We start from the raw sequence: 230686 nt of genomic DNA, 5'->3' as shown, positions 1-230686 counted from the left end.
ATAACGTCCTGATTCTATATAGCTTGTTGCTGTAGATAGTCCATAAAGAAAACTTGAACACGCTGCTTGCAGATCGTATGCAAACGCATTTGTTGCGCCTATTTCTGTAGCTGTATATACAGCTGTAGAAGCAACAAGCATGTCAGGTGTTGCTGTTGCAACAATGACTAAGTCAATTTCCTTAGGATCTATATTTTGTTTTTTAAGCAGATCTTTAGCTGCATTAATGGCTAGGTATGATGTTCCTTCGCCCTCTAATTTAAGAATCCTACGCTCTTTAATTCCTGTTCTTGATGTAATCCATTCATCGTTTGTATCCACAAGTGTTTCTAGAACCTTGTTAGACAAAACATAGTCTGGTACGTAACCACCAACAGCAGTTATTGCAGCAGAGATTTTGCTCATATTTTAGTTATTTTCGTCAAAAAAAGGTCAAAAACGACCTAAATTGACTTAATTATAATAAAATTAGTCTTTTTTAGACTATTTCTATGCAAAGTAAATGCTTTTTAACGTAAAGAAAAACAAATCATAAAAAAAACGCCCACAAGTGAGCGTTTTTCTATATGCATGCATAGTATTATGCTACGTTTTCTTCTACTGAGTTGTCAATTAAAACTTGACCTCTGTAGTAAAGTTTTCCTTCACTCCAGTGCGCTCTGTGGTATAAATGAGCTTCACCAGTTGTTGGGCAAGTTGCAATTTGTGGCGCAGTTGCTTTGTAATGTGTTCTTCTCTTATCTCTTCTTGTTTTCGAGATTTTTCTTTTAGGATGTGCCATTTTATATTATTATTTATCCGTTAATAGTTTTTTTAATGTATTCCAACGAGGATCGGTCTCCTCTTTGTCTTCTTTTTTATCTTTTAGCCTTGGGCTAAGTTCATCTAATTTGTCAAGTATATCAGAATCTAATGTTCCGTCTTCAACTCCTGGATGTATGCGCTTACTTGGCAATGCTAATACAATAGATTCATATATATACTGTTGTATATTAACTTCATACTCTCCATGAGTAATGATTAATATATCAATATAATCGTCATTATATTCATCTCCAAATTTAACTACCAAATCAAAACTAGTTTCTATTGGTAAGTCAAAAGGCTCATTTGTAACATCGCAATTGACGTTTACAGTTCCCGAAATTTCAAAATTTAACTCTAGTAAAGTTGATTTTTTTACAAAAGTTAAATTTACTTTAATATCACATGAGTTAAAATCTTCATACTCAAAGTGATTAAAGAACGTTTGATCTATACTATAATCAAAAAGATGTTTTCCTTCTTTTAAACCTACAAATGGTATTGTAAATTCTTTTAATTGCTTCATTACCACATCTATTTTGAGCCTGCAAATATATAAAAATTTCTTTATTATAAAGACTTATAAACATTTTTTTGTTTATATCTTTCTTTTTGAAAATCCTAATGGGTTTTTAGTAAGCTCTTGATACTCGTTTCTATTTTTAAAAATCTGTATTCCTGTAAAGATAGCTTCTTTAAAAGAACCAACATCAGCTACACCTTTTCCAGCTATCTCATAGGCTGTACCGTGGTCTGGAGATGTTCTTACTCTGTTTAAACCTGCAGTGTAATTTACACCTTGCCCAAAAGATAATGTTTTAAAAGGTATTAATCCTTGGTCATGGTATGACGCAATTATAGCATCAAAATTTTTATAATTGTTTGATCCAAAAAAGCTGTCTGCCGCATATGGACCAAAAACTAGCTTACCAGAGTCCTTTATTTTTTGAAGTGTTGGTCTTAAAACGGTATCATCCTCCGTTCCAATAACACCATTATCTCCTGTATGTGGATTAATGCCTAAAACTGCAATTTTAGGTTTATCGATTTGAAAATCTTGCTTAAGCGAATTGTAAACTGTATTAATTTTTTCTTCTATCAGTTTTGGTGTGATATGCATTGCAATATCCTTTACAGGAACATGATCCGTTAATAAACCAACGCGTAACCCATCAGAAACCATAAACATAAGACTATTACCTTCTAATTCTTGATTAAGATAATCTGTATGACCGGGAAACTTAAAGGTTTCGGATTGAATATTATGTTTATTAATCGGAGCAGTAACTAAAAGATCTATTTCTTCTTCCTTTAAAGATTTAGTAGCCTGTTCAAGAGACTTAATTGCATACTCTCCAATTTTTAGATCTTCTTGTCCAAAATTAATAGCAACATTTTCTTTCCAGCAATTTAAAACATTAACACGTCCATGTAGCGCTTGACTAACATTTTGAATCCCGTTTAAGTTAATATCTAAATTAAAATGGTTTTTAACAAAACTCATTGTTTTGATAGAGGCAAAAATAATAGGCGTACAAAAATCTAACATTCTATTGTCTTCAAAAATCCTTAAAACAATCTCTGCTCCTATACCGTTTAAATCTCCTATAGAAATTCCTAGTTTAATATTTTCTTCTTTCTTCATTAATTCTACTAACTATTGTTTGTAAATTTACCAAAGCAAATTTAACTAAATAATACCATTAAGTTTATGTTTACAGGAATAATTGAAACACTGGGTACGGTCAAACAATTATCAACTATAAAAGATAATTTAGATATTACTATTGAAAGCACTATTGCTAGCCAATTAAAAATAGATCAAAGTGTTGCACATAATGGTGTTTGTTTGACTGTTGTCGAAATCAATGATAACCAATATAGAGTTACTGCCATTAAAGAAACTTTAGACAAAACTAATATTGGTGATTTACAAATAAATGATTTTGTTAATATAGAGCGCGCCATGAAGCTTGGTGACCGACTAGATGGTCACATTGTACAAGGTCACGTAGACCAAACAGCTGTTTGTATAGAAGCAAAAGACACTAATGGAAGTTGGTTATATACTTTTGAATACGATTCAAAACTAAATAATATAACCATAGAAAAAGGGTCTATTACTGTAAACGGAGTTAGTCTAACGGTTGTTAATTCTCAAAAAAACAGCTTTAGTGTTGCTATCATACCTTATACATATGAGCATACTAATTTTAAACAATTTAAAATTGGGACAAAAATAAATTTAGAATTTGATGTCATTGGAAAATACGTAAAGCGCCTTAACGAATTAAGCCTTTAATAATTTTTTAGAAGACACTACTTTATACACACCATATACAAGACCTAATACAACTAAGATTACTAGACCTCCATCAATAGGAAGACCTGGTGCAGGTGGCGCTCCGTTTTCTAAAGGTGGTGGTGGTCCTGAATCGGCCATACCAACTACGCTTATTAATAAAAATAAGATGTTTGCTATTAATGTTTTTATTGTCTTCATGCTTGATTTGAGAGTGTAAATGTATGAAAAAAACTAGGCTATCAAAACTTTTAAAACGCTTTTTTCTTAAAAAACCTCTTTAAAACGCTTTTTTCATCGATGAAATGCCGATTTCGGTGTGTTTTCGCCCATTCAACGAAGGCTTTATCAATCTCTATTTGTTGTAATACAAAAACAGTTCCAAACTATCAAAAACGCTAAAACCAAGTGCAAATCACAAGTTAGTAGCTTATATAAGCTGTTTTTAACCGTGTAAAGCTAGATATTTCTCTTTTACAATCTGACCTACCGGTCTATTACTAATTTTACTCTCAAGCCAAGAGATTACGTCTAAATACAAAAATGCACGACGCTCAAATGGATGATCTTCAAAAGGTTTTAAGACTTCTAAAAGTTTCTTAAACTCTTTTTTAATATCCTGAGGGTAAATATCCTGAAGCCCTCTAATAAACTTTATCATTTCTTTTTGCACCTCGTGCAAATCATTCATCTTTATTAAAAACTTATAAGTACTACGCAATAAGGTTTCTAAATGATAATCTAAACCAGCCTCATAATGCGCAACTAAATTTAAAACTCGAGAAAAGCATAATAAGTCCTCTCGCATAGATAAAGACTTGTTTGATATAATTTTATCCAAATATCTAATACACTCCTTATTATTACCCGCTCCAAAATGCAAACTGGCAAACTTATAATAAAAGACCATTTTATGGTGTGCATCAATCTTATTAGAATAAACCATCAAATCAGCTTCTACCTCTGGAATTAAACCAAGACCATTTTCAAAGCTTCCATCTATAAAATGCTGATTTATTTTATGGAAATTACCATACAAAAACACCAAAGAAGCCACATTCTCATCCTTAGGAAAATCAGAACGCTCTACAATAGCATAAAAATCAGATAGCTTACCAACAAATTTAGGCTTGTTTTTAATAAAATATAAAGCCTCTAACAAATAGTTATTTCCCTTTAAGAAGAATACTGGATTTAAACTAATCATGCTTGGGTTTTCATAGAACAAGTCCACCCATTTTAAAGCATACTTATAACAGTTTAAAAAATCCTGCATTAAAAAACTATACCATAAATGCGTTTTATAAAACCAAAGCTTTTCTCTAAATCCTAACTTAGCTACATCAACCTCAGGAAGCCTGTCTTCAAAATATTTGGTTACTGCTTTACTTTCTGCTTCGTTTTTAACATAACCTGTCTTTAATATTATGCTATATAACTGTAAAGACAAATTAGACAACTTACTAGTTATTACATTTAATTCACTTAACTCCTTAGCCTGCACAGTTAACTGATCTGCACGACTACCTATACTTCTAGTAATATATTGTGATTCAATTATTTTCTCAAGTTCAACAATTTCAAATGCTAAGTTTTTTTCTTCATTTAAAATAGCCAATTCTTTTGCCTTATCTAATATCTTTAAACTTTGCTTATACAACCCTTTATGATACAGTATTGAAGCAAAATCTAATTGCTCTCTAATTTGAGAGCGTATATTTTGATGGGATGGGTTTAATTTTAAACTAATCAAAACCTGCTTATACAAATGCGCCTTAACGTTTGCTAATTGCTGTTTTTTAACCACACCACTTTTAACAATAGCAGCTTCATCATACACTTTAGACTTATCAAGAAGATTAAATAGGTTTAAAAATTTAGAATCAGAATTAACCCCAAGCCTTCCAACATACAGCTTAAACTGTCGCTTTTCGGACTTAGTTAAAGACTTAACTAATAAAAACAAATTATCTTTTTGGGCTTTAGTCATCAACTAATTATTAATTTAAAACACTGGTTATCAATTAATTAAGATTGTTTTGAAAGACTGAACATCGTAACATCACAAATAACAGACATCTATAACAGTTAACCAAAGTATACATTAGTAATTCAAAAGAAAAATAATTCTCTCTTAAAATGTCAAAAAACTCAATTCAAATATTTGATACTACTCTACGTGATGGCGAACAAGTGCCAGGATGTAAGCTAAACACAGAGCAAAAGGTAATTATTGCTAAGCAATTGGACCAACTAGGCGTTAATGTAATCGAAGCAGGTTTTCCCGTCTCTAGTCCAGGTGACTTCAAATCGGTAGAAGAAATATCAAAAATCGTAAAAAATGCTACCGTTTGCGGCTTAACTAGAGCTGTAGAAAACGACATAAAAGTAGCTGCCGAAGCATTAAAACATGCTAAACACCCAAGAATCCACACAGGAATTGGCACATCAGACTCCCACATACTTCATAAATTTAAATCTAACAAAGCGGATATTATACAACGTGCTTACGATGCTGTAAAATATGCTAAATCCTTTGTTGAAGATGTCGAGTTTTACGCTGAAGATGCCGGACGTACAGATAACGAGTATTTAGCAAGAGTATGCGAAGCTGCAATAAAAGCCGGAGCAACAGTACTAAATATACCAGATACTACAGGATACTGTTTACCTAGTGAGTATGGCGCAAAAATTAAATATTTAAAAGAGAACGTTAAAGGAATTGAAAAAGCCATTTTATCGTGTCATTGCCATAACGATTTAGGTCTAGCAACTGCCAACTCTATTGAAGGCGTTATTAACGGAGCAAGACAAATAGAATGTACCATAAACGGAATTGGAGAGCGTGCTGGTAACACTGCGCTTGAAGAAGTAGTCATGGTTTTAAAACAGCACCCTTACCTAAACCTAGACACTAGTATAAAAACCGAAATGCTTTACGGGCTTAGTCAATTAGTATCAGAAAGCATGGGTATTTACACGCAACCTAATAAAGCCATTGTTGGCGCTAATGCTTTTGCACATAGCTCAGGTATACATCAAGATGGTGTGATTAAAAACCGTGAAACATACGAGATAATCAATCCTAAAGATGTTGGTGTTACAGAATCTGCAATTGTTTTAACCGCCAGAAGTGGTCGTGCCGCTTTAGCATACAGAGCAAAAAATGTGGGTTACGAACTAACTAAGCTTCAATTAGATGATGTTTATGCCAACTTTTTAAATTTTGCCGATAGAAAAAAAGAAATAAATGATGGTGATATCCACCAGATTATTGAAACTAGCAAAATGTATCAACAAATAATTTCGGCTTAATTATGGGACTAACATTATTTGACAAAGTTTGGGATGCTCACGTTGTAGAGACCGTTAAAGACGGACCACAAGTATTATATATTGACAAACACCTAATACATGAGGTGACCAGTCCACAAGCTTTTAATGAGCTAGAAGAACGCAACATTCCTGTTTTTAGACCAAAACAAATTGTTGCCACTGCAGATCATAATACGCCAACACAAAACCAACACTTGCCAGTTAAAGATTTATTGTCTAGAAATCAATTAGAACAACTATCTAAAAACTGCAAAAAAAACAATATTACACTTTACCAACTAGGACACCAATACAATGGGATTGTCCATGTTATGGCTCCAGAATTAGGAATTACCCAACCAGGAATGACAATGGTTTGCGGAGATAGTCACACCTCAACACATGGTGCTTTTGGAACCATCGCTTTTGGTATTGGAACCAGTCAAGTGGCACAGGTTTTTGCTAGTCAATGCTTACTTTTAACTAAGCCAAAAAGCTTAAGAGTGACTGTTAACGGTAAACTTAAAAATGGCGTATTACCAAAAGATGTTATTTTATACATCATTGCCAAATTAGGCACAAACTCAGGCACAGGTTACTTCTGCGAATATGCGGGAGATGTTTTTGAAAACATGTCCATGGAAGGCAGAATGACCGTTTGTAATATGAGTATTGAAATGGGCGCTCGAGGCGGAATGATTGCCCCAGACCAAACCACTTTTGACTATGTAAAGGATAAAGAATTTGCGCCAAAAGGAGATGCTTTTGACAAAAAAGTAGCCTATTGGAAAACTCTACCAACGGATGCAGATGCTGTTTTTGATAAAGAATATGCTTTTGACGCGGAAGATATAGAACCTATGGTAACTTATGGTACCAACCCAGGAATGGGAATTAAAGTGACTGAAAACATACCAACTATAGACGATGCTTCTTTTGAAAAATCTTTACAATACATGGATTTCAAAAAAGGAGAATCTTTAATCAACAAACCTATTAACTATGTCTTTATTGGAAGCTGTACCAACTCTAGAATTGAAGATTTTAGAGTTGCTGCAAACTACATAAAAGGAAAACAAAAAGCTGATAATGTTACCGCTTGGTTAGTTCCTGGTAGTAAACAAGTAGAAGCTCAAATTATAAAAGAAGGTCTTAAAGATGTATTTGACGCAGCTGGCTTTGAGCTAAGACAACCGGGTTGTTCCGCTTGCTTAGCTATGAACGACGATAAGATTCCGCAAGGCGAATATTGTGTTTCAACATCAAACCGAAACTTTGAAGGAAGACAAGGACAAGGCTCTAGAACTATTTTAGCCAGCCCTTTAGTTGCAGCTGCAACAGCTATTGAAGGCAAAATTGTGGATATAACAAAACAACTAAATTAAGATGGAAAAGTTTACAACATTACAATCTCAAGCTATTCCGTTAGCAATAGAAAACATAGATACAGATCAGATAATTCCTGCTCGATTTTTAAAAGCAACAGACCGAAAAGGCTTTGGAAACAACCTTTTTAAAGATTGGAGATTTAATAAAGATGATTCAGTAAATGAGTCTTTCTCTTTAAACAACCCTAAATACTCAGGAAGCATTTTAGTTGCGGGAGATAATTTTGGTTGCGGCTCTAGTCGCGAACACGCAGCTTGGGCTTTAAGCGATTATGGCTTTAAAGTTATTGTTTCAAGTTTTTTTGCGGATATTTTTAAAGGAAACGCCTTAAATAACGGGCTATTACCTGTTCAAGTTTCAGCAGAATTTTTAAAAGTACTACTAGACGTTACCACAGAAAATCCAGAGACTATTTTAGAAGTTAATCTTAAAGAGCAAATTATCTCCGTAAAAGGCACTTCTTTTAAGGAAGCTTTTGACATTGATGCTTACAAAAAAACCTGTATGATTAATGGTTATGATGATATTGACTACCTATTAAGTAAAAAAGAAACTATTTCGGCTTTTGAAGCCAAAAAAACATACTAATAATTATACTATGAAATTAAACATAGCAGTTTTACCTGGTGACGGTATAGGTCCAGAAGTGACTAATCAAGCAATCAAAGTTTTAAAAGCTATTGCTTTAGAATTTGATCACACCTTTTTATTTAAAGAAGCTCCTGTTGGCGCAGTAGCAATTGATCAACACAACAATCCATTACCTGACAATACCTTAGATTTGTGCAAATCTAGTGACGCCATTTTATTTGGAGCTATTGGAGCCCCTAAATACGATAATGACCCAACAGCAAAAGTTAGACCAGAACAAGGCTTACTAAAACTTAGAAAAGAACTTGGTTTGTACGCAAACATAAGACCTGTAAAAGCGTATGATATGCTTTTAGATAAATCACCTCTAAAACAACACATTATAGAGGGAACAGATATTAGTATTTACAGAGAATTGACAGGCGGAATTTACTTTGGTAAAAAATATTTAAGTGAAGACGGAAATACAGCGTCTGATTTATGCGAATATTCTAAATACGAAATAGAACGTATCGCACATTTAGCATTTAAAAACGCGCAAAGCAGAAAGAAAAAGGTAACACTAGTAGATAAAGCTAATGTTTTAGAAACATCTAGATTATGGCGCAAAGTCGTTACCGATTTAGCAAAGGACTACCCAGATGTAACCTTAGATTTTTTATTTGTTGATAATGCTGCCATGCAAATGATTTTAAACCCAAAACAGTTTGATGTTATTTTAACCGAAAACTTATTTGGAGACGTTATAAGTGACGAAGCCAGTGTAATTGGCGGCTCTATTGGATTACTAGCATCAGCCTCCATTGGTGACAAATATGCAATGTTTGAACCTATACATGGATCATACCCGCAAGCAACAGGAAAAGGGATTGCAAACCCAATTGCATCTATATTAAGCGCAGCAATGCTTTTAGAGCATTTTAACCTTCACGAAGAAGCCAATCTAATTAAAGAAGGTGTTGAAAAATCTTTAAAACTAGAAATTACAACGCCAGATTTAAACGCATCCTACACTAATGTCTCCACCTCTAAGGTTGGAGATTTTATTGCCGATTTTATAAGTAACCCAAATGACACGAATATTAATTTCAATAATATTCACCTAGGACAATCTACGATTATTTAACACTGTTTTTGTTAGTCTAAAACATGCTCAGCAATTAAATTGCTGAGCTTTTTTTTGCTTTATATTATCTAAAATTAGGCATAAAAAAAACCTGAAAACAAAATGTCTTCAGGTTTTTTCAACAAATTAACTAAAGCTTAATGTTCATTTAATCTAAAGTCTGGATACGCATCCATACCATGCTCATGAGCATCAAGTCCTTCCAATTCCTCTTTTTCAGAAACTCTAATTCCAACTGTTTTCTTTAATGTATAAATAATTAAAAACGACGATACTATACACAAAACAGCATAAGAAACCACACCTATAAGCTGACTTACAAACTGTGCACCACTAGCTAATTCCCCAAAAAGACCAACAGCTAAAGTCCCCCAGATACCGCATACTAAATGTACCGCGATAGCTCCAACAGGATCATCTAACTTTAACCTATCAATTAAAGACACTGCAAACACAATAATTGCACCTGCCACTGCTCCAATAATTATAGCATCAGTAGGACTCATCTGATCTGCTCCCGCAGTAATCCCAACTAATCCTCCAAGAATTCCGTTTAAAAACATCGTTAAATCCAAGTTTTTAAACTTAAGTAAAGACACAAAAGCTGCAACAACACCTCCACTGGCAGCTGCCAAACAAGTTGTTACTAAGGTTAATGATGTTAAAGACGGGTCTGCAGACAATACAGATCCTCCATTAAATCCAAACCAACCTAACCAAAGTATTAACACACCAGCTGTAGCTAAAGGAATGTTATGTCCTGGAATAGCTTGTATTTTTCCATTCTTAAATTTACCAATTCTAGACCCTAACAAACACACCGCAACTAATGCAGCCCATCCACCAACAGAATGCACTAATGTAGATCCTGCAAAGTCATAAAAAGGAGTTTCTAGTGTTTGTAAAAATCCACCACCCCATTTCCATGAACCAGCAATTGGGTATATTAATCCAACATATATTATTGTAAAAATCATAAAAGGTCCAATCTTCATACGTTCTGCTACTGCTCCAGACACAATAGTTGCTGCTGTTGCTGCAAACATCCCTTGGAATAAGAAATCTGTCCAATACGTATAACCTTCATTATATGCTAAATCTAAAGCACCTTCTGCTGTTACTGGCGCATCTAATCCAAAACCAGCAAATCCTATAAACCCATTAAATTCACCAGGGTACATTAAATTAAATCCTACTAAACAGTAAAGCAATAGACCTACCGTAATAATAAATATGTTTTTAAATAAAATGTTTAATGTGTTTTTTTGTCGTGTTAACCCAATCTCTAAAAATGCAAATCCTAAATGCATAAAGAAAACTAAGGCTGTACAGATCATCATCCATACATTGTTTATTGTAAGTAATTCCATTGTTTTTTATTTTAAAGTGTTTCCGCCTTTTGCTCCTGTTCTTATTCTATAGACCTCATCAATTTGTGAGACAAATATTTTACCATCACCAACCTCTCCAGTAGAACCTGATTCTAAAATGGCTTTTATGGTTACTTCTTCAAAATCATCATTAACAACTATTGATAAATAGCGTCTTTGTATATCACTTGTACTATAAGAAACCCCTCTATAAACGTGCCCCTCTTTTTCGTTACCTAAACCTGTAACATCCCAATAAGAGAAAAAATTTACGCCAACTTCATGCAATGCATTTTTAACTGCAGAAAATTTAGATTTTCTGATTATTGCTTCTACTTTTTTCATAATTAGTTTTTATTAGAATTTATATATCGCTGCCAAAACAAAAGAGCCTAAGCTTTTTGTTGCCATTAAATCTGTATCAATAAAATCGTCTTCAGAACTACTATCAAGTCTAAATTCTGGTTTAATAATTAAATCTTCGTCAATAACCAAACTTCCAGTAAGCGTTAATCCAATAACACTTGGATCATCATCTACAGACTCGCTTTGTGTTTGAAAATACTCCCCTCTTAATCCTATAGTAAAGGTGTCACTAATACCATATTGAGGATACAAATCCACACCATAAAATCCTTCACCATCATTATCCGCATACGCTGCATTGATCCCAACAAAAAAGGCTTCTGAGGCATCAAAACCTCCAGTATAATCTACTTCAAAACCTAAACCGGCAGCATCATATAATAAGTTTAAATACTGACCATCATATCCTAGTTGCGCACCTACTGCATAACTTCCGTCTGGATTAAACTCCGTAACATCCGTTTGATTAAACACTCCTAACATTAGGCTAAAATCTTCTGACAAAGTAAAGTCTGCTTTCAAACCCGTATGAGAGAATGGTCCATTAGAAAACAAATAAGAAGTACTATAATTAAAGTTTCCTGCTGGCGCAATAACTTCGTAACCTAAAAACGTATTAAACTTACCTAAGGTTAATTTGGTGTTTTCGCTAATGTTATAAAAAGCAAACAACTGATTTAATACTGTTGCACTTGCATCTTCACCTCTTGGACCAAAGACTAAATCCGCAACAGCTCCAACACGTCCTTTTTCGTAGGATGCAATAATATTTCCCATTCCTAAAGAAAATCCACCCGTATCGGCAAAAGATGTTGCAGGTGCAATTTGATTTTCATCATTTGGCGCTGTTAAATTGGTTCTGTAGTATGCATCCACACTACCTTCAAAAGCAAACTTTTTTTCTGGTGTATTAGCATCCTCTTGAGCAAACAAAGTTGTTGCAACCAAAAGAAGCGATAGGGTCAGTAATTGTTTCATAAAAATTGGTGTTAAAATGGTTGGTTAATATCCCAAATCTATGTTAAAATCTATTTAACCCCTAAAAAAGGCAGGGTTCTAGACTCATTTTTATTATAATTTTATTTTATACCCTATTTTTTATAGGGTATCACAAAATACCTATGCTTTTTTTACTAATCTCATATCGTCGATAATGAACAATTCTTATAAAAATCATGTTTTATTTAGATATTATTCAGTTTTTTATATTTTACGCAATCGTTTTCGCAATAAACAATCCTATTTAATGTGTTTTTTGCTTTGATGATTTGTTAGTTTAATCAGTATAATATTGTTTATAGTGTATTATATAATAGTCTAAATCAGAATTTCGGAAAAGTGTTTATACTTTTTTTAAATTCAATTACTAGCATGTATCTTACAGTTGTAATAAGGCCCAAAAAGCCTTTAAAATTGACTTATTATGCTAAAAAAACAAGGACTTTATTTACCAGAATTTGAACACGATAATTGTGGTGCAGGATTTATATGTAGCTTAACGGGAAAACGATCTAACGACATCATCCATAAAGCACTTGAAATTTTAGTAAAATTAGAACACCGTGGTGCTGTAAGTTCAGACGGAGTAACAGGAGACGGCGCAGGTATATTAATTGATATTCCGCATAAATTCTTTAAGATTTTTTGTGAGTTTGATTTACCTGAAGCTGGAGAATACGCAGTTAGTAATGTATTTCTTCCTAAAAAAGAAAACCAACGTCAATATTGTATTGATGTTTTTGAAAAAGAAATCCAAAATCAAGGCCTTAAATTAATTGGCTGGAGAGACGTACCAGTTAATAGTACTGTTTTAGGTGAAATTGCAAAAGTAACAGAACCTTTTGTAAAGCAAATTTTTATCGGAAAGGCTAGCGATACCCAAACCGAAAGAGAATTCAACATAAAATTATATGCTGCACGAAAAATTGCAGAACACACTATATATGACTCTAAATTATCAGAATCACAATTCTTCTACCTACCAAGTCTATCTACTAAAATCATAATATTTAAAGGCTTATTAATGCCGGAACATATTAACGAATATTACTTAGACCTATTTAACTCGGCTTTAGACACAAGATTAGCATTAGTACACCAACGTTTTTCTACAAACACATTTCCAACTTGGGATTTAGCACAGCCTTTTAGATATATCTGTCATAACGGTGAAATAAACACGGTTAGAGGTAATGTATCACGCATGTTTTCTCGTGAAGAAATCATGGAAAGCCCATTATTTGGAGATGATATTAAAAAGATAATCCCTACTATTTTAAGAGGAAAATCAGATTCTGCAACCCTAGACATGGTCGTTGAATTACTATTAATGACGGGACGTTCGCTTCCAGAAGCAATGATGATGTTAGTACCCGAAGCTTGGGAGAAAAACCCACACATGTCGGATTCTAAAAAAGCGTTTTACGAATACAACTCTTGCTTAATGGAACCTTGGGACGGACCGGCTTCAATCCCATTTACAGACGGTAATTTTATAGGTGCTGTTTTAGATAGAAATGGATTACGTCCTTCAAGATATACCGTAACAAAACAAGGAAACGTTATTATGTCTTCCGAAACTGGCGTTGTAGACATTGCTCCTGAAAACATAGAATTCCATGGTCGTTTAGAACCAGGAAAAATGTTTTTAGTAAACATGAGCGAAGGTCGTATTGTTAATGATGAAGAAATCAAAGAAGAAATAGCAGCCAAACATCCTTACAGACAATGGTTAAACGAAAATTTGATACATCTTCGCGATATTGAAGCTAAAGAAGGCCATATTAAATATGATGAAATTGATCTTAAAAAACGTGAAGTTGTTTTTGGCTATACAGAAGAAGATTTAAATACTATTATTCGTCCGATGGCACAATTAGGGAAAGAACCTATTGGATCCATGGGAAGCGATACGCCAATTGCTATTTTATCAGAAAGACCACAATTAATTTATAACTACTTCAAACAGTTATTTGCTCAAGTTACCAATCCGCCTTTAGACGGAATTAGAGAAGAGTTAATTACAGATATAAGCTTAACGCTTGGTAGTGACGTCAATATATTTGATATCAATGCCGAACATTGTAAAAAATTAAAAATTCAGAATCCGGTTATTTCTAAACACGATTTAGATAAGATTAGAGATTATGATACTAATCCTGATTTTAAAGTCGAATCTATTTCGATGTTATACGAAGTAAATCGTGGATTAAATGAACTGGAAGTCGCACTTGAAAACTTAGTCACTAAAGCTTCTAAAGCTATTGACGAAGGTGCAAACATCATTATTCTATCAGATCGATTTGTAGACGAAAACCACGCACCAATTCCTGCGCTTTTAGCCTGTTCTTACGTCAATCACGCCTTACACAAATTAAAAAAGCGTTCTAGAATCAGTTTAATTATTGAGTCTGCAGAACCTCGTGAGGTACACCATTTTGCTTTATTATTTGGTTATGGCGCAAGTGCTGTAAACCCATACATTGTAAATGAAATTGTTCAACAACAAATCAACAATGCAGATCTTACAGATTTAGAATATTTAGCTGCCATTAAAAACTACAATAAAGCAGTTGGAAAAGGGATTTTAAAGGTGATGAATAAAATTGGGATTTCAACCTTAAACTCGTACCGTGGCTCTCAATTATTTGAATGTATCGGAATTAAAACCTCGACAGTCGAAAAATACTTCCCAAATACACCAACACGTATTCAAGGTATTGGCCTAAGAGAAATTGAACAAGAAATTGTTAAACGTCACAAAAGGGCTTTTCATAAAAATACAGAACCACAAATTGAAGTTGGTGGAGATTACAGATGGAGACGTGGACAAGAAAAACACATGTTTAATCCACTAACAGTTGCCAAACTTCAAGAATCGGTAAGAACCAATAAAGCATCTACCTTTAAGGAGTTTTCAGATTTAGTAAACGATCAATCTAAAAGCTTAATGACTATTAGAGGTTTGTTTGAGTTTGATCAATTTGACCCAATTCCTTTAGAGGAAGTAGAACCTTGGACAGAAATTGTAAAACGTTTTAAAACCGGAGCCATGTCTTATGGTTCTATTAGTAAAGAAGCACATGAAAACCTGGCGGTTGCTATGAACAGAATTGGAGGGAAATCTAATTCTGGTGAAGGTGGAGAAGATCAAGAACGTTTCTACAAAAGCTCACAAGGAGACTGGAGAAACTCAGCAATCAAACAAGTCGCTTCAGGACGTTTTGGAGTCACTTCCAACTACTTAACAAGCGCAAGCGAAATTCAAATAAAAATAGCACAAGGTGCAAAACCTGGTGAAGGTGGACAATTACCTGGACCAAAAGTGAATCCAGAAATTGCAAAAACAAGAAACTCGACACCATATGTTGGTTTAATCTCACCACCACCTCATCACGATATTTATTCTATTGAAGATTTATCGCAATTAATTTACGATGTAAAATCAGCAAATAGAGAAGCTAGAATTAATGTAAAACTAGTATCAGAAATTGGTGTTGGTACAGTAGCAGCAGGAGTTGCTAAAGCAAAAGCAGACGTTATTTTAATTGCTGGTTTTGATGGAGGAACAGGAGCAACGCCTTTAACTTCACAAAAACATACTGGTTTACCTTGGGAACTTGGTGTTGCAGAAGCACAGCAAACCTTAGTGATGAATGACCTTAGAAATCGTGTAGTTTTAGAATGTGACGGACAATTAAAAACAGGTCGCGATGTTGCTATTGCTTGCTTACTTGGCGCAGAAGAATTCGGTTTTGCAACAGCACCTTTAGTAGCTTCGGGATGTATCATGATGCGTGTGTGTCATTTAAACACCTGCCCAGTCGGAATTGCAACTCAAAACCCAGACTTACGTAAAAAGTTTAAAGGAAAACCAGAACACGTTGTTAACTACATGTATTTTGTAGCACAAGAATTACGTGAGATTATGGCTAAATTAGGATTTAGAACTATTAATGAAATGGTTGGACAATCTCAAAAACTAAATAGAAACAAAGCCATAGACCATTATAAATCTTCAGGAATTGACTTAACACCAATCTTACACAAAGTAGAAGTCGCGGAAGATGTACAACTATACAACACATATTGTCAAGACCATAACTTGAATGTGCACTTAGATTTTAAAATCATAAAACAAGCACATCAAGCTTTATTTAGAAGACAAAAAACAAACTTAGCTATGCCTATCACAAATATAGATAGAGCAGTTGGAGCAGTTATAAGTAACGAAATTTCGAAAATTTACGGAGCAGATGGTCTACCTGAAGACACTATAGATATTGATTTTACAGGTTCTGCAGGACAAAGTTTTGGAGCCTTTGCAACCAAAGGTTTAAAATTTACCGTGCACGGAAACACAAATGATTATTTAGGTAAAGGGTTATCCGGAGCTAAATTAATTATTAAAGTGCCAGAAAAATGCACCATTATTCCGGAAGACAATATCATTACAGGAAACGTAACACTGTATGGCGCGACCTCTGGAGAAGTTTATATAAATGGTAAAGCTGGAGAGCGTTTTTGTGTTAGAAATTCAGGAGCACAAGCAGTAGTCGAAGGTATTGGAGATCATGGTTGTGAGTATATGACTGGTGGAGTTGCTGTTATTCTTGGTACTGTAGGTCGAAACTTTGGAGCAGGAATGAGCGGAGGAGTTGCTTATGTTTTAGACGACAAAGGAACGTTTAAACAGAATTGCAATTCGGAAGATCTAAATATCGATCCAATTGAAAACGAAGCAGATAGTCTTCAGCTAAAACAATTAATCGAAAATCATTTTGAAGCAACAGGAAGCCCATTAGCAGCACGTATTTTAAAAGACTGGAACAACTACCTTCCTAAGTTTAAAAAAGTGTTACCAGAAGAGTACAGACAAGCCTTAGTGAGATTAGAACAAGAACAACTAGAATTAGCGTAAATTATGGGAAAGATAACAGGATTTTTAGAGTTTAAGCGTGAGAACGAAAGTTATATAACGCCAGAAAAACGCATAGAGAATTACAAAGAATTTACGGTTCCGCTACCAGAAGATCACCTAGAAAATCAAGGTGCTCGTTGTATGGATTGCGGAATTCCGTTTTGCCATAGTGGTTGTCCGCTTGGGAATTTAATTCCAGATTTTAATGATAAAGTTTATAAAGGAAAATGGAAAGAAGCTGCTGAAATTTTACACAAAACTAACAACTTCCCAGAGTTTACAGGACGCTTATGTCCAGCACCTTGCGAAGAAGCTTGTGTACTTGGTATTAACGAAGACCCAGTAACCATAGAAAATATTGAAAAAAACATAGTAGAAACCGCCTTTCAAGAAGGTTGGATTGTAGCACAACCACCAAAAGTAAGAACCGAAAAAACAGTTGCTGTTATTGGTTCTGGACCTGCTGGATTAGCTGCCGCACAACAATTAAATCGCGCAGGACATACCGTTACTGTTTTTGAACGTGACGAAAAAGTGGGTGGTTTATTACGTTATGGCATTCCAGATTTTAAAATGGAAAAAAACGTGATTGACAGACGTGTTGCTGTTTTAGAAGAAGAAGGTATTATTTTTAAAACCAATGCACATGTTGGCAAAAACATAGACGCCAACCAGCTTAAAGACGACTTTGATGCTGTTGTTTTATGTGGTGGCGCAACCGTAAGAAGAAGCATTCCTATACCTGGAGCGGATTTAAAAGGGGTAACGCAAGCGATGGATTTCTTAAAACTAAACAACCAATACGTGGATGGTTTAGTCGATTTTAAAGACGTTATTTCTGCTAAAGGAAAAGACATTATCGTAATTGGTGGTGGAGATACAGGAAGTGATTGTATTGGAACGTCTAATCGTCATGGCGCAACCTCTGTGACTAATTTTGAAATTTTAAGCAAACCTTCTGAAGGTCGCCCTGCAAATCAACCTTGGCCTTATTGGCCTATGAAGTTAAAAACAACCTCATCGCACCAAGAAGGTGTCGAGCGTTTTTTCAGCATTTCTACCAAAGAATTTATTGGCGATAAAAAAGGAAATCTAAAAGGCTTAAAAACCGTTGAAGTAGAATGGATTTTTACACCAGGTGAAAGACCTCAACTTAAAGAGGTTCCAAATACTGAAAAAGATTGGAAATGCGACATCGCATTATTAGCACTTGGTTTTACAGGCGCTGAAAAAACACTAGCAGACCAATTTGGCTTAAAAATGGATTTTAGAAGTAATATTGAAGCAACAATAAAAGATTACAAAACAAATATCCCTGGTGTTTTTGCAGCTGGAGATATGCGTCGTGGACAATCGTTGATTGTTTGGGCTATTTCGGAAGGTAGACAAGCAGCACATCATATTGATACCTATTTAATGGGAGAATCTTGTTTACCTTTAAAGGATGACAGCGATTTGCCTCGGGTTTAAATAATCACAACTCTTTGTCATATTGAGCACAGTCGAAATGCTATCTAAAATTAAACCTTAAGGTTTTCGACTGCGCTCAATATGACAGTGATATAACTAAAATACTTTCTTGTTTTGAACGACTATTCACAAAGGGGAATAAACTTAAATTAAATCCTACAGAAGTAGGATTTTTTCAATTTCAAGAATCAGCACAAAAACTAATGTCACATTGAGCGCAGTCGAAATGCTATTAAAGCCTAAATCATAAGATTTTCGACTACGCTCAAATTGACAGTAATAAGCCTAAAACGTTACGCAGGATACTTCCCTCTAATCCCATCCAAACACAAATTACCAATACTACCAATATGAGTGTGTTTTTTAGAGGTATCTGGTACATAAGTTCCACTTTCCACTTCGCCTCCAATTTTTTGATAAGCTTCTCTAAAAGGCATACCTCCCACAACCAATGTATTAATATTATCTACCGTAAATAAGTATTGATATTTAGCATCATTCAAATCAATATCTTTTACAATAACTTGCTGAATGGCGTAATTAAAAATATCTAATAAGTCTTTTACATCTTCAATTGCTGCAATTATATTTTCCTTTAATAACTGAAAATCCCTATGGTAACCACTTGGTAAATTATTAGTAATTAAAACCATTTCGGTATGCAATGCTTGAATCTTATTGGCTTTCCCTCTAATTAATTCAAACACATCAGGATTCTTTTTGTGTGGCATAATACTACTTCCTGTCGTTAGCTCGTCAGGAAAGGCAATAAAGCCAAAATTCTGACTATTATACACGCAAATATCCATTGCAAAACGCGCCAAAGTATTACATACACTACCTAAAGCTAAAGCGATGGTACGTTCGCTTTTCCCTCTACTCATTTGCGCAGCAACAACGTTGTATTTTAAAGTAGCAAAGTTTAATTCTTTAGTCGTTAATTCTCGATCAATAGGAAACGAGCTTCCGTAACCTGCTGCAGAACCTAACGGATTTTGATCTACGGTTTTCAAGGCTGCATTTAACAAGTAAACATCATCAATTAAAACCTCAGCATAAGCAGAAAACCATAATCCAAAGGAAGATGGCATAGCTACTTGTAAATGCGTATAACCAGGAAGCAAAGCGTCTTTATGCGTTTCCGCCAAACCTAAAAGGGTATCAAAAAACGTTTTTGTCTTCGTATTAATTTCTTTTAAATTCTCTTTGTAGTACAATTGTAATGCAACTAAAACTTGATCGTTTCTAGAGCGTGCGGTATGGATTTTCTTTCCAACATCACCTAAAGTTTTAGTCAGCTCATATTCAATTTTAGAATGCACATCTTCAAAGGATTCTTCAATAACGAAGGTTCCGTTTTTTATAGTTTCCGCAATAGCGTGCAAACCATTTTTAAGCTGTTTCAGCTCTTCCGAAGAAATAATGCCAATAGACTCCAACATTATTGCATGCGCTAAAGATGCTTGCACATCGTACTTTGCAATATGCATATCAATTTCTCTATCGTTTCCAACGGTAAATTGTTCTATTTTTTTATCGATACTTATTCCTTTATCCCAGAGTTTCATAATTTGATTTTTTATTGTCATTGCGAATGAAATGAAACAATCTCATGATGAGATAACTTCGTCATTCTTCCTCGTTATGACGTTTGCTACAATACTTTTTCTAATAATTCAATATATATTTTAATCCCTTCTTCAATCTCATTCACGTAAACAAACTCGTCAGCGGAATGCGATCGTGTGCTATCCCCTGGTCCTAGTTTTAACGATGGACAACTCAACACCGCTTGATCAGATAATGTTGGCGAACCATAAGTGCTTCTACCTATTTCCATTCCCGCAATTACCAATGGATGATCGATAGGAATGGACGACGAATTTAATTTTATGCTACGCGGAATAATACTATCACAAGGCGCTTCCTTTTGTAAAATATCGACAATGTCTTGGTTAGAATATCTATCGTTTACACGGACATCAACCACTAATTTCACATCTGCTGGCACAGCATTATGCTGCTTTCCTGCATTAATTTGTGTAACAGTCAACTTTACCTCTCCCAAAGCTTCCGAAGTCTTATCGAACGTGTAGTTTTTAAACCATTCTAATACTGGAATTGTTTTATAAATCGCATTATCGTGATTTGGATGCGCAGCATGACTAGGCGTTCCTTTTACGATTGCATCAAACACAACTAAGCCTTTTTCAGCAACAGCTAAATTCATTAAAGTTGGCTCTCCAACAATAGCGACATCCACTTTTGGAATGACGGACAACATACTATTTAACCCATTTTCTCCACTGCTCTCTTCTTCAGCGGAAGCGACAATAACCAGATTAAAATTTAGATTTTCTCTGCTATAGAAATAGGCAAACGTTGCTAACAAACTCACCAAACATCCTCCAGCATCATTACTTCCTAAACCATATAATCTACCATCTTCAACAATGGCTTTAAAAGGATCTTTTGTATAACCATTATTTGGCTTTACAGTATCATGATGCGAGTTTAACAACAGCGTTGGTTTGCTCTCGTCAAAATATTTATTAGTTGCCCAAACATTATGATTGGTTCTTTTAAAAGGAATATCCTGCTGCACAAACCATTGCTCAATATGTGCTGCTGTTGGTCCTTCTTCTGAAGAAAACGACTGCGTTTCTATCAATTGTTTTAATAAAGCAATTGCTCTTGTTGTTAGTTTTTCTATCATTTTGAAATGGTTGTGTGTTTATTATTTTTATCGAAAAGCATTTCTGATTTACCAATACAAACTTTTTGTACTTGATTATTTACAGCATGAAAACAGTTGTTTAATTTTGGCAGCATGCCTTCATAAATAATACCATTTTCAATCAACGGTTGGTAGTTTTTGGTGTTTATGTTTTCGATAACAGAATCGTCATTATTTACATTTTCTAAAACTCCGTTTTTTTCGAAGCAATAATATAATTCAGTTTTATATTTTGCTGCAAAACCTATTGCTAATTCCGAAGCAATCGTATCTGCATTTGTGTTTAATAATTGTCCATTTTTGTCATGTGTAATCGCGCAAAAAACAGGTGTAATCGCATTGTTTAAAAGAATTTCTAACGTTTCTGTATTTACCTTTTTGACGTCTCCAGCAAAACCATAATCAATAGGTTTTGATGGTCTTAAATCTGAAACTATCGTGTTGCCATCCGCTCCAGAAAAACCAATAGCATTACAATTTTGGGCTTGTAATTGTGCGACTATAGTTTTATTGATTTTTCCAGCATACACCATTGTAATAATATCTAAAGTCACTTGATCGGTTACTCGTCTTCCGTCAATCATTTTAACCCCCACTTGCATTTGTTGTGCTAATTTGGTTGCTAATTTTCCACCACCATGCACTAGGATTTTAGGAGCATCTATAGTCGCAAATGCTTTTAGGAATTGCTGTAAGGCGTTATCATCATCGATGATATTTCCTCCAATTTTTATGATTTTTAGTGTTTTCATGCTTATTCTTCTTTTGATGTGATACTGAAATGAATTCAGTATGACGTGACGGGTTAACATCAACTTGTTACTTACTTTAAATCTTCAGTCGTCAAGCTGAACTTGTTTCAAGGTCTCATTATTTACTTGTTGTGTGATGCTGTAATGAAGTCTGTTTGACTATGTAATCTGTTTCAATTAAAAGATTGCTTCAATCGTTCCTCATTCGCAATGACGTTTATAATTCTTCCAAAATCTGCTTCAAAACAATTTGCGCAGCAAAAGTCCTATTATTTGCTTGTTGAATAACCACTGATTGCTCGCCATCCAAAACCGCATCTTCCACAACCACATTACGTCTTACAGGTAAGCAATGCATAAATTTTGCATTACCTAACTTCACTTTTGTCATCATCCAATTCTCGTCCTGACTAAGCACTTTTCCATAGTCTTTATAATTACTCCAGTTTTTCACATACACAAAATCGGCATCTTTCAAAGCCTCTTCTTGATTGTGATTTATTGGTGTGTTTTTCGTAATTGCTTCGCTTAACTCATAACCTTCTGGATGTGTAATAGTTAAATCGACATCCATATTTTGCATCATTTCTACAAACGAATTTGCAACCGCTTGTGGCAATGCTTTTGGATGTGGCGCCCAAGACAAGACTACTTTTGGTTTTGCTTTTACAGATAATTCAGTTATAGTAATAGCATCTGCCAATGCCTGTAAAGGATGCGCTGTAGCACTTTCCATATTTACAATTGGTACTGTAGCGTATTTTATGAAACTATTCATTACAAACTCACTTTCATCTTTTTTCTTATCTGTTAAACTTGGGAATGCTCTAACCGCAATCACATCTCCATATTGCGAAATCACTTGCGCAGCCTCTTTAATGTGCTCTGACGTGTTTGCATTCATGATTGTTCCATCTTCAAATTCTAGGTTCCAAGCGTCATTTACGTTTAAAATCATCACATCCATTCCTAGGTTCTTTGCTGCTTTTTCGGTACTTAATCGCGTTCGTAAACTGGAATTAAAAAACAGCATGACTAATGTTTTATGGCTTCCTAAATCTTCGAATTCAAAAGGATTATTTTTTAGTGAAATCGCGTCCTTTATAGTTTCTTGAAGATTTGATATGTCTTTTATTTCTGTATACTTTTTCATCTATTTATTACTTTAATCTTACTGAATTCATTTCAGCTTCTCACTGTTATGTGATTCCGAAACTAGTGCAGAATGACGTTACTCGCATTACTATTTTAATTCCTTTTTTAAAGCCTCAAAAAACAAATCGACATGTTCTTTTTTGATGGTTAAAGGCGGAAGAATTCGTAATAAATTAGGATTCTTCGCACTTCCTGTAAATATTTTATGTTCAAAAATTAGCTTTTTACGTAGTTCTGCAATCGGAAAATCAAATTCCAACCCTAACATTAAACCACGTCCTTTTATGTTTTTAATTGCCGAAATTCCTTTTGCTTTTTCAATAAAATAAGCTGAGATATCTTTAGCATTTTGCATCAAATGCTCTTCTTCAATAACTTCTAAAACCGTCAAAGAAGCTACACATGCTAAATGATTTCCACCAAAAGTGGTTCCTAACAAACCAAAAGATGCTTTAATGTCTGGATGAATTAAAATACCACCAATCGGAAACCCATTTCCCATACCTTTGGCAATCGAAATAATATCTGGAGTCACATTATATTTCTGAAACGCGAAGAAATCGCCAGTTCTTCCAAAACCAGATTGCACCTCATCTGCAATAAAACACGTATTGTATTTTTTACATAATGCATCGACACCTTCATAAAACGCTGCAGTACTTTCGTCTAACCCTCCAACACCTTGAATACACTCAATAATTACTGCACAAACATCGTTTTTAGCTAGTGCTTTCTCTACACCTTCTAAGTCTCCTAATTCTAGAATCTCAACCTCTTGTTGCGCGTTAATTGGCGCAATAATCTTCGCATTATCCGTTGCTGCAACAGCTGCTGATGTACGACCATGAAAGCCATTTTTAAAAGCAACTACTTTTTTCTTTCCGTTATGGAATGATGCTAATTTTAAAGCATTTTCATTGGCTTCTGCACCAGAATTACATAAAAATAATTCATAATCCTTACAACCAGATAACTGCTCTAACTTGTCCGCCAATTGCACTTGTAACGGATTCTGAATCGAGTTACTATAAAACCCTAATTTGGCAACTTGATCAGAAATGGCAACCACATATTTTGGATGCGAATGCCCAATAGAAATCACCGCATGTCCACCATATAAATCTAAATATTTGGTGTTGTTTTCATCGTAAACAAAAACATCTACAGCCTTTACAGGTGTGATATCGAATAAAGGATACACGTTAAATAAACTCATATCTGCTCTTCTTTAATAGTATTAATCTTGTTAAACGAGGCAATCATACCTTGTATTAAAGAGGAACTCAATCCTTTGTGTTCCATCTCATTCAAACCTTCAATCGTACACCCTTTTGGAGTCGTTACACGGTCTATTTCCTCTTCCGGATGATTCCCGTTGGTAATCAATAAACTCGCAGCACCTTCACTAGTATACATCGCTAATTCTTGTGCTTCTTTAGCATCAAACCCTAACTGAATAGCAGCTTGTGTTGTCGCTCTAATTAAACGCATCCAAAACGCAACACCACTTGCGCAAACCACAGTGGCTGCTTGCATTTGACTTTCCGGAATACTTAACGAATGTCCTAAACGATTAAAAATAGCCTCAGCGATTTTAATACGTTTTGCACCTTGCACATTACTACACAAACACGTCATGGATTTACCAACTGCAATTGCTGTGTTTGGCATCGCACGAATGATAAATTTATCTGCACCAACTTGCGCTTCAATCTTAGGAATTAGAAAACCTGTAATGGTCGAAATCAAGACGTGCTTCTCTGTTAATTCCGGCTTAATGTCATTCAATATTTGCTCAAAATGCGCTGGTTGCACTGCAAAAATGATGATATCAGATTGCCTTACAGCTTCGGTATTATCCGTCGTTAAATGCACATTTTTATAACCATCAAATTCTTGAATGTCTTCCAAATTCCGTTTGGTTAAATACAAACTAGTAATGGCATTGTTGGTTATCAATCCTTTTGCGATGGACTTCCCTAAGTTTCCTGTTCCTATAATTGCTATTTTCATGTTCTATCTTTTTTTGTCATTACGAAGGAAGTATGACTGAAGTAATCTCTTTAAACAGATTGCTTCGTTCCTCGCAATGACAGTGTGTTAAAAATAAGTTGCTTTCAATTTTAAACCTTCTGTTTCATCAAAACCAAACATTAAATTCATGTTTTGAACAGCTTGCCCAGAAGCGCCTTTCAATAAATTATCAATAATGCTTGTCACCAATAATTTATCTTCATGCTTATGTAAATGAAGGATGCATTTGTTAGTATTTACTACTTGTTTTAAATGAATCTCATCATCCGAAACCACAGTAAATGCAGCATCTTTATAAAATTCGTTGTATAATGCTTTTGCGTCTTCCAAACTTCCTGAAAACTTGGTGTAAAGCGTAGCAAAAATTCCTCTAGAAAAATCACCGCGATTTGGCATAAAGTTGATGTCTGACTTAAAGTTAGATTGCAATAGTTTCACCGATTGATTAATCTCTCCTAAATGCTGATGCGTAAAAGCTTTATAATGCGAAAAGTTATTATCTCGCCACGTAAAATGAGTAGTTGCAGATAATGATGTTCCTGCTCCTGTTGCTCCTGTAACTGCATTAACGTGTACATCATTTTGCAAAACTTCAGCTTTAGCTAAAGGCAATAATGCTAACTGAATAGCAGATGCAAAACACCCTGGATTTGCAATGTAATTCGCTTTTTTTATCGCCTCTTTATTTAATTCCGGCAAACCATAAACAAACGTTTTCCCTTCAAAAATGGCGTCTTTAGTTAATCTAAAATCATTACTTAAATCAATAATTTTAGTTTCAGTAGAAAATGAATTGTTCTCTAAAAATGCTTTAGAATTTCCGTGACCTAAACACAAAAACAACACGTCTACTTCTGAGTTAATTTCACTTGAAAATTCCAAATCTGTACTACCAATTAAATCTTGGTGTACTCTTGAGATTTTATTACCAGCATTAGAGGTACTGTAAATAAAATTGATGTTAGCTTTTGGATGATTTAACAACAATCTAATAAGTTCTCCAGCTGTATAACCTGCTCCTCCAATGATTCCTATTTCTAATTTTTTCATTTTGATTCTTTTACTTTACCATTCTTCGCTTAACACTTCGACTGCGCTCAGTGTGACACAGAATAATAATTTGCTTTAATTATCATTTTTGAGATACTGAAACACGTTCAGCATGACTAAAATCAAGAATTTACTTGTTGATAAATCTTATTTTGGTTTCCTACAATTTTGATAAAGCCTTTAGCTTCTTCTGCAGACCAACCTTTATTTTCTTCGCCATAACTTCCAAACTTCGCATTCATTAAATCATGTTTAGAGCTGATTCCGTCTACAGTAAAATGGTATGGTTTTAACGTCACAAAAACATCTCCCGACACTTTGTCTTGGCTGCTTTGTAAAAAGGCTTCCATGTCACGCATTACAGGATCTAAATATTGCCCTTCATGCAAATGCATTCCGTAGAAATTAGACATATAATCCTTATGCTGTAATTGCCACTTCGTTAGTGTATGCTTTTCTAATAAATGATGTGCTTTTATAATCACCAAAGCAGCTGCTGCTTCAAAACCAACACGTCCTTTAATACCAACTATTGTATCTCCAACATGAATATCTCTACCAATTGCATATGCAGACGCCAGATTGTTTAACACTTCAATATTTACGTCTGATGCGTTTTTACTTCCATTTACAGCAACCAATTCTCCTTTTAAAAAGGTTAATGTCACTTTTTCATCCTCTGCACGTTTTAATTGCGAAGGATAAGCACTTTCTGGTAATGGTTTTTCTGATGTTAATGTTTCTTCTCCACCAACACTAGTCCCCCAAAGTCCTTTATTAACAGAATACTTTGCCTTTTCCCAAGAAGCTTCAATACCGTTTTCTTTTAAGTAATCAATTTCTTGTTGTCTGCTTAAACTTCCATCTCTAATAGGCGTGATGATTTTAATATGTGGCGCTAACGTTTGAAAAATCATATCAAAACGTACTTGATCGTTTCCTGCTCCTGTGCTTCCGTGTGCGATATATTCGGCATCAATACTTTTAGCATATTCGATAATTTCGATTGCTTGAATAATACGTTCTGCACTTACAGATAAAGGATAGGTGTTATTCTTCAAGACATTTCCGAAGATTAAATACTTAATCACTTTATCATAATACGAGGCAATTGCGTCAATGTTTTTATAAGTTGAAACACCCATTTTATATGCATTAGCTTCAATGGTTTGAATTTCTTCATCAGAAAAGCCACCCGTATTTACACTTACTGCATGCACATCATATCCTGCTTTACTTAAACTTACTGCGCAATAGGATGTATCTAATCCTCCACTATATGCTATTACTAATTTGCCTTTATTTTTCATTTTTATCTTTTTTAAGGAACATGGATTGCTTAATGTTTTTCAATCTGGTCCATACTTTTTTATCATGATTATTTACTGCTGGTTTTCTTGCTTCCTTTTTAGAAGGATCATACAACATACCTGTACATAAGCACATTTTTTGCTCTGTTCTTGTTAAAACATCAAAGTTTTTGCAGGTCTGACAGCCATTCCAAAAGGATTGATCGTCTGTTAATTCTGAAAACGTAACAGGTTTATAACCTAAATCACTATTCATTTTCATAACTGCTAAACCTGTAGTAATACTAAATACTTTAGCCTCCGGAAACTTGGTTCTAGAATGCTCGAATATTTTCTGTTTGATCTGTTTAGCTAAGCCAATGTTTCTAAAATCTGGATGTACAATTAATCCAGAATTGGCTACAAATTTGCCATGACCCCATTGTTCGATATAACAAAAGCCTGCAAATTTATCACCCTCTAAAGCAATAACAGCATTACCATTTTCCATTTTGGTAATGATGTATTCAGGCTTGCGTTTTGCAATACCAGTTCCTCTAACTTGAGCAGCATCAGCAATAGTGTTACAAATAATATCTGCGTAAATACTATGCGATTTATCAGCAATAACAATTTCCATTGTAATTGAATTTTAAATTAAAAAATGTGATAATTTTTGTTTTTGAAAGCAGAACCGGACTCACCTTAGTTCTATAAATAGAAGTACACCCTAAGGGCGACGACGAGAAATTGGACGTAGGGTTATCCTGTTATTATTTCTAATAACTGTATTTAAAAAAGGAAATATTTGTGTTGAATTGTTCACTGTCTGAAAAAAAATAAAAACTATTAACTAAAAGCTTGAAGTATGCGTATTAGCGACGTCGTCTGCGTAATAGCAAACTTGTGGGTCTTTCGTTTTTATTTAGTGTTGTAAACATGGTACAAACGTATAATTTAATTTGATACAAAAGTTGATTTTGTGTCATTTTTGATGAATTTTTACGAATTTGAAAGTATTTAAGGTCATAATTATCAAAATCACACTAAAAACTGAAATAAATCAGGCTTATCATTTAGATAATCTCCATAAAAATTATGACGCTTCATTTTAGTAATTAATGGCTCTAAATCGTTTGGAGATTTCAACTCAATTCCAACCACAGCAACATCGTTTTCACGGTTTGCTTTTTTAGTGTATTCAAAATGAGTAATATCATCTGTATCACCTAAAATATCAACAACAAAATCTCTTAATGCTCCTGAACGCTGTGGAAACTTAACAATAAAATAGTGCTTTAAATCGGCATGTAATAGCGCACGTTCTTTAATTTCTGCCGTACGCGTAATATCATTATTACTTCCGCTTATAACACAAACTACATTTTTACCTTTAATTTCTTCTTTAAAATACTCTAAAGCAGATAAACTTAAAACTCCTGCAGGCTCTGCTACAATCGCTTCTTTATTGTATAAATCTAAAATGGTTTGGCAAATCTTACCTTCATCTACAGTAACCACACGATGTAAAGTCTCTTTACAAATGGCGAAATTTAAATCACCAACACGCTTAACCGCAGCACCATCTACAAAACTATCAATCTCTTCTAACTCGGTGTTTTTGTTATTTCTTATTGACGTTAACATCGAAGGTGCGCCTTTTGGCTCTACACCTATAATTTTTGTCTGTGGCGATAACAACTTAAAAACAGAGGATAATCCTGAAGACAAACCTCCACCACCAATAGGTACAAAAACGTAATCTATTGGGTGAAACTCCGTTTGATCTATAATCTCTAAACCAACTGTTGCTTGACCTTCAATAACTTTTTTATCATTAAATGGATGGATAAACGCTTTGTTTAAACGCTCGCAATCTTCCATTGCTGCATGATAAGCATCATCAAACGTGTCGCCTACTAAAACCACCTCTATATAATCTTCTCCAAACATTTTAACCTGTTCCACCTTTTGATTTGGTGTTGGAGAAGGCATAAAAATGGTGCCTTTTATTTTTAACAATTTACAAGATAAGGCTACTCCTTGTGCATGGTTTCCAGCACTTGCACATACAATTCCTTTTTCAGCTTCTGCTTCAGTTAAAGATGACATTTTATTGTAAGCACCTCTAATTTTATAGGAACGTACTTGCTGTAAGTCTTCGCGTTTAAACATGATGTTTGCTTCAAATTGCTTTGAATATCGCATGTTTGAAATTAAAGGAGTTACAGTTGCAACTCCTCTTAATTTTTCGGCAGCAGCCTCAACAGCTTCTAAAGTAGGCCTGTATGTTGTTTTGGTTTCTTCCATGTTTATTTCCCACGACAGTGGAAATGTTTTTGTTTTATAAATGAGACGCTTCGACTCCGCTCAGTGTGACAAGCTAATTAGTTATTATGCTAAAACTGATGCTTCTGTTTTAACATCTGATTTTATAATCTTCATTGCTGTCATCGCAGCTCTTAATCGTTTTCCAACTGCTTCGATTGGATGATTTCTAATCGCATCGTTTACTGCTATTAATTCGATATTATCAACTCCTGTTGTTGCAGAAAATGATTTACCAATTATATCTGTTTTAACCGTTTTCATAAAATCAGTTAATAACGGTTTACAAGCATGGTCAAATAAATAACATCCGTATTCTGCAGTATCCGAAATGACTCTGTTCATTTCAAATAATTTTTTTCTAGCAATTGTATTCGCTATTAATGGCAACTCATGAAGCGACTCGTAATACGCAGAATCTTCAATAATCCCCGCACTTACCATCGTTTCGTAAGCTAATTCTACACCAGACTTTACAAATGCTACTAATAACGTACCGTGATCAAAATACTCTTGCTCAGAAATGTGATCTGGTGTTAATGCTGTTTTCTCAAAAGCAGTTTCGCCTGTTGCAGCTCTCCATTTTAAAAGATTTACATCATCATTTGCCCAATCTTCCATCATTGTTTCTGAGAAATGACCAGAGATAATATCATCCATATGCTTTTCGAATAACGGACGCATGATATCTTTTAATTCTTCAGATAATTGGTATGCTTTTACTTTTGCTGGATTAGACAAACGGTCCATCATGTTTGTAATTCCACCATGTTTCAACGCTTCCGTAATTGTTTCCCAACCAAACTGGATTAATTTTCCAGCATAACCAGGTTCAATACCTTCTGCAACCATTTTATCGAATGACAAAATTGCTCCTGTTTGAAGTAAACCACATAAGATAGTTTGCTCTCCCATTAAATCACTTTTTACCTCAGCAACAAAAGACGATTCTAACACACCTGCACGATGCCCTCCAGTAGCAGCAGCATAAGCTTTTGCCTGAGCCCAACCTTTATTTTCTGGATCGTTTTCTGGATGTACAGCAATTAATGTTGGCACACCAAACCCCCGTTTATATTCTTCTCTAACTTCTGTTCCTGGACACTTTGGAGCAACCATAATAACAGTAATATCCTCTCTTACCTGAGTCCCTTCTTCAACAATATTAAATCCGTGAGAATAACTTAATGTCGCGCCTTTTTTCATTAAAGGCATTATCGCTTTTACTACGTTTGTATGTTGCTTATCTGGTGTTAAATTCAATACTAAATCTGCAGTAGGAATTAACTCGTCATAAGTCCCAACAGTAAATCCGTTAGAATTTGCGTTTTTAAAAGACTCGCGTTGCTCATCAATTGCAACCTGTCTTAATGTGTACGAAATATCTAAACCAGAATCTCTCATGTTTAAACCTTGGTTTAAACCTTGTGCGCCGCAACCAACAATTACAATTTTTTTCCCTTTTAATGCATTTACACCATCTTCAAACTCTGAAGCATCCATGAATCTACATTTACCTAATTGATCTAATTGATTTCTTAATGATAATGTGTTAAAGTAATTTGACATTGTCTTGTTTTTTTAATGTTGGAATGCTTCTAGCATTGTTGATATTTTCATTTCTTCTTTAGATACTGCAATACGTCCTGAACGTGTAAATTGCATGATTCCAAAAGCACTTAACTCTCTATGTAGTAATTCGATTTCTTCTTTACGTCCTGATTTTTCAATCACAAAAAAATCGCGATTTACCGTTACAATTCTTGCGTTGCTTTCTTTGATTATATTCTGAATTGAACGCTCGTCAAATAACAAAGCTGATCTCATTTTAAAGATGCAAGACTCTTGGTAAATAATCTCATCTTCTGTATGATAATAGGCTTTAATAACCTCGACTTGCTTTTCTATCTGACCAATAATTTTCTTGATATTATCTTCAGACATATTTACTACTATAGTAAATCTAGATACGCCCTCAATTTCTGAAGGAGACGTGTTTAAGCTCTCTATATTAATATGTCTTCTTTGGAATATTGCTGAAATCCTATTCAACAACCCTATATTGTTTTCAGTATAAACAGATACTGTATATAATTGTTTTTCTGCGCTCATATTATTCTAATCTTACTTCTGAAACTGATGCTCCCGTTGGTATCATCGGGAACACTTTACCTTCTTTTTCTACACAAACCTCTAAAAAATAAGGCCCATCTGTGTTTATCATCTTCTCTACTGCCTCCTTTAAATCTTCACGTTTGGTTACTTTCTCAGCTGGAATAGAATAACCTTTAGCTATAGCAACAAAGTCTGGATTTGTCATTTCGGTAGACGCATAACGTTTATCAAAAAATAGTTCTTGCCACTGCCTAACCATACCCAAAAACTCGTTATTTAAAACCACTATTTTAACGCCTGCTTTTTGCTGAAAAATGGTGCCTAATTCTTGAATGGTCATTTGATAACCACCATCTCCAGAGATTGAAATTACCTCACGGTCAGGCGCTGCCATTTTTGCTCCAATTGCAGCAGGTAAGCCAAAGCCCATTGTCCCTAAACCACCGGATGTAATGTTACTTCTGGTTTTATTAAAGTTAGCATAGCGACAAGCAATCATTTGATGCTGACCAACGTCTGTTACAATAGCTGCATCACCTTTGGTTTGGATATTAATTTCTTTTAATACCTCAGCCATAGTTAGTCCCTCCTTTGTAGGATATAAATCGTGTTTTATTACTTTTTCATATTCAATAGCGTATAAATCCTTGAATTTTTGATGCCATTCTGGATATACTTTTTCTTCTAAAAGCGGTAATAAAGCAGCTAAACTTTCTTTAGAATCACCTAAAACAGCTACTTCTGTTTTTACGTTTTTATCTATTTCGGCAGGATCAATTTCAAAATGAATCACTTTTGCCTGTTTAGCATACGTAGATAAACTTCCGGTAACACGATCGTCAAAACGCATTCCGATTGCAATTAACACATCACAGTCGTTAGTTAACACATTTGGCGCATAATTACCGTGCATACCAACCATACCAATGTTTAAAGGATGAGTGGTGGGAATTGCTCCTGCGCCTAAAATAGTCCAAGCGGAAGGGATTCCTGATTTTTCAACTACAGCTTTAAATTCGGCTTCAGCCTGACCTAAAGACACGCCTTGCCCCCAAACAATCATTGGTTTTTTTGCTGCATTAATTAATTTAGCAGCAGCTTCAACCGAAGTCTGGTCTAATTTTGGAATCGGAATATAACTTCTAACCCCTTTACATTTTTCGTATTTAAAATCGAATTCTTCAAACTGAGCATCCTTTGTAATATCTATCAAAACGGGTCCTGGACGTCCACTTTTAGCAATATAAAAGGCTTTAGCCATTGCTTCTGGAATCTGAGAGGCTTTGGTAACCTGACAATTCCATTTTGTAACTGGCGTAGAAATGCCCACGATATCCGTCTCTTGAAACGCATCACTACCTAATAAATGCGAAGCCACCTGCCCCGTAATGCAGACCATTGGTGTGCTATCTATTTGTGCATCTGCGATACCTGTAATTAAGTTTGTAGCTCCTGGTCCCGACGTTGCTATTGCAACACCAACTTTACCCGAAATACGCGCATAACCTTGTGCCGAATGTGTTGCACCTTGTTCATGACGTGTTAATACATGATGAATTTTGTCCTGGTACTTATAAAGCTCATCATAAACAGGCATGATTGCCCCTCCAGGATAACCGTAAAGGATATCAACCCCTTCGGCTAACAAACATCTGATAACTGCTTCACTACCAGAAATACGCTCTGTAGTTTGCGTTGTGTTTGTTTCTTTTTTTATTGTTTTTGTATCCATATTAATCTTGTTAGGATCATTATATTGTTCTATACAGAGACTCTTCGATACTTAGTCTGCGCTAAACACAGGCTTACTCAGAGTAACATCTTGTTTTCAATTGTGCGTTATCTAAAACTCGTCAGTCACACATCCTTTTGATGCAGACGAAACGGTTTTAGCATATTTATACAACACCCCTCTTTTAAATTTTAAATCTGGTGCTTTCCATGATTGTCTTCTTTTTTGTAATTCTTCTTCTGAAACTTCCAAAACAATACTGTTTGTTTCTGCATCGATAGTAATCATATCGCCATCTTTTACAAAAGCGATAGTTCCACCTTCTTGTGCTTCAGGGGTAATATGTCCAACAACAAAACCATGTGTCCCTCCAGAAAAACGTCCATCTGTAATTAATGCCACATCTTTACCCAAACCTGCTCCCATAATTGCAGCAGTTGGTTTTAACATTTCTGGCATTCCTGGACCTCCTTTTGGACCTTCATATCTTATGACAACAACATCTCCTTTTTCTACTAACCCATCTCTTATCCCATCATTTGCAGCATATTCGCCTTCAAATACTTTTGCTTTTCCGATAAAGCTCAACCCTTCTTTTCCTGTGATTTTAGCAACACTTCCTTCTGTTGCTAGATTACCATAAAGCATACGTAAATGCCCAGAAATTTTAATAGGTTTCTCGATTGGTCTTATAACGTCTTGACCTTCTTTTAAGTCAGCAACATCTAATAAGTTTTCTGCAATTGTTTTTCCTGTAACGGTTAAACAATCCCCATGAATTAAACCTTTCTTTAAAAGGTATTTTAATACTGCAGGAATTCCGCCAACAGCGTGTACATCTTCCATTAAGTATTTTCCGCTAGGTTTTAAATCTGCTAAAAATGGTGTAGTATCGCTTATTTTTTGAAAATCTTTTAAAGTGAAATCAATATCTGCAGCTCTTGCAATTGCTAAAAAGTGAAGTACTGCATTTGTAGAACCTCCTAAAATAGTAACTAATCTAACCGCGTTTTCAAGAGATTTACGAGTAATAATATCTGATGGTTTGATGTCTTTTTCTAACAACACACGCATCGCTTCTCCTGCTTTTACAGATTCGGCTTTTTTAGCATCGCTTAATGCTGGGTTAGACGAGTTAAAAGGCAAGGTCATCCCTAAAGCTTCAATAGCCGAAGCCATTGTGTTTGCAGTGTACATCCCACCACAAGCTCCTGCTCCAGGACATGCTTTTTCAACAATGCTTTGGTATTCTGTTTCTTCCATAGTTCCGGCAACTTTGCTTCCCCAAGCTTCAAAAGCAGAGACGACATCTAGTTTTTGTCCGTTATGACAACCAGAATCTATTGTACCACCGTATACTAAAATACTTGGACGATTTAATCTAATCATTGCAATTAATGCACCTGGCATATTCTTATCGCAACCGACAACTGTAATTAAACCATCATAACTCATGGCTTGTACTACAGTTTCCATAGAATCTGCAATAATATCTCGAGATGGTAATGAGTAGCGCATACCTGGTGTCCCCATAGAAATACCGTCACTAACACCGATAGTATTAAAAATAAGACCAATAATGTCTTCGTTTTTAGTCCCTTCTTTTGTCAATTTTGCTAAATCATTTAAATGCATATTACAAGGATTACCTTCGTAACCTGTGCTTGCAATACCAATGATTGGCTTAAAAAAATCTTCTTTAGTTAATCCAATAGCGTGCAACATAGCTTGAGCAGCTGGCTGCGTTGGATCTTGAGTGACTGTTTTACTGTATTTGTTTAATTCCATTTATGGTCTACTTCTATTTAAATAAAAATCTAAAGTAGAGGTTTGACCTTTTATAGCTAGTCTGTTTTTAAAATACAGACTAAATTCAGGCTACAAAAAAACAACTTAAATAATTGATAATCAATATTTTAAATAGTATTTATTATGACACCCAAGATGTTTAATTTTATTTAATTTCTATAAAAAAGTATTTGTAGATCTTGAGGACAATAAAAAAAATGAATTAATTGCTTAATAAAACCTTTTTTTCGAGTGCTACAGTTAATTGCTTTGAATCCCTTTGGATGACAAGTTTAACCTTGTCAGGACGATTAGTACTTAGAATCTCACACCATTTTTGATCCGTCACTTTTGTAAAATCTACATCGTTTACACTTAAAATTTTATCATTAATTTTAAGGCCTTTTTCTTCCGCTTCTGAATTTTCAGAAATTGAACTGATAAAAATGGATTCATTTTCAAGTCTAATTCCGTAACCATGACCACTAAATATAACTTGGTCATCTACTACCTTATTTTCAATAAACCATGCTTTACGATCTTTCCAACTTAAAACCACTCTATAATTTTTTAAAAACCCTGCACCAATAGTCCTTGATCCAAATTGCCCAAAAGACATCAGGGTACTTGGCGCCTCAAAATCACCTGTTTTAAAATTATCAACAATTGCTTTATAAGTAGTTGACGTTTTTATATCTCCGTATACTCCCGCTACAGTACTTCCGCCATTAGATTTGACATATTTAATATCAGCATTTTCTTCTCTTAGTTTTTTAAAATCGTACGAAAAAAGAGAAATACCACCACCATAACCATAGTCTATCATAGTACTATATAATTTTTCGTTACCTAAATAAGCTGTTATTGCAGGGGTCCCATCGTAACCAATAAAGATTTTAGTGTATGGCGCATCCTCCGGAATACTAATAGCGTCAATAGTATTTGTAAATGTAATCTCGTGCTTTACCATATCTACTTCCCAAACAGCATTCCGCATAAAGTTAGCACCTAAAAAGCCATCTATTCCTGCGCACTTAAAATCTTTTACTGCTTCAATATCAAGTACAGCTGCTCCGGTATCAAAAAAATTAATTCCATTTAAATTTATAGTATCCATTTTAACAAAATTTAAATTTTTAGAGGTGTTTCCTAAATCATAAACCTCCTCTTTACCTATAACCTCTAAGTTTAATTCTTCCACCATTCTAGGTGAAATTGCAGTAACTGCGCCAGTATCAAATAATAAACGGTACGCTTTACCTTTAATTAAGACCTTAACAAAAATAGCATTACCGTAAGGCTCATATTTAAATGTTGATTTAAACACTTTATCTTCAATATTACCTTTTTTAAGTAGCTTTTTAATATTCTGAGAGGTACATAAAAAAGAAGATAGAAGCACTAGAAATAAAATAAAAACGGACTGGATACTTTTAAGATACATATGCTAACTAGTATTTATTTTTAATTGAATATTAATAAGATTACCTGACCTGTAATCAATTAGAGTAATTGTTTGGTATGTAAAACAAAACATTAAAATTGGATGGAAGAAATCCTTTAACATATATAAAACAAAAAAACCGATTCAAATTAATGAATCGGTTTTGATGGTGGTCCCACCTGGGCTCGAACCAGGGACTTTCTGATTATGAGTCAGATACTCTAACCAGCTGAGTTATAGGACCCGAAATCGGATTGCAATATTACTACTTATTTTAAAGTCTTGCAAACCTTTTTTTAATTAGTTGTCCTCTTGGCACAACTCTATCAGTACACCGTTTGATGATTTTGGATGTAAAAAAGCGACTAACTTATTGTCTGCGCCCTTTTTAGGTGTTTCATTTAGCACAACAAAACCTTCTGATTTTAATCGTAAAATTTCTTTTTTAATATCTGTAACAGCAAAAGCAATGTGATGGATCCCCTCTCCTTTTTTCTCTAAAAACTTCGCAATTGGACTTTCAGGGGTTGTTGCTTCTAGCAATTCGACCTTATTTGGACCTACTTTAAAAAAAGAAGTGTTTACACCTTCACTCTCTACAGATTCAATTTTATAATGAGATTTGCCAAAAAGCTTCGCAAAAAGAGCATTAGATTCCTCTAAATTTTTGACTGCGATACCTATATGTTCTATTTTTTTCATTTTTTATATAATTTAAGGTACAAAAATTGCTTAATTATGCCTTAAAAGTAATATATTCTTGTAATAACAACTATTTTTGCACCATGGAAGAAAGTCAAAGACAAAAAAAAATAGCTTCGGTTTTACAACGTGATTTAGTAGATATCCTTCAGGGAGCTGCTACACAAGGTGGAATGCGCGGTATAATTATATCTGTATCTAAAGTTAGAGTAACTGCAGATTTAACAGATGCTAAGGTTTATTTAAGCATATTCCCTAATAACAAAGCAAAGGAGCTTTTAGAAGGGATTAGAGCTAACAAACCAATGATCAGACATGAGCTTGCACAACGTACAAAAAACCAACTACGCAGAATGCCTGTATTAGAGTTTTATGTGGACGACAGTTTAGAGCATATTGATAAAATTGAAAAATCACTTAAAGGGGAAGATAACCCAATCCAAAATCCTGATTTATTAGATAATCGTAAAAAAGGATAATTGAATTTTCCGTTATACATAGCAAAACGCTACATACGCAGTAAAAGCAGTAATAATGCCATTAACTTTATAACAATAATTGCTATTGTTGGTATTGTTTTAGGTGCTGCATCGTTGTTTATTGTATTGTCGGGTTTTGCTGGTTTACGTGATTTTACATTAGAATTTACCAGCATTATCGATCCCGATTTAAAAGCCGAAACCACCATAGGTAAATCTTTTACTTTAAACGATAATCAAGACAAACAACTACACGCTATTGATGGCGTAGTTAACTTTTCTAGAATAATAGAAGAACGTGTTATTGCCTCTTCAGATGGAAACAATCATCCCGCTTACATCAAAGGTGTAGATGAAAACTACAACAAAATAACAGCCATAGACTCCATAATTCCTTATGGCACGTGGCTGTATCAAGACACCCCACAAATTGTACTTGGTTCGGCAATATCCAATCGGTTATCAGCTTTTGTAAACGATTACGGAAAAACCATTACCCTATCCGTACCAAAACCAGGAAAAGGTCAAATAAGCTCGCAAAGTCAAGCATTAAATCAGGTTAATACCATCAACGTTGGTATTTATGATATTAACGAAGAGCTAAACAATAAATACATTTTTGCATCTATCGCCACTGCACGTCAGTTATTAAATTACGAGCCTAATCAAATTACCAGCTTAGAATTTAAATTGACTGAAGATGCGGACGAAGATACAGTCAAAACTAAAATTAAAACCATAATAGGTCAAAACATTATTGTTAAAAACAAAGACCAACTTAACGACGCGATATACAAAATGCTAAACACAGAGAATTTAGCGGTCTATCTAATCTTTACCTTAGTCTTAATTATTGCTTTATTTAACGTTATAGGCTCCATTGTCATGATGATTTTGGATAAAAAGAAAACCCTAAGCACCCTTTACAACATCGGTGCTACAGTAAAAGACATTAGAAACATCTTTTTTTACCAAGGGATTTTAATGACTATTGTTGGTGGATTTTTAGGACTAGTTATTGGTTATATAATCGTGCAATTACAGTCTAGCTTTAACCTGATTATGATCACACCAAGCCTACCTTATCCTGTAGCTATTCACTTTAAAAACTTTGTGATAGTCATGCTTACAATCTCTGTTTTAGGGATAATTGCTTCAAAAATTGCAGCCTCTAGAATTACACAAAACTTAGTTAAGACTAGTTAATTTTGGGCAAGTTGCCTTAGCAGGCAAACAGGCTCGCGCAACTCGCTCTCTTCGAGGAGCTCAAACACATTGCTTCATCCTTCTTGCGCTTACTGTTGTGCTTAGTTAGCGCTTTGCTTAACTAAATAGATGCATTGTAATTTACAAACCAAACACTTTAGACTACAAATAAAAGCACCTCTCTTTCACTAAAAAGAAGTGCTTTTATAATATATATAAATAAGATTTAAAATTCGATTTTACTATTCAGTAAACTCAAAGTCTCCAAACTTTTCTAAAACCTCATCAAAAGCAGCAAATACATCTACAGATGCATCACTAGTCACCATTTTCATGCGGTGTTCTTTAAAATGCGGAATCCCTTTAAAGTAATTTGTATAATGACGTCTGGTTTCAAAAACACCAAGAATTTCTCCTTTCCAGTCAATAGACATTTGTAAGTGTCTTCTAGCTGCTTCTACACGCTCCTGCATAGTAATTGGTCTGTAATGCGCTCCGGTTTCAAAAAAGTGTTTTACTTGCTTAAAAAACCAAGGATTACCAATAGTTGCACGACCAATCATACAGCCATCTAAGCCATATTGGTCACGCATTTCCATCGCGCGTTCTGGTGTAGTCACATCTCCATTTCCAAACACAGGAATGTTCATACGTGGGTTATTTTTTACCTGTGCAATTGGTTTCCAATCCGCATCACCTTTATACATTTGCGCTCTGGTACGACCATGTATTGCTATAGCTTTACAACCTACATCTTGAAGTCGTTCTGCTACCTCAACAATTCTAATAGAATCCTGATCCCAACCTAAACGTGTTTTTACAGTTATGGGGATATTGGTACGTTTAACCATCTCTGCAGTTAGTTGCTCCATTAAACAGATGTCTTTTAAGATTCCTGCTCCTGCACCTTTACTAACTACTTTTTTAACAGGACATCCAAAATTAATATCAATAATATCTGGTTTTGACTCTGCTACAATATCAATGGTTTGTAACATACTATCTAAATTAGCTCCAAAGATTTGGATACCAACGGGACGTTCTTTTTCGTAAATATCTAATTTCATAACGCTTTTTGCTGCGTTACGTATTAAACCTTCGCTACTTACAAACTCTGTATACACCACATCTGCACCTTGCTCTTTACACAACGCTCTAAATGGTGGATCTGACACATCTTCCATTGGCGCTAACAACAACGGGAAGTCTGGAAGTTCTATATTACCTATTTTTACCACGATACAATTTTGGTGCAAAATTAGTGTTTTTTAGGTAATTGTGTATATTTAACTAATAATCTATCATTATTTGGACCCACCCTTCAACCCTGAGCTTTTTGTGTTGCAAATAAATAGACTTCGTAAATGAAAATCTTAAATTTTGAATTTTTTCCCTAAAAACTACAAAAAAATGGGTAACATAATCTTTTTTTTCAGAACTTATCATAATAAACCAATCAGTAATAAGACTATTTTTTACTGCTACCATCAAATAATTCTAAACGTTAAAAAAACTATGAAGAAAGCATTACAATTAATTATAGTAACCCTATTAATCTCCGGTTGTTCCTCAAGTAAAATTGGATCTAAATTAAAAACGCTAAACACAAAAGAATTTACAGTAAACTATCCTAATACTTGGGTGAAATTTGGGGCTTATGGATATTTTTATTTTACTCCTAAAGTGATAAAAAAAGATAGCCCAGAAGATGAGCTAAATAATCTTTCACTAAATAGAAATATTCTTAATGTTGAGAAATCTGAATCTATTGAAACTGCTATAGCTAACCATGGAAACACTTTAAGATTTCATGAAAAAAGTAGAAAAGGTAAGCTTTATAAAATTAAAGAAGAATCTAAATTTATCTATAAAACAGAATCAACAATAGAATATAATAATTTTGATGGTAAATATAAAAGTGTAGAATATTTCTATTTATTAAATAACGAAGTTATTTTTATCACTTTTCAAATGAAAGAAAATATATTTGACAAATATTTTAATGATGCAATGATAATTATAAACTCTTTTAATCCAAAAGCATAATTATTTTTCTATCAACAATCCCCTTCAATCCTGAGCTTTTTGGCGTTAACATAAATATTCACCTTATATTAGAATATCTCGCCTTTTTTATAGCGTATAGATATTATGTGTTTTTAAGAAAACGCAATACAGATGTTATTAACACCAATAACCGACTCTCTATTATTTTAGGTGCAGCTTTAGGTGCTTTAGTTGGCTCAAGATTGGTTGGGTTTTTAGAAAATCCTTTAATTGAATTTACATTAAATAATGCCATTACATTACTAAACACAAAAACCATAATGGGTGGTTTATTTGGCGGTTTACTTGGTGTGGAATTGGCAAAGAAAATAATTAGCGAAAAGCACTCGTCTGGAGATTTATTTGTCTTCCCTATAATTTTAGGAGTTTTTATTGGTCGTATTGGTTGCTTTTTATCTGGTATTAACGAGTTTACTTATGGTAAGGTCACTACTTCTGCTTTTGGAATGGACTTAGGTGATGGCTTACTGCGACATCCCACCTCTTTATATGAGTTGTTTTTTTTAATCTTTTTATTTATAGCTTTAAAAACTGTAAACAATAAATTACAGTTAAAAAACGGAGATTTGTTTAAGATTTTTATGCTCAGTTATTTTGGCTTTAGGTTTTGTATCGAGTTTTTAAAACCTAATGTGTTTTATACTTTTGGTTTAAGTAGTATCCAAATATTATGTGTAATTTGTTGGTTGTATTACAGCAAATTTATTGCTAGTCTTTTACTTAGCAAGCTCCCGCGTTAGCGATAGAAACGGTATCCTTTTTTGAGGTACGAGAAAAAGATTTAGTGGATAGCGCGACCCTTGTGGTAACGCCAAAATAACATAAATTACAGAAAATGCCAGTTAGAAATTATACCTATTACGATTTTACTTTAAGCTTGTGTCCTGAGTGTTTAAAACGTGTGGATGCTAAAATTGTCTTTGAAGATGATAATGTTTACATGTTAAAACGTTGCAAGGAACATGGCAATAGCAAGGTGTTAATTGCTGATGATATTGAGTATTATAAAAACATACGCAACTACAATAAGCCTAGCGAAACACCTTATACTTTTAACACTAAAACGGATTATGGTTGTCCTTACGATTGTGGTTTGTGTCCAGACCACGAGCAGCACAGTTGTTTGACGGTTGTTGAGGTGACGGACCGCTGTAATTTGACTTGTCCGACGTGTTATGCGGGCTCATCACCAACCTATGGTAGACATCGTACTTTGGACGAAGTTAAGGCCATGTTGGACACTATTGTTAGAAACGAAAAGGAACCTGATGTGGTACAAATATCTGGTGGGGAGCCAACCATACATCCCCAGTTTTGGGAAATTATGGACTATGCCAAAACGTTACCGATTAGGCATTTAATGTTGAATACTAATGGGATTAAAATTGCTAAAGATTTCGCTTTCGCGGAAAGACTAAAAACCTACGCTCCTGACTTTGAAATTTATTTACAATTTGATTCGTTTGAAAACAGTGTGTTGCGCGAGCTTCGCGGTGCCGATTTAAATGATATCCGTAAACAGGCTATTGAAAACCTAAACAAATTAAACCTATCAACAACTTTAGTGGTCACACTACAAAAAGGATTAAATGATGGCGAGATTGGTAAAATTATTGACTACGCTTTAAAACAGAAATGTGTTAGAGGTGTGACCTTACAACCAACTCAAATTGCTGGTCGACTAGATAATTTTAATCCAGAAACGGATCGGATGACCATTACTGAGCTACGTCGAAAAATAATGGAACAAACCACTATTTTTAATGCTGACGATTTACTTCCTGTACCTTGTAATCCAGATGCTCTGGTTATGGGTTACGCACTTAAACTAGGCGATGAAGTGTTTCCGTTAACGCGTTATATTAATCCAAATGATTTATTAGATAATAGCAAAAACACTATTATTTACGAGCAAGATGAAGCACTGCAAGGTAAAATGGTAGAATTATTTAGCACAGGAAACTCGGTTGAAGTGGCAGAAGAAAACCTAAAATCTATCCTGTGTTGCTTACCAAATATTGATGCTCCAGAGTTAGGGTATGATAATTTATTTAGAGTGATTATTATGCAGTTTATAGATGCTTATAACTTTGATGTTAGAGCTATTAAAAAATCGTGTGTGCATATTGTAGATAAAGACAATAAAATTATCCCTTTTGAAACCATGAATTTGTTTTATCGTGATGACAAAAAAGCACGCTTAGAACAACTTATAAACGAGATGTAATTATGATGTCATTACTTATTGAAGCTACTGGAGGAGGTGGAAATTACGACGGAATAGTCTTATTTTTTGCTGCTATTATGTTTGGACCAGCTATTTTATTAGCTATTATTGGTTTTGCTTTACTTAAAAAAAACAAAAAAGCAGCTAAAGTATTATTTATACTAGCTGCTGTTTATGTAATTGTTAGTTTAGGTATTTGTGGTAGTATGATGGCTTAGCAATACCCACAATCCATAAAACCCTAAAAATAGCTCTGCAAAAGTCCCGAATTGATAACCAAAGGTTGGGACACCGTCTAATGTTAAACTTAGTACTCTTCCAAAACCTAAACCCAGCATAAATATCATATTGGTTACTAATGCTATTTTAAGATAATTAACTTTAAATACACCTAAAATCCATAGTGTAGAAAACCCTAAATACAGCCCCATAATGGCCTTAAAAAAATTATGCTCGTCTATGGTGTCTAAATGAATATCAAACTCTGAACTTGGATTAAAACCATAAAAAAAAGACACCGGAACAACAATACATACAGATATGATTAAGTGTATTTTTGTTATTATGTTTTGATTGGTGATTTTCATCTAAAATTAAAGTATCTAACACTACAGGCTCTTTTTATTTACTGACCTTTTTGCTTTACCATTTCTAATAAATTTTTCTAAAAACTTCAAGTAACTATTCATGTCTAAAAAGCATAGGGTATTTATTACACCTAACCTAATTTTAAAACGTGGAACTTATTAGTTTTCGTTTCTTAATGCAAAATGCTTTGGCGTAATAAACTTCTACAATAAAAGATTTGTAATTGCCTGTTTTTGATACAATAAAATTAATACGTTAGAATCTATTTTACATGCCTAGACGCTCGCGCTCTTTTAGTGATTTAGTACGCTCATTGGTCTGCAAAGTCGTGTTTCCAAACTTATAACTAAAGCCTAGTTTAACGTAACGGTTATCTATATTATGATAACTGTAATTGTTTTGGTTTGCAAATTTGGATCTTGCGCCAAAGTCTTGTTGGTTAAATAAATCTGCAAACATTAAGCTAACAACCCCTTTATTATTTAGGACTTTTTTACTTAAACTTAGGTTAGAATTTAAAATAGATTCGCCTAAAATAGTCCCTTGTAAAAACTTACTTGTATATTCAACCGTTAGGTTTACAGCTAAACTATTATCTTTTAACATATTAAAACTACTGCTTATTTGAGAGAAGTTAGACCATTGATTAAAATTATAGCTCTGATTATTAAAATTAATATCAAAATCGTGGTTAAAAAAGCTTGTCAGAAAAAAAACTGAATACTTGTTTGAGATATATAAGTCTGTTAAAAAATCTAGTCCATATTCTCTAACATTTTTAATATTGCTTTGAGAGTATATTAAAAAATTATTAGCGTTGTCTTGTATTGGTAACTCATTAATTTGATTAGAAACAGTCTTGTAATAAGCTTCAATAGTAAAACTATCATTTATTGACGTCCCAATTGTAGAATAGGTAGTTATTGATGGTTTTAAATTAGGATTACCAGTAACAATAATATTGTCGTTTAAAAAGAAATTAAAAGGGTTTAAATCTGTATAATCCGGACGTTCTATATATTTATTAAATCCTACATATAAGTTTGCCTTTTCAAAAGCTTGCCAAGTAACATTAAACGTTGGAAACCAATCCAAATAATCCTGACCAGTATTTAAATTACTAACCGGAGAAAAACCATCGATATTGGTTTGCTCTAGTCGTAAACCAACTACAACACTCCATTTATCCCAACTTTTATCATAATTAATATAACCTGCAAAGACAGACTCGTCATAATTAAAAACATCTGTATTAGCATTGTTAATAGTTTGACTGCCTGTAGATTGATCAACATCAAATTGTACAACATCACTATCTGTATTTATATTTGATGTTTTTATACCTAATGCTAAGTTAGACGTGTCATTAATTGGTAATTGATAATCCAATTTAACCGAAAAAATATCTGTTGATTGATTATTAACCGTATTAAAACCTGTGCTGAAATTTGAAGCACTATTCTGGAAAAAATAATCTGAATTAACCGCTTGTCCCCTATTATAATCATAAGTCGTATAATGGGTATTTACTAAAAACTGGGCTCCGTTTTTAAAACTATGTTTATAGTCTAAATCAGTACCTATGTTATGTTTTTTATCTTCAGAAAAGTTAAACGAGTTAAAGTTATAGTCGTCTACGCCTTGTAAATCTTTTACAAACGTATTTCCTTTAGTTTTATAATTGTAAAAAGGTAAATACAATACATTAGACGACAAACTTAAGGTGTTATTATCATTGATATAATAATCAAAATTTAAATTGGCATTATGCGTCTTTGTAGTTGTGTTTCTATCTAAATCTGTTCTCCAAAATTCTGTTGCAATATTATTTTCTTGATAATTAATTTCATCAAGATTATTTCTATTTACTTTACTATGTTTATAACTATAATTAAGATTAAGGTTTATTTTATTTGTTTTATAAAACTGACTTAAACCACCATCATACCTTGGGTAAACACCTTGTGTATATTTAGCCAAAACAGACCCTCTATAACCCATAATTAGATTTTTAGTCATCACAATTTTTAAAACTATTCCACTGGAGGCATCGTAGATAGCAGATGGACTTGTAATAACTTCTATTTTTTGAATGGAATTAGCCGAAGAAGCATCTAGTAACATTGCTAATTCTGAGGCTGATAAATTAACTTTTCTATCATTAATATAAACGGTTGGGCTACTATTTTTAACCATAATATTATCATCCAAAACCAAGACGCCTGGTGTGCTTTTTAAAACATCAAGCATTGACCCCTCCACTAAAGCTGTGTTGGCCACATTAAAGATCATACGATCCGCTTGTTTAGTAAACTTTGGCTTTTTGGAGTTAACGGTTACTTCACCAAGGGTTTCAGAAGCTATTTTTAAAACTATTACTCCAACATCAGTCGCTTTTGTAAGCGAGATTGGATTACTAACGGATTCAAAACCAATATAGGATAGCTTTAAAACATATTCTCCAGAGGTTAAATTATCAATACTAAATTGACCTTGGTCATTAGTGCTTGATCCCGTTATAACTTTGGATTCATCAGAAGAATAGACTATTGCGTTAGCAAAAGCCACAGGTAGGTTATTGTCATCTACAACTGTCCCAGAAATGGTTAAATCCTGAGCATAACTAGTTATAGATAAACAAAAAACAATAAAAAGATTAAAGCGATTCATTTATAATAGGTTAAGCGCGCAATATAATAATAACTAAACACTTTCAGTTGTGGTAAAAACCACAAATTTGGTCAAATTTGGTTTCCAAAGAAAAAAGAAAAAAAGCCCGATAATTACTTTATATTTGCAACAACCTTGATTTATAAGGTGATTTGACTATGAAAAACATTAGAAACTTTTGCATAATTGCACATATTGACCACGGAAAAAGTACACTTGCTGACCGTTTATTAGATACTACAGGTTCTGTAACTGCTAGAGAACAACAAGCTCAGTTATTAGACAGTATGGATTTAGAGCGCGAACGTGGTATTACCATTAAGTCGCATGCGATCCAAATGGACTATACCTTTGAAGGTGAAGACTATATTTTAAACTTAATTGACACCCCTGGTCACGTAGATTTCTCTTATGAAGTGTCAAGATCTATTGCTGCTTGCGAAGGCGCCTTACTAATTGTAGATGCTGCTCAAAGTATACAAGCACAAACAATATCTAACTTATATCTAGCATTAGAGAATGATTTAGAAATTATTCCTGTACTTAACAAAGTAGATTTACCAAGTGCAAACCCAGAAGAAGTTACTGATGATATTGTCGAATTATTAGGATGTGATCCTTCTGAAGTGATTCATGCTAGTGGAAAAACTGGATTTGGTGCAGAAGCGATATTAAAAGCTATTATTGAACGTATTCCAGCTCCAAAAGGAGATCCAGACGCACCATTACAAGCGTTAATATTTGACTCGGTTTACAATACCTTTAGAGGAATTGAAACTTATTTTAGAGTCTTTAATGGTGAAATAAAAAAAGGACAGAAAATTAAATTTGTCGCTACTGGTAAAGAATATAATGCAGACGAAGTTGGAACACTAAAACTAACACAAGTTGCAAAACAAAGCGTTAAAACTGGAGATGTAGGATACTTAATTACAGGTATTAAAACGGCTAAAGAAGTAAAAGTAGGAGATACAATTACTGATTTTGTAAATCCAACAACTAATATTGTAGAAGGTTTTGAAGATGTTAAACCTATGGTATTTGCTGGTATTTATCCAGTAGACACAGAGGATTACGAAGAGCTTAGAAACAGTATGGAAAAGCTACAACTTAATGATGCTTCTCTTGTTTTTGCACCAGAAAGTTCTGCTGCGTTAGGTTTTGGGTTCCGTTGTGGGTTTTTAGGAATGTTACACATGGAAATTATCCAAGAGCGTTTAGAGCGTGAGTTTGATATGACTGTAATTACAACAGTACCTAACGTATCATACAATGCCTACACAAATAAGCATCCAGACAAAGCATTTATAGTAAATAACCCGTCAGATTTACCAGATCCGTCAACAGTAAATCGTGTGGAAGAGCCTTTTATTAAAGCAACCATAATTACTAAATCCGACTTTGTTGGTAACGTTATGAGTTTGTGTATTGAAAAGCGTGGTATGATTGTTAATCAAAACTATTTAACACCAGAACGTGTTGAGTTAACTTTTGAAATGCCATTAGCCGAAATTGTATTTGATTTTTACGACCGATTAAAAACCGTGTCAAAAGGTTATGCCTCTTTTGATTACCATCCTTTAGGAATGAAAACATCAAAATTAGTACGTTTAGACGTCTTATTAAACGCACAGCCAGTAGATGCACTTTCTGCCTTAATACACGCAGATAACGCACATAACATTGGTAAAAAGATGTGTGAGAAGTTGAAAGAACTTATCCCACGTCAACAATTTGATATTCCAATCCAAGCAGCTATTGGAGCAAAGATTATAGCTAGAGAAACTGTAAAAGCATTACGTAAAGATGTAACTGCAAAATGTTATGGTGGAGATATTTCGCGTAAGCGTAAATTATTAGAAAAGCAGAAAAAAGGTAAAAAACGTATGCGTCAAGTAGGTAATGTAGAGATACCTCAGCAAGCATTTATGGCTGTATTAAAGCTGAATGATTAACACATGAGTATAAATTCTATTTATACATATGTTTTTATTATTTTTAATTTAATTATCACCCTTTTTTTTATCAGAAGAGCAAAACTAAAAGGGTGTATGTCTTTTGGTTATGTTTTTTTGATCATATTTTGCGTTACATTATTTAGTTTTTCTGTTACCCCTTTTTTTGTAAAAACTACTCAAGAAAATTATGATGTCTTTACTTCGGGAGAAGACCATGTAGCAACAGTAGTTAGCATTGTTAATAAAGGAGTTGACTCCAATAATAGTACAATGTACTCTCCTATTGTACAGTTTGAAACCTTAGAAGGAAAAACCATTACAAAGCAATTAGGCTTTTCCACTAAAGGCATTAAAAAAGGAGATACCTATAAGATAAACTATAACCCCAAAAAAGACCGTGTTATTACCTTAGGCTATATACGTGTAATAACTGTTGTAGGAGCTATTTTATTTTTTACAATTTTTATCTTCCTTTTTGCTGGACTAATGCTTTATATTTTAAACTTTAGTATGGAGGGGTATTTTTATCTCATAAAATTAATAGGGCTTAAATTCTTTTTACCCTTTGTAATGATCATGTTTGATGCATTGCTTATTTATGCTCTTTTTTATGGTAATAAAGTGCCAATAGGGATATCGATTTTATTAGTGTTTTTTATTCTAATACTAACACTTGCTATCGTTGGATATATAAAAATGTTTTTTACTGAAAGCAAGTTTAAAAATAAAAAAGCCAAACCATTAGTGACTTGGAGTAATAAAAAGAAACAAAAAAGAATAAACAGGTAACGCTTAAACATCTTGTTTACAAAAATTTACCTATTTATTGATGCTATAACAAACGTTGAACAAATTAAAACTTAATCATTACCATCAATCCTGTTCTCTTCATCTCTTGAAGAGTTGCTTCTACTTTTCTTTTTACCAAATTTAGAACCAAAACTATAGGATAATCTAAGTTGTACATTTTGTCTTGACTCATTACTTTCTACTGCTGCAAGACCATTACCGTAGTCTATATTACCTATAAAACCTCTATTTAGCATTTTGTTAAATCCAAGATTTGCTTTTAGCTTATCATCAAAGAATTTTTTACCAAAAGAAAAGTCTAATTCTGCAAACCAGTCTACTTCAATTTGACCTTCTAAAGCACCAGTTCCATAATTACCGCTTAATTCAAAATCGATATCCCAAGGCAACTCATAACTAGCTTCTATAAACCAAATAAAGTTCCACTTGTTTAAATCAACATTATACGTTGAGGACTGGTAGTCTGTATTAGTTACAATGATACCTGTATAACCTTCCAAACCTTCAGCAAACTCAACCGGAGCATATAATCTAAAATTCCAATTCGCATTATTCTCTACGTTAACTTGTTGCTGTCTAATTTGTGCTGTCGCATTGTCTTGAGAGATTAATTCAAAAATAACATCGTCTGTTTTACTATAACCCACTATAAAAAAAGGTTGGCCATCGTAGGTTAAATTAAATTGATAATTATTAGTATAAGATGGTGTTAAATTAGGGTTTCCTTCTCCTGCCGAAAAAGGATCTAAAAACGTAGCAAAAGAGTTTAGACTACTATAAGAAGGTCTTTGTATTCTATAACTATAAGACAAACTAGCCCCTAAAACATCCGTTAGCTCTCTACTAACTGACGCACTTGGAAATAGCTTTTTAATGGGTCTTTTCTGGACTTGAGTGACTAAACTACCATTGTTTAAAAATGTAGACGTACCGTCTGTATTACTATCTTCATAACGCAATCCTCCTGAAAAGGACCACTTACCTTGCGTTGCACTAATCTTTGAGTACAGTGCAAAAATGGTTTCGTCAATAACAAAACGACTACTTTCATCATCTAACAAATCAAAATTACCATTATTGTCAATTAAAGATTCTAAATCGTTATCTGTTTTGACATCCGCATAGCGTGTACCTGCACTTAATTTTAAGTTATCAGAAAACGTTCTGGAATAGTCAACGCGATAGGTTTTAATATTATACGTTCCGTCTTGATTATAGCGTCTATCTGTAAAATCAATAGTACTTCCTGCAACATCAGATAAGGTATTGGTGTTGGTATTTGTAAAATCAACATAATTAAAATCGACAACCAATTTATTAGCGTCCGACTTATACTCGTAATACGGATTGATGTTAAAATTAGAGCGGTCTCTATCAAAGTAGTTTTCAGAAAATAAAGTTTCAGTCGTATTTATATCCGAAATAATAGTTTTGCTGCTTATGGTTCTTGTAGAGTTTCGGTTATTAAATCTTCCGCCGATTCCAATAGAGTGATTTTCGCTTAAATAATAATCTAAACTTCCGCTAATCGTAATGTTTTTAGGATCATACGGCTCTTTAGTAACTTGATCATAAGTTTCTGTACCAACCGTTCTTACTAAAAACAAATCTTCTCGCCATGTTGGCTCCGAATAATTAACACTAGACTGCCAATTTAATTTGTTTTTATAACTCGCTATAGAAAATCCAGAACCCCATTCTAAGCCTTCGTCCTCTCCTATCCAAGACGTTACATTACCATGTGTGCCTAATTGGACGTTTTTCTTTAAAATAATATTTATAATGGCTCCAGAACCTGATGCTTCGTACTCTGCTCCTGGTTGTTCTATTAATTCTATTTTTGAAATATTGTCTGCTGGAAAATCTCTAAGTAAAGTTTCAACATCCATATACTCGGTTGTTTTTCCATTAATAAGAATCTTTACTCCTGTTTTTCCTGCAATCGAAATCCCGTTATTAGTGACTAAAACACCTGGGATTTTCCGCATCACATCTTCTAAATTGGTGTTAATCATTTCTGATTTTTCCAAATCTACTATTAGCTTTTCCGCGGTTTGTCTTATTACTGGGCGTTTACTTTTAACAACAACCTCATCTAATGTTAGGTTTTCTTCTTCTAAAATAAAGTCTAATGTTTTATTAGATTTAAGCTCAAATTTATCAGATAATTTAGTCTGAAACCCAAGACTTGACACTTCTAAATAATACGTATCTGACGTCGTATTTTTTAAATGGTAAACGCCTTCTTTGTTAGTAACTACTCCCGTAACAACAGTTTTAGTTGAGTGATTATAAAGTATTACATTGGTAAACTCTAGTGGTTGCCCATTTTGATCTGAAATAGTTCCAGAAATATCGTGTTGTGCAATACTAGTAAAAGAGAAAAAAAGAACCCATAAAATACTTAGTGATTTAAAAGCCATAACAGTTTGATTTTGATTGATATGCTAAATATATGCTTATCAATCAATTATAAAAAACTGTTTTTACTGAATTGGGATAAAAAACGGATGAATTGGGAACATCTTATACCGTATCCACTTTTTCCACATCTAAAGGTTTACCTAAATACACTAAATAACTCCCCTCTTCTATGTCTTCAAAATTAGTATTGTAAGACGATATGATATGTATTTCTCCTTCTTCATCTTTAATAAAAAGCGGAATAATATCCTTATCCTTTATGGTTGTGTTTATTAAGTCTAACAAGTGGTCTTTATCAATAATTTCAATTTCTTGAATACTTGGAAACTTTCTAGTTACTTCAGATAAGGTTGTAAAATCATCGGTATGAGAAAATAAACCTTCATGTGGATTATTGTTTTCATCCAACATTTCTTCAGTAGATACTAATCTAAACGCCCCGTTTTCTCCAAATTGTTTAGAAAACTTAGTGATAGCATACTTATTAATATCATTATTACCAGTAAGTGCCATTAAATATCCCACATCGTTAAGCTCTATATTATCCGTTAATGTTTCAGAATAGATATTAGCATTTAAGGCATCTAAACCAAGATCTTTTGCTTTGTTTATATTGTTTTGGTTACTATCAATCAACACAACATGTCTACCATGAGACTCTAAATAATGTCCAATTAATCTTGATGTTTTAGAAGCACCAACAATTAAAATACCGTTAGATTGTGTTAAAAACACACCCACTAATTTTGCAAAAAGTCTTGCGGTTGTTGCATTTAAAAGTACTGTTCCCAGAACTATTACAAAAACTAAAGGTGTAATATATTCTGCGCCAGTAATACCTTTACTTGCTAATTTTAAACCAAAAAGAGAAGCAATACCCGCAGCAACAATACCACGTGGTCCAACCCAACTAATAAACAGTTTTTCGTTAAATTTAAGTTTAGAACCATGCGTACTTAAAAAGACACCTACAGGTCTAACAATTAAGATAATTACAGCAAAAAGGGCTACAGTTTCCCAATTATAAATTAATAGTAATTCACTATAGTTAATATTTGCTGCAAGCAATATAAATAATATCGAAATTAACAAGACACTCAACGATTCTTTAAAGTATAATAAGTCTTTTAAATAAGGCGAGTTAGAGTTACCTAAAACCATACCCATAACCACTACTGCAAGTAATCCCGACTCATGCGCAAACGCGTCAGACAGTACAAACACACCTAATACCGCTGCTAATGCAAACACATTTAATAAGTAATGTGGTACCCATTTTTTATTGATAATAAAATTCATAGCATGTGCAAACGTAAAACCAAAAGTGGCTCCAAATAATACAATTTTACCAAACTCTATTAGTGCTGTTTTAGTAAACTCGCCTCCTGCATCTACACTAATAAATTCAAACACTAATACCGCTACTAAAGCACCAATAGGATCAATTAAAATCCCTTCCCATTTTAAAACGGTAGAGATATCTTTTTTTAAAGGTATATTTCTTAAAATAGGTGTAATTACAGTTGGTCCCGTTACAATTATTAGTCCTGAAAATAAATATGAAATCTCCCAAGTCAATCCAAAAATATAATGTGCAGCTACACCAGCTCCAAAAAAGGTAACTAAAGAGCCTAAAGATATAAGCTTGGTTATAACTGGTCCTACATTTTTTATCTCGCTCATTTTTAAGGTTAGTCCACCTTCAAAAAGAATGATACTTATGGCCAAGGATACAAAATAGAACAAGCTTTCGCCAGGAAACAACCCTTCTTCTCCATTCCAAATTGGTTCTATCCATTTGGTGCCATCTTCACTTAAAAATTCGGCAGCAATTGGTCCAACTAATAACCCAATTAATATTAAAGGTAAAATTGCGGGTATTTTTAATTTCCATGCTACCCATTGTGCTAGTATCCCTAAAATAATGATTCCTCCTAATTCTAACATTTAGTTTACGTTTTTTGTGAAAATACTAATTCTTTAATTTTTGAACTATGTTTTAGGTCAAATTTAGCGTAAAAAGCTTAGTTTATTTACATAAAGGCTTTAGTTTCAGCATTTTTTTAAACTTAAAAAAAGAGTATCTTTCAACTTTTCAGAAAAACAACTAACTAAGTGCCTTTAAAACCCTTTAAAACAATCGGAATTGGTGTGGCGTTCTCGCCCAACCTAAAAGCTAACCTTTATGAGGCTGCTAGACTATCCCTTTATTTTGAGGCTAAATTGGTGATGATCCATATTGGTGAGCAATCTGAAGAAAAATTAAATAAATTAAAACTTATTTTAAGCGCTTTCAAAAAAGATAATCTTGAGTACGAAGTAGTTTTTAAATCAGGAAACCCTGTAGATGCAATATTAAGTACCGCTAAAGAAAAAAGCTTTGACTTGCTAATTATTGGTGCAGCCAAACGTGAAAACTTTGTAAAATACTATGTAGGTTCTATTGCTAGAAAAATTACTAGACAAGCTAAATGTAGTTTGTTATTGTTGATAAACCCTTCTATTGAAAGATTACCATGTCGCCATATTGTAGTTAACGGGTTGGAAGATCCTAGAACAGAACAGACCATTGCTTCTGCTTTTTATGTGGCTTCCAAATTAAATGCCGAACAGCTTACTATTGTTGAAGAAATTAAGCAAAATCAAATTGATATTAAAGTCGATGATGACAAATCATTAAGACATGCAAACATTATAAAAGCAAGAATTAGTAATCGTGAAACTTCAAGAATTAACCATATTATTGAAGAGCTACCAAAAGAACACACTAACAATATTGTAATAAAATCGCAACCCATTTTTGGAACTCAAGGATATTCCATTGGTCACTATGCACAAATTAAACGCGCGGATTTATTAGTGATGAATGCACCAACAAAAATGACCTTTTGGGACCGTTTATTCCCACACGATATAGAACATATTTTAACCGAACTTCCAACAGACGTCTTAATTATTCAATGAGTCCAAAACAGAATAACATAAAGACCTTTTTTAAAGCATTACCTAAAAATATTTTTTCTGGTTTTGTGGTCAGTCTTATCGCTTTACCTTTAGGTTTAGGATTAGCTATGGCTAGTGATGCGCCTCCAATTTCTGGTGTAATTGCGGCTGTAATTGGTGGTATTGTAGTTTCTATTTTAGGAGGTAGTAATGTTACTATTGCTGGTCCCGGAAATGGATTAGTAGGTGTGCTTTTAGGGACTATAGCTACTTTAGGGTTAGAAAGTGCTTATGCGGCAATAATCTGTTCTGGAGCCTTACTCTTAGTTTTAGGGTTTTTAAGATTAGGTAAATTAGCAGATTTCTTTCCATCCTCAGCAATACAAGGGATGTTGGCTGCTATTGGTCTTATTATTTTAGGAAAACAGTTTCATATTATGCTAGCGCATAGGATAAAACGCGAAGATACTATTGACTACCTTTTTGAGATTCCGTTTACTATAAACGATGCCATTCATTACCAAAATACAGGCTTAATTTATGCGGCTTTAGCTGGTGTAATCAGTTTTTTAATAATGATATTTTATTCTAAAATCAGAAATAAATATCTGCAACTTATTCCGGCACCAATGTGGATTGTTATTCTATCTATTGGTTTTAGTTATTATTTTGAATTAGTAGCGCACGAAGCTAACCCAATTGCCCTTAAATACATGATCTCTGGTATACCAGAATTTTCAGAAATCGTATCTCAAATTCCAACTGTTAACTTTGGTAAAATAGGGACTTTACCCTTTTGGACAAGTGTATTAGCGCTAACACTTATTGCTAGTATAGAGTCTTTATTAAGTATCAAAGCAGTAGATAAATTAGATCCAGAAAAACGTAGAAGTAATGTTAATCGCGATTTAAAAGCATTAGGATTAGCAACTGTAGGAAGTGGTTTTTTAGGCGGTCTTAATGTGGTAACTGTTATTGCAAGAAGCTCTGTTAATGTCAATAATGGCGGTAGTAACAGGTCTTCTAACTTTTTTCATGCGTTATTTTTGGTAATCTTTATTGTACTATTTAGCACGCAATTAACACGTATACCGTTACCCGCTTTGATGGCTATATTGGTTTACACAGGTTATAAATTAGCCTCTCCAGAAAATATTAGAAAGATTTTTAGAATTGGTAAAGAGCAATTAATTATCTTTTTTGTAACACTAATTGTTACGCTTAAAATTGGATTAATTTCAGGTATTTTATCAGGGGTGTTTATTACGTTTATTATACATATTGTTATTAACAAAAATGTCACTTTATTTGCTAAAAACTGGCTAAAACCAAATGTTTTAATGTTCCAGGAAGACATGCATTATTACGTTAGTGTTAAACATTTTTGTAGCTTTTTAAACTTCTATAAGTTAAAAGAAAAACTAGATGCTATTCCAGAAAACGAAGATGTGATTTTAGACTTCTCGTTATGTCAATTTGTAGATCATACGGTAATGGAAAATCTAAATAATTACCAAGAATTATTTACCAAACGTGGTGGTCATTTTGAAGTGTTAGGATTAGATTTACATGATACTGAGTCTGAACATCCTTTTGCACTGCGTCGATTACTGCCAGTACCAAAACTTATTAAAAATAGCTTAACACGTCGACAAACAACTATTGAAGAGTTGACTACCGATTTTGATTTGAATTACGATTCTAAAAAAGAACGTGACACCTTATTTTTAAATAATTTTTTATTTTTTAGAACTAAGCAAATCAACTATATATACAACCAAATACATAATAAAGACAACTCTTTAAATCTATTTGATATCGAGTTTTCTGAAGGCGAATTTATTGCCAAAGAAGTGGTCCGTAGTACCATGCTTCATATTAAATTAGATAAAGATATTCCCGAATTTACTTTAGACCAAGAAGGGTTTTTAGAAAAAGTCTATGCTTTTGCTGGATTTAAAGATATTCCTATTAAAAATCATACAGATTTCTCTAATCGTTTTTATTTATTAGGCGAAGATACTGAAGCTATACAACGCTTTTTTACAGATCAAATCACCCACTTTTTTGAAAGTAATCCGTATTTTCATATCGAGTCTAACGGTCAGGATTTACTAATATTTGGACGTGAGCGTCTGGCTAGTATAAAAGAAATTAAAGCGCTTTATGACTTCGGTAAACGACTTAAAGAAGTGATTTCTTAATAAAACCTTAATATTACAAACCATCTCTTGGTTATTTAGTAATTTGCAGAGTCTTTTAAAATTCAATTTATAATGAAGTTACACCCAATACAAGCAGGTCATTTTAAATTAGATGGCGGTGCCATGTTTGGTGTTGTCCCTAAATCTTTGTGGACCAGAACCAACCCAGCGGATGCCAATAACATGATAGATATTGCAGCACGCTGTTTATTAATAGAGGACGGTAACCGTCTGACACTAATAGATACAGGTATGGGAACCAAGCAAAGTGATAAATTTTACGGATATTATAATTTATATGGAGATGACACATTAGAAAAATCTTTAAATACTGCAGGGTTTTCTTCAAATGATGTCACAGATGTCTTTTTAACACATCTTCATTTTGACCATTCAGGTGGTGCTTTTAATTATAATAAAGACCGTACAAAATTAAAATCAGCCTTTAAAAACGCACATTTCTGGAGTAATAAAGACCACTGGAAATGGGCAACAGAGCCTAACCGTCGTGAAGTCGCATCGTTTTTAGAAGAAAACATACTTCCAATGGAACAAAGCGGGCGTTTAAAATTTACAGATATTCCGCAGGGTGATATTTTAAAAAATTCAGCACTCGGTTTCGATATCTTTTATGCTAATGGACATACAGACAAACAAATGATTCCAATGATCAATTACGATGGAAAAACCATTTGTTTTATGGCAGATTTATTACCAACTGCTGGGCATTTACCATTACCCTTTGTTATGGGTTATGACACCAGACCGCTTTTAACGCTAGACGAGAAAGAAAAATTTCTCAATTTAGCAGCAGATAACAATTATTACTTATTTTTGGAACACGACGCACACAATCAAATTATTACTGTGCAACATACCGATAAAGGTGTCCGATTAAAGGACACTTATACTTGCAACGAAATTTTTAATTAACAACTCAAAAAAATTTATAATGAAAATTAACTTTAAGCCTATTTTATATTCAGCTTTTGCTGCAATAGCGTTATCAAGTTGTGGTGGTGGTGCACCAATATTATCTACTCCAATAGAAAATATAGACAATACACCTATTAAGGAATCTGACTTAACAGAAACTGAAGCTCATAATTGGGGACATTTAGATTTATCTAAAGATACTATTCCTGGAATGAGTGTTGATAAGGCTTACGCCGAAATAATAAAAGGTAAAAAAGGACAACAAATTATTGTTGCAGTAATCGATTCTGGAATAGATATTACACACGAAGATTTAGATGGTGTAATCTGGACAAACCCAAAAGAAATTGCAGGAAACGGAATAGATGATGATAAAAACGGATACATCGATGATATCCATGGTTGGAACTTTTTAGGTGATGCTTATGATGAGCAATTAGAAATGACACGTATTGCTGCTACCTTGGACACAAGTATTCCAAGATATGCTGAAGCTAATGCACAATTAGAAGAAGCGTATCAAAAAGCGTTAAGCGGTAAACAACGTTACGATCAAATTTATGCTCAGATATCTAGTGCAAACAAAGTATTAACTGCACATTTTAAAAAGTCTGATTATACACCTGCAGAAGTAAATGCTTTAACGCCAGCAGAAGGATCAGAATTAGCAACAGCAGTTGCTACTGCTAAATTTATGTATGCTAACGGGATGACTTCTATTCCTGAAGCTGAAGAGCAAATTAAAGGTGGTGTAGAGTATTTTACAGACCAACTGAATGCAAACCTTAACAAAGAGTTTAAAGGTCGTAAAACAGGAGATGATCCAAACGATTTTAATGACAAGCCAGGTTATGGTAATGCTAATGTGATGCCAACAAAAAAATCTGAAAGTCATGGAACGCACGTTGCAGGTATTATTGCTGCAGAGCGTAACAACGGTTTAGGTGCAAATGGTGTTGCTAATAATGTGAAAATTATGGCTATTCGTGCAGTACCTAATGGTGACGAGTATGATAAAGATGTTGCAAAAGCTATTAGATATGCAGTAGATAATGGTGCAAAAGTAATTAATGGTAGCTTTGGTAAAAGTTTCTCTATGCACCCAGAATGGGTAAGAGATGCTATCAAATACGCAAGTGATAAAGGGGTGATTTTTGTACATGCTGCTGGAAACGATAGCAAAAATGTTGATACAGAACCTAACTTCCCGGATGATAATGTAGACTATGTAGAAGTTTCAAATACTTATATTAGAGTAGGATCTTTAGCGCCAAGTTATGGTACTAAATTAGTCTCTGGTTTTTCTAACTACGGAAAACAAAACGTAGATGTATTTGCTCCAGGATCTGAAGTGTACTCAACAACTCCAGAAAACGAATACAAAGCAATGGGAGGAACAAGTATGGCATCTCCTGCTGTAGCTGGTGTTGCTGCTTTAGTTTGGTCTCAGTATCCAAAACTAAAAGCATCTCAGGTTAAACAAATCATTATGGATTCTGGTTTAGCTATTCCTGCTAAAGTAGTTGTTGGTGGTGATGCTTCTAACGTTCAGCCATTTGCTAATTTAAGTAAATCAGCTAAAATTGTAAATGCTTACAATGCTTTAATTGTGGCTTCACAAATTTCTAAATAACAATTCAATAATAAAAAAAGCCTCAACCTATTTTAGTTGAGGCTTTTTTATTTCAATTTAAATACCAATGAAAAAACTACTACTTTTAATTACTGCTTTTGGTGTGCTTACAGGTTGTAAGTCTACCAAACAAATGGCAGCTTCAGCAACCAATCAAAGCAAAACACAATCTACATATTGGCAGCAACATGTGGATTATAAAATGGATATTGATATGGATGTAAAATCGTATCAATACAAAGGAAAACAAACTTTAGTGTACACTAATAACTCGCCAGACGTTTTAGGTCGTGTGTATTACCATTTATATTTTAATGCCTTCCAACCAGGTAGCGAAATGGATGTACGTTCTCGTACTATTGCAGATCCAGACAGACGTGTTGGAGACCGTATTAGTAAACTTAAACCTAATGAGATTGGTTACATAAAAGTAAACAGCCTAAAACAAAACGGTAAAGCATTAAACCATGAAACGGTTGGGACTGTTTTAGAAGTAGATTTAGCAAAACCAATCCAACCAGGAGAAAGTGTAACATTTACTATGGATTTTGATGCACAAGTACCACAACAAATTAGACGTTCTGGTCGTGATAATGCAGAAGGTGTAGCATTATCTATGACACAATGGTATCCAAAATTAGCTGAATATGATTTTGAAGGATGGCATGCTGATCCATACATTGGACGCGAGTTTCATGGTGTTTGGGGAGACTTTGAAGTTAACTTAACCATTGACAAAAACTACATTGTTGGAGGTACAGGTTACCAACAAGGAGACGCTGAAATAAAAGGAAACAAAAAAACATTACGTTTTAAAGCACCAAGAGTACATGACTTTACGTGGGCTGCAGATCCTGATTATATTCACGATACTATGCAAGTACCAAATGGTCCAATGCTAAACTTTTACTACAAAAAAGATTTACCTGCAGAAAACTTACAATATTGGAAAGACTTACAACCTAAAACGGTACAGTTAATGCAATATTTTTCTGAAAATGTTGGTAAATATCCTTACGATCAATACTCTGTTATTCAAGGAGGAGATGGTGGTATGGAGTACGCAATGTGTACTTTAATTACAGGAAAACGTAGTTTTGGAAGTTTAGTTGGTGTTACCGCACATGAGATGGCACATACTTGGTTTCAGTTTTTATTAGCCTCTAACGAAGCTAAACATGAGTGGATGGACGAAGGATTTACAAGTTACATTAGCGATTATGCAATGGACGCTGTTAATAATTCTAAGCTTAAAAATCCTGCTGCTGGTGCTTACAACGGATATTATTATTTAGTAAAATCAGGAAAAGAAAAACCACAAACAACGCATGCCGATCGTTATGATACTAACATGGCATATGGTATTACTGCTTATAATAAAGGATCAGTATTTTTATCTCAATTAGGTTATATTATTGGCGCTGATAATTTAAAACTAACGCTTAAAAAATATTTTAACGACTTTGCTTTTAAACATCCAACACCAATTGATATTATTCGTACTGCCGAAAAAGTTTCAGGTTTAGAGCTTAACTGGTACCTAACAGACTGGACACAGACAACTAATACCGTTGATTATGCTGTTACTTCAACAGAAGAAAATAATAGCATTACAACCGTTAATTTAGAGCGTATAGGATTAATGCCAATGCCTTTAGATATTGAAGTAGAATATACAGACGGAACAACAGCGCAATTTTACGTACCATTACAAATGATGCGTGGCGAAAAGCCAGTAGCTACAACTACTAAAGTATTAAACGACTGGGCTTGGGCAATGCCAACGTACAGTTTTAGTATTAACAAATCAAAAAGTATGATTAAGTCTATAACAATAGATCCAAATCAATTAATGGCTGATATAGATAAAAAGAATAATGTTTTAAACTAACATTCCTTTTTTAATAAATTCAAAAAGCTGCAACTTAGGTTGCGGCTTTTTTGTTTTAGAAACGATTATATTTGAAAAGACTCACATTAAAATCACACCACATGAAACGTATCACAATGGCATTAATTTGTATCCTAATTTTAGGTTGCAAAGAAGACCCTAAACCAGAAAAATTAGATAATAATTCAAAAACTGAAACAACTAATAACACAGTAAAAACAGCTAAAAAAAGTACTAATACTACTTCTATTGCATTTTTAGAAAATATTAAAAATCTAGAAAAAGACACCTCTAATAATCCAATAGACAGTTTTAAAAAAGAAGCAACTCCTATAGCAAAAAAGGTTATTAACATCACTAAAACTAATATTAAAGATGCTTTAACAACAGCTAAAAACTATAAACATGTTGTAATTACTGTGGAAGATCATACCATAGTAACATTAGATTTAGAAGATTGTAAACCTTCAGGAGCATGGGGCGCTTGTATGCCAAAAGCAGAAGGTTATATTAAAAAAGGAACGTTACAATATCAAAACGATTATGCTAATAATATCATTGGATTACCAGATGGTCAAGAGCGTTTGTTGTTTTTGTTTTAAACCGCACAATTTATAATTTTTTATATTGTGTATATTCGCACTTTAATTGGGTTTGAAGATATTTACATCTCAAATTACACTAAATATTAGTGCTAAAAACTAATAAAAGCTGTGACAAAAAAGCCTTAATACATTAAATGACAATGCGTCTTACCTATAACAAGCATGAAAAGCTTAAAAACCAAAAGGCAATCGAAAAATTATTCGTGGCCGGAAAATCAGTTTCGGCATATCCTTTGCGACTGGTTTATTTAAAAAACGATGACGCTTTAAAAGTTGGCGTTTCTGTAAGTAAGCGTAATTTTAAATTAGCAGTACATAGAATTCGTATAAAACGATTACTAAGAGAAGGTTACAGACTTAATAAAACTATGTTAATAGACTATAATATTGAGTCTTACACGCTAATGATTTTATATATTGGTAAAGAAATGCCTGATTTTGTAACCATTGACAAAAAAATGAAAGCGTTATTTACTAAGTTTAATGACCAAATTTCTAAACAAGACCATAAATAATTTGGTTTATTTTTAGATTGAATAAATACACACACCATGAAAAACATATTTAAACGACGCATTTTAATTCCGGTTTTTGCTGTTGTTATACTAATTACAGGATCCTCTTTTAAAAACGATTTTTTTGAAATTGCTAAGCAAATAGAAATATTTACAACGCTTTTTAAAGAGTTAAATATGAACTATGTTGACGAGACTAATCCAGCTGAGTTAATGGATAATGCCATTAAAAATATGCTTAACGATTTGGATCCGTACACCAAATTTTATAATGAGCAGGATGTAGAAGCAGAACGTATACGTCGTACTGGAGATTACACTGGTGTTGGTGCACGTATTAGAACATTAAAAGATAAATTAGTAGTTGTAGAGCCTTATAAAGATTACCCTGCAGATAAAGCAGGATTAAAAGCCGGAGATCAAATTACAGCTATAGATGGTGTGTCTGTTTCTGGTTATGATGGTGACGCTTCAAACCTTTTAAAAGGAGCACCAAACTCAGCATTACAAGTAACCTACACACGTCAAGGTAAATCAAATACTACCTCTGTAACACGATCAGAAATAGAGATAGATGCAGTACCTCATTTTTCTATGATAGATGAGCAAACAGGTTATATTGTATTACAAAAATTTAATGCCAAAGCATCCTCTCAAACAGGTTATGCTTTAAAAGATTTAAAAGCGCAAGGTGCTAAAAAAATTATTTTAGACCTAAGAGGTAATCCAGGTGGGTTATTAAACGAAGCCGTAAACGTAGTTAACCTATTTGTACCAAAAGGACAGCTAGTAGTTACCACAAAATCTAAAGTCAAAAAATACAACAAAACGTATTACACAAAAAAAGAACCAATAGATATTAACATACCTGTTGTAGTGTTAATAAATGGACGCAGTGCATCAGCCTCAGAAATTGTTTCTGGTACACTTCAAGATTTAGACAGAGCAGTAGTTGTTGGGTCTAGAAGTTTTGGAAAAGGACTAGTGCAACGCCCAAAAAAATTGACTTACGGTACCCAATTAAAAGTAACTATCTCTAGATATTATACGCCATCAGGACGTTGTATACAAGCTTTAGATTATTGGAATAGGGACGATAGTGGAAATGCTGTCCGTGTAAAACAGGAAAATTACAACGTCTTTAAAACCAAAAATGGTAGAAAAGTATTTGATGGTGGTGGTGTTTTTCCTGACGAAGCTATTGAAGTCACAAAAAATACAGCAATTACAGATGCTATTTTAAGCAGTCAGAGCGTGTTTGACTTTGCTACAACATACTACTACGATCATAAGATTGAAGATATTAACAACTTTAAGTTAACAGATGCAGATTTTAATGCCTTTAAAAGCTATTTAAACACTAGTGGTTTTGAGTTTGAAACAGAAACAGAAAAGGCACTTAAAAAAGCATTAGAAGTCTCTAAAACAGAGAATTTAGATGATGACATTAGTAAAGATTATAAAACATTAATTACTAATTTAGACAACTCTAAAGCAAAAGCTGTACAGGATAATAAAAAGCTACTTATTAACTTATTAACAGACGAGATTGTTAAGCGTTACGTCTACAGAGAAGGTTTGTATGAATATTACAAAACTAACAATGAAGAGATAAAAAAAGCAACCGAAATTTTAGCAAATACATCTCAGTATAACCGCTATTTAAACTAAAAACAACCATTAAATTTTAACATATTTAATTTTTGGTATATTTAATGCTAGTTTAAAGATATGAAACACCTATTACTTTTTATATGGTTTAGTACCACTATGGTTTTTTCGCAAAGCGAATTAAAGCATGATGTGTACTTTAATACAGACGAATATGACGTGCCATTAACAGAAGAAAATCGCATACTATTATTTATATCTAACTTAGACAGTATTCCTATTCAAAAAATATCCATTTACGGATTTACAGATGATAGGGGTAGTAATGACTATAATTTAGAGTTATCACAAAACCGAGCAAATACTATAAAAGAACTATTTTCTGGTTACGGAATTGACGAAAATCTAATAACCAATGTTAACGGTAAAGGAGAAATTTTACTTAAGGTTTTAAACGAAGACGAAGTCCATAAAATAAGAGGATTAAATCGTAAAGTAGAAATTATTGTTACGCCAAAACTACCTGAAATTATAGTAGAAGAGCAACCTGAAGAAACGCCAGAAGTTGTAGAAATAGTAGAAAAAGTACAGCCTAGAATGGATGGTCCAAAAACTACGGACGATATTGCTAATGGGACAATAAAAAAAGGGGATAAGATAACCCTAGATAAAATATATTTTAAGACTAGTTACAGCTACGTTACTTCAGACTCCAAGAAAACTTTAGAGGATTTAGCTAAGCTAATGTTAGATAAAAAGAATCTTTATTTTACCATTCAGGGTCACGTTTGTTGTACACAAATGAGTCGTGATGCAGTAGATAAAAAGACTAAAAAACGTAATTTATCCGTAGCCAGAGCAAAATATATCTACGATTATTTAGCCCGAAAAGGCGTAGATAAAAAACGAATGAAATACGTTGGTATGCGTCGTAAATTTCCATTAGGTGGTGCACCAGAATTGGATAGACGTGTAGAGATTTTAATTACTTATGTTGGTAAAGCAGAATAAAACATAAATCTTAGATTATCATAAAAGAGCCTTATTTAGGGCTCTTTTTTTATGTATATATATAAAATACACCTTAAAAAGGTTATTAAATATACAGTCCAATACAACCGTTAATCCTAAGATATTACTGCTTATCCTAAGCTTTGCTTTTAAACCTAAAATAAGTGAAATTAAACAGAGAACTTTTAATAAACACAAACTGTATTGTATGTTTGCCTTCCAATAAAAAATAGCTTAACTAAAATTTAGTTAAGCTATTAATAAGACTTATTTCTAAGTAAGGTTAGAGTAGTTAGTTAACCTTCTTATAAAACCGCTTCGTGCCGAAGCGGTTTTTTTATTTTTTATATATCATCCCGATATGCGGAATACCATCTTCAAGATACTCGTCACCAACTTCTTTAAATCCTAGATTACCGTAAAAACGTTTTAAATAACACTGTGCAGAAATTTTAATTTCGGTTTTATTATAGTGTGTTTTAACTGCTTCAATAGACGCATTCATTATATCATAACCATACTTATATTGTCGTTGCGCTTGACTAACAATAACACGTCCAATGCTTGCTAATTCAAAATAATCACCAGGTTTAAAAAGGCGTGTATAAGCCACTATTTTCTGATCTTTAAAACCAATAACATGTAATGCTTTTTGATCTTTACCATCAATATCTTGATATACACAATCTTGCTCAACCACAAATACCTCGCTTCGTAATTGCAGTATATCATACAACTGTTGTGTTGTTAATTCTTGAAAGGTTTTTACTTTAATTTCTATCATGTTTACTAATTAGTCTATACTTTTAATCCTGTACAATAACATCTTTTACATCATCTTTTCCGTATTCTGGTTGGATGTTAACATGGTTAATTTCAAATTTATTAAGCAATAAATCTTCCACTTTATGTAATATTTTATCAAACTGTGTTAATGTAATATCATGTTCAAAATCTATATGCGCTTCAAAATGAGTTTCATTTTCATTTAATTGCCATACATGTATATGGTGCACGTTTTTAATTTCCGCGAAAGCGTTAATCTCTTTTACAATCTGATCTATAGGTATTGTATCTGGTGTAAATAACATTAATACTTTAGTAGATTCTTTTAACAAATCAAAGCCCATCCAAATTAGATAAATAGCTATGGCTAAGGTTAATGCACTATCTACCCAATATAACTGATAAAATTTCATTAATAAACCACCAATCAAAACAGCAACACTTGCTAACATGTCTGTTAATAAGTGTAAATAAGCACTACGCATGTTCATATTTGCCTGGCTATCTTTTTTTAATAGCAAGACACTAAAACCATTAGCTAAAATACCTAAAATAGATAACCATATAACTAAGTTACTTTGTACTATTTGTGGATCTTGAATACGCTTAGCCGCCTCTATTATTAACAAAATAGCAACTATTATTAAGGTAGAAGCATTAATAAAAGCTGCTAAAATCTCAGCGCGTTTAAAACCAAACGTCCTTTGTAAAGACGCTTCTTTTTTTGATAACCTATTAGCTATATAACTTACAATTAAAGAGAGTACATCACTAAAATTATGTAACGCATCACTTAACAATGCCAGACTTCCGGATACTAATCCTCCAATAACCTGAGCTACAGTAATTAATATGTTTAAAAGTATGGATATAACTAGATTACGACCTTTTAGATCGTTATGATTATGGTTATGTGCGTAATCATGCCCCATTATTAACAGCCAACAGGGATCTTATCAACACGGTTTTGATGACGTCCACCTTCAAATTTAGTTTCTAAAAAAGTATCTACCATGGCTACTGCTTGTTGTACTGACGTATAACGTGCAGGGATACATATAATGTTGGCATTATTATGTTGTCTTGTTAACGCTGTTATTTCTTTTGTCCAACAAACACCAGCTCTAACTTTTTGATGTTTATTAGCAGTCATAGCAACACCATTGGCGCTACCACAAATTAAAATCCCAAAATCAACTTTATTATTAGCCACATCTTCTGCAACTGGGTGTACAAAATCTGGATAATCTACGCTGTCATTTTTATCCGTTCCATAGTTATTAACAATATAACCCTTTGATTCTAAATGTTTAAGGATTGTAAACTTGTAGTCTGTACCTGCATGATCGTTTCCGATTGATATTTTCATAGTAGTAGTGTGTTGTTTATTAAAGTTTCAAAGTTAATAATTGATTACAAGTAATAATAAGTAATAGGTATTAACTTATTGATAAAATTTAATTTCGCCTTTATTTTAAAAATGAAGACGTTACAATCAATTGTTAACTACTCGTGTTTAATTATTAATTACTTGTTAATAACATCTGATTGTTTTTTAAAACTTTTATTAGGATTATCCAGATAATTTTCCAAACCAAAATTGGTTATTAACAACCAAAAAAGTTAGCACTTTTTTTTTGGAGACTTATCATTAAAAAAAAGACACATACCAACATGAAAAAATTAAATACTTATTAAAAATACATTGTCAATATACGTTGTTAACAATTGTTAATAACCTAAGTATTTTGTTTATTATCAATTACTTTAACCTTTTAATAACTTGTTAATAGAGTGCTTTAGTAAACAAATCAAATCAAAACCTTAAAAAGTTATACCGCTATTAACAAGCAATAATAATCACTATTTTTTTTTTAAATTTTAAAAGAAAATAAATGATATATAGTATATATGTGGATAACTCTAAAAAAGAGATTTAATATTAGTTTAATATTAGTTAAATATTAAAAACGTAGCTTTGTATAAACTTAATAACCAATCTTCTCCTTGTATTAAGTTTGAACATAACAGAATTTCGAGTAACTTAGAGATTCAATAGATTACAAATTACATGACAAAAAAGAAACACAGGAAACCTTCAAACAATAAGATTTCCAACCTTACAAATACAATTCTTAGTATTTTAAAAAAAGAGAGAAACCAAAGCTTTAACTATAAGCAAATTGCTGCCAAAATAGGAGTTAATGATGCTAGTAGTAGAAATCAAATTATAAAAAAGCTTGCTAAACTTAAGGCTAATGCCGAAATAGAAGAGGTAGAACGCGGTAAGTTTAAAGCGATACTTAATAACGAATATCATATTGGTATTTTTGATGCTGCACAGCGTGGTAACGGTTACGTTATTTGTGATGCTTTTGAAAATGATATATACATAGCCTCTAATAATGTTAACAAAGCATTAAACGGTGACGAAGTAGAATTATACGTTTATAAACGCAGAAAACAAGGTAAACTAGAAGGTGAGATTACCAATATTATTAAACGTGCTAAGACAGAGTATGTTGGTATTATTCAAATCCACGAAAAGAAAAACTTTGCTTTTGTAGTAGTAGATGGTAATAAAATGAAAACCGACATTTTTGTGCCTATTAACAAAACGCTTAAAGCCGAAGATGGTGATAAAGTGGTTGTTACTATGGAGGAATGGCCAGATAAGGCAGACTCTCCAAACGGTCGCGTTATTAAAGTTTTAGGTAAAGCAGGTGAGCATAATACAGAAATACATTCCATTTTAGCAGAATATGGTTTACCATATGAGTTTCCGGAAGAAGTAGAAGCGTATGCTAATAACATTGATTTAAAAATTCAGCCAGAAGAAATAGCAAAACGTCGTGACATGCGTAAAGATTTAACCTTTACAATTGATCCAAGAGATGCTAAAGATTTTGATGATGCCTTATCATTTACCGTTTTAGATGACGGTTTATTTGAAATCGGGATCCATATTGCAGATGTATCGCATTATTTAAAAGAAGGTACCGTTTTAGATGACGAGGCTTATGAGCGTGCAACATCCGTGTATTTAGTAGATCGTGTCGTACCTATGTTACCAGAGATTTTATCTAACGGAGCATGTTCTTTACGTCCACATGAAGAAAAATATACGTTTTCTGCAGTGTTTAAAATAAATGAAAAAGCGGAAATTAAAGACCAATGGTTTGGTCGTACAGTAACGTACAGTGATGCACGTTTTGCTTATGAAGAAGCTCAGGCAATTATAGAAAATAATATTGCGTTTAATAAAGCTGAAACTATTTCTAATCCAGAAAAGATTGATACTAGCATTCCTGCAGAAGTATCTATAACAGATAAAGCTTATAATACAACACCAGAAATAGCACAAGCCGTTTTAAAATTAGACGAATTGGCTAAAAAAATGCGTGGTAAACGTATGCAATCGGGAGCAATTAGTTTTGATAAAGTAGAGGTTAAATTTACTTTAGATCAAGACGCTAATCCAGTAGGTGTACATTTTAAAACAAGTAAAGATGCTAACAAGTTAATAGAAGAATTTATGCTTCTAGCTAACAAAAAAGTATCGGAATTTGTATCAAAAATGACACCACCAAGGACGTTTGTATATCGTGTACATGATGAGCCGGACGAAAGTAAACTAGCGTCTTTACAAGGTGTAGCTGCTAGATTTGGTCATAAATTAGATTTTAAAAGTAAAGCAGGTGTTGCAGCCTCTTTAAACCAATTATTATCTGATGTACAAGGTAAAAAAGAACAAAATTTAGTAGATACTTTAGCTATTAGAACAATGTCTAAAGCGGAGTATACTACCAAAAATATAGGACATTACGGATTGGCATTTGGAGATTACTCTCACTTTACATCTCCAATTAGACGTTATCCTGATGTAATGGCACACAGATTGTTACAACGTTATTTAGATGGCGGAAAAAGTGCTAACCAAGAAGAATATGAAGAGAAGTGTAAACATTCTAGTAACATGGAATATTTAGCAACTAAAGCAGAACGCGACTCGACTAAATACATGCAGATCAGATTTATGCAAGACCACCAAGATGAAGAATTTGTTGGTGTTATTTCTGGAGCTACAGATTGGGGAATTTATATAGAAATTATCTCAAACAAGTGCGAAGGTATGGTCCGAATTAGAGATGTAAAAGGTGATTATTACGAGTTTGATCAAGAACAATACGCTATTATTGGTCGTGATACTAAGACCATGTATCAATTAGGAGACGAAGTAATTGTCAAAGTAAAAAATGCAGATTTAGTAAAACGTCATTTAGATTTTGATTTAATAGGAAAATACGAACCTAAAGAAGTTTCGGAATAATCTATAATCAATACTACTAACATTCATATCTACCATGAATGTGATAATAAATAAAGAAAAATTGTATCAAGGACTTTTAAAGTTATGGTACAATTTTTCTATTTTGGTACCAATTAAAAAATAAGGGTTGTAGATCAAACTTGTAACATTTCAATAAAATTTTCAACTAATAAATAAACAAATAACCATGATATTAACAACAACAAACTCCATTGAAGGATTTAGAATAGTAGAATATAAAGGGATTATTACTGGAACGTCTTTTGAAATGAAAACAAAATTTTCTTTTAAGACTGAGAAAAATAAAATTATAACTACAGACGTTATTGATGAAGCTAAAGAACACGCTTTTCAAGAATTACAGACTAATGCTAGTAATTTAAATGCAAATGCAGTTGTTGGTATTAGTGTAGATATGGAAATTGTTAATGGCTCTCACTTTTATGTTTCAGTTACTGGAACAGCCGTTTCTGTGGCTACAGATAAATAATTGTTAATAACTGTAACATTCCATAAAAAGAATGCTCTTTATTAAAACAAAACCTTTTAAAATGAAAAATTTATTACTTGCAGTATTCTTTTTAAGCACTACTTTTTTAGTAGCACAGAATCCTATAAATAAAAATGTTGGCGATTTTAATGAAGTTAAAGTCTTTGATTTAATTAAAGTTAGCCTGGTAAAATCTGACGAAAATAAAGTTATGATTACTGGCGAAAACGCTGATGATGTAGAAATTATTATCAAAAACAACTTACTTAAAGTCCGCATGAAACTGGATCGTAGTTTTGATGGTACCAAGACATTTGTAGCTGTACATTACTCAGATATAAAGCTTATTGATGCTAACGAAGGTGCAAAGGTTGTGGGTAATGAGTTGATTACGCAAGACAGTATTGAGCTTCGTGCGCAAGAAGGTGCTTCTATTATTGTTGGCTTAGATGTCGATAGAGTAACTGTAAGGGCTGTTTCTGGCGGAATTATAGAAACTAGAGGTAAAGCCAACACTCAGGATATTACGCTTAATACAGGCGGTATTTACGAGGGGCGTGATTTTGAAACAAAAAATACAACCGTAAAAATAAGAGCTGCGGGAGAAGCAGAAGTAAAAGCAAGCAACTCTGTAGATGCACGCATAACTGCTGGTGGAACTATTGATATATACGGAAACCCAAAAAATGTGACTAAAAAACAAACCTTTGGTGGTAAAATTAGAATAAAGGATACCGAGTAAAATAGTATATTATATTACATCAAAAAAGCCTCAAATTATATTTGAGGCTTTTTTTATTTGTAGCTATTGTACTATGTGTTAACTAAATATTTTCTTTACTTTGTAATAAACTCAACAAAAATCAATGTTCGACGACATACTTGCAGCTATTCCTTTTGGTATTATACTTTCTTTTACCGTAGGACCTGTTTTTTTCGTTTTATTAGAAACTAGTGCTACCAAAGGTGCTAGAAGTGCATTAATCTTTGATGCAGGTGTAATTTTAGCCGATGTTTTATTTATAGTTGTTGCATTTTTTAGTACCGAAAAACTGGTTGGTAAAATTGAAAACGATCCAAATTTTATAATCTTTGGTGGTGTTTTACTTGTGGTTTATGGGTTAATTTCTTTTATAAAAACATCAAGATCGTTTAGATCAATTGTAAAAGAATACCATAAAGTTGAAATTCAGAAAGACTATGGTAAGCTTTTTATAAAAGGTTTTTTACTTAACTTTATTAACATTGGTGTGTTATTAGGTTGGTTAGGTTTTATAGTTTTGGCTAATAAAATTACAACTTCAGAAAATGGTGTGATTGTGTTTGTAAGCACAATGTTAATCGCTTATTTTGTTACTGATTTGTTTAAAATTGTTGCTGCCAAGCGTCTTAAAAATAAATTAACGCCAAGGTTAATTTTTAAAACCAAAAAAGTTATTGCTATTGTTATTCTAGGATTTGGTATCTTACTGCTTGCGCAGGGCTTTTTTCCAGAAGAAAAAGAAAAACTTAAGGAAAAACTGGAGCAAATTAATCCTTTATAAAATAGCTTCTTGGATACTATTCAACCTAAAAAATTTAGTCTACTGCTTCGTATTTGTGTCTCAATTTTATTGATAGGAGCATTGTTTAAAATAATGCATTGGCCTTATTCTAATACATTAATGCTAATTTCTATCTTAGGAATTCTGATTTTATACCCACTAAGATTTATTCCTATTGTAGAAAAATCGACAATGGATTATGTTAAACTCGCATTAGTAGTATTGTGGTGTTTTAACTATCTGATTACCATATTTCATCTCTATCAACTTCCTGTATTTTTTAATGTTATATTATTACTATTATTTGGTTGGTGGTTTATTAATGAAGGGACTAGTGTTCTTAATTTTGGTAACATAAAAATTAAAGGGGTTTTAAAAGTAGTGTATATTGCTTTTGCAATTTTTGCTGTTGCTTGTATTTTTTTAGGTGCGCTATTTAAAATTCAACATTGGCCTTACAGTAATTTATTATTTGTAATTGGGGTGACAAGTACTTCAATTTTAGTCACTGTTGATTACTTTGTAAGAGATTAAAATAATTGTATGGCTAAAACACAATATCATATCTATGTTGTCGAGTTATCTAAAAAAGTGTTTACTCAAAATACTAAGTTTAGAGCTGCTAATCCTCAATTTAACGGTGTACTAGAGTGTTTGTATGTTGGTATGACTAGCAAAACACCTAAAGAGCGGTTTTTACAACATAAGACCGGTTACATTAACAAAAAAGGGCATAAACTATCCTCAAACATTGTTGAGAAATATGGTTCTTATCTAAGACCCAGCTTATATAATCACATTGGACCAATTGCTACTAGAGCAGAAGCTTTAAAAATGGAAGAGGCATTAGCATTACAGTTAAGAAGACAACGGTATGCGGTTTGGTTTAATTAAATACAGTTGGTCATTGCGAGGTACGAAGCAATCTCTTTATAATTTCCGATTACAAAAAATAAAAAAAAGCTTTACTTAAGGTTTAAACTTCTAAAATAGTCATTGATTTATCTTAATAGTTGTCGGTATAAAAGCGCTTAAATTTAAGCATAAAAAAAAGCGCTACTTATAAAGTAACGCTTTCTTGAGGTGTCGAGCGGATTCGAACCGCTGTAGATGGTGTTGCAGACCACTGCCTAGCCGCTCGGCCACGACACCCTTAATAGGACAGCAAATATAAAAATAATTACTGTTTTTCCCTATTTCTGTTAGTTTTTTCTTTTTTCTGTTAATTCGACGCTAACCATCTGTACATCACCACCAATTGGAGGATTTATTTTACTTACAGCTACAGTTGCAACAGTTATTAATGTATCTTCTTTGAAAATACGGTCTAAAATACGCTTAGCAACATGCTCTAAAAGTGCACTTGGAGTTGCCATTTCTTCAACAACAACTTTATTTAAAAACACGTAATCTACAGTATCTTCTAATTTATCTGAAGTTGTACTTTTTTGTAAGTCCGCTTTTACTTTTAAATCTACTTTGTAGTCACTTCCAATTGCAGTTTCTTCTTTTAAACAACCATGGTAAGCAGTTACACGTATATTTTCTAATTTAATTATACCCATTTTCTATAAATTTTGAGCAAAAGTACCTAAAATAGTACTTTACTAAATTTTAAAGTGTGGTTAAATTCATTTCAACTAAAAAATAACTAATTTTACAGCTTATAGTTAAATTGGTATTTGACCAATAATCTGTTAAAGTAAAGCACAAAATATATGTCTGAAGATAAAAAATCGCTTAATTTTTTAGAGCAAATAATAGAAGAAGATTTAACCAATGGTTTAGATCAAAGTAAGCTTCGTTTTAGATTTCCACCAGAACCTAATGGTTATTTACATATTGGTCATACTAAGGCTATTGGTATTAGTTTTGGTTTAGGAGAGCGTTATAATGCACCTGTAAACTTGCGTTTTGACGACACCAATCCAGCTAAGGAAGAACAAGAGTATGTAGATGCTATTAAGGAAGATATTTCTTGGTTAGGTTACAAATGGGCTAACGAGGTATACTCTTCAGATTATTTTCAAATCTTATTTGATTGGGCAGTACAGTTAATTAAAGATGGCAAAGCATATGTAGATTCTCAATCTTCAGAAGCTATGGCAGAGCAAAAAGGGACACCAACTCAACCAGGTGTTGATGGTCCTAATAGAGATAGATCTGTGGAAGAAAACTTAGACCTTTTTATGCGTATGAAAAATGGCGAGTTTAACGAAGGAGAACATATTTTACGTGCTAAAATAGACATGCAACATCCAAATATGTTAATGCGTGACCCTTTAATGTATCGTATTTTAAAGAAAGCACATCACAGAACAGGAGACGATTGGTGTATCTATCCAATGTATGACTGGACACATGGCGAGAGTGATTATATAGAGCAAATTTCGCACAGTTTATGTTCATTAGAATTTAATCCACACAGAGAACTTTACGATTGGTTTAAGGAGCAAGTGTATACTTACGGTAAGGATACTTATCCAATGCAACCTAAACAACGTGAGTTTGCACGTTTAAACCTTAGTTACACGATAATGAGTAAGCGTAAGCTACTTAAATTGGTAGAAGAAGGTATTGTAACTGGGTGGGACGATCCACGTATGCCTACAATTTCTGGGTTACGTCGTCGTGGTTTTACACCAGACTCAATCAAAAAATTTATTGATACAGTTGGTGTAGCAAAACGTGATAATATTATTGATGTTGCACTTTTAGAATTTTGTATCCGCGAAGATTTAAATAAAAAAGCACCACGTGTAATGGCGGTTTTAGAGCCTTTAAAAGTGGTAATTACAAACTATCCGGAAGATAAAGAAGAATGGTTTGAAGCAGAAAATAATCAAGAAGACGATGCTGCAGGTTTTAGAAAAGTACCTTTTTCTAGAGAAATTTTTATAGAAAAAGAGGACTTTAAAGAAGAAGCAACTAGTAAGTTTTTTAGATTAAAACTAGGCGGAGAGGTACGTCTTAAAAATGCTTACATTATTAAAGCAGATAGTGTTGTTAAAGATGCAGATGGAAACATTACTGAAGTACATTGTACCTATTCTGACGATACAGAACGCCGTATTAAAGGAACATTACATTGGGTAAGTATTAAACATGCAGTTAAAGCTGAGGTTAGAGAATACGATAGATTATTTTTAGACGAAGCACCAGATAGTCATGAGGATAAAGGTTTTATGGAATTTATAAATCCTAAATCTTTAAAAATTATTGAAGCATTTGTAGAGCCAAGTTTAACAGAATCTAAAGTAGGAGAGCAGTTTCAGTTTCAACGTTTAGGGTATTTTAATGTGGATACAGATTCTAAATCGGAAGCTTTAGTATTTAATAAAACAGTGGGATTACGTGATAGTTGGGCAAAACAAAAACCACAAACTAACACTGATAATAACCAACAAAAACAACCACAAAAAAGTACTAGATCTGCTATTGATCAAATCAAATCTTACGGTAAAAAGTATGACAGGATGAAGCCAGAACAGCAAGATCAGGCTAAAGCCGAAATACAAGCACTTGCTAAAGAGGTGACTTATCAAGATTTAGAACCACTTTTTGGTACGTCTGTTAAAAAGACAGGAACACGTGTAATTACCATGATATCTTTAGGTGTTTTATTAGATAATGGCTTAGATAAAAACGAAGCGATAGAGGATTTTATTAACAAAGCGTTGGAAGATAAAAGCGACCTGTTAGTAAACGAAGCAAAAGCAATAAATAACTAATTTAAAACCTACCCGATGTAACAATTTGGTAGGTTATTTTTTTCTATTGAAACACTTTAAAATAGTACTGTTATTCCTGTTAGTTTGTATACACTATACAAACGCACAAGATTACCCTATCATTTCTGATATGGTAACAGATAATGCGGCTATTTTTAGTGATAAAGAAGCAGCGTCTTTAAGACAAAAATTAGTGTCTTATGAGGTAAAATCGTCTCACGAAATTGTAGTATTAACTATTCATGGATTAGATGGAGATACTATTGAATATTATGCTTATTCTGTATTTAACCAAGACGGTAATAACTTTGGAAAAGAAGGTATTGATAATGGTATTTTAATATTAATTGCTCCAAATGACAGAAAGGTTAGGATAGAAGTAGGAGATGGTTTAGAGTTTATTATTACAGATGCTTTTGCGTCTAGAATTATTAGAGAACGTATTACACCACTATTTAAGCAGGGTCGCTTTTTTGACGGAATTGATGCAGCGACAACAGAGCTTATTAAACTTATAGAAGATCCTATTTATGCTAATGAGTTTGCTAATAGTATAAAAGAAGAGGCTGTGTCTACCAGAGATAAGTCTACAGATGGTGTTCATTATATGATTAAGATAATTGTCTCATGTATTTTGTTAGTCTTCTTTTTTTGGATTGGTGTTTATGCTTATTATAGGCTAATAATTAAAAAGAATTTTAAAACATTTAAGCTTAAAACATTATATAAAAATCATAAAACTAAATTTCTAATCTATGCGGCTATTGCTTTATTGATTGTTCATAGCTTTTATGTGTTTTTTTTGAAACTATTTTTTGGTTTACTGCTAACAGGCTTTTTATCAATTTTTGTGTTTATTGGCTATTTTGTGTTATTAAAGATGGCGTTTACTAGGGCAATTCTTATTTTTAAAAGTTTATTTACGGGGCAATTAGGTGTTTTTATTTATCCGTTTTATATCCCAACAACGCTATTTTTGTTTGTGGCAGGATTTTTATTTGGTTCTCTACCAATTGTAATGGGTTTCTTTTTTATGCTTAGCCTTGTTTTTGGTGAAGATATCAACAGGTTTATGGCCAATGTTGAGTTTATTTACGTGTTATTCTTTTTCTTATCCGTTATTATTCTTTTTCATTTTATAGCAATATATTTTGCTATTTATCAAATAAAAGGCGAGTATAATAAGACTTTTGGATTTTCATTTTTTAAACGTGATGCTAAGTTACATTCCGAATTAAATCCAGGATCTGCAAGAGGCTACTCATCATCTGGATCTTCTAGTTATTCGTCATCGTCGTATTCATCTTCACGATCATCGTCATCGTCTTCTAGTAGTAGTTATTCTGGAGGTGGCGGTCGCTCTTCAGGAGGTGGGGCAAGTGGTAGTTGGTAATTATATAAGTCCTTATTTTTAATGTTACATTTAACTTTTGTAACTTTTTATATTAATAGAGACTGATACAGTAATAATCAGTAATAATCAGTCTTTTTATTCACACATTTGATACACTTTAAAATTTATAAATCAGTTTCAGATCTTCCTATGTCTTGGGATGGTTTACCTACGCGTGACGTGTTTTTAAAAACACCATTTTTAAGGGCGTTAGAAGTATCCTGTCCGGATAATATTGAGACTAATTATGTAACTATTTTTAAAGACGATAATATAGCCGGAATTGCTATTATACAACGTGTGGAGTTATATCTTGACAATGTGTTTAGAAACACGTCGGATAATGCCTTAAAACGCATTACAAAGTCCGTGATAGCAAAAGTAGTGAGAGGTAATACTTTAATTGTTGGTAATTTAATGCATACTGGTCAACATGGTTTGTATTTTAATCCTTCAGTTATTGCGCAAACAACGTATTTAGAGACCGTTTTTAAAGCGATTGATAGCTTATCCATACAGATTAAGCAGGATCTTAATAAAACCGTTAGAATGGTGTGTTTTAAAGATTATTTTGAAACGGATGTCCTCCATACAGAAGCTGCTTTATTTACAGCCAATGCATTATACAAAGTACAGGTCCAACCTAATATGATTTTTGATATTCCACAACAGTGGACTACGATCAACGATTACACAACTGCATTAACTAAAAAGTATAGAAGTAGATATAAAACAGCACTTAAAAAAGCCTCTGTTATAACAAAAAGAGAATTGAACTTGGAGGCTATTGAAGCTGCTTCAGATCAAATTTATGGTTTGTACAAGACCGTGTCTGATAATGCTAAAGTAAATTCGTTTTTATTACACGACAGGCATTTTTTCAACTTAAAAAAAGAATTAAATGACCAGTTTAAACTGTTTGGATATTTTCTAAATGATCAATTGGTGGGCTTTTACACTTTAATTTTAAACGATACTCACTTAGAAACCTACTTTTTGGGTTACAATTCTGAATATCAATACAAACACCAATTATACTTAAACATGTTATATGATATGCTAAGTTTTGGGATTGTTAATAAGTACACTCAAATTGTATATGCTAGGACAGCAATGGAGATTAAAAGCTCTGTAGGTGCTAAGCCTAAAACCATGCATATTTACATGAAACATACCAATACAACGTTTTTAAACCCACTATTAAAACGGATTGTAAATACTTTAAATCCTAGTATTAATTGGGAAGAAAGACATCCTTTTAAGACATAAAAAAGCCTCAATGTTAAGTTGAGGCTTTTTACTAATTATTCAGTTATTGGTTCTGTTGTCATATCATCTTCTGGTATGGTTAAGCTAGTTTCAAAGTTTGGAAGAATCATGTCTAACAACGCTTTGTTTTTAATTTGTTTTGCTTCAATAAAATACCAATGTTTAGCGTCTTCATTATAAATTCCTAAAAGGTAACTTTTAGATTTTATACGCATACTATTCATTACCATTTGATTAAAACCTTCAACAACACATCTGTGTTGGTCTTGTTCAAATACAATGTCTGACACTGCAATTACTTCTGCTTTTTCAAAAACAAAACCTTGCGTTTTCATTTGGCTAAAGGTATCTTCTAATATTTTAAGACCTGCTTCTTCACCACCCATTAATTTTATAACACTTGGTAATGTGTATTTAAACACAGTTTTATAATCTTCTTTTAAAGTGGCTTCGCTAGTAATTTTAGCATCACTCAACGCATCTTCTTTTGTTTGAGCAAACCCAATATTGACACATAGTAATACTATTATTAAGGCTAATTTTTTCATTTTTATTATTTTAAAGGTCATAAAAAAAGGCTTATTCCTAGAAATAAACCTTTTTATAATAGTTATAATTTTAGTTCTTTTTATTTAGTTTGGCTTGTTTCATAGCTTCACCAATTTCATTACTTGCTGCAAAACTAGCAACCATATCATTTAGCATATTGCTTCCTGCTTGTGGCGAGTTTGGTAATAAAATTAAGTTACTGTTAGTTTCACTACCAATAGCTTGTAACGTATCATAATGTTGTGTAACAACTATTAAAGCAGAGGCTTCTTGACTGTTAATACCAACTTTATTTAATACTTCTACAGACTCTTCAAGTCCTCTAGCAATCTCACGTCTTTGATCAGCAATACCTTGACCTTGTAAACGCTTACTTTCTGCCTCAGCTTTTGCTTTTTCAACGATTAAAATACGTTGTGCATCTCCTTCGTATTGTGCAGCAGTTTTTTCTCTATCTGCAGCGTTAATACGGTTCATTGCTTCTTTTACTTGTGCATCTGGATCAATATCTGTAACTAACGTTTTGATAATGTCATACCCGTAATCTAACATAGCTTCGTTAAGTTCTGATTTTACTGCTATGGCAACATCATCTTTACGTAAAAACACATCATCAAGAATCATTTTAGGTACTTCTGCACGCACCACATCAAATACATAAGATGTAATTTGATCATGCGGGTAGTCTAATTTATAAAACGCATCTTCTACTTTAGCTTTAATAACTTTGTATTGTACAGATACTTTTAGACGTACAAATACATCATCTTTAGTTTTTGTTTCTATAATAACGTCTAATTGTTGGATTTTTAAACTTAATCTTCCTGCAATTTTATCTACTATTGGAATTTTAAATTGTAATCCTGATTGTCTAATACTTTGAAATCTACCAAAACGTTCTATTACAGCAGCAGTTTGCTGTTTTACGGTAAATACTGACGAAATTAAAATGATCAGTCCTAAGACAATTACTACTATTAAAAATGGATTTAACATGTGTACATGGTTTTAATGGTTACTTTATTTGATTTACTAAATTAAGTTATATTTGCCGACAAAGCCCTTAATTTACAATGAAAAAACTTCAACTTATCTTATTAGTAGCACTAACCATAGGTTTTGTTACAAAAAACTTTGCACAACACACCAGTTACAAAATAAAAAACGGATTCTCTCTTGGTGGAGGACTCACTCAATTTGACATTATTACAGACAATTTTGACACCAAAAAAGGTGATGGTTGGATTGCTAATATGACGGCAACTGTAGATATACCTCAAAAATGGTTTAATGTTAGTTATGGTATGCAATTATCAGAAAACACCATTAGTACAACAGGTTTTGACTTAGCCTCTACGTTAGCAGCACAGGATGTTGAGTATAAAATTTTTACTGCTCAGGTACAATTTTTATGGCATGCAAAACCGTTTAGAACGTCTCATTTTACAATTGATTTTGGTCCAATGTTACAATACAATAGTGATCTAGAATTAAGTGATGATCAGCAAGAAGATTTTATATTAGCCGATTTTGATACGGTTAGAGCTAGTGCTGTAAAAGACTTAAATAACTTTAACGTAAATGGTACTATTGGTGCAACTTTAGGAATGGGATTTTTTAAAGTCAGAGCACAATACATTTATGGGTTTACTAATATTTTAGGCGCCTTAAATGATTCTGATTTTAATCAAACTTTAGGTAGAGATTTTAAAGGACATCAAAGTATGTTTGCCTTTACAGGTATGATTACTTTTTAAAATAAAAGTCTTTGTAATAAAACTATAAATGATATAAAAAAAGCCATCTAATTTAGATGGCTTTTTTTAGTATTATAATGTTTCAATAAGTTTTTCGATACGTTTTATACTTTCGTTTTTGCCAATCATAAACATAATGTCAAAAACATCTGGTCCTTGTAAAGCACCAACAAGTGCTAAACGTAGAGGCATCATTACCTTTCCAAAACCAATTTCTTTAGCGGTTATCCATCCTTTTACTTCTTTTTGAAGTGTCTCTACTTCAAAATCTGTAATATTAGAAACTACAGCTAATACCTCAGTCATTATAGATTTTGTATCTTCCTTAAATGCTTTTTTAGAGGCTTTTTCGTCATAACTTTTTGGAGCTACAAAAAAGTAACTACTTAAGTCCCAAAAGTCATTAACAAACGTAGCACGTTCTTTAACTAAACCTACAACTAATGCAATATAGTTTATATCAATAGTGGCTAGTTCTTTATGGTTTTTCTGAAACGTTTCAGCTAATGTTTCATTAGATTGCTCTTGCATATAATGGTGGTTAAACCATTTAATTTTGTCTGGATCAAAACGTGCTCCTGCTTTATTAACACGGTCTAAATCAAAAGCAGCAATCAATTGTTCTAAAGTAAACATTTCTTGTTCTGTCCCAGGATTCCAACCTAAAAAGGCTAAAAAGTTAACAACAGCTTCTGCAAAGTAACCTTCTTCTTTATATCCTTTGGCAGTATCTCCAAACTCAGGATTCCACTCTAATGGAAATACAGGAAAACCTAATTTATCACCATCACGCTTGCTTAATTTACCTTTACCAGTAGGTTTTAAAATTAATGGTAAATGTGCAAATTGAGGTTTATCCCAACCAAAAGCAGTATATAATTGGTAGTGTAACGCTAAACTTGGCAACCACTCTTCTCCACGTATAACATGTGTAATTTCCATTAAATGGTCATCCACGATATTGGCTAAGTGATAAGTTGGCATACCATCTGATTTAAACAATACTTTATCATCTAAAACATTAGTGTCTATCTTAATATCACCACGGATAATATCTTTTAAACGTAATGTTTGGTCTTGTGGGCTTTTAAATCTAATTACAAAATCGTCTCCAGCATCTAATTTAGCTTTTACTTGGTCTTCCGTAAGTGCTAAAGAGTTGCTTAATTTTAAACGATTATGCCAATTATAGATAAATGTTTTACCATTAGACTCATGATCTGTTCTGTGATAATCTAACTCTTCTGACGTATCAAAAGCGTAATACGCATTTCCGCTAGCTATTAATTGCTCTGCATATTGCTTGTATAATTCTTTACGTTCACTTTGTCTGTATGGTCCAAATTTTTCGTTTTTTCCTGGGCCTTCATCAAAAGGAATATTACACCAATTAAGTGCGTCTATTATGTATTGCTCTGCACCTTCAACATAGCGATTTTGATCTGTATCTTCAATACGCAATACAAATGTTCCGTTATGCTTTTTAGCAAATAAATAGTTAAAAAGTGCGGTACGTACGCCTCCAATATGTAAAGGTCCTGTTGGACTTGGTGCAAAACGCACTCTGACTTGTTCTGACATGTTGTTTTGTAAAAAAATAGCACTTAAACATGATGTATTTAAGTTAGCTATAAATTGTCATCCTAAACGTGTTTCAGGATATTATGTGCAAAGATAGAATAGAGTAGTAGAAAGAGCAAAGAAATAATAAAGAACAATTTTTAACAGGGCATAATTTCCGCGAAAGCGGTAATCTTTAACATTAACTTATATTGGTAACTATATAAGTGTAAAAATAAAACAGTAATTTAGTCAGTTAAATACCAATTACTTGAATAACTTTAATAACATACAGTCTAAATTAGAGCAATTTATTAGAAAATATTATACTAATGAGTTGATAAAAGGTGCTATTTTATTTTTTAGCATTGGTTTACTATATTTTATATTCACGCTTTTACTGGAACATTTTCTATGGCTAAATTCTGCTGCTAGAACCGTATTGTTTTGGTTGTTTATAGTTGTAGAACTAGCCTTGTTTGTTAAGTTTATTGCCTTACCGTTAGCAAAGTTATTTAAGCTTCAAAAAGGAATTAATTATAAAGAAGCATCAACTATTATTGGTAGTCATTTTCCAGAAGTTAATGATAAGCTTCTTAATGTATTGCAGTTAAAAGAATCTGAAAATGCATCCGAATTACTATTAGCAAGTATAGATCAAAAGGCGGAAGAGCTTAATCCAATTCCGTTTAAACTAGCAGTTAACTTTAAACAAAACGTAAAATATTTAAAATATGCAGCAATTCCTGTTGCTATAGTTGTAATTGCTGCTATTTCTGGTAAGATGAATTGGTTTAGCGATAGCTACAAACGTGTGGTTAACTATCAGACAGCGTATGAGCCACCTGCACCGTTTCAGTTTTTTGTTTTAAACGAAACTTTAGAAACTACCGAAAATAAAGAATTTAGATTATTAGCGACTACAGAAGGTCAGCTTAGTCCGGAAGATGTAAAAATTACGTTTGACACAGAAACCTATGTTTTACAACAACGTCAAGCGGGTAATTTTGAGTATGTTTTTGAGCAGCCTAAACAAGATATTACATTTAGATTGTCTGCCAATGGGATTACGTCTAAACCGTATACTTTAAAAGTGGTAGAAGTGCCAACACTAGTTAGTTTTGATATGGTTTTAAACTATCCAAATTATACCAATAAGCGTAGTCAGATATTAAAAGGTATTGGTAATGCTGTGGTGCCGCAAGGGACAAAGGTGACATGGCAGGTAAAGACTAAAGCAACGGAACAGGTAGATTTGATTGGTCGTGATACTATTGCTTTTTCTAGCAATAAATCAGGCAGTTTTGAAACCTCTAAAAGCATTTACTCTAACTTTGATTATAATATAAGTACAAGTAATAAAAGCCTCCGTAATTACGAGAATCTAGCGTATAGCATTCAGGTTATTAAAGATCAATATCCAGAGTTAAAGCTAGAAGCAAAAACAGATAGTTTAGATCAGCAAACGTTATATTTTAAAGGTCAGGTTAGTGATGATTATGGATTAAGAAAACTGCAATTAGTGTATTACCCTAATGGGAATGAAGGCGCTAAAAAAATGGTAAATATTCCTATTAGTAATTCTAATTTTGATCAGTTTATTAAAGCGTTTCCTAATACATTAGATCTTGAAGAAGGTACGCCTTACGATTTGTATTTTGAGGTTTTTGATAATGATGCCGTAAATAAAAGTAAGAGTACAAAAAGTCCAGTGTTTAATTATAGAAAACGAACACAAGACGAAGAAGAACAAAAACAACTTCAAGAGCAAAATCAAACGATTCAGAATTTAAATAAGTCGTTAGAGAAATTTGATAAACAGCAAAAGGAATTACAAGAGTTGTCTAAAAATCAAAAAGAAAAGTCTGAGCTTAATTTTAACGATAAAAAGAAATTTGATAACTTCTTGAAACGTCAAAAGGAGCAGGAGCAGATGATGAAAAAATTCAATAAAAAATTGAAAGATAATTTAGACGAATTCCAGAAGGACCAAGACAAAGAAGATCAATTTAAAAAAGATTTAAAAGAACGATTAAAAGATAATGAGGAGCAACTTAAGGAAGACGAACGTTTGCTTGAGGAATTAGAAAAGCTAAGAGAAAAATTTAGTAAAGAAGAATTTTCTGCGAAGTTGGATAATTTGGCTAAAAAAGCGAAAAGTCAAAAACGTAGTTTAGAGCAGATTGTAGAGTTGACTAAACGTTACTATGTGTCTAAAAAAATGGAGAAAATTGGTTTGGAACTTGATAAGTTGGCCAAGGAGCAAGACAAATTAGCTAATAGTAAACCTGAAGAAAATACTAAAGAAAAGCAAGACGAGTTAAATAGTAAGTTTGAAGAGCTACAAGACCAATTAGACACTTTAGATAAGGATAATAAGGACTTGAAAAAGCCGATGGATTTACCGCGTAACAAAAATACGGAGGAAAACATCAACGATGATCAGCAAGGCGCTAGCGAGGATTTAAAGAATAAACAAGAAGCAGGAAGTCAGGAAGAAAAAGAGGCTAAGCAACAATCTGCAAAACAAAAACAAAAAAAGGCAGCTCAGGAAATGAAAAAGATGAGCATGAGCATGCAAAGCGAAATGGCTAGTGCTGCTAAGGAGCAGTTAGAGGAAGATATTGAAATGCTGCGTCAAATCTTAGATAATCTGGTTATTTTCTCTATGGATGAAGAAGCGTTGATGGAACAATTTAAAAGCATTGAAATTAATCATAATGAATATGCAACCTATCTTAAAAAGCAAAAAGAATTAAGAACACATTTTGAACATGTGGATGATAGTTTATTTGCTATATCGTTACGTCAACCTAAGTTTTCTGAAGACATTAATACAGAAATTAATGAAGTGTATTTTAATATAGACAAAGCGTTAGCAGAGCTTTCTGAGAATATGTTGCATCGTGGTGTGTCATCGCAGCAATATGCTTTTACGTCTGCTAATAATTTGGCAGATTTTTTAAGTGGCGCTCTAGATAATTTACAAAATCAAATGGGAATGCCTTCTCCCGGTCAAGGCGAAGGTGGTATGCCAATGCCGGACATAATTATTAGTCAAGAAGAGTTGACCAAAAAGATGGAGAAAGGCATGGAGAAGGGTGATAAGGGTAAAGAAGGTCAGGAGGGCGAAAAAGGAGAAGAGGGTGACAAAGGTAAATCTGGTGATAAAGGAGAAGGTGGTGAAGGCGGAGAGAATGGAGCAGAAGGCGAAAATGGTAAAGGAGGTAATAAAGGTAAAGGTGGAGAGAATGGAGAAGGGCCTAATGGAGAGAAGCAAGGAGGCGATGGTTTTAATGAAGATAGTAATGGCGAATTATTTAAAATTTATCAAGAACAACAAATGTTACGTCAAGCTTTAGAACAACGTTTGGATAAGGAAGGTTTAGGAGACAGCAGAGAGGCGAGACAGTTATTAAAGGATATGGAGCAGGTTGAGGTAGATTTAATCAATAATGGGTTTACTAATCAAACGTTGAGTAAGATGAAAAATATTCAGCATCAACTTTTAAAATTAGAAAATGCAGCGTTGCAACAAGGTCAAGAACAAAAACGTCAATCGGAATCAAATACTAAAGAATTTAAGAATACAACAACTAGTCAAGAAGATAAGGCAAAACAATATTTTAACACGACAGAAATTTTGAATAAGCAAACATTACCTTTGCAACAAATTTATAAGCAAAAAGCACAACAGTATTTTAAACAACAAAATGATTAATTTTAACTACGAAACCGATTTTAAGCTTCTTGACGACGCTAAAATATCTAAATGGATATCTACTATAATTAATAACGAAAACTGCAAGGAGGACGAGATAAACTATGTGTTTTGTGACGATGTGTATTTACATAAATTAAATGTAGAGTTCTTAGATCACGATACTTTGACGGATGTTATTAGTTTTGATTATAGTGTAGGAAAAACATTACAAGGCGATATTTTTATTTCTGTAGAGCGTGTTGCAGATAATGCAAAAGATTTTAAGGTTGAATTTGAATCTGAGTTGCATCGTGTTATTGTGCACGGAATTTTACACTACTGTGGATATAAGGATAAGTCAGAAGCAGATGCAGCTGAAATGCGTAACAAAGAAAACGAAGCTTTAGCATTGCTAAATGCAATGTAATAGTTTGTTGTATATTTGCACGCTTAAATTATTTTAAAAAGTCAAACGTTCCACGTGGAACAATTGTTAAAAATCATACTTAAATTATTTTGTAGTTAGAGTGTTCTAGTTTCAAAATCGTTTAGTCAAATAATTATTATGTTTAACGAAGTTTACGATGTAATTGTAGTTGGAGGTGGTCATGCAGGAAGTGAAGCAGCAGCATCCGCAGCTAATATGGGAAGCAAGACTTTGCTTATCACCATGAATTTGCAAAACATTGCACAGATGTCTTGTAACCCGGCAATGGGCGGAATTGCAAAAGGACAAATTGTAAGAGAGATTGATGCGCTTGGAGGTTACTCCGGAATTGTAAGTGATACCTCTGCAATACAATTTAAAATGCTAAACAAATCTAAAGGGCCTGCAATGTGGAGTCCAAGAGTCCAAAGTGACAGAATGCGCTTTGCAGAAGATTGGCGTTTACTTTTAGAGCAAACCAAAAACCTTGATTTTTATCAAGAGATGGTGTCGGGCTTAATTGTAGAAAACGGAAAAGTTTGTGGTGTTACAACATCGCTTGGTGTGAAGATAAAATCAAAAACTGTTGTCCTTACAAATGGTACTTTTTTAAATGGGTTAATCCATATTGGAGATAAAAATTTTGGAGGAGGTAGAGCAGGCGAAAGAGCTGCAACTGGAATTACAGAGCAGTTAGTTAATTTAGGTTTTGAATCTGGTAGAATGAAAACTGGAACACCGCCAAGAGTTGATGGACGATCTTTAGATTTTTCAAAAATGGTCGAACAACCTGGAGATGTAAACCCGGAAAAGTTTTCTTATTTAGATACTACAAAAGCATTAACGCATCAACGTTCTTGTCACATGTCTTATACAAGTTTAAAGGTTCATGATTTACTTCGTGAAGGCTTTGATCGTTCGCCAATGTTTAATGGTAGAATTAAAAGTTTAGGACCAAGATATTGTCCGTCTATTGAAGATAAAATTAACAGGTTTGCAGATAAGGATAGACATCAATTATTTGTAGAGCCTGAAGGTTGGAATACGGTTGAATATTATATTAATGGATTCTCTACATCACTTCCAGAAGATGTTCAATTTAAAGCTTTACGTAGTGTTGTTGGTTTTGAAAACGTGAAGTTTTTTAGACCTGGATATGCTATAGAATATGATTATTTTCCACCAACACAATTAAAGCACACGTTAGAAACTAAGTTGATTGATGGCTTGTTTTTTGCTGGTCAGATTAACGGAACAACGGGTTATGAAGAAGCAGCGTCTCAAGGATTAATGGCTGGTATAAATGCAGCATTGAAGGTTCAGGAACGTGAGGCTTTTATCCTTAAAAGGGATGAGGCATACATTGGTGTTTTGGTCGATGATTTGATTACTAAGGGTACAGAAGAACCTTATCGTATGTTTACTTCTAGAGCAGAGTATAGGACGTTATTGCGTCAGGATAATGCTGATATTAGATTAACGCCTAAAGGATTTGATCTTGGTTTAGCTTCAGAAAAGCGACTGCGTAGGATGGAAGAAAAGCATGGTGCAGCAGAGAAATTTGTTCAGTTTTTCAGAGAGACTAGTGTTACTCCGGACGAGATAAATCCTGTGTTAGAAGCTAAGAATTCTGCTGCAATTAGACAGCAAGATAAGATGTTTAAAATGTTTGCTAGACCTAATATTAGTATTGACGATATGAAGCAAGTGGCATCCGTTTCAGAGTATATCGAGACTAATAATTTGGATGGTGAGGTTATAGAACAAGCCGAGATTCAGGTGAAATATTCTGGATATATTGCAAAAGAAAAGAACAATGCAGACAAGTTAACACGTCTTGAAAACATAAAAATTCCAGCTAATTTTGACTACTCTAAACTGCAATCTATGAGTTTGGAAGCACGAGAAAAATTAACTAAAATTCAACCGGTAACCATATCTCAGGCATCAAGAATTAGTGGCGTTTCGCCATCAGATATTTCTGTGTTGTTGGTTTTTATGGGTCGATAAATCAATAAAAAAAGCGAACGTTCCACGTGGAACGTTCGCTTTTTTTTGTCTTTAAAAGTATAAATCAGCTGTAGGATTACATCTAAATTCAGCTTAAATTTAATTAATAGTGTCAAGTCAAAACATCCAAAACGCATTTATTAAAGTTAAAGATTACTCTGTTTCTGGAGAAGAATTTCAATTAATTGAGAACAAAACGTATGGGTATTTAGAAACAATTCCTAAGCCTTCTTTAGATAAATTACCTGAATATTATCAGACAGAAGACTACATTTCTCATACAGATTCTAAACGGAATTTGTTTGAAAAGGTATATCATAGTATCAGAGAAATATCTTTAAAGCGTAAATTAAAGTTGATTAATTCGTTTAAAACGGAACAAAAAACACTATTAGATTTTGGTTGTGGTACAGGTGATTTTTTGAATACTGCACAAAATAACAATTGGATTGTGTCAGGAATCGAACCAAATAAAGAGGCTAGATTGATTGCAAATAGCAAAACAAATCAATCCGTTTTTGATTCTAATTATATAAATAACTTAGAAAAAGAGAGTTTTGATGTCATTACTTTATGGCATGTTTTAGAACATATTCCAAATTTAGAAGCACAAATTGCGCAACTAAAAGCCTTATTAAAACCTTCGGGAGTTTTAATTATTGCAGTTCCAAACTATAAAAGTTACGATTCAAACTACTATAAACAGTTTTGGGCAGCATTAGATGTTCCTCGACATTTATGGCATTTTAATCAAAAATCAGTTTCTAAGTTGTTTGCAAAAATTAATATGTCGGTTGTAAAAACGTTGCCAATGGTTTTTGACTCGTATTATGTTAGTCTGCTTTCTGAAAAATATAAATCTGGATGGATGAATATCTTTACAGCATTTTGGATTGGATTTAGATCAAATTATAAAGCAAAGTCTTCTGGAGAGTATTCTTCATTGATTTATGTGCTTAAAAACAGCTAAAATTTAATATAAGATTCGCTGTTAATTTATTAAGCAGTATAATGTGCTATCACATTAGCTTTTCTTAAAACGCGCTTAAATGGCTTTGTTTGACCCCGTTTTTGATAGGGATTTCCTATAAATGTCCAAATTTGTGATAAGTATTTCTTATTTGGGTTAAAATGTGCGATTAAAATTTATTTCTAGTTTATTTTATTATTTACATTTGCTCAAATTCTTAAAAAATAAAAATGAAGAAAATATTAGGTTTAGTATTACTTGGGTTAGTTTTTACGTCTTGTCAAAAACAAAAAATCGCATTCGTTGATAATGGTGTTATTATAAATGAAATAAAAGAGAAGCTAGATTTAGAATCTAGATACAATACTAAAGACTCTTTATTCCAGAAAAAAGTGGATAGCTTTAGACAAGTATTTCAGTTAAATTTTCAAAAAATTGCAACATTACCAAAAAGTAAGCAGAGTGCAGAAGAGAGTGTATTGAGACAAAAAGCACAAGGGTTACAACAAGCATGGCAAATGGAACAACAAGCTTTTCAAAAAGAGTATCAAGTGGAAATAGACACTTTGATTGTTAAAGTAAAGAATTTTGTTAAGGATTATGGTAAATCTAATAGTTATGATTACATCTTAGGGACAGTAGAAAATGCACCTAGTGTTATGTTCTCAAAGGATGAAAATGATATTTCTAAAAAGATAATAGAAGGTTTAAATGCTGCTTATAAGAAGTAAATAAGGCATTAATAGTAAAGTCAAAAGGCGATTAACAACAGTTAATCGCCTTTTTTGTTATATAAGGGTTTAAATATCAGACTATTTCTTTTAAATAGTTATATTTATTGCGCTATTAATCATTTTCAATTCAAATTATGAAAAGCTTGCTTTGGCCTTGTGCTATTGTCTTTGCTATGTTTTCTGTTAGTTATGCTCAGGAGGCTGTTCCATTTAAGACCCAAAAGGCGTTTTATATCTATGGAGAAGCTGTTGCTATCGGGAATAACATACTTAGTAAAGACGCTACAAAACCTTACAATGATCACCGTTTAACTAACGACGATATTGATATGGTTTACGTGGATATTGATAAAGACGATACTACTTTTTCGTCCAGTTCTGCGAGTCTGCAATTACCAGATAATCATAAAAATATTGCTTATGCTGTGCTGTATTGGTCGGCAACTTATAGTTATAAAAAGGGAACTAGAAGGGAGGAGAATTCTCAGTTTTTCTTTCAAGGAGAACGACAGCGAAACAGAAGCGTTATAAGTAAAATAAAGCTAAAATTACCAGGTGATAATTATAAAAATATCACAGGAGAAGTTTTGTTTGATGGTGCTAAAGAGACTTCTTTTGCTTTAAATTCTCCTTATGTTTGTTTTGCTGATGTGACTAAACATTTACAAAACGCGAAACAGGTTAATGGCGAATATACTATTGGTAATATTAATGCAACAGAAGGGTTTGTAGCTGGAGGTAGTGCTGCTGGTTGGATGCTGTATGTGGTATATGAAACACCAACAAAAAAACCTAAATATATTACTACTTTTAATGGATTTACACATGTTGGGAGTGATCCTGTAATCATTAATTTAAAGGATTTTAAAACGCCCGAAAAAGGTAAAACTAGTACAGATATTACGTTGGCTGCGTTAGAAGGGGATTCTGCTTTAACTGATGATGAGTGCGTAATTGCCAACTCGCAACTTCAGAAAGTTTGGAAGTTAAAATCCGAAAATCGAGTACATAATAATTTTTTTAGTAGTCAGATTACCTCTTCAAATAAAGATAATCAGCAACGATTGCCCAATAGTGACAATACTTTAGGGTTTGATATTGCTTCAGTAACTTTGCCTAATAATAAAGACGCTATTATTACTAATAATACGGAGAAGGTTGAGCTTATATTTAACACAAAACAAGATCGTTTTTACTTGTTTTTTACCGCTTTTCAAACCGAGATTAGTGAAGATTATTTTAATCAAATAGAATCAAAAGCACCTTCTAATTCCGTAGTTTTCTCTTCTCATAAATCGCGTCCTATGGTGGAGGTGCAAATGGATTTAGATGCGGAGGATACTATAGTTTTAAAGAAACCCACTATAACGGTGCCAGAGGTTGTAACACCGCCAAAGCCAGTAGTAATATCCAATCCTAAGGTGCAATCCGTTACAGTGGTTACGGTTAATCCTGTTACACCGTTACCAGAACAAGCTATTGTATCGGAACCATTAGTTTTGAGACAACCTGTAAAAATCATAGAAAATACTGATAATCAAAAAGTTAACAGTGTTTCTTTAGGGGTTTCTGCATCAAAAATTCAACAAGAAATGTTAGTTAGTGGAGATGTAATTATTGCTAGTAATACGTATGTAAAAGCCTTAGAATTAGAAGATAAACCTCTAGAAACTCAGGCTTTTAAATTACTTTTAGAAAAAAACACCGCGCAAATAGAAGGTGTTAAAAAAGGGTATTATGTTATTAATAAACTGTTTTCTATACCTAAAAATGCAATTGCTTGGCAAAATCAATTAAGAGACTCTGGGTATGCCAGCGAGATTTTAATAGACGATCAACAAGAGCTATACTATGTATATGTGTTTCATACAGAAAACTTCTATGATGCCTATATGCAACATAAAACACTACTTAATAAAAGTCTTTTTAAAGATAATTGGGTGTTTAAAGTAAATATGACAGAGTATTAATCTATTTTAGTAGGTATAATGCCATTATAGTTGGAATAAAGTATATCACTATTGTTCTTGCTCCATCGTAGTCTTTAGCAACACGTTGTCCAAATAATAGTAAAAGAAGCACTATCGCGCTTAAAATAGCCGAATAGAAGCCAAACACAGTGTTACCATCTATAATAATGGTTGCCATACCTATAAGCGCAAATAGGCCAGCTATAGTTTCTAAAACAAATATAATTCCCACATTTAGCGGTACCATATTAGCCATAAACGTTTTTTCAAAGTGCCCTTTTAACCAAGCAATATTACCTTTCCAATCTAAGGCTTTATCTAATCCTGATTGTAGAAATGTAATTGCCAAAAAGGCAAGTAAAAGTAACTCTGTAATGTTATTTAAGATGTTGTCCATTGTTGTATTTTTTTTGCTCAAAGGTATTAAATAATACCATGTTTTTTAGAGATAAAAGGTAATAGCTTGTGGTAGTATAGACGCTTTTATATTACTGGTTGCCATAGGTTCTCCGTCCGCCTGAATAAGCGGTTTTTTTGCATTAAATTCTAATGTGATATGCTTAGTTTTTAGCGTTGTAATGTTTTCGTGCTTTAAAATACTACCAGTAAATAATCCTATTATATTTTTTGCAATTTGCCATTTAGTAAAATTAGTGGCAATAGAGACGTCCAACAAACCATCATTTGGATCAGGTTGTTTTGTCAGCTGCATTCCTGATCCTGTATATCTACAAATTCCTAACTGTATCATCATACAGTTTTTATGCGTTTTTGTTTCTGAGTCTAACGTGACTTTAGTATTAAAATACGTGAAATTAAATAGTGCTTTTAATGCGCCAAAAATATAGGTTAATTTACCAAAAGACCTGTCGTTTTTAACAAGGTCAACCACCAAACCATCAAACCCAATACCGCATAGATTTAAAAAGTAGGTTTTAGAATTATTTAGATCTAAAAAAGTTAAACAACCAACATCCTGAGTTTGTGTGTTTCCATTAATTATAGCCTTAACCGCACGGTGTCTATTTTTAGGAATTTTATATGTTTTAATCCAATCATTTCCTGTACCTATAGCCAATACACCAAAGCTAATCTGATTTGGATTTATTGTCTTTTGACTAAAAACGCCATTAATAAATTTGTTTAATGTGCCATCTCCACCAATAATTATAAAATTACGAAACCCTTTATTTAAGGCATCTTGTGTAATTTGGATGTCATGATTACTGTGATTGGTAAACTGAGATGTAATATTAAAATGTTGTGAGAGTTTGTCTTTAACGCTGTTCCAAACTTTTTTGCCTTTCCCGTTTCCAGAAACAGGATTTATTATGACAAAAAAAGTTTTTTTTTCAGACATTTTAATCTTGTTTAGCGTGAAGTAAACGTGTTAGTTTTATACTTAAATCTGTAAGGATAATTTTAGAATTTCCGTTACGTTCAATATGATAAATAGCATCATTTAGCTCGTTAGAGATATCCATAATATTATTGTTGTGGATAAATGGTGCAAATTTAGAAATGTCAAAACCTTTGCTTTTGGTTTCAAAATAAACCAACTCTTCAGCACCATAATTTAATAACATGGCTTGTCTAAAAAAGTCTAAACAAAAGTTTAAAAACTGCTTTTGTGTTTCACGACCAGTTTTAGCAATGTCTTCACTCCATCCAATTAAATCATGTATAGCCGCTTTATTTCCTTTAGCTTTAAAGGCTGCACGTATCCAAAAAATAAACCATTGTTCAAATTGGTCATCTTCTGTGTCGTGATAGACTAAATCACAGGCTTTGTTGTAATTTCCGTCAGATTGATGTGCAATTTTAGTAGCAGTAGCATCATCAAGACTAAATTGTTTTTGGATTCCAGCTTTGATATCATTTTCTGCTAATGGCGGAAAATGTATAATCTGACAACGGGATCTTATGGTATTAATAATTTGTTCTTCTTCTTCAGCAATTAAAATAAATACTGTGTTATTTGGCGGCTCTTCTATAAGCTTTAATAGTTTGTTGGCTGCTTGTGTATTCATCTTTTCAGCCATCCAAATCAGCATAATTTTATAGCCACCTTCGTAAGATTTTAAGCTTAATGCTTTAACAATATCTAAAGCTTCGTCAACACCAATTTGTCCTTGTTTGTTATCAACACCAAGAAGTCTGTACCAATCAAATAAGTTTCCGTAAGGTTGTTCTTTTAACAACTGCCTCCATTCCGTAAGGAAATAAGAAGACACAGGATGTTTTTTTACTTTATCAGTTGTTGTTACCGGAAAGGCAAAATGCAAGTCTGGATGAGAAAAGTTTTTAAACTTAATATTACAAGCTTCGTTTTCTCCGCTGTTTTCTCCCGCCGCATTTTTGCACAACACATATTGCGCATAGGCAATAGCCATAGGCAGTGTTCCTGAACCTTCAGGGCCAATAAATAGTTGCGCATGAGGTATGCGACCATTGTCAGCACTTGTAGTTAAGTGTTTTTTAATATGATTTAATCCTAAAATATCACTGAAAAGCATAGGGCAAATATAGTTTTCTTGGTAATTAAAAACTATTTTTATTAAAGATTGATTTTATCAGTACATATTTATAGTATGGTTGTATTTGTATATATTTGAAGAATATTCACACTTTTAATTTTTAAAATGAAAAGGCTATCAGGTTTATTATTTTGTGTAATGGGTTTAGGGCTTGTTAATGCACAAGAAACCAAAGCAATAGATTCTGCGTCTATTGATGGTGTTACTTTCAAATCTCAAAACGAATTTTACATTTTTGGAGATGTTACTGTTATTGGTAATAATATTTTAAGCGAAGATGATAAAGACGCGTTTAATGATATGCAGGTCAATAACGATGACACAAAAATGCGTTATGTAGATATTGATAACGACCCAGAAACATTTAGTTCTAGTCAAGCCACTTTATCTTTACCTGAAGATTTTAAAAAAATAGCCTACGCTGGTCTATATTGGACAGGAACGTATGCTTACGAAAAAGGAACGCGTAAAGAACAAAAAGGGAATTACATTTTTAGAGGAAATGGAGAACGTTCGCCGATTATTAATCAAATTAAATTTAAGTTACCAAACCAAGAGTATCAAGATATTTCTGGAGAAATAATTTATGACGGGGCAACCAATCCTACACATGCTATTAACTCGCCATACGCTTGTTATGCAAATGTGACAAGACTTTTAAAGTCTGCCGAAAATAAATCAGGAGACTATGCTGTGGCTAACATTAAAGCAACAGAAGGTTATTTATCTGGTGGTAGTGCAGGGGGGTGGATGTTGTACGTGATATACCAATCACCTACGGACAATCCTAAATATATTTCTACATACCATGGTTTTGCTTTAGTTAATAAAGAAGAGCCTTTTGATATTACATTTAAAAACTTTAAATCTGTAGAGCAAGGAGACGTTAAAACTAAAGTGGTATTATCTGCTTTAGAAGGGGATGCTGCTTTGGAGGGTGATGAGTTTGCAATTGTAAAACAACGTGATGGTAGTTTTCAATCGTTGAGTAATGGGGCTCGTTTTCAGCAAAACTTCTTCAATAGTTCTATTACTAATAATAGTATGAAAAACAGAGATAGGCTGCCAAACAGCGAAAACACACTTGGTTTTGATATTGCTAAATTGGACATTCCTAACTACAATAATGCCATAATAAACAACAATACAAGTGAGACAACACTACGTTTTAAAACCCAATCGGACCGTTTTTATCTATATTTTACAGCCTTTCAAACGGAAATAGCACAAAACTATTTTGACGATATTGTTCAAGAAAATAACCCTGATGCTAGTCAAACAGCATCTGTATCGCCAGAAATTGTTAGAGCACAACCAGAGTCAGACCCAAGTTTTAATACCAAAGAAAAACGTAAGCCATATCAATATCGTAAAAGAGGTTTAGGATCTAAAGCATTTAGATATTTAAAAAACAAAAAATCGACAACAATTGCAGGTATAGAAGGCGGTTATTATGTAATAACAGGTGTATTTGCAGAGTCTATTAGGGCAGGAAAATGGACCAATAAATTAATAAAAAATGGTTTAAAAGCGACTGCTTTTATTAACCCAAAAAATAGCTGGAATTACGTTTATATTTTAAGAAGTGATACCGCAGAAGAAGCTTTTGAATTAGCAGAAGAGCTAAAAACAAATTATAGATATAGAGATACGTGGGTTTTAAAATCAAACCTAGACTAAAAACATACAAAACAGATGAAAACACTAAACGACTTTAATTTTAAGAATAAGAAAGCATTAATTCGTGTAGATTTTAACGTCCCTTTAGATGCGGATTTTAAGGTTACTGATGCGACTAGAATACAAGCTGCAAAACCAACAATTATTAAAATATTAGAAGACGGCGGAAGCTGTATTTTAATGTCTCACCTAGGAAGGCCAAAAGGAGTAGAAGACCAATTTTCTTTAAAACATATTGCTAATAAAGTAGAAGATATTATTGGTGTAGAAACTCAGTTTGTATCAAATTGTATTGGAGAAGAAGCAGAGCGTGCTGCAGCCAATCTAGAACCAGGAAAAATCTTAATTTTAGAAAATCTGCGTTTTCATGAAGAAGAAACTAAGGGTGATGTCGCTTTCGCGGAAAAATTAGCAAAACTAGGAGATATTTATGTAAATGATGCGTTTGGTACTGCTCACAGAGCACACGCTTCAACAACGGTAATTGCTCAGTTTTTTCCAGAAAAGAAATGTTTTGGTTACCTATTAGAAAAAGAAATTAAGAGTATTGATAAAGTAATGAAAACTGGCGAAAAACCAGTTTTAGCGGTACTTGGAGGAGCAAAAGTATCTTCTAAAATTACAATTATAGAAAACATTTTAGACAAAGTAGATCACCTAATTATTGGTGGTGGTATGACCTTTACATTTATAAAAGCACAAGGCGGAAGCGTTGGAGACTCTATCTGTGAAGATGATAAAATGGAATTAGCATTAGAGATTTTAAAGCAAGCAAAAGCTAAAAACGTACAAATACACCTTCCAGTGGATGTACTAGCAGCAAATGCCTTTAGTAACGATGCAGAAACACAAGTTGTTGATGTAACTAAAATACCAGATGGATGGCAAGGTTTAGATGCTGGTCCAAAATCTATAGCAATGTTTCACGATGTTGTATTACAGTGCAAAACAATACTTTGGAATGGACCTTTAGGAGTCTTTGAAATGGAAAGTTTTGCAAAGGGTACAATAGCGTTAGGAGACGCCATAGCAGAAGCAACTAAAAATGGAGCTTTTTCTCTTGTTGGTGGAGGTGACTCTGTCGCAGCAGTAAAACAATTTGGATTTGAAGACAAAGTAAGCTACGTTAGTACCGGAGGTGGTGCAATGTTAGAAAGCTTAGAAGGGAAGACACTTCCTGGTATTGCTGCTATTTTAAAATAATAGAGCACTTTTAATCGTTATGCAATAAATAAAAGTACATGCATCAAGTAAAAATATATAGTGCTTTCTTTTTACTGTTTTTTGGAATTAATTTTGGTTTTGCCCAAGATACAATCCAACAAAGCAGATTAAGACAGGACCAATTACAAGAAGGAGAAGACTACGTTATTGATACAATAATTGACGGTCAAGCCTATTTTAAAAAATCTATAAAATCTATTGAGGTTTTAGAGTTACCTAAAGTGCTTCAGGACCATGAGTTTGCTGCAGATATAGATAAAAAATGGTTAGAAGAATTGTATAGTAATACATTGTTTGATACTATTTATAGAGACGTTTCTGGATTAAAATATGATGCAGTTTACTATCCTGAGTTAACAACAGATACTTTAAAAGCAAGATTACAGCGCTTAAATGCTAGAACACCTTTTAATGTAGAATATAACCCAGGTTTAGAAAGTGTTATTAAGTCGTTTTTAAAAAATCGTCATCATTCTTTTGAACGTTTAATGGGATTAAGTAATTACTACTTTCCAATGTTTGAACGTGAGTTGGATAACTACGATATTCCGTTAGAGATGAAATATCTAGCGATAGTAGAATCTGCTTTAAAACCTCGTGCCCGCTCTAGAGTTGGTGCAACAGGATTATGGCAATTTATGTTTGCAACCGGAAAAGAGTATGGTTTAGATGTAAGTAGTTATGTGGATGAGCGTAGTGATCCAATTAAAGCAACAATTGCGGCGTCTAAATACTTATCTAAATTGTATAAATTATTTGGTGATTGGGATTTAGCTTTGGCAGCTTATAACTCAGGTCCAGGTAATGTTAGTAAAGCAATACGACGTTCTGGAGGCTATCAAAATTATTGGAATATTAGGCCAAATCTTCCACGTGAAACAGCAGGTTATGTACCCGCATTTTTGGCAACAATGTACATTTTTGAATATGCTAAGGAGCATGGATTTGTGCAACATAGACCGGAGTTTCATTTGATAGAAACAGATACCATCCATGTCAAGCAAATGATAACCTTAGATCAGGTGTCGGAATATACAGGTGTGGAGATTGAAACGCTTCAGTTTTTAAATCCGGCTTATAAGTTGGATGTTATTCCTTTTATAGAAGGTAAAAACTACACATTACGCTTACCAAGGACTATTATTGGAGCGTTTGTAAATAACGAAGAGCAGTTGTACGCACATGCTAAAGCAGAATTTGATAAGCGTGAAAAACCACTACCTCAATTTCAAGATTCTGATTCTAAAACTAGATACAGAGTACAACAAGGGGATTACTTAGGAAAAATTGCCCGAAAATTTGGAGTTAGAGTTAGTCAAATTAAACAATGGAACGGTTTAAGAAATAATAATCTAAAAATTGGACAACGCTTAACTATCTATCCTAGAAATGGGGTGCCTGTAAATCGTGCTAAAGCTTCAGCTACAGCTAAAAAAAGAGTAATACCAGCTAACGCAAAAACGTATACAGTGCAACAAGGAGATAGTCTATGGAGTATTTCACAAAAGTTTTCTGGAGTTTCGGTTCAAAATATTAAAGATTGGAATGATATTAGTGGTAACAAATTAAAACCAGGAATGAAACTATTAGTTTCAAAAGGATAATTGATCTCTAAAACAGTATAGAAATGAAAAAAGTCGCTATTTTAATTTTATTAGTATGCACAATACTATCGTGTAAAGAAGGTTCTTCTAAAAATCAACGTTTAGTACCACAATCTTCAGGAAACCTATACAATGTTAACGTTGTTATAGATAATGATCTTTGGAAAGGTAGAGTTGGTGATCAAGTTAGAGAGGTGTTAACAACGGTTGTTCCCGGATTGCCTCAAGCAGAACCTATGTTTGATATAAATCAAATGCCACCACAAGTGTTTTCTGGATTTGCTACTCAAAACAGAATTGTTTTAAAAATTGAAAAAGGGGAAGACGAAGCGTTTAAAGTCCTATCTGATGCTTTTGCAAGACCTCAAAAATTGGTGGTAGTTAGTGGAAAAGACAATAACCAAATTATAAAATTGTTAAGCGCTAACAAAGACAAAATCTTAGAAACGTTTAAAAATCAAGAAATAGAGGCACGTCAAAAGCTAACTAGTAATTCGCCTCACGTTAATAATAATATTGAAAAGGTTTTAGGTTTAAAACTTCAGTTTCCTTCTGCTTATAGAGTAGCAAGAGAAGATGGTAATTTTTTCTGGATTAGAAAAAATTTAACGACAGGTACTAATAACTTTATGATATATCAAATCCCTTTAACTGCTATAGATAAAGAAGGTGATATTATAGAGCAGGTTATTAGAATTAGAGACAGTGTGGGTCAAAAATATGTTCCGGGACCAACAGATGGATCTTATATGATGACAGAGGAGGCGTATACACCGTTTCTATACAATACAATTATAGACAATAAGCCCGCTTATGAAGTTAGAAGTACTTGGGAAATTAAAGACAGCTATAATGCAGGGCCATTTTTAAACTATATGGTTGAAGATAAAATTAATAACCGTTATGTGGTTATTGAAGGGTTTACTTTTGCACCATCAGTAAGTAAACGTGATTATGTTTTAGAGCTTGAATCTATTATAAAATCTTTAGAAATAAACAAGTAAACAAAATTTAAGAGCATAAAAAAAACCAATGCAATGCATTGGTTTTTTTATATGATAAAGTAAAATTTACTTTTTCTCTTCGTTTTCTTCTTCTTCTTTGCTTGCGTCTTTAAACTCTTTAATTCCGCTACCTAGTCCACGCATTAATTCTGGAATTTTCTTTCCGCCAAATAAAAGTAATATTGCTACTACTATTATAATCATTGAAGTTGGTCCTGGCATACCTAAAAATATACTTGCTGAAATCATAACTTAAAATTTAGACCACAAAGTTAATAATTAAACTTTAATAATAACGTTAAAAGACTAACTTTAGCTTAACCTAAAGATGTTAGCACAAATTTTTATTTACTTTTGTTTTTAATATGGTAAAACCCGAAAAAAAATCTAAAAAAATTAAGAAGAAGCTACTACATAGGTATCGTTTGGTAATATTAAACGACGATACTTTTGAAGAAAGACTATCACTTAATTTAACGCGTCTAAATGTGTTTGTTTTAGGCACGCTGTCTGCAATATTTTTAATTGTTTTTACAACAATTTTAATAGCATTTACGCCATTAAAAGAATATATCCCTGGTTACTCCTCAACCTCACTTAAAAAGAAAGCTGTTAAATTAAGTTTTAAAACAGACTCTTTGCAACGTGTTATAGATTTGAACGAAAAGTATTTTACGTCTATTAAGCAGGTGTTACAAGGCGAGGTTAGTACAGTTCAATTTAATAAAGACTCGATAATTCAAGCAGCAAAACTTGAAGCAAGTCAAGTGGATTTAAACCCTATTAAAGAAGATTCTTTATTACGACAAAAAGTAGATAAGGAAGATAAATATAACTTGTTTGAAACCGCAAAATCCAGAGCTAGTTTTGTTTTGTTTCCGCCAGCAAATGGTACGATTAGCGAAAATTACAATAGTAAAACAAAACACTATGCAGTAGATGTTGTTTTAGCAAAAGACACGCCTATAAAAGCAACAGCGGATGGTACTGTTATTTTTGCAGAGTGGACAACGCAAACAGGTTATGTAATTATATTAGAACATAGCTACGGACTAATATCTGTATATAAGCATAATGCTTCATTAAACAAAAGTCAAGGTGATTTAGTAAAAGCAGGAGAAGTAATTGCTGCGTCTGGTAATTCGGGAGAGCTATCTACTGGACCACATTTGCATTTTGAATTATGGAGCGATGGCTATTCAGTAAACCCAACTAATTTTATAGATTTTAAATAATGCTTTCACTAAAATCAGCTTTAGCTAAACCGTTTGCAAAACGCGTTTATAAGAAAATACAAAAATGGGCAAATAACCCAATAGAAACACAAGATAAAGTTTTTAAAGATTTAATAAGCCAAGCAGCAGGTACTGCTTTTGGTATAGATCACGATTTTGTAAGTATCAATAATTATCAAGATTTTATAAAACGAGTGCCTATTAGAGATTACGAAGCTTTAAAACCTTACGTAGACCGTGTTGTGGCAGGAGAAGAAGATATCCTTTGGACAGGGAAACCGCTGTATTTTGCAAAAACCTCAGGGACGACGTCTGGCGCTAAGTATATCCCCATTACAAAGCAAAGTATGCCAAACCATGTAAATGCTGCAAAAAATGCAATATTGCTTTACATTCATGAAACAGGAAATGCAAAGTTTGTAGATGGTAAAATGATATTTTTACAAGGTAGTCCTGTTTTAAAAGAGCAAAACGGAGTACAACTAGGTCGTTTGTCTGGTATTGTAGCACATTTTGTTCCAAAATACCTTCAAAAAAATAGAATGCCTTCTTGGGAAACCAATTGTATTGAAGATTGGGAAACTAAGGTGGATGCTATTGTAGAAGAAACCGTAAACGAGGATATGTCTATAATTTCTGGAATACCATCGTGGGTGCAAATGTATTTTGAAAAACTGCAACTTAAGACAGGAAAAAAGGTCGGTGATATTTTTAAAAATTTCAACCTTTTTATATTTGGCGGTGTTAATTACGAGCCTTACCGTGCTAAATTTGAGAACTTAATAGGTCGAAAAGTTGATAGTATAGAATTGTATCCTGCAAGTGAAGGTTTTTTTGCATTTCAGGACAAGCAAGACAAAAAAGGAATGCTACTGCAATTAAATTCTGGTATGTTTTACGAGTTTGTAAAAGCTGATGAGTTTTTTGATGAAAACCCTAAACGTATTACTATAAAAGATGTTGAGGTTGGTATTAATTATGTTATGATAATATCTACCAATGCAGGACTTTGGTCTTATAACATAGGGGACACCGTTATGTTTACAGAAACAAAACCATACAGAGTTATCGTGTCTGGACGTATCAAACATTTTATTTCGGCATTTGGAGAACATGTTATAGGTAAAGAGGTAGAACAGGCTATGAAGGACGCAACTGAAGGGTCTGAAGTTAGAATTAACGAGTTTACGGTTGCACCACAAATAAGTCCAGAATCAGGATTACCGTATCATGAATGGTTTGTAGAGTTTGAGAATGAACCTAAAGATATTTCCGCTTTAGCGAAAAAAATAGACAAGTCTTTGCAAGAACAGAACAGTTATTATTTAGATTTGTTAGCAGGAAAAGTTTTACAACCCTTGAAAATTACAAAGGTTGAAAAAAATGGATTTCAAAATTACATGAAATCAATAGGTAAGTTAGGAGGTCAAAATAAAATACCGCGATTGGCAAATGATCGTAAAATTGCTGACGCATTAAAATCACAAGTTTTGACTAAATAATAGTATCTTTGAACGTTAAATACATTATATAAGTAGTATGATTAAACAACATGAAAGAACGAGAGCGCAAGAAAGCTCAAATGCAATAGAGCGTATGTATATTACTATGCGTCACTTGTTTAATAGAGGTTTTTATAAGCCTATGGGTGTATCAGGAGAGACACTTCGTGAAGCACTATTAGTGTTGAGGCCAGAAATTTATGGATCTGTAGCAGATGAAAAAGCAGAATTAGAAGGCTTACTTTATGTTATAGATAGACTGCCTCACGGTATTGAAGAGTGTCGTTTTATTAACCTTACAAGTGATGAAGGTTATAAAGATTCTCATTTTGAAGCTATAATTCCGCCTAAGCGTAGAAGAAATTGTTATCGTATTGATAACGAGCAAATGAATATTGAAATCACTAGAGGACGTTCTGAAATTTATGATATTCTAACACACTTAACATTTTTATTTGTAGAATCTCACAAGATTAGTAAACGTGTTATTATTGATGAAAACGGTGCTACAACTAGAGATTGGCAAAAATTAGAAGCAGCAGTTTTAAATAAGAAAAAGCTAACACAAAAAGAACGTGAAATAGCTATTACGCATACAGCAAATATTTTAGGTCGTACGTTTAAAGAACTCTCTACAGTATATGACGTATTTGCATTACCAAGCAAGCCAGAACGTTTATTACATATAGTGTATTGGTTAGGTAAATTAGCGATTGAAGAAGTTGTTGAAAATAGTAAGCGTACCGTAACTTTTAGCCCGGTTTTAAGAGAGCGATTAGGGCACCATATTCATGGTGAAATGTGGGCGAATACAATAAAAGAGACTTTAAAAAAAGAAGGCCTTTTAGAAAGACCAATACATATAATTAGTGCCAACTTACATAGTGTAATGAATACGCTTTATGCACCAATAGCATTAAAAGCAGAAACATCTAAAACCGAAATTTTTAAGGTTTATGAAGCATTAAGTCAAAGCGATAATAAAGCATTAAGAAAAAAAGTAACTCAAAAAGCAGAGCAACAAGGGATGATCTTTATAAAAGATACTTCTGGGACTAATATTGATGTTCAGATTTTTGATACAGCTAAAATAGATTTATCTAAAACAGATTTAAATTTACCAAAACAAGAAAAAGACAAAGAAGCACCAGTGCTTTTTGTTATGGATTACGCTTTTGGAGAGCAAGCATATGAGACTATAGACGAGTTTTTAAAGCCTTTTAGTGAAGATGGCAGCAAGACACATCTAAATATAGAATCTGTCTCTATTATGGGTAAAGCAGGTATCTTAGAAGGAGGTAAAGGTGATATTATGATACCTTCAGCACATATTTTTGAAGGTACTGCAGATAATTACCCTTTTAAAAACGAATTAAGTAAGGTTGATTTAGAAGGTCAAGGCGTTTCTGTTTTTGAAGGTGCCATGATTACGGTGCTAGGAACCTCTTTACAAAATAAAGATATTTTAAAATTCTTTTATAATTCTACCTGGAATGTGATAGGATTAGAAATGGAAGGGGCGCATTATCAAAAAGCAATACAGGCAGCGTCTAAAGTTAGAGGTAGTATAAATCCTGACGTAAAAGTTAGATATGCTTATTACGCAAGTGATAACCCATTAGAAACAGGAGGAACGCTAGCTTCTGGAGGTTTAGGTACTTCTGGTGTAAAACCAACATACCTTATTACAAGAAAAATTTTACAACAAATATTTAACCAATAATTAATTTAAATCATGAGTCAAGAATTACCTAAAAATAACGACAATAAATCCGAAGAAGTTGATTTATTAGTCTTTTTTAACCTAATAGGGAATGCTTTTGGTAAAGTGTATTCTTTTTTTGAAAGGATTGCTAAAACTATTTATAAACTTATAATTGCGCTTTTATTGCACTTTATTAAGTCTGCCAAATGGTATGTTATAGGACTTGTAGTTAGTTTTGCTATTGGTTATGCGTTGGATAAAAACACGGAGAAACAGTATGGGGCTAATATGTTTATAAACACTAATTTTAATTCTACACGTCAGGTTTATGAAAACATGCGAAACCTAAATCAGTTAGCCGCAATTGATCGTGATAATAAGGAAATAGCCAGGCAATTAAAAATAAGTGAAGAAGAAGCTAGCAAAATCAGAAATTTCTATATAGAACCGGATATTGATCAGAACACACAAATGGCCATGTACGTCTCATATAAGCAAGAGTTAGATTCAGTCTCTAAATTAGAGTCCACATTTCAAGATTATCTTGATGGTCTTAATAGTTATAGTTTTAAATCCCATAAAATAGGTGTTTTATCTACTGATAAAAATGTTTATAAAAGTTTGAAAAATAACTTTATTTCATTTTTAAAGAAGAACCCATATTTGGACTCTTTAAAGCAAATAAACTTATTAAATATTAAATCACAAATAAAAGATATATCAGTTCAAATACAAAAGTTAGACTCATTAAAAAACAACTATTTAGCTATTAGAATCAAAGAGTCAGAGAAGTCTAATTCTAACGATAGAAGTAATGGAACTAATTTTTATATGGGTAATTCACAACCAAATGAATTACTGGTTGATGAGTCGGGTATTACTGCTTTATTATTTAGTTTGTCTCAGAAAAGAACAGAATTAAAAAACGAACTTGATTTAAATAAAAACATAATAGATGTTGTATCAGATTTTCCAACTACAGGGTATGATATTTCTGTTTGGACTGATTACAAAAAATACACATTTCCTATAGCTGCGTTTATATTGATTTTTCTAACAATTATGTTATTAAATCTAAAGCGTTTTTTAGAATCTCAAAATAAGTAGAGTCACAATTAAATATGAATACAATACTTGTTACCGGAGGAGCAGGATTTATAGGGTCTAATTTTATTTCTTTTTTTTTAAAGACAAATCCTAGCACTAATCTAGTCAATTTAGATAGTTTAACTTATGCTGGAGATTTAACTAACTTAAAGGAGGTTGAAAACAATTCTAATTACACTTTTGTCAAAGGAGATATTTGTAATAGAGATCTAATTGAGAAACTTTTTGAAAAGTATGAATTTGAAGGTGTTATTCATTTTGCTGCAGAATCGCATGTTGATAATTCTATTACAAATCCAGGGGCATTTATAAACACTAATATTACGGGTACTTTTAATCTTATTGATGTTGCCAAAAAGCATTGGATGTCTTCACCTTTTAATTATAAAAAAGGAAAAGAAAACAATAGATTTCATCATATTTCAACAGATGAAGTTTATGGAACATTAGGTGAAACAGGGTTGTTTACGGAAGACACACATTACGCGCCTAATAGTCCATATAGTGCTTCAAAAGCAGCATCAGACTTTGTAGTCAGAAGTTACTATCATACTTATGGAATGAACGTAGTAACTACTAATTGTTCAAATAATTATGGGCCAAAACAACACGACGAAAAATTAATTCCAACAATTATTAGAAAGGCTATTAATGGAGAAAATATTCCGATTTATGGTGATGGAACTAATATTAGGGATTGGTTATATGTTCTAGACCACTGCAAGGGGATTGATTTAGTATATAAGACTGGTAAATCAGGAGAAACTTATAATATTGGTGGTAAAAATGAACGTAATAATTTAACTATCGTAGATACCATTTGTTCGGTACTAGACGAGTTAATGCCTTCTGAAAAATCTTATAAAGAGCAAATAACATTTGTTAAAGACCGACCAGGACATGATTTTAGATATGCTATAGATGCTTCAAAAATTGAAAAAAATTTAGGATGGCGTGCAGAAGAAAATTTTGAATCAGGAATTAGAAAAACCATAGACTGGTATTTAGAAAAGTATAATAAATAAAGTAATTAGGCATGAAAGGAATTATACTTGCAGGAGGGTCTGGTACAAGGTTACACCCATTAACTAAAGTGTTAAGTAAACAATTGATGCCTATCTATGACAAACCAATGATTTATTACCCTTTGTCTACTTTGATAGGTGCAGGTATACGAGAAATATTAATTATTTCTACTCCAGATCATTTACCTTTATTTAGACAATTACTTGGTGACGGTAGTCATTTAGGTTGTATTTTTCAATATGAAATTCAAGATAAACCTAACGGATTGGCTGAAGCCTTTATTATTGGTGCTGATTTTATTGGTAAAGATAAGGTGGCACTTATTTTAGGAGATAATATATTTTACGGAACAGGCTTAACAGATTTACTAAAATCCAATATAGATCCTACTGGAGGAATTGTTTATGCTTATCATGTCACAGATCCAGAACGTTATGGTGTTGTAAATTTTGACGACAGTGGAAAGGCTTTATCAATTGAAGAGAAACCGGAAAAACCAAAATCAAACTACGCAGTACCAGGCATTTATTTTTATGATAATACTGTATTAGAAATAGCTAAAAATATAAAACCAAGTAAAAGAGGTGAATTAGAAATTACGGACGTCAATAGAGCATATTTGAATCAAGGTAATCTTCAAGTTTCAATATTAGACAAAGGAACCGCATGGTTAGATACGGGTACCTTTAATTCTTTGATGCAAGCATCACAGTTTGTTCAGGTAATAGAAGAACGTCAAGGATTAAAAATTGGTGCAATAGAAGAAGCCGCTTATAGTAGTGGTTTTATATCTAAACAGCAATTGATTGAGTTAGCAAAACCATTATTAAAAAGTGGTTATGGAGAGCATTTAATAAGTCTAGTAAATCAAGAGTAGAATGAGATCTATAGAAACAAAACTAAAGGATTGTTACATTCTAGAGCCAACCGTTTTCGGAGATTCTAGAGGATATTTTTTTGAAAGTTACACCAAAAGTAAATTTGATGTTTTAGTAGGTCAAAAAGTAGACTTTATTCAAGATAATCAGGCGTTTTCCAAAAAAGGAGCTTTAAGAGGGTTACATTTTCAAGAAGGAGAATTTGCTCAAGCTAAATTAGTTAGGGTTACTCAAGGCGTAGTTATGGACGTTGCAGTAGATCTGAGACCTAATTCAGAAAGTTTTTTACAACATGTAACAATTGAATTATCTGAAGAAAACAAAAAACAATTATTTGTTCCTAGAGGATTCGCCCATGGATATATTGTTTTAAGCGATACTGCTGTGTTTAATTATAAGTGTGATAACATTTACAATAAAGCTTCAGAAAATGGTATTATTTATAATGATAGTGACTTAAATATTAATTGGGGTCTGGACTCTGAACAATTTATAATTTCAGAAAAAGACAAAGTTTTGCCAACTATAAAACAACTGTTTAAATGATTAAAATTCTTGTAACAGGTTCCGGGGGTCAATTGGGATCATGTTTAAAAAATAAATCTAAAGAGCTAAACTCTTTAGATTTTGTTTTTTTAGATAGTAAAGCTTTGGATATTACTAACTTTCTCCAAACAGAAGCTATTTTTAGTAATCATAATTTTAATTATTGTATAAATTGCGCTGCTTACACAGCAGTAGATAATGCTGAGATGTATCATGAAAAGGCTCATAAAATAAATGTAATTGGCCCTAAAAATTTAGCTGAATCATCAAAAAAACATGGGGTAACATTAATTCATATTTCAACAGATTTTGTTTTTAATGGTAATGCTAATAAGCCATACAAGGAGACAGACTTAACAGACCCATTAGGTGTTTATGGTCATACAAAATTAGAAGGAGAGCTAGAAATACGGACTGTATTTGACAGCTATTATATTATTAGGACATCTTGGTTGTACTCAGAGTTCAAAAATAATTTTGTCAAAACGATGCTTAAATTGGCTCAAGAGAAAGAAGAGTTAAATATTGTGAATGATCAAAAAGGTACGCCTACAAATGCTAATGATTTGGCAGATGCAATTATAAATATTATAATTAGTAAAAAAAGAGCATTTGGACTGTATCATTTTAGTAACTTAGGAGAAACGACTTGGTATGGTTTTGCAAAAGCTATTTTTGAAATATCTAAAACAATAATTAAAATTAATCCAGTAACTTCTGAAGCTTTTATTACAAAATCAGAGCGACCCAAATATAGTGTGTTGGATAAAACCAAAATTAATTCTGTTTTTAACCTTAATATTCCGAATTGGAAGGATAGTTTGAGTAATCATATTAAAACAATTCATCCTTAATAATTTTTTATATAATGTATTCAGAAAAATATCATGAAGAAGATCTTTCGAAATTTGCTTTTTTAATAACAGGTGGAGCGGGTTTTATTGGCTCTAACCTTGTTGAGTATTTACTTACATATGGCGCAAAAAAAGTTATGGTTTTGGATAATTTGTCAACAGGAAAACTTAGTAATCTAAAACCATTTGAAGCATATTCTAATTTCATTTTTATAAAAGGAGATATTACTAATTTACAAGATTGTCAAGAGGCTATGCAAGGTGTAGATTATGTATTGCATCAGGCAGCTTTAGGATCTGTTCCAAGGTCCATTGATAATCCAATAGCTACCAATAATGCAAATGTAAACGGTTTTTTAAATGTTTTAGTGGCAGCAAAAGATTCTAATTCTGTAAAGAGAGTCGTTTATGCTGCATCATCTAGTACTTATGGAGATAGTCCAATTTTGCCAAAATCTGAAGATATTATAGGTAAACCATTATCGCCTTATGCAGTTACTAAATATGTTAACGAATTGTATGCGGATGTATTTTATAAAACCTATGGATTAGAAACTATTGGTCTTAGATATTTTAATGTTTTTGGCCCAAAACAGGATCCTAATGGTGCATATGCAGCTGTAATTCCTAAATTTATAGGTAAGATGTTAAATGATGAAACCATTACTATAAATGGAGATGGAGAACATTCTAGAGATTTTACTTTTATAGAAAACGTGGTTCAGGCTAATATAAAATCTGTATTAATTAATAATGATACAGCAATAAATCAAGTTTATAATGTTGCTTGTGGAGAAAGAATAAATCTTAATAAATTAATAATGTCAATAAAAGATTGTTTAGAGATTTTTAATGTTTTATCTAAAAGCAAAACTGTTCACGGGTCAGAAAGACAAGGGGATGTAAAACATTCTTTAGCAGATATATCTAAAGCTATTCAATTATTGAATTATAAGCCAAAATTTTCTTTTACTAAAGGGGTGTCAGAGACAGTATCATGGTTTTACATAAAACAGAAGGAAAATGTGTTGTAAAAAAGCAAATTTCATTGTTATTAAACATTAATCAATTAATATTGTATTTAAATTAAATTTAAAGTAACAATTGTATTATGAATTATAAAATTGCAATTATAGGATTAGGGTATGTAGGTTTGCCATTAGCAGTTGAATTTGCAAAAAAATATAAAGTGACTGGCTTGGATATTAATAAAGCGAGAGTGAATGCGTTAAATTTAGGCTACGATAGTACTTTAGAAGTTAGTGATGATAATCTTAAAGCTGTTTTAAATAAAAAAACTGAAATTGGTTTAGAATTGAGTTCTGATCCCAATAGTATATCAAATTGTAATGTTTACATTGTTACTGTTCCTACGCCAGTGGATAAAAATAATAGGCCAATTTTAACACCATTATTAAAATCTTCCGAAACTATAGGTAAATTATTAAATAAGGGAGACATTGTTATTTATGAATCAACAGTATATCCAGGTGTTACAGAAGACGAGTGTGTTCCAGTATTAGAGAAAGAAAGTGGTTTAAAATTTAATGTAGATTTTTATTGTGGTTATTCCCCAGAACGTATTAATCCCGGAGATAAAAATCACACGGTTGCAAACATTTTAAAAGTAACTTCTGGATCAACTCCAGAAATAGGTTTGAAAGTTAATGACTTATATGCTTCTATTATCACTGCTGGAACACATTTAGCTCCAACGATTAAAGTTGCTGAAGCTGCTAAAGTAATTGAAAATGCACAAAGAGATATTAATATTGCATTTGTTAATGAGTTAGCAATGATTTTTAATAAGTTGAACATTGATACACATGCCGTATTAGAGGCAGCAGGAACAAAGTGGAATTTTCTACCTTTTAAACCAGGTTTGGTTGGAGGACACTGCATAGGAGTAGACCCGTACTATTTAGCTCAAAAGGCTCAAGAAGTTGGTTATCACCCTGATATTATATTGGCTGGTAGACGTTTAAACGATGGTATGGGGGCATATGTCGCAAATGAAGTTTTAAAGCTTATGGTAAAAAGAGGTATTGCAATAAAAAACGCCAAAGTATTAATGTTAGGTATAACGTTCAAAGAAAACTGCCCTGACATTAGAAACACAAAAGCAATAGACGTTTACAATACATTAGTAAGTTTTAATATGGATGTTGACATATATGATCCTTGGGCGAATAATGATGAAATAAATAAAGAATATGGTATTTCAAAAGTTGATAAATTAAATGGTACCTATGATGGTATAGTTCATGTTGTTGCACATAACGAATTTTTAGAATTAAACTTAAGTAAGTATAAATCTGAAAATGCTATTGTGTACGATGTAAAAGGATCACTAAATCAAGATATCGTAGATAAAAGATTATAGATGTGAAATCTGCTATAACTAAGATTTAATGTTTTAAACATGATTAAAAAACTAAAAATTCTATTAACTCAAAACAGAAATAAAGCAGTCTTATATTCTTTTACTACATCTTTTATTGCTAGGGTTTTAGGGCTTTTATCGACAATTATAATAACACCTTTGCTATTGCGACATTTTTCTGCCGAAGGATTTGCATTATGGAGTATGTTAATAATTGTAGTGAATTTTTCGGGGTTTGCTGATTTAGGCATGGGTCATAGTTTAATGAATTTATTATCTGAAGCAAAACATAAAAAGACTAAAGAAACAGAAAAAAAACTTATAGTAACAACCGTTATCTTTTTAGTAATAAGTTCTTTTATACTTGCTCTTTTTAGTCTTTTATTTAATTATTTGTTCAATTGGGAAACCTTTTTTGACATATCAAGTCAATCGCTTTCTTATCAAATGAAAAACTCAGTTTATTTAGTAATAGTCTTATTTTTCATCAATGTTCCATTTTCAATAATTCATAAAATACAGTATGCTTGGTTAGATAATCATGTCTATCATATTTGGGAAATAGTACAAAAATTATCTATAATAATATTGGTATATATTGGTGTTAAAAAAGCTTTCTCATTAGAGTATTTTGTAATTGCTTTTTATGCTCCATTTATAATAATAAACATTTTAAATATCTTTTTTTACTCAAAATACAGACCAACAATAAGAGATTGCATCACGAGAAAATATTTTATTTCTTCTATAGATTTAAAGATTTTCAACGTTATATTAAAAACAGGTGTTTTGTTTTTTTTAATGTCATTACTTTTTAATTTAGGTAGATCGTTTGATAATTTTATAATTGGTAGATTTAGTTCTCTTGAATTAGTAACTGATTATGAAATAGTAAAAAAACCATTTGATTTGATTTTAGTGTTTATTATGATGCTCTCTTCTGGGTTGTGGCCGGCTTTTGGCGACGCTATTCACGCTAAAGACTATCAATGGATAAAAAAAGTATTAAAAAAATCCTTATTAAGTGTAATGATTTTTTCTAGTTTAGGAGTGTGTTTTTTAATAATTTACGGAAATAATATTTTAAAAATCTGGTTAAAAGATGATTATAATTTTTCTTTTGAAATGTTCTTACTAATGGCAATATCGTATTTTTTGTTTTCTATAAATAATGTATTATCATCTTTTTTAGGAGCAAATAATATTATTAAAAAACAAATCTATATGTTCTTTGTATATTTGATTGTAAGTGTTCCTTTGAAAATTTATGGAGTAATCCATTATGAGTTAAAAGGATTATTATTATTAAATATACTATCATTCTTTTGTATTGTGTTAGTCCCGTCATTAATAATTAGTTTTAATAAAATAAAATCATTTAATTAAAAAAAATGGAGTATTATTATAAAGAAGTATCACCAAATACTATAGCAGACATTCAGTTTTTAATTAAAGCTGTTTATGGAAGAGAGGCTACTTTAGAAGCCTTAAATAAAAAATATGATACCACAAAATCAGGTTTATACACTGTAGGGTACCTAGCCTATTCAAAAACTAATGATCAACCTGCGGGGTATTATGGAGTTTTTCCGACTGTTTTTGAATATGACGATAAAACTGTTCTAGCAGCGCAGTCAGGAGACACAATGACTCATCCTAATCACAGAAGAAAAGGGCTATTTGTAACACTTGCTACTATGACCTATGATTTGGCTAAAAATAAAGGAATTGAATTTGTTTTTGGTTTTCCTGTAGAGGCATCTTATCACGGATTTGTTAAAAAATTAAATTGGAGACATGATAGCAATATCAAAAAATTAGATTTTTTTATTTTCACATTACCATTTAGCTCAATTCAAAGATTGTCTCAAAATTTTTATTTAAAATTTGTAAATACTTTATTTTCAAACTCAAAAAGTAAAAATGATTACCCTTTCATGAATGAAGAACTGAGTAATCCAAAAATTAAAAGAGACTCCTATTTTTATGATTATAAAGACAAGGAAAACAACTTTAAACTTATGTTTCTGGGCTTGAATATTTGGTATCAAATTAAAGGAGAAACAATGATTATTGCAGATTTAGAATATAATCAAAAATTAAAAACTAAAGCAGTTATTTCAAGATTGAAGTTTTTAGCTTTTTTAATGGGTATATTAAGAATAAGCTTTCATTTGAGTCCAAATAGTTTGTTTGCAATTAAATTAAGTCAGCAATACGACTTAAAAGAAGGTTTAGCAATAGGATATGTGGATTTATTAGACACACAACTTCCTTTAAAGGAAATGTGTTTTACTTATGCGGATTTTGACACTTTTTAAATTATGAGACAAAGTATTAAATTGTTTATCTTATTTCTTGGTAATATTTTATATAGAAATAATAAAAGTAAAGTTATTTATTATCATGATCTTCATGGATCCAAAAGTTATACTAAAATGTCAACTTCGATTGAAGAGTTTGAAATGCACCTGACACAAATTAGATTAAAAAACTATAAAATAGTAGACCAAATTAATCAAGAAAAACAACAAATCAAAATTTGTTTTGATGATGGTTTTAAAGGTATATTTGACAATAAAGATTTTTTGATATCCAATAATGTTTTTGTAGAAATATTTTTAATTACTGATTTTATAGGTAAAGAAGGATACCTTACAAAAAAAGAGATTTTAGAGCTGGATAGTTTTTCTAATTTTAGTTTTGGAAGTCACACAAAGACACATTCAAACTTAGGCGATTTAGACGATGTAAGTATTACACAAGAATTAGCTAAAAGTAAAGAGGTTATAGAGAAGATGTTAAACAGAAAGATTGATTCTTTATGTTTTCCAAGAGGAATATTTTCAAGTAAAACATTACAAATAGCGAAAAAGCTTGGTTATATTGATCTGTATAGTTCTATTCCTGGTAAATTTTTGAAGAATAACAAACAGTTTGAAATAATAAATAGATATTTGGTTCAGTTTGCATCAAAAAAAGAATTTGGATTTATTTTAAATGGAGGTCAGGACATATTTAAAGACAGAATAACAAAGCAACACTATAGAAGATAACATTGAAAATTAAAACAGTCATAAATACGGGTTCCTTTTTAGGAATGTTATTATTATTAGTTAGCTTTTATAACTCAAGCATCTTTCCTATTTTATTTAAAATCCATGGAGATGTCTTTTACTATTTTTTAATATTTTTTGTTAGTGTATTTATTTTATTTTCTTCTAAGAAGATGTACAATTATTTAATACCTCTAATTTTTGCAAGTGTCTTAAGTATTTTTTTTAATGACATCCCTTCAGAGTTTAAGTCCCACTTAAGATTATTTGCATGGGTTTTGTTATTATTAGCTGTTGGACCATTAATAAGAAATAGGGTTTCTCATAAAATTAAAGAAAAAATCTTTTTTTTGTTTCCTAAAATGTGTGTAATTGCTTCTGTATTATCTTTTTTGTACTGGGCTGTTAACTTCAAAGTAGTGGGTAGGGGGTTTTTTACTGGGGTTATGGCACATGCAATGTTAGTAAGTCCAATCGCAAATATTGCATTAATGTATGTTTTTATTCTTTTCTTAGAAGAGACTAAAAAGAGTAAACAGTACCTATATATGCTTTTACTGGTTGTAATTGGTATCACTTGTCTTTTAGGAGCGTCTAGGGCTGCTCTATTAGGGTCAGTAGTGGGGATCACTGTTATGCTTTATTTTCATTCAAAGAAAAAGTTTTTGATTTTAATAAGTGTTTTTCTTTTGCTATCACCTGTCTATTTTACTTACAATTATTTTCAAGAAAGTAAAATTAGAAAAGTATCATACACTACTTCTGCTCAAAACAGAAATATTTTAGAAGGATTGAGTAGAAAAGGCGCTGATAATACAAGAGAAGGTCTTTGGGAAGATAGGCTTAACGAATTTATAGCTAATCCTGTGTTTGGAAGTGGATTTGCAGCAGTGGATTTTGAGGTAATAAAATATAAGGCATTTGTTAGAGATGGGGGGGTAGTGGAATTTGGTTCCGGCTATTTAGCGTTAGTATCTACTTTAGGAGGATTAGGAATAATAAGTTTTTTTTATCTTCTATATGGCTTATATCGGATTTTAAAGAAAAATTTTAAATACAAAAGTTCAAAAGTTCAATTAATGGTAATTATGTATTTATGTTTTTTTGGAGTTCACCTTTTTTTTGAAGGATACCTTTTAGCGGTTGGTACGTTATTAAGTTTAGTCCTTTGGACTGTTTTAGGGTATTTGTTTGATTTTAAATATTTTACAAAACAAGAATAATGAATATATTATTTCCAATAAGAGCGTTTTATCCTGCTCAAACGGGTGGTCCAGCAAATACTGTTTATTGGTTGGCAAAGGAACTTGCTAAAAACAATAAGGTTCATGTTGTTACAACAAGTTTGGATGTAAATAAAGAATTGATATCAGAAAATAGATGGACTGATTTAAACGGAATCAATGTTATTTATGTGACAAATCATAAAATCCCAATATTGATTTATTTAAATTCATTTAAAAAAATTTTTAAAACTGATATTATTCATTTAAATAGTCTTTTTGATCTTAGCTCTCTGCCAATTGCTTTATTTGGATTAATATTGAATAAAAAAATCATATGGTCTGTAAGAGGAGAACTTGAAGGTTATGCTTTAGGTTACGGTCATTTTCGTGTTAAAAAAATATTTTTATACATAATTAAGAAAATTTCAAAGAACATCATATTTCATGCAACTTCCGAATCTGAAGTCAGTAATGTTTTAAATTGTTTTGGTAGAAAAACAAATGTTTTTAAGTTACCAAATTATATGATGTTACCTCAAAAAATTGAAGAAATAGAGGTGAAAAAACAATTATTGTTTGTTGGTAGAGTTCACCCTATAAAATCTATTGATAAATTGCTTAAAGCATTATCGGTTTCTGAAGCTTTTTTAAAAAGTGATTTTATTTTTAAAATAGCAGGTATTGGAGATGTAGGGTATATGGATCAAATTACTTCTTTAATTATAAATTTAAAACTATCTCATAAAGTTGATTTTTTAAAAAGAAGAATAGAAGGTAAAGAGAAAGAATTATTATATGCTGAGAGTTACTTTTCTTTTTTAGTCTCTGAGTCAGAGAACTTTGGAGCAGTTGTAACAGAAGCTATGGCTCAAGGAACACCTGTTGTTACCTCAAAAGGAACACCTTGGCAAATTCTTGAACAGGAAGAAATCGGCTTTTGGATTGAGAATAACCCTGAACAAATCTGCCAAATAGTAGACAAGATATTATTGTATAACGATCAAGAATATAGGGAGATAAGACAAAAAACTTATAATTTTGTGTTGTCAAATTTTAATATTGAAAATAATGTAAATAAATGGGAAAAGGAATATTTAAAGACGCGAACTTAATTATAAAAAAGTATAGCAATCCATTCTTTTTTGTGGCTTTATGTTTTGTAGCTATATCAATAAATTTTCCTAAGCATAATATGAATAGTATTTCAATTATAATCTTAAGCATTTCTTGGTTACTGAATGGGGAAAGTTTAAAAAAGAAGTATTACAAGTTTTTACATAACAAAACTGCATTACTCTTTGCACTTATTTTTTTTTGTTATTTTATAGGATTGGTTCATACTAAAAATTTGGAAAGAGGCTTTAGAGTATTAGAGATAAAGTTGCCTTTAATTATTTTTCCAATAATCTTAGGGTCAACATCTTATTTTTTAAATCAAAAACAAAAAACTGTTTTTTCATATATATTTATAGCTTCTAATCTTCTTATTGGATTTTATACAATTTTTTGTGTTTATTTTGATATTGGATTAGTGTCGGAAAGATTTATACAAACGGGTGTTAAATATTATACCCATTCAGATTTAACTATAAAAGTGGATAATCATCCAACTTATCTTTCTTTTAGTTTTTTAATTTCGTTAGTTTTTTTACAATACCTACTAGATAATAATCGAATTAAAACAGTAGTGTTTATTGTGCTTTTTATTTTATTATCGTTTTATTTATTCCTTCTTTCAAGTAAGCTTGGTGTTTTTCTTTATTTAGTTTTAATTATTTACTTTTATTATTATAAATTTAGAATAAATAAACAATTAAAACTAGGACTTTTAACTATTTCTATTTTAAGTTTTTTTTATATTTTTTTCACTCAAAACTCCATTAAAAAAAGGTATGAAGAAGAGTTTTTAAGCCTTAAATCATTCAAAAACATAAGAAATAAAGAGGTTCCTTTTCATCTAAAAAATCAAAGACTAATTGCTGCAGATATTTTCTTTTCGCAACCTATAATAAATCTTTTTTTTGGAATCGGAACTGGTGATACTCAAGATTATCTTGATAAAAAATATAGACACTACCTTGAAACAGTAAATAGAGGCGCTTTCAAAGATTTAAATTTTCATAACCAATTTTTTCAATTAAGCAGTACCATTGGAATTTTAGGAGGATTGTTATTGATTTATGTGCTTTTAGCTCCATTTATCGTTTCATTAAAAGATGGTAATGAAGAATACATGCTGTTTTTACTACTGATTTTTTTATTTTTTATGATTGAGTCTTTTTTCGAAACTCAAAGAGGAACTGTATTGTATTCTTTTTTTAATTCATTATTAGCATTTTTATGGTATAAAAAGAAAACTGTATCTTTGAAAAATAGTGCTTCACATTACACCAATAAATTTTTAAAGGATGAATTATAAATTGTCATTTTACATAATATTTGTTTTCATGTTATTAGCCTCTTGCGGAAACAAAAAAGAGAGTCAACCGAATAAGACTGATAAAAAAGTAATAATAAAAGAGCAGGCAAAAATTCAGGCTAATTTATTAAATTGGAAGGAAACTTGGGTTGAAGGTATTGGCTCTGTTCCTGGATTTAAGTCATTTGGTAAAGAAGAGGAAAGTCGACGTGTTAAAGGTGTTAATTTTGATTTTAAACAAGATATATTGTGGGAATGTATTCCAGATAATTCCACGACATGGGATGGAGGCTTCGGTACAGATTACTTACCAATAGATAACCAATATGCATATAGATTTACATCTTGGGTTAAAAAAACTAACGGAAAAGTTGGTAGAACTTATTATGCTGTAACAGGAGTTACTGAAACAACAGGAGAAATAGTTAAAAACGCTAATTTTGTAAACGCTGGATTTGTGCCAGAAAAATTGGAGGAATGGTATTTGTTAATTGGATATATATATCCTTACGATTACGAAGATGATGTTGAGAAGCAACCAATATCGGGTGTTTACTATTTAGGAGAAAAAGTTGCTGAAGGCAGAGATTTTAAGTGGGAGAAGACCACTGATAAAGCTGCTTTTCGAACTCTGCTAAATAATTGTAAGAATAGCTTAGAAGAACGTTTATATATTTCTCAACCAACATTATATAAAATAGATGGTACAGAACCTAAATTAAAAGATGTAATATAGATTATTTAATGACATCTATTTATTCAAGTTTATAATCGTATGTAAGACAATGAAGATATCAAATTTAAATAAGTTTTTTTTTTGTAACTTATTATTAATTATGTTTATTGGAGATTTAGTGACAAAATATTTTAAAATTGAAACAATTTTTTTTTATTCATACGGAACAATTTTTAAGTTTTTTTTTCAACTTATTTTGATATTTAACTTAATATACCTTAGAGCATGGAAAACAGAAAAATTTAAGTATTTAATACTTTTGACTTGCGTCTTTATTATAGGTCAAATAAGTGAATATATAATATACGATGATATAAAACAGTCTCATTTTATACACAATGTTTTTAGATTTAATACTTATATTTTTTTAATCCTTTTTGTTATAGTATTTAAAGTATCAGATATAAATCAAATTAAAATAACAGAAAGCAATATAAATTGGATAAAGAAAATAGGTTTGATAAATATTCCTTTTCTTTTAATAGGCCTAGTAACTCAAATAAATTTTTTTAAATCTTATCCTGGTTCAGATAGATTTGGTATAAATGGTATTTTAACTTCGTCTGGAACAGCAAGTTTTTTTTATGTGTTTTTAATTCTTATTTTATACGTAGAATTTGTTAAAAAACAAACTTGGAGTATTTTATTAATTCAATTTATTGTTTCATTTTTAGTAGGTACAAAAACTATTTGGTTTTTTAATGGACTATTAGTGATAATCCATTTTTGCTTTATAATAAATAAAAAATATCGTACTATTTTTCAATCTATATTTTTGTTTATCGGGTTATTAGTTTATTTGTTTAGCCATAAAATAAAACTATTTATAATAGGATTATTCTCATTTGGAGAAAGGATATATAATGAATACGGTTTTATAACTGTTATTCTTTCAACTAGAGACTTATTTTTAGTTAGAGCAATAGAAGTTTATAAAGAAAAAGCATCATTAGTAACATTTCTTTTTGGTGGTATAAATGATAAATTAATAAATGTAGAATTTGAATTTATAAAATTATTTTTATTCTTTGGCTTAGTAGGAAGTGTAGTATATTTATTTTTTCTTAAAAATATTTTTTTCAGGAAAAATCAATCTAAACTTAAAACTATTCTTTTTACAGTAATAATTGTAATAAGCGCATTATCGGGTGCCTTATTATATAGTGTATTTTGCTCGATATTATTTTATATTACATTTTTATATATAGACAAATTAGAAAACAACTCATTAAATGATGACATTCAAAGATAAGACACTATTGATAACAGGTGGTACGGGTTCCTTTGGTAACGCTGTGCTTAATCGTTTTGTTAACTCAGACATTAAAGAAATTAGAATTTTTTCAAGAGATGAAAAAAAGCAAGACGAATTAAGGCGTAGACTATCCAATCCTAAAGTTAAATTTTATATCGGAGATGTTAGAGATTATAGATCTGTAGAAACCGCAGTACGAGGTGTGGATTACATCTATCATGCAGCAGCATTAAAACAAGTTCCATCCTGCGAGTTTTTTCCGATAGAGGCTGTTAAAACGAATGTATTGGGTACGGAAAATGTTCTAGAGGCAGCAATAAAATATAATGTAAAAAGTGTTGTGGTATTAAGTACTGATAAAGCAGTTTACCCAATAAACGCTATGGGGATTTCAAAAGCAATGATGGAAAAAGTGCTTATTGCTAAATCTAGAAATGCTGGAAACACAATAATATCAGGTACGCGCTATGGTAACGTAATGGCATCAAGAGGCTCTGTTATTCCTCTTTTTATTGAGTTAATGGCAAAAGGAGAAGATCTAACCCTTACAGATCCAAAAATGACTCGTTTTATGATGACTTTAGAAGATGCTGTAGATTTGGTTTTATTTGCATTTAATAATGCAGAACCAGGAGATATGTTTGTACAAAAAGCGCCAGCTGCAACAATTGATATATTGGCAAAAGCATTAATTGATTTATACAAATCAGATAGCAAAATTAAAGTAATAGGTACTCGTCATGGAGAAAAACTTTACGAATCCCTTTTGACTAGAGAAGAAAGGGTTAAAGCAGAAGATTTAGGTGAATATTACAGGGTACCGGCAGACAATAGAGATCTTAATTATTCCAATTATTTTTCTGAAGGAGAAATAGATATGGATCTGGTTGAAGACTACCACTCGCACAATACAGATCAATTAGACGTTGAAGGGATGAAAAAACTGCTTTTGAAACTAGATGTTATAAAAGATAATATTTAGTGTAATGATTTTAAAAACTCCAGAACTAATAGATGGCGATGTTTTTTCAGATGCAAGAGGGACGTTACAATTTGTCAACGACTTTAATTTGTCCTCAATAAAAAGAGTGTATTTTATCATACATCCAAAGACGGAAACTATTAGGGCTTGGCAAGGACATAAAATAGAGAGCAGATGGTTTTATTGTGTAAAAGGAAGTTTTAGTATAAAATTAGTGAAAATTGATGATTGGGATAACCCATCAGACAATTGTAAAATATTCGAATTTAATTTAGAAGAAAACACACCTCAAGTACTTTCCATACCTAATGGTTACGCTAATGGGTTTTCGGCACTTGAAAAAAACTCTAAATTAATGATTATGTCGGACTATGCTTTAAACGAAGTACAAGATGACAATTATAGATTTGAAAGCACAAAATGGGTAAATTGGAAAAAATGATAAAAGTTGGGATAACAGGTCAAGCAGGCTTTATGGGAAGCCATTTGTTTAATTATTTTGGAACAAAAGAAAAGATCGAGCTTATAAATTTTGAACGTTCTTTTTTTGAAAGTAAAGAAAAGATTGAAAATTTTGTAAGTCAATGTGATGTAATATGCCACATTGCTGCAATGAATAGGCATGATGATGAACAAGTTATTTATAACACAAACATTAAGTTAGTAGAACAGCTGATAACCGCGTGTGAATCATTAAATGCAACGCCGAAAATTATTTTTTCATCATCCACACAAGAAGAAAGAGATAATCTTTATGGTAAATCGAAACGTGATGGAAGAATGGCTTTTGAAAATTGGGCAGAAAAAGCTGGAGCTAAAATAAGCACTTTAGTTATTCCAAATGTTTTTGGGCCTTTTGGAAGACCATATTATAATTCTTTTATAGCAACTTTTTGCCACCAAATTGTTAGAGGAGAAATACCAACAGTACATAATGATGGAGAAGTAAATCTAATTTATATTAATGAGTTAGCAGAAGCCTTTTATCAGGAGATTATAACAAACAATAAGCAGGTAAATACGAAGGTTGTTCCACATACTTCAACCAAAAAAGTTTCGGAAATTTTAAAATTATTAAATAACTACAAATCAACTTATATGGATAATGGTGTTGTAGCAGATTTAAGAAACCCTTTTGAACTAGCCCTTTTTAATACATTTACTAGTTTTATTCCTAAAAGCTATTTCCCAAGAAAATTTGTGAAGCATACAGATAATAGAGGTGCATTTGTTGAAATTATGAGAGCAAATACATCTGGACAATCATCATACTCTACAACAGTTCCAGGTATTACAAGAGGTAATCATTATCATACTAGAAAGGTGGAACGATTTGCAGTTATAAGTGGTAAAGCACGTATTCAATTACGTAAAATTAATACGGATCAGGTGTTTAGCTATACGTTAGAAGGTGGAGAGCCGGCCTATGTTGACATGCCTATCTGGTACACACACAATATAACCAATATAGGCGATACAGAGTTAATTACACTGTTTTGGATTAATGAGCCCTATAATCAAGAAGACCCAGACACTTATTTTGTTGAGGTTTAAAATAACTAGACCATAAAAAAAAACTATTTTTGCCATAATTAAAATTTTGATTAATGAAAAAATTAAAGGTATTAACCGTAGTTGGTACACGACCAGAGATTATAAGATTATCATGCACACTTATTGCATTAGATAATAACGATGCTATAGACCATGTTTTAGTACATACAGGTCAGAATTACGACTATGAATTAAACGAAATATTTTTTGAAGATTTAGGGCTTAGAAAACCTGACTTTTTCCTTAATGCAGCAGGTAAAAATGCAACCGAAACAGTTGGAAATATTTTAATTGCAATAGACCCTATTTTAGAAGAGCAAAACCCTGATGCATTTTTAGTTTTAGGAGATACTAACTCTTGTTTGTGCGCAATTCCTGCCAAAAAGAGACAAATTCCTGTCTTTCATATGGAGGCAGGTAATAGATGTTTTGATCAACGTGTACCCGAGGAGACTAATAGGAAGATAGTAGACCACGTTTCGGATATAAATCTAACCTATAGCTCAATAGCTAGAGAATACTTGTTAAGAGAGGGGCTATCTCCAGATAGAGTTATAAAAACAGGTAGTCCAATGTATGAAGTGCTTAACAAGTTTAAGCCAAAAATTGAGGCTTCAAGCGTCCTTGAAAGGTTAGGGTTAGAAAAGCAAAAGTTCTTTGTGGTATCTTCCCATAGAGAAGAAAACATCAGTAATCCTAAAAATTTTAATGGATTAATAGAGTCTTTAAATCAAATTGCAGAAAAATATGATTATCCCATTATTGTTTCTACACATCCACGAACACGAAATATGCTAACTGCTAAAAACGTTAAGACTCATAAAAATATTCAATTTTTAAAACCATTAGGGTTTAGTGATTATAACGCACTACAAATGCATTCTTTTGCTGTGCTATCAGATAGTGGAACAATATCTGAAGAGTCGTCGATTCTTAATTTTCCGGCATTAAATATCAGAGAAGCGCATGAACGCCCAGAAGCAATGGAAGAAGCATCAGTAATGATGGTTGGCTTAAACCCAGAACGTATCTTACAAGGTTTATGTGCTTTAAAGCAACAAGAAAGAAACCCAAATCGAAATTTCAGAGAAGTTTATGACTATTCTATGCCAAACGTTTCAGAAAAAATAGTGAGAATAATATTATCATATACAGACTATATAAACCGTGTGGTTTGGAGTAAATAGTAATACTAAAATTTAAATTTTTAATATATGAATGTACTTTTTTTAACAATGGCTAAAATAAATAGTATTGATGAGAGAGGTATTTATACAGACTTGTTAAGAGAGTTTATAAACAATAAATATGATATCTATATTGTTAGTCCTGTAGAAAGGAAACATAAAAAAAAGACCTCATTAATTAAAAAAGATAAAGTTCAGATATTAAATGTGAAAACATTTAATATCCAGAAAACCAATATTATAGAAAAAGGGATTGGTACTCTAGCAATAGAGTATCAATATTTAAAAGCGATAAAAAAACATTTTTCAGATGTAAAGTTTGATCTTATTTTATATTCTACACCTCCAATAACGTTTTCAAAGGTTATTAGTTATATAAAAAAAAGAGATAATGCTTATGCTTATCTGCTTCTAAAAGATATTTTCCCTCAAAATGCAGTAGATTTAAAATTGATAAAAAAGGATGGGTTTTTACATAAAATGTTTCTTAAAAAAGAACAAAGACTGTATCAACTCTCAAACACTATTGGTTGCATGTCTGAAGCTAATAAACAATACGTTTTAAAGCATAACCCTACAATTAAGGCCTCTAAAGTTGAGGTAAATCCTAATAGTATTTTTCCAATAGAAGTAGAAGAAAAAACAGAAGAATTTAAAAAATCTATTAGAAAAAAACATAGTATACCAGAGAATAAAAAAGTTTTCATCTATGGTGGTAACCTCGGTCAGCCTCAGGGAATAGATTTTTTATTAAAAACAATGGAAGTAGTTAAAAATAAAAATGTTTTTTTCTTAATTGTTGGCTCTGGGACAGAGTACTCGAAAGTTTTAAATTGGTTTCAATCAAATACACCTCAAAACGCAAAATTGTTACCTTATTTAGATAAAAAAGATTATGATGATCTTGTTAGTGTTTGTGATATTGGATTAATTTTTTTGCATAAAAACTTTACTATACCAAATTTTCCCTCTAGACTGCTCTCTTATTTAGAGATGAAATTGCCGGTGTTAGCAGCTACAGATGTCAATACGGATATTGGTAAAGTAATAGAAAATAATAATTGTGGTTATTGGGTTGAGTCAGGAGATGTTAAAGCCATGTTGATAGCAGTTGATAAAATAATTAATAATGAACAACAGTTTAATAATATGAAAGAAAATGGATGGCAATTATTAAAAAAAGAGTATCATGTGTCCAAATCTTTTAAATTAATAAATAAAAAATTAGAAGATGTATAAACTCTTTTTTAAAAGAATTTTTGATTTAATATTTTCCATTGTAGGATTGGTTGTGCTTTTTCCGTTTTTTATAATAGTACTAATATTATTGGCTATAAATAATGAAGGTAAACCCTTTTTTTTTCAAAGAAGACCTGGTCAAAATGAGAGTATTTTTAAGCTAATAAAGTTTAAAACGATGACAGATAAAAAAGACCAATCAGGTGTTTTGCTGCCAGACAATCTTAGATTAACACAAATAGGTAAGTTTGTTAGAAAAACATCTCTAGACGAAATGCCACAGTTAATTAATGTCATAAAGGGGGACATGAGTCTAATCGGACCAAGACCTTTGTTGCCAGAGTATTTGCCTATGTATACTAAAGAACAGAAGAGAAGGCACGATGTAAAACCTGGGATTACAGGTTTATCTCAAGTTAAAGGTAGAAATTTAATGAAATTTAGCGAGCGTTTTATAAACGATGTTTATTACGTAGATAACTTAAGTTTTAAGTTAGATTGTAAAATATTATTTATGACCGTTAATAGTGTCTTGTTCAAAAAAAACACTGTTGTTAATGGCCAAACAGTGGATGAAGTAGATGATTTAGGGATTAGTAAAAACTTAAGTTCAAACCATTTTAAAAGTGATAAAACATGAATATTAAAGGAAAAAAAGTAACTCTTAGGGCAATAGAACGAGAAGATTTAGAATTTTTGCAAGAATGGTCTAATAGTCCTGAAATTAATTATATGCTTGGAGGATGGCATTTTCCTTCTAGTAAACAGGATCAAGAAAAATGGTTTAATTCATTATCATTAAACAGTCCTAATCAAAGATTTGCAATAGATACAGAAGATTTGGGTTTAATAGGTATGGCTAATATAGTAGACATTAATTGGAAAGATAGAAATGCTTTTCATGGTATGCTATTAGGTGATAAAAGCATGAGGGGTAAAGGCTATGGAGTAGATACAATAATGGCAGTTAGTAGGTATGCATTTGAAGAATTGGGTTTAATGAGAATGAATAGCACAGTGATTTCATATAATGAGCCCTCAATAGGTGTTTATACAAAAAAGTGTGGATGGCAGATTGAAGGCATTAAAAGAAATCACTATTTTAGAAAGAACCAATGGTGGGATCAGGTGGTTACAGGAATTACAAAAGAAGACTATTTTAATTTAATTAAAGAAAACAAATATTGGGAGGGTCAATAATAAATAAAGAATTTGGTTCAGATTTTCACCTTTGTACAGAAGTAAAATGGCAAACATGTAATCAAAATTTTTTCTCAGATAATACTAATTTATTTTTATCTGGTAGATCAGCTCTTTACGCATTACTAAAACAAGGTATAAAAAAAAGAAACTGGAAGATAGTGTACTTTCCTAGCTACTATTGTCAAGAGGTTGTAGCGTTTGTACAAGAGCTGCCTATAGAAGTGAAAACTTATGACTTCAACCCCTTTTTAGACGCATCAGATAAAGGATTTATTATTGAAGATAATTTCACGTCTGTAATTATTAATGTAGATTTTTTTGGACTTAAAAAACATAGTTTTTCAACTATAAAAAAAGCAATTATCGTTGATGATTTAACACATAATTTACAAGCAATTAGTAGTTGTAAAGCGGACTTTATATTTGGGTCATTAAGAAAAGAGTTACCAATACCATCTGGAGGTTTTTTATCTAGCTCGACAGATTTTAAATTACCCAAAGGTGCTTTTAGTGCTTTAGCAAATAGTATAGCTATCAAAAAATTGACAGCAATGTATTTGAAAAAAAGATACCTTGAAGGTTTATCTGAAGATAAGGTTACTTATCGAGAAATTTTTATTGAAAGTGAAGAAAACCTAGAAGGCAAGTTAAAGGGAGCAAAAATTCCTAAAACCTCTAAAATACTTTTAAAAGATTTGAATATTGCTAAAATACTTGAAACAAAAAAAGAAAATATTAAAGCAGCGTTGGATAATCTTTTAATTGAGAAAGATTTAATTTTAAATAGCAAAAAAGATACATTTGGAGCAGGATTAGTATTGCAATTAAAGTCAAAAAAAGATAGAGATTATCTAAGATCATATCTAATAACAAATAAAATATTTCCTGCTATATTATGGCCTGGTCAAATTACCAAAAGAGATTTGGAAATTGAGGATAAAGTGCTTTTTTTACATTTAGATTACAGATATAATTTAGAAGATATTAAGTATATAACAAATAAATTAAATTTTTTTTTCAGGAATGAATAGTATTAGAATAATTAAACTAAGCGAAAGCCAAGAATGGTCTAATATAGTTACTAATAGCGTTAATTATGATTTCTATCATACTCTTGCCTATAATTTATTAGAAACAGAGGGAGTACCTGTATTATTAGTGCAATCTTTAAATGATGCTTTTATTGCTTTACCAATTATTATTAGAGATATTCCTGAATCGAATTTTAAGGACTGTACATCAGTTTATGGTTATGCAGGGCCAATATCTAATATACGATTTGATCAGGTGACTGACGATCTTATAAACCTGTTTCATAGTAATGTATTAGGGTTTTTTAAAGATTCTAAAATTGTTTCTTGTTTTTCTAGGCTTTACCCTATTTTCGATAATTATAAAATGTTAGAGGGATTTGGAAAAACAATTAATTTAAATAAAACTATTGCTATAGATTTAAATTTACCTATTGATTTACAAAGGCAGAAATATAGAAAGTCTAATAAATATGAGATTAATAAACTTAAAAAAAATAATTTCATAGTAACAGAAGCTAAAACTGATGCCGAAATTGATGAGTTTATTAAAATTTATAATGATACTATGAAAAGGGTAAATGCATCAGATAATTATTTCTTTTCAAGAGAGTATTTTTATTCGTTTTTACAAAACAACTCTTTTGATGCTAAACTACTTTTAGCTAAAAAGGATAATATTATAACAGCAGGGGCGATTTTTACAGTTACAAACAAAGTAATGCAGTATCATTTAGCAGGTACAAAAGCCGAGTTTTCTAGAGATACACCAATGAAATTGATATTAGATGAAGCAAGACTATTAGGTAATAAACTAGATCTTGATTATCTTCATTTAGGTGGTGGTGTTGGCGGAAGTGATGAAGATTCGCTTTATAAATTTAAATCCGGCTTCTCTGATTTAAATTTTAATTATAAAGTTTGGCAATATATTTCAAATCAAGATGAATACAACAACTTAGTTCAACAAAAAAATAAAGAAACTGACAGTGGTTTTTTTCCATTGTATCGAGCATAAAATAATGAAAGCTTTATTTGATAAATTATTATCTTTGATATTATTGGTATTGTTGTTTTTACCATTGTTTTTTTTAATAATTATTGCAAAAATATATAATGGAGGTACAGGCATATTTAAACAAGAAAGATTAGGTTTAAAAGGCAAGATTTTTACCATATATAAATTACAAACATTTTGTTTAAAGACAAATACTATTAATAAAGTTGGATTTTTTCTAAGAAAATATAAATTAGATGAAACACCTCAGTTAATAAACATTTTAAAGGGAGATATGAGTTTTGTTGGACCAAGACCAGAATTACCAGAATATTTAGATAAATTAAAAGGAGAGTTTAATAAAATTTTAGAATTAAAGCCAGGCTTAACCAGTCCCGCAACTTTAAAATATATAAATGAAGAGCAGGTATTATTGAAAAACGATAATCCAAAATTTTATAATGATTCTGTTATATATCCAGATAAATTAAGACTAAATTTAAATTACTATTATAAACAGTCTTTTTTGGGTGATATTAAGATTATAATAAAAACGGTTATTAAAATAATTTTTAGAAAATGAACACAAAAATATGGCTATCCTCACCACATATGGGAGGAACTGAGCAAAATTATATAAAAGAAGCTTTTGATGCTAATTGGATAGCACCTTTGGGGCCAAATGTAAATGGGTTTGAAAAGGATTTAGAAAGGTATTTAGAGCAAGATAAAAATGTAGCTTGTCTATCATCTGGTACAGCAGCCATCCATCTAGCATTAGTACAATTAGGGGTTGCTATAAACGACGAAGTAATTTGCCAAACCTTTACTTTTTGCGGATCGTCTAATCCAATAGCTTATCAAGGCGCTACACCCGTTTTTGTAGATAGCGAGCCTGAGACATGGAATATGTGTCCAAAACATCTGGAATTAGCGATCAAAGATAGAATAGCTAATGGTAAAAAGCCAAAAGCTATTATTATTGTTCATTTATACGGAATGCCCTCAAAAATTAACGAATTATTGCAAGTAGCTTCAAAATATAAAATCCCAGTTGTTGAAGATGCTGCAGAAGCCTTAGGATCAACCTATAAAGGAAGAAAGTGTGGTACTTTTGGGGATTTTTCAATACTTTCATTTAATGGTAATAAAATAATTACAACTTCTGGAGGTGGGGCAATGGTATGCAATACTATTGAAGATAAAAACCAAACTGTTTTTTATGCTACTCAAGCAAGGGATAGCGCGCCACATTATGAGCATTCTAAGATTGGTTATAATTATAGAATGAGTAATATTAGTGCAGGAATAGGTCGGGGCCAAATGGAAGTATTGGACAGGCATATTAGATTAAGAAGAGACATGAACGCGTTTTATGTTAATTTATTTAAGGATGTCAAGGGGGTTGAAGTCCAGAAACAACCTAATAAAGAGTTTTATTCAAATTTTTGGTTAAGCTGTATTTTAATTCATGAAGAGGCACCATTTACCAAAGCACAGTTTCAAGACGCACTGAATGCAGATAATATAGAGACTAGACCTTTATGGAAACCAATGCATATGCAACCTGTATTTACAAACCCTTTATATTTTGGAGATAAATTGAGTGAAACACTTTTTGAAAAAGGATTGTGTTTACCAAGTGGGTCTAACTTACAAAAAGCTGATTTGGATCGTATAGTTAATGCGGTTAAAAGTCTTTTGTAGTTTACCTCTTGCATTAAGTAGCTTGGTGGTTTAAGTTTAATTTTTGTTATAATGTCATTATAATTTAAGATATTTACAGTCTATTATATCAATTCAAAATGTTTAAACAACTAAAACAAGCTTTATTTCAGGTTTTACAATCTAGTCAAAAAAGAATAGATTTTAAAAATGTAAATTATCTGCCAAGGTGGGCAATACTCTGTTTTGACACGTCTATATTGATGATATCTTTGTTTTTTACAAAGATAATTGTTAGCAAAATTCAGAAAGCTTCATTTTTTAACTTAGGTTTTTCTAAAGAAGAACTTATTATAGTTTTAATTAATGTGTTGTTTTTTATTTTATTCAGGACTTATGCGGGGTTAATAAGGCATTCTACTTTTATTGATGCTGCAAAATTCTTTTTAGCGTCGTTAGCAACATTACTGGCTGCATTGGGAGTCTATTATGGTTATTTGTTTTTATATGGACAAGATTTATTCTCGATACCACAGCTCTTTATCTATTCAATAGTATCTTTTTGTGGATTGTTTTTATTTAGAATTTTAGTGAAACAAGTCTTTGAAGTTTACCAACAATATTCTGAAGAAGAAGCTCGATTAAATGTTTTAGTTTATGGTACAGGGGAAAATGCAATTGCAATAGCAAGTGCTTTAAAATCAGAGAAGCCTTCTAGATATAAGGTGTTAGGTTTTATAGATAAAGACGGTAAAAATAAAAGTAAAGAAATATTAGGATTACCAATCACTCACTTAAATCGCAAAACCGCAGTATTATTAAGAATAAATAATGCACAAGCCTTAATAATAGCAGATAGCACACTTACCAAAGAGGAAAATATTAAAATCGTAGATAGTTGTTTAGAATATAATTATAAGGTGTTTAGAGCGCCTTTACTGTCGGATATTGAGAAAAACACAACGCTTTCAAATCAAATTCAGAAAATACAAATTGAAGATATTTTAGAAAGAGATCCAATTAAGTTAGATAATAAATTGGTCGCTAAAGAAATTTTTAACAAGTGTATTTTAGTTACTGGTGGAGCTGGCTCTATAGGGAGTGAGATTGCTAGGCAAGTTGCAAGTTATAAACCAAGTAAGTTATTGATTTTAGATCAAGCTGAATCTCCTCTATATAACATTCAGTTAGAAATAAAGCATGATTTTCCTGGTCTAGAATTTGAAGCTATTATTGCAGATGTAAGAAAAGTGGATGTGCTTGAGGATGTTTTTAGTAAATATAAACCACAGGTAGTGTATCATGCAGCAGCTTATAAGCACGTTCCTTTAATGGAAAGACACCCATCTGAAGCTATATTTGCTAACGTATTAGGTACTAAAAATGTAGCTGATTTATCCTGTCGTTTTAATGCTGAAAAATTTGTCATGGTATCTACGGATAAAGCTGTAAACCCTAGTAATGTTATGGGAGCTTCTAAACGGATTGCCGAAATCTATATCCAAGCGTTACAAAACAAGGTGGCTTCTGAAAAAAAATGTCAAACACATTTTGTAACGACTCGTTTTGGAAACGTATTGGGAAGTAATGGTTCTGTAGTGCCCTTATTTAAACGTCAAATAGAAGAAGGTGGTCCATTAACAATTACGCATCCTGATATTATTAGATATTTCATGACTATTCCCGAAGCCTGCCAATTAGTTTTAGAAGCAGGTGCAATGGGTAATGGTGGAGAGATCTTTATTTTTGATATGGGAGAGGCGGTTAAGATTATTGATCTAGCTAAAAAAATTATCAGATTAGCAGGATTTACACCGTACAAAGAAATAGACATAAAAGTAGTCGGTTTAAGGCCTGGAGAAAAACTTTACGAAGAACTATTGAGCGATAAATCGACAACACTTCCAACTTATAATGAAAAAATCATGATTGCTAAGGTGGAAAATTGCTCTCATATGCAGATCGAGAAAGATGTTTTAGAATTAATCGCAATTGCAAATGAGGACAATAAAAACGCGATAGTCATAAAAATGAAAGAAATAGTACCTGAATTTTTAAGTATGAATTCAGATTTCGAAGTTTTTGATAAAAAAATAGTATAATACATAATGAAAATAGCAGTAATTGGTACAGGTTACGTAGGTTTAGTGACAGGAACATGTTTGGCCGAAACAGGTAACGAAGTACTTTGTATAGATATAGATCAAGATAAAGTAAAACAAATGCAAGCTGGAGAGGTGCCAATTTACGAGCCTCATTTGGATGTATTGTTTGAAAGAAACATTAAAGCCAATAGACTTAAATTTTCAACTAATTTAGAAGAAGGTTTAGAGCACGGTGATATTATATTTTTAGCATTACCCACGCCTGAAGACGAAGATGGATCTGCTGATTTAAAATATATTCTAGGTGTAGCAGATGACATCGGAAAGTTAATTAAAGATTACAAAGTCATTGTAGATAAAAGTACTGTTCCAGTAGGTACTTCAGATAAAGTAAAAGCAGCGATAGCCAAACACGCAAAAGTAGATTTTGATGTCGTATCTAACCCAGAATTTTTAAGAGAAGGATTTGCTGTAGACGACTTTCTAAAGCCAGAACGCATCGTTGTGGGGTCAAGTAGTGATCGTGCCACAGCGCTTATGCAAAAGCTTTACAAGCCCTATGTGAGGTCAGGTAATCCAATAATTATTATGGATGAAAAGTCGGCAGAGCTAACCAAGTATGCGTCTAACTCGTTTTTAGCAGCTAAAATCACGTTTATGAACGAGATTGCTAACTTTTGCGAAAAAGTAGGTGCAGATGTAGACAAGGTTAGAATTGGTATGGGTACAGACTCTAGAATTGGTAAACGTTTCTTGTTTCCAGGAATTGGTTACGGAGGATCCTGTTTTCCAAAAGATGTAAAAGCACTTCATAAATCTGGATTAGATAACAATTATAACTTTAAAATATTAGATGCAGTAATTAACGTTAATGCACGACAAAAATTGGTGTTAATTCCTAAAATAGAATCTCATTTTAATAATGATTTAAAAGGAAAAAACATAGCTGTTTGGGGATTAGCCTTTAAACCAGAAACAGATGACATTCGAGAAGCGCCATCATTATACATGATTGATGCCCTTTTAGAAGCGGGTTGTAATATTACCGCATTTGATCCTGAGGCTATGCCAAATGTTAAACGTAAATTAGGAGATAAAATTAACTTTGCAGATAGTATGTACGATGCGTTAAAAAACGCTGATGCTTTAATTATTTCAACAGAGTGGAGTATCTTTAGAACACCAGATTTTAGTAAAATGAAAACGGTAATGTCAAGCCCAACCATTTTTGATGGTCGTAATTTGTACGATGTTAAAGACGTCATAAACGAAGGGTTTAAATATGTGTCAATAGGAAGATAAATGAGTCAAAAAAGAGTTTTAATTACAGGAGCAGCAGGTTTTTTAGGGTCACATTTATGCGATCGGTTTCTTGCCGAAGGGTATTTTGTTATCGGAATGGATAATTTTATAACAGGGGATTCAAAAAACTTAGCGCATTTGTCTTCAAATTCAAGCTTTCTTTTTATTCAGCATGATGTTACAAATTTTATAAATATAGAAGGGGATTTAGATTATATCCTTCATTTTGCATCTCCTGCAAGTCCAATAGATTATTTAAAAATTCCTATCCAAACACTTAAAGTGGGTAGTTTAGGGACGCATAATTTATTAGGTTTAGCTAAAGCAAAAGAAGCAAGGTTACTAATAGCATCAACTTCTGAAGTTTACGGAGATCCATTAGTACATCCTCAAACAGAAGATTATTATGGAAATGTAAACACTATCGGACCAAGAGGTGTTTATGATGAGGCTAAACGTTTTCAAGAGTCTATAACCATGGCTTACCATAGGTTTCATGGATTAGAGACTCGTATTGTCAGAATCTTTAACACTTATGGACCAAGAATGCGACTTAATGATGGTCGTGTAATACCAGCATTTATGGGGCAAGCACTTCGTGGAGAAGATTTGACTGTTTTTGGAGATGGTATTCAAACACGTTCATTTTGTTATGTTACAGATCAGGTAGAAGGTATTTATAGATTGTTATTAAGTGATTATGCAAACCCTGTTAATATTGGTAACCCGCACGAAATTACAATTAAAGATTTTGCAGAAGAGATTATTAGCCTAACAGGAACAACTCAAAAGGTGATATATAAAGATTTACCTGTAGACGATCCAATGCAACGTCAACCAGACATTACTTTGGCTAAAAACCTATTAGGTTGGGAGCCGAAAGTAGGTAGAGTAGAAGGGATGAAAAAAACGTATGATTACTTTAAAAATTTAACTGAAGCAGAACTACATAAAAGCGAGCATAAAGATTTTTCAAACTATAACAAGTAATAGCTTATGGAGTATAAACGCGGAAGGTACTCTTGGTTGCTAAGACCTTTTCTTATCATTTTTGATCTTGTAGTCATTAATGGTTTAGCGTTTTACTTTTTCAATTTTAATCAATCAAAACTTGATTATTTTACGATAGATTTATTTAATAATAAACATGTATTATACTTTATATATGTCACTATTCTTTGGTTGGCATCTTCGTCCTTTCTAAAATTTTACGAAGTTTATAGGTACACATCACCCATTAATATTTTTTCAGTTATAATTAAACAGTGCTTAGCATTTACAATAATAGTATATGCTTTTATGGGTGTGTTTAGAAGTATTGATGTACAATCGTATACAACATTAGAGTATTTGTTGTCCTGTTTTGTGGGGATTAGTACCGTTAAATTAGTAAGTTTTTATGGCTTAAAGTCGTTCCGTACATTTTTAAGTGGTAATGTAAGACGTGTTGTTATTATTGGAAAAGGTGAAGGTGCGCAAGAATTGACTCAGTTGTTTACAAAACGTAAAGCTTTAGGGTATAGTATTAAGGGGATATTTGCTAATTCTGATAATCACGAGTTTACTGGTAATATAGAAGAGAGTTTTAAGTATTTAAATGAAGACAAAGGAATTGACGAAATTTATTGTGCAATTGACGAGCTGACAGAAAAACAAGTTAATGACTACGTTAAGTATGCAGAGATTAATCACTGTAATATTAAATTTATACCTACAACCAATAAGCTACTTACCAAAAGATTAAAAACAGACTATTACAATTACTTGCCTATTTTGTCAATGCCTGAAGTGGCTTTAAATAATGACTTTAATAAATTTGTAAAGCGCCTTTTTGATGTCATTTTTGCTTTAATAATTCTTGTTTTAGTCTTGTCTTGGTTAACACCTATTTTGTTTGTTTTAATTAAGTTAGAATCTAAAGGACCATTATTTTATAAGCACAAACGTAATGGTATAAACTATAAAGAGTTTTATTGTTATAAGTTTAGATCTTTAAAAATTAATAAAGAAGTAGAAGGGACTTATATTACTAAAAATGATAGTAGAGTTACCGAAATCGGGAAGTTTTTACGTCATACTAGTTTAGACGAATTTCCTCAATTTTATAACGTTTTAAAAGGAGATATGAGTGTGGTTGGTCCTAGACCTCATATGTTATCTTACACGGACGACTACTCTAAAAAAATTGATAAGTATAATTTTATCTTTAGACATAACGTAAAACCAGGTGTTACTGGATTAGCTCAAATAAGAGGGTTTAGAGGCGAAATTAAAAATGACGAAGACATTATTAATCGTATTAAATTTGATAATTATTATATCGAAAACTGGTCGCTAGTATTAGACATTAAAATCATTTTTAAAACTATGATTAATGTTTTTAGAGGTCAGAAAGAAGCTTATTAATAAATGACACCATTAGTTTCCATAATAACACCAATATATAACTCAGAAGACTTTCTAGAGGAAACAGTAGCTAGTATATTAAATCAATCCTATTCTAATTGGGAGTTGTTATTAATAGACGATTGCTCTACAGATAATACTCTAGCATTAGCTAATAAGTACAGTAATAAGTATTCTAATATTATAGTCTTAAAAAACCAAACCAATGCTGGTGCGGCAGTCTCCAGAAACAAAGGGATTACTGCTGCTAGTGGAGATTTTATTGCTTTTTTGGATGCTGACGATTTGTGGAAGCCTAATAAATTGGAAGTTCAAATTAAGTTTATGTTAGCTAATAATTGCGCAGTGTCTTACACTAGTTATGAGCAAATTGATCAGTATAGCAAACCGCTTCATAAATTAGTCAAAGTATTACCAAAGCTTAGCTATAACAAATATTTAAAAACCAATTACATTGGTAACCTAACAGGTGTTTATAATGCTAAAATATTAGGCAAAATAATGGCGCCTAACCTACGTAAACGTCAAGATTGGTTATTATGGTTGTCTGCCATTAAAAAGTCCGGTAAACCTGCTCTGGGTATTCAGGAGTCTTTGGCTTACTATCGTGTTAGACCCGACTCTATGTCTTCAAATAAAATAGAGTTGTTGCAGCATAATTATTGGGTATATAAAAAAGGATTAGGTTTTTCTACTTTTAAATCTTTATACCGAATGCTCATTTTTATAAGAGAACAGTTTTTTGTTAAATCAAAATTGATTGTATCTACAAAGTAAATTAAAAAGTACTTCATAAATCACAAAAACACATCACGTTTTACAACCGTAACATCATCAAAAACAGCAAGGTGCGGTTTTTACCACAGCAAGAATTGAGCGAAACAGCATATTTTCGATAAAAGGCATAAAAAAATCGATTAATTTATTAGCTATCTGTAAGAAAAAACATAGTTTAGCTTTGTCAATTAGAAACTCGTTTGATTTAGTCATTAAAAAACCAATTTTTGACGCATTTTAATTTAACTAGCGCTAGTATTTTAATTTTTGGTTGACACACTGTGTTTATTTGATGCGTCGTGTCAATTTAAATACGGATTAGACATGCCTTTATAGTACTTATGTAATAGCTATGTTGTTATTTCTAATCTAAACAAACACTAGAAACATGTATAAAGTTATTGCTATATGTCTTTTGTTTTCTGTAAATACCTTCTGTCAAACTAGCGGATATGTGGAGTATGATGTCAGTAAAAATTTCTTAGGGGAGTTTCATACTGTTAAAACGTTACGTTTTAATGCGACACAATCTATATTTACAGCGCTTAAAAAGGTTGAAGGTGATTCAGAAATGACTACTGATGAGGAAACAGGTGGTTTGACAGTCATTTTGAGATCAAAGACTGATCGCTTTGTTTTAAATGATTTGGAAAAAGACTCATTATTTAATCAAGAAATATTCTTTAAACAAACACCTATTACAAAAGAAAAAACAACTGTTGTTCCATGGAAGCTTCAAGACAGTACCAAAATAATTGGAGAATTTAAGTGTCAGTTGGCTATTGGAAAATTTAGAGGAAGGACTTATCATGCTTGGTTTACGCAAGATATTCCAGTCAGATTTGGCCCATGGAAATTACAAGGCTTACCAGGATTGATTTTAGAGGCTAATGATGAGCAGAATATAGTTAGTTATCGAGCAAAAAAAGTTAGTATGTCTCCAGTGATAATAGATTCAATTAATACAGATGAAGCCATGGAACTTCAAAGTTTTATTAAAGCCAAACCACAGTATTTGAAAGACATCGAAAAAAAAATGAGGTCTAAATTGCCAAGAAACAGTACGGTTGAGATGAATCTGCCAAATAGAAATACCCAACAAGAAATTAGTTACGAATGGGAAGGTTCAATAACAAATGATTAAATTTTTTAAAATGAAACTTATTTATTACTTAATACTTTTTAACTGTTTATGGATACAAATTTATGCGCAAAATGACAGCACGTACATTTATGCTGAATATAATATGCGATTAAATTTTGAAGAAACAAAAACATTCAAATCTACTTTATATTTTAATAATGAAAGTTCTGCTTTTATTTATTATGAAACCGAAGAGGGTTTTGAAAATATAGAAGATGGAGAGAACATGAAAATAAGATTAGTTATAAAGGATACTATTAAACATAAAATATATACACTAAAAAGAAAAAAAATATTATTCGAGAAACAAAAAAACTTACTTACCAAAAAAGACTTTTATTACACACACGAAATGATCCCGTCATTAAATTGGGAACTTACAGATAAAACAAAAAAAATTGGTGAATTTTTATGTAATAATGCAATAGCCGAATTTAGAGGAAGAGTATATCAAGCATGGTTTACAACTAAAATCCCTACTTCTTTTGGACCATGGAAATTAAATGGTTTACCAGGATTAATTGTAAAAGTAACTGACTCAAATAATGAAATTGAATTCCTATTAAGGAAAATTCAATATAACAAAAAGTATAAATTTAAAGAATCTATAAATAATTCTATATGCCTAAATGAATACTTAGAGAAAGAAAAAAAATTAGAAATGAACTTAAAAAAAAGACTAGAATCTATTGCATCTAGAGGTGCAAAAATAAATGTAGAAATTAAACTTAATAAAATAGAACTGAACTTTAATGATATTGACAAATCAAATAAATGCTATGAATAAAAACAATTAATTTATTTGGTTAATTTATAATTAAACAGCAGCAGTATGCTATTTGTTATGTCTGCAGCTGTTTAAAATGAAATATAATAGTTGTGAAAATCAACATTTTAATAATATTTTTATGTTTTGTTAGTCTAACTAGGGCTCAAAACAACGAGGGAGCTACTAAAATAGATACCCTGAACAACCAATACCAAATAGAATACACGGTTAATTTCAATAATTATATTCCTCTCTCTAAAAAAGGAATTTTAATACCGTACCTAAAAGAAAATAAATCTAATTATTACGAAATGCCTTTTGATGAAGATAAAGCAACAAAAGACGATCGGGATGATTCGGAAATAAACGAAACTATTGTTGTTGGTAAAAAAAATGTCATAAAACGAAACTATATAAACCTTAATACAAATAAGCTATCCTCTACAGAGACTATAACGTTTGACAATAGTTTGTATTTAGTAACGGAAGCACTCCCAAAATTGGAATGGGATCTAAGCCATGCCGACACCCTTAAAATAGGCACATATATATGTAATAAAGCAACAACAAGTTTTAGAGGTCGTAATTATATAGCATGGTATACCAATGATATTGCCATTACTTTCGGACCATGGAAATTTCATGGATTACCAGGTTTAATTTTAGATATGTATGACGAAACACATAAGTTTGAATGGATTGTAACTCAAATAAGTAAAAAAGTAATTAATGAAAAAACGCTTAATCAAGATAAGCATGATGTAAACATAGATTTAAAAGCGTTTGTAGCATTAAGAGCAGAGGTGTTTAATAAAAAGATGAATAACTTTAAAAATAATCTAAAATCAAGACAAGACAGAGGGGCAAATGTTTCAGTAGACACCTTTAATAAAAGGCAAGGACGTGAGTTATTGTTTGAATGGGAAGACAAAAAATGATAGTAATATTGAAAAAACTAATTTTTATAACATTACTGTTAGTGTTCCAAACCATTGGCTTTGGGCAGACAACGTTGTCTGGTGCTGTATCAGATAGTAATGGTAGTTTGTATTCTGTTAGTGTTACAATAAAAGACACACTATCCAATCGTATAATTAGTTACACGTACTCAGACAATAATGGAAACTATAAGTTGGTAGCCCAAAACCAAGGTCAATTTAATATGGTTTTTAATGCCTTAGGATATAAAACTAAAATTGTACCGTTAGTTTTAAAAGAGGGTCAACACAATAAGACCATAAACGTCGTGTTGGAAGAACAACCATTTACGCTGGACGAGGTTGTTATTAAGTCGGAACGTGCAATAGTTATTAAAAAAGACACCATAACATTTAAAACTAAATTTTTTACTAAAGGCAACGAGCAAACAGTTGAAGATTTATTAAAAATAATACCCGGTTTAACTGTAGATATTGAGGGCACTATAAAAGTTGGTAATAAAGAGATTGAAAAACTAATGATTGATGGTGATGATCTTTTTGAAAAAGGGTATAAAATATTATCCAAAAACATGCCTGCTTATCCCATAGAAGCGGTCGAGGTGTTGCAAAACTACTCCAACAACCATTTACTTAAAGGCATTGAAGAAAGCGATAAGGTGGCTTTAAACTTAAAATTAAACGATAAGTCAAAACGCATTTGGTTTGGTAATCTAGAAGCTAATGTTGGTAACGATAGTTTTTATCAATACAAGGCCAATTTAATGAATTTTGGAAAGAAAAATAAATACTATTTTTTAGCTAATGCCAATAGTATTGGATATAATGCTACTGGAGACATTCAGCAATTAATAAAACCATTTAGGTTTAATCAGCCAGCAAGTATCGGAGATAACCAGTCGGTTGGTAATTTAATAGGGTTATCGGATTCGGATTCTAATTTTAAAAAAGAACGCACCAATTTTAATAATGCCGAGTTAGTCTCTTTAAATGCCATATTTAACCCATCGGATAAATTAAAGATAAAAACGTTAGGATTTTTTAATTGGGATGAAACCTCTTTTTTTAGAAATCAAGTGGATAATATTACCACCAATACAAACAGTTTTACTAACACGGAAGATTATAAGTTGGATAATAAAAGACAATTAGCTTTTGGGAAGTTGGATTTTATTTACAAGCCTTCTAAGACTAAAATGTTAGAGTCCACTACAAAGTACAATAATGGAAATTATAATAATGATGCTAATTTAGTATTTAATGGTGTGTCTACACTTCAAAATTTAGAACAAAACAATACTTTTTTTGATCAAAAAATAAATTATACTAATAAGTTTAAAGACAAAAAGGTACTGTTGCTTACTGGTCGATTTATAACCGAAAAAAAGCCACAAAATTATACTATAAATCAGTTTTTATATCAAGATTTATTTCCGGAGTATAATACTGCAAATAATGTCTTTCAGGTTAGTAATAACCAAATGCAGTTTGTTGGTGTAAATGCACATGTTTTAGACCGTAAATCAAATGGACATTTATTAGAGTTGCAACTTGGTAACCAGTTTAGAGAGGATAAATTAAACACTAGTTTTACACTATTGGAAGATAATGTGTCGTTACATCAGCCAATAGAGTATCAAAATCAGACTAAATATCAGGTTAACGATTTATATTTTAAAAGCAAATACAGGATAAAACTAGATAATATTTCATTTAGTGGTAACCTTGAAGCGCATCAGTTGTTTAATACATTGCGCAGTAACAATACGTCTACCCAACAAACCCCTTTTTATATTAATCCAAGTCTAGGTGCAGAGTGGACTATAAATAGTAATAATAAAATACTAACCACTTATACTTACAATACGACTAATGCCAATGTATTAGACGTGTACAGTGATTATGTGTTAACAGGATTTAGATCGTTTAGTAAAGGCACAAATACGTTTAACCAGTTAAAAGCCTCTAGTATGATGCTTAATTATCAATTAGGTAATTGGGCAAATCGGTTTTTTGCAAACACCTTGGTGCTTTATACTAAAAACCATAATTTTTTGTCAACCAACACGCTAATTAATCAAAACTATACGCAGTCCCAGAAAACACTTATTAAAGACAGTCAGTTTTTAACTATTAACACCAAGTTTGATTACTACTTTAAGTTTATGTCGTCTAATGTTAAGTTAGATTTAGGGTATACTAAAAACGAGTTTAAAAACGTAGTAAACAATTCTAATTTAAGAACAGTGGTGTCTAGTAATTATAATTATGGATTAGAATTACGGTCTGCTTTTAAAGGGGTTTTTAATTACCATTTAGGTACTGCTTGGACAACCAATAAAATTGAAACCTTTGCTAATAGTAAGTTTACTAACAATCAATCTTTTTTAGATCTTAACTTTATCTTTAGTAAAAAGTTTGATGCAAAAGTAAAAACCGAACGTTATCATTTTGGGAGTTTAGATACAGATAATACCTATTATTTTTTAGATTTTGAAACGCAATACAAATTGATTGATAAAAAACTAACATTAGGTATTACCGGTAAAAACTTATTTGATACCAAACGGTATACTAGTTTTTCTATAAGCGATTTAGGATCTTCAACAACAGAAGTGAGGTTACTACCACGTATGCTGCTTTTAAGGGCAGAATACCGATTTTAACCTACAATCCAGACCTAAACTGTTTCAGTTTACCACTAACTTCCCGTTCTAAAACAGCTTTCTGTTCAAAAATCAAATTTAAATTAGGCTCAAGGTAGTTGTCAACTGCTAATTGTACTGCTTTTTGCTGCGTTTTACTTAAGGCTTCGGTAGCAACATAATCAATTTTAAAGGTATCAATTTCAATTTGTTCAATTATAAACTCTTTTACATTAGCTTCTTTGGTCATGACGGTTTTAGTCACATAATAAAAGGTTAAGCCTGCTGCAATTTTTCCGCTTGGAAGCGAAATAAAATCACTTGTGCGTCCTGTTAAAGATTCTAAAATTGGATGCTGTAAAGTGCTTTTTGTGGACAGTTGCCCTAAATCGCCTAGCTCGTATCTTATAAAGGGATGTGCACGGTTGTATAAGTCTGTAATTACTATTTTACCGGGTTGACCAAAAGGTACTGGTTGATTGTTATTATCTAATATTTCGATGTATAAATGGTTAGAGTTAACCATCCAATTATCGTTTTTGTCTTCAAAAGCAATTAGCCCTAATTCGGCTGCACCGTATTCGTTAACAATACTAATATTAAACTGTTTTTCTAACAATTTTTTGTCGTCTTCAAATAACATTTCAGAAGTGACAATACAAACTTTTAAAGTGGGACAAACGTCTTTTAAAATAATGTTTTTACGTTCTAAATATTTCGCAAATTGTACAATAGCACTTGTGTAACCGTTAATGTAATTAAACTTAGTACGCATAAATTTGTGCAGTACTTTGTCTAAAGCAGCATCGCTCAAATCAAATACTGAAAACCGAAACCGATTCCCTAACCAATCCTTTAACCGTTCTTTATAATATGCTTTTGTGTCTAACGGAATGCCATAAAAACGCGCCTGTTTAGAGGTGTTTAAGTCAATATTAAACCAACTATAGCGTTGCATAAACGTCACCCAAGTCATGGCATGCGCAAAGTTGTCTTTAGCAAATTCAAACGGGGTTCCGGAAGAGCCTGATGTTTTATGTTTGTGTACCGTTTTTACAGTGTATTTGTCAGACAAACGATCAGCCAAAGGCTGCTGTAAGTCGGTTTTAGTCAACACAGGTAATGTATGCCAATCTGAGGTGTTTATATCGCCACATAATGCCTTGTAAAAAGGGGTATGCTCTAAATGAAACGCAACAATAGCCTGCAACTGTTTGCTTAAATAGTTAGCATAATCAGCTTTGGTAAACCCATCAATAATAGCCTGTGTTTTTTTAGCTTCATTAACAGGGAATCCTTTTAACCGTAAAGACCATTCAAATTGTTTCAATGCAATATATTTTCTGTAAAATAAAGAAATAAAAAACTATTGGATTTAAAGTCAATCAAATTCTTTTAAATAATTATTTTTGTGGAAACAACAACAACACAACATTACTACGATGAATATTTTAATTTTAGGATCAGGAGGAAGAGAACACACAATTGCATGGAAGCTTAAACAAAGTCCAAAATGTAACTCACTTTTTGTAGCACCAGGAAACTCTGGAACAGCACAAATTGCAAAAAATGTCCCTGTTAGTGTAACCGATTTTCAAGCGATAAAAGATGTGGTATTAAACAACAATATTACCATGGTAGTGGTTGGTCCTGAAGATCCTTTAGTATTAGGTATTCATGATTTTTTCTTGGCAGATAAAGCACTTAAAAATGTGGCAGTTATTGGACCACAACAAGCAGCTGCAACTTTAGAAGGTAGTAAAGAGTTTGCAAAGGAGTTTTTATACAGACACAATATCCCGACAGCCGCTTACCAAAGTTTTAATAAAGAAACTGTGGAAGATGGGTATGCGTTTTTAGAAACTTTAAGTCCTCCTTTTGTATTAAAGGCAGATGGTTTGGCAGCAGGTAAAGGGGTTGTTATTTTAAATGATTTAATTGAGGCTAAAGCCGAATTAAAAAGCATGCTTGTAGATGCTAAGTTTGGCGAAGCAAGTACTAAAGTTGTTATTGAAGAATTTTTAGACGGGATAGAATTAAGTTGTTTTGTATTAACAGATGGTAAAAACTATAAAGTATTACCAACAGCTAAAGACTATAAACGTATCGGAGAAGGTGATACAGGTTTAAATACAGGAGGAATGGGAGCAGTGTCTCCAGTGCCTTTTGCTAACCAAGCGTTTTTAGATAAAGTAGAAGAGCAAGTGGTTAAACCAACGATTGCTGGTTTACAAAAAGATAATTTACCATACAAAGGGTTTGTATTTATTGGATTGATAAAAGTAGGAGATGAGCCTAAGGTTATTGAGTATAACGTGCGTTTGGGTGATCCTGAAACGGAAGTGGTTTTACCAAGACTTAAAAATGATTTGGTTGAGGTTTTTCAAGCAATTGCTAACCAAACGTTAGATCAAATTACTATTGATGTAGACCCAAGAGCTGCAACTACAATTATGCTAGTGTCTGGTGGTTATCCGGAAGCGTATCAAAAAGGAAAAGTAATTACAGGAGTAGAAAACGTAACCGATTCTATTGTGTTTCATGCAGGAGCACAAAATAAAGATGGCGCTATTGTAACCTCTGGAGGTCGTGTTATGGCTGTAACTAGTTATGGAAACACGTACGAAGAGGCCATAAAAAAATCTTACCAAAGCATAGATAAACTAAGCTTTGATAAGATGTATTATAGAAAAGATATAGGGTTTGACCTATAAGTTTTATAGATATGAGTGTGAAGAGATACTTTTGTCTTCTTCATTATTAGCTGCGTAACCTTTTAATTGGATCATCCAATATACAAAAGCTACAAATCCGATAGTGATAAAAATCCAAGACATAAAGTTTGCTGCCCACCAATTTTCTAATTCTAATGCTTTTAGCATGTCAAAAGGAGCAAATAATACGTCAACAAATAGGCTTTGTATAGCTTCAAAAAAATCTTTCATAATTATATAATAGTATATTTATAATACAAAAATACAAAAAGAGTTAATGATTACAACTATTTTTAGCAAATCCAAACCAATTAATTTTTTAATTGTTTTTAGTATTACACTAATTGCTTGTTTATTGTTGCCTTTTAAGTATCCAAATGTAGTAGGTCAGGAACTTGTTATTTGGGTTTTAGGAGGGGTTTTTTTAATCGCTTTTTTGTCAATTTTAGTGCTTGATTTTATAGTATCAAAAAACTTATTATCACAACAAAATAACTACGAAATTTTACTATTTGCTTTGTTTTTTCTGGCTATACCTCAGGTGTTTTCGGATTACAAAATCATGGTATCTAACTTTTTTATATTGTTAGCCTTGAGGCGTTTAATTAGTGTTAGGTCTAAGAAAGAAGTTATTAAAAAACTGTTTGACACAAGTTTGCTAATTGGTATTGCGACGTTGTTTTATTTTTGGGCAATTGTATTTTTCCCATTAATATTTATCGCATTATTATTGTTTTCTGAAACCACAGTAAAACACTATTTGGTTCCGTTTTTAGGTTTGGCAGCAGTTGCTGTTTTGGCTATTTGCTATTCTATAATTTTTTACGATGATTATTTTTTAGCACTACACATTAACCCAGCAGTTAATTTTGATTTTAGTAATTATAACTCGCTTCAGTTTATAACTGTTATAACCATGTTGCTTTCTTTTGGAATATGGTCGTCTTTATTTTATCTAAAAGATATTAGAAAAAAAATGCGAAGCTTCAGGCCATCTTATAAATTACTATTTTTTTCATGCATGTTTGCTGCAGCAATAACGGTATTTGCACCTCAAAAAAATGGTAGCGAATTTTTGTTCCTATTTGCACCATTAGCAGTTATTATTACCAACTACATAGAAACTATTGAGGAAAAGTGGTTTAAAGAAGTCTTTTTAGGACTACTAATTATTATACCTGTGGTGTTATTAGTGTTGTAGTTTTGCACCAAACGCTAAGTCTCCAGCATCTCCTAAACCAGGAACAATATAGCCTTTGTTATTTAAGCTTTGATCTATTGCAGCAATCCATAGATTAGTGTCTTCTGGTAGATTTTCTTCTAAAAACGCGACACCAGGCTCTGCGCCAATAGCAGCTACAATATGGACATTTTTTGGTTTTCCAAAAGGCTCTAATGCTTTATAAGTTGCAATTAAAGATTGTCCGGTAGCCAACATGGGATCTGCAAGAATTAGTGTTTTTCCTGTTAAATCAGGGCACGCTAGATACTCAACAACAATTTCAAAACTTTCTGGACTGTCTAAATGATGTCTGTATGCAGATATAAAAGCATTTTCTGATTTGTCAAAATAGTTAAGTAGTCCATTGTGTAATGGGACGCCTGCTCTAAGTATAGAACATAAAACAACATCATTTTTTGGAGTTTCTGTTGTTATAGTTGCTAAAGGAGTAGTAATAGATCTCGTTTCAAATTCTAAAGCTTTGCTTAATTCATAACCCAAAACTTCACCAATACGTTCAATGTTTCGTCTAAAACGCATGCTGTCATTTTGGACAGAAACATCTCTGATTTCAGCAATAAATTGATTTAAAATAGAATTTTCTTTTGATAAATTATGAATATGCATGACTATTGGATCTTTAAAAAGTAAAGTTACTCTATTATTTAAAAAGCCAAAACACGTACCAACTAAAATTCATTTTAATTTATGTAATTTTACAGTCTTAAAAATTAGAAGATGTTTACAGATAAAGCAAATACCATATTTCAGGACGTTATAAAAAAGTATCATATTATTAATACAGTGGACCAACCGTTTACTAATATTTATGATAAAACTACACATTTATTAGAGCACCTTTTATACCGTAAATGTTGGATAGATACTGTACAATGGCATTACGAGGATATAATTCGTGATCCACAAATAGATCCAGTTGCAGCCTTAACGTTAAAGCGTAAAATTGATGCTTCTAACCAAGATCGTACGGATATGGTGGAGTATATTGATAGTTATTTTTTAGAACAATATAAAAACGTAACACCTAAAAGTGATGCGACTATTAATACAGAAAGTCCGGCTTGGGGAGTTGATAGATTATCAATTTTAGCTTTAAAAGTATACCATATGGAAGAAGAAGCAACAAGAACCGATGCTTCTGAGACACATAAAGCAGCTTGTCAAATAAAGCTTGATATATTATTAGAGCAACGTGTAGATTTAAGTACTGCAATTGATACGTTATTAACGGATATCCAAAACGGAGACAAGTACATGAAAGTGTATAAGCAAATGAAAATGTATAATGACGACGAGCTTAATCCTGTATTAAGAAATCAAAAATAATAAGACACACTTGTCTTTTATATAAGACGTTTCTAGATGTCAAAAACACTAAAACATATTTTAGTCATTCGTCTCTCAGCAATGGGAGACGTTGCTATGACTGTACCTGTGTTACGCGCTTTTAATAAGCAATATCCTGATGTTAAATTAACAGTTTTAACACGTCCTTTTTTTGCGCCTTTTTTTAGAGATTTAAAAAATGTTGAGGTGTTTGCTATAGATTTAAAAGACCAGCATAAAGGTGTTTTGGGACTTTTTAAATTGTCAAAAGCAATACGTAAGCTAAAGGTGGATGCTGTTGCTGACTTGCACAATGTGTTAAGAACAAAAATATTAAAGTTGTTTTTAATAGGGAAAACTGTAAAACAGTTGGATAAAGGTCGTAACGAGAAAAAAGCATTGGTTTCTGGTGATTTATTTGCACCTTTAAAAAGCACCCACCAACGTTATGCGGATGTTTTTGAGGCTTTAGGGTTTAAATTGGACTTAAGTAACCCTGAGTTTTCTGATAAGAAAGCCATTCCGAAAACTATTTTAGAAGCTGTTGATACGCAAAACAGGAAACAATGGATTGGTATTGCGCCTTTTGCTCAATACGCGTCTAAAATGTATCCTTTGGAGCAAATGAAGACTGTTATTGCGGATTTACAGAAAGATTACATTGTTTTTTTATTTGGGGGCAAGGCTGATAAAGCACAGCTAGATACATTGTTGGTAGATAATCAAAGCGTTATTAATGTCGCTGGACAATATGGATTAAACCAAGAGTTGGATTTAATCTCTAATTTGGACGTTATGATTAGTATGGATTCTGGTAACGCGCATTTAGCAGCTATGCTAGGTGTAAACGTGGTTACTATTTGGGGGGTGACACATCCGTATGCTGGTTTTGGTGCGTTTAGCCAACCAGATGCTAATAATGTAGTGCCAGATATAGAAGTCTATCCAAAATTGCCAACTTCTATTTATGGTAATAAATATCCCGAAGACTATAAAATGGTAGCTGGGACGATACAACCGTCGCAAATTATAGACCGAGTAAAAGCGGTGTTAAAAGCATAAAAAAAGCCTCAATTTACATTGAGGCTTTTTGATTTTAACTACTAATATGAAATTAATATTATCCCTTAAACTAACAAATTTTAGCGTTATAATCTGTTACAAATGTAGCCGATGTTCTGCTTATCGTCTTTATTGAAGGTCGGTTTTAAAGTGCTTTCGATTAAAAGCTATTAAAAAGGTTGAATAGCTGTTTTTTGATTGTTTTCTATTCAAAAATAAATTACTACCACGATTTAAACACTTATTGAATGCTAATTCAATACTAGATTGTCTAGTATAAATTAAAATGTTATATAAAGTCCTTGCCTGCGTAATTACGTTTTTTTTATTGATCTTATATATTGGTTTGTATTGCTGATATTGAAGTAGAGGATAAAATAATGGTCAAGTGGACGGAATTTTATTATTGTAAATATAAGACACAAAAAAAAGCCTCAATATAAATTGAGGCTTCTGATTTTAACTACTAATATCAAATTAATATTATCCCTTAAACTAACAAATTTTAGTGTTATAATCTGATACAAATCTATGGGATTGACTACTTATTCTATTTTTTGAAGGTCGGTTTTAAAGTGCTTTCGATTAAAATCATTTAAAATCGACTAACTGCATAATTGTGTATTATACGTCGTCATAATCTACAGTTAAAGTAGGTGTTGTAGGATGCGCTTGACAAGTAAGTATTAAACCTTCTGCAACTTCTGCATCTGTTAATATGTTGTTTTGTCTCATAACTGCTTTACCATCCACAACTCTAGCAATACAACTACTACATACACCGCCTTGGCAAGAATATGGTGCATCTAAGTCTTGTTTTAATGCAGCTTCAAGTATGGTTTGTTTTTGCGACATGATAAACGTTTCAGACTCATCATCTACAGTAACCGTAATTTCAGAGTTGCCTTCACTTGTGTTTACAGTCTCAGTTGTTGCTTGTGTAGCGGCTGTAAATAATTCAAAATGAATACTGCTTTTGGCAATATCATTTTCAATTAACACCTCTTTTACAGTGTTAATCATAGCTTCTGGTCCACAAAGGTAAAAGTTATCTATGGTAACATGTTTGTATTTGTTTTTAACAATTAAGTTAACTGTACTTTTTTCGATACGTCCAAATAAGGCATTCTCTTCTTGAGATTGGCTGTATAAAAACTGAATGTAAAAACGATCTACATATTTATGGTGTAGGGCTAGTAATTCTTCTAAAAATATGGTGTCATTTTGTGTTTTGTTACCATATACCAGTACAAAGTGACTTTTAGGTTCTTGTTCTAAAACTGTTTTTGCAATACTTAATATTGGTGTAATACCACTTCCGGCAGCAAAGGCTGCAATGGTACGTTCTTCTGTAGGTTTTGGTTCAAAAACAAAACGACCTTGAGGTTTTGCAACGTCTAAAGTGTCTCCAACTTTTAAACTGTTGTTAGCGTAAGTACTAAAGGTTCCGTTTGGTACTGCTTTAACTGCAACGGTAAGTTTTCCGCTTGACGGAGAAGAACATAATGAGTAATCACGTCTTACTTCTGCATCATTAATTTTAGTTTTTAGTGTAATATATTGTCCAGCTTTAAACGCGTAGTCTTGTTTTAAGTGGTCTGGTACATTAAAAGTCAAAGTAACACATTGGTCTGTTTGACGTGTGATATCCGAAATAGTTAGTGTATTAAATTGAGACATGGTTTTAATTTTTATGTAAAAATAATGAAGCTTTACCGTTTTGCCCGCTGTTTAGAAAAAAATTAATACATAAGTTTATTATGCATAAGAAAATTATGTATGTTTGTAATATGGCAAATTCAAAATTATATAAGGGTAGTCTGACCACTATTATTTTAAAGCTTTTAAATGAAAGCGAAAAAATGTATGGTTACGAAATGACGCAAAAAGTGAAAGCAATTACTAAAGGTGAACTTAATATTACCGAAGGTGCTCTGTATCCTGCGTTACATAAGTTAGAGGCCGAAGGGTTGTTGGATGTCGAAGTTAAAAAAGTAGATAACCGTTTGCGTAAATACTACAAACTTACCGAAAAAGGTAATAAAGAAACGGTTAGTAAATTGGAAGAACTTAAGGATTATATTAAAACGATGGAGACTTTTATGAGTCCTAAATTTAGTTTAGATTAATATGAAGTTAAGTAAGGGCCAAAAAGCATTGTATAATCAATATAAAACAGCAAATTTTTAATGAAATTAACGATAGACCAAATACAATATATAGATACCTACGTTGAAAAAAGTGGTATAGAATGGTTTGATTTAAAAATCGAATTAGTTGACCACTTGGTTGATGCAACTGCTCAGATTTTGGAAGATAATCCTGAAATTGCTTTTGAAGTAGCGGTGACAAAAGCGAAATTAGCATTTGGAACAAAAGGTTTTAGACCGTTAATTACCAGTAAAACGAATCAGCTAAATAAAAACTATTATAAAAGAGTGTTTAATTATTTAGTGTCTTTCTTCACTTTCCCAAAAATTATTTTGTCATTGTTTTTGATTTATTTTCTAATCAAAACTTACCAATTAATTGATGATAAAATGTGGTTTTATGATGGGTTAACTATAGTTTTATTTCTTTTTAGTTTTAGGCTGTTTTTCTTTATTTTTAAGAGGGATAGGATAGATGGAAAGAAACATTTGGCGTTAAATGCGATCAAACAGATTTCTATGATTGTATGTAATATTGCAATTTTTTTTCAACTTGGATACACACTTTTTAGTGAGAAATTATTTGAAGGTGAGAATTATATTTTTTTTACAGTTTTATGGGTTTTGGCTTTTTTATTCTGCGTGGCTTTGGAGGTGATCTCGAATCGAATTTATAAAGACCAAAAAGCATTGTATTATCAATATAAAATAGCAGTATAATTTAATATGAAGTTAAGCCCACCTCAAATAGAAAACCTATACGCCTTTACAAGGCAACATTACGTGGAGCATTACGATTTACAAACCGAATTAGTAGATCACTTAGCTAACGATATTGAGTCTGTTTGGCAAACAGAAACCAACTTATCTTTTGAAGATGCTAGAGATAAAGCTTTCAAAAAATTTGGAGTCTTTGGTTTTATGGACGTTCTAGAACGTCGTCAAAAAGCAATGAATAAACGCTACTTTAAATACTTATGGACAGAACTTAAGCAATGGTTTACGTTTCCTAAATTAATTACTACGCTAGCTTTATTTTTTGGTATTTATTTAGGGTTGTCTACCATTTTTGCAAAATCGTTTTTAATTGGTCTTTTTGTAATAATATGTGTTTTTACAATCTATAAAAGCACACAGTTAAACAGACAATTTAAACAGCGTAAAGCATTGTCCAATAAAAAATGGATGTTAGAAGAAATAATATTTAGACAAGCAGGTGGATCTGCCATAATACTGTTATCCCAATTACCACAATGGTATAATTTTTCTAATCATTTTTTAGATAATCCTTATGCTTTATTAGGTGTGTCTATTTTTTCTACACTGTTTTGTCTTTGGATGTATATTAGTTTTGAAGTGATTCCAAACAAAGCAGAACAGCTTTTAAACGAAACCTATCCAGAATTTTGTTTGTAACATTTTTACACATTTGTATACTTATCTATTAAACCAACCAAACATTAACCACTATGATTAGTAAATTTTTAAGTCTAGAATGGAAATCTTTTATACGGTCTTCCAACTTTGGTAAAGGCTTAGCTATAAAAATATTGATGGGGTTTTTCGCCTTATATTTTATAGCTGTTTTTTTGTCTTTAGGTGTTTTTATTTATCCAGCGCTTAAAAATACGTTTCCAGACAAAGATCCTTTTGTGGTGGTCAATACATTATTGTTTTTCTGGTTTTTAGCAGATTTAATGCTACGCTTTTTCTTGCAAAAACTACCAGTTATGAGCGTAAAACCTTTATTAACCGTGCCAATTAAAAGGCGTACAGTAGTTAATTATGTTTTAGGTAAGTCTGCGTTATCTTTTTTTAACTTTCTGCCTTTATTTGCAATTGTGCCATTTAGTATTGTTTTAATAACTAAGGATTACGATGTTACTAGAGTTATTACATGGTTGTTAGCGATGCTATTACTAACGTTGATTAATAATTTTTTAAATTTTATTATTGAAAGTTTTTCGGCAGATACAGAGTTTTCATTCCTTCCAATCATACTTTTTGCAGGAGCATTATTTGGGTTAAACCATTTTAATATTGTCAATTTTGCTGACTTATTATCATCAGCCATGTTAGCTATTACTAATAATCCTTTGTATTTATTGGTGCTTTTGGCCATATTAATTGGGTTATTTGTTTTTAATCATAAAATACTAATCAAAAAATTATACTTAGACAATTCACTTAAAACAAAAATAAAGGAAGTCACGACTTCAGATTTAGGTTGGACTAAACGTTTCGGAGAGGTTGCACCATTTATGCAACTAGATTTAAAACTAATCTGGCGTAATAAACGTCCAAGATCTGCAGTCTTTATTTTGGTAATTGGACTTTTGTATGGATTGTTTTTTTACCCACAGCCAATGTACAGAGATATGCCAATTATGTATGGTTTTATAGGTGTGTTTGTAACGGGTATTTTCTTAATTAACTTTGGGCAATTTATTCCGGCATGGGATAGTGGGTATTACAAAATGTTAATGAGCCAGAACATCAAGTATGAGCAGTATTTAAAATCTAAATACACCTTAATGATGTTAAGCGTTATTATCATGTTTGTGTTAAGTATACCGTATGTGTATTTTGGATGGAAAATCTTAGTTGCACATTTTGCAGCAGCCGTCTATAATATTGGTATTAATACTTACGTAATTATGCTTGGTGGGTCTTTTAATCGAAAAAAAATAGACCTAAACCAACGTGCAGCTTTTAACTACCAAGGGACTGGAGCAGTACAATGGATTATTGGTATTCCGTTGTTATTAATTCCGCTAGCCATTTTTGGATCGTTAACCTATTTTGTAGGTTTTTATGCAGGTATTTCTGCACTAATAGCTTTAGGATTAATAGGTATTATATTTCATCAAAAAACAATGCGCTTTATTACCAAAAAGTACTTGGCTTCTAAATATGAGATGGTCAAAGCTTTTAATGAAGACAATTAATCAATTCAATTAAATCAACCTTTACAACTACTACATCATGATAACAACAACAAATCTTTCAAAAAAATATAGCGGAAAAGAAGTATTAAATATTTCTAGTTTAGACATTCCTAAAGGTCAAAGTTTTGGGCTTGTAGGTAATAATGGAGCAGGAAAAACAACCTATTTTAGTTTGCTTTTAGATTTAATAAGACCAACAACAGGTGATATTAAAAATAATGGTATTCTAGTTAGTCAAAGTGAAGACTGGAAACCGTTTACTTCTGCATTTATAGACGAAAGTTTTTTGATAGGCTATTTAACCCCAGAAGAATACTTTTATTTTATCGGTGATTTGCGTGGTCAAAACAAGCAAGATGTAGATAATTTAGTGGCTCAGTTTGCAGATTTCTTTCATGACGAAATTCTTGGTCAGAAAAAATATCTTCGTGATTTGAGTAAAGGAAACCAGAAAAAGGCAGGTATTGTTGCTGCGCTTATAGGTAATCCTGAAGTGATTATTTTAGACGAACCTTTTGCTAATTTAGATCCAACAACACAAATTAGATTAAAAGAAATTATTAAAGATTTAGCGGAGACAAAAGGCGTAACAGTGTTGGTATCTAGTCATGATTTAATGCATGTTACAGATGTGTGCGAGCGTATTGTTGTGTTAGATAAGGGGCACGTAATTAAGGATATACAAACTAGTGAGGCTACTTTAAAAGAATTAGAAGCACACTTTTCTGGTGCGGTAGACGTGGCTTAAAAGTAAGTTTCAGTTCATTTTTTCGAAAAAAGTAAAAAAGATGCTTATTTTTACGGACTTGCAGTCTGTATTAATACTATTTTCTGCATTATTTAGTTATGTATTACACAAAATACAACCGCATTGAAGATAGCATTAAAAATTTGTATAGTTTCGGGATTAATCTTAGCAACAGTCACTAGTTGTTCAAGAAAAAAAAACAGCTTCATAAATCGTAGTTTTCATGCAGTTACTGCAGAATATAACGCTTTGTTTAATGGTTTTGAAGCCTTAAAACAAGGTCGAGATAATCTAAACAACGACTATAAGGACAACTATTGGGAGATTTTACCGGTAGAGCGTATGCAAGTTAGTGAAGAGATTGTATTACCTGGTCAATCAAAAAATCAAGATTTTACAAAAGCAGAAGAAAAAGCAGTAAAAGCAATTCAGAAACACGGAATGAATATTCAGGGTAAAGAATATAACCCGCAAATTGACGAAGCTTATTTATTGTTAGGAGAAGCAAGATATTTTGATCAACGTTTTGTGCCAGCATTAGAAGCTTTTAACTACATCCTTTACAAATATCCAGCGTCAGATAAGATTAACACTGCAAAGGTATGGAGAGAAAAAACCAACATGCGTTTAGAAAATGACGAGCTGGCTATTACAAATCTTAAACGTCTTATCGAGCAAGAAGAGTTAGAAGGACAAGAATTAGCAGATGCGACTTCAATCTTAGCACAAGCTTATATTAACACAAAGTCTTTAGACAGCGCATTAACGCAAATTAAAATTGCGTCAAAAGCAACTAAAGTCAACGACGAAAAAGGACGTTTCAACTTTATAAAAGGACAACTTTACAATGTGCTAACTTATAAAGACAGTGCTAACCTTGCATTTGATGAGGTTATTGACTTAAACCGAAAAATCCCACGTCGTTACTTAATGGCGGCTCAAATAGAAAAAGCAAAAAACTTTGATTACGATAAAGGCGATAAAATAGCATTTTTAAAGCACTTAAGTAAGTTAGAAAAAGATAGAGAAAATCGTCCATATTTAGATAAGATTTATCACCAGATTGGCGAGTATCATTTAGCTAATAAATCAGATTCTTTAGCGGTTGCGTATTACAATAAGTCTTTAAGAGAAAAATCTAAGGATAGAATTTTAGTTGCTAAAAACTATGAGACTTTAGGAGATTTTTACTTTGATAGAAATAACTACAAATTTGCAGGTGCGTACTTTGATAGTACAATGACAAGCATGGTAGAAAACAGTAAGCCATTCCGTACTATTAAGCGTAAACGCGAAAACTTAGATGATGTTATTTATTACGAAGGTATTGCTGAGGTTAATGACAGTATTCTTAGACTAGTAAAAATGCCGGAGGCAGAACGTTTAGCATTTTTTACAGACTACACCAATACATTAAAACAGCGCTTAGAAGCAGCAAAAGAAAAATTAGAAACAGAAGCGCGCAGAAATGGATTAGCAACAAATGATAATCTGTTTAATAACGCTATCACACCAAGAGGAGGATTGCCAGGAGCGGGTTCTAATTTTTATTTTTATAATCCAAGTACTGTTGCTTACGGTAAAAACGAATTTTCACGTATTTGGGGTGATCGTAAAAACGAAGACAATTGGAGATGGTCTTCTGCTAGAGCAGGAGGATTTGCTAATCAATCGGATTTAGATGTATCTGCATTGGAGGATGAAGATAATGTGTTATTAAATCCTGACTTTTATATGTCGCAACTACCTTCAACAGAAAAAGAGTTAGACAGCATTAAAAAAGATCGTAATTACGCGTATTACCAATTAGGGTTAATCTATAAAGAGAAGTTTAAAGAGTATAACTTGTCTAAAAGTAAATTTTTAAACTTATTAGATAGTAATCCAGAAGAGAAATTAGTCTTGCCATCAAAATATAATTTGTTTAAGATTTACGAGATCTTAGGACAAAATGATGAGGCCTCTATTGCTAAAGCAGACATTATTGCTAATCATGCAAATTCTAGATATGCTGAGATTTTGAAAAACCCAGAATTAGCAGCAACAAGAGATGATAGTAGTCCGGAAAGTTTATATGAAGACACTTATAAGTTATTAGAAGGACAAGAATACCAGCAAGTCATTACGCGTTCTAAAAAGTACATGTCCTTTTTTGATGGTGATGGTATGGTTCCTAAATTTGCATTGCTTAAAGCGACTGCAGAGGGAAGATTAAACGGATATCAAGCCTATATTGATGGGCTTAACGATGTTGCTTTAACATTTGCTAATACAGAAGAAGCCATTCAGGCGCAATCTATTATAGCTAGCTTAAAATCGGTTAGTGATAAAACGTTTAAACCAGATACTGAGTCTACTAAGTTTAAAGTCGTGTTTCAGTTTAGTAACAATGAGTTAGAGGCTATTAGTAGCTTCAAAGAGATTTTGGATGAGGTAACGCAAAAAATTACGTATTATAATATGTCAACGTCTGTAGATATATTTAATGCAGAAACAACATTTGTTGTTGTGCATGGTTTAAAAAGTGTTGAAGGCGCAAAAGGCTTTGCAGATATATTGAAAGCAGAGGATAAGTATAAAATTAGCAGACCTTATTTTGGAATTTCGTCTGATAACTATAAGACGCTTCAAATACATAAAAATCTAAACGAATATTTAGCAATTAAATAATTTCCCTTTAAAATGAAAAACAAGCAGCAAGAGCAGTTTTCTATTCAAAATATAATAGCAAAAGGCACAAAAATAGTAGGAGACTTTTTTAGTGATGGTGATATAAGAGTTGACGGTACAATAGAAGGTAATATAGAAACTTCTGGAAAAGTTGTTATTGGTAAAGAAGGAGAAATAATAGGAAAATTAAAGTGTAGTAATGCGTATTTTGAAGGTAAACTTACCGGTACTTTAGAGCTTACAGAAACACTTACGTTAAAATCTACAGCGTATATCGAAGGGGATGTAATTACTCAGAAATTAGCGGTAGAGCCTGGGGCAACTTTTAATGTGTCTTGCGTTATGAAAACCACTGTAAAAGATCTAAATAGTGGCTCGAAAACCAAAAAAACAGCTTAATCCTTATATTAGGTTTACTTCAATAGCCTTCCAAATGGGAATTACCATTTGGTTAGGAAGTCTATTGGGTAGTTGGTTGGATACTAATTATGGTAGCGACAATCAATTTTATTTTAAAACAATAACATTAATAGCTGTGTTTATAGCCATGTATGCGGTAATCAAACAAGTTATAAAAATCACTAACAATCAAAAAAACAAAAATGAATAAACGTATTTTATATGTCGTTGCTTCAATACTTGTAATATTAGTAGTAGCCTATAATCTTCAAAGCTACTTAACGGACGATAACGTACCGTACTCTTTACAAAAGCTTTATATCTTTCATGGGATTGCTGTTTTAATAGTCTATTTAGGTATCGAGATTATACACGATAAAATGCCTAATCAAATAGGGACAGCTTATCTTACATTGATGTTTTTAAAAATAGGAACTTTTATATTATTATTTAAAAGCACCATCTTTTCAATCAAAGATTTGACCTTAACAGATCGTTTAGGCTTAGTAATACCGTTTTTTTTGTTTTTAATAGTAGAAACAGCTTGTATTGCCAAATTATTAAAAAGCAAGTAAGTGTGTGAAGTATAGTGTTATAGCGATAAGGTTGGACATAAAAAAAATCTAATTAAAAAAAGCGTTTACCTTTTTAAATTATTACTTACATTTGCACAAAATTTACAGACCATAAATTTATTAGTTACAAAAAGTATGATGTTGGCAAAAAAATCTATCAATTTTATAACAATATTAGTTCTAATGTTATTTTCAGTCTCTTCTTATGGAGACGATACTAAACAAGAACCAGGGAATCAAGTGAACACTGCTCAAGAAATTAAGGAGTATATCAAACATCACTTAAAAGATTCTCACGATTTTCACTTTTTCACTCATAATGAGTCTGGAACGCATTATAGTTTTCCATTACCAGTTATCGTTTGGACTAAAGATGGTTTAAAAACATTTATGTCTTCTGCTTTTCATCATGATGATAGTGGAAGCGAAATTGTAACTAAAGGAGATACACGTTTAGTAAAACTACACAGTAAAATATACGAGTTGGATGCAGGAGCAACAACATTAGCTTTTGATGAGAAACATCATCCAACAAATGCACATAAAGTTATAGATTTTTCAATCACAAAATCTGTAGTTGGAATGTTATTAACTGGAGTTTTAATGTTATTAGGTTTTAGTGCATTAGCAAGAGGGTATAAAAAAGGACATTCAGTACCAAAAGGTATTAGTAGAGTTTTAGAGCCTTTAGTAATATATGTAAGAGATGATATTGCAAAGCCAAATATTGGAGAGAAAAAATACCGTAAATTTATGGGGTTTTTACTAACTGTATTTTTCTTTATCTGGATCTTAAACTTATTAGGATTAACACCAATAGGATTTAATGTTACAGGTCAGATCGCAGTAACAGCATGTTTAGCAATTTTCACAGCAGTTATATATTTATTTAGTGCAAGTAAAGATTTTTGGAAGCACACATTATGGATGCCAGGTGTACCTGTAATTTTACGTCCAATATTAGCAGTAATAGAGTTAGTAGGTTTTATTTTAATTAAACCTTTCTCATTATTAGTTCGTTTATTTGCAAACATGACAGCAGGTCACTTTGTTGTAATGAGCTTAATAGCATTAATGATAACAATGAAAGAATCATTTGGAGCTGTTGGATCAACAGGGATGTCTTTAGTGTTAGCATTATTTATTTCGGTTATTGAAATTTTAGTAGCCTTTTTACAAGCGTTTATTTTCACGATGTTATCATCGTTATTTATAGGAATGGCAGTCGAAGAACACGACGATCATCACTAACAAGAATTTGTTTAATTAATATTTATAAAACCAAATTAGTATGTACAATTTAATTGGAGCAGGGTTAATCGTAATCGGTGGAGGAATCGGATTAGGTCAAATTGGAGGAAAAGCAATGGAAGGTATTGCTCGTCAACCTGAAGCAGCTGGAAAAATCCAAACTGCAATGATCATTATCGGAGCCTTATTAGAAGGTTTAGCATTCGGTGCGTTAATCTTAGGAGCATAATCCTAAAACAAAAAGAAACAGCTTTCTGCAACGGTTGGTTGCAGAAACTGTTTTAAATTAAACAAAAAGACAATTATAGTAATCTATATAGTATGGAAACTTTATTAAACGATTTTTCAGTAGGCTTGTTTGTAATGCAAGGTGTTATCTTATTAATATTAATTATATTAATGAGAAAATTTGCATGGAAGCCTATTCTAGACGCTTTACAAACTCGTGAAGACGGTATACAAAATGCATTAGACTCAGCTGAAAATGCTAAGTTAGAAATGCAAAATCTTCAAGCAGATAACGAGAAGTTATTAAAAGAAGCACGTGCAGAACGTGAGTCTATGCTTAAAGAAGCAAGAGAATTAAAGAATAAAATGATTGAAGACGCTAAAACGGAAGCTCAAGCACAAGCAAACAATATGATTGCTCAAGCACAAGCTGCTATTGAAAGCGAAAAGAAAGCAGCTATGGCAGAATTAAAAGGTCATGTTGCAGGTTTATCTTTACAAATTGCAGAAAAAGTAGTAGGTCAAGAATTATCTAACAAAGACAAACAACTACAATTAGTAGAGTCTATGTTAAATGATGCTAAATTAAACTAGTCAAAACATGGCAGGAGAAAGAGCAGCAATACGTTACGCAAAAGCGGTTTTAAGTTTAGCTACAGATAATAATATAGCTGAGGCTGTAAATACTGACATGGAGCTAATAAATAATACAGTAGCGCAAAGTAAAGACTTAAAAGACATGCTTTACAGTCCTGTAATTAGTGCAAGTATTAAAAAATCAGCGTTATTAGAAATTTTTAAAGGTATTAACCAGGCAACGGTTAATTTAATAGATACTTTAATTACTAATAAGCGTGTAGACCTATTACCACATGTAGCCTCAAAGTTTATAACTTTGTTTGAGCAACAAAAAGGTAGTCAAATTGCAACCGTTACTACAGCGGTGCCTTTAACAGAAGCTTTAGAAGCTAAAGTTTTAGCAAAAGTTAAGGAGCTTACAGGTAAAGAGGCAGCAATTAAAAATATAGTAGATGAAAGCATTTTAGGTGGTTTTATTCTAAGAGTTGGAGATACACAGTATAATGCTAGTATCGCTGACCAATTAAGCAAGTTAAAAAGAGAATTTACAATAAACTAAGACTTACCCTGAGTTTGTCGAAGGGTCTAAATATCAATAAAGATGGCAGAAGTAAAACCAGCTGAAGTATCAGCAATCTTAAAACAACAACTTTCAGGTTTTGAAGCTAGCGCTTCATTAGACGAGGTTGGAACAGTATTAACAGTAGGTGATGGTATTGTACGAGCTTACGGATTAGCTAACGCACAATATGGTGAATTAGTAGAATTCGACGGTGGATTAGAAGGTATCGTACTTAACCTTGAAGAAGATAATGTAGGTATTGTACTTTTAGGAACTTCAGTAGGAGTTAGAGAAGGATCTACAGTAAAACGTACTAATCGTATCGCATCTGTTAAAGTAGGTGAAGGTATTGTTGGACGTGTTGTAGATACACTAGGTAACCCAATTGATGGTAAAGGACCAATTACTGGAACAACTTATGAGATGCCTCTAGAGCGTAAAGCACCAGGAGTTATCTACAGAGAGCCAGTAACAGAGCCATTACAAACAGGAATTAAAGCTATTGATGCTATGATCCCAGTTGGTAGAGGACAACGTGAGTTAGTTATTGGTGACAGACAAACAGGTAAAACTGCAGTTTGTATTGATGCTATCTTAAATCAAAAAGAATTTTACGATGCAGGAGAACCTGTATATTGTATATATGTTGCAATTGGTCAAAAGGCTGCAACAGTAGCACTTATTGCTAAAACATTAGAAGAAAAAGGAGCATTAGCGTATACTACGATAGTAGCAGCTAACGCATCAGATCCAGCAGCAATGCAGGTATATGCACCGTTTACAGGAGCATCTATTGGAGAATATTTTAGAGATACTGGTAGACCAGCTTTAATTGTATTTGATGATTTATCAAAGCAAGCAGTTGCTTACCGTGAGGTATCTTTATTATTAAGACGTCCACCGGGACGTGAGGCGTATCCTGGAGATGTATTTTATTTACACTCAAGATTATTAGAACGTTCTGCAAAAATCATTAATAATGATGCAATTGCAAGAGAGATGAATGATTTACCAGATTCATTAAAACCAATCGTAAAAGGTGGTGGTTCTCTTACTGCTTTGCCAATTATTGAAACACAAGCAGGAGACGTTTCGGCATATATCCCTACTAACGTAATTTCTATTACAGATGGGCAAATTTTCTTAGATGGAGATTTATTTAACTCTGGTGTTCGTCCAGCAATTAACGTAGGTATTTCTGTATCTCGTGTTGGAGGTAATGCACAGATTAAATCAATGAAAAAGGTGTCTGGTACTTTAAAACTTGATCAAGCACAATACCGTGAGCTTGAAGCTTTCGCTAAGTTTGGTTCAGATTTAGATGCAGTTACTTTAAATGTAATCAACAAAGGAAAACGTAATGTTGAGATTTTAAAGCAAGCACAAAACGATCCTTTTAAAGTTGAAGATCAAGTAGCAATTATTTATGCTGGTTCTAAAAACTTATTAAAAGATGTTCCTGTTGAAAAAGTTAAAGAATTTCAACGTGATTATTTAGAGTTTTTAAATGCTAAACATAGAAATATATTAGATAGTTTAAAAGCTGGAAAATTAACAGATGAAGTTACAGATGTGTTAACAGTTGTTGCTAAGGAATTATCTGCTAAGTATAGAGCATAGTATTCTTCCTATCTCTTTTTAAAGAGAAACGAGAGTTTGTAAAGTATAACATTTTAAAAAGTCCTTTTTTAGGAAAGGACTTAGGATAATAAAAATGGCTAATTTAAAAGAAATACGTAACAGAATAGCTTCAGTATCTTCAACGATGCAGATTACTAGTGCCATGAAAATGGTATCTGCTGCTAAATTGAAAAAAGCTCAAGATGCTATTACAGCAATGCGACCTTATTCGGACAAGTTAACTGAGCTTTTACAAAGTTTAAGTGCAACTTTAGATGAAGATGCAGGAAGTAAATTTGCTGAACAACGCGACGTTAATAATGTATTAATTGTATCTATAACTTCTAATAGAGGTTTATGTGGTGCTTTTAATTCTAACATTATTAAGCAAACACAAAACTTGATTTCTAATGTGTATGCAGGTAAAAAAGTATCTGTTTTAGCAATAGGAAAAAAGTCTAACGATGCATTTTCTAAAAAGGGACTTGTTATCGAAAATCAAAGCAGAATATTTGATGATTTAACATTCAATAACGTTGCTGATATTGCAGAGATGTTAATGAATAAATTTAGTGAAGGCGAATTTGATAAAATTGAAATCGTTTACAATAAATTTAAAAATGCAGCAACTCAAATAGTAATGACTGAGCAGTTTTTACCAATTATTCCAATGGAAGGTGAAGTAGAAGCTAATTCTGATTATATCTTTGAGCCATCTAAGCTAGAAATTATTGAGGAGTTAATACCAAAGTCACTTAAGACTCAATTATACAAAGGTATAAGAGATAGTTTTGCTTCAGAGCATGGTGCGCGTATGACAGCAATGCACAAGGCAACAGATAATGCTACTGAGTTAAGAGATCAACTTAAGTTAACTTACAACAAAGCTCGTCAAGCCTCTATTACTAATGAGATCCTTGAGATTGTTGGTGGTGCAGAAGCATTAAATAACTAAGATAATAGGAGCACATAGTATACTAAGTGTTTTATTTTATAATTTGATTAAAACCTTATTCAATTTGAATAAGGTTTTTTTATGGAATACGTTTTGATTAAGTACCTTTATACTAAATATAATTTATCATGCAATTTTTTAAATATTTAAGTGTTTCTGTTTTAGCCAGTTTGTTTTTTGTACAGTGTAGTTCTGCTCAAAAATTAGAGCAAGACGCGCCCTTTAAAACTAGTAAGGCGTATTACAAAAAATGGATTGCAGGTATTGAAGGTGGTGGTTCCGGTATAAATGTATTTATTCCTGTGACAACAGCATTACAGTCTGTAAAATTAGATAGCTTATATTTTAGAGGACAAAAAGTAATATTGCAATCACAACCAAGTAATGGTAGTTTGTTTATGGGACGTATAATTACAGAAACCAATCAAAGGGAAGATTTTAAAGCTAGTACTACAGAAATGCCTTTTGAGTTAAATGATAATCAAGCAGTAATTAGTTATATAGAAAATGGTATAACCAAGTATTTTAAAATAGATAATATTGTTGAAAAACAAATGCAACAATATCCAAGTGCGCCACCAAGAAACCGTAATAAGCAATAACTAGTATTTAGCCTTTATTTTTTTGGTTACAAACAGACTCTTTTAATTCAAATTATAAAACACATTGAGCGTTCTAAAAAAGTTTTTTAAAGACACAATAATTTATGGTTTAGCTACGGTTTTACCTCGTCTGATGAATATCCTTTTGGTCAGACTACACACAGGTAAATTAGAAACAGTTAGCTATTCAGATACGACAGAGTTTTATGTCTATGCCTCTTTTTTTAATGTATTGTTGACTTACGGTATGGAGACCGCTTTTTTTAGATTTTTTAGTAAATCTCAAGAAAAGGACAAAATTTTTTCTACCACGTTTATTAGTTTAATAGTTTCTACAATCACGTTTTTTGTTGTGGTATTGTGTTTTAGTTCTCATTTATCAAATTGGTTAGATTTAAATCAAACGTATTTTAATTTATTAATTGGTATTTTGGTTTTAGATGTATTGGTAGTCGCGCCTTTTGCTTACTTACGTGCAACAGGACGACCACTTCGCTTTGCTGCTGTTAAGCTTAGTAATATCGTTATTTTTGTAGTGCTAAATTATTTTTTCTTTTGGGCTATTCCAAAGTTTGGTATAAACTTCCCTAATTACAATCCGTCCAATTTAGTACAGTATATATTTATTTCTAATTTGGCGGCTAGTGCAGTTACTTTTGTATTACTTATACCTTATTTCTTTAAAGTAAAATTACAGTTTAGCAAAACAATATTTAAGCAACTACTTAGCTATGGATGGCCTATTATGGTTGCAGGTTTAGCCTATGTGGTTAACGAAAATTTTGACAAATGGATTATTCCTCACTTACTAGATAAGGATATTAATGGTGCTTATAGTGGTTGTTATAAAATAGCAGTATTTATGACCATTTTTATACAAGCTTTCCGTTTAGGAGCAGAGCCTTTTTTCTTTTCTCATGCCAAAGAGAAAAACGCAAAACAGACCTATGCGTTAATAATGAAGTATTTTGTAATTGCAGGTAGTCTAATGTTAGTATTTATAATTGCTTATTTAGACATTTTTAAAGCGTGGTTGGTAAAAGATTCAAGTTATTGGGAAGCGATGCAGATTGTTCCTATCGTATTGCTTGCCAATTTATGTTTAGGTATTTATTTTAACTTAGGTATTTGGTATAAGTTGACGGATAAGACTAGGTACGGTATGTATTTGTCAATTATTGGTGCAATTGTAACCATCAGTTTCAATTTAATTTTGATACCAAAATTTGGTTTTATGGCAGCAGCTTGGGTAACATTGGCGGCGTATGGAACTATGATGGTTTTGTCTTATCTTTTAGGTCAAAAACACTATCCAGTACCTTATAATCTAAAACAGATTCTTGGCTATTTATCCATTGCAATAGTATTGTCTCTAGTTGCTTTAAGTACCGACGCTAATTATTATATAAATACTATATTAGTTTTAGTATTTTTGGGACTAATAGCTCTTTTTGAAAAAAAAGAAATAATACGATTATTAAAAAGTAATTAAACGGTTCTGTACTACAGAGCAAATTCAATATAATTATGCAAATTAAAATAATAAATAAGTCCAGTCATGCATTGCCACACTATGAAACCGTAGCGTCTGCAGGATTAGATTTAAGAGCCAATATAACAGAAGCAATACAATTGCAGCCATTAGAACGTACAATCGTTAAAACAGGCTTATTTATAGAGTTACCAATAGGTTTTGAAGCGCAAGTTAGACCAAGAAGTGGTCTAGCAGCAAAAAACGGAGTAACAGTATTAAATGCACCTGGAACGGTGGATGCTGATTACAGAGGAGAGATTGGTGTGATTCTTGTTAATCTATCTAATACAATGTTTACTATTCAAAATGGAGAACGCATCGCACAACTTGTAATTGCTAAACATGAGCGTGCAGAATGGCTAGAAGTAGAAACATTATCTGAGACCTCTAGGGGTGAAGGTGGCTTTGGAAGTACAGGAACTAAATAAAACCAAATATGAAACCAATTACATTACTAATAGCGCTATTAATAAGTAGCATTGGATTTGCACAAGATAACTCAGAGAAAATAGTTGATGTTGCTTATGATGCTTGTGATTGTATTGGTAAGATTCAAACAAATCTAAGTACTGAAGAGAAAAGCGAACAAATAAAATCATGCATTACGTCTGCTAATATGGCGTGGCAGTTAAGTAAGTCAATGTCCGAGATGTCTGAAAAAGTAAGTGATACCTTAAGGCAATTGGAAGATATTTCAAAAATTGATTCGCTAATAATACCATCGGATAATTTAAATATTTCACTAGTTTCTGATTCAGATTATGAAGAGATTGAAGCGTATCTTTTAGAAACTTGCGGGGATATGGAAACGGTTTATTTTGCAGAAGACGAAACGACAGAAAATTCCTATTCTGATAAAGACAAGGCAATGGATTTTTATAACCAAGGATTGGTTGCTTTTGATAATCAAAATTATAAAAAAGCAATCAGCCTCTATAAAAAAGCAGTTAAAGAAGATAAAACATTTGCTTTTGCTTGGGATAATCTAGGACGTACGTATAGAGAATTAGGAAACTACAAAGAGGCTATAAAGTGTTATAAAAAATCTTTAAGGATTGACCCAAAAGGAGGTATGCCTTTAATGAATATAGCGGTAGCTTATGGTTATTTAAAGCAATTTGATAAAGCAAAAAAAGCATATCGACAATATGGTAAGGTTTTTGAAAACAATCCTGAAACTTATTTTGGTTTAGGTAGGATTTATGCGTTAGATAACGATATGGAAAATGCCTTAGATAATATGATGCAAGCTTATTTATTGTATCAAAAAATAAACTCACCTTATATAAAAGATGCAGAGAAATTTATTTCAATACTGTATACAGAGTTAGAAAATCAAGGAAAAGTAGATGCTTTCAATAGAATAGCAAAAAAATATAAAATTCAAATTTCAGAAGACTAATAATATGAAAATAATAGTACCTATGGCAGGACGAGGATCTCGTCTAAGACCACATAGTTTAACAGTACCAAAACCATTAATTCCAGTAGCAGGACAACCAATTGTACACCGTTTGGTAAAAGATATTGCTAAAGTTTTAAATCAACCAATTACAGAGATTGCTTTTGTTTTAGGCGATCCAGCTTGGTTTGGAGAGGATGTTGTGGCTAGTTTAAAAGCGTTAGCAGCAGGTTTAGGTGCCAAAGCATCTATTTACAGACAAGACCAACCTTTAGGGACAGGTCATGCAATAATGTGTGCAAAGGACTCATTATCTGGTCCAGCAGTAATTGCATATGCAGATACGTTAATTAGGGCTGATTTTAATTTAGATCCAGACGCGGATGCAGTTATTTGGGCTAAACAAGTAGAGCAGCCAGAAGCCTATGGTGTTGTTAAATTAAATGATCAAAAAGAAATTATAGAACTGGTAGAAAAACCAGAACAGTTTGTTAGCGATTTAGCAGTTATCGGTATTTATTATTTTAAAGAGGTAAGCCAACTTAAGGACCAACTTCAAATCGTGTTAGATAATAATATTATACATGGTGGAGAATACCAAATTAACGATGGTATTAAAGGTATGATGGCTGAAGGTAAAGTCTTTAAAACAGGAGTAGTTAGTGAGTGGATGGATTGTGGTAATAAAGCCATAACCTTAGAAACTAACCAACGCATGTTAGGATTTTTGAAAGCAGATGGAGAAGAGCAATTAATAGCATCTACTGTTAATAATACAAATTCAACAATTATAGAGCCTTGTTATATTGGCGAAAACGTAGTGCTTAAAAATACAACCATTGGACCATTTGTATCTGTTGGAAATAACTGTGTTATAGAGGATTCAACAGTTAAAAATAGCCTAATACAAAACCATACTACTATAAAAAATGCTAATTTAGACGAAGCTATGATTGGTAATCATGTTAAGTTTGATGGTAAATTCACTAAAATTAGTATCGGAGATTACTCAGTATTAGAATCATAATAATGTAATACTACAGACTATTACGTAAACCACGTCATTAAGAGCATAGCGAAGAATCTTTAAAAATGAAAAGACAATTTTACATAGTACTTATTTGCTTCGGGACACTTTTGTTTCCGCAAGTTAGTAGTGCGCAAGAGGATTTAAATGCTAAACCTGATGACGATTTAGGTGATGTGTCTGATGCATATCAAGAACATTTTTTTGAAGCTTTAAAGCAAAAAGGGATTGAGAATTACCAACGCGCAGTAGATAATTTACTGGAGTGTATAGAGATGGACGATTCTGATGCTATTTTGTATTTTGAATTAGGTAAAAATTATAATAACCTAAAAAACTTTGGTGCAGCAGAAGATGCGCTTAAGATTGCTGTCAGTAAAATTCCGGATAACGAGTGGTTTCTGGATGAGTTATACTCGACTTACATTCAGCAAAAAGAATACAAAAAAGCCATTAAAACGGTTAAGCAATTAGTAAAATATCATCCTAGTTATAGAGAAGATTTAGCTAATATCTATATGCAAACCGGCGATTTTAAAGAAGCCTTAAAAGTACTTGACGAGTTAGATGAGGAGTTAGGTATTACTAAAGATCGTGATATTTTAAGAAACAGAATTTATAATGCTACGGGTCAAAAAAAGGATCAAATAGAAAATCTAGAAGAACGTGTAGATAAGCATCCTGATTCTGAAGACACTTATTTAAGGTTAATATATCGCTATAGTGAAAGTGGCGAACTTAAAAAAGCATTTGAAACTGCTAAAAAACTTTTGGAAGTTAATCCAAAGTCAGAGTTAGTGCATTTAGCGCTTTATAAATTTTATCTTCAGGAAGGTAGCAATGATAAAGCAATCAAATCCATGAAAATAGCTTTACAAAGCAGTCAGATCAATCCAGAATCTAAAATTAAGGTGTTGGCTGATTTTGTCAAATTTGTGGCTAAAAACCAACAATATGAGCAGGACTTGGTAGATGTAACATCTATGTTGACTAAAATTGAATCTAGTGGTAAGACTTTAGTCGAATTAGCGCAGTATTATTTGCTTAAAGGCGAAAAGCAAAAAGCACTTAATTTTTACGAAGAAGCACTTCAAAAGGAAGAAGAAAATTTTGGTATTTTACGAAACATTATATTGTTGCATATAGATTTACAACAGTTTACCCAAGCAGAACAAAAAAGTGCGGAAGGATTAGAGATATTTCCATCGCAGCCAGTTTTGTATTTAGCTAATGGTGTTGCTTTAAATTATTTAAACCGTCCAAAGGATGCTATTAATAGCCTAGAAATGGGATTAGATTATATTATTGAAGACACAAAAATGGAAATAGATTTTTATAAGCAATTAGCTAAAGCCTATACCGCAAACAACAATTTATCTAAAGCAAAAACGTTTACAGATAAAGCTAACAAATTAGAAGGATCAAATTAATGGCATTAAAAACCCGCATATCTTTTGTAATACTGCTTATAGCCGTAATATTTACTGGCTGTAAAGGGGTTAAAACAGTAGTGTCTAATGGAGAGATAAATACTAAATTAACCGCTAAACAACTTATTAAAAATAGCACCAAAGCAGGTATTGATTTTACAACGTTATTAGCAAGACTAAAAATAGAGGTTATCCAAAAAGGAAAATCGCAAAATTATACCGTTAGTCTGAAAATAGAAAAAGATAAAAAAATAATAATTACGTCCACACCTGTTAGTATTGTTAGGGCGTTAATTACACCAACTAGAGTAGCGTTTTATAACAAATGGGACAACACTTATTTTGATGGCGATTTTGCTTATTTAAGTGATCTTTTAGGTACAGATTTAGATTTTGATAAAGTGCAAAATATGTTATTAGGTCAATCTCTTTTTGATTTAAACGATGATAAATACGACCTATCTGCAAACGATAAATCGTATATACTACAACCTAAAAAGCAACGCGAGTTGTTTGAGTTATTTTTATTTGTAAACCCAAGTCATTTTAAAATGGACTCTCAAGAAATATCGCAACCTCAAGAAAAGCGTATTTTACATATTGATTACTTAACGTATCAAGAAGTAGATAAAAAAACAATACCTGAACAAACCAAAATACTAGCTATAGAAGACCAAGAACAACTAGAGATTAATCTTGAGTTAAAATCGGTTAAGCTAAACGAGAAGATTCGTTTTCCGTTTACTATTCCTTCTGGTTATAAAAAAATAGAGTTGTAATTTATGAAGCTTCGTTTACTCCTTTTGCCAGTTTTCTGTTTTATAGTGCTTGGCAGTACTTCCGCTTTAGCGCAAAAAAATAAAATAGATCAACTAGAAGCACAGCGTTTAGAGATTAAAAACCAGATTAAACAAATTAATAATTTGTTGTTTTCAAATCAATCAAAACAGAAAAGTCAGACGTCTTTAATAGAGGATGTTAATTACAAATTAAGCGTTAGACGTAACCTAATTAAAGTCACAAACCAACAAGCTAATTTAATTACACGGTCTATAAATACCAATCAAAAGAAGATTTCTAGTTTAAGAGAGGAGCTGACTATTTTAAAGGATAATTACGCAAAAACAATCCGTAATACTTACAAAAATAAAAGCAATCAAAGTCGTGTGATGTTTTTACTATCGTCTAATAATTTTAGACAAGCCTACAAACGTTTACAGTACATGAATCAGTACTCTAAATACCAAAAGGAACAAGGCGAGAATATTAAAGAGAAGACGTTAAAATTGCAGTCATTAAATTTAGAATTAGGCCAGCAAAAAGCGGACAAAGACAAACTTATTGCAGAAAACAGAGAGGTGCAAAAAGCATTGGAAGTAGATATGAAGCAGCATGAGACTATCATGGCTTCTATTAAAAAGGACCTAAATAAATATACCGCACAAATTAAAGAAAAGCAAAAAGAGGCTAGAGAGATTGATCGTGAGATTGACCGTATTATTAAAGAAGCCATTGCTAATTCTAACAAAAAAGCAGGCGCAAAAAACACTACAGCTAAATCGTCCACAACATTTGCTTTAACACCTGAGGCTAAAATTTTGGCAGCAGATTTTTTAAGTAATAAAGGAAAGTTAGTTTGGCCTGTAGAGAAAGGTCTGGTTAAAGTAAGGTATGGTGTGCAGCGTCATCCTACTGATGCATCACTATCAATAAATAGTACTGGTGTGCGTATTGCTACCGAAGAAAATGCAATTGTAAGAACGGTATTTAAAGGCGAAGTTTTAAAAATTATAGTTCAGAAAAGAGGAAATCCAACGGTTTTAATTAAGCATGGTAATTATATTACGGCGTATCATAACCTAAAGAAAATATCTGTTAAACCAGGTGACAAAGTGGTTTCTAAACAAGAGATAGGAGAGGTGTTTACCAATGGAGATGGCGAAACTATTTTATGGTTTAGTTTATATAAAAATAATCAATCTGTAAATCCTGCAGAATGGATTTATAAGATGTAACAGGATTGTATTTTACAGTATATTAAACAATAAAAAACCCAATGCATTGCATTGGGTTTTTAGTTTCTATTCAAACAAAGCTTTAAGCTCTGTAGCATCGTTTGGTTTTATTTTTCCTGCTAATAGTAAACTTAATTGTTTACGTCTTAAAGCAGCAGCGTATCGTTCTTTTTCTAAATCTGTTTCAGGTATTAACTCGGGTACAGCAACAGGTGTTCCGGTTTCGTCCACAGCAACAAACGTATAAATAGCTTCGTTGGCTTTAGATCTATTTCCAGACTCTCTGTCTTCTACCCATACATCAATATATATTTCCATAGAGCTTTTAAAGGCTCTAGAGACTTTAGCGTCTACAGTTACAACACTTCCTAAAGGGACAGCTTTGTTAAATGCGACGTGGTTTACAGAAGCGGTTACAACAATACGTCTAGAGTGTCGTCTAGCGCTAATACTAGCAGCACGATCCATTCTAGCTAGCAACTCGCCACCAAAAAGGTTGTTTAAAGGATTAGTTTCACTAGGTAAAACTAAATCGGTCATTACTGTTCTAGAGTGTTCGGCAGTTCTTGCGTTCATCATAATTTTTTCTTTTCAGCCACAAAGGTAAGCGGATTTAAATATCTAGATTGCAGATTTTACAATTTATTAAGAAATAAAAAACCTCAAAGATTTTTAAATCTTTGAGGTTAATTTATATAAAATAAGGACTTGGTTTAGTCAATTGCTTTAATAAGCAACCAAGCATCTTTGTTTTGTTCTTTTCTAATACTGTTTAAAGCTTTAAAAGCATCTTCTCTAGACGTATAACTAGCATAAGCTACTTGGTGTAGTCCATGTCTATTTTTACCTATTTTACGTGCTTTAAATCCTTCGTCTTGTAATTGTGCTACTTTTTTATCAGAGTTTTCTTCTTCTCTAAATGCACCAGCTACAATATGGTAATTACCACTTTGCTTGTTTACATGTAATGTTATAGCAGGTAATGGATTACTAATTACAAAAGTAGCTTCTTGTATTTTACTATCTAATTGCGCATTAGCTTCTTCTTGCGCCATTTGATTGTGTTGGTCTACATTATTAACATGGTTGTTAAAGCCAAAACCAAATAACCCTAAAGCAACAACTGCTACAGCTGCATATTTTAAATATGATCTGTTATTACGCTTTTCTGGAGTTACAGTAAGTGGTATTACTTTTTCAATAGCTTCTACTTCTTCTTTGTAAACTTCTCTAGTAACAGCAGGAGATACAAATTGAGACAAACCAAAAGCATCCGTTAAATAATTAAGATGGTATGATGGGCTAAACTCTATTTTACCTGCTTCATTAAATACTAAATCACCAATGTTTTCAAAACTTAATGTTTCACCTTCCGTTAAATAAGACTTTAAAGACTTAACACGTTTAGATAAGTTTTGTAAAGCAGTTTCAAAAGGTATTTTTTCAACATCTGCTATATAACGTACTAACAACCCATCGTTAGTTTGTATTTGTTCGTTAAAAGACAAGGTTTTTTTTGGTGGATAAAACGCATTGGTATTATCATGTACTTGCGCAGATTGACGTTGTGTTAAAAACGACCCAAATTCTGGAATCGTAACACAGTCATATCTGTATAATAAATCGCTTATGTAATGTTCTAATTGCATAGAAACAAAGTTAGAAAATTTTGAAAACCAATAAAATTTTGACGGTATTAGTTATTAACAGAGTTAAATTTCTTTTCTTGTAGATTCAAAATCAGTGCAATAAACAATGAATGACGATCAATTACGGTACAATTTAGCCCTACAACACGTTTCTAAAATAGGAGATACAACAGCAAAAAAGCTAATTAACCATTGCGGAAGTGCAGAAGGTGTCTTTAAAGAAAAAAAACAAAACCTATTAAAAATTGATGGTATAGGCGAAATTATTTTAAGTGAACTCTACCAATCTAATCATTTGGAAGCAGCAGATAATGAGTTAAAGTTTATTAAGGATGAAAACATAAAACATCATCATTTTACAGACGAAACCTATCCTGAAAATTTAAAGCATTGTATTGATAGCCCATTAGTATTATTTGAAAGCGGAAACATTAATTTAAATAACAAACATATTATAAGTATTGTTGGTGCAAGAAAAATAACAACATCGGGGATTGCTTTTTGCGAAAAACTAGTAGAAGAATTGGCTATTTATAAGCCTATTATTGTTTCTGGTTTTGCTTACGGTACGGATATAACAGCGCACAAAGCTGCGGTAAAAAATAATTTACAAACTATAGGGTGTTTAGCACATGGTTTAAATCAAATTTATCCTAAAGTGCATAAAAAGTATGTCGCAGAAGTAGAAAATAACGGTGGTTTTTTTACTGATTTTTGGAGTAGTGATAATTTTGACCGGAATAATTTTTTAAAACGAAACCGCATTATAGCCGGAATAAGTCAGGCAACTATTGTTATTGAGTCTGCCGAAAAAGGCGGGAGTCTAGTTACTGCAGACATTGCAAACTCTTATAATAGAGACGTTTTTGCTGTGCCAGGACGTGTTACAGATAGTCAAAGTATTGGTTGTAATAACTTAATAAAACAGCAACGTGCCCATTTGTTGTCGACACCATTAGATGTCCCTTATATCTTAAATTGGCAATTAGAAAACTTGCAAAAAGCACCAGTGCAAAAACAGTTGTTTATCGCGTTGGAACCAGATGAAAAATTGGTTTACAATTATCTAAAAGATAAAGAAAAGGAACTGTTGGATACTATTGCTATTAATTGCAAAATGCCAACGTATAAATTAGCTGGCATTTTACTTAATATGGAATTAAAAGGGGTGATTAGACCACTTCCTGGTAAGTTGTTTGAGGTTATTTAACTATTTGTCGATTAATAACGTAGTTAATGTAGGAAATTTCATGTTGACTTGTTTCTGGTTTATGTTTGTCTTTCAAATATTTACGAGAAATACTCATGAAGAAACTTTCCTTATTATTTTTGCTAGTTTGCTTTTGTCCATTTCATTTTTCTGCACAAGAATTGGAACCAACCGTGCATACATGCGGAGAACTTAATAACGATATAGATTCTAATCAAAACCGAAGTAATATTCCTAATGATAATTTTGTTGATCGATTTGGTAATGCGCATAATAAAAGTGTAAACACTAACTCATCAGGAGAGCAAAGGGCAATTCCTTTAACTCCAGATTATCTTAGTCCAGAAGGCTTATTTGCTATTTATTTAACAGATCAGATAACAGATAATAGTATTTCAGATTTTAACAATAATGCCAATTATAGAAATGTAATCGCTCAGATTTTTGCAGATTTAGAGCAGTTGATAATAGAAAATCCAGCTACTGGAGTTTTAGAGCCGGTAAAAATAGAGCTACAATCGATTTCTACCAACAGTAGTATTTTAGCTTCTGCCTCATCTTATTATGAATACTCAAATGTTACACAGGGAACCATTGTAGAAGGTGAAGTTTGGAAAGCCATAAATTCTGGATCAAACAATCCCGATAATTGGGATGGTTTAATAAGAGTTAACTTTTTTCACAGTTGGTATAGTGATTTCAACAATCCTTCTGGCATTACTGGAACAAATTCGTTTGATATGTATGCGGTGTTATTGCACGAAATTATGCATGCATTGGGTTTTGCTTCAGGTATAGACGAATTTGGAAACCCTAAAAATGGAAGGGCTTTTTTAAAATATGATACTTTATTACATACAGATACAAATGATAATTTAATTGTACCTCTTGGTCTAGACTGGAGTTTTAATAGTGCAGTCTCTATTAATGCAATAACGAATGGTTGTCCTAGTACCTCACAGATAAGATTAGGAGATAATAATTTACCTGTTCATACACCACAGGTTTTTTCTAATGGATCAAGTTTAAGTCATGTAGATTTAAATAACGATTGTAATTACCCCATTAACGATTTTATAATGGCTTATGCTATTGCTGTCGAAAGCTCAAGAAGACCGCTTTCTCAAGAATTTGATATTTTATGTAGTTTAAACTATAACCTGTCTACTCAATTTGGAAACAGTAATATTGTCACGTTTGCTAATCCTGCAATAATTACTGCTGTAAGTAACAACACCAGTAATATTATAGCTTATTCAGGTTGTGAGCCTCTAGTTTTTGGAATCAATGATTTTGAAGACCCAATGACACAACCAACAGTTGAAAATTGTCAAGGAAATACTTTAAATATCCTTGAACAAGATTTAATAAGTAATGATGTGTCTAGTCTTGGTTTAGCGCTTGAGGTGACTAATTTAAGTTTAAACGGTAATTTAATTACAACGTTTACAGGTGTAACTCCAAACAGAACATTTAATGTTTCTCCTAATTTTGTGGGAGACCTTCAGTTAAGTTACCAACCAAGAGATACTAATGGTAATCTTGGAAATAATACATTTGTTAATATTAAAGTTACGATGTGTCCTAATTTTGGATGTGTAAATACAAGCGATTGTAATTTAATTTGTAATCCAGAAATTGATTTTTTAGCTAGGCCTAATAACAGATGTTTTTTATTAGGAGAAATTAGTAATAGCAATAATGTTAATACTATACCAGGATGGCGATTTAAGTTTGGTTCCACAGATTGGATGTTAGATGATATGAGTGCTTGTATAACTTCAACAGTCAATTTTTATTCAGGTAGAAATTCAGTTTCCTTACCAAATACAGGGACATCTAGTGGAAGATTTAATTTTTTTGGATACCAAGCACATTTAGCTGCACACAATAGAAATAGATTTAATAGTGAGGCTGTAATGACAGCTCTAACCTTAAAATCAAATACTAAATATATTTTATCATATCATAAAAGTGACGGAGTAGACCCTGCGTTTATTGGAACCAATACACCAGCTACAAATGTTCAGCCTAATATTGGTCTTGATGTAAGTTTAAGTGATAATGCTAATAGTTCTTATAACCATTCTACCAATCATGATTTAACTACGTCTGTAGTCAGTGTTACTAATACGAGAGATATAAATTTTTTAAATAATAGAACATTGCTAATCAATGACGATGTGGTAGATTTTAACTGGTCACAAACAGTAATAACATTTAATTCGCCAAGTGTAATAGATAGTTCTAACTCTTTTCTAGTTTTTAATCATGCCATAGGTAATAGTTATGTTAATTCTGGACGACCTTATGTTACCGCTCTTGAATACTATTTTTTAGCATTAGATAGAATAGAACTAATAGAAGACCATTTACAAGATACACCAGGTAATTATATTGTAGATTGTGGTGCAACGCAAACAATAGGTTTAGATTTGTGTACAGTCTCTAATTTGCAATATGAATGGTGGGATATTACCAACGGAATTCAATTAACGGACTTAGATAATACTACAAGCGCTTATACGGACGGTATGTTAAACACACTACCAGCATCTGTAAATTACACCATTAATTCTATTAATAATAATGGATCTACTATTACACTTAGCGCTTTAGAAAACTCAATACAATTAGAGCTTCGTAGAACCTTTCCAGCGTCGTTTGTAAATAATACCACAACACCTGCATCTACAGCCTTAAATAATATAAATGATCCTGATAATACGGTTACAGTTAATATTACAGTTTTAAATGAAGCACCAACAGATGCAACATTTACAACAACAACATCCTTATCAGACTGTTTAGAATACACTTTTCAAGCAAACAACACATACGAAACCCACGAGTGGGATTTTGATAATGATGGTGTAATGGATGTGTCAGGAGCTGGTGATGACTTAGCCAACACAAATCCAAGCTATACATTTACTATTGCAGGAACATTTACAATTACACACACAGTATCTAATGCATGTGGTAGTATAACCTATCAAGAAGATATTACTATAAATTGTCCTACTACTTGCACCGGTACTTCGACTTGGGACGGAACTTCTTGGGATAATGGAGCTCCTGATATAGACACCGAAGTAATTTTAAATGGCCATTATAATACACAAACTAATGGCAGTTTTAGTGCTTGTTCTCTTACAGTAAATACTGGTTTTAATTTACAAATTGAAGCTTTAGATTATGTAGAGGTAAAAAATAACACGACAGTTTTTGGTGATTTATTAGTAAAACATACAGGCTCTTTTGTGCAAAATGAAGATTCTGGATTTTTTCAATTACAAGGATCTGGAAATGCAATAGTTGAAAAAATGACAGCAATGTCTAATGTAAATACAGAAATATCTTATATCAGTTCGCCAACCACAAGTACAACCATTTTAGAATTACTTCAAAATAACTTGCTTTTTAACGGGTATAGATATTGGTTTAATACCACTAATTTTAAAGACTCTTGCGCAGAAACGTTTAACAATAATGTTTGTGTTGAAGGGGCTTCTGATGGTATTGATGATGATGGTAACGATTGGATTTATGCAGATAATACTTTTGTTATGCAGCCAGGTATTGGTATAGTGGTAAGACCTAACGCGAGTACATCTATACCTTTAACATTTACAGGAGAATTAAATAATGGCGTAATAAGTGTACCAATAACACGAAATGATGAAGATGAAATTTTGGTAAGTACAGGAGCCTTAAATGTTAGAGATGATAATCCTATTTATGTGGGTAACCCTTATGCTTCTGCTATAAGCGTTGATGCTTTTTTGGCTGAGAACTATATAGGTTATAATGCCAATGGTATTATGGATGGTGTGGTACTTATTTGGTCTCATTTTACGCCTCCTAGTGGGACTACTAATGGTAATCAACCCTTAAATTTTGATTTTGGAGATTATGCTATGATTAATTTAACTGGCGCGATTGCAGGTGGGGAAGTTGTTGGATTAAGTGGGATTGTTCCTAATAGATTTATTCCATCTGGACAAGGTTTTTTCATTCATTACTCCAATGGTGCTCCTTCTCCAAATGGTAATATAATATTTAATAATTCCATGCGTGTTACTGGCAGTAACGAGCAATTTTTTAGAAACTCAAATACATTTGATAATAAACTAAAGTTAAACTTAAGTACAACGACTGGTGTTCATGGTGAAATTTTATTAGGCTATGTGGAAGGAGCAACTAATAATTATGATGGTAATGCTTACGATGCTGAAGAACACACGCCCGTTGGACAAAATGCAATTATTTATTTTAATATTCCAGACACAGACAAAAAGTTTGTTATACAAGGTAAAGCTCCAGAAGACTTAAATAATGATGAAGTTATTTCGGTTGGTTTTTTTAATTCTATTATAGAATCAGAATCTTTAGAATTTAAAATAAATATAAATGATTTTCAAGGTGAGTTTTTTGATAACCAAAATATTTATATTGATGATAAACTGTTAGGTATATGTCACAATTTATCAGAGTCAGATTATAGTTTTACTTCTGCTATTGGTGAATTTAATGATAGATTCGAGGTCCGTTTTAATGGTTGTGAAACACTATCTACTACCGAAAATGAATTAGTTAAGATTCAAGTTTTTCCAAATCCAACAACAGGTATTGTTAATGTAAAATCTAAAGCCTCTATCAACTCTTTAGAGTTGTTTAATAACTTAGGGCAATTAGTATTAAGTAAAAAAGGAGTTAACTCTTTAAATCTCTCCAGTTTTAGTGAGGGGTTATATTTTTTAAAGATTGAAGACGTTACAGGAAATATAAAAAATGTTAGAATATTAAAACAAGGCAATTTATAAGCAATTACAAGTTGATTTGTACCTAAGCAAAAAGCCATTATATTTTCTTATCAGGAAATATAATGGCTTTTAAATTTATTAGATAGTATTATTAGTACCCAAGTTTTTCTCTTACTCTAACTAAAACGTCGTTAGCTACTTTTTTAGCTTTTTCAGCCCCTTTTGCTAAGGCGTCATCTATTTCGTTTAAATTAGACATGTAATGGTTGTAGCGTTCACGCTCAGTTTCAAAAGTAACCAAGATTAATTCGTATAACGCTTGTTTAGCATGCCCATAGCCGTAATTACCGTTTTCGTAATTAGCTTTCATAGTTGCTATTTCGCTCTCAGAAGCTAATAATTTATATAAAGCAAAACAGTTACATGTAGACCAATCTTTTGGATCTTCTAGAGCTGTACTATCCGTTTCGATAGACATTATTTGTTTTCGTAATTTTTTTTCTGGTAAAAAGATATTAATAGTGTTTCCTTTACTTTTACTCATTTTAGCACCATCCGTACCAGGAATAAGCATGTTGCTTTCTTGGATTTTACCTTCTGGGATTACAAAAGTTTCTCCTAATTTGGCATGAAATCTTGATGCAACATCACGTGTCATTTCTATGTGCTGTAATTGGTCTTTTCCAACAGGAATTATATTTGCATCATATAATAAGATATCTGCAGCCATTAGCATTGGATAGGTAAACAATCCAACATTTACATCTTCTAAACGGTCCGCTTTGTCTTTAAAACTATGCGCTAAAGTCAAACGTTGAAAAGGAAAAAAGCAACTTAAATACCAAGATAATTCAGTAGTTTGAGGAATATCACTTTGTCTATAAAACACTGTTTTTTCTATATCTAATCCTAATGCAAGCCAGGTTGCAGCAGTAGAGTAGGTGTTGTTTCTAAGTGTCTCAGCGTCTTTAATTTGAGTTAAAGAATGCATGTCTGCAATAAATAAAAACGATTCGTTTTTAGCATCATTAGATAATGCTATTGCAGGACGTAACGCGCCCATGATGTTTCCAAAATGTGGTGTTCCTGTGCTTTGTATTCCTGTAAGTATTCTTGGCATAATTATAAATATGTTCTAAGTAGCAAAGGTAATTTTTTTAGTAGAATACCTCAATTAATTTAGTTAGTTTTGACGTATAATGATTGTATTTAAATATATTTTTTGGACATTATACCGTATTTGGTTCTACATCTTAGTAGCATTACCAATTATTATCATGTTCCCGTTTTTGTTAGTTTCTATTTTAAAAGAATCTTGGTATCCTTATTTTTTTAAGTTAGCACGTATTTGGGCTAGATTTATTTTAATTGGTATGGGGTTTGTTACAAAGACTGAATATCTTCAGAAACCAGAAGCTAATAAAAGTTATATGTTTATAGCTAATCATACCTCTATGGTAGATATTATGTTGATGTTGGTTACCGCCAAAAATCCATTTGTATTTGTTGGTAAAGCAGAGTTGTCTAAAATACCATTGTTTGGGTTTTTCTATAAAAGAACCTGTATTTTAGTAGATCGTAGCAGTGCGAAAAGTAGACAAGCTGTATTTTTAAGAGCTCAAAAACGTTTAAAACAAGGATTGAGTATTTGTATTTTTCCTGAAGGTCTTGTTCCTGATGAGGAGATTTTATTAGGCGAATTTAAAGACGGTGCTTTCCGTTTAGCGATAAACCACAATACGCCAATAGTACCAATTACTTTTGCTGATAATAAAAAACGTTTTTCATATACTTTTTTTAGCGGAGGACCAGGTGTTATGCGAGCAAAGATGCATCATTTTATTCCAACAGAAGGTTTAGCCAAAGAGGATACTAGAGCTTTAAACGATAAGTCTAGACAAGTTATTTTAGAGCAACTAAAAGCGTTCCAAAAATAGAAAAGCCACTCTTGGCACAGAGCAGCTTTTCAATATACTTCCCTAAAAATAGGGCACTTAAAAATTAAAATCTATAATTTAACCCGGTATATAAACCAATAATGTAAGGGTTAAAGTCGCCTGAGGTATTGTTAAACGTATTTAGCTGATATTTAAATGTTGGCTCTACATTAAAAATCACTGCATCACTAAACCTAAAATTTAGTCCAATTCCTATATTGGTACTAAAACTAACGGGATTGATGTTGTTGGCTTCTCCAATTTTAACATTTGATCCATTTAATTCAGAAACCACTTGATTGTCATTTAAAACAAAAGTACTTAATCCGCCTATTAGATGTAATCCAAAACGCTTGTCAAGTAATTTATATTCTAATTCTAACGGAATCTCGTAATAGCTCATGCGCTGACTTATAGCCGCATTAAGGCTTCTACTTACTTCCATTGTGTTTACGTTGCTTGCGCTAATCATACTTAATTGTTGTCCAGAAGGTATGGAAACGAAATTAACATTTTTTAAATTTGATTCGTTACCTATTGAGGTTATGCTGTTTGACGAACTAAATTTTTCGTAAACAATAATGTCGTCCGTATCATAACTAAGGTTAAGACGGTTAACACCTGATCTAATAGTTAGTTTTTTGTTTAAGGTATACCCAACTTTAACACCATAACTAGAATTGATTTCACCAGATTTGTTATTGTCGTTAAATTGTTCATCTAAGTGGGACCCTTCTCCCATAATGTTATAATACACAGGAGCAATATTGGCGTTAACAACCCATTTATTGCTATTTTTTTCTTCGGTATCAACGTCGTCTTCCTTTGCAATGTTTTCTGCAATAGCATCTTCAATAGATGGTTTTTGTGTTTTTAATGTATCGGTAATCGTTTGTGTTGGAGTTTCGGATACAGTAGTGTTTGATACAATACTTTCTTTGTTGTTAAGTAGTGTCTTAGTTGTATTTTGAGTTATAACCGTGTTACTTTGGTTTTCTGTTTTTGTTGTGTTTTCACGAATAACTGTAGTTGGTTTTGTTGAATTTTTTACCGTTGTTGCGTAAGTGTTTTTTGCTTCACTTTGTGTCGACGGGTTTGAGTGTTGTGCAGCCTTTAAGCTATTGTTGTTGTTATAAGAAGATTTTTTAACCGCACGACTACTTACTCTATTAGTACTATTGCTAACTTTTTGATCTGTTGGTAATTTATTTTTGTCTGTAGATTTGGGTGTTGTTATTGTTTTTGAAACTGCAGTTTTATAAGTTTTTGAGTCGTCTTGACTAGTTTTTATTTTGTCGTCAAGAGTAGTATTTAGCGTTTGATCTATTTCTTCTTTACTCTTTGTTTTGTTTAATTTTTCAGTATTTACTACAGTTGGTGTAATTGTATTTTGGTCTGTATTAAAAATACTTTTTCCAATAAACATTAGTAATAATGCGCTGGCAGCAATACCCGATAATTTTAACCAAAATGGAAGGATAAACACTGGTTTGTCTTCCTGTTCTTCGTTTAATTCAGATTGAATTTTTTGCCAGACTTTTGGGTCTGGTTTAACATCAAAGTCTTTAAACTTTTCCTGAAATAGTCTATCTATGTTCTTTTTGTTACTCATTTATAGTGATTGAGAGTTTAATCCCATTTTGTGTGCTAATATTTTCTCTTTTAATAATTGTCTAGCTCTTGCCAAGTTAGATTTTGTGGTTCCGGTGGTTATGGATAGTAGTTCTGCGATTTCTTTATGAGAATAACCATCTAAAACATAAAGGTTAAATACTAGCCGGTATCTATCTGGTAATTCTTGTATGTATTGCAACAGATAATCAATACTAACAGCATCATCATCTATATCTATTTCTTCGTCTACTATAGCTTCTTCGTTAATTATTTCAAAAACCTTTTGACTTCTATAACGTTGTAAAGCGGTGTTAATAGTGATTCGCTTCAGCCAACCTTCAAAGCTACCTTTGTTTTTATATTGTTTTATTTTTTTGAAAATAGTAATAAATGCATCCTGCAAATTATCTTCAGCTTCGGCATAGGAGCTTGAATACTTTAAGCTAACCGAAAATAATTTGCTTGAAAAAAGCTTATATAAATCGCTTTGTGCTTTAGTATCATTGGACTTGCAGTTGTGTATGAGTTGGTCTAAACCCAATTTTGGATATCGTATTAATTAGTATTTTATTATTGTACAGGTATTTCCATGGTTAAATAAATATCATTTCCTTCATCATCTTCTCCTTGCCAAAATTTAAAAACATAGGTTTCGGAATTGTTAACTACAAAATTAAACGACTTTTCCATTTCTAAATCAACCGTTTCGCAGCTGGTATTATCAAGCACAGAGTTAATAACTGCAACAGTTCTAGTATTGCCATCCTTGACATAATATAAGTCGTAAAAGGAGTGACACGTTGTTGGTTTTGTGTAATTTAAGTCTATTTGGTAAGTTTGTCCTTCTTGGAAGTATTCAGGCATGGAGGCGCTATCTATTGGTAGGGTCTCTAGGTGCATATTTTGCTCTTGGTCATCTAAGCTACAGGACAAGACAATTATCATTGTCAAAGCGGTTAAAAGCTTTTTCATTTTTTGTAAACTAAATATTTGTTATTTAATAGATGCTTAAATTATTAAAAGGTTGCGTCTTAAACCAAAAAAATCCCGATATAATCGGGATTTTTAATTTTAGATACTTTCTTTAATGGCTATTTTAATTTTTTCTTCCAGCTCGTCAAACAGTTCTGGATTGTCTTTTATAATTAGTTTAACAGCATCACGTCCTTGACCTAATTTGGTCTCTCCGTAACTAAACCATGAACCACTTTTTTTAATGATTTCTTTTTCTACAGCAACATCTAATATTTCACCTACTTTACTAACACCTTCTCCATACATGATGTCAAATTCTGCCATTCTAAAAGGTGGAGCAACTTTGTTTTTTACAACTTTTACTCTAGTTTTATTACCTAATACAGCTCCGTTACTATCCTTGATTTGTGTAGATCTTCTAATATCTAATCTTACAGAAGCATAAAACTTTAAAGCGTTACCACCCGTTGTTGTTTCTGGATTACCAAACATTACACCAATTTTTTCACGTAATTGGTTAATAAATATTACTGTACAATTAGTTTTGCTAATAGAGGCAGTTAACTTTCTTAAGGCTTGAGACATTAAACGTGCGTGTAAACCCATTTTAGAGTCACCCATTTCGCCTTCAATCTCTGCTTTTGGTGTTAGTGCAGCAACAGAATCAATTACAACAATGTCAATTGCACCCGATCTAATTAAATTGTCAGCAATTTCTAAAGCTTGCTCTCCGTTATCAGGCTGAGAAATAATAAGATTATCAATATCAACTCCTAATTTTTCAGCATAAAATCTATCAAAAGCATGTTCTGCATCAATAAATGCAGCAATACCTCCAGCTTTTTGTGCTTCTGCAATGGCATGAAGCGTTAATGTTGTTTTTCCAGAAGATTCTGGACCATATATTTCTATAACTCTACCTCTTGGGTAACCACCAACTCCTAATGCAATATCTAAACCTAAAGATCCCGATGGGATAGCCTCTACATCAACAACAGCAGCATCACTCATTTTCATTACCGTACCTTTTCCGTAGGCTTTGTCTAATTTGTCTAAGGTTAATTGTAATGCTTTTAGCTTTGCTTCTTTCTCTTTACTCATACGTCAAGTTTTATTAAAAAAATTTTTCTATGCTAAAATACTACTTTTTTAAAGAATTTTAATTTTCTCACGCAACCTTTTTAAAGTTTTTGCATCTACTTATTGAAGTGGAAAAGATATGCTATGAAAAAGAAAATTTAATCCGCTTTTAAAAATGTTAATCCTTTAAATTTTAAGGGTATGAAATATTTAAAAAAGTTAGTACACACAAAAACATTAGGCGTTTCAGTTGCTATTTTTATTAACAGCAGCTGTAAAGCCGATGGAGGTTAGCTCGGGATATTGTTTAATACATTAAATTAAATAGTAATAACGAGTTAGTCTATTAAAAGTCCTTTGCAAAGCGTAAAGGACTTTTTTTTTGGCCTTTTTTTATCAAAATAAGATATTTGATGTCGTGTTTTATATGGCTAATAGTAGTTAACAACTTGCTTATTTCAACAAAAACAATACCTTTGCAAAAACTTTTTATTAACACTTAAAACTAAGTATAGCATGCAACTGTACAACAAATTAAGCGCTATTGAAAGAGCAGAACTTATTGAAAAAGCTGGGAAAGACCGTTTGACGTTGTCTTTTTATCAGTATGCTCGCATTAGCAATCCACAAGAATTAAGAGATCAACTATTTGTCAAATGGGATAGTCTAGACGTTTTAGGACGTATTTATATCGCAACGGAAGGGATTAATGCCCAATTGTCTTTACCGGCAGATAGTTTTGACGCTTTTAAAATTTATTTAGATAGTATTGATTTTTTAAAAGATGTTAGACTTAACATTGCTGTAGAGCAAGACAACATGTCTTTTTTAAAGCTTAAAGTCAAAGTTCGTGATAAAATAGTAGCGGACGGTTTAAATGATGACACGTTTGATGTTACCAACAAAGGGGTGCATTTATCAGCAAAAGACTTTAACGACATGTTGGCTAATCCAAACACGGTGTGTGTGGATATGCGTAATCATTACGAAAGCGAAATTGGACATTTTGATGGTGCAGTAACACCAGATGTAGACACGTTTAGAGAATCTTTAGATATTATTGAAGCGGATTTAAGAGAACATAAAGAGGAAAAAAACCTGCTAATGTATTGTACAGGCGGTATACGTTGCGAAAAAGCAAGTGCCTATTACAAACACAAAGGTTTTAAAAACGTATACCAATTAGAAGGTGGTATTATTGAATACACTAGACAGGTAAACGAAGAAGGTATAGACAATAAATTTATAGGTAAAAACTTTGTTTTTGACGAGCGTCGCTCAGAAAAAATCAGTGACGATGTTATTGCTAAATGCCACCAATGCGGTACGTCATGCGATGCACATGTTAACTGTGCTAATGATGCCTGTCATTTATTATTTATCCAATGTGATAATTGTAAAGCAGAAATGGATAATTGTTGTTCTACAACCTGTAAAGAAATACACGCATTGCCTTTTGAAGAGCAGAAAGAATTAAGAAAAGGACAAGGTAATAGTAATGATATCTTTAAAAAAGGACGTGCAGATCATTTACCGTATAAAAAGGATTTACGTAATATATTTGAGACTTTTAAAAAGTAAAATCATAACGATATAGGCTAAAAGCGTGATAATTTTTATCACGCTTTTTTTATGTTTTAAAGTCAGACAAATAATCTTATCTTTACAAATTAGCAAGAGTTGAGGTTTGCTTACGCAGAAACAACTAATTATTAATCTTCATCTTTAGGGTAACACCTTAAGATTCAATATATACACATAAATAGTATGGCTTGTCAAAGTTGCGCTACAGGAAAAGACGGACAACCAAAAGGTTGTAAAAATAACGGAACATGTGGTACAGATAGTTGCAATAAATTAACCGTTTTTGATTGGTTAGCAAATATGTCTGTTCCAAATGGCGAAAAACCATTTGATTGGGTGGAGGTTCGTTTTAAAAACGGACGTAAACATTATTATCATAACGCAGAAAATTTAACTTTAAGTATCGGAGATATTGTTGCCACTCAGGCGCAATCAGGACATGATATTGGTATGGTTACCCTTACGGGTGAATTAGTGCGTGTTCAAATAAAACGTAAACGAATAGATACTAAAAACGATATTTTAAAAATCTATCGTAAAGCCTCTCAAAAAGATATAGATATCTGGAGCGAAGCACGTGACAAGGAAGAGCCTATGAAGGTTAAAGCACGTCAATTTGCTATCGATTTAAAACTTCACATGAAAATCTCTGATATAGAGTTTCAAGGTGATAGTAGTAAAGCAACCTTTTATTACACAGCTGAAGAGCGCGTAGATTTTAGAGAGCTTATTAAAATATACGCAAGAGAGTTTAGAATACGTATAGAAATGAAACAAGTCGGTTTCCGTCAGGAAGCATCTAGACTTGGTGGTATTGGTTCTTGTGGTCGCGAATTATGTTGTTCTACTTGGTTAACAGATTTTAGATCTGTAAGTACAAGTGCCGCACGTTACCAACAATTGTCACTTAATCCTCAAAAATTAGCTGGACAATGTGGTAAGCTAAAATGTTGTTTAAATTACGAGTTGGATTCGTATTTAGATGCCTTAAAAGCATTCCCAAAAGCAGACACTAAATTATACACAGAAAAAGGAACTGCAGTTTGTCAAAAAACAGACATTTTTAAAGGGCATATGTGGTATGCTTATGAAGGAGAATGGATGAATTGGCACCTAATTACTACAGATCAAGCTAGCGAAATTATTGCAATTAATAAAAAAAGAGAAAAAGTTGCAAGCCTTGAAGAATACGCGGTTGACCTGGTAGAAGACGAGAAAACAGAGTTTGAAAATGTAGTTGGTCAAGATAGTTTAACACGTTTTGATAGTCCAAAAGGCAATAAAAAACGTAAAAACAATAGAAGCCGAAATAAAAAGCCGGTTCAGAACAAGGTTGAGGTAAAAAATAATAACACGAATGCTAGTAAAGGGAGTACTGTTAATAAAAGCAATACGCCAAATGCTAAAAATCAAACCAATAGCGCGAAGCCTAAACCTAAGCCAAAACGCAAGCCAAATAAAAGGAAACCGGAAAACAATAACAATAAACCTAATGAGAGTAAGTAGAATTGTAGTTGTTTTACTTTTGATTGTATTGTCTTCTTGCGATTCTAAAGCAGTCTTTGACGAGTATAAAAGCGTCTCTACTTCTTGGAATAAAGAGGATGTAGTACAGTTTAAAATAAACGCACCAGACTCTATTAAACCGTATAATTTGTTTGTAAACGTTAGAAACACCAACGCTTACAAATACAATAACTTATATTTAATTGTTCAAATGGATTTTCCTCACGGTAAAACAGTAACGGATACATTAGAATATAAAATGACAGAGAAAAATGGCGAATGGCTAGGTCAAGGTTTGTCTGCTGTTAAAGAAAACAAGTTGTGGTATAAAGATGGGGTTGTTTTTAACGAAGACGGGACGTATACTGTAAGCATCCAACAGGCTATGAGAGGTAGTGGAGAGGTTAATGGTGTTGTTAGTCTAGAAGGTATTACAGATGTTGGGTTTAGAATAGAAAAAACAGAGTAAAATAGTGTCACACACAGACATAATTTAGTCAAAGTGTATATTTAAAAGAGATATTAAAAGTTAGTATGGCAAAAGCAAAAAAAGCAGAAGTAGTAGGTTTCGAAAAATATATCAGATGGTTTTGGATATTATTTTTAGGAGGTATACTGTCAATAGTGTTGTTCTTTTTATTAGCATCTTGGGGTGCTTTAGGTAAATTACCAGATCACACACAATTGGAAAACCCTAAAACAAATTTAGCTACAGAAATTATTTCGTCTGACGGAAAAACATTGGCTAAGTTTTATTTTAATGATAATAGGACGCCTGTGCCTTTTAATGAGCTGCCTAGCCATTTGGTTGAAGCTTTAATAGCTACTGAAGATGCAAGATATTATGAGCATTCTGGTATTGATGGACGTGGTACGCTTCGTGCAATTTTAAAGCCAGGAAGTGGTGGTGCAAGTACAATTTCTCAGCAGTTAGCAAAACAATTGTTACATGGTGAAGGGTCAACTAATATTTTTACGCGTATTATTCAAAAAGCTAAAGAGTGGGTTATTGCAATTCGTTTGGAACGTCAATACACTAAAGAAGAAATTATAGCACAGTATTTTAATATTTACGATTTTGGTAATAACGGTGACGGAATTCGTTCTGCTTCAAATATTTACTTCAACAAAGAGCCAAAAGATTTAAGCGTTAAAGAGTCGGCAATGTTAGTTGGGATGTTTAAAAACTCTTCGTTTTACAATCCAATTCCTTCAAGAAATCCAGTAGGTGTAAAAAATAGACGAAATGTGGTATTGTACCAGATGGAAAATTATGGTTTTATTTCTAAAGAAGTAAAAGATTCGTTACAAAAAACAGAATTAGATTTAAGGTTTTCGCCGCAAACACACCGTACAGGAACTGCAACTTATTTTAGAGAATATCTAAGAGCTTTTATGAAAGATTGGATGAACGATCCAAAAAACAGAAAGCCAGATGGAAGTAAGTATGATATAAATAGCGATGGTTTAAAAATCTACACAACTATAGACTCGCGTATGCAAAAATATGCAGAGTTGGCGGTTGCTAGGCATATGCCAAGATTGCAAGCAGAATTTTTTGTGCAAAATACACCAGAACGTAATAAGACTACGCCATTTTTAGATTTAGATAATGACGAGATTGATAAACTTTTAAAAACAGCTATGCGTCGTGGAGAGCGTTGGAGACTCTTGAAAAAAGCGGGTAAAAGCGTTAAAGAGATTGAGGCTTCTTTTTACGAACCAACAAAAATGACGGTTTTTAAATGGGAAAAAGATGGAAGACCTAGTGAGGTTGATACAATCATGAAGCCTATAGATTCTATGCGTTATTACAAGTCTTTTTTACATCCAGGAATGATGAGTATGGATCCGCAAACAGGACATGTTAAAGCATGGGTTGGGGGTATGAATTATAGACACTTCCAATACGATCACGTAAAACAAGGGAAGCGTCAAGTGGGGTCTACATTTAAGCCTTTTGTTTATGCAACTGCTATTAATCAATTACACATGTCGCCATGCGATAAATTACCATTAGCGCCAATAACTATTGAGGCTAACAAATATGGTAATCCAGAACCGTGGACGCCAACAAATGATGGTGGTGATTATGATGGAGAGGTAACGTTAAAGAAGGCTTTAGCAAACTCTGTTAATACAATTACGGCTAGATTAATGGATAAAGTTGGTCCACAGCCAGTAGCAGAATTAGCTAAAAATTTAGGAATTACTTCAGATATTCCATTAGTACCATCTATTGCTTTAGGGACGCCAGATATTAGTGTTTACGAAATGGTAGGTGCATATTCGGCATTTGCTAATCAAGGGGTATATACTAAGCCAGTTATGATAACCACAATAGTGGATAAAAACGATACTGTTTTATATCAATTTGTTCCAGAAACAAAAGATGTATTAAGCGAAGAGTCTGCGTATGTAACTGTTAAGCTAATGCAAGGTGTGGTAGAGTCTGGTTCAGGAGGTCGTTTAAGAGGTAAGTGGCGTGCAAATTTACCAATGTATAAAGAAATTATTACGGGATATCCATATGAGCTTAATAATCCAATAGCAGGTAAAACAGGGACCACTCAAAATCAATCAGATGGTTGGTTTATGGGTATGGTACCAAATTTAGTGACTGGTGTTTGGGTTGGTGCAGAGGATAGAGCTGTTCATTTTAAAGGGATAGCCTATGGTCAAGGGGCATCTATGGCGCTTCCTATTTGGGGAATGTACATGAAGAGCTGCTATGAAGATGAAACTTTAGAAGTATCTAAAGCAGATTTTATCAAACCTAAAGATTTAAGTATTGAAGTTAATTGCGATAATTACAATCCAGATGAAGGAGATGGTGAAGGAGGAGTATCACCAGAAGACGATATTCCGGACGAACTAGAGTTTTAATTACCTTTTTAGTTTAAAAAAATAAAAGCCATTCATAACAGAATGGCTTTTTTATTTCTTAAATTTAAACCACAAAAAATTAGAAAAATAATGATTCTAAAAACAGTTAATTCAGTTTCAGATGCGCTAGAAGGTGTACAGGATAATATGACGTTTATGCTAGGTGGTTTTGGGCTAAGCGGTATTCCTGAAAATGCTATTGCAGAGCTTGTAAAGCTAAATGTTAAAGGCGTGACTTGTATTTCAAATAATGCAGGAGTGGACGATTTTGGTTTAGGTTTATTGCTTCAAAAGAAGCAAATAAAAAAAATGGTATCTTCTTATGTTGGAGAAAATGATGAGTTTGAAAGACAGATGTTGTCTGGAGAATTGGATGTGGAGTTAATTCCGCAAGGGACTTTGGCAGAACGTTGTCGTGCTGCTCAAGCAGGTTTTCCTGCTATTTTCACACCAGCAGGTTATGGGACAGAAGTGGCAGAAGGAAAAGAAACTAGAGAATTTGATGGTAAAATGTATGTATTAGAGCATGCGTTTAAAGCCGATTTTGCTTTTGTAAAAGCTTGGAAAGGAGATGCTGCAGGTAATTTAATTTTTAAAGGAACTGCAAGAAATTTTAACCCGTGTATGGCTGGAGCAGCAAAAATTACAGTCGCTGAGGTAGAGCATTTAGTGCCTGTTGGCGAATTAGATCCAAATCAAATTCATATTCCAGGGATATTTGTACAGCGTATTTTTCAAGGTGAGAAATATGAGAAAAGAATTGAGCAAAGAACGGTTCGTACTAAAGAATAAATTTTAATAATTTTCTGCTTAAGCAGAAATTACAAAAAGAAAATAACATGCTTGACAAAACAGGAATAGCAAAACGTATTGCACAGGAAGTGCAAGATGGTTACTACGTTAACTTAGGGATTGGAATCCCAACTTTAGTGGCTAATTATGTACGTAACGATATAGAAGTAGAGTTTCAATCTGAAAACGGAGTATTAGGTATGGGGCCTTTTCCTTTTGAAGGCGAAGAAGATGCTGATATTATAAATGCAGGTAAACAAACCATAACAACGTTACCTGGTGCTAGCTTTTTTGATAGCGCGACTAGCTTTGCAATGATACGCGGGCAACATGTAGATTTAACTATTTTAGGAGCAATGGAAGTTGCTGAAAATGGAGATATTGCCAATTGGAAAATACCTGGTAAAATGGTTAAGGGTATGGGTGGTGCAATGGATTTAGTAGCTAGTGCCGAAAATATTATTGTGGCTATGATGCATACTAATAGAGCAGGCGAATCAAAATTACTTAAAAAATGTAGTTTGCCTTTAACGGGTGTTGGTTGCGTTAAAAAAGTAGTCACTAACCTAGCAGTGCTAGAAGTAACAGATAAGGGTTTTAAGTTGTTAGAACGTGCGCCTGGTGTATCTGTAGAGGATATTCAAAACGCAACAGAAGGAACATTGATTATTGAGGGAGATATTCCTGAAATGAATTTGTAATAGTAGTAATATTGTTATTACATTTTAATATAAAATAGATTTATGCGCATAAAAACATTAGCCAATCAATATGTAGATTATAATTATGTTGCTGAGAGGAATCATGATTTAATTGAAGATCGTTTTTTAAGAAACACAACAATTGCATTAGACTTTTTAGTGAAGACTAGTGCGCTTACCATTACGTTTGAAGAAGACGAACAAGTACATAGAGTTGACGTTATTGATGTTTTAGTAGCAGATGTAGTAAATAATATAACAATTATTCCGGCTCAAAAAAACGCATATAGTCCCAGTCATAATACCGTTTTATTTTATGATACACATGGTGTGGTTTTTAGAAAAAATCATAAAAAGAAATGGTTTACACGTAATAAAGGATATAATTCTCCGGTCTCTTTATTATCGCATGAGTTAATCCATTGCTATAATGAGTTGTATGATACGGAAGATTATCATCATAGAAAAAAGGATCATTCTTCTAAAGGAGAAAAAGTTGATATGGATGGACGCGACTTGTCGTTTCCAAATGCAGAGGAGGTCTTTGTTATAAAAATGACCAATCAGGTGGCCTCAAGATTAGGTGAGGATAGAAGATCTAACTATGGTAGAAGTTATTATCCAACACGTGGCGTATTAACGATTAAGAAGGCTAAAAAGGGGTAAATGTTAAAATAAAGTGTATTTAATCGAATAATTACGCTTTTTGACTGATAAATTTAAAAAGAGATTGTATGTTTACAATCCCAAACCAAACCATTAAAACTAACCAAAGTCTAAAAGACCAAATCTGTTTTTAATACTTTTTTGTTTCAAATTTATCAAAAACCTAACCTGCTTATGTTTTTCAAAAATTTTAAAAGTGGATTAAAAAATGCTGTTAATTTTACTAGCAGCATTTTTTATTTAACTAAAAAACTATTTATGCTATAAGCCTTTAGGGATTGCATTAATTAGCTTTTTTGTATATGCTTTTTTAGGTGTGTTGTAAATGATATCAGCATCATCTAATTCTTCAATTTGACCTTTACTCATTACTAATAGTTGGTCACTCATATATTTTACTACTGCCAAATCATGAGAGATAAATATATAAGTAAATCCAAAGTTGTCTTTCAATTCGTTTAAAAGATTTAATACTTGTGCTTGAACTGATATGTCTAATGCGGACACAGACTCATCACAGACTATTAATTTAGGTTGTAATGCAATAGTACGTGCTATTCCAATACGTTGTCTTTGTCCTCCAGAAAACTCATGTGGATATCTGTTAAAAGCAGTGTCGTCTAAACCAACACGGTTTAATATTTCTAAAGTTTTATCTCGTCTTTCTATTTCTGAAGCATATAATTTATGGACCTTCATGGGTTCCATAATGGCATTTCCAATGGTTATTCTTGGATTTAAGGAGGCGTAAGGATCTTGAAATATAATCTGTATATCTTTTCTAATGGCTATAGTTTCAGCTTTAGTTAAGTGGGTTATATCTTGTCCTTTATATAATATTTGACCTTTTGTTGCTTTGTCTAGTAATAATATGGCATTTCCTAAGGTAGATTTACCACAGCCAGACTCGCCAACCAAGCCAAGTGTTTCGCCTTCATATACATTAAAACTAACGTTGTTTACTGCTTTAAAAGTTTCCGCTTTAGCGAAAAAACCAGATTTAGAGAGGTATTCTTTTTCAAGATTAATAACTTGAAGTAATGGTGGTTTTGAGTATATTTTTTCATGCTGTACTTTACGCATGTCACTGGTAATTATAGTATTAGAAACGGTGTTGTTTAATACGTCTGTAATAGTTGGTAACGTTTTTAGACGCACATGTAATGATGGTCGCGACGTTATAAGTGCTTTTGTGTAGCTATGTTCTGGATGTTTAAAAATGGTATCTACTGTATTTTGTTCTACAATTTCACCTTTGTACATCACTAAAACGCGATTTGCGATTTCAGAAATTAAACTTAGATCATGAGTTATAAAAATAATACTCATTTTGGTTTCTGCTTGAAGCGCTTTTAGAAGACTAATAATTTCTTTTTGTACTGTTACATCTAAAGCAGTTGTAGGCTCGTCAGCGATAAGTAATTGTGGTTTACATGCAATTGCCATAGCAATCATAACACGTTGTTTTTGACCTCCAGAAATTTCATGCGGATAGGCTTTATAAACCCGTTCTGGATTTGGTAATTTTACTTTTTCTAATAAAAAGAGTGTTTCTGCTTTAACTTGTTTTTTTGTTAATGTGGTGTGCTGAAATAGGATTTCTTCTACTTGCTTTCCGCAGGTCATCGATGGGTTTAAAGAACTCATGGGTTCTTGAAAAATCATTGCTATTTTTTGTCCTCGAATGGTTTGGAACTGCTTGCTGTTTAATTTGGTTAAATCTTGGTTATTAAACGTGATGCTTCCTGATGTGATTTTAGAAATACGTTTTGGCAGCAAGCCTAATATGGCTAAAGATGATACGGATTTACCAGATCCTGACTCGCCAACAATACCAACAATTTCATTTTTGTATACTTGATAAGAAATGTTTTTAATGATGGTTTTGTATGACTTTTCGTTTTTAAAGTCAATAGAGAGGTGCTCTATATTTAGTAAAATGTCGCTCATATAGGGTAAAAGTAATTAATTTCTTTCAATTGATTGTGGGTTAAACCACACATAAAATCGAATGGTATTTTTTAAGTTGTTTTTAGTCGAAAAAATATTAATATGATGTTAGTACTGTTAAATATTATATAATTTTCACAATAATTTAACAGTATATAGTCTAATCCATTAAACTATTAGTATGAAAAAAACAATTACTTTATCATTATTAAGTTTTTTATTGACATTTTCAGTTTTTGCTCAGCAGAAACGAAATTGTTCTTCCATGGAAAACTTAGAATACAGAAAACAGCTTGATCCAAATTTAACACAAAGAATGGATCAAATAGAAGCTTTTACTCAGCAAAAAATTGCAGAAAATCAAAATGCTAGAGTAGACGGCAGTATAATTACTATTCCAGTGGTTATTCATGTGCTTTATAGAAACAGCACAGAAAATATTAGTGTGGCCCAAATACAGTCACAATTAGATGTGTTAAACGAAGATTTTAGACGTACAAATCCTGATGCAGATAACACGTGGTCACAGGCTGCAGATACGCAAATTGAGTTTTGCTTATCTACTGTGGATCCAAACGGAAATACAACAACGGGTATAACCAGAAAGCAAGTGACACGACAAGATTGGGGGACTTCAGACGATATGAAAAGGACATCTACAGGTGGTGTAAATCCATGGGATACTACGGAGTATTTAAATATGTGGATTGTGCCTCAAATGCTTAGCCAAGGAGGGACTATTTTAGGGTATGCACAATTTCCTGGAGGTAGTACTGCTACTGACGGTGTGGTTATGGCTTATAATTATTTTGGACGTGTTGGTAATGTGTCTGCTCCTTTTGATGGAGGACGTACAACAACACATGAGGTTGGGCATTATTTAAATTTACGTCACATTTGGGGGGACTCAAACTGTGGTAATGATTTTGTAAGTGATACGCCAACACATCAAACTTCAAATGGCGGGTGTCCTACTGGACAAGTGTCTTGTAGCTCTACGGATATGGTTCAGAATTATATGGATTATACTAATGACTCTTGTATGAACTTATTTACGCAAGGACAAAAATCACGTATGCGTGCTGTATTAGATGCAGGAGGTGTAAGACGCGCTTTAGCATTGTCTGATAAGTGTGGTGGAAGTGGAACAACGCCTACATGTACAGATGGTGTTCAAAATGGAGATGAAACTGGTGTTGATTGTGGTGGTTCTTCTTGTACACCATGTAGCACAGGACCACAATATTGTGCGTCTCAAGGAAACAGTGTCAATGACGAATATATTAGTCGTGTGCAAGTTGGATCTATAAACAATACTTCTGGAGCTCAGTTATATTCAGATTTTACAAGTGTATCTACTAACCTTACCAAAGGGGCTACAAATACAATTACAATTACGCCAACTTGGACAGGAAGTACTTATGCAGAAGGATATGCGGCATGGATAGATTATAATAATGATGGAGACTTTACAGACTCAGGAGAACAAGTGTTTTCTAAAGCAGCGTCTTCAGTAACACCTGCAAGCGGAACATTTACAGTGTCTACAAGTGCAGTTACTGGAAGTACTAGATTACGTGTGGCTATGAAGTATAATGGTGTACCAACTTCATGCGAGGCTTTTTCGTATGGAGAAGTAGAAGACTATACTGTAAATATCGTTGCTGGAGTTGCAGATACGGTTAAGCCAGTTATTACATTGGTAGGTGCAGCAACAATTAATTTAACAGTTGGTGATGCTTATAGTGAGCTTGGAGCAACTGCTTCAGATAATATAGATGGAAATTTAACGTCTAGTATAGTTGTTACAGGGACGGTTAATACAAATACAGCAGGAACTTACACAAGAAACTATAATGTAAGTGATGCAGCAGGGAACCAAGCTAATCAAGTATCAAGAAGTATTGTTGTAAGTCCATCGACTACAACAGGATGTTCTGGTGCAATTACTTCTTTTCCTTATTCTGAAGGATTTGAATCTGGTTTTGGATCTTGGACGCAAGGTAGCAGTGATGATTTTGATTGGACAAGAAGAAGTGGATCTACACCTTCAAGTAATACAGGACCATCAAGTGCTAGTGAGGGATCACAATATGTATATATGGAGTCTTCTGCGCCAAACTTTTCTACAAAGCGTGCTATTTTAGAATCACCTTGTTATAATTTATCAGGGGTTACTAATGGTAGCTTTAATTTTAAATACCACATGTACGGAGCAACTGCAATGGGGAGTTTGAGTTTAGCGGTAAGTACAAATAATGGTACCTCTTGGACAACTATTTGGTCATTATCTGGTAACCAAGGAAATGCTTGGTCAGATGCTACAGTAGACTTATCATCTTATTCAGGTAGTACTATTAAATTAAGATTTGATGGTACAACGGGGACAACTTGGCAAGGAGATATGGCAATAGATGCTGTCTCATTATCAAACGGAACAACATCTGCAGATAAATGTGCAGGAGTTTCAGAATATGTAAGTGGACAGTCTTATAGTACAGGAGATCAGGTAACGTATTTTGATACGTTGTATGAAAGAACAGCAAGTGGATGGACTAATTTAGGAGCTTGTGGTACAGCAAGAGCTATAGATGGCGGTTTTGTACAACACTTAGGTGTTTCTCTATCTGTGTATCCAAATCCTGTAAAAGGTGAAACATTATTTGTTAAGGCCAACATAGATAACTTACCTTTTACGGTAGTAAATATGCTAGGACAACAAGTGGTAAAAGGTATTACATCGTCAAGCGGAATTAGTGTCGGAAAGCTAGAAGCGGGATTATATTTAATTCAGTTTGAAGTGAATGATACTATCGAAACTAGAAAATTTTTAAAGCAGTAATAATAATTAATCCCTTTAATCAACCAATTGTATTGTTAAAAGGCCTCAACGAAAGTTGAGGTCTTTTTTTATATGCTATTATATATTTTACACATGTATAATTTCATCATCATTTAAAATTGAATCACCTCGTAAGCGTAAAAATATTTGTGCTACAGCAATGGTGTCTTTTTCGCAATAAATAATAATGCGATCAATATCGTTGTCTTCGTAATACGTTTTATAAACTTCACTACCATCAATATCATCTTTAGGAGAAGGGATACCTAAAACGTTGGTCATTAATTTTAAAGACGTGTAGGTTTTATAATCACCAAACTTCCATAGTTCCATGGTGTCCAAATGCGGAATTTCCCATGGTTTTTTACCAAAAAGGTTTAATTTATAAGGTAATTCTATAGTATGGATAATCATACGTCTAGCTATGTATGGAAAATCAAATTCCTTACCATTATGCGCGCAAAGTAAATGTTTGGTTTGGCTAAAGTGCGAAATTAATAAATTTTTAAAATCTATTAATAGCTTGCGTTCTTCTCCATAAAAAGACGTTGTTCTAAATAATCTTGTATCCCCTTGAAAAGTAAAGTATCCGACAGATATGCAAACTATTTTTCCAAACTCAGCCCAAATACCAGCACGATCATAAAACTCCTCTGCAGTAAACTCTTCCTTGCGTTGGTAACGCGATTTAGCATCCCAAAGCTCTTGTTTAGTTTTATCTAATTCCGCGTAGTGTTGCGTTTCTGGAACGGTTTCTATGTCTAAAAACAGGATATTTTCTAGGTTGAGTTTAGAGATCATAAATTATTTTTATTTTGAATTAATAACTTCAATAGCTTTATCAAGAGGCTCGTCTTTTCCAGCTCGAATGCCTTTAATAGTAGGTAATACTTCAATATCTGGAACAATTCCAATACGTTGTGTTTTTGCTCCATCTGGATAGTATACACCTAAACCAGTAATCATACTACCAAATCCACCAACAAAGGGTATTTTGCTTACGTTCCCATCTGCTCCAGATGTTTGACTACCTATTACTAAAGCATTCTTAGCAGTTTGTAAACACATTGTTGTAAACTCTGCATGGCTTTGCGTTACCTCATTTACAAGTATAACTATTTTGCCTTTATAGAGTTTTGCGTCTTTTCCGTTACCAGTTTTATAAGGTTCTGTCCAGAGGAAAGTTCCTGGGTAAGAAAAATCTTGCTTAGTAAATTTAACAAATTCTATAGACTTTGGGTTTAAATATTCAGCTAATTTGTAAAGTGTCCCATTTGGGTAGTTTCTAATATCGAAAATTATACCTTTAGTATCTTTTAAGGCATCCATTGTATTATCGACATCTTCTGGTTTTAATATTCCCATATTAATGTACCCAATATTGCCTTCTAATATTTTCCATTTTTCACTATCTTTTACGTTAAGATTAATAGCATCATAACTGTGTTTTATTATATTTTTTGAAGTTGTTTTACCTGCCCTTTCTATAACAATATCAATATTATTGTCATTGCCTCTAAAAATGAGGTTTTTGCTGTTGCGTTTTTTAACCGAAGGGTTTGATGCGTATATATATTTAGCGTTATCTTTTAATATTTCAGGAATAGTATTACCATTTACAGTTTCAATTACATCTCCTATTTTAATATCATCAATTTTGGCAAGTTCTTCGTTTAACAGCTCTGTAATTATTAATTTATCGTCAATAATTTTATAAGAAAATGGCACACTTTTATTACCAAAATACTCTCTTGTTTTAGCTGAATAAAAATAGCCATGACTATCGTCAATTTTTACAACCATTTCTAATAGTGCTAAGTGATACTCTGTTTCTGTTTTGGTTTCCAGAACTTTACTTATTATTTCTTTTAAAACAGCATTCCAGTTTTGATCTGTTTCATTTTTATAAGGAAAAAAATACTGAATCATATTCCAGTAACGATATACAGAGAGTAGCTTGAAGCCTTGATCACTATGTGGAATGTTTGTGTAAAGCTTTTCGTTAGTAAAATCGGGATTTCCAACATTACCTGGTTTAACATAATAATGTGCACCTATAAATCTGTTGTTTTTTATTTGGTTTAATTTTTTGCTTAGCGGTTTAGATAAATTGTTGTTATTGAGCCAATCTAAATCTGGTGTAATAAAGGCGTCTTTATTTAAGGCTTTACATTTTTTACAATCATCAATTTCGCCAAGGTTATCAATCCAGCTTAACAGTAAAGCATCTCTTTGTTTATTGTTTTCTATTTTTAAATATTGTTGTAGAATTCGAAATAACTCGTAATCCCAATTAAAATTACCAGCAGCTATTTCTGGATGGTAGTATTTTAAAAATCCCCAAACACGTCCTAAAAGAGCTAAGTTTGTTAAATTAGTTTCATTAAGTTCTGGGATGATAATTGTAGAATCTTGGTTAAACTCTTGGTCGTTATCTACTTTGGATAATACTTTAGGGTTTACTTTTTCTAATGGTATATCATCTATTGTGACTTTAAGATTGTCTACCCACATTTTTCCTTTACCAACAAGGATTCCACCAACAACAATGCCTTCTACTTGGTTTGTTAACTCTAGTTCTATTTCATGTTTTTTCCAGTCTATAGTTCCAGTAATACCTCTGTTTCCCATGTTGTCAAATCCTAATTTAGGATCTAATCTCATCCAAAGACCAGCATGACCATTAGATACATTTTCGGTTTTAATATAACCAGTAAGTTTTATTTTTCCACTTTTATAATTTGCAGGAATTTTATAAGCCCAAGCTTTAAAACCAGAACCTTGTTCGTCAGAAATTAGAACTCCAGAGTATTTTCCGGTTTTAGTTTCTAGAGAGTCTAGGGTTCCTGTGTAAGTATCATTCCCAAAAAGTAACCAATCCTTAGCTTTGCTATTTTCAAGTATTTCAAAGTCTAAGTTTTTTGTTTTTTGCGCATTGGATTGATAGCATAAAAGCAATACAAATAAGTAAAGTAGTTGTTTTTTCATAATTATTTATTAGTTGGTTAGAATCCAAAAAACGAAAAATCATGAACGAGTTACACATAAATTATTGTTAAATAACAAAACATTAAGGTTTAATATCCAGCATTTTATAAGCTTCATCTATATACAATGAAATATCATTTGTAAACACGCCAATACCTGCGTCGGCTGATTTTTGATGCCCCAAACGTACAATAATAACATTGTCGTCAGGTTGCACAATAACGTATTGCCCAAGGTGTCCACGCATCATATAAAAATCTTTGTTGTTTTGGTTTTTTAACCACCACCCGTAACCATATTCAGGACTAGATGGAAAACGTGGTTTTAAAGATTTTGCTACAAAAGCCGAGTCTAATATTTGTTGTCCATTCCATTTTCCATGGTCTTTATATAGTTTTCCAAATCGCGCAAAATCTTTAGCATTACTAGCTATACAACAATAGGCTTTGACTAAATCGTCTTCTGCACTATCTAACTGCCATAATGTTGGGTTTTCACTACCTAAAGGCTTCCAGAAGCTTTCAGTTAAATAATTATACATTTTTTTACCCGTTGCTTTTTCTATAACCATAGCTAACATTTGGGTGTCTCCACTAGCGTATTTAAATGCTTGTCCAGGCTGTGTAACTACTTTTAAGCCATTCATTACCTTTTGTAAATCGTCATCAAAGTAAGCACGTGTTGTAATGGATAATGGCGAGTAATACGCCTCGTCCCAATTGGTTCCGGATGCCATACTTGATAAATCACCAACCGTCATTTTTGCAGCATCACCATCGCAAAAAGCAGGTAGAAAATCGCACACCGGTTGGTCTAAACTTTTTATATACCCATCCATAATGGCTTTACCCATTAAGCCGGAAACATAACTCTTAGCCATAGAAAATGAGTTGGATTTAGAGTCTTTATTATAACCATCGTAATAGTTTTCAAACCAGATACTATCATTTTTAATAATTACGTAAGCTACTGTTCCGTAATCTTTATTGGCTTTTTGCAATATTGAAGTTTCTGTTGTTGTATTATAGTTTTCATGATTTGGCCAAGGTTGAGGTGTTCCGTTTTGAATAACTTGGTTATCAAATTTTTTGTAATCGTCCAAAAAAGCAGTGGTATGTCCACGCATATAAATGGTGCGTACAGCTTTAATTAGGTAGTCTGTATCTGTTATGTAAAGTGTTGCGATTACTATCCCAAAAAGTACGGCAAGTACTTTTAAAAGCTTTTTTATAAATTTCATTTAGTTGTTTAGTTTAGAAACTAAATATAATCAAAATATAAATTACAGCTAATTACTTGGCTTTTCTTAATGCTAGTTTTTGTTTGTAATACGCTTTTTCTGCTATGTAAATTGTTTTGGAAAACTCGGCTACAACTTCCGCTTTAGCGTTAACTAATTGCATGGTTTTTTCTAAATCAAATTGTTGCTTTGTTTTAACTTGCTGTTTTATGTCTTTTATTTCTTCAGGAGTAAAAACAAATTCGCCATAAATAGTGCCTTTTCCGGGACGTTTGTATTTTGCAGTAACTGCCTTATCCCAAACCACATAATCGTTACCTAATATTTGGATTAGTTGTATCATATAAATTGGATCTGTAGCAGATAGCATGCTTCCGCCAAATATTGAGCCCGCGTAATTACGGTTTTTCCAATTTAGTTTTAATCTGATTTTTACGTAATGTAAGTCATCACTAACTTCAACCAATTTGGCAGTAGTGCGCCTGTACATTGGCGACCAGTTAAATCCATATTTATAGATATTTGCTGGTTTTATAAAACGTGTTAAAAATTCGGTTGCAACCTTATACATTAAAATAGGGATTGTTGTTTATATGGGCTTTCGTGATCTAATAACCATTGTTTGCGATGTAGTCCACCTGCATAACCTGTTAAGCTTCCGTCTGTGCCAATAACACGGTGACAAGGAATAATAATCCAAAGTGGATTTTTGCCATTAGCATTAGCTACAGCGCGTATTGCTTTGACGTCTCCTAGTTGTTTGGACAACTTAAGATAAGATGTTGTTTTGCCATGCGGAATAGTTTGTAAAGCGTTCCAAACACGATTTTGAAACACAGTGCCTTTTGGGTTTAGCTTTAAGCTGAATTGCTCTCGTGTGCCTTCAAAATATTGGTTAAGTTGAAGTACACAGTCGGCGAGTGCTTTTGGTATGTTTTTAGATATTTCTTCTTCAGAATTTAAAGCAATAACCGATTCAATACCATCTAAATCACCTGTGATTTTTGTAAAACCTAAAGGTGATTTGATGATGCATGTTTCCATTGTTATTCCGGACTGTTTTCGTCAATAATACCTAGTTTTTTAGCACGTGCTTCCCAGCTTTTTCTAGCTAAATTTTGTAGGTCACTAACGTTATCGCTTTCGTCCATAATTTCCATACCTAAAAGTGTTTCAATAACATCTTCCATAGTTACAATTCCACTTACAGATCCGTACTCGTCTACAACTAAAGCCATATGGTTTCTAGTTTCGACAAGTTGTTCAAATAAAGTTGGGATTGCTAGATTACGGTCTACAATTATAATATCTCTTTTTAATTCGACTAACTTTTTAGAACCATTACCTAAGGCCATTTCCTTAAAGACTTCATCTTTTAAAACTAACCCTTTGATATTGTCTTCTGTTTTAGAATAAACTGGTATTCTTGAAAAACGAAGGTTCATGTTTCTATTAAAAAAATCTTCGACAGTGGTATCCTCATTTTCAGATAGCATTACAGTACGTGGTGTCATTACATTTTTTGCAAAAACTTCTTTAAAAGTTAAAAGATTTTTAATTATTCTGCTTTCATTTCCTTCAAAAACACCTTCTTCGTGAGCCATGTCTGCCATAACTAAAAAGCCTTCGCGACTTAAAACGCTACCGTGACCTTTACCACCAATTAGCTTAGTTGTTAATTGCATTAACCACAGTAAACCTGTCCATTTTAAAGGGAATATTAAAATATTAAGTGCTGTTGTTGTAAAACCAGCAAGGCTTTTCCAGTACGTTGCACCAATTGTTTTAGGTATAATCTCAGAAGCTACTAATATTAAAATGGTCATTACAGCCGAAACTATAAAAACACCATATCCACCGCTACTTCCATATAGTCCTTCTGCCTCTTTACCAACTAAAATAGCACCAACAGTGTGTGCAATTGTGTTTAGTGTTAAGATTGCAATTAAAGGTCTGTCAACATCCTTTTTTAATTCTTCTAAATTAGTAGCAAATGCTTTTCCTTCCTGCTTTCTAAGGTTTATAAATGTTGGTGTAACACTTAGTAATACTGCTTCTAAAATAGAGCATAAAAAGGAGAAGAAAATTGATATAACTCCGTAAAATAGTAATAATCCCATGATTGGTTTTTAATTAATGTGTTGCGAATTTACGATAATAATTTAACAACATCTTTTGCAAAATAACTTGCAATGATATCTGCGCCAGCGCGTTTAATAGCTGTGATTTGCTCCATCATAACCGCGTCGTGGTCTAGCCAACCTTTTTCGGCAGCAGCCTTAAGCATAGAATACTCTCCAGAAACTTGATAAACTGCTACGGGTACATCCACTTCGTTTTTAATTTCGCGGACAATATCTAAATAGCATAATCCTGGTTTTACCATAACGATGTCCGCACCTTCGTCAATATCCATTTCGGTTTCGCGTAGCGCTTCAAAACGGTTAGCGTAATCCATTTGGTACGTTTTTTTGTCTTTTGGAATGTCTTGCACATCTACAGGAGCAGAGTCTAAAGCATCTCTAAAAGGACCATAAAAAGCAGACGCATATTTAGCCGAATAACTCATGATCCCAGTGTCCGTAAAACCGTCGTCTTCCAAAGCCTCGCGCATTGATAAAATACGACCGTCCATCATGTCACTTGGTGCCAGAAAATCTGCACCAGCTTCTGCATGAGATAATCCCATTTCTGTTAATACATCAACACTATCGTCGTTTATAACTTTTCCATTTTCTATAATTCCATCGTGTCCGTAAACCGAGTAAGGGTCCAAAGCCACATCTGTCATTACTAACATTTCTGGGCAAGCATTTTTAACGGTCTTAATGGCGCGTTGCATTAATCCATCAGGATTTATAGCTTCAGTCCCTTTATTATCTTTTAAATTATCAGGTACTTTTACAAATAGTAACACCGATTTTAATCCTAGTTTCCAAAGTTCTTTAACTTCAGCTTGTAATAAGTCTAAGCTATACCTGTAATAATTTGGCATAGATGCTATTTCTTCTTTTATACCTTTTCCTTCAACCACAAAAAGTGGCACTAAAAAATCGTTTGGAGAGATAATCGTTTCTCTAACTAAGCTTCTGATCGCCTCGTTTGTTCTTAATCTTCTATTTCTCTTAATTGGATACATAATTTTTGTATAAAATTCCTGATATTGTTTACTTTTATCAAAAACAAAGTTAATAATAATCCCTATTTATATTGAGCAAAACGTGGTCTAGTTTACAATTTGTTTTTCCTTGGAGAAGTTATCAAGCACAACTCTTAAAACACTTTGATACGCACATTTCAGACCAGCATTTTCATGTTATAGCTCCTCCAGGTTCTGGAAAAACTATTTTAGGGATAGAGATTATGCGTAGGCTAGGTAAAAAAACATTGGTTTTAGCGCCTACACTTACTATTAGAAACCAATGGGAAGATCGTTTGCAATCTTTTTTTACTAAAAACAAAGATTTTAAATCGTACTCGTTTGATGTAAAAGCGCCAAGCGATGTTACTTTTATTACTTACCAATCGTTGCATGCATTTTATAAGTCTTTTGAGGATAAAGCCCATTATCTAGACTTTTTTAAAAAGCATAATATTGAAACACTTGTTTTGGATGAAGCACACCATTTAAAAAATGCGTGGTGGACGTGTTTAGTCGAACTAAAAAATAGCAGACCTTTTTTTGTAGTTGCTTTAACCGCAACGCCTCCGTACGATAGTGATCGGACGGAAGTGGCTAAGTATTTTAATCTATGTGGTGAAATTGATGATGAAATTGCAGTGCCTGATTTGGTTAAAGAAACTGATTTATGTCCACATCAAGATTTTGTATATTTTTCAAAACCTGAAGATTTAGAGGTTAATTTAATTTATGAATATAGACAGAAAATAGCCAATTTTAAAGACGACTTACTTGCGGATAATACCTTTATCACTTTTGTTAAACAACATCGTTTTTATAGAAATACCGAAAAACATTTAGATCAAATTTATAGTAATACTGAATATTTTTCGGCACTACTAATTTTTTTAAACGCATGCGGAACACCTATTGAAAGTTCTAAATTAAGAACGTTAGGCTTTAATAAAAATGAAACTATTAATTTTCCGGAGTTGTACTTAGATTGGTTAGAGATTTTGTTTCAAAACCTATTAGTGAAAGATAGGGAGCAGTTAATAGAAAACGAGTCGTACTTGTCTAGTTTAGAGAAAAAACTGAAGCAACTCCATGTTTTTGATAAAAAAAGAGTCAATTTTTTAGGTGAAGATTTGTTATATAAATCATTGACCAATAGCCCGAGTAAACTTAAAAGTATTATCAAAATTGTTGCTGCAGAAAGCAAGAGTTTGCAAGCTAATTTACGTTGTGTTATTCTAACCGATTATATAAGGAAAGAGTTTTTAACCACTCCAGAGCAGCAACTTCAGGATATAAATAAAATTGGAGTTATTCCTATTTTTCAATATTTAAGATGTCGATTTGAAAACAAGAAGGATTTAGCTGTTTTGACTGGTAGTTTGGTTATTATTCACACTTCAATTATTGATGCTTTTAAAAGTCTAGCAGAGGGCATTTTTACTTATTCACCTTTAGATGTTGATGCCAACTTTGTAGTTGTATCAGGAAACACAAGTGCTAAACACAGCATTGTAGGTAGTGTTACTCAGCTTTTTGAAAACGGAACCATAAAAGTGTTGGTGGGTACAAAGTCTTTATTAGGCGAAGGTTGGGACGCGCCTTCTATTAATAGTCTGATTTTGGCGTCATTTATTGGGTCGTTTGTGTCTTCTAATCAAATGCGCGGTAGAGCTATCAGAAAAAATCCTAAAAGACCTGAGAAAACCGGGAATATTTGGCATTTAGCCTGTGTTGATATTACAGCTCAAAATGGAGGGAAAGATATTGAAACTTTAAGACGACGTTTTGAGGCGTTTGTTGGCGTTACGACTAATACAATTCCTTTTATTTCTAATGGGATTGACCGTTTAGATATTCCGGAACATTTTACTGATGTAGATATTGACCAGTTAAATACAAAGACTTTAAAGAGCGCCACTAATAGAGCTTCAATTACTAAAAAATGGAAGGATTCTATTGGTAACGGAACAGCATTAAGTAAACAAGTACAGGTTTTTGATTTAAATGAATTGCCTTTCAAAAAACAAAAGCAAGTGTACTATTTTGACATCGTACGTTTTTTTACTATAGAATTGTTCTTTTCTATTTTACTGTTTTATTTTGAATACATTATCAAAGCCTTTAATCTGATTCTTCAACGGGGATTTGCGTATTTTATATATTCGTTTTTAGCGTATTTCTTAATTTCATTTGGACGTAAATTGTACAAGGCAATTACGTTATACATGCGTTATGGTTCTTTGTATAAAACCATTCAAAAAATGGGAGCGGTAATATTGGATTCGTTGTCGGACTTAGGTCACTTAACAACTAGTAGCGATCAGCTTTCTGTTGTAGCAGCGCGTGCGGGTAGTAGGGATGTTATTTGTAATTTAATAGGAGCGAGCACGTATGAGAATACTTTATTTTCTTCGGCTTTAAGCCAATTATTAGATCCTATTGATTCGCCAAGATATTTAATAATTAAAACCAATTTTTTCAGACGACGTTTAAATATTGAAAATTTTTACCCGGTACCAGAATTATTTGGTGACAAAAAGAAGCATGCTTTGGTGTTTCAGAATAATTGGAAAAAACATATTGGTAGAAACAAGTTGTTTTATACTAGACATTTTGAAGGGCGCCAATTACTTTTAAAAGCAAGGTTATTTCACGTATATAATGCGTTTAGAAAAACAACTAAAGAAGTTGCTATTTGGAAATAAGCTGTTAGTTTTTAGCGTAGCCTACGTAAAACCAATGGTTGTTTTCTTTTACAAAAGCAGACTTTTCATGGATGACATCCATGCTGCCATTATCATAAAAATAGGCGCTAAAAGTAACCGTCCCTTCCGTGTCTTTTTTTAAACCTTTGGTAGTGTCTTGCACATCTAATTTAATCCATTCTACAGATTTTGCCCAAGTTACAATTGCTTTTTTTTCTGAAGTTGGTCTAGTAGATTTATGGTGGGTTGACATTAAATATTCACCATTTGCTAAGACAAAAGCACTGTATCTAGAGCGCATCAACTGTTGTGCTGTTTCAGTTTGTCCACCGTTTAAATGAAACACTTCACAGCATGTCTTGTAAGTTTTATTAGTTCCGCAGTAGCAAGTCATCTAAAGGTTGATTTATAACTAATTAGTCTAAATTTCTAATAAATTTTTCGACGTTAATATGGACATCATCTTCACCTTGTTGATCAAATGGGTTTTCTAAATGCGATTGGATATTATCTAAAGCAACAAGTATAACACTAAACATAATTGGTACTGCATATTGTAAACCGTAACTATAACTTGTCACGCTATGCGCAAAATGTGGTCCATAAATTATTGGTAAAGCAATAATAAAAATATCACTATAGGTGCGTAATGTTCTTGGTGTACGGTATTGATAAATGTGTTTTATACGCTCAAAAGAAATCATCATTTTACTTAAAAACTGATTGGATCTTGAGGCTTCTCCAGATGGTAATCCGTGACTTCTTAGGCTTTTTATAAAAAGTGAAATGGTATTAAAGTTTTCGTATACTTTTTTCTCGGTAAGTTCTAAGTCGCTAATTGGATTTGTAAAGACATCCGTTAGAGCGTTTAATAGATTTTCTAGATTGGTTTTGATTTCTGCTTTTAGCTCGTTTGGTGGGTTTTCTAGCCAATGCGATACTGCAAAATATAAGGCGCGACCATGTGCTTTTATAGAGCCATATTCGTCTAAAGCAACCTCTCTACGCTTATAAGCACCTCCAATAGAAAACACAATAGGAAATACAATTGCAGTTCCAATAAGTGTTAAGGGGAAGTCTGCTTTAATTTCAAAATGAATACAGAAGGCAGTCGAGGCAACAGCTAATCCTATTATTACAAAAGTCTTCCAGTTTATAATTAAAAATACGCGTTTGAATAACTTCATAATTATACCCAATCTTTAGGATTTTGTAAAATGTTTATTAAGCGCTCTTCTTCGCTACCAACTTCTGGTTGATGATCATAAACCCATTGTACATGTGGCGGAAGACTCATTAATATACTTTCAATACGACCATTAGTTTTTAGTCCAAAAAGGGTTCCTTTATCGTGTACTAAGTTAAATTCGACATAACGACCACGACGTATTTCTTGCCAATCGCGTTGTACTTTGGTGTAATTTAAATCTTTCCTCTTTTCTACAATAGGAACATATGCTTCTAAAAAGCTATCGCCAACTTCTGTAACGAAGTCATACCAATTTTGCATGCTCATATTTTCAGTTGCTTTGCAGTAATCGAAGAATAAACCGCCAATACCACGACCTTCATTACGGTGTGCATTATAGAAATATTCGTCGCAACGTGCTTTATATTTTGGATAAAATTCTGGATTGTGGGTATCGCAAGCCTTTTTGCAATTTTGATGAAAGTGTTTCGCATCGTCATCAAATAAATAGTAAGGCGTAAGATCTTGTCCGCCTCCAAACCATTGGTCTACAATATTTCCTTCTTTATCGTACATTTCAAAATAACGCCAATTAGCATGTACTGTTGGCACCATTGGGTTTGTTGGGTGTAAAACTAAACTTAATCCACAAGCGAAAAAATCGGCATCTTCAACACCAAAATATTTCTGCATACTGTCTGGTAATTTACCATGGACACCAGAAATGTTAACACCACCTTTTTCAAAAACGTTTCCATTTTCTATAACGCGTGTTCTTCCACCACCACCTTCTGGGCGTTCCCAGATATCTTCTTGAAAAGTGGCTTTTCCGTCAATTTTTTCTAGACCAGCTGTAATTTGATCTTGTAGTTGCTGTATGTATTTGAAAAATTTATCTTTCATGTTATACCATGGATTTATTACAATAAGTTGCTTTTTCAAAATCTCTTATATTAATTGCTATAAAAGGAAGATCAGGAAACATTATTTTAAGGGTTGTTACTATGCTTTTTGAAAGGGCTGCTTTTTGTGCTGTGGTTCTGCCTTGCATAATGTTTGCAAAAACATGAATAAAAGGCACTTCTTTTCCGCCAACTAAATAGTTGTCTTTGAAGGGATTTAAACGTACTTTAATATCTGCTTCATCAAATAAAAGACTATTATTTGCAGCGTTGTGTACCTTTGTTAATACTGTTTTTGTGTCAACATTATTCAAAATATCTTCAGAACAATCTATTACAAAATGTGGCATAATTGTTTATTTATATAATTCATATAACTCCATATCTAATGGTTTTTCATTGGTGGGAGTGAATTCGTTTTTTAAGGTTTTAACCCATTTAAAATTATTAGTCAATGCAACGTTTACACTTGGTAAATTATCTTTATGTGTTATAATTTGAAGTGTTTTTAGTTGCAATGTGTTAAACGCGTAGTTGGATAATAATTGTATTGTTTTAGACACAATTCCGTTGCCTTTAAAATTGTAATCTATACAATAGGCAAATTCGCCTTGATCCAAAGACCAGTCCAGTGCTTTTATATAAATAAGACCAATAAGTTTACGGGTCTCTGTTTGTTTTAAAGTGAATACAAACTCCTCTTTTTTATCAAATAGCTTTGTTTTCTGTTCAACAAATAGTTTTGATAACGTTGGGTTTGAATTAGCTTTTAAAGTGCCCGGAAAATAGCGTTTAAATCGGTCTTCGTTAGAGACCATAAAATCGCAGAGTTTCCATGCGTCATTACTATGAATTGGATTGATTTCTATACCGTCAAATTTTGCAATCATTAGATTGTAATTTGACTATTGGTTTTTATTAACTTAACGGTGCTTAATGAAGCAGCAGTTACACTTAATGGTAATACCAAAATAACACCAATAAAAGGGACTAATAAAAATAGAATAAATACAAGTCCATTACCTATGGCAACACCTCTGTTTCTTCTTACAAAGTTAATACTGTCTTTATATTTGTAGTGGCGCTCTAAAGTGTAATCCATATTACCAAATCCCGCATAGTAACCTTGTACTAAAAACAGTAAAATGGTGGAAAATATGTTAACAACAGGAATAAATTTTAATAATAATAATGGTATCGTGATTAATAGCTCACGTCCTAAGTTTCTTAAGTTTATTCTAAGACCTCTCCATAGTTGCTCCTGAAAAGATGTTTTTCTGTGATTATGCCTAGCTATTCCTGTTAAGTGTGTTTCTATTTTTTCTGAAACGGGACTCATAAATGGAGCGGAAAGCGCCATTACGATGTGTTTGTACAGTATTAAACCTAAGGCTAGAATTATAATGACACCAATAACTGTTGAAAAGGATGTAAAAGCGCCTTTTCCCCATTCCCAGAACCATATTTTGGCAATAAAACGCCCAATATTATCTGATAATCGGTAAGCGCTAAATCCTATTACGGAACCTGTTACGATACTAATAATGATAGGGATAAAAAAGTATTTCCAAAGCTTTAGCTTTGAGATTAAAGCTAAAGCACCAGAATAACCATGTATACCTTTTATTATGTTTTGTATCATATTGTGTTAAACAAAACGAGTTCGTTTTGTCTTAAGCTTTGTATTCTTTTACAGCATCAATAAATGCTTTTGCATTCTCTAATGGAATGTTAGGTAAAATACCGTGACCTAAATTAACAATATATTTGTCTTTACCAAAGTCGTTAATCATTTGGTGTACCATTTTCTTTATTTCTGCAGGAGGAGAGAATAATCTGGTAGGATCAAAATTACCTTGTAATGTTACATTTCCACCGGTTAAATAACGTGCATTTCTTGCAGAACAGGTCCAGTCTATACCTAAAGCAGAAGCGCCAGATTTTGCCATATCGCCAAGCGCAAACCAACACCCTTTACCAAATGCAATTACTGGTGTTTCGTCTTTTAAAGCATCAATAATTTGTTGGATGTATTGCCAAGAAAATTCTTGATAATCTACTGGAGATAACATACCTCCCCAAGAATCAAAGACTTGAACAGCATTAACACCTGCTTTAACTTTTTCTTTTAAGTAAGCAATAGTAGTATCTGTAATTTTTTGTAATAAGTTATGCGCAGCTATTGGGTTTGTAAAACAAAACTCCTTTGCTTTGTCAAAGTTTTTAGACCCTTGACCTTGTACACAATAACATAAAATTGTCCAAGGAGAACCAGCAAATCCAATTAATGGAATGTCGTCATTTAATTTTTCCTTAGTCATTTTAATAGCTTCGTAAACGTAGCTTAAGCTTTCCTTTACGTCAGGCACAATAACGTTATCTACGTCTTTTTGTGTGCGTATAGGATTTGGTAAATAAGGCCCAAAATTAGGCTTCATTTGCACCTCTATATTCATTGCCTGCGGAATCACTAGGATGTCACAAAACAAAATGGCAGCATCCATACCGTAACGACGGATTGGTTGTACTGTAATTTCACTTGCTAATTCAGGAGTCTGACAACGAGTAAAAAAATCGTACTTAGCCTTTATTTCCATAAATTCTGGAAGGTAACGACCTGCTTGACGCATCATCCAAACTGGGGGACGGTCTACTGTTTCTCCTTTTAATGCTCTTAAAAATAAATCGTTTTTTATCATTGCTAGCTGTTGGCTTTTAGCTTTTAGCTTTTGGTTGCTCACCTTTTTCTATTAGCTCTAGCTCTTTTTTATTTTATTAATTAAACCATTAATCATTCTGCCTTCTTTGTGTATTAAAGTCATTAGATTTTCTGTTTCCTTTAAATCTATTAACTTTAATTCGACTATGATAATCAGTTGTGTTTCTATTTCAAAAAGTGAACCTATAGCTATTTCTAAAAAACGCTTAAATTCAACTTCACTATTTCGGCTGCAGCCTTCTGCTATATTAGAAGGGATTGATACAGCTGCTCTATTTATTTGGCTTATTAAACCAAATTTTTCTTGAGCGGGTAATTGATGAGATAATTGGTAAACTTGTTTGACAATGCTTATTCCATTTTTCCAAATTTCAAGTTTTCTAAAATCTCTCATTATATGTTTTGCTTTAATGACTATTAGATTAATTATACATAATAGAGGGGCAAAAAGCTAACAGCAAAAGGCTAATAGCTATGTATAATGTTCGTTTACTAATTCTATAACACTCTCTACTGTTGGTACTTTGGCAATGCGTACATCGTCAAAATGTTTGCTTGCTTCTTTTGCTGTAGTTTCACCTATGCAAAAGGCAATGCCAGTACCTTCATTTTCTTTTTTATAACTCTGTACCGTTGATGGGCTGTAAAACATAACGCCTTCTACAGTTTCAGGAAGCTCAATACTATCTAGTTTTGTTTGATAGGCTTCAACTTCATTTACTTTAATACCGCTTTTAGTTAATATTTCTGGTAAATCATCCAATCTTACATCACTGCAAAAATAAGTAACCTCTGTACCTTCAATAAAATCTACTAAATACTCTGCTAATTTCTTAGCATTTTTTTCTGTATGTAATACTTCTCCAATGCGTTTTTCAATCATTTTCTTAGTACGACGACCAACGCAATAGATGTTTTTAAATTGAAGTTCTACAGCAGAATAGTTAGTCAGTAGTGCTTCAACAGCATTTTGACTTGTAATGACTACATTTTCAATTTCATTTTTAAGAAATCTTGGGTGAATTCTGTTTAAACTAATCTTAACAAAATCAGAACTTTCAGCTTTTACTTTATCGCTAAAAAGAAAACGTTGATCTTCTGTTAATGATTTTGTCGAGTATATATTTGTTTTTACATGAGACTCTTTAAGCTCATCCATTAAACGGTTACCACCACGGTCTAAAATGTAATTAGCACACCAATCTGCAATATCATGGTGTTCTCCAACAGCTTTTACGCGTTTAACTTCTATTTTTTTAGTACCGTCTTTACTTAGTAAGATTCCTTCAAAGGTTAATTCTTCATCTTTTATAAAAGCTAAAGCTCCAATTGGGGCTGTACAACCACCTTCTAGTTTTCTTAAAAAGTCACGTTCTATTTTTGTGCAAATTTCAGTTTCTTTATGGTTTATTTCAGCTAAGATTTCGATAGTTTCGGTATCTTCTTCTAAAGCTACAACCATAATTGTCCCTTGTGCAGGCGCAGGAATCATCCAATCTAAATTAACAGCATCTTCTGGTCTGATGTCTAAACGACCAATACCTGCAGCAGCAAAAATAGCACCGTTCCAGTCGCTATCTTCTAATTTTTGTAATCTAGTATTTACGTTTCCTCTTAAATCAACTATAGTGTGTGTTGGAAAACGATTTAACCATTGTGCACGTCTACGTAAACTTCCGGTTGCAATAATGGCATCTCTTGATCCTAAAAATTCTTCGTTGTTTTTAAAAACTAAGGTGTCTCTAACATTACCACGTTTAACAACAGCAGCTTGTACAATTCCTGATGGTAGTTGTGTTGGTACATCTTTAAAAGAGTGTACCGCAATATCGATATCTCCATTTAACATGGCAATATCTAAAGTGCGTGTAAATATCCCTGTAATACCTAATTCGTGTAACGGTTTGTCAAGTACAATGTCTCCTGTAGATTTTAAGGGAACTAAAACTGTTTGATGTCCTAATTCTTTTAATTGATTTTGTACTGTTTTTGCTTGATATAAAGCTAACGCGCTATCGCGAGTTCCGATTCTAATTATTTTAGACATGCTTAGTTGTGGTGTTTTCTAGTTGAAACACTTTTTTTATTAGATCCAAACTTTCGTCAGTTGAGAATGCATCATCTTTTAAGTGATGCGCGAAATGATTGGTTATTTTTTGAATAATTTTATTACTGATAATTTCGGCTTGTTCTTCATTAAAGTTAGCCATTTTTTTACGTTGTGTATCTAGCTCTGCATTTTTAAAACCTTGAAGTTTTTGTTTTAAAGCTTTAATTGTAGGCGCAAATTTCCTAGTTTCTAACCAGCCAACAAATTCAGCTTTAATATCTTCAATAATCCTTTCGGCTAATGGGATTTGTTTTTTTCTACGCTCTAAAGTTTCATCGGTAATTTGCGATAAATCATCTAAATGTATACGCTTTACGTTAGGTAAGTCGGTTACGTTTTCGTCTACGTTTTTAGGAATTGATAAATCTAAAATTAATAAGTCTTTTTTAGATTGGATTAATTGTTTGTCTACCGTAGGGTTTTGAGCTCCCGTAGCTACAATTAAAATATCAGCTTCATTAATTTCTTCTTGAAGGTTGGCGTAATCTTTAACTACTAAATTAAACTTTCCTGCAACAGCTTCTGCCTTACCTTTAGTACGGTTTATTAGAGTGATTTGCTCGTTTTTAGTGTGTTTTACTAAATTCTCGCATGTATTACGTCCAATTTTACCTGTTCCAAATAGTAAAATGTTTTTATCTGTAACGTTATCAATGGTGTTTAAAATGTATTGCACGGAAGCAAAAGAAACGCTTGTTGCACCTGAAGAAATTTCAGTTTCCGTTTTAATACGCTTGCTAGCTTGTATAACAGAGTTAACAAGACGCTCTATAAATGGATTTAATAATCCGTGCGCTTTAGAAGCTACTGTGCTTTTTTTAAGTTGTCCTATAATTTCGAAGTCACCTAATATTTGACTATCTAAACCAGATCCAACTCTAAATAAGTGAGAAATTGCCTCATGACCTTTATATATGTATGCGTATTTTTGAAACTCTTCTACTGTTCCTTTTGTGTTTTCACACAACAATTGGATAAGTTGATATGGGTGTTCTGCAAATCCGTAAATTTCTGTACGGTTGCAAGTTGATGTTACTATAAGGCCTTGAATACCATTAGATTTAGCTTGATTTAAAAGCGCGGTTTTAGAGGGTTCATCTAAACTAAAATGACCTCTAATATCGGCATCCGCTTTTTTATAACTTAAACCTAAGGCGTAAAAATATTGGCCTGTTGACATGTGATAGTGCTCCATTTACCTGACTGGGACTTTGTTGTAAGCAAATTTATGTTGTATATTTTATAAAAAGTAACGCTAAAAGAACTTTTAATAACGTTTGTGGTTTTTTATGCTAAAAAATGAGCTAACAATGATAAATATCATATTTTAGCAGTGAATACAATGGTTTTAGAGTTAGTTGTTTAGAACCAATCTAAATAAGATTTAATTATGACGCTTTCTTCTTCTTTAAAAAATGTCGCTAAAGGTTCGTTTGCAGAAACGCAAGTGGATCAAGGTGTTTTTGTCCTTACTTATCAAAATGAAACAGCTAAAAATCAAATGGTTGAGCGGTTTATTGATAGTAGTTTTATTCAGTTTCATTTTTGTTTAAAAGGTGACAGTGACTTTATTTTTAACAATGGAAGTTATGTTTTAAATATAGCTGAAGAAACCTCATTGTTGTTGTATAATCCACAACGTGATTTGCCTATACATCTAGAGGTGAAGCCTGACTGTTGGTTAGTTTCGGTTTTAATTTCTATTAAAAAATTTCACGGTTTGTTTTCTCAGGAAGCAGATTATATTACTTTTTTGAGTAGTGATAATAAGGATAAAAAGTATTATAAGGACGGTAAAATTTCGCCATCCATGGCTATTGCATTAAATCAGATTGTTAATTTTAATCTTAACTCGTCTATAAAAACATTATACTTTAAAGGCAAGGCATACGAGTTGTTAAGCTTGTATTTTAATAGGGGGGAGGATGCGGATATCGAACAATGTCCTTTTTTAGTTGACGAAACCAATGTTGCTAAAATTAAAAAAGCAAAAGATATTATTATAGCAAGAATGGTGGAGCCGCCAACGCTTCAGGAATTATCTGAAGAGATCAGTTTACCTCTTAAAAAACTAAAAGAAGGCTTTAAGCAAATTTATGGCGATTCTGTGTTTAGTTTTTTATTAGATTATAAAATGGAGGTTGCTAGAAAGCTTTTAGAAACGGGTAATGATAATGTTAATGAGGTGGGTTTAAAAGTGGGCTACAGTACTTCTAGTCATTTTATAGCAGCGTTTAAAAAGAAATATGGCATCACGCCTAAAAAGTATGTTCAGTCAATATAAAAAAAGGCGCTTAAATTATTAAGCGCCTTTTTTGTTAGTATCCTCCGTCGTCTAGACGTTTTCGGTTTTTATGAATAACCAGATCTAAAACATCTTTTATTAGTTTGTCTTCCTCCTCGTTTTCGTCAATATAATTTCCGCTATACCCAGAGTCATAATAGACTTCTGTTTGTAATCGGTCCGTTTCTTCTTGCCTTAAAAAACCAGCGTAATAAAAACGTTTGGTTTCGTCTTTATCTTCTTTTTTTACAAGCATGTAGAAGTACATGTCGCCTTCTTTATCATCATCTGTTTTAAAAGCTTTTTTGCCTAAAAAGTGTATAGAATCACGCTCCTTTTCTATTGTTGTGTTGGCAAATAATGTAGATTTAGCGTACATTTCTTGACTAACTTTCTGGGCTATATATGGCTTGTATAGCTTTTTGCGATACATTTTATCTATCAATGCTGCCTGATTTTTGTAGTCATCAATAGTTTTTTCTTTAAGTTTTTCAGGAATAGGCTCTCCGGCTTCTTCTAGCAAAATGTAATAGGTACTTAGCGCAGATACATTGTCACTATCTAATAGCTTATCAAAAAAGTTTTTAGCTTCGGCTTCTTTTCTAAACGGAAATATAAGTTTTACAAATGCATATAAAGCACTGCTATAGGTTCTGTAATTGTATTTTGATTTAGAGCCTAAACTGCGTTTTACTTCTATTTTACCATCTTTAATAAGTTGTTTTTTAAACTTTTTATAAGACTTTGTTTTGATAACGCTACTGTCTTTTAGTCTTGCCAAAAGCTCGTAGATTGGCTCTTTGTATTCTTCAATAGAAGTGTATTCCATCAAATCAGGAAAGAGTGTTTTTTTAAGCGCTAACGAGTCTTTGTAGTTGTAAAACATAGAGCTTATCGATCCGCTTAACGGTAAGTCTTTGTTTAGTAGTGTTAAAAATGTTTGATAAGACTTTTTGGTAGGCTTATTTAATAATGACCTTAAAATGGTGTTCTGAATGTCTGGCTTTGAATAAGACTCGACATAAAGTTGATTTAAAAATGCATCTGTTCTTGGGTCTTCTAGTTCTGTTAATTCCGAAATTAAAAAGGTTTTAAAGTCTTCTTTGTTTTCTGGGAATTCGAAATTTTTAATTAAGTCAATCATCGTACTTGCGTTTGATTTATTAAACTTAATTTTTGTTTTCGCCTTAAATACAATGCTGTCATTTTCGCGCAACGCAGTAAAGAAGCGTTCTGTTTTATCGCTAAACACGGATTCTCCCAATAGTGTGTCTATTGGCTGAAAAGTATCGTAAAAACTAGTGACAAATTTTGATGGTTTAGAAAGTGTGTCCGTCAAGCTTTTTATTTCGAAAAGTGCGCCTTTTTTAAGTATGTTTTTTACTAAAATTGCTTTTGCACTAAGCGAGTCTTTTAAAGTGTATTCATAAAAAAACTGATCTTCTTTTTTGTATTTCTTTTTGTCAGTGACTATGTACTTTTTAAATCCATCAATATCTTCTAGTTTTTTTATTTCGCTGTCAATCTCATTCCATAAACTATCTACATTTTTATACATCTGTAGGTCATGAAATTTTAATCTGGTAATAAAAACCTGTTCGTTTGATTTAGAATAGTATGTGGTGCGTTTTGTTTTTTCTTCGTAATCCTTAGGTTTGCTATAGCTATAATAGTCATAAGGAGGCGATGCTTTTGTGTTTGTGATTACAGAAAAATGTAAAGACGTGTCTATAATTTTTTCAAAGCCTTCTTGTTGTACGTCTTTAAATTTAAAAGAATTAAAAAAGTCTGTTGCTTTGCTTTCTGTTTGTCCAACATAACCCATTAAAAAGTAGCTACCGTCTTTTACGATGCTTTTTAAATGAATATTTTCAGTTGACGTCGAGTCTTTTTTAGCAACACCTTCATAACTGTAGTATTTGTTGTTTTTATATTGACCATTGGAGTCTTCGATTTCAAAATCTTTATAAAAATTAGTGACAATAAACTTGGCTTCAAATTTGTCTTCTTCAATATAATACACGTCGTTATAGGCAACTTCTTTTAAAAAATAATAGTCACTACCAATGGTTCCTTGGATTAATTTTTGACCCGCATTTTGGATGTTATCTGTGGTGTAGTATTTAGGAAAGTTAACTTGGTACTTGTTATAAGTAGATGTAAACGTGTCAAACCCAGATTGGGGTGTTTTAAATGTAATAGAATTAAATATAGGCGCTTCATTTTTTAAAACATAATCCTTTTGACCGGCAAATTTGATAACAATTACCTCTAAAGGGGTTTTGTAAATATGGTATTTTTGGTAGTCTCCTTTTTTGGTTTTGTTTAATATACTAATACCAGGATAAGGACTTGTTAAAACGTCCTTTTTTATAATATCACCAGGGATATCTTCAAACAAAAAATTATCTAATCTGTCTAGCGATATTTCTTTTTCGTTTGGTAAATAATCATAAGTATTAAATCGGCTAATAGTTAAATAGGCACCATTAGTCATGTCTGGAGAGATATAATACTTTTGCCCACTATAATAAAATTCATATAAATCTGTAAACGCTTTTATAGTCAAAAACCCATCTGGGGTACTGGCTGTTTTTATAGCAGTCGGAGCAATGTAATCTTCAATTTGTTCTTTTTTAGTCTGAGCAACGCTAGATTGTTTAGAAACTAGTGGTTTTACAGTGTAACCCTCGTCTTCCAGCATTTTTAACATTCCTTTTTTGCCTGGCAAATGCGCAGCACCAACACCAGCAAATACCGTTTGAGATTGCATTAAAGAGTCTAAAACATGTACCATATTGGCATTACGTTTATATAACATATTTTCTCTAAAATACTCTGTGTTGGAGGCAGCTCCAATAGAGTCTAAAAGCGATAAATTACGATCTCTATATGTGTTTTCTTGAACTAAGTAAGGGTTTTCTTTTTCGTATAACTTAGTTAACCATGGGTCTATTTTGCTTTTTCTAGCATTACGTTGTGCTTTCGATACTAGGTAGCGAGATTCCTCAATATCTTCTAAGCTATATATGTTTTTTTTCTTCTTTTTACCGGCTTGGTAAATAAACATGTCTAAGTAAGTTTCTTCTTCAAAGTTATCAGCATAGCCATCTTTTCTGTATAAATACCCGTTAATCATTCTGTTATCAGATCTAATACTTCCTCTAATAGCGGTTTCTTCAGGATGTTCTAATCCAAAAAGGCTAGAGTAGAAGTTTTTATCATAACTCTGACTGTAGTTTTGTGGTGTTAGTGTTGTTGTTTCGTAATTAAAAGCTAACCAAGTAGAGGGGTCAGATTCTAATGCAACACTTTCGCTTTTTTCTAACGCGTCAAAAAACACATCGTCTAATCTAAAGGCGACTTTTGCGCTGACGTGCATGGTGCCATAGATATAAGAGGGTTTGTCGAGGTTTTTTCCAGAAATTTCCCAAAGAAGACTTTGGTTTTGGTTTTGAGAAAACGTAGTGATTGAAAATACACAGAATAGTGCAAGGATAATTTGTTTCATATAGTTTTAGGGTGTCTATCTGTAAATATATTAAACTAATTTTTATTTAAAAGGCTTTGCCTATATATTAATAGGATTTAAATATGATGAACAGATTAATTTTTAATCATAATAAAATTTAGTGTTGTATTTTTGTTTTTGAAAAAGAAATAGACATGAAAAAAGGCGTATTGCTTGTAAATCTTGGTTCTCCAGAAAGTCCAGAACCTAAAGATGTGAAAAAATATTTAGGTGAATTTTTAATGGACGAGCGTGTTATTGACGTTCCGCTTTGGGCCAGAACATTATTAGTTAAAGGGATAATCCTTAATACAAGGCCTAAGCAAAGTGCAAAAGCTTACAAGAAAATTTGGTGGGAAGACGGTTCTCCATTAATTGTATTGTCAGAGCAGTTACAAGATCAAGTTCAAAATCATACAGAATTACCAATAGCTTTGGCTATGCGTTACGGTAGTATGACTATTAAAAAAGGCTTGCAAGAATTAGTTGATAAAGGTGTGGATGAGGTGTTTTTAATTCCGTTATATCCACAATTTGCAATGGCGACTACCGAAACTATTTTGGTGTTAGCAGAAGAGGTTAGACAAGCAGATTTTCCTAATTTAAAAATAGATAGTTTACCTGCGTTTTATAATAAACCAGATTACATAAAAGTGTTAGCAGAGTCAGTAAAAGGACATTTACAAGACAAGGATTACGAACATTTATTGTTTTCTTACCACGGTGTTCCAGAACGTCATATTAGAAAAAGCGACATCACTAACGGACATTGTAAGATAGATGGTAGTTGTTGTGAAACAGCAAGTAAAGCGCATGAGTTTTGTTACAGACATCAATGTAAAGAGGTAACGCGTTTGGTAGGAGAATATTTAGGCTTGGAAGAAAACACGTTCTCAACGTCATTCCAATCTAGGTTAGGTTTTGATCCATGGTTACAACCTTATACCGATCGTACTATTGAGCGTTTAGGTAAAAAGGGCATAAAAAAGATGGCTATTGTTACTCCTGCTTTTGTAAGTGATTGTTTAGAAACATTAGAAGAGATTGCTATGGAAGGAGAAGAAATTTTCCATGAAGTAGGCGGTAAGGAGTTTACAACTATTCCTTGTTTAAATACGGATTCTAATTGGGTTAAATTATTAGCAGAATGGATAAATAAGTGGGCAGAAACTCCTGCTAAAGTATAATGCAGACTAGTAAATCTTCAAATTTAGGAACCGAAACCATTAGCAAACTACTGATTAAACAAGCAGTGCCAGCTTCTATTGGTATTTTGGTAATGTCGCTAAATATTTTGGTAGACACTATTTTTGTTGGTCAGTGGATTGGGTCTACAGCAATTGCGGCTATTAACGTCGTCTTGCCTGTGTCATTTTTTATTGCTGCTTTGGGGATGAGTATTGGTGTGGGAGGATCTTCCATTATTTCTCGTGCTTTAGGTGCTAATAATAAAGAAAAAGCACTCAAAACGTTTGGTAATCAAATCTCGTTAACGCTTTTGTTTACGGTTACTTTTGCGGCATTTGGACTCTATTTTGTAGAGCAGCTAATACCGGCATTTGGTGGTAAGGGTAATATTTACGAACCTGCTAAAGTGTATTACGAAATTATTTTATATGGTGTTCCTGTTTTAGCGTTTGTAATGATGGGTAACACTGTTATCCGTGCAGAAGGCAAGCCTAAGTTTGCCATGTATGCGATGCTAATTCCGTCTATTGGTAATTTAGTTTTGGATTACATTTTTATAGGCATTTTAGACTTTGGTATGGCTGGTGCTGCTTGGGCAACAACGGGATCTTATATCGTTTCTTTCTTATTTATTTTTTGGTATTTTTTATCTTCTAATTCAGAGTTAAAAATCAATTTAAAGCATTTTTATTTACAAAAAAATATCGTGTCAGAAATCGGAGCCTTAGGGTTTGTTACCTTGGCAAGACAGGCAGTAGTTAGTGTTACTTTTTTATTGGTAAATAATGCGTTGTTTGATTATGGTGGAGAAACGTCTATCACTGCTTACGCTATTGTTGGTAGGATGAGCATGTTTGCTTTGTTCCCTGTATTTGGTATTACTCAAGGATTTATTCCTATTGCGGGATATAATTTTGGGTCACAACAATATGATCGTGTTAAGGAAGTTATTTACACAGCTATTAAGTATGCAACAATATTAGGGACTCTAGTTTTTATTGCGTTAATGTTTTTTCCAGAAATTATTACAAGATGGTTTACCACAGACCAAGACGTAATTAATATCACACCAAACAATATGCGTTTGGCGTTTGCTGCGGTCCCAATATTGGCCCTTCAGTTAATTGGTTCGGCTTATTTTCAAGCAGTCGGAAAAGCATTGCCAGCGTTATTACTAACCTTAACAAGACAAGCTATATTTTTTATACCGTTAATGTATATTATGCCTCTATATTTTGGAGAGCTAGGTATTTGGATATCATTTCCTATTGCAGATGTTTTAGCAACCATTGTTACCGCCTATTTTTTAAGAAGAGAGGTTAAGTTAAATTTAAATAAGGACTCATAACAAGCGTAATAATTCTTATTTTTACTATTCGCAACCTAATTCAACCTTAAAATGAATACTTTAAAATCACTATTATTTCTTTTTTTAATAGGACTTTCATCCGTATCCAACGCACAAACTGTAAACCCATCTGATTATTCTGGTTTAGAATATAGATTATTGGGGCCTTTTCGTGGCGGAAGAAGTGCAGCTGTAACAGGTGTACCAAACCAACCTAATTTGTATTATTTTGGTTCAACTGGAGGTGGAATATGGAAAACTTTGGACGGTGGACGTCATTGGAATAATATTTCAGATGGTTTTTTTGGAGGAAGTATTGGGTCAATATCGGTTTCAAAAAGTGATCCAAACGTTATTTATGTTGGAGGAGGAGAAAAAACAGTTCGTGGTAATGTATCTTCGGGATATGGTGTTTTTAAAAGTGTAGATGCTGGAAAAACTTGGTCAGCCTCTGGCTTAAGAAACTCAAGACATATTCCTAGACTTGTTATAGATCCTACAAATCATGATGTGGTTTACGTAGGTGTTTTAGGTAATATTTATAAACCTACTCAAGATCGTGGTGTGTATAAAAGTACAGATGGTGGCGCTACTTGGAAAAAAACATTATTTGTAAATGATCAAGCAGGAGTTGTAGATTTAATAATAGATCCAACCAATCCAAGAATAGTGTATGCATCAACATGGCGTGTGCAACGTACGCCTTACAGTTTAAGTTCTGGTGGGGCAGGTTCTGGATTATGGAAAAGTACTGATAAAGGAGAAACATGGGTTGAGATTTCTAAAAACAATGGATTTCCAGTAGGGACTTTAGGAATTATAGGCGTAACAGTGTCGCCATTAAATAGCCAACGTGTTTGGGCAATTATTGAAAACAAAGATAAAGGGGGTTTATATAGAAGTGATGACGGAGGTGAAACTTGGAAGCAAGTTAACAGTGAGCGTAAACTGCGCCAACGCGCTTGGTATTATACGCGGTTGTATGCGGACACCAAAGACGTAGATGCTGTTTATGTTTTAAACGTGCGTTACCATAAAAGTACGGATGGCGGAAAGACTTTTGATACTTATAACGCACCGCACGGTGATCATCATGATTTATGGATTGCTCCGGAGGACCCAAATAGAATGATTATTGGTGATGATGGAGGAGCGCAAGTAACTTATGATGGAGGAGAAACTTGGAGTACATACCACAATCAACCAACATCGCAGTTTTATCGTGTGACTACAGATAACCATTTTCCGTATCGTATTTACGCTGCGCAACAAGACAATTCTACTGTCAGAATTCCGCATCGTACGGAAGGTTGGTCCATTACAGAAGACGATTGGGAGGATACAGCAGGAGGAGAGTCTGCGCATATTGCAGTAGATCCAGAGGATAATGATATTATTTATGGAGGTAGTTATGATGGGTTTTTAACCCGAAAAAATCATCGTACCGGTACTGTTAGGGCAATTAATGTCTGGCCAGATAACCCAATGGGTCATGGCGCAGAGGGTATGAAATATCGTTTTCAGTGGAATTTTCCAATTATTTTTTCTAAACATAATCCCGACAGATTATATACCTTTTCGCAACATGTACATGTTACAGAAAATGAAGGGCAATCTTGGCAAATTATAAGCCCGGACTTAACCAGAAATGATCCAGAAAAATTAAAATCTTCTGGAGGACCAATTACTCAAGATAATACATCTGTAGAGTATTATTGTACCATTTTTGCAGCACAGGAGTCTCCTATAACAGAAGGTTTGCTTTGGGTTGGTAGTGATGATGGATTAATACACGTTACCAAGGATGGCGGAAAAAACTGGTCTAACGTTACGCCTAAAGGCATGCCAGATTGGATGATGATAAATAGTATAGAGCCAAGTAATTTTGACGCAGGGACTTGTTATGTGGCAGGGACTAAATATAAAACTGGCGATTTTACACCGTATTTGTATAAAACTACGGATTACGGTAACACATGGAAAAAAATAACAAATGGTATTCCGGACGAGCATTTTACAAGAGTGCTTCGTGAAGACCCAAAACAAAAAGGATTGTTGTATGCTGGAACAGAGACTGGATTGTATGTGTCATTTAATGATGGAAAAAACTGGCAATCATTTCAGCTTAATTTACCAATTGTTCCGATTACAGATTTGACAATAAAAGACAATAATTTAATAATTGCTACCCAAGGTCGTAGCTTGTGGATTTTGGATGATTTATCAGTGATTCATCAAATGTCAAAATCTAGTTATAGTGACGTTCAATTGTATCAGCCTAAACCAACGTATAGAATGCGTGGTGGTTCTTCTAAAAATAATAATACAAGTGGTACAAATCATCCAAATGGAGTAATGACGTATTTCAATTTAAAAAATTATAAAGACGGAGATACAGTAAGTTTAACTTATTTTGATGCAAAAGGAGATACTATTAAAACGGTGTCTACTAAAAATAAAAAGAAAGATAAATTAGAGGTAAAAAAAGGACTTAACCAATTTGTTTGGGATATGACTTATGACGGGGCTGAAAAGTTAGACGGAATGATTTTATGGTGGGCAAGTTTAGAAGGTCCAAAAGCTGCACCGGGAACATATAAGGTTGATTTAAATGTCAACGGTTATAATGTTTTGCAACCTTTTACTATAGTTGCTAATCCAAATTCAGAAAGTACGCAAGAGGATATGGAGCAACAGTTTGTGTTTATCAAGGATATAAATAACACCATAGATAATGCGCATAAAGCCATTAAAAAAATGCGAAAGGTCAGTGCGCAATTAACTGCTTTTGAAACACAATATAAAGATGATGATAGTTTAAAAGACTTGTTAGAAAAAGCTAAAAGTCTAAAGGCTAAATTTACTGAAATTGAAGAAGCATTATACCAAACAAAAAACAAGAGTGGGCAGGATCCTTTAAATTTTCCTATTAGATTGACCAATAAATTAGGGCATCTAAACGCATTAGTTAGAATGGGAGATTTTGCGCCAACCGAACAAGATATAGCAGTAAAAAACCAATTAACGTCTAAAATTAATACACAGTTAAAGTCTTTTAATACTTTAATTACGGATGAGGTTACAGGCTTTAATTCCGCGTTTAACGCAAAACAACTTAATTATTTATTTGTTCAAGACTAATGGAGTATTACAATTACATAAAAGCGCTACACTTAATATTTGTAGTCACTTGGTTTGCCGGTTTATTTTATATCCCTAGATTATTTGTGTATCAAATAGAGGCATTTCATAAACCGTCTCCGGATAAAGAGATTTTAGGAGTTCAGCTTAAATTAATGACTAAAAGACTGTGGTTTATTATCACTTGGCCAAGTGCTATATTAGCTACTATTTTTGCTGTTTGGTTATTAATATTACAACCTTTTTGGTTGCAGCAACCATGGATGCATGTTAAGCTGACGTTTGTTGCTTTATTGTTTTTATATCAATTTCAAACGCATGTTTACTTTAAGCAATTACAAAACGATGTCGTTAAAAAAACCTCTAATTTTATGCGTATGTATAATGAGGGGGCAACCTTTATTTTATTTGCAGTTGTCTTTTTGGTGATATTAAAAAGTGCTATAAATTGGATTTTTGGTGTTATCGCTATTTTTGTTTTAGGTCTATTACTAATGATAGGGTTTAAGGTTTATAAGCGTATTAGGGATAAAAATCCAAACGCATAGTTATCACATAATACCATCTGTCTGTTTTTGGTTTGATTATTGCTATATTTAAACAATGAAAATATCTAAACTCTCCTTACGTCTTCGTATATTTTTTGCAATGATTTTCTTGGTGCTTTTAGCGTCCATTTTAATTGCATTGGTAGCAGCATATCAATATTCTGAAGAAACACAAGATTACCACGAACAACGATTAGAGCGTAAAGAAAAAAATATAAAAAGACACTTAGATTTTGTTATTAGGGAAACCACTTTTGAGGTTATTCCAGAAAAATTACCTTTAATTTTTAAAGACGAAATCTATAAAATTGCGGATATCCATGGGCTTAAACTTAATTTGTACGATTTAGAAGGGACGCTGCTAATTTCTTCAAAAGCTAGTTTGCCTCAAGATACTATAGAGGGGTGTATTGATGCTAATATTTTAAATAAGTTATCTCAAAGTGCTGGGCATAAACATGTTGTGCTTAGAGAAGAAAAAGGGGAAAACTTTAGATCATCTTATACGTATATAACCGATCAGAAATTTAAACCTCTAGCCATTTTAAATTTACCTTATTTAGAAAATGATGATTTTTTATCAAGAGAACTTTACGAGTTTTTTGAGCGTCTAGGTTACACGTACATTTTAATGTTGATTATTGCAATTGCATTGGCTTACTTTTTGTCAAAATACATTACCAGAACACTGAAGACTATTAGTGACAAAATGAATCAAACCCGATTTGAAAAGCGTAACGAAAAAATTGAAATAGAAAGCACTACGGAAGAGATTGCAACACTTGTAAAGTCATACAATAGTATGATTGATCAAATAGAAGAAAGTGCTGTTAAATTGGCTAAAAGTGAGCGTGAACAAGCTTGGAGAGAGATGGCTAAGCAAGTCGCGCACGAGATTAAAAATCCATTGACGCCAATGCGATTAACAGTGCAAAGCTTTCAACGTAAGTTTAACCCTGAAGATCCAGAGATTATTGGAAAGTTAGACGAGTATAGTAAAACTTTAATTCAGCAAATAGATACTATGAGTGCTATAGCAGGTGCATTTTCTAACTTTGCAAAAATGCCAGCGCAGCAAAAAGAAATGCTAAACGTCGTAAAAGTTGTGGATTTAGCATTGGATATTTTTAATGAAGATTATATCGAGTTTCATCCTGAGAAAGACGAAATTATTGCAAAACTAGATCGTACGCAGTTAATTAGAGTAATTACAAACTTGGTTAAAAATGGTATTCAAGCTATTCCGGATCATAAAACACCTCAGATTTTAGTTAATGTTTTTGAAAATGAAAATGAAGTAGTGATAACTATTTCGGATAACGGAAATGGGATTGCTGAAGAAAATAGATCTAAAGTTTTTGAGCCTAAATTTACAACTAAGTCCAGTGGTATGGGGCTTGGGTTGGCAATGGTTAAAAATATAGTAGAAACTTATCAAGGAACAATTACCTTTGTAACACAAACGGATATTGGAACAACATTTACGGTAGCCTTTCCTAAAGAATTAAAATAATTTTTTTCGCTGTAGCGGAAATAATAAATAACAAATATTATGAATTTCGAAAACATACTTAGTAGTACACAAAACGGAATAACAACCATTACTATCAACAGACCATCAAAATTAAATGCTTTAAACAAAGCCACTATTTTTGAATTACATGAAGCTTTTGATGCAGCTAATAAAGATGCCGACACTAAAGTAATCATAGTTACAGGTAGCGGTGAAAAAGCGTTTGTAGCTGGTGCAGATATTAGCGAGTTTGCAAATTTCACTGTTGAAAATGGAGGGAAGTTAGCAGCAAAAGGACAAGAGGTTTTATTCGATTTTGTTCAAAATTTAAGCACACCAGTAATTGCAGCAGTTAATGGTTTTGCACTTGGAGGAGGTTTAGAATTGGCAATGGCAGCTCATTTTAGAGTGGCAAGTGATAATGCTAAAATGGGATTACCAGAAGTAAGCTTAGGGGTTATACCTGGTTATGGTGGTACGCAACGTTTACCGCAATTAGTTGGTAAAGGACGTGCAATGGAAATGGTTATGACAGCTGGTATGATAGATGCTGCAACAGCATTAAGTTATGGTTTGGTTAATCACGTAGTAACTCAAGAGGAGTTAATACCGTTAGCGGAAAAGATTGCGAGTAAAATAATGAGAAACTCGTCAGTAGCAATTGGCAAAGCAATTCAAGCTGTAAATGCTAATTATACTGATGGTGTTAATGGTTTTAATATCGAAATAGAGCAGTTTGGTGCTTGTTTTGGAACCGAAGATTTTAAAGAAGGTACAACAGCCTTTTTAGAAAAACGTAAAGCAGCCTTTCCTGGAAAGTAATTTCTAAGAAAGTTATAGTATAAAAAAAAGACGCCCTAGGGCGTCTTTTTTATTGTTTTGGGGCAATGATATTATTAAAAGTTGAATGTCGATATAAATGATCTTCCGTTAGCTGTAACAACAACCTCATACGTTTCGTCTTTATCTTCTAAAAGCTTAAATTTTTTCCCAACAGTTGTTGTGTTTTCAAATGTTTCAGAATAAATCTTTTCGTTTGCATTTTTTGCGCTATCATAAAATATTTCGATTGTATAATCTGCAGCTTCTAAATTTTGTGCAGTAATATAAATCGTATTATCCTTGCTAGTTACTTTAGGCTTATTAACTACAGTTAATTGTGCTTTATTAAAAGTTACTACAGTAGCATCCACTGTAAAAGGATAAACTCTAATTTGATTTTGCTTATCTAATTCAAAAATATAGTTTCCGTCAGGTAAAGTAGTTAAGTCAAAAGACTTGTTATACTTACCATTTTCTAGAATAGCTTCTTTGTATAGAATTAGTCCAAAAGCATCTTTAACCATTAACTGGTCACCTTGACTAACATTGTCAAACATTAATATTGTTTTACCATCTTCTTCATTAGATAAAAAAGCGATCTCTGTTGCGTTACTGCTTAGCGTAGCAAATACGATTGCTAAAGCTAAAATGTGTTTTGTAAATTTTTTCATAATAAATCGTTTTAATGATTATGGGTGCAAAGTTAGAATAGAAGAGTAGTTCTAATAACAAGAGAATTGGTAAGTTTATATGCTATATTAACAAGATGAGGTTTTACGAAAACGTTATAGGTTAAAATAACACACAATAGTGCTAAATTAGCATATAACTATAAAGCGATATGTTGTAATTTTGCAGAAACATTTTACTATTGAATACAAAGCCTACATTAAAAAAAATAACACCAACATTTGGTAGTTCAATAATTGCGGTCCAAAAAACCAAAAAACGTAAGCGCAGCGAGGCGTTTTGGCATTTTCATCCTGAGGTAGAGATGGTTTATGTTAATAAAGGAAAAGGGCGTAGACATATTGGTAATCACTTATCTTACTTTAATAACAGTCAATTGATTCTTATTGGATCTAATTTACCTCACAATGGTTTTACAGATCGTTTAACCTCTAAAGGAAAAGAAACGTTAGTCCAGTTTCATCCTCAATTTTTAGGCGAATCTTTAAATGCTTTGCCAGAAATGAAAAACATCGTGCAATTATTAGAGCGCGCTAAAAACGGAATTTTATATAAACAAGAAATTAAAAAAGTAGTTGGTCCTAAAATTGAAAGATTGCCTAAATATGAAGGTATAAAGCGTGTGACTAAGTTGCTTGAAATCTTAGAATTGCTTGCGTTGACAGATGATTATACGGTTTTAAATGAAAATGGTTACGTATTTGAAACACAACCACAAGACACAGATAAGATAGATAAGATCTATAAATA

201 protein-coding genes and 2 tRNA genes (2 of these 203 only partly in view) are annotated in these 230686 nt (G+C 32.6%); 129 read left to right on the top strand and 74 right to left on the bottom strand.

From position 1 onward, the window contains the following. The 4 genes from ACZ2G2_RS06120 to pdxA form a co-directional block, all read right to left on the bottom strand. Window positions 1–405: the beginning of a beta-ketoacyl-ACP synthase III gene (locus ACZ2G2_RS06120; protein WP_101202210.1), read on the bottom strand. The gene continues 591 nt to the left of window position 1, outside the view; the window shows 405 of its 996 coding nt (coding positions 1–405); it begins with the start codon at window positions 403–405; its stop codon lies off the left edge, out of view. A 175-nt stretch (window positions 406–580) separates the two neighbouring features. After that, complete coding sequence (rpmF, locus tag ACZ2G2_RS06115; RefSeq protein ID WP_027879374.1) at window positions 581–781, bottom strand: 50S ribosomal protein L32; 201 nt, start codon at window positions 779–781, stop codon at window positions 581–583. A 9-nt stretch (window positions 782–790) separates the two neighbouring features. Beyond that, window positions 791–1330 carry a YceD family protein gene (locus ACZ2G2_RS06110; RefSeq protein WP_090836981.1) on the bottom strand — a complete coding sequence of 180 codons (540 nt, stop codon included), beginning with the start codon at window positions 1328–1330 and terminating at the stop codon, window positions 791–793. Window positions 1331–1402: 72 nt separating this feature from the next. After that, window positions 1403–2449: a 4-hydroxythreonine-4-phosphate dehydrogenase PdxA gene (pdxA, locus tag ACZ2G2_RS06105; protein ID WP_470394531.1), complete on the bottom strand. Its 1047-nt coding sequence runs from the start codon at window positions 2447–2449 to the stop codon at window positions 1403–1405. Window positions 2450–2515: 66 nt separating this feature from the next. Here pdxA and ACZ2G2_RS06100 point away from each other — a divergent pair, with 66 nt between their 5' ends. After that, complete coding sequence (locus tag ACZ2G2_RS06100) at window positions 2516–3106, top strand: riboflavin synthase (protein ID WP_470394530.1); 591 nt, start codon at window positions 2516–2518, stop codon at window positions 3104–3106. Here ACZ2G2_RS06100 and ACZ2G2_RS06095 read toward each other — a convergent pair. Both ACZ2G2_RS06095 and ACZ2G2_RS06090 read right to left on the bottom strand, forming a co-directional pair. Continuing rightward, window positions 3095–3307 (bottom strand): PID-CTERM protein-sorting domain-containing protein, encoded by a 213-nt coding sequence (locus tag ACZ2G2_RS06095; protein WP_281846345.1) that lies wholly within the window; start codon window positions 3305–3307, stop codon window positions 3095–3097. The genes ACZ2G2_RS06100 and ACZ2G2_RS06095 overlap by 12 nt on opposite strands. Before the next feature lie 244 nt (window positions 3308–3551). Beyond that, entirely contained in the window at window positions 3552–5096 is a 1545-nt protein-coding gene (locus tag ACZ2G2_RS06090) for a hypothetical protein (protein ID WP_090836990.1), read from the bottom strand. A gap of 149 nt (window positions 5097–5245) precedes the next feature. Between ACZ2G2_RS06090 and ACZ2G2_RS06085 the strand changes: the two genes are divergently transcribed. The 4 genes from ACZ2G2_RS06085 to leuB are packed head-to-tail and all read left to right on the top strand — an operon-like array spanning window position 5246 to window position 9527. Next, window positions 5246–6421, top strand: a complete 1176-nt coding sequence (locus ACZ2G2_RS06085) for a 2-isopropylmalate synthase (RefSeq protein WP_090836991.1) — start codon at window positions 5246–5248, stop codon at window positions 6419–6421. Between the two features lie 2 nt (window positions 6422–6423). Continuing rightward, on the top strand, window positions 6424–7806 hold the full coding sequence (leuC, locus tag ACZ2G2_RS06080) for a 3-isopropylmalate dehydratase large subunit (protein WP_470394528.1): 1383 nt from the start codon (window positions 6424–6426) through the stop codon (window positions 7804–7806). Between the two features lies 1 nt (window position 7807). Continuing rightward, entirely contained in the window at window positions 7808–8398 is a 591-nt protein-coding gene (gene leuD, locus ACZ2G2_RS06075) for a 3-isopropylmalate dehydratase small subunit (protein WP_470394527.1), read from the top strand. Window positions 8399–8408: 10 nt separating this feature from the next. Next, entirely contained in the window at window positions 8409–9527 is a 1119-nt protein-coding gene (gene leuB / locus ACZ2G2_RS06070; protein ID WP_470394526.1) for a 3-isopropylmalate dehydrogenase, read from the top strand. Between the two features lie 137 nt (window positions 9528–9664). Here the strand turns inward: leuB and ACZ2G2_RS06065 are convergent, their stop codons facing one another. Genes ACZ2G2_RS06065 through ACZ2G2_RS06055 form a run of 3 tightly spaced genes read right to left on the bottom strand, consistent with a single transcriptional unit; the run spans window position 9665 to window position 12241 of the window. Then, window positions 9665–10897: an ammonium transporter gene (locus ACZ2G2_RS06065; RefSeq protein ID WP_090836997.1), complete on the bottom strand. Its 1233-nt coding sequence runs from the start codon at window positions 10895–10897 to the stop codon at window positions 9665–9667. 6 nt (window positions 10898–10903) lie between these two features. Next, window positions 10904–11242: a P-II family nitrogen regulator gene (locus ACZ2G2_RS06060; RefSeq protein WP_090836999.1), complete on the bottom strand. Its 339-nt coding sequence runs from the start codon at window positions 11240–11242 to the stop codon at window positions 10904–10906. Window positions 11243–11254: 12 nt separating this feature from the next. Next, window positions 11255–12241: an outer membrane beta-barrel protein gene (locus tag ACZ2G2_RS06055; protein WP_470394524.1), complete on the bottom strand. Its 987-nt coding sequence runs from the start codon at window positions 12239–12241 to the stop codon at window positions 11255–11257. A gap of 445 nt (window positions 12242–12686) precedes the next feature. Here ACZ2G2_RS06055 and gltB point away from each other — a divergent pair, with 445 nt between their 5' ends. Both gltB and ACZ2G2_RS06045 read left to right on the top strand, forming a co-directional pair. Continuing rightward, the gene (gene gltB / locus ACZ2G2_RS06050; protein ID WP_470394522.1) at window positions 12687–17183 is read left to right on the top strand and encodes a glutamate synthase large subunit; all 4497 of its coding nucleotides are present in this window, start codon (window positions 12687–12689) and stop codon (window positions 17181–17183) included. Window positions 17184–17186: 3 nt separating this feature from the next. Beyond that, window positions 17187–18653, top strand: coding sequence for a glutamate synthase subunit beta (locus tag ACZ2G2_RS06045; RefSeq protein WP_470394521.1), 1467 nt, complete (start codon window positions 17187–17189; stop codon window positions 18651–18653). A 293-nt stretch (window positions 18654–18946) separates the two neighbouring features. Here ACZ2G2_RS06045 and argH read toward each other — a convergent pair whose 3' ends face one another. The 17 genes from argH to mce form a co-directional block, all read right to left on the bottom strand. Continuing rightward, on the bottom strand, window positions 18947–20221 hold the full coding sequence (argH, locus tag ACZ2G2_RS06040) for an argininosuccinate lyase (protein WP_470394519.1): 1275 nt from the start codon (window positions 20219–20221) through the stop codon (window positions 18947–18949). An 86-nt stretch (window positions 20222–20307) separates the two neighbouring features. Continuing rightward, window positions 20308–21369 (bottom strand): M20 family metallo-hydrolase, encoded by a 1062-nt coding sequence (locus tag ACZ2G2_RS06035; RefSeq protein ID WP_470394517.1) that lies wholly within the window; start codon window positions 21367–21369, stop codon window positions 20308–20310. After that, entirely contained in the window at window positions 21366–22142 is a 777-nt protein-coding gene (gene argB, locus ACZ2G2_RS06030; RefSeq protein WP_470394516.1) for an acetylglutamate kinase, read from the bottom strand. The genes ACZ2G2_RS06035 and argB overlap by 4 nt, the downstream gene beginning before the upstream one ends. A 217-nt stretch (window positions 22143–22359) precedes the next feature. After that, on the bottom strand, window positions 22360–23295 hold the full coding sequence (locus ACZ2G2_RS06025) for a Rossmann-fold NAD(P)-binding domain-containing protein (RefSeq protein ID WP_470394514.1): 936 nt from the start codon (window positions 23293–23295) through the stop codon (window positions 22360–22362). Window positions 23296–23385: 90 nt separating this feature from the next. Beyond that, entirely contained in the window at window positions 23386–24513 is a 1128-nt protein-coding gene (locus tag ACZ2G2_RS06020) for an aspartate aminotransferase family protein (RefSeq protein WP_470394513.1), read from the bottom strand. Then, window positions 24510–25310 (bottom strand): pyrroline-5-carboxylate reductase, encoded by an 801-nt coding sequence (gene proC / locus ACZ2G2_RS06015; protein ID WP_028288920.1) that lies wholly within the window; start codon window positions 25308–25310, stop codon window positions 24510–24512. The genes ACZ2G2_RS06020 and proC overlap by 4 nt, the downstream gene beginning before the upstream one ends. 87 nt (window positions 25311–25397) lie before the next feature. Next, complete coding sequence (gene argC, locus ACZ2G2_RS06010) at window positions 25398–26381, bottom strand: N-acetyl-gamma-glutamyl-phosphate reductase (RefSeq protein WP_470394512.1); 984 nt, start codon at window positions 26379–26381, stop codon at window positions 25398–25400. A gap of 122 nt (window positions 26382–26503) precedes the next feature. Then, window positions 26504–27691 (bottom strand): argininosuccinate synthase, encoded by a 1188-nt coding sequence (locus tag ACZ2G2_RS06005; protein WP_470394511.1) that lies wholly within the window; start codon window positions 27689–27691, stop codon window positions 26504–26506. Then, entirely contained in the window at window positions 27681–28310 is a 630-nt protein-coding gene (locus ACZ2G2_RS06000; RefSeq protein ID WP_470394509.1) for a GNAT family N-acetyltransferase, read from the bottom strand. The genes ACZ2G2_RS06005 and ACZ2G2_RS06000 overlap by 11 nt, the downstream gene beginning before the upstream one ends. A gap of 401 nt (window positions 28311–28711) precedes the next feature. Continuing rightward, window positions 28712–29980 (bottom strand): threonine ammonia-lyase IlvA, encoded by a 1269-nt coding sequence (gene ilvA, locus ACZ2G2_RS05995; RefSeq protein WP_101202228.1) that lies wholly within the window; start codon window positions 29978–29980, stop codon window positions 28712–28714. A gap of 84 nt (window positions 29981–30064) precedes the next feature. Beyond that, the gene (gene ilvC / locus ACZ2G2_RS05990) at window positions 30065–31567 is read right to left on the bottom strand and encodes a ketol-acid reductoisomerase (RefSeq protein WP_470394507.1); all 1503 of its coding nucleotides are present in this window, start codon (window positions 31565–31567) and stop codon (window positions 30065–30067) included. Between the two features lie 12 nt (window positions 31568–31579). Next, a complete protein-coding gene (gene ilvN, locus ACZ2G2_RS05985) occupies window positions 31580–32110 on the bottom strand; it encodes an acetolactate synthase small subunit (RefSeq protein WP_272024096.1) in 531 nt (176 codons plus the stop codon). 1 nt (window position 32111) lies between these two features. After that, window positions 32112–33845, bottom strand: coding sequence for a biosynthetic-type acetolactate synthase large subunit (gene ilvB / locus ACZ2G2_RS05980; protein ID WP_470394506.1), 1734 nt, complete (start codon window positions 33843–33845; stop codon window positions 32112–32114). A gap of 111 nt (window positions 33846–33956) precedes the next feature. Then, window positions 33957–35633 carry a dihydroxy-acid dehydratase gene (gene ilvD / locus ACZ2G2_RS05975; protein ID WP_101202231.1) on the bottom strand — a complete coding sequence of 559 codons (1677 nt, stop codon included), beginning with the start codon at window positions 35631–35633 and terminating at the stop codon, window positions 33957–33959. Window positions 35634–35856: 223 nt separating this feature from the next. Further along, window positions 35857–37077: an aspartyl protease family protein gene (locus tag ACZ2G2_RS05970; RefSeq protein WP_470394505.1), complete on the bottom strand. Its 1221-nt coding sequence runs from the start codon at window positions 37075–37077 to the stop codon at window positions 35857–35859. Between the two features lie 167 nt (window positions 37078–37244). Then, window positions 37245–37321: transfer RNA gene (locus ACZ2G2_RS05965), tRNA-Ile, on the bottom strand. 56 nt (window positions 37322–37377) lie between these two features. Beyond that, window positions 37378–37779, bottom strand: coding sequence for a methylmalonyl-CoA epimerase (gene mce, locus ACZ2G2_RS05960; protein ID WP_470394504.1), 402 nt, complete (start codon window positions 37777–37779; stop codon window positions 37378–37380). An 83-nt stretch (window positions 37780–37862) separates the two neighbouring features. Between mce and rbfA the strand changes: the two genes are divergently transcribed. Both rbfA and ACZ2G2_RS05950 read left to right on the top strand, forming a co-directional pair. Next, entirely contained in the window at window positions 37863–38258 is a 396-nt protein-coding gene (gene rbfA, locus ACZ2G2_RS05955; protein ID WP_101202726.1) for a 30S ribosome-binding factor RbfA, read from the top strand. Then, entirely contained in the window at window positions 38259–39464 is a 1206-nt protein-coding gene (locus tag ACZ2G2_RS05950; RefSeq protein WP_470394503.1) for an ABC transporter permease, read from the top strand. It abuts the gene before it with no gap. A gap of 242 nt (window positions 39465–39706) precedes the next feature. Here the strand turns inward: ACZ2G2_RS05950 and dusB are convergent, their stop codons facing one another. Beyond that, window positions 39707–40702: a tRNA dihydrouridine synthase DusB gene (gene dusB, locus ACZ2G2_RS05945; RefSeq protein WP_470394502.1), complete on the bottom strand. Its 996-nt coding sequence runs from the start codon at window positions 40700–40702 to the stop codon at window positions 39707–39709. A gap of 277 nt (window positions 40703–40979) precedes the next feature. Here dusB and ACZ2G2_RS05940 point away from each other — a divergent pair, with 277 nt between their 5' ends. The 4 genes from ACZ2G2_RS05940 to ACZ2G2_RS05925 all read left to right on the top strand — a co-directional run bounded on the left by ACZ2G2_RS05940 (window position 40980) and on the right by ACZ2G2_RS05925 (window position 43976). Then, the gene (locus ACZ2G2_RS05940; RefSeq protein WP_470394501.1) at window positions 40980–41510 is read left to right on the top strand and encodes a hypothetical protein; all 531 of its coding nucleotides are present in this window, start codon (window positions 40980–40982) and stop codon (window positions 41508–41510) included. After that, window positions 41507–42271: a prolipoprotein diacylglyceryl transferase gene (locus tag ACZ2G2_RS05935; protein WP_470394902.1), complete on the top strand. Its 765-nt coding sequence runs from the start codon at window positions 41507–41509 to the stop codon at window positions 42269–42271. Before ACZ2G2_RS05940 ends, ACZ2G2_RS05935 begins: the two co-directional genes overlap by 4 nt. Window positions 42272–42366: 95 nt before the next feature. Then, complete coding sequence (locus ACZ2G2_RS05930) at window positions 42367–43758, top strand: radical SAM protein (protein WP_470394500.1); 1392 nt, start codon at window positions 42367–42369, stop codon at window positions 43756–43758. A gap of 2 nt (window positions 43759–43760) precedes the next feature. Further along, a complete protein-coding gene (locus ACZ2G2_RS05925) occupies window positions 43761–43976 on the top strand; it encodes a hypothetical protein (protein WP_282070267.1) in 216 nt (71 codons plus the stop codon). Here ACZ2G2_RS05925 and ACZ2G2_RS05920 read toward each other — a convergent pair. Together ACZ2G2_RS05920 and ACZ2G2_RS05915 are read right to left on the bottom strand one after the other, a co-directional pair. Beyond that, a complete protein-coding gene (locus ACZ2G2_RS05920; RefSeq protein ID WP_090837048.1) occupies window positions 43947–44345 on the bottom strand; it encodes a DUF4345 domain-containing protein in 399 nt (132 codons plus the stop codon). The two genes, ACZ2G2_RS05925 and ACZ2G2_RS05920, sit on opposite strands and share 30 nt — an antisense overlap. 268 nt (window positions 44346–44613) lie before the next feature. Beyond that, on the bottom strand, window positions 44614–47016 hold the full coding sequence (locus ACZ2G2_RS05915; protein ID WP_470394499.1) for a TonB-dependent receptor domain-containing protein: 2403 nt from the start codon (window positions 47014–47016) through the stop codon (window positions 44614–44616). A 158-nt stretch (window positions 47017–47174) separates the two neighbouring features. On the opposite strand from ACZ2G2_RS05915, the gene lepA reads away from it, so the two are divergent. Beyond that, entirely contained in the window at window positions 47175–48971 is a 1797-nt protein-coding gene (lepA, locus tag ACZ2G2_RS05910) for a translation elongation factor 4 (RefSeq protein WP_101202735.1), read from the top strand. A 3-nt stretch (window positions 48972–48974) separates the two neighbouring features. Then, window positions 48975–49763 (top strand): DUF3592 domain-containing protein, encoded by a 789-nt coding sequence (locus tag ACZ2G2_RS05905; protein ID WP_470394497.1) that lies wholly within the window; start codon window positions 48975–48977, stop codon window positions 49761–49763. A 71-nt stretch (window positions 49764–49834) separates the two neighbouring features. Here the strand turns inward: ACZ2G2_RS05905 and ACZ2G2_RS05900 are convergent, their stop codons facing one another. Together ACZ2G2_RS05900 and ACZ2G2_RS05895 are read right to left on the bottom strand one after the other, a co-directional pair. Further along, window positions 49835–52207 carry a TonB-dependent receptor gene (locus ACZ2G2_RS05900; protein ID WP_470394496.1) on the bottom strand — a complete coding sequence of 791 codons (2373 nt, stop codon included), beginning with the start codon at window positions 52205–52207 and terminating at the stop codon, window positions 49835–49837. A gap of 103 nt (window positions 52208–52310) precedes the next feature. Next, on the bottom strand, window positions 52311–54155 hold the full coding sequence (locus ACZ2G2_RS05895; RefSeq protein WP_470394495.1) for a cation:proton antiporter: 1845 nt from the start codon (window positions 54153–54155) through the stop codon (window positions 52311–52313). A gap of 168 nt (window positions 54156–54323) precedes the next feature. Between ACZ2G2_RS05895 and ACZ2G2_RS05890 the strand changes: the two genes are divergently transcribed. The 9 genes from ACZ2G2_RS05890 to ACZ2G2_RS05850 all read left to right on the top strand — a co-directional run bounded on the left by ACZ2G2_RS05890 (window position 54324) and on the right by ACZ2G2_RS05850 (window position 65557). Continuing rightward, a complete protein-coding gene (locus ACZ2G2_RS05890) occupies window positions 54324–55172 on the top strand; it encodes a universal stress protein (RefSeq protein WP_281847329.1) in 849 nt (282 codons plus the stop codon). Further along, window positions 55169–57355, top strand: a complete 2187-nt coding sequence (locus ACZ2G2_RS05885) for a SulP family inorganic anion transporter (protein WP_470394494.1) — start codon at window positions 55169–55171, stop codon at window positions 57353–57355. Before ACZ2G2_RS05890 ends, ACZ2G2_RS05885 begins: the two co-directional genes overlap by 4 nt. A gap of 72 nt (window positions 57356–57427) precedes the next feature. Further along, window positions 57428–58288 (top strand): MBL fold metallo-hydrolase, encoded by an 861-nt coding sequence (locus tag ACZ2G2_RS05880; protein WP_470394493.1) that lies wholly within the window; start codon window positions 57428–57430, stop codon window positions 58286–58288. Window positions 58289–58307: 19 nt separating this feature from the next. Further along, window positions 58308–59924, top strand: coding sequence for a S8 family peptidase (locus ACZ2G2_RS05875; protein ID WP_101202740.1), 1617 nt, complete (start codon window positions 58308–58310; stop codon window positions 59922–59924). Between the two features lie 67 nt (window positions 59925–59991). Next, window positions 59992–61815, top strand: a complete 1824-nt coding sequence (locus ACZ2G2_RS05870; RefSeq protein ID WP_090837063.1) for a M1 family metallopeptidase — start codon at window positions 59992–59994, stop codon at window positions 61813–61815. A 101-nt stretch (window positions 61816–61916) separates the two neighbouring features. Further along, window positions 61917–62417 (top strand): hypothetical protein, encoded by a 501-nt coding sequence (locus ACZ2G2_RS05865; protein WP_470394492.1) that lies wholly within the window; start codon window positions 61917–61919, stop codon window positions 62415–62417. A 137-nt stretch (window positions 62418–62554) separates the two neighbouring features. Continuing rightward, on the top strand, window positions 62555–62935 hold the full coding sequence (gene rnpA / locus ACZ2G2_RS05860) for a ribonuclease P protein component (protein ID WP_470394491.1): 381 nt from the start codon (window positions 62555–62557) through the stop codon (window positions 62933–62935). Window positions 62936–62971: 36 nt separating this feature from the next. Next, window positions 62972–64606 (top strand): S41 family peptidase, encoded by a 1635-nt coding sequence (locus ACZ2G2_RS05855; protein ID WP_470394490.1) that lies wholly within the window; start codon window positions 62972–62974, stop codon window positions 64604–64606. A gap of 60 nt (window positions 64607–64666) precedes the next feature. Continuing rightward, a complete protein-coding gene (locus ACZ2G2_RS05850) occupies window positions 64667–65557 on the top strand; it encodes an OmpA family protein (protein WP_470394489.1) in 891 nt (296 codons plus the stop codon). A 337-nt stretch (window positions 65558–65894) separates the two neighbouring features. Here the strand turns inward: ACZ2G2_RS05850 and ACZ2G2_RS05845 are convergent, their stop codons facing one another. From ACZ2G2_RS05845 to rpiB, 3 genes are read right to left on the bottom strand one after another with little or no spacing between them, the layout of a single operon-like run. Then, window positions 65895–66341 (bottom strand): GNAT family N-acetyltransferase, encoded by a 447-nt coding sequence (locus ACZ2G2_RS05845; RefSeq protein WP_090837070.1) that lies wholly within the window; start codon window positions 66339–66341, stop codon window positions 65895–65897. 22 nt (window positions 66342–66363) lie between these two features. Continuing rightward, window positions 66364–67275, bottom strand: a complete 912-nt coding sequence (locus ACZ2G2_RS05840) for a cation diffusion facilitator family transporter (protein WP_470394487.1) — start codon at window positions 67273–67275, stop codon at window positions 66364–66366. A 2-nt stretch (window positions 67276–67277) separates the two neighbouring features. Then, window positions 67278–67712 (bottom strand): ribose 5-phosphate isomerase B, encoded by a 435-nt coding sequence (rpiB, locus tag ACZ2G2_RS05835; protein ID WP_101202747.1) that lies wholly within the window; start codon window positions 67710–67712, stop codon window positions 67278–67280. A 702-nt stretch (window positions 67713–68414) separates the two neighbouring features. Here rpiB and ACZ2G2_RS05830 point away from each other — a divergent pair. The 6 genes from ACZ2G2_RS05830 (at window position 68415) to ACZ2G2_RS05805 (ending at window position 73601) form a co-directional block, all read left to right on the top strand. After that, on the top strand, window positions 68415–70673 hold the full coding sequence (locus tag ACZ2G2_RS05830; RefSeq protein ID WP_090837077.1) for a ribonuclease R family protein: 2259 nt from the start codon (window positions 68415–68417) through the stop codon (window positions 70671–70673). Between the two features lie 187 nt (window positions 70674–70860). Then, on the top strand, window positions 70861–71163 hold the full coding sequence (locus tag ACZ2G2_RS05825) for a YbjQ family protein (protein ID WP_090837079.1): 303 nt from the start codon (window positions 70861–70863) through the stop codon (window positions 71161–71163). A 61-nt stretch (window positions 71164–71224) separates the two neighbouring features. Further along, window positions 71225–71905 (top strand): head GIN domain-containing protein, encoded by a 681-nt coding sequence (locus ACZ2G2_RS05820; protein WP_470394485.1) that lies wholly within the window; start codon window positions 71225–71227, stop codon window positions 71903–71905. Between the two features lie 124 nt (window positions 71906–72029). Next, window positions 72030–72707, top strand: a complete 678-nt coding sequence (locus ACZ2G2_RS05815; protein ID WP_090837085.1) for a LysE family translocator — start codon at window positions 72030–72032, stop codon at window positions 72705–72707. 9 nt (window positions 72708–72716) lie between these two features. After that, window positions 72717–73241: a GldL-related protein gene (locus tag ACZ2G2_RS05810; RefSeq protein ID WP_470394484.1), complete on the top strand. Its 525-nt coding sequence runs from the start codon at window positions 72717–72719 to the stop codon at window positions 73239–73241. Between the two features lie 9 nt (window positions 73242–73250). Beyond that, window positions 73251–73601 carry a ribose-5-phosphate isomerase gene (locus tag ACZ2G2_RS05805; RefSeq protein WP_090837089.1) on the top strand — a complete coding sequence of 117 codons (351 nt, stop codon included), beginning with the start codon at window positions 73251–73253 and terminating at the stop codon, window positions 73599–73601. Window positions 73602–73788: 187 nt separating this feature from the next. Here ACZ2G2_RS05805 and ACZ2G2_RS05800 read toward each other — a convergent pair. Continuing rightward, window positions 73789–73859: transfer RNA gene (locus ACZ2G2_RS05800), tRNA-Cys, on the bottom strand. 50 nt (window positions 73860–73909) lie between these two features. Further along, window positions 73910–74272: a dihydroneopterin aldolase gene (gene folB / locus ACZ2G2_RS05795; RefSeq protein ID WP_090837092.1), complete on the bottom strand. Its 363-nt coding sequence runs from the start codon at window positions 74270–74272 to the stop codon at window positions 73910–73912. Between the two features lie 153 nt (window positions 74273–74425). Between folB and ACZ2G2_RS05790 the strand changes: the two genes are divergently transcribed. The 3 genes from ACZ2G2_RS05790 to ACZ2G2_RS05780 all read left to right on the top strand — a co-directional run bounded on the left by ACZ2G2_RS05790 (window position 74426) and on the right by ACZ2G2_RS05780 (window position 79100). After that, on the top strand, window positions 74426–76438 hold the full coding sequence (locus ACZ2G2_RS05790; RefSeq protein WP_470394483.1) for a glutamine--tRNA ligase/YqeY domain fusion protein: 2013 nt from the start codon (window positions 74426–74428) through the stop codon (window positions 76436–76438). Between the two features lie 46 nt (window positions 76439–76484). Then, complete coding sequence (locus ACZ2G2_RS05785) at window positions 76485–77831, top strand: TPM domain-containing protein (RefSeq protein ID WP_470394482.1); 1347 nt, start codon at window positions 76485–76487, stop codon at window positions 77829–77831. A gap of 108 nt (window positions 77832–77939) precedes the next feature. After that, window positions 77940–79100 carry a GNAT family N-acetyltransferase gene (locus tag ACZ2G2_RS05780; RefSeq protein ID WP_470394481.1) on the top strand — a complete coding sequence of 387 codons (1161 nt, stop codon included), beginning with the start codon at window positions 77940–77942 and terminating at the stop codon, window positions 79098–79100. A gap of 35 nt (window positions 79101–79135) precedes the next feature. Here ACZ2G2_RS05780 and ACZ2G2_RS05775 read toward each other — a convergent pair whose 3' ends face one another. Next, window positions 79136–79648: a hypothetical protein gene (locus ACZ2G2_RS05775; protein ID WP_470394480.1), complete on the bottom strand. Its 513-nt coding sequence runs from the start codon at window positions 79646–79648 to the stop codon at window positions 79136–79138. 70 nt (window positions 79649–79718) lie between these two features. Continuing rightward, window positions 79719–80645, bottom strand: a complete 927-nt coding sequence (locus ACZ2G2_RS05770; RefSeq protein WP_101202756.1) for an SPFH domain-containing protein — start codon at window positions 80643–80645, stop codon at window positions 79719–79721. Between the two features lie 77 nt (window positions 80646–80722). Between ACZ2G2_RS05770 and ACZ2G2_RS05765 the strand changes: the two genes are divergently transcribed. Further along, window positions 80723–81406, top strand: coding sequence for a hypothetical protein (locus ACZ2G2_RS05765; protein ID WP_090837104.1), 684 nt, complete (start codon window positions 80723–80725; stop codon window positions 81404–81406). Between the two features lie 72 nt (window positions 81407–81478). On the opposite strand, the gene gltX is transcribed toward ACZ2G2_RS05765, so the two are convergent. Next, window positions 81479–82987 carry a glutamate--tRNA ligase gene (gene gltX / locus ACZ2G2_RS05760; RefSeq protein ID WP_470394478.1) on the bottom strand — a complete coding sequence of 503 codons (1509 nt, stop codon included), beginning with the start codon at window positions 82985–82987 and terminating at the stop codon, window positions 81479–81481. Between the two features lie 250 nt (window positions 82988–83237). Here gltX and ACZ2G2_RS05755 point away from each other — a divergent pair, with 250 nt between their 5' ends. The 6 genes from ACZ2G2_RS05755 to ACZ2G2_RS05730 all read left to right on the top strand — a co-directional run bounded on the left by ACZ2G2_RS05755 (window position 83238) and on the right by ACZ2G2_RS05730 (window position 92780). Then, entirely contained in the window at window positions 83238–86687 is a 3450-nt protein-coding gene (locus ACZ2G2_RS05755; RefSeq protein ID WP_470394477.1) for a hypothetical protein, read from the top strand. Next, window positions 86680–87096: an rRNA maturation RNase YbeY gene (gene ybeY, locus ACZ2G2_RS05750; protein ID WP_090837109.1), complete on the top strand. Its 417-nt coding sequence runs from the start codon at window positions 86680–86682 to the stop codon at window positions 87094–87096. The genes ACZ2G2_RS05755 and ybeY overlap by 8 nt, the downstream gene beginning before the upstream one ends. Before the next feature lie 138 nt (window positions 87097–87234). Then, window positions 87235–89106, top strand: coding sequence for a tRNA uridine-5-carboxymethylaminomethyl(34) synthesis enzyme MnmG (mnmG, locus tag ACZ2G2_RS05745; RefSeq protein WP_470394475.1), 1872 nt, complete (start codon window positions 87235–87237; stop codon window positions 89104–89106). Window positions 89107–89215: 109 nt separating this feature from the next. Beyond that, the gene (locus ACZ2G2_RS05740; RefSeq protein WP_470394473.1) at window positions 89216–90076 is read left to right on the top strand and encodes a class I SAM-dependent methyltransferase; all 861 of its coding nucleotides are present in this window, start codon (window positions 89216–89218) and stop codon (window positions 90074–90076) included. A gap of 230 nt (window positions 90077–90306) precedes the next feature. Then, window positions 90307–90807, top strand: a complete 501-nt coding sequence (locus ACZ2G2_RS05735; RefSeq protein WP_470394471.1) for an OmpH/Skp family outer membrane protein — start codon at window positions 90307–90309, stop codon at window positions 90805–90807. A gap of 137 nt (window positions 90808–90944) precedes the next feature. Beyond that, window positions 90945–92780, top strand: a complete 1836-nt coding sequence (locus ACZ2G2_RS05730; RefSeq protein WP_470394469.1) for a hypothetical protein — start codon at window positions 90945–90947, stop codon at window positions 92778–92780. 1 nt (window position 92781) lies between these two features. Here ACZ2G2_RS05730 and ACZ2G2_RS05725 read toward each other — a convergent pair whose 3' ends face one another. From ACZ2G2_RS05725 to ACZ2G2_RS05715, 3 genes are read right to left on the bottom strand one after another with little or no spacing between them, the layout of a single operon-like run. Then, window positions 92782–93177, bottom strand: coding sequence for a DoxX family protein (locus ACZ2G2_RS05725; RefSeq protein WP_282070233.1), 396 nt, complete (start codon window positions 93175–93177; stop codon window positions 92782–92784). Between the two features lie 45 nt (window positions 93178–93222). Continuing rightward, entirely contained in the window at window positions 93223–94140 is a 918-nt protein-coding gene (locus tag ACZ2G2_RS05720) for a diacylglycerol/lipid kinase family protein (RefSeq protein ID WP_470394467.1), read from the bottom strand. A 1-nt stretch (window position 94141) separates the two neighbouring features. Continuing rightward, window positions 94142–95296, bottom strand: a complete 1155-nt coding sequence (locus ACZ2G2_RS05715) for a DNA polymerase III subunit (protein WP_090837122.1) — start codon at window positions 95294–95296, stop codon at window positions 94142–94144. Window positions 95297–95422: 126 nt separating this feature from the next. Between ACZ2G2_RS05715 and ACZ2G2_RS05710 the strand changes: the two genes are divergently transcribed. From ACZ2G2_RS05710 to ACZ2G2_RS05695, 4 genes are read left to right on the top strand one after another with little or no spacing between them, the layout of a single operon-like run. Then, a complete protein-coding gene (locus ACZ2G2_RS05710) occupies window positions 95423–96997 on the top strand; it encodes an SPOR domain-containing protein (protein ID WP_470394465.1) in 1575 nt (524 codons plus the stop codon). Window positions 96998–97012: 15 nt separating this feature from the next. Beyond that, window positions 97013–98200: a phosphoglycerate kinase gene (locus tag ACZ2G2_RS05705; RefSeq protein ID WP_090837124.1), complete on the top strand. Its 1188-nt coding sequence runs from the start codon at window positions 97013–97015 to the stop codon at window positions 98198–98200. A 38-nt stretch (window positions 98201–98238) separates the two neighbouring features. Further along, window positions 98239–99825 (top strand): LysM peptidoglycan-binding domain-containing protein, encoded by a 1587-nt coding sequence (locus ACZ2G2_RS05700; RefSeq protein ID WP_470394462.1) that lies wholly within the window; start codon window positions 98239–98241, stop codon window positions 99823–99825. A gap of 23 nt (window positions 99826–99848) precedes the next feature. After that, complete coding sequence (locus ACZ2G2_RS05695; RefSeq protein WP_272023236.1) at window positions 99849–100829, top strand: DUF4837 family protein; 981 nt, start codon at window positions 99849–99851, stop codon at window positions 100827–100829. 66 nt (window positions 100830–100895) lie between these two features. Here the strand turns inward: ACZ2G2_RS05695 and ACZ2G2_RS05690 are convergent, their stop codons facing one another. After that, the gene (locus tag ACZ2G2_RS05690; protein ID WP_090837130.1) at window positions 100896–101078 is read right to left on the bottom strand and encodes a Sec-independent protein translocase subunit TatA/TatB; all 183 of its coding nucleotides are present in this window, start codon (window positions 101076–101078) and stop codon (window positions 100896–100898) included. Window positions 101079–101194: 116 nt separating this feature from the next. Between ACZ2G2_RS05690 and ACZ2G2_RS05685 the strand changes: the two genes are divergently transcribed. The 38 genes from ACZ2G2_RS05685 to ACZ2G2_RS05500 all read left to right on the top strand — a co-directional run bounded on the left by ACZ2G2_RS05685 (window position 101195) and on the right by ACZ2G2_RS05500 (window position 142722). Next, complete coding sequence (locus tag ACZ2G2_RS05685) at window positions 101195–102064, top strand: M23 family metallopeptidase (RefSeq protein WP_090837132.1); 870 nt, start codon at window positions 101195–101197, stop codon at window positions 102062–102064. Then, the gene (locus ACZ2G2_RS05680; RefSeq protein WP_470394460.1) at window positions 102064–103566 is read left to right on the top strand and encodes a GH3 auxin-responsive promoter family protein; all 1503 of its coding nucleotides are present in this window, start codon (window positions 102064–102066) and stop codon (window positions 103564–103566) included. Before ACZ2G2_RS05685 ends, ACZ2G2_RS05680 begins: the two co-directional genes overlap by 1 nt. 37 nt (window positions 103567–103603) lie before the next feature. Then, a complete protein-coding gene (locus ACZ2G2_RS05675; RefSeq protein ID WP_470394458.1) occupies window positions 103604–105289 on the top strand; it encodes a DUF6909 family protein in 1686 nt (561 codons plus the stop codon). A 12-nt stretch (window positions 105290–105301) separates the two neighbouring features. Beyond that, a complete protein-coding gene (locus ACZ2G2_RS05670) occupies window positions 105302–106378 on the top strand; it encodes a hypothetical protein (RefSeq protein WP_470394457.1) in 1077 nt (358 codons plus the stop codon). A 14-nt stretch (window positions 106379–106392) separates the two neighbouring features. Then, window positions 106393–107403, top strand: coding sequence for a dTDP-glucose 4,6-dehydratase (gene rfbB, locus ACZ2G2_RS05665; RefSeq protein WP_470394455.1), 1011 nt, complete (start codon window positions 106393–106395; stop codon window positions 107401–107403). An 11-nt stretch (window positions 107404–107414) separates the two neighbouring features. Then, window positions 107415–108281 (top strand): glucose-1-phosphate thymidylyltransferase RfbA, encoded by an 867-nt coding sequence (gene rfbA / locus ACZ2G2_RS05660; protein ID WP_470394453.1) that lies wholly within the window; start codon window positions 107415–107417, stop codon window positions 108279–108281. 1 nt (window position 108282) lies between these two features. Next, window positions 108283–108828 carry a dTDP-4-dehydrorhamnose 3,5-epimerase gene (gene rfbC / locus ACZ2G2_RS05655; RefSeq protein WP_470394451.1) on the top strand — a complete coding sequence of 182 codons (546 nt, stop codon included), beginning with the start codon at window positions 108283–108285 and terminating at the stop codon, window positions 108826–108828. Then, on the top strand, window positions 108825–109682 hold the full coding sequence (gene rfbD / locus ACZ2G2_RS05650) for a dTDP-4-dehydrorhamnose reductase (RefSeq protein WP_470394449.1): 858 nt from the start codon (window positions 108825–108827) through the stop codon (window positions 109680–109682). The genes rfbC and rfbD overlap by 4 nt, the downstream gene beginning before the upstream one ends. A gap of 14 nt (window positions 109683–109696) precedes the next feature. Next, window positions 109697–110716 (top strand): SDR family oxidoreductase, encoded by a 1020-nt coding sequence (locus tag ACZ2G2_RS05645; RefSeq protein ID WP_470394447.1) that lies wholly within the window; start codon window positions 109697–109699, stop codon window positions 110714–110716. A 77-nt stretch (window positions 110717–110793) separates the two neighbouring features. Beyond that, a complete protein-coding gene (locus ACZ2G2_RS05640) occupies window positions 110794–112065 on the top strand; it encodes a nucleotide sugar dehydrogenase (RefSeq protein ID WP_470394445.1) in 1272 nt (423 codons plus the stop codon). 39 nt (window positions 112066–112104) lie between these two features. Beyond that, window positions 112105–113451, top strand: coding sequence for a lipopolysaccharide biosynthesis protein (locus ACZ2G2_RS05635; RefSeq protein WP_470394444.1), 1347 nt, complete (start codon window positions 112105–112107; stop codon window positions 113449–113451). A 5-nt stretch (window positions 113452–113456) separates the two neighbouring features. After that, the gene (locus ACZ2G2_RS05630) at window positions 113457–114386 is read left to right on the top strand and encodes a GNAT family N-acetyltransferase (RefSeq protein WP_470394442.1); all 930 of its coding nucleotides are present in this window, start codon (window positions 113457–113459) and stop codon (window positions 114384–114386) included. Window positions 114387–114503: 117 nt separating this feature from the next. Continuing rightward, window positions 114504–115121 carry a polysaccharide deacetylase family protein gene (locus ACZ2G2_RS05625; protein WP_470394440.1) on the top strand — a complete coding sequence of 206 codons (618 nt, stop codon included), beginning with the start codon at window positions 114504–114506 and terminating at the stop codon, window positions 115119–115121. Between the two features lie 2 nt (window positions 115122–115123). Beyond that, a complete protein-coding gene (locus tag ACZ2G2_RS05620; RefSeq protein WP_470394438.1) occupies window positions 115124–116344 on the top strand; it encodes an O-antigen ligase family protein in 1221 nt (406 codons plus the stop codon). After that, window positions 116344–117459, top strand: coding sequence for a glycosyltransferase (locus ACZ2G2_RS05615; protein WP_470394436.1), 1116 nt, complete (start codon window positions 116344–116346; stop codon window positions 117457–117459). Before ACZ2G2_RS05620 ends, ACZ2G2_RS05615 begins: the two co-directional genes overlap by 1 nt. Beyond that, entirely contained in the window at window positions 117426–118766 is a 1341-nt protein-coding gene (locus tag ACZ2G2_RS05610; RefSeq protein WP_470394434.1) for an O-antigen ligase family protein, read from the top strand. Before ACZ2G2_RS05615 ends, ACZ2G2_RS05610 begins: the two co-directional genes overlap by 34 nt. After that, window positions 118756–119502 (top strand): hypothetical protein, encoded by a 747-nt coding sequence (locus tag ACZ2G2_RS05605; RefSeq protein ID WP_470394432.1) that lies wholly within the window; start codon window positions 118756–118758, stop codon window positions 119500–119502. Before ACZ2G2_RS05610 ends, ACZ2G2_RS05605 begins: the two co-directional genes overlap by 11 nt. A gap of 49 nt (window positions 119503–119551) precedes the next feature. After that, window positions 119552–120754, top strand: a complete 1203-nt coding sequence (locus ACZ2G2_RS05600) for a hypothetical protein (RefSeq protein ID WP_470394430.1) — start codon at window positions 119552–119554, stop codon at window positions 120752–120754. After that, window positions 120738–121739, top strand: coding sequence for a polysaccharide biosynthesis protein (locus tag ACZ2G2_RS05595; RefSeq protein ID WP_470394901.1), 1002 nt, complete (start codon window positions 120738–120740; stop codon window positions 121737–121739). Before ACZ2G2_RS05600 ends, ACZ2G2_RS05595 begins: the two co-directional genes overlap by 17 nt. 4 nt (window positions 121740–121743) lie before the next feature. Next, window positions 121744–122181, top strand: coding sequence for a WxcM-like domain-containing protein (locus ACZ2G2_RS05590; RefSeq protein WP_470394429.1), 438 nt, complete (start codon window positions 121744–121746; stop codon window positions 122179–122181). Further along, a complete protein-coding gene (locus tag ACZ2G2_RS05585; RefSeq protein ID WP_470394900.1) occupies window positions 122178–123293 on the top strand; it encodes a polysaccharide biosynthesis C-terminal domain-containing protein in 1116 nt (371 codons plus the stop codon). The genes ACZ2G2_RS05590 and ACZ2G2_RS05585 overlap by 4 nt, the downstream gene beginning before the upstream one ends. Window positions 123294–123346: 53 nt before the next feature. Then, window positions 123347–124480, top strand: coding sequence for a non-hydrolyzing UDP-N-acetylglucosamine 2-epimerase (gene wecB / locus ACZ2G2_RS05580; RefSeq protein WP_470394427.1), 1134 nt, complete (start codon window positions 123347–123349; stop codon window positions 124478–124480). Window positions 124481–124507: 27 nt separating this feature from the next. Then, the gene (locus ACZ2G2_RS05575; RefSeq protein ID WP_470394425.1) at window positions 124508–125719 is read left to right on the top strand and encodes a glycosyltransferase family 4 protein; all 1212 of its coding nucleotides are present in this window, start codon (window positions 124508–124510) and stop codon (window positions 125717–125719) included. Then, window positions 125712–126359, top strand: coding sequence for a sugar transferase (locus ACZ2G2_RS05570; RefSeq protein ID WP_470394424.1), 648 nt, complete (start codon window positions 125712–125714; stop codon window positions 126357–126359). The genes ACZ2G2_RS05575 and ACZ2G2_RS05570 overlap by 8 nt, the downstream gene beginning before the upstream one ends. Beyond that, complete coding sequence (locus ACZ2G2_RS05565; protein ID WP_470394423.1) at window positions 126356–126919, top strand: GNAT family N-acetyltransferase; 564 nt, start codon at window positions 126356–126358, stop codon at window positions 126917–126919. Before ACZ2G2_RS05570 ends, ACZ2G2_RS05565 begins: the two co-directional genes overlap by 4 nt. Further along, entirely contained in the window at window positions 126904–127953 is a 1050-nt protein-coding gene (locus tag ACZ2G2_RS05560) for a hypothetical protein (protein WP_470394421.1), read from the top strand. Before ACZ2G2_RS05565 ends, ACZ2G2_RS05560 begins: the two co-directional genes overlap by 16 nt. After that, entirely contained in the window at window positions 127946–128971 is a 1026-nt protein-coding gene (locus tag ACZ2G2_RS05555; protein ID WP_470394419.1) for a GNAT family N-acetyltransferase, read from the top strand. The genes ACZ2G2_RS05560 and ACZ2G2_RS05555 overlap by 8 nt, the downstream gene beginning before the upstream one ends. A 4-nt stretch (window positions 128972–128975) precedes the next feature. Further along, the gene (locus ACZ2G2_RS05550) at window positions 128976–129533 is read left to right on the top strand and encodes a sugar transferase (protein WP_470394418.1); all 558 of its coding nucleotides are present in this window, start codon (window positions 128976–128978) and stop codon (window positions 129531–129533) included. After that, on the top strand, window positions 129530–130657 hold the full coding sequence (locus ACZ2G2_RS05545) for a DegT/DnrJ/EryC1/StrS family aminotransferase (RefSeq protein ID WP_470394416.1): 1128 nt from the start codon (window positions 129530–129532) through the stop codon (window positions 130655–130657). The genes ACZ2G2_RS05550 and ACZ2G2_RS05545 overlap by 4 nt, the downstream gene beginning before the upstream one ends. A 98-nt stretch (window positions 130658–130755) precedes the next feature. Next, the gene (locus ACZ2G2_RS05540) at window positions 130756–132717 is read left to right on the top strand and encodes a polysaccharide biosynthesis protein (protein ID WP_470394415.1); all 1962 of its coding nucleotides are present in this window, start codon (window positions 130756–130758) and stop codon (window positions 132715–132717) included. A 6-nt stretch (window positions 132718–132723) separates the two neighbouring features. Next, entirely contained in the window at window positions 132724–134022 is a 1299-nt protein-coding gene (locus ACZ2G2_RS05535; RefSeq protein ID WP_470394413.1) for a UDP-glucose dehydrogenase family protein, read from the top strand. Beyond that, window positions 134023–135012 carry a UDP-glucuronic acid decarboxylase family protein gene (locus ACZ2G2_RS05530; protein ID WP_470394411.1) on the top strand — a complete coding sequence of 330 codons (990 nt, stop codon included), beginning with the start codon at window positions 134023–134025 and terminating at the stop codon, window positions 135010–135012. A 6-nt stretch (window positions 135013–135018) separates the two neighbouring features. Continuing rightward, window positions 135019–136428 carry an exopolysaccharide biosynthesis polyprenyl glycosylphosphotransferase gene (locus tag ACZ2G2_RS05525; RefSeq protein WP_470394410.1) on the top strand — a complete coding sequence of 470 codons (1410 nt, stop codon included), beginning with the start codon at window positions 135019–135021 and terminating at the stop codon, window positions 136426–136428. A 3-nt stretch (window positions 136429–136431) separates the two neighbouring features. After that, a complete protein-coding gene (locus tag ACZ2G2_RS05520; RefSeq protein WP_090837201.1) occupies window positions 136432–137205 on the top strand; it encodes a glycosyltransferase family 2 protein in 774 nt (257 codons plus the stop codon). A gap of 388 nt (window positions 137206–137593) precedes the next feature. Next, window positions 137594–138349, top strand: coding sequence for a GLPGLI family protein (locus tag ACZ2G2_RS05515; protein WP_470394408.1), 756 nt, complete (start codon window positions 137594–137596; stop codon window positions 138347–138349). Window positions 138350–138359: 10 nt separating this feature from the next. After that, window positions 138360–139136, top strand: a complete 777-nt coding sequence (locus ACZ2G2_RS05510) for a GLPGLI family protein (protein ID WP_470394406.1) — start codon at window positions 138360–138362, stop codon at window positions 139134–139136. Window positions 139137–139228: 92 nt separating this feature from the next. Continuing rightward, window positions 139229–140056, top strand: coding sequence for a GLPGLI family protein (locus tag ACZ2G2_RS05505; RefSeq protein ID WP_470394404.1), 828 nt, complete (start codon window positions 139229–139231; stop codon window positions 140054–140056). Further along, window positions 140038–142722, top strand: a complete 2685-nt coding sequence (locus ACZ2G2_RS05500) for a carboxypeptidase-like regulatory domain-containing protein (protein WP_470394403.1) — start codon at window positions 140038–140040, stop codon at window positions 142720–142722. The genes ACZ2G2_RS05505 and ACZ2G2_RS05500 overlap by 19 nt, the downstream gene beginning before the upstream one ends. 1 nt (window position 142723) lies before the next feature. On the opposite strand, the gene ACZ2G2_RS05495 is transcribed toward ACZ2G2_RS05500, so the two are convergent. Beyond that, complete coding sequence (locus ACZ2G2_RS05495) at window positions 142724–144031, bottom strand: phenylacetate--CoA ligase family protein (RefSeq protein ID WP_470394401.1); 1308 nt, start codon at window positions 144029–144031, stop codon at window positions 142724–142726. Window positions 144032–144143: 112 nt separating this feature from the next. On the opposite strand from ACZ2G2_RS05495, the gene purD reads away from it, so the two are divergent. Further along, window positions 144144–145415, top strand: a complete 1272-nt coding sequence (gene purD / locus ACZ2G2_RS05490; RefSeq protein WP_470394399.1) for a phosphoribosylamine--glycine ligase — start codon at window positions 144144–144146, stop codon at window positions 145413–145415. Window positions 145416–145418: 3 nt separating this feature from the next. Here the strand turns inward: purD and ACZ2G2_RS05485 are convergent, their stop codons facing one another. Beyond that, on the bottom strand, window positions 145419–145646 hold the full coding sequence (locus tag ACZ2G2_RS05485) for a DUF6341 family protein (protein WP_090837210.1): 228 nt from the start codon (window positions 145644–145646) through the stop codon (window positions 145419–145421). 46 nt (window positions 145647–145692) lie between these two features. On the opposite strand from ACZ2G2_RS05485, the gene ACZ2G2_RS05480 reads away from it, so the two are divergent. Next, entirely contained in the window at window positions 145693–146616 is a 924-nt protein-coding gene (locus ACZ2G2_RS05480) for a DUF6427 family protein (RefSeq protein WP_470394398.1), read from the top strand. Here the strand turns inward: ACZ2G2_RS05480 and upp are convergent. Continuing rightward, complete coding sequence (gene upp / locus ACZ2G2_RS05475) at window positions 146605–147264, bottom strand: uracil phosphoribosyltransferase (protein ID WP_090837215.1); 660 nt, start codon at window positions 147262–147264, stop codon at window positions 146605–146607. The two genes, ACZ2G2_RS05480 and upp, sit on opposite strands and share 12 nt — an antisense overlap. A 111-nt stretch (window positions 147265–147375) precedes the next feature. Here upp and ACZ2G2_RS05470 point away from each other — a divergent pair, with 111 nt between their 5' ends. Both ACZ2G2_RS05470 and ACZ2G2_RS05465 read left to right on the top strand, forming a co-directional pair. After that, a complete protein-coding gene (locus ACZ2G2_RS05470) occupies window positions 147376–147984 on the top strand; it encodes a DUF4254 domain-containing protein (protein ID WP_470394396.1) in 609 nt (202 codons plus the stop codon). Window positions 147985–148020: 36 nt separating this feature from the next. Next, a complete protein-coding gene (locus ACZ2G2_RS05465; RefSeq protein WP_470394394.1) occupies window positions 148021–149046 on the top strand; it encodes a glycosyltransferase family 9 protein in 1026 nt (341 codons plus the stop codon). 624 nt (window positions 149047–149670) lie between these two features. On the opposite strand, the gene ACZ2G2_RS05460 is transcribed toward ACZ2G2_RS05465, so the two are convergent. Further along, window positions 149671–150726, bottom strand: a complete 1056-nt coding sequence (locus tag ACZ2G2_RS05460; protein ID WP_470394392.1) for a 2Fe-2S iron-sulfur cluster-binding protein — start codon at window positions 150724–150726, stop codon at window positions 149671–149673. 110 nt (window positions 150727–150836) lie between these two features. Here ACZ2G2_RS05460 and ACZ2G2_RS05455 point away from each other — a divergent pair, with 110 nt between their 5' ends. The 23 genes from ACZ2G2_RS05455 to ACZ2G2_RS05345 all read left to right on the top strand — a co-directional run bounded on the left by ACZ2G2_RS05455 (window position 150837) and on the right by ACZ2G2_RS05345 (window position 171741). Beyond that, a complete protein-coding gene (locus ACZ2G2_RS05455) occupies window positions 150837–151175 on the top strand; it encodes a PadR family transcriptional regulator (protein ID WP_090837221.1) in 339 nt (112 codons plus the stop codon). A gap of 60 nt (window positions 151176–151235) precedes the next feature. Then, on the top strand, window positions 151236–151916 hold the full coding sequence (locus tag ACZ2G2_RS05450) for a hypothetical protein (RefSeq protein WP_470394391.1): 681 nt from the start codon (window positions 151236–151238) through the stop codon (window positions 151914–151916). A gap of 6 nt (window positions 151917–151922) precedes the next feature. Continuing rightward, window positions 151923–152612, top strand: a complete 690-nt coding sequence (locus ACZ2G2_RS05445; RefSeq protein WP_470394390.1) for a hypothetical protein — start codon at window positions 151923–151925, stop codon at window positions 152610–152612. Window positions 152613–152665: 53 nt separating this feature from the next. Then, the gene (locus ACZ2G2_RS05440; RefSeq protein ID WP_090837229.1) at window positions 152666–154144 is read left to right on the top strand and encodes a DUF5687 family protein; all 1479 of its coding nucleotides are present in this window, start codon (window positions 152666–152668) and stop codon (window positions 154142–154144) included. A gap of 37 nt (window positions 154145–154181) precedes the next feature. Continuing rightward, window positions 154182–154892, top strand: coding sequence for an ABC transporter ATP-binding protein (locus tag ACZ2G2_RS05435; protein WP_470394388.1), 711 nt, complete (start codon window positions 154182–154184; stop codon window positions 154890–154892). A gap of 123 nt (window positions 154893–155015) precedes the next feature. After that, window positions 155016–157562, top strand: coding sequence for a type IX secretion system periplasmic lipoprotein PorW/SprE (gene porW, locus ACZ2G2_RS05430; RefSeq protein WP_470394386.1), 2547 nt, complete (start codon window positions 155016–155018; stop codon window positions 157560–157562). Between the two features lie 12 nt (window positions 157563–157574). Next, window positions 157575–157961 (top strand): bactofilin family protein, encoded by a 387-nt coding sequence (locus ACZ2G2_RS05425; RefSeq protein WP_090837233.1) that lies wholly within the window; start codon window positions 157575–157577, stop codon window positions 157959–157961. Then, complete coding sequence (locus ACZ2G2_RS05420) at window positions 157933–158172, top strand: AtpZ/AtpI family protein (protein WP_262496848.1); 240 nt, start codon at window positions 157933–157935, stop codon at window positions 158170–158172. The genes ACZ2G2_RS05425 and ACZ2G2_RS05420 overlap by 29 nt, the downstream gene beginning before the upstream one ends. Then, the gene (locus ACZ2G2_RS05415; RefSeq protein ID WP_090837237.1) at window positions 158165–158536 is read left to right on the top strand and encodes a DUF6168 family protein; all 372 of its coding nucleotides are present in this window, start codon (window positions 158165–158167) and stop codon (window positions 158534–158536) included. Before ACZ2G2_RS05420 ends, ACZ2G2_RS05415 begins: the two co-directional genes overlap by 8 nt. A 135-nt stretch (window positions 158537–158671) precedes the next feature. Next, on the top strand, window positions 158672–159787 hold the full coding sequence (gene atpB, locus ACZ2G2_RS05410; RefSeq protein WP_470394384.1) for a F0F1 ATP synthase subunit A: 1116 nt from the start codon (window positions 158672–158674) through the stop codon (window positions 159785–159787). Window positions 159788–159827: 40 nt separating this feature from the next. Next, complete coding sequence (atpE, locus tag ACZ2G2_RS05405) at window positions 159828–160016, top strand: ATP synthase F0 subunit C (RefSeq protein WP_090837241.1); 189 nt, start codon at window positions 159828–159830, stop codon at window positions 160014–160016. 92 nt (window positions 160017–160108) lie between these two features. After that, window positions 160109–160609 (top strand): F0F1 ATP synthase subunit B, encoded by a 501-nt coding sequence (locus tag ACZ2G2_RS05400; RefSeq protein ID WP_090837242.1) that lies wholly within the window; start codon window positions 160109–160111, stop codon window positions 160607–160609. A 7-nt stretch (window positions 160610–160616) separates the two neighbouring features. Next, window positions 160617–161153, top strand: a complete 537-nt coding sequence (gene atpH / locus ACZ2G2_RS05395; RefSeq protein WP_090837244.1) for an ATP synthase F1 subunit delta — start codon at window positions 160617–160619, stop codon at window positions 161151–161153. Window positions 161154–161195: 42 nt separating this feature from the next. Further along, complete coding sequence (gene atpA / locus ACZ2G2_RS05390) at window positions 161196–162776, top strand: F0F1 ATP synthase subunit alpha (protein ID WP_090837245.1); 1581 nt, start codon at window positions 161196–161198, stop codon at window positions 162774–162776. A gap of 94 nt (window positions 162777–162870) precedes the next feature. Further along, the gene (gene atpG / locus ACZ2G2_RS05385) at window positions 162871–163731 is read left to right on the top strand and encodes an ATP synthase F1 subunit gamma (RefSeq protein WP_101202833.1); all 861 of its coding nucleotides are present in this window, start codon (window positions 162871–162873) and stop codon (window positions 163729–163731) included. A gap of 128 nt (window positions 163732–163859) precedes the next feature. Beyond that, window positions 163860–164333: a hypothetical protein gene (locus tag ACZ2G2_RS05380; protein ID WP_470394382.1), complete on the top strand. Its 474-nt coding sequence runs from the start codon at window positions 163860–163862 to the stop codon at window positions 164331–164333. A gap of 64 nt (window positions 164334–164397) precedes the next feature. Beyond that, the gene (locus tag ACZ2G2_RS05375; RefSeq protein ID WP_470394381.1) at window positions 164398–165825 is read left to right on the top strand and encodes an oligosaccharide flippase family protein; all 1428 of its coding nucleotides are present in this window, start codon (window positions 164398–164400) and stop codon (window positions 165823–165825) included. 35 nt (window positions 165826–165860) lie between these two features. Further along, complete coding sequence (gene dut, locus ACZ2G2_RS05370; protein WP_470394379.1) at window positions 165861–166295, top strand: dUTP diphosphatase; 435 nt, start codon at window positions 165861–165863, stop codon at window positions 166293–166295. An 8-nt stretch (window positions 166296–166303) separates the two neighbouring features. Further along, window positions 166304–167269, top strand: coding sequence for a tetratricopeptide repeat protein (locus tag ACZ2G2_RS05365; protein WP_470394378.1), 966 nt, complete (start codon window positions 166304–166306; stop codon window positions 167267–167269). Between the two features lie 4 nt (window positions 167270–167273). Further along, window positions 167274–168296: a sugar phosphate nucleotidyltransferase gene (locus tag ACZ2G2_RS05360; protein WP_470394377.1), complete on the top strand. Its 1023-nt coding sequence runs from the start codon at window positions 167274–167276 to the stop codon at window positions 168294–168296. A gap of 65 nt (window positions 168297–168361) precedes the next feature. Then, entirely contained in the window at window positions 168362–169726 is a 1365-nt protein-coding gene (locus ACZ2G2_RS05355) for a tetratricopeptide repeat protein (protein WP_090837256.1), read from the top strand. Continuing rightward, entirely contained in the window at window positions 169726–170505 is a 780-nt protein-coding gene (lolB1, locus tag ACZ2G2_RS05350) for a lipoprotein insertase outer membrane protein LolB1 (RefSeq protein WP_470394375.1), read from the top strand. The genes ACZ2G2_RS05355 and lolB1 overlap by 1 nt, the downstream gene beginning before the upstream one ends. A 3-nt stretch (window positions 170506–170508) precedes the next feature. Beyond that, complete coding sequence (locus ACZ2G2_RS05345) at window positions 170509–171741, top strand: murein hydrolase activator EnvC family protein (RefSeq protein WP_470394374.1); 1233 nt, start codon at window positions 170509–170511, stop codon at window positions 171739–171741. A 66-nt stretch (window positions 171742–171807) separates the two neighbouring features. Here the strand turns inward: ACZ2G2_RS05345 and ACZ2G2_RS05340 are convergent, their stop codons facing one another. Further along, window positions 171808–172317 (bottom strand): acyl-CoA thioesterase, encoded by a 510-nt coding sequence (locus ACZ2G2_RS05340; RefSeq protein WP_090837261.1) that lies wholly within the window; start codon window positions 172315–172317, stop codon window positions 171808–171810. Window positions 172318–172454: 137 nt separating this feature from the next. Continuing rightward, on the bottom strand, window positions 172455–173390 hold the full coding sequence (locus ACZ2G2_RS05335) for an HU domain-containing protein (RefSeq protein WP_470394372.1): 936 nt from the start codon (window positions 173388–173390) through the stop codon (window positions 172455–172457). A 106-nt stretch (window positions 173391–173496) separates the two neighbouring features. On the opposite strand from ACZ2G2_RS05335, the gene dprA reads away from it, so the two are divergent. Both dprA and ACZ2G2_RS05325 read left to right on the top strand, forming a co-directional pair. After that, window positions 173497–174600, top strand: coding sequence for a DNA-processing protein DprA (gene dprA, locus ACZ2G2_RS05330; protein ID WP_090837265.1), 1104 nt, complete (start codon window positions 173497–173499; stop codon window positions 174598–174600). Window positions 174601–174695: 95 nt separating this feature from the next. Further along, window positions 174696–179426 carry a T9SS type A sorting domain-containing protein gene (locus ACZ2G2_RS05325; RefSeq protein WP_470394371.1) on the top strand — a complete coding sequence of 1577 codons (4731 nt, stop codon included), beginning with the start codon at window positions 174696–174698 and terminating at the stop codon, window positions 179424–179426. A gap of 91 nt (window positions 179427–179517) precedes the next feature. On the opposite strand, the gene trpS is transcribed toward ACZ2G2_RS05325, so the two are convergent. Continuing rightward, window positions 179518–180486, bottom strand: a complete 969-nt coding sequence (gene trpS / locus ACZ2G2_RS05320) for a tryptophan--tRNA ligase (protein WP_090837266.1) — start codon at window positions 180484–180486, stop codon at window positions 179518–179520. A gap of 79 nt (window positions 180487–180565) precedes the next feature. On the opposite strand from trpS, the gene ACZ2G2_RS05315 reads away from it, so the two are divergent. Next, window positions 180566–181303, top strand: coding sequence for a lysophospholipid acyltransferase family protein (locus ACZ2G2_RS05315; RefSeq protein WP_470394369.1), 738 nt, complete (start codon window positions 180566–180568; stop codon window positions 181301–181303). Window positions 181304–181367: 64 nt separating this feature from the next. Here ACZ2G2_RS05315 and ACZ2G2_RS05310 read toward each other — a convergent pair whose 3' ends face one another. The 4 genes from ACZ2G2_RS05310 to recA form a co-directional block, all read right to left on the bottom strand. After that, window positions 181368–182915, bottom strand: a complete 1548-nt coding sequence (locus ACZ2G2_RS05310) for a hypothetical protein (RefSeq protein WP_470394368.1) — start codon at window positions 182913–182915, stop codon at window positions 181368–181370. Further along, complete coding sequence (locus ACZ2G2_RS05305) at window positions 182916–183458, bottom strand: RNA polymerase sigma factor (RefSeq protein ID WP_090837272.1); 543 nt, start codon at window positions 183456–183458, stop codon at window positions 182916–182918. 29 nt (window positions 183459–183487) lie between these two features. Continuing rightward, window positions 183488–183889, bottom strand: coding sequence for a hypothetical protein (locus ACZ2G2_RS05300; RefSeq protein WP_470394366.1), 402 nt, complete (start codon window positions 183887–183889; stop codon window positions 183488–183490). 99 nt (window positions 183890–183988) lie between these two features. Further along, window positions 183989–184993: a recombinase RecA gene (gene recA / locus ACZ2G2_RS05295; RefSeq protein WP_470394364.1), complete on the bottom strand. Its 1005-nt coding sequence runs from the start codon at window positions 184991–184993 to the stop codon at window positions 183989–183991. A 495-nt stretch (window positions 184994–185488) separates the two neighbouring features. On the opposite strand from recA, the gene trhO reads away from it, so the two are divergent. The 7 genes from trhO to ACZ2G2_RS05260 all read left to right on the top strand — a co-directional run bounded on the left by trhO (window position 185489) and on the right by ACZ2G2_RS05260 (window position 193107). Next, a complete protein-coding gene (gene trhO / locus ACZ2G2_RS05290) occupies window positions 185489–186553 on the top strand; it encodes an oxygen-dependent tRNA uridine(34) hydroxylase TrhO (RefSeq protein WP_470394363.1) in 1065 nt (354 codons plus the stop codon). Window positions 186554–186739: 186 nt separating this feature from the next. Beyond that, entirely contained in the window at window positions 186740–188062 is a 1323-nt protein-coding gene (locus tag ACZ2G2_RS05285) for a PSP1 domain-containing protein (protein ID WP_470394362.1), read from the top strand. After that, window positions 188049–188531 (top strand): gliding motility lipoprotein GldH, encoded by a 483-nt coding sequence (locus ACZ2G2_RS05280; RefSeq protein WP_090837280.1) that lies wholly within the window; start codon window positions 188049–188051, stop codon window positions 188529–188531. The genes ACZ2G2_RS05285 and ACZ2G2_RS05280 overlap by 14 nt, the downstream gene beginning before the upstream one ends. Window positions 188532–188596: 65 nt before the next feature. Next, window positions 188597–190948: a penicillin-binding protein 1A gene (locus tag ACZ2G2_RS05275; protein ID WP_470394361.1), complete on the top strand. Its 2352-nt coding sequence runs from the start codon at window positions 188597–188599 to the stop codon at window positions 190946–190948. 90 nt (window positions 190949–191038) lie between these two features. After that, window positions 191039–191740, top strand: coding sequence for a CoA transferase subunit A (locus ACZ2G2_RS05270; RefSeq protein ID WP_090837387.1), 702 nt, complete (start codon window positions 191039–191041; stop codon window positions 191738–191740). A gap of 47 nt (window positions 191741–191787) precedes the next feature. After that, window positions 191788–192441: a CoA transferase subunit B gene (locus ACZ2G2_RS05265; RefSeq protein ID WP_101202851.1), complete on the top strand. Its 654-nt coding sequence runs from the start codon at window positions 191788–191790 to the stop codon at window positions 192439–192441. Between the two features lie 42 nt (window positions 192442–192483). Further along, complete coding sequence (locus ACZ2G2_RS05260; protein WP_470394360.1) at window positions 192484–193107, top strand: hypothetical protein; 624 nt, start codon at window positions 192484–192486, stop codon at window positions 193105–193107. Between the two features lie 261 nt (window positions 193108–193368). Here ACZ2G2_RS05260 and ACZ2G2_RS05255 read toward each other — a convergent pair whose 3' ends face one another. Continuing rightward, entirely contained in the window at window positions 193369–195057 is a 1689-nt protein-coding gene (locus ACZ2G2_RS05255) for an ABC transporter ATP-binding protein (RefSeq protein WP_470394358.1), read from the bottom strand. A 181-nt stretch (window positions 195058–195238) separates the two neighbouring features. On the opposite strand from ACZ2G2_RS05255, the gene ACZ2G2_RS05250 reads away from it, so the two are divergent. Further along, window positions 195239–197899 carry a GEVED domain-containing protein gene (locus ACZ2G2_RS05250; protein WP_470394356.1) on the top strand — a complete coding sequence of 887 codons (2661 nt, stop codon included), beginning with the start codon at window positions 195239–195241 and terminating at the stop codon, window positions 197897–197899. Between the two features lie 87 nt (window positions 197900–197986). Here the strand turns inward: ACZ2G2_RS05250 and ACZ2G2_RS05245 are convergent, their stop codons facing one another. From ACZ2G2_RS05245 to hemB, 7 genes are all read right to left on the bottom strand, one after another. Beyond that, window positions 197987–198700 carry a 3'-5' exonuclease gene (locus ACZ2G2_RS05245; RefSeq protein ID WP_470394355.1) on the bottom strand — a complete coding sequence of 238 codons (714 nt, stop codon included), beginning with the start codon at window positions 198698–198700 and terminating at the stop codon, window positions 197987–197989. 9 nt (window positions 198701–198709) lie between these two features. Then, entirely contained in the window at window positions 198710–200887 is a 2178-nt protein-coding gene (locus tag ACZ2G2_RS05240) for a S41 family peptidase (protein WP_470394354.1), read from the bottom strand. Between the two features lie 82 nt (window positions 200888–200969). After that, window positions 200970–202127 carry a serine hydrolase domain-containing protein gene (locus ACZ2G2_RS05235; protein ID WP_470394352.1) on the bottom strand — a complete coding sequence of 386 codons (1158 nt, stop codon included), beginning with the start codon at window positions 202125–202127 and terminating at the stop codon, window positions 200970–200972. 52 nt (window positions 202128–202179) lie between these two features. Beyond that, a complete protein-coding gene (locus ACZ2G2_RS05230) occupies window positions 202180–202698 on the bottom strand; it encodes a DUF4442 domain-containing protein (RefSeq protein ID WP_470394350.1) in 519 nt (172 codons plus the stop codon). Further along, complete coding sequence (locus ACZ2G2_RS05225; RefSeq protein ID WP_470394349.1) at window positions 202698–203171, bottom strand: methylated-DNA--[protein]-cysteine S-methyltransferase; 474 nt, start codon at window positions 203169–203171, stop codon at window positions 202698–202700. The genes ACZ2G2_RS05230 and ACZ2G2_RS05225 overlap by 1 nt, the downstream gene beginning before the upstream one ends. Window positions 203172–203173: 2 nt before the next feature. Beyond that, window positions 203174–204247 carry a CNNM domain-containing protein gene (locus ACZ2G2_RS05220; RefSeq protein WP_470394347.1) on the bottom strand — a complete coding sequence of 358 codons (1074 nt, stop codon included), beginning with the start codon at window positions 204245–204247 and terminating at the stop codon, window positions 203174–203176. A 29-nt stretch (window positions 204248–204276) separates the two neighbouring features. Continuing rightward, the gene (gene hemB / locus ACZ2G2_RS05215) at window positions 204277–205266 is read right to left on the bottom strand and encodes a porphobilinogen synthase (protein ID WP_470394345.1); all 990 of its coding nucleotides are present in this window, start codon (window positions 205264–205266) and stop codon (window positions 204277–204279) included. A 71-nt stretch (window positions 205267–205337) separates the two neighbouring features. Between hemB and ACZ2G2_RS05210 the strand changes: the two genes are divergently transcribed. Continuing rightward, on the top strand, window positions 205338–207971 hold the full coding sequence (locus tag ACZ2G2_RS05210; protein ID WP_470394344.1) for a DEAD/DEAH box helicase family protein: 2634 nt from the start codon (window positions 205338–205340) through the stop codon (window positions 207969–207971). Between the two features lie 4 nt (window positions 207972–207975). On the opposite strand, the gene ACZ2G2_RS05205 is transcribed toward ACZ2G2_RS05210, so the two are convergent. The 10 genes from ACZ2G2_RS05205 to hemA all read right to left on the bottom strand — a co-directional run bounded on the left by ACZ2G2_RS05205 (window position 207976) and on the right by hemA (window position 216086). Next, a complete protein-coding gene (locus ACZ2G2_RS05205) occupies window positions 207976–208365 on the bottom strand; it encodes a YchJ family protein (RefSeq protein ID WP_470394342.1) in 390 nt (129 codons plus the stop codon). 22 nt (window positions 208366–208387) lie between these two features. Beyond that, the gene (locus ACZ2G2_RS05200) at window positions 208388–209158 is read right to left on the bottom strand and encodes a hypothetical protein (RefSeq protein ID WP_470394340.1); all 771 of its coding nucleotides are present in this window, start codon (window positions 209156–209158) and stop codon (window positions 208388–208390) included. 2 nt (window positions 209159–209160) lie between these two features. Continuing rightward, complete coding sequence (gene hemF, locus ACZ2G2_RS05195) at window positions 209161–210063, bottom strand: oxygen-dependent coproporphyrinogen oxidase (protein ID WP_470394339.1); 903 nt, start codon at window positions 210061–210063, stop codon at window positions 209161–209163. Between the two features lies 1 nt (window position 210064). Beyond that, window positions 210065–210412 (bottom strand): 5-carboxymethyl-2-hydroxymuconate Delta-isomerase, encoded by a 348-nt coding sequence (locus ACZ2G2_RS05190; protein ID WP_470394337.1) that lies wholly within the window; start codon window positions 210410–210412, stop codon window positions 210065–210067. Window positions 210413–210418: 6 nt separating this feature from the next. Then, window positions 210419–210952: a GNAT family N-acetyltransferase gene (locus tag ACZ2G2_RS05185; RefSeq protein ID WP_470394335.1), complete on the bottom strand. Its 534-nt coding sequence runs from the start codon at window positions 210950–210952 to the stop codon at window positions 210419–210421. Next, window positions 210952–211704 carry an EI24 domain-containing protein gene (locus tag ACZ2G2_RS05180; protein WP_470394334.1) on the bottom strand — a complete coding sequence of 251 codons (753 nt, stop codon included), beginning with the start codon at window positions 211702–211704 and terminating at the stop codon, window positions 210952–210954. Before ACZ2G2_RS05180 ends, ACZ2G2_RS05185 begins: the two co-directional genes overlap by 1 nt. 31 nt (window positions 211705–211735) lie before the next feature. Beyond that, window positions 211736–212761: a uroporphyrinogen decarboxylase gene (gene hemE, locus ACZ2G2_RS05175; protein ID WP_090837391.1), complete on the bottom strand. Its 1026-nt coding sequence runs from the start codon at window positions 212759–212761 to the stop codon at window positions 211736–211738. Between the two features lie 57 nt (window positions 212762–212818). Continuing rightward, on the bottom strand, window positions 212819–213175 hold the full coding sequence (locus tag ACZ2G2_RS05170; protein WP_090837296.1) for a four helix bundle protein: 357 nt from the start codon (window positions 213173–213175) through the stop codon (window positions 212819–212821). A gap of 78 nt (window positions 213176–213253) precedes the next feature. After that, window positions 213254–214828, bottom strand: coding sequence for a hydroxymethylbilane synthase (gene hemC / locus ACZ2G2_RS05165; RefSeq protein ID WP_470394333.1), 1575 nt, complete (start codon window positions 214826–214828; stop codon window positions 213254–213256). Continuing rightward, window positions 214821–216086, bottom strand: coding sequence for a glutamyl-tRNA reductase (gene hemA, locus ACZ2G2_RS05160; protein ID WP_470394332.1), 1266 nt, complete (start codon window positions 216084–216086; stop codon window positions 214821–214823). The genes hemC and hemA overlap by 8 nt, the downstream gene beginning before the upstream one ends. 195 nt (window positions 216087–216281) lie before the next feature. Between hemA and ACZ2G2_RS05155 the strand changes: the two genes are divergently transcribed. Next, window positions 216282–217175, top strand: coding sequence for a helix-turn-helix transcriptional regulator (locus ACZ2G2_RS05155; RefSeq protein ID WP_470394331.1), 894 nt, complete (start codon window positions 216282–216284; stop codon window positions 217173–217175). A gap of 34 nt (window positions 217176–217209) precedes the next feature. Here ACZ2G2_RS05155 and ACZ2G2_RS05150 read toward each other — a convergent pair whose 3' ends face one another. Further along, entirely contained in the window at window positions 217210–220686 is a 3477-nt protein-coding gene (locus tag ACZ2G2_RS05150) for a TraB/GumN family protein (RefSeq protein WP_470394330.1), read from the bottom strand. 155 nt (window positions 220687–220841) lie between these two features. On the opposite strand from ACZ2G2_RS05150, the gene hemH reads away from it, so the two are divergent. The 6 genes from hemH to ACZ2G2_RS05120 are packed head-to-tail and all read left to right on the top strand — an operon-like array spanning window position 220842 to window position 229246. Then, window positions 220842–221873 (top strand): ferrochelatase, encoded by a 1032-nt coding sequence (gene hemH / locus ACZ2G2_RS05145; protein ID WP_470394328.1) that lies wholly within the window; start codon window positions 220842–220844, stop codon window positions 221871–221873. Then, window positions 221873–223222, top strand: coding sequence for an MATE family efflux transporter (locus ACZ2G2_RS05140; protein ID WP_281847425.1), 1350 nt, complete (start codon window positions 221873–221875; stop codon window positions 223220–223222). Before hemH ends, ACZ2G2_RS05140 begins: the two co-directional genes overlap by 1 nt. A 51-nt stretch (window positions 223223–223273) precedes the next feature. Further along, window positions 223274–226363, top strand: coding sequence for a WD40/YVTN/BNR-like repeat-containing protein (locus tag ACZ2G2_RS05135; RefSeq protein WP_470394326.1), 3090 nt, complete (start codon window positions 223274–223276; stop codon window positions 226361–226363). Beyond that, entirely contained in the window at window positions 226363–226911 is a 549-nt protein-coding gene (locus ACZ2G2_RS05130) for a CopD family protein (RefSeq protein ID WP_470394325.1), read from the top strand. The genes ACZ2G2_RS05135 and ACZ2G2_RS05130 overlap by 1 nt, the downstream gene beginning before the upstream one ends. A gap of 55 nt (window positions 226912–226966) precedes the next feature. After that, window positions 226967–228424 carry a sensor histidine kinase gene (locus ACZ2G2_RS05125; RefSeq protein WP_090837311.1) on the top strand — a complete coding sequence of 486 codons (1458 nt, stop codon included), beginning with the start codon at window positions 226967–226969 and terminating at the stop codon, window positions 228422–228424. 39 nt (window positions 228425–228463) lie between these two features. Continuing rightward, window positions 228464–229246 carry an enoyl-CoA hydratase/isomerase family protein gene (locus ACZ2G2_RS05120; RefSeq protein ID WP_090837312.1) on the top strand — a complete coding sequence of 261 codons (783 nt, stop codon included), beginning with the start codon at window positions 228464–228466 and terminating at the stop codon, window positions 229244–229246. A 74-nt stretch (window positions 229247–229320) separates the two neighbouring features. On the opposite strand, the gene ACZ2G2_RS05115 is transcribed toward ACZ2G2_RS05120, so the two are convergent. Then, on the bottom strand, window positions 229321–229917 hold the full coding sequence (locus ACZ2G2_RS05115; protein ID WP_090837314.1) for a hypothetical protein: 597 nt from the start codon (window positions 229915–229917) through the stop codon (window positions 229321–229323). Window positions 229918–230117: 200 nt separating this feature from the next. Between ACZ2G2_RS05115 and ACZ2G2_RS05110 the strand changes: the two genes are divergently transcribed. Next, window positions 230118–230686, top strand: partial view of an AraC family transcriptional regulator gene (locus tag ACZ2G2_RS05110; RefSeq protein ID WP_090837315.1) — the 5' portion only. It continues 301 nt past the right edge of the window; 569 of the gene's 870 nt are visible here — the first part of the coding sequence; its start codon is at window positions 230118–230120; the stop codon falls past the right edge of the window.

This window comes from Olleya sp. KKT75 (assembly GCF_055635485.1).
The sequence above is the reverse complement of the archived record's forward strand: the minus strand, read 5'-3'. Positions and strand labels throughout refer to the sequence as shown.

Excerpts from the sequence above, each read along its gene's own strand:
- rpmF (WP_027879374.1), bottom strand. The coding sequence starts at position 781 with ATGGCACATCCTAAAAGAAAAATCTCGAAAACAAGAAGAGATAAGAGA.
- ACZ2G2_RS06110 (WP_090836981.1), bottom strand. The coding sequence starts at position 1,330 with ATGAAGCAATTAAAAGAATTTACAATACCATTTGTAGGTTTAAAAGAA.
- pdxA (WP_470394531.1), bottom strand. The coding sequence starts at position 2,449 with ATGAAGAAAGAAGAAAATATTAAACTAGGAATTTCTATAGGAGATTTA.
- ACZ2G2_RS06100 (WP_470394530.1), top strand. The coding sequence starts at position 2,516 with ATGTTTACAGGAATAATTGAAACACTGGGTACGGTCAAACAATTATCA.
- ACZ2G2_RS06095 (WP_281846345.1), bottom strand. The coding sequence starts at position 3,307 with ATGAAGACAATAAAAACATTAATAGCAAACATCTTATTTTTATTAATA.
- ACZ2G2_RS06090 (WP_090836990.1), bottom strand. The coding sequence starts at position 5,096 with ATGACTAAAGCCCAAAAAGATAATTTGTTTTTATTAGTTAAGTCTTTA.
- ACZ2G2_RS06085 (WP_090836991.1), top strand. The coding sequence starts at position 5,246 with ATGTCAAAAAACTCAATTCAAATATTTGATACTACTCTACGTGATGGC.
- leuC (WP_470394528.1), top strand. The coding sequence starts at position 6,424 with ATGGGACTAACATTATTTGACAAAGTTTGGGATGCTCACGTTGTAGAG.
- leuD (WP_470394527.1), top strand. The coding sequence starts at position 7,808 with ATGGAAAAGTTTACAACATTACAATCTCAAGCTATTCCGTTAGCAATA.
- leuB (WP_470394526.1), top strand. The coding sequence starts at position 8,409 with ATGAAATTAAACATAGCAGTTTTACCTGGTGACGGTATAGGTCCAGAA.
- ACZ2G2_RS06065 (WP_090836997.1), bottom strand. The coding sequence starts at position 10,897 with ATGGAATTACTTACAATAAACAATGTATGGATGATGATCTGTACAGCC.
- ACZ2G2_RS06060 (WP_090836999.1), bottom strand. The coding sequence starts at position 11,242 with ATGAAAAAAGTAGAAGCAATAATCAGAAAATCTAAATTTTCTGCAGTT.
- ACZ2G2_RS06055 (WP_470394524.1), bottom strand. The coding sequence starts at position 12,241 with ATGAAACAATTACTGACCCTATCGCTTCTTTTGGTTGCAACAACTTTG.
- gltB (WP_470394522.1), top strand. The coding sequence starts at position 12,687 with ATGCTAAAAAAACAAGGACTTTATTTACCAGAATTTGAACACGATAAT.
- ACZ2G2_RS06045 (WP_470394521.1), top strand. The coding sequence starts at position 17,187 with ATGGGAAAGATAACAGGATTTTTAGAGTTTAAGCGTGAGAACGAAAGT.
- argH (WP_470394519.1), bottom strand. The coding sequence starts at position 20,221 with ATGAAACTCTGGGATAAAGGAATAAGTATCGATAAAAAAATAGAACAA.
- ACZ2G2_RS06035 (WP_470394517.1), bottom strand. The coding sequence starts at position 21,369 with ATGATAGAAAAACTAACAACAAGAGCAATTGCTTTATTAAAACAATTG.
- argB (WP_470394516.1), bottom strand. The coding sequence starts at position 22,142 with ATGAAAACACTAAAAATCATAAAAATTGGAGGAAATATCATCGATGAT.
- ACZ2G2_RS06025 (WP_470394514.1), bottom strand. The coding sequence starts at position 23,295 with ATGAAAAAGTATACAGAAATAAAAGACATATCAAATCTTCAAGAAACT.
- ACZ2G2_RS06020 (WP_470394513.1), bottom strand. The coding sequence starts at position 24,513 with ATGAGTTTATTTAACGTGTATCCTTTATTCGATATCACACCTGTAAAG.
- proC (WP_028288920.1), bottom strand. The coding sequence starts at position 25,310 with ATGAAAATAGCAATTATAGGAACAGGAAACTTAGGGAAGTCCATCGCA.
- argC (WP_470394512.1), bottom strand. The coding sequence starts at position 26,381 with ATGAAAAAATTAGAAATAGGAATCATTGGAGGAGCAGGTTATACAGCT.
- ACZ2G2_RS06005 (WP_470394511.1), bottom strand. The coding sequence starts at position 27,691 with ATGAAAAATAAAGGCAAATTAGTAATAGCATATAGTGGAGGATTAGAT.
- ACZ2G2_RS06000 (WP_470394509.1), bottom strand. The coding sequence starts at position 28,310 with ATGGAAATTGTTATTGCTGATAAATCGCATAGTATTTACGCAGATATT.
- ilvA (WP_101202228.1), bottom strand. The coding sequence starts at position 29,980 with ATGGAAGAAACCAAAACAACATACAGGCCTACTTTAGAAGCTGTTGAG.
- ilvC (WP_470394507.1), bottom strand. The coding sequence starts at position 31,567 with ATGTCAAATTACTTTAACACATTATCATTAAGAAATCAATTAGATCAA.
- ilvN (WP_272024096.1), bottom strand. The coding sequence starts at position 32,110 with ATGAGCGCAGAAAAACAATTATATACAGTATCTGTTTATACTGAAAAC.
- ilvB (WP_470394506.1), bottom strand. The coding sequence starts at position 33,845 with ATGGATACAAAAACAATAAAAAAAGAAACAAACACAACGCAAACTACA.
- ilvD (WP_101202231.1), bottom strand. The coding sequence starts at position 35,633 with ATGGAATTAAACAAATACAGTAAAACAGTCACTCAAGATCCAACGCAG.
- ACZ2G2_RS05970 (WP_470394505.1), bottom strand. The coding sequence starts at position 37,077 with ATGTATCTTAAAAGTATCCAGTCCGTTTTTATTTTATTTCTAGTGCTT.
- mce (WP_470394504.1), bottom strand. The coding sequence starts at position 37,779 with ATGAAAAAAATAGAACATATAGGTATCGCAGTCAAAAATTTAGAGGAA.
- rbfA (WP_101202726.1), top strand. The coding sequence starts at position 37,863 with ATGGAAGAAAGTCAAAGACAAAAAAAAATAGCTTCGGTTTTACAACGT.
- ACZ2G2_RS05940 (WP_470394501.1), top strand. The coding sequence starts at position 40,980 with ATGAAGAAAGCATTACAATTAATTATAGTAACCCTATTAATCTCCGGT.
- ACZ2G2_RS05930 (WP_470394500.1), top strand. The coding sequence starts at position 42,367 with ATGCCAGTTAGAAATTATACCTATTACGATTTTACTTTAAGCTTGTGT.
- ACZ2G2_RS05925 (WP_282070267.1), top strand. The coding sequence starts at position 43,761 with ATGATGTCATTACTTATTGAAGCTACTGGAGGAGGTGGAAATTACGAC.
- ACZ2G2_RS05920 (WP_090837048.1), bottom strand. The coding sequence starts at position 44,345 with ATGAAAATCACCAATCAAAACATAATAACAAAAATACACTTAATCATA.
- ACZ2G2_RS05915 (WP_470394499.1), bottom strand. The coding sequence starts at position 47,016 with ATGAATCGCTTTAATCTTTTTATTGTTTTTTGTTTATCTATAACTAGT.
- lepA (WP_101202735.1), top strand. The coding sequence starts at position 47,175 with ATGAAAAACATTAGAAACTTTTGCATAATTGCACATATTGACCACGGA.
- ACZ2G2_RS05905 (WP_470394497.1), top strand. The coding sequence starts at position 48,975 with ATGAGTATAAATTCTATTTATACATATGTTTTTATTATTTTTAATTTA.
- ACZ2G2_RS05900 (WP_470394496.1), bottom strand. The coding sequence starts at position 52,207 with ATGGCTTTTAAATCACTAAGTATTTTATGGGTTCTTTTTTTCTCTTTT.
- ACZ2G2_RS05895 (WP_470394495.1), bottom strand. The coding sequence starts at position 54,155 with ATGTTAGAATTAGGAGGAATCATTATTTTAGGGATACTAGCACAATGG.
- ACZ2G2_RS05885 (WP_470394494.1), top strand. The coding sequence starts at position 55,169 with ATGAGTCCAAAACAGAATAACATAAAGACCTTTTTTAAAGCATTACCT.
- ACZ2G2_RS05880 (WP_470394493.1), top strand. The coding sequence starts at position 57,428 with ATGAAGTTACACCCAATACAAGCAGGTCATTTTAAATTAGATGGCGGT.
- ACZ2G2_RS05875 (WP_101202740.1), top strand. The coding sequence starts at position 58,308 with ATGAAAATTAACTTTAAGCCTATTTTATATTCAGCTTTTGCTGCAATA.
- ACZ2G2_RS05870 (WP_090837063.1), top strand. The coding sequence starts at position 59,992 with ATGAAAAAACTACTACTTTTAATTACTGCTTTTGGTGTGCTTACAGGT.
- ACZ2G2_RS05865 (WP_470394492.1), top strand. The coding sequence starts at position 61,917 with ATGAAACGTATCACAATGGCATTAATTTGTATCCTAATTTTAGGTTGC.
- rnpA (WP_470394491.1), top strand. The coding sequence starts at position 62,555 with ATGACAATGCGTCTTACCTATAACAAGCATGAAAAGCTTAAAAACCAA.
- ACZ2G2_RS05855 (WP_470394490.1), top strand. The coding sequence starts at position 62,972 with ATGAAAAACATATTTAAACGACGCATTTTAATTCCGGTTTTTGCTGTT.
- ACZ2G2_RS05850 (WP_470394489.1), top strand. The coding sequence starts at position 64,667 with ATGAAACACCTATTACTTTTTATATGGTTTAGTACCACTATGGTTTTT.
- ACZ2G2_RS05845 (WP_090837070.1), bottom strand. The coding sequence starts at position 66,341 with ATGATAGAAATTAAAGTAAAAACCTTTCAAGAATTAACAACACAACAG.
- ACZ2G2_RS05840 (WP_470394487.1), bottom strand. The coding sequence starts at position 67,275 with ATGGGGCATGATTACGCACATAACCATAATCATAACGATCTAAAAGGT.
- rpiB (WP_101202747.1), bottom strand. The coding sequence starts at position 67,712 with ATGAAAATATCAATCGGAAACGATCATGCAGGTACAGACTACAAGTTT.
- ACZ2G2_RS05830 (WP_090837077.1), top strand. The coding sequence starts at position 68,415 with ATGACAAAAAAGAAACACAGGAAACCTTCAAACAATAAGATTTCCAAC.
- ACZ2G2_RS05825 (WP_090837079.1), top strand. The coding sequence starts at position 70,861 with ATGATATTAACAACAACAAACTCCATTGAAGGATTTAGAATAGTAGAA.
- ACZ2G2_RS05820 (WP_470394485.1), top strand. The coding sequence starts at position 71,225 with ATGAAAAATTTATTACTTGCAGTATTCTTTTTAAGCACTACTTTTTTA.
- ACZ2G2_RS05815 (WP_090837085.1), top strand. The coding sequence starts at position 72,030 with ATGTTCGACGACATACTTGCAGCTATTCCTTTTGGTATTATACTTTCT.
- ACZ2G2_RS05805 (WP_090837089.1), top strand. The coding sequence starts at position 73,251 with ATGGCTAAAACACAATATCATATCTATGTTGTCGAGTTATCTAAAAAA.
- folB (WP_090837092.1), bottom strand. The coding sequence starts at position 74,272 with ATGGGTATAATTAAATTAGAAAATATACGTGTAACTGCTTACCATGGT.
- ACZ2G2_RS05790 (WP_470394483.1), top strand. The coding sequence starts at position 74,426 with ATGTCTGAAGATAAAAAATCGCTTAATTTTTTAGAGCAAATAATAGAA.
- ACZ2G2_RS05775 (WP_470394480.1), bottom strand. The coding sequence starts at position 79,648 with ATGAAAAAATTAGCCTTAATAATAGTATTACTATGTGTCAATATTGGG.
- ACZ2G2_RS05770 (WP_101202756.1), bottom strand. The coding sequence starts at position 80,645 with ATGTTAAATCCATTTTTAATAGTAGTAATTGTCTTAGGACTGATCATT.
- ACZ2G2_RS05765 (WP_090837104.1), top strand. The coding sequence starts at position 80,723 with ATGAAAAAACTTCAACTTATCTTATTAGTAGCACTAACCATAGGTTTT.
- gltX (WP_470394478.1), bottom strand. The coding sequence starts at position 82,987 with ATGTCAGAACAAGTCAGAGTGCGTTTTGCACCAAGTCCAACAGGACCT.
- ybeY (WP_090837109.1), top strand. The coding sequence starts at position 86,680 with ATGATTAATTTTAACTACGAAACCGATTTTAAGCTTCTTGACGACGCT.
- mnmG (WP_470394475.1), top strand. The coding sequence starts at position 87,235 with ATGTTTAACGAAGTTTACGATGTAATTGTAGTTGGAGGTGGTCATGCA.
- ACZ2G2_RS05735 (WP_470394471.1), top strand. The coding sequence starts at position 90,307 with ATGAAGAAAATATTAGGTTTAGTATTACTTGGGTTAGTTTTTACGTCT.
- ACZ2G2_RS05730 (WP_470394469.1), top strand. The coding sequence starts at position 90,945 with ATGAAAAGCTTGCTTTGGCCTTGTGCTATTGTCTTTGCTATGTTTTCT.
- ACZ2G2_RS05725 (WP_282070233.1), bottom strand. The coding sequence starts at position 93,177 with ATGGACAACATCTTAAATAACATTACAGAGTTACTTTTACTTGCCTTT.
- ACZ2G2_RS05720 (WP_470394467.1), bottom strand. The coding sequence starts at position 94,140 with ATGTCTGAAAAAAAAACTTTTTTTGTCATAATAAATCCTGTTTCTGGA.
- ACZ2G2_RS05715 (WP_090837122.1), bottom strand. The coding sequence starts at position 95,296 with ATGCTTTTCAGTGATATTTTAGGATTAAATCATATTAAAAAACACTTA.
- ACZ2G2_RS05710 (WP_470394465.1), top strand. The coding sequence starts at position 95,423 with ATGAAAAGGCTATCAGGTTTATTATTTTGTGTAATGGGTTTAGGGCTT.
- ACZ2G2_RS05705 (WP_090837124.1), top strand. The coding sequence starts at position 97,013 with ATGAAAACACTAAACGACTTTAATTTTAAGAATAAGAAAGCATTAATT.
- ACZ2G2_RS05700 (WP_470394462.1), top strand. The coding sequence starts at position 98,239 with ATGCATCAAGTAAAAATATATAGTGCTTTCTTTTTACTGTTTTTTGGA.
- ACZ2G2_RS05695 (WP_272023236.1), top strand. The coding sequence starts at position 99,849 with ATGAAAAAAGTCGCTATTTTAATTTTATTAGTATGCACAATACTATCG.
- ACZ2G2_RS05690 (WP_090837130.1), bottom strand. The coding sequence starts at position 101,078 with ATGATTTCAGCAAGTATATTTTTAGGTATGCCAGGACCAACTTCAATG.
- ACZ2G2_RS05685 (WP_090837132.1), top strand. The coding sequence starts at position 101,195 with ATGGTAAAACCCGAAAAAAAATCTAAAAAAATTAAGAAGAAGCTACTA.
- ACZ2G2_RS05680 (WP_470394460.1), top strand. The coding sequence starts at position 102,064 with ATGCTTTCACTAAAATCAGCTTTAGCTAAACCGTTTGCAAAACGCGTT.
- ACZ2G2_RS05675 (WP_470394458.1), top strand. The coding sequence starts at position 103,604 with ATGATTAAACAACATGAAAGAACGAGAGCGCAAGAAAGCTCAAATGCA.
- ACZ2G2_RS05670 (WP_470394457.1), top strand. The coding sequence starts at position 105,302 with ATGAGTCAAGAATTACCTAAAAATAACGACAATAAATCCGAAGAAGTT.
- rfbB (WP_470394455.1), top strand. The coding sequence starts at position 106,393 with ATGAATACAATACTTGTTACCGGAGGAGCAGGATTTATAGGGTCTAAT.
- rfbA (WP_470394453.1), top strand. The coding sequence starts at position 107,415 with ATGAAAGGAATTATACTTGCAGGAGGGTCTGGTACAAGGTTACACCCA.
- rfbC (WP_470394451.1), top strand. The coding sequence starts at position 108,283 with ATGAGATCTATAGAAACAAAACTAAAGGATTGTTACATTCTAGAGCCA.
- rfbD (WP_470394449.1), top strand. The coding sequence starts at position 108,825 with ATGATTAAAATTCTTGTAACAGGTTCCGGGGGTCAATTGGGATCATGT.
- ACZ2G2_RS05645 (WP_470394447.1), top strand. The coding sequence starts at position 109,697 with ATGTATTCAGAAAAATATCATGAAGAAGATCTTTCGAAATTTGCTTTT.
- ACZ2G2_RS05640 (WP_470394445.1), top strand. The coding sequence starts at position 110,794 with ATGAATTATAAAATTGCAATTATAGGATTAGGGTATGTAGGTTTGCCA.
- ACZ2G2_RS05635 (WP_470394444.1), top strand. The coding sequence starts at position 112,105 with ATGATTAAAAAACTAAAAATTCTATTAACTCAAAACAGAAATAAAGCA.
- ACZ2G2_RS05630 (WP_470394442.1), top strand. The coding sequence starts at position 113,457 with ATGGAGTATTATTATAAAGAAGTATCACCAAATACTATAGCAGACATT.
- ACZ2G2_RS05625 (WP_470394440.1), top strand. The coding sequence starts at position 114,504 with ATGTCAACTTCGATTGAAGAGTTTGAAATGCACCTGACACAAATTAGA.
- ACZ2G2_RS05615 (WP_470394436.1), top strand. The coding sequence starts at position 116,344 with ATGAATATATTATTTCCAATAAGAGCGTTTTATCCTGCTCAAACGGGT.
- ACZ2G2_RS05610 (WP_470394434.1), top strand. The coding sequence starts at position 117,426 with ATGGGAAAAGGAATATTTAAAGACGCGAACTTAATTATAAAAAAGTAT.
- ACZ2G2_RS05605 (WP_470394432.1), top strand. The coding sequence starts at position 118,756 with ATGAATTATAAATTGTCATTTTACATAATATTTGTTTTCATGTTATTA.
- ACZ2G2_RS05600 (WP_470394430.1), top strand. The coding sequence starts at position 119,552 with ATGAAGATATCAAATTTAAATAAGTTTTTTTTTTGTAACTTATTATTA.
- ACZ2G2_RS05595 (WP_470394901.1), top strand. The coding sequence starts at position 120,738 with ATGACATTCAAAGATAAGACACTATTGATAACAGGTGGTACGGGTTCC.
- ACZ2G2_RS05590 (WP_470394429.1), top strand. The coding sequence starts at position 121,744 with ATGATTTTAAAAACTCCAGAACTAATAGATGGCGATGTTTTTTCAGAT.
- ACZ2G2_RS05585 (WP_470394900.1), top strand. The coding sequence starts at position 122,178 with ATGATAAAAGTTGGGATAACAGGTCAAGCAGGCTTTATGGGAAGCCAT.
- wecB (WP_470394427.1), top strand. The coding sequence starts at position 123,347 with ATGAAAAAATTAAAGGTATTAACCGTAGTTGGTACACGACCAGAGATT.
- ACZ2G2_RS05575 (WP_470394425.1), top strand. The coding sequence starts at position 124,508 with ATGAATGTACTTTTTTTAACAATGGCTAAAATAAATAGTATTGATGAG.
- ACZ2G2_RS05570 (WP_470394424.1), top strand. The coding sequence starts at position 125,712 with ATGTATAAACTCTTTTTTAAAAGAATTTTTGATTTAATATTTTCCATT.
- ACZ2G2_RS05565 (WP_470394423.1), top strand. The coding sequence starts at position 126,356 with ATGAATATTAAAGGAAAAAAAGTAACTCTTAGGGCAATAGAACGAGAA.
- ACZ2G2_RS05555 (WP_470394419.1), top strand. The coding sequence starts at position 127,946 with ATGAATAGTATTAGAATAATTAAACTAAGCGAAAGCCAAGAATGGTCT.
- ACZ2G2_RS05550 (WP_470394418.1), top strand. The coding sequence starts at position 128,976 with ATGAAAGCTTTATTTGATAAATTATTATCTTTGATATTATTGGTATTG.
- ACZ2G2_RS05545 (WP_470394416.1), top strand. The coding sequence starts at position 129,530 with ATGAACACAAAAATATGGCTATCCTCACCACATATGGGAGGAACTGAG.
- ACZ2G2_RS05540 (WP_470394415.1), top strand. The coding sequence starts at position 130,756 with ATGTTTAAACAACTAAAACAAGCTTTATTTCAGGTTTTACAATCTAGT.
- ACZ2G2_RS05535 (WP_470394413.1), top strand. The coding sequence starts at position 132,724 with ATGAAAATAGCAGTAATTGGTACAGGTTACGTAGGTTTAGTGACAGGA.
- ACZ2G2_RS05530 (WP_470394411.1), top strand. The coding sequence starts at position 134,023 with ATGAGTCAAAAAAGAGTTTTAATTACAGGAGCAGCAGGTTTTTTAGGG.
- ACZ2G2_RS05525 (WP_470394410.1), top strand. The coding sequence starts at position 135,019 with ATGGAGTATAAACGCGGAAGGTACTCTTGGTTGCTAAGACCTTTTCTT.
- ACZ2G2_RS05520 (WP_090837201.1), top strand. The coding sequence starts at position 136,432 with ATGACACCATTAGTTTCCATAATAACACCAATATATAACTCAGAAGAC.
- ACZ2G2_RS05515 (WP_470394408.1), top strand. The coding sequence starts at position 137,594 with ATGTATAAAGTTATTGCTATATGTCTTTTGTTTTCTGTAAATACCTTC.
- ACZ2G2_RS05510 (WP_470394406.1), top strand. The coding sequence starts at position 138,360 with ATGAAACTTATTTATTACTTAATACTTTTTAACTGTTTATGGATACAA.
- ACZ2G2_RS05500 (WP_470394403.1), top strand. The coding sequence starts at position 140,038 with ATGGGAAGACAAAAAATGATAGTAATATTGAAAAAACTAATTTTTATA.
- purD (WP_470394399.1), top strand. The coding sequence starts at position 144,144 with ATGAATATTTTAATTTTAGGATCAGGAGGAAGAGAACACACAATTGCA.
- ACZ2G2_RS05485 (WP_090837210.1), bottom strand. The coding sequence starts at position 145,646 with ATGAAAGATTTTTTTGAAGCTATACAAAGCCTATTTGTTGACGTATTA.
- ACZ2G2_RS05480 (WP_470394398.1), top strand. The coding sequence starts at position 145,693 with ATGATTACAACTATTTTTAGCAAATCCAAACCAATTAATTTTTTAATT.
- upp (WP_090837215.1), bottom strand. The coding sequence starts at position 147,264 with ATGCATATTCATAATTTATCAAAAGAAAATTCTATTTTAAATCAATTT.
- ACZ2G2_RS05470 (WP_470394396.1), top strand. The coding sequence starts at position 147,376 with ATGTTTACAGATAAAGCAAATACCATATTTCAGGACGTTATAAAAAAG.
- ACZ2G2_RS05465 (WP_470394394.1), top strand. The coding sequence starts at position 148,021 with ATGTCAAAAACACTAAAACATATTTTAGTCATTCGTCTCTCAGCAATG.
- ACZ2G2_RS05460 (WP_470394392.1), bottom strand. The coding sequence starts at position 150,726 with ATGTCTCAATTTAATACACTAACTATTTCGGATATCACACGTCAAACA.
- ACZ2G2_RS05455 (WP_090837221.1), top strand. The coding sequence starts at position 150,837 with ATGGCAAATTCAAAATTATATAAGGGTAGTCTGACCACTATTATTTTA.
- ACZ2G2_RS05450 (WP_470394391.1), top strand. The coding sequence starts at position 151,236 with ATGAAATTAACGATAGACCAAATACAATATATAGATACCTACGTTGAA.
- ACZ2G2_RS05445 (WP_470394390.1), top strand. The coding sequence starts at position 151,923 with ATGAAGTTAAGCCCACCTCAAATAGAAAACCTATACGCCTTTACAAGG.
- ACZ2G2_RS05440 (WP_090837229.1), top strand. The coding sequence starts at position 152,666 with ATGATTAGTAAATTTTTAAGTCTAGAATGGAAATCTTTTATACGGTCT.
- ACZ2G2_RS05435 (WP_470394388.1), top strand. The coding sequence starts at position 154,182 with ATGATAACAACAACAAATCTTTCAAAAAAATATAGCGGAAAAGAAGTA.
- ACZ2G2_RS05425 (WP_090837233.1), top strand. The coding sequence starts at position 157,575 with ATGAAAAACAAGCAGCAAGAGCAGTTTTCTATTCAAAATATAATAGCA.
- ACZ2G2_RS05415 (WP_090837237.1), top strand. The coding sequence starts at position 158,165 with ATGAATAAACGTATTTTATATGTCGTTGCTTCAATACTTGTAATATTA.
- atpB (WP_470394384.1), top strand. The coding sequence starts at position 158,672 with ATGATGTTGGCAAAAAAATCTATCAATTTTATAACAATATTAGTTCTA.
- atpE (WP_090837241.1), top strand. The coding sequence starts at position 159,828 with ATGTACAATTTAATTGGAGCAGGGTTAATCGTAATCGGTGGAGGAATC.
- ACZ2G2_RS05400 (WP_090837242.1), top strand. The coding sequence starts at position 160,109 with ATGGAAACTTTATTAAACGATTTTTCAGTAGGCTTGTTTGTAATGCAA.
- atpH (WP_090837244.1), top strand. The coding sequence starts at position 160,617 with ATGGCAGGAGAAAGAGCAGCAATACGTTACGCAAAAGCGGTTTTAAGT.
- atpA (WP_090837245.1), top strand. The coding sequence starts at position 161,196 with ATGGCAGAAGTAAAACCAGCTGAAGTATCAGCAATCTTAAAACAACAA.
- atpG (WP_101202833.1), top strand. The coding sequence starts at position 162,871 with ATGGCTAATTTAAAAGAAATACGTAACAGAATAGCTTCAGTATCTTCA.
- ACZ2G2_RS05380 (WP_470394382.1), top strand. The coding sequence starts at position 163,860 with ATGCAATTTTTTAAATATTTAAGTGTTTCTGTTTTAGCCAGTTTGTTT.
- dut (WP_470394379.1), top strand. The coding sequence starts at position 165,861 with ATGCAAATTAAAATAATAAATAAGTCCAGTCATGCATTGCCACACTAT.
- ACZ2G2_RS05365 (WP_470394378.1), top strand. The coding sequence starts at position 166,304 with ATGAAACCAATTACATTACTAATAGCGCTATTAATAAGTAGCATTGGA.
- ACZ2G2_RS05360 (WP_470394377.1), top strand. The coding sequence starts at position 167,274 with ATGAAAATAATAGTACCTATGGCAGGACGAGGATCTCGTCTAAGACCA.
- ACZ2G2_RS05355 (WP_090837256.1), top strand. The coding sequence starts at position 168,362 with ATGAAAAGACAATTTTACATAGTACTTATTTGCTTCGGGACACTTTTG.
- lolB1 (WP_470394375.1), top strand. The coding sequence starts at position 169,726 with ATGGCATTAAAAACCCGCATATCTTTTGTAATACTGCTTATAGCCGTA.
- ACZ2G2_RS05345 (WP_470394374.1), top strand. The coding sequence starts at position 170,509 with ATGAAGCTTCGTTTACTCCTTTTGCCAGTTTTCTGTTTTATAGTGCTT.
- ACZ2G2_RS05340 (WP_090837261.1), bottom strand. The coding sequence starts at position 172,317 with ATGAACGCAAGAACTGCCGAACACTCTAGAACAGTAATGACCGATTTA.
- ACZ2G2_RS05335 (WP_470394372.1), bottom strand. The coding sequence starts at position 173,390 with ATGCAATTAGAACATTACATAAGCGATTTATTATACAGATATGACTGT.
- dprA (WP_090837265.1), top strand. The coding sequence starts at position 173,497 with ATGAATGACGATCAATTACGGTACAATTTAGCCCTACAACACGTTTCT.
- ACZ2G2_RS05325 (WP_470394371.1), top strand. The coding sequence starts at position 174,696 with ATGAAGAAACTTTCCTTATTATTTTTGCTAGTTTGCTTTTGTCCATTT.
- trpS (WP_090837266.1), bottom strand. The coding sequence starts at position 180,486 with ATGCCAAGAATACTTACAGGAATACAAAGCACAGGAACACCACATTTT.
- ACZ2G2_RS05315 (WP_470394369.1), top strand. The coding sequence starts at position 180,566 with ATGATTGTATTTAAATATATTTTTTGGACATTATACCGTATTTGGTTC.
- ACZ2G2_RS05310 (WP_470394368.1), bottom strand. The coding sequence starts at position 182,915 with ATGAGTAACAAAAAGAACATAGATAGACTATTTCAGGAAAAGTTTAAA.
- ACZ2G2_RS05300 (WP_470394366.1), bottom strand. The coding sequence starts at position 183,889 with ATGAAAAAGCTTTTAACCGCTTTGACAATGATAATTGTCTTGTCCTGT.
- recA (WP_470394364.1), bottom strand. The coding sequence starts at position 184,993 with ATGAGTAAAGAGAAAGAAGCAAAGCTAAAAGCATTACAATTAACCTTA.
- trhO (WP_470394363.1), top strand. The coding sequence starts at position 185,489 with ATGCAACTGTACAACAAATTAAGCGCTATTGAAAGAGCAGAACTTATT.
- ACZ2G2_RS05285 (WP_470394362.1), top strand. The coding sequence starts at position 186,740 with ATGGCTTGTCAAAGTTGCGCTACAGGAAAAGACGGACAACCAAAAGGT.
- ACZ2G2_RS05280 (WP_090837280.1), top strand. The coding sequence starts at position 188,049 with ATGAGAGTAAGTAGAATTGTAGTTGTTTTACTTTTGATTGTATTGTCT.
- ACZ2G2_RS05275 (WP_470394361.1), top strand. The coding sequence starts at position 188,597 with ATGGCAAAAGCAAAAAAAGCAGAAGTAGTAGGTTTCGAAAAATATATC.
- ACZ2G2_RS05270 (WP_090837387.1), top strand. The coding sequence starts at position 191,039 with ATGATTCTAAAAACAGTTAATTCAGTTTCAGATGCGCTAGAAGGTGTA.
- ACZ2G2_RS05265 (WP_101202851.1), top strand. The coding sequence starts at position 191,788 with ATGCTTGACAAAACAGGAATAGCAAAACGTATTGCACAGGAAGTGCAA.
- ACZ2G2_RS05260 (WP_470394360.1), top strand. The coding sequence starts at position 192,484 with ATGCGCATAAAAACATTAGCCAATCAATATGTAGATTATAATTATGTT.
- ACZ2G2_RS05255 (WP_470394358.1), bottom strand. The coding sequence starts at position 195,057 with ATGAGCGACATTTTACTAAATATAGAGCACCTCTCTATTGACTTTAAA.
- ACZ2G2_RS05250 (WP_470394356.1), top strand. The coding sequence starts at position 195,239 with ATGAAAAAAACAATTACTTTATCATTATTAAGTTTTTTATTGACATTT.
- ACZ2G2_RS05245 (WP_470394355.1), bottom strand. The coding sequence starts at position 198,700 with ATGATCTCTAAACTCAACCTAGAAAATATCCTGTTTTTAGACATAGAA.
- ACZ2G2_RS05240 (WP_470394354.1), bottom strand. The coding sequence starts at position 200,887 with ATGAAAAAACAACTACTTTACTTATTTGTATTGCTTTTATGCTATCAA.
- ACZ2G2_RS05235 (WP_470394352.1), bottom strand. The coding sequence starts at position 202,127 with ATGAAATTTATAAAAAAGCTTTTAAAAGTACTTGCCGTACTTTTTGGG.
- ACZ2G2_RS05230 (WP_470394350.1), bottom strand. The coding sequence starts at position 202,698 with ATGTATAAGGTTGCAACCGAATTTTTAACACGTTTTATAAAACCAGCA.
- ACZ2G2_RS05225 (WP_470394349.1), bottom strand. The coding sequence starts at position 203,171 with ATGGAAACATGCATCATCAAATCACCTTTAGGTTTTACAAAAATCACA.
- ACZ2G2_RS05220 (WP_470394347.1), bottom strand. The coding sequence starts at position 204,247 with ATGGGATTATTACTATTTTACGGAGTTATATCAATTTTCTTCTCCTTT.
- hemB (WP_470394345.1), bottom strand. The coding sequence starts at position 205,266 with ATGTATCCAATTAAGAGAAATAGAAGATTAAGAACAAACGAGGCGATC.
- ACZ2G2_RS05205 (WP_470394342.1), bottom strand. The coding sequence starts at position 208,365 with ATGACTTGCTACTGCGGAACTAATAAAACTTACAAGACATGCTGTGAA.
- ACZ2G2_RS05200 (WP_470394340.1), bottom strand. The coding sequence starts at position 209,158 with ATGAAGTTATTCAAACGCGTATTTTTAATTATAAACTGGAAGACTTTT.
- hemF (WP_470394339.1), bottom strand. The coding sequence starts at position 210,063 with ATGAAAGATAAATTTTTCAAATACATACAGCAACTACAAGATCAAATT.
- ACZ2G2_RS05190 (WP_470394337.1), bottom strand. The coding sequence starts at position 210,412 with ATGCCACATTTTGTAATAGATTGTTCTGAAGATATTTTGAATAATGTT.
- ACZ2G2_RS05185 (WP_470394335.1), bottom strand. The coding sequence starts at position 210,952 with ATGATTGCAAAATTTGACGGTATAGAAATCAATCCAATTCATAGTAAT.
- ACZ2G2_RS05180 (WP_470394334.1), bottom strand. The coding sequence starts at position 211,704 with ATGATACAAAACATAATAAAAGGTATACATGGTTATTCTGGTGCTTTA.
- hemE (WP_090837391.1), bottom strand. The coding sequence starts at position 212,761 with ATGATAAAAAACGATTTATTTTTAAGAGCATTAAAAGGAGAAACAGTA.
- ACZ2G2_RS05170 (WP_090837296.1), bottom strand. The coding sequence starts at position 213,175 with ATGAGAGATTTTAGAAAACTTGAAATTTGGAAAAATGGAATAAGCATT.
- hemC (WP_470394333.1), bottom strand. The coding sequence starts at position 214,828 with ATGTCTAAAATAATTAGAATCGGAACTCGCGATAGCGCGTTAGCTTTA.
- hemA (WP_470394332.1), bottom strand. The coding sequence starts at position 216,086 with ATGGAGCACTATCACATGTCAACAGGCCAATATTTTTACGCCTTAGGT.
- ACZ2G2_RS05155 (WP_470394331.1), top strand. The coding sequence starts at position 216,282 with ATGACGCTTTCTTCTTCTTTAAAAAATGTCGCTAAAGGTTCGTTTGCA.
- ACZ2G2_RS05150 (WP_470394330.1), bottom strand. The coding sequence starts at position 220,686 with ATGAAACAAATTATCCTTGCACTATTCTGTGTATTTTCAATCACTACG.
- hemH (WP_470394328.1), top strand. The coding sequence starts at position 220,842 with ATGAAAAAAGGCGTATTGCTTGTAAATCTTGGTTCTCCAGAAAGTCCA.
- ACZ2G2_RS05140 (WP_281847425.1), top strand. The coding sequence starts at position 221,873 with ATGCAGACTAGTAAATCTTCAAATTTAGGAACCGAAACCATTAGCAAA.
- ACZ2G2_RS05135 (WP_470394326.1), top strand. The coding sequence starts at position 223,274 with ATGAATACTTTAAAATCACTATTATTTCTTTTTTTAATAGGACTTTCA.
- ACZ2G2_RS05130 (WP_470394325.1), top strand. The coding sequence starts at position 226,363 with ATGGAGTATTACAATTACATAAAAGCGCTACACTTAATATTTGTAGTC.
- ACZ2G2_RS05125 (WP_090837311.1), top strand. The coding sequence starts at position 226,967 with ATGAAAATATCTAAACTCTCCTTACGTCTTCGTATATTTTTTGCAATG.
- ACZ2G2_RS05120 (WP_090837312.1), top strand. The coding sequence starts at position 228,464 with ATGAATTTCGAAAACATACTTAGTAGTACACAAAACGGAATAACAACC.
- ACZ2G2_RS05115 (WP_090837314.1), bottom strand. The coding sequence starts at position 229,917 with ATGAAAAAATTTACAAAACACATTTTAGCTTTAGCAATCGTATTTGCT.